The following is a 230,686-nucleotide window of genomic DNA, read 5'->3' as shown; positions in this document are numbered from 1 at the left end:
TCCTCGCCATCATCTTCGTCAAAATCGGCCATGGTCCGCTCCAATTTGGAACTGATCTTTACCAGATATTTGGTATCCTGAGTGGATACTTCTACGGCTTCTATGGATTCTCCTTTTAAGTTCTTGAAGTTGATTACATCATCGTCCCCATATCCATCGGGGTATTTTTCCACCAAAAGCTTGAGCACCTCCGAGGTCAATTTTTTATAGTCTACAATTACGCGTTTGAGGTTATCCATGATGCTGTGGTTACTTCTTGCCCTAAGTTAGAACAAATGTGATTGTATTGAAAAATTATAAAAAAATTCTTGGGTTGTCAAAATTGAAATGGTTTTATCGACCAAATATGGTGTAAACCTGAAGATAGTATAAAAAAGGCTTGAGAAGAAGTACATAAAAGATTACGTTAAGGCAATTATTGAACCCTGAACTTTGTTACCACTTTTACAGGTTGTATTCTAGTTGTAAAGCCTTCAATTACAATCTCAAATTCCCCTTCGAGATCAGATGTATAAAATTCCAAAGTAGTTGTAGGTTCCCCCAGCTCCAAATTAGGCTCCCACAACAATTGCTGTCTAAAATCTGGAATTGTCCCAAAGGTTTTGTTCCCATAATTTTGTTTGAAATACTTTTTTTGAGGTTTGGGCCTTAGCAATGAAATTTCATTAAAATATGTTTTCTGATAATTTTCTGCAAAATCAGAATCAAATGTTTTTACATCAAAAACTCCTTGAAAAATTTGGCCTCCAACAACATATTGGTTTCTGGCCAATCTTATGGTCTCTACCTTTTTTATATCATAGTCTATTAAATCCTTATGGTCTTGGAGCAGAATCCCATCAACAATTATCAACGGATTGTACCCCACATCCATGTTGGTGGCCTCAAAATCCCTGACAAAAATATTCTCCTCTCCCTCATTATTTGAAGCAATCCAGGCATTAGCAACTATCTCCACCAAAGTTTCCCTAAAAGTGGGGAAGCGTGTATACTCATCTAAATTGTACTCTATAAAATTATTGCCATAGATGGGTATAAAATTATTGTTCAACTTTACGGTATCGGGTTTACTGTTGAAATATGCATTTTCTATTTGATTATGGGTACTTCGTTCCTCAATCAATTTTTTCATGCCCTTGTTTAAAACAAAATGTTTTGATGGTCTTTTACTCAAATTTAATTCGGGAACCGGGGCAACCTCAACCGAGTATTGGTCCTTATCAGCACCCCATACCTGAAAAATTGATTCTGTATCCAAGTTTTCCGAATCCAACGAAAACCTAAACTTACCTTCTGAATCGGTAGTGACCATTTTAAACGAATATTGGTTTCCAGGCAAGGAAAAAACCAACTTCTTGTTCATTGTTTGCAAGCCGCTGTTACTGGATAGGCGACCTATAACCATTTCTCCCCTTAGGTCGGGCAAATAATCATTACTTGCCACATCCAAATCCACTGATCTATATTTCTTAGTGTAATCTACTGGCGAGATTCTATCACCATAAGCAAGTTCTTTGGATATTTTTCGCACTGATATTGAGTAAATTCCATAATTATTTGGTTTGGCTTCAACCGTTAATCTCACTTTTTCTCTTTTTCCATATTGCGATTTATCCATGACCAGCCCCAAATCCTTGCTCAAGGTTTTTGTAGCTTCCTTGTTTAAATTCCTTAGACCATGCTCCAATGAGTCTTTACCCCTCGATTCCCAAAACACTTTTTGATCATTGGTATAGGGGTTCAAAACAACAACATCATCTGCAAAAAAGGTGTCGCTTGGCCAGTTTTTCATATAGGTTGTGTAGGCTACAAAGGTGTAATGACCAGAATCCAAATTGGTTGGCACAAAAATGTCTCCCTGTCCCATTCCATCGACCAGTTTTACCTTTTGAATTATTTTGCGCTCCCCTTCCCTGTCCAAAAGTTCTACATAGGCAACCTTGCTTGTATTTGAAAGGGATTGATTCTTTTTGCTGAGGGCATACAACTTAAAATGAAGATACTCGCCCGTGAACAGAAGGTTGGTATTATAATGGACATAGACGCCCTCCGTACCAATATCTTTGATCAAATTGGAATATGCGGAATTGGGCACATTGGACTGGCCCGCAGCAACCGCAACGAGGAAAAAGGTCATTATTTGTAACATATACTTTTTTAGCATTGTCATATCCAATTATTGTTCTACCCAAAAATCCGGCACTTCGTTGGAACCATACAAGGTGCAGTCCACACATCCAGCAGGAGCAACTTGATAGACAAAGGGCGGGTCTTCCCCAATATATTTGTATTGACCACTCTGTACCCGTTGAAAAAGTTCAGGGTCGGAAAGTGAGCTGTAACGATCGAACCCACAATCATCCAAAAATGGGATATCGTTCCCAAAAATTTCCTGGAAACTGAAAAAGAACCGGTTTGTGGTAAAGGAGACCACCTCAAAGAGACCTACCACTTTAACGCTATCATCGCTCACATGCCTAACGTTACCAACTACAAGACCGGGTTGGGGCTGAGAAAACAGATTATCACTACTGGAAAAGCTCTTCAAGGTTTGATAAAACTCATGGGAGACCCTGGTTTGGGCATATTGCTTCACTAAAATACTATATCTATGGGCTATTCTTCTATCCCTTCGTTCTATAAAACGAACAGGGAAATCTTCGACTCTGTCCTCCGATAGGTTATTGGTTTCTGCAATCAATATGCTATTTGATGTTTCGGTAACGTAGCAAACCCTTTCTTCCTTTTCCTTGTAAACGATTTCGAGAAGCGGCGGTGACTCGGAAACAACCCTAAAGCCCTGTAAAGGCTTATAAAAAGATTCCCATCTGTAGGTTTCTTCGTACTCATATCTAAAATATCCTTCATTGTCGCCTGTAGATGTTCCATCCACATATATTTCGACCCCATCTTCTCCATCTTCGTTCAAAACCCTCTTGGCCGTTATCTGATCTATTGCTGTTGGGGCCGTTAATTGTACTTGGGGCGAAGCAAACGTTTCACCCTTTTCATCCGTGACCTTTAATTGATAATCCACCTCAGGCTCTGCAGCAAACCCAACAGTGGATTGGTATACTCCGGGCGATGCTTCCTCAAATTGAATTGAACTGGCATTGTTTACCAGAACCTCCACCGTTGCTCCGGAAACCTGGACTTCGTCATCACCTTCTTGGTAGCTTCTGGTAATAAAAATTTTGTGCCGTTTGGTCTCCGTGGTAATACTGGCATTGATTATCAGGATATCTTCAAAGTCCGTTGTCTCTACTTCAAAAGGCTCAGTGCAGGCGCCAATGGCCAGTAAGACCCCTGTGACTAACAAAAAGATAAAACGATTTCTTGTAGGCATACTGAGCGGTTTCAAAATTTAAAATTATAGGTAATGGAAGGAACCGGTATCGAGAAAATAGAGCTCTTGTAAGCCTCAACATTTCCATTCTCTGTGACATAAAAAACCGAGTAAGGGTTGTTCCTGCCCAATACATTGTATACGGAAATGGTCCAAAAGCTATGTCCAACCTTATTGAGCTTATGGTTTCCTTCTATATTAAACCCAAGATCCAACCTATAAAAATCAGGGATTCGGTAGCTGTTTCTATCACTATAAACGGCATATTCTGCATCATTAAAAGTGAAATTGCCTACGGGAACGGTAACAGGCCTACCGGTTTGATACACAAAATTGGCCGACAAACTGAATCTTTTGGTAAACTTGTAATTGGCCACCATACTCAAATCGTGAGGTTTATCAAAGTTCGAGGAAAAAAACTCTCCATTGTTCACTCTTTCCTCTTCGAATTCACTGTCCAATTTTAAAAAGGAGCGTGAATAGGTATAACCCAGCCAACCGTTTAATTTACCCTTGTTTTTTCTTAACAAGAATTCTACTCCATAAGATTTCCCTTCCCCTTGCAAAACTTCGGTCTCCACATTCTCGTTCATCAATAGCTGTGCTCCTGTTTTAAAATCCAACACCTTGTCGCTTGTTTTGTAAAACCCCTCCAAACTTATTTCGTAAGCATTGGCATCCAGATTTTTAAACACTCCAAAGGAGTATTGATGTCCTGTTTGTGGTTCAATGTTTAAATCGGAGAGTTTCCAAGTGTCAATTGGCGAAATTGTAGTGTTATTGGTGAGTATGTGAACATACTGAATGGACCTGTTGTATCCTGCCTTTAAAGATAGGCTGGGGGTAATAAGGTATCGTGCTCCTGCTCTTATCTCCGGGCCACCGTAGGTTTCTATCACTTCATTGTTGCCATATTGGATCGTGTCCCTAACAGTACCCTGGTTTTTCGGAGTTCCCTCTTCGTACTCGTACTGGGTTCGTTCTCCCAAAGCCATAAACGTGGAATACCTCAACCCCAAATCAACGGCAAACTTTTTGGTTATACTATAATTTGCCGATATATATGCCGCTGATTCCAAAGCCCTCTCCTTGGCCAAGGAATTGTATTCCACCGAGGATTCTTCGTTTAAAGGTTCCAAAGTCCCAGGTGCTACCGAATATAACTTTCCTTCAACACCGTAGTTAAACTTGAGGTCGGCACTGTGCAAGTAATCCAAGTTTATCCTCGCTTCTGTTTCGTTGATTTTATAACCTAAATCAAAATCATTGTTGGCCCCTCTTTCATATTCTATATTAAAGGTATAACCGCTATTGGCAATCTGAACCTCGGATAAGTGCTTATCGTTGAACTTGTGCTGCCATCTTAGTGACACCAAGCTGTTATCATAAATGTAAAGGGAATCAGAGGAAATACTAAAATTGTCCTTGCTGTAGTATGCCGTGGCCTTTATTTTGTTGTTCTCGTTCACCTGATGGGTATAATTGGCCACTCCATCATAAAATGTTGCACGACTTTTACTCAAAGATTCCTCTTTCATAGAGCGTAAGATCCAGTTGGCATAAGCACCCCTGGCACCAAACATAAACGAGGATTTTCCCTTAACCACCGGGGTTTCCAAAACCAAATTGCCTGTTACAGGACCCAATGAGGCTTCACCCTTAAACTCGGAATTGTCGCCATCTTTTGTTTTAATATCGAAAACTGAAGATAAACGACCTCCAAATTTTGCTGGAATGTTTCCCTTATACACCTCCAATTGCCCAATTGAAAAAGGGTTAATGGCTGAAAATATTCCAAAAAAGTGCTGCGGGTTGTACATGGTGGCGCCATCAAACAATACCAAATTTTGGTCTGCCTTTCCTCCCCTAACATTAAATCCTGTTGCCCCTTCACCTGCCGATGATATTCCCGGCAATGCCGTTGCAACTTTTAAGACATCCCTTTCACCAAGGACCAAAGGAATGGTTTTGCTTTCTTCACTATCAATTTCCTCTGTTCCGCTTACGGTTTCTTCAATATTTTTGTAAATATCCCCCTCCACTACCACTTCATCCAACTGCTCAAGACTTTCATTAAACTCCAAATCCAAAGTGCCATCATTAAAAATGATGATTTCCTTTTCGGCTCTCTCTATGCCCAGCGCCCTAAACTTTAAAATATTGGATCCTACTGGCAATTCAATACGATAAAACCCCTCAAAACTAGTTACGGCAAGCAATCGGTTATCATTGGTTGAAATGGTCATATCTGGAATCGGGTCTCCAGACTCGTAGTTTGTGATATAGCCGCTAAGCGTGTACGTTTCCTTTGATTGAGCACCAATTTCTCGGCCCACCCTAATGGTTTCCACATTTTTGGAAGCGCTTTCATCTCCTTTTGCATAAAATATTGGAGTTACTTTTCTGGAAGCTGACACGGTCTGGACTTTCGCTGAATCTTTTCCAAAAAATCCTTCGGGAAGGTTACTGTAAATAGTGTTATTGTTGGTAAGTATTATTTTATTGGGTGGATACAGAAAATAATTCACCGTTGTGCCTTCCAATAGGTCTGCAATAATATCTTCTATATTTTTATTGGTATATTTTTTTTGAATGAGACTGTCCGTAAACCAATTCTGCAGATAATAAATTTGATATTCTGTGTCCGAATTAATTTTTTGCAGGGCTTCTAAACGGGAAACGTTCTCAAAAGTGAAAGACAACTCTTTTTCGTTGAATTGGGAATATGATAGCTTGAAAACCAAGACAAACAGAATCAAGACCAAATAATTTCTCATAATTCTGTTGGGTTTACCAATTTATTGAACAACAGTTTAAAAAAAGTATCCTTGTCAGTTTTAAATGCTATCCTATTTTGCTTAAAGAAATCCCTAAGCTCTTTCTTTTGCGCAACAAAAACATGGCTCCATTGGTTTTTTGTGTTTGCTTCAAAGAGTTCTCCCCTATGCAGCAAAATGTAATCTGTGCTTTCCTCATATTCAGTGATCACTTGATTTTCCCGTCTTGATTCTACGCGCTTCTTTCTATACTTTTTTAACAACAAACCCCCTTCTTCACTTTCCAAAACCTCCAAATATCCATATTGTTGGCCGCCCATTAATGTAGAAGGCAAGCGTATAAAACGGTGCCCATTGATTGTAAACTCTTTTACCTTGTTTTTTACAAGTCGGACCAACAGACCGGTCGGGTTAAATCTTGGGGTGATCAAAAGCTCATCTAAATGAACATTGTACTTGAGATTTTGCTCAAAGTAGGGTTGTCCGTCAAAGATGATGTCCCCTTTCAAAAAATTGCTTTCCAAAAAATATGCATGTGTATCGGAGGCGCCTCTCGACCTTTCCTTGAATATAGGGCCATTGTACAATGCCATGTTTTGCTCCCCGACAATAGAGTCGAATGTTGAGTAAACTTTTGGTGCTGTTATTTTATTTGTTTGGCCTTGCACCCACAAAGAGGCACAAAAGATAAGTATAAGAACCATTAACTCAATAGGAGTATACCTCTTGGAAGTGCTAAAATTATGTCCCTTGTTGTTATTTTTTATCAATCTGGATAAAGCTATTTTAAATGGTAAATATAAGGTTTTGGTTATTTATTTAAATCCCACAAGATTAATGCATAAAATGTTGGATTAGTATTTAAGACCCATTGCCTTCAAAATTTGTACTGGAAAGCTTTGATGGGCACTTGCTATCAATTGTAAATGCATAATCGCCAAATCCAAACAAAGTGGACTGCCCCAGATTTGCGCCCAACAGGGTTCCCTATCGACCAGAAGATAGTATAAAAAAGGCTTGAGAAGAAGTACATAAAAGATCGCGTTAAGGCAATTATTGAACCCTGAACCTTGTTACCACTTTTACAGGTTGTATTCTAGTTGTAGAGCCTTCAATTACAATCTCAAATTCCCCTTCGAGGTCAGATGTATAAAAATTCCAAAGTATTTGCGACAGGACCGGATAATATACCGACCTGTTTTTCTTTTTTATGTACCTTCCCAAGTATATTCAGGGTTACATTTGGTATACTCTTACTGGAAGGAACAGTTTGAAAACAATTAAGTTATTACTCGAATATGAAAGAAGAAATCCAAACATATAACGACAGTCAACTACTCCCTGATAAAGAAATCTGCGATTTACTGGCAACAACAATAAACAACGAACTTACCGAAGCGGAAAATAAGATCTGGCACTCCCATCCTGTTTGGTTTTTGGACGGCAATCCAATTGTTGGGTACAGCATCCAAAAAAAAGGAATAAGACCTATGTTTTGGAGCGGTGCGGATTTTAAAGAAGACCACTTAAATGTAAAAGGAAAAAAATTTAAAGACGCCTCCATTTTTTATACCAGTGTACTTGAAGTTGAAACTTCGGATTTGACACGGTGGCTTAAAAAATCACTAGAAATACAATGGGACTATATAAATATTGTAAAAAGAAAAGGGCGCTTAGAAAAACTCAGATAAAATGAAAACCACTCCCGAACACAATAAACGAATGGCGAATATGACCTTTGCATCGGTATATCCACATTATGTTGCAAAAATTGGGAAAAAAGGTCGGACAAAAGAAGAATTACATCAAGTTATAACATGGCTAACAGGTTTTGACAACAAAAAAATAAAGGCCCTTATTGACCGGCGAGCAACGTTTGAAACCTTTTTTAAAGAAGCCACATTGAACCCCAATGCTAGCCTGATAAAAGGAGTCATTTGCGGGTACAGGATTGAAGAAATTGAAAACCCATTGACCCAACAAGTCCGGTATCTCGACAAATTGGTGGATGAGCTGGCAAAAGGCAAAAAAATGGAAAAGATTCTAAGAAATGGCTGAGCCATTTCACGGTCGGTGCAAAATTGACCTATGAAGGAGGCTTAGATGTATTTTTTCAATACTTAACATTTGGAAAAAATGAGGGTGGCTAAAAAGTGCCTATTGGGATGCGCCATTCTGAATTCGAGCCTGATGCAGGTCCATTTCAGGTTGACGAAAACCTACCTTTTAAACACCCTCTATGCTACACTACTACTGCTGGGCCATTTCTAAGTTAATGGTGATTTTCACCTCATCGCCCAAAGTTGGCGTGTCGTCGCCAACACCAAACTCCAATCGGTTAACGGTGCCAGTTAGTTTGAGTCCTGCCTTCAATTTTTGGCTTCGCTGGTCGGTAATTATCCCGTTCACTTTTCCCTCCAAGCTTACCGGTTTGGTAACACCGTGCATACTCAGGTCACCGGTCAGTTTAAAGGTATTGTCCCCCGTTTTTTCAAAATTGGTGCTTTTAAAGGTAATGGAAGGATACCTTTCTGCATCAAAAAAATCAGCACTTCTTAAGTGGTCGTCCCGTCTTTCGTTATCCGTATCAATACTGGTTGTTTTAATATCAACGGTAAATTCAGCCTCGTCAAAGGTGTCGGTTGCGGTCGCTGTGATGTCAAAATCACTAAAATGTCCTTCTATTTCCGATATCATTAAATGGGTAATGCCAAAACCTACCTTGGAGTGCGCTCCATCCGATTTCCATGTAGATTGCGCAGCTACCATCAAAGAGGTTAAGAATGCGAGTGCTAGAAATGTCTTCTTCATTGTTGAGTGATTTAAGTGTTAGTGATATTGTTTTTTAAACTTATGAGCCATCACTTTTGACAATGGCCCGGTCTAAATATGGACCATCAGCATGTAAATTATAAATATTTTCCGTGAACGACACAGGTTAACCCTCAATCAACCAATTAATTACGAATGGCAAGAAGTAAAATGTCGTTTAGGGGGTAAATTTGGTTGTTGGTAAAACTGCTTTTCATTTACAACAGTTTTATGTATAGTTTTGGCCCTAATTAATTATTGTGTATTGATTTCTAAAAAAGAACTTCTTTTTCAAATAGTACTCCACATACTAGTGCTCCTGTTTTTTTCTTTTGAAAGACATACAGGAAGCATAGTCGTGCACCGGGCTATATTCCTTCTATTTTATGCCGTTGCCACAGTAGCGATCACGTACTACCTCATGCCCAAATTTTTGTACAAAAAAAAATATTGGCAATTCTTTTTGGGGGCCGGCATGGTCGTGGCGATAATAATTACCATAGAAGAAACAGTTTTGGAACCTCTTATATTCCCCAATACAAAAAGGGCGGAAACTTTCCCCGGAATTTATGTCTCCCTTTTAGGGGTCTTGCCCGTAATGTTCATACTTTCTGGTTGTAAATTTGGATGGGATGCCCTGAAAAAACAGGCTCAGATAGATGAACTTGAGACAACCATTCAAGAAAGCGAACTGCAATTCTTGCGAAGTCAGATAAACCCCCATTTTTTGTTCAATAATTTGAACAACCTTTATTCCTATGCCCTTCAGGAATCACCAAAGACCCCGGAGATCATTCTTGAAATGAGCGGGGTACTGCGGTACATGTTGTACGAATCCAAGGAACAGTTTGTACCTTTAAAAAAGGAATTGGAGCAATTGGGCAACTTTATCCGGTTGTATAAACTACAGATAGAGGATAGGGGCGAGGTTCAGTTTGATGTGGACAAGATTGAAGGAGAGTACAAGATCGCACCTTTAATTTTGATTGTATTTATTGAAAATGCTTTCAAGCACAGTCAGTCCGGACAATCTTCCGATATCGAAATAGATATATCCGTAAAGTTGAACAATGCTACATTGGAGTTTAGTTGCAAGAACAATTATGAGCCCGGGTTTAGCCTGGACAGTGTTGCAAAGGGAATAGGATTAAAGAACGTACGAAAACGCCTTGAACTATTGTACCCTAAAAAACATGTTCTAAAAATAGAAGAGGCCGACAATTCCTATAATGTGTACCTAAGATTGGAATTGGAAAAAGTATAGGTTATGAGGTGTATTATTGTTGAAGACCAACCGCCTGCACAGCGAATTTTAAGAAAATTTATCCAAGATGTACCCACCTTGGAGTTGGTAGATGTATTTTCCGATGGGTTGAAGGCGATGGAATTCTTGAATACCGAATCGGTGGATTTGATGTTTTTGGACATCCACTTGCCCAAAATCAACGGATTGGATTTCTTAAAAAGTATTCCAGACCCGCCACAGGTTATCCTGACCACTGCTTTTTCCGAATACGCCCTTGAAGGATACGACCTGAATGTTGTGGATTACCTCCTAAAACCATTTTCTTTCCAGCGCTTTTTGCAGGCCATAAACAAAGTAAACGCCAAGCAAGAGCATATCATATCAAAAAACGATACTGCTCCCCTTGCGGAAATCTACGTAAAATCCAGCCACGAACATATCAAGGTATTGATAAAGGACATCTATACGATCACTTCAGATTCCGATTATACCGAAATCCACTTTCAGGAAAAGAAAATATTGTCCAATGAGTCCCTACGGCACTGGGTGGAGGTATTGGCCAGCAGCCAATTTCATCAAATACACAAATCCTATATCATCAACACCCAAAAGATCGACAGGATCTCGGGCAATTTGGTACTGTTGACCAATGGCGCCAAAATACCTATGGGGAGGGCTTACAAAGACAATTTCTTAAAAAGCGTATTGCAATAAAAAAGGCCCCGGAACAATTTTCGGGGCCTTTTCGTTTTTATTCAATCGGTTCTACCTTGCAAAGTAGATATAGATGGCAATTACAATAAAAGCGATAAACCCACTTGCCAGTTTTACATGTTTCCAAGGCTCTATGGATACCTGTTTGGTGTACTCCAGTTGGAAAGGTTCCTTTCTTGGATAGAATTTTCCAATAATCAGCATAATGATAATGTTGGAAACAAACAATATGGCCATTACATGAAGATAATGCGGATATGCCCCAGCTTCTACCATATTTAGTTCAACAGGGTCGGTAATACCATTTGCCTTGGCTTCGGCAAGGGCTTTGGCCACCATTTTTGGGCCAACGATAAATTGGCTGATGATATAAAGAACAGACCCTGAAAGAATACCGATTTTGGCTGCAATGGCAGGAACCCTTTTTGTTAGATACCCAACTACAATAATCGTGAAAATCGGGATACTGTAAATTCCGTTGATTTCTTGTAGGTAGTTGAACAAACTGCCCGCATTGGCAATGAGCGGGGCAATGAACATGGCGGCCAATGCCAAACATACGCCAAACACCTTACCGTATTTTACCACAATCATCTCCGAGGCATTTTTATTGATGTGCTGTTTGTAGATATCTATCCCGAACAAGGTAACCGAACTGTTGAGCACACTATTAAAAGAACTCAGGATAGCACCGAAGAGAACCGCGGCAAAAAAGCCCATCAACGGTTTTGGGAGCACGGCCCTTACCAATTCCGGATAAGCAAGGTCACTGCTTGCAAGCCCTCCTTCAAAATAGTAATAGGCAATCATGCCAGGCAATACCAGAATGATTGGTCCCAAAATCTTTAAGAATGCCGCCAATAAAAGCCCTTTTTGCCCTTCTGCCAAGTTTTTAGCGCCTAAACCACGCTGAATGATCTGTTGATTGGTCCCCCAATAAAAAAGCTGGACCAGCATCATTCCGGTAAAAATGGTGGCAAAGGGGACTTCTTGTCCAGGGTTTCCTGTAGAATCGAAACGTTCGGGATTGGCGGCCATTAAGGTTTCCAGCCCTCCCAAAATACTTCCATCGCCTATCGCCATCAATCCAAAAACAGGAATCAGTATTCCACCGATTATAAGTCCGACCGCGTTGATACTATCCGAAACGGCAACCGCCTTCAATCCACCAAAAACAGCATAAATAGACCCTATGATACCAATTCCCCAGATACAAATTACCAAGGCGGTGGAATCCGAGACCCCAAGTAATCCAGGAACATCGAACATGCCGCTAATGGCCACCGACCCAGAATATAGGATTACCGGAAGCAACACCACCACATACCCCGTTAGGAACAATCCAGAGGTTATGGTTTTTGTAGTGACATCAAACCGTTTGGCCAAGAATTGGGGCACCGTGGTCAATCCGCCTTTTAAATAGCGTGGCAGCAAAAATAATGCTGTGACCACAATGGCCAGGGCGGCCAAGGTTTCCCAGGCCATTACCGAAAGCCCGTCTTTATAGGCGCTCCCATTAAGGCCCACTATTTGTTCGGTGGACAGATTGGTCAATAACAGGGACCCGGCTATGACCCCTGCGGTAAGACTCCTGCCTCCCAAAAAGTAGCCATCGGAAGATGATTCATCTGTTTTTCTAACGGACCACCATGATATTATCCCCACCAAAAGCGTGAACCCTAAAAACGAAATAAGTGCCATAAAATAAAGTTTGATGTTTCGGCCTTAGGCCAAAACGGTTTGTTTAGTCGGTTGTTTGATCAAATATATTGGTTGATAATATTTTCGAACAATTCTTGCTTACCGCTGATCTTTTTGATGTCCTGATGGGTTGTTGCATGTGCATAAAGATCTTCCAAAGAAAGCTTACCTTCCTCGAATGCCTTCCCAGAGCCGGTATCAAAAGATGCGTAGCGATTTTTTCTCAAGCTAAGATAATTGGAATTTTCCAAAATGGCGTTGGCCGCCAGCAATGCCCTGGCAAATGCATCCATTCCCCCAATGTGCGCATAGAAAATGTCTTCCAGGTCGGTGGAGTTTCTTCTAAGTTTGGCATCAAAGTTAATGCCTCCACCCTGGAAACCTCCTGCTTGCAGGATCACCAACATAGCTTGGGCCAGCTCGTAAACATCAACAGGGAACTGGTCGGTGTCCCAACCGTTTTGGTAATCGCCTCTGTTGGCATCAATGCTTCCCAAAAGATTGTTGTCCGCTGCCACTTGCAGTTCATGCTCAAAGGTATGTTGTGCCAAAGTAGCGTGGTTTACCTCAATATTGAGTTTAAAGTCGTCCAACAAATCGTATTTGGTAAGGAAACCGATAACAGTGGCCGAATCAAAGTCGTATTGGTGCTTTGTGGGTTCCATGGGTTTGGGTTCGATGAAGAACGTTCCCTTGAACCCTTGTTTGCGTGCGTAGTCCTTGGCCATGTGCAGGAAGCGTGCCATATGGTCCTGTTCGCGGCCCATATCGGTGTTGAGCAATGACATGTACCCCTCGCGTCCACCCCAGAACACATAGTTTTCCCCTCCAAGTTTGATGGTTGCATCGAGCGCATTTTTCACTTGGGCCCCTGCAGTGGCTACCACATCAAAATCGGGGTTGGTAGCGGCTCCGTTCATGTAGCGTGGATGGCTGAAACAGTTTGCCGTTCCCCAGAGCAATTTAACTCCGGATTCCTTCATCTTTTCTTGGGCATAATCCGTTATGACATCCAACCTTTTTTCCGATTCGGCCAAGGTACTGCCCTCATCGATCAGGTCAATATCGTGGAAACAGTAATAGGGCGCACCAATTTTTGTAATGAACTCGAAGGCTGCATCCATTTTGTCCTTGGCCTGCTGAACGGGGTCTGTATTGGTCAACCACGGGAAATTTTTGGTGGGTGCCCCAAAGGGGTCGCTGCCCGTGTCGTTAAAAGTATGCCAGTAGGCGATGGCAAATTTGAAATGTTCTTTCATGGTTTTGCCGCCTACCATCTTATTTTCATCATAATATTTAAAAGCCAAAGGGTTGTCCGATTCCTTCCCCTCGAATGCAATTTTTCCAATGCCTTTAAAAAATTCTTTGTCTCCTTTTGTGATCATAATTGTTTTGTTCGGTTAATCAATATATTCATTTAGGGCCCTTTTCCAGATTTCATAGGCCTGTTTGTATTCGTTCAGTTTTTGGTTGTCGGGTTCATAGGTCAATTGGATAGCGTCTGATGCAGTGGCCTCTCCAATGCTTGCGAAATCTCCAAAGGCATAGGCTGCTGCCCTTGCAGCTCCTACGGCACCAGTGGTTTCCACAATATCAATCCGGCTCTTTGTGAGTGTAGAAATGGTTTTGGAAAATATTCCTGCCCTAAAAAGGTTATCATTACCAGCTTTTATGGATTGAATATCAACGCCGTCGTTTTGTAATATTTCCATGCCATACACAAACGCAAATGCAATGCCTTCGAGCGCTGCCCGGAATAAATGGGGCGTTTTATGGATGTTGAAATTGAGGTTAAGGATGCGTGAGCCTTTTCTACAATTTTCCAGCATGCGTTCCGCGCCGTTCCCAAAGGGAAGAATGCAAAGGCCGTTGGAACCGATCGGGATGGTTTCGGCCTGTTGGTTCATATCATTGTAAGAAAGTTCGTGGGTCAGTTCGTTTTTGATCCAACTGTACTGGATTCCTGTACCGTTGATGCACAATAATTTTCCTATTCGCGTTTTTTGAGCTGTATGGTTGGTGTGCGCGAAACTGTTGATTCTTGTATGCTCCCGCGTATTTTCTTGCCCAGATATGGCATATACAACTCCGGAAGTTCCCCCGGTGGCCGCAATTTGCCCTGGCTCCATTACATTAAGGGAAAGGGCATTGTTGGGTTGGTCCCCGGCCCTGTACATTATAGGAATGCCTTCGGGCAGGCCACTGTCCATAGCTCCTTGCTTGCTCACATAACCTTGTTCTGAAAACGAGGGGTGAATTTTGGAAACAAGCTTAGGGTCTATTTCTGCCGCTTCCAAAAGCCAATCGGCAAGGTCGTTCTTTTTAAAGTCCCACATTATCCCTTCGGAAAGTCCCGAGGGGGTGGTAACGCACTCCCCGGATAACCGTAAGGCAATAAAATCTCCAGGAAGCATAAACTTATGGATTTTTTGGTATGTATCGGGTTCGTTATCCTTGACCCATTTTAGCTTGGATAGTGTAAAATTACCGGGGGAATTGAGCAAATGACCTACACATTTTTCCTTCCCAACCTTTTGGAACAAATTTTCCCCTGTTGCTACAGCCCTGCTATCGCACCAAATAATGGAAGGCCTCAAGGGATTGAGGGCTTTGTCCACCACTACAAGTCCGTGCATTTGGTAGGAAATGCCTATTCCCTTTATATTGTTTTTATCGACATTATTTTCCGAAAGTAATTTTTTGGTAGCGATACACAGGTTTTTCCACCAAACCTCCGGATCTTGCTCTGCCCAACCTGGATTGATCGAGGCCATGGACATTTCTCTCTCAGGATATTGGGCCATACTTACAAAACTCCCATCGTCAGCACTGATCAAAGCAGCTTTTATGGAAGAACTACCAATATCAAAACCTATCCAATACATATAACAAGATTAAAATGGCAATGAAAATAGCTAATTATTATGAAGTGTGCCTTATTGTTTCAATAATTCAACATATAAATCAATAATCGTTTGCTAACCATAATTTAAATGGCCTTGATTCCGCAAGAATTGCAATTGGCGGCAAAATGGAGAAGTGTACAGGGTAAGATTATGACTTGTTTTAATGGTGTTATGCATTTTTTTGGTCACTATAAGGGATTGTAATCCATAAAAGAAAGCGAGGATTTCCAATTTGATCTCAGTTATATGGAATTGGCGGCGAACAATATTCTTAATTAAATTAAGGTGTCCCGCAAAAAGTGTGGATTTTATTTTTGGGTTGCTCAAAAACTTAAGGTTTTTCCTAAAATGGTTACCTTAGGGGAGTGTATTTTAATTCTATGGAAGAAGAGCTTTTAGCAACATTCAACAGCCATTTTGAACAACCCCTTATTGATGAGATTCTTGAAGTGGGGACATTAAAGGAAGTCCCGGCAGGCGAAACCATAATGGATATCGGACAATACATAAGAAGCATACCCTTGCTGTTGTCCGGAGCCATAAAAGTGCTCAGGGAAGATGATGAAGGGGATGAATTGCTCCTATATTATCTGGAACAAGGCGAAACCTGTTCCGTAACAATGGCATGTTGCATGGGGCAAACCAAAAGTGAGATCAGGGCCATAACCGAAACCGAAACCAAAATGATAATGGTTCCCGTTCAGAAAATGGAAGAGTGGATGGGCAAGTACAAAGGGTGGAGAAACTATGTCTTTGAAAGCTATCACAACCGTTTGAACGAGTTATTGCAGACCGTGGACAGTATCGCGTTCAAAAATTTAGACCAAAGATTGGTGGACTACCTCCAAAAGAAAGTCGAGGTAACCAACGACAACCGCATTCGAAACACACACCAAGAAATTGCCTATGATCTTCACACCTCAAGGGTTGTGGTTTCCAGATTATTGAAAAAATTGGAAAAAATGAAGAAACTGGTGCTTCATCGAAGTTATATCGAAATTGTGGATCTATAAGTGTATACTTTGTTACATTGGTTCTCCTTAGGCCACCCTATTTTTGTATAAAACCTATCACATGATCAAACGGTACTTGCCATTTTTATCTTGGATGGCCACATACAACAAATCATTGCTCCGAGGAGACCTGATTGCGGGCCTTACCGTAGGAATCATGTTGGTACCACAAGGAATGGCCTATGCGATGATCGCAGGAATGCCTCCAATCTATGGGCTATATGCTGCATTGGTACCTCCATTGGTATATGCTCTTATGGGAACATCAAGGCAATTGGGCGTAGGGCCTGTGGCCATGGATTCATTATTGGTCGCGGCAGGGGTTGGCGCATTGCAACTGGTAAACACGGAGGAATATATTTCCACCGTACTTTTTTTGACCCTGCTCATAGGGGGAATACAGCTTCTTTTGGGTATTTTGAGAATGGGGTTTTTTGTAAATTTTTTGTCCAAACCTGTCATTAGTGGGTTTACATCTGCTGCTGCCATATTGATAGGCTTGGGACAATTGAAACACATATTGGGGTCAAACTTTGCACAGTCCAGTAAAATTCATGAACTGGTGGGCAATATCATTGGAAGCTTAGACAATGTAGACCTACTGACCCTCGGACTAGGCGCAATCTCCATATTTTTAATGTTTTTACTGAAAATCATCAACAAAAAACTGCCCGCCCCCTTGTTGATCGTGGTGCTCGGCATCTTGGCAGTAGTGGTTTTTAATTTGGAAACAAAGGGGATTTATATTGTGGGCGATATTCCAGAGGGCCTTCCCGATTTTCAGCTTCCACAATTCCAATGGGACAAAATGGGACAGCTTATGCCCATTGCCATAACAGTGGCGCTTTTTGGGTTTATGGAATCCGTTTCCATAGCAAAGACAGTTGAGGAAAAACACCCGGAATACGAACTGGATGCCGACCAAGAGCTGCGAGCTTTGGGCCTTTCCAATATTTTGGGATCTTTCTTTCAGTCTTTTTCCGTGTCCGGCAGTTTTTCAAGGACCGCGGTCAATGACCAGACTGGGGCAAAAACAGGGATGTCACTTATCTTTAGCACACTTATTATAGCGGGCGTACTGCTCTTCCTCACCCCATTGTTCTACAAATTGCCCGCCGTGGTCTTGGGTGCCATCATCATAGTTTCGGTGGTTGGCCTTATAGATATAAAATACCCCTTGGTATTGTGGAAGAACAGAAAAGACGAGTTTTTCCTGTTGACGGCCACTTTTTTGATGACCCTTTTTATTGGTTTGATGGAGGGAATCCTTTTAGGGGTATTACTCTCCCTAATGTTGCTTGTATATAGGATATCCAAACCGCACATGGCCGTTTTGGGAAAAGTCAGGGGAACCCACTATTACAAGAACATTGACCGTTTCTCGGAAGATGTGGAAGTGGATGCAGATAAATTGGTCATAAGGTTCGATGCCCAATTGTATTTTGGCAACAAAGATTATTTCAAAAAACAACTCTATAGACAAATCGAGAAGAAAGGCCCTGTCCTCAAGTACATCATCCTAAATGCGGAGCCCATAAATTATATAGACAGCAGTGCTGCGAGCATGTTGGAACGGATTATACTCGACTTACGGAAAAAAGGCATCCATTTTTTTATAGCAGCCGCCATAGGCCCCACAAGGGATATTCTGTACAGCAGTGGTATTGTGGACATTCTTGGTGAAGAAAACCTGTTTGTCCAGACTTTTGACGCCGTGGACTGCTGTACCGAACAAAAAGAGCGAAGCCTTATGCAAAAAAAAGTGTCCTTACAGTCCAAGACAAAGAGTTTGTAACTTTGGTAACTGAAAAGCACAAGAGACAAATTTATTTTTGGTAAAAACCATAAGAAATGAAAATTGAACAGATTTACACAGGATGCCTTGCACAAGGCGCTTACTATATAGAAAGTGAAGGCGAAGCCGCCATTATAGACCCTCTAAGGGAAGTGCAGCCCTACATAAAAAAGGCCAAGGAAGATGGAGCCACCATCAAGTACATTTTTGAGACCCATTTTCATGCAGATTTTGTGAGCGGACACGTAACCTTATCGAAGGGGACAGGTGCGCCCATCATCTATGGGCCTACGGCCAAACCCTCTTTTGATGCGATTATCGCTAAAGATGGGCAAGAGTTTAAGTTGGGGGAAATTACCATAACAGCCATGCACACCCCTGGCCATACCATGGAAAGCACCACCTATTTGTTGAAGGATGAAAATGGAAAGGACCATGCCATTTTCAGCGGTGACACCTTGTTCCTGGGAGATGTGGGAAGGCCTGACCTTGCCCAAAAAGCGGCCCATATGACACAGGAGGAGTTGGCCGGTACTTTGTTCGACAGTCTTCGCAACAAGATTATGCCATTGGCCGATGACGTGATTGTTTACCCTGCGCACGGAGCAGGTTCCGCCTGTGGAAAAAATATGATGAAAGAAACCGTGGACACCTTGGGCAATCAGAAAAAAATGAACTACGCTCTGAGAGCCGATATGACGAGAGACGAATTTATCGAAGAGGTAACCGAAGGGCTTTTGCCTCCACCGCAATACTTTCCGTTGAACGTGAAAATGAACAAAGAAGGTTATGAGGATATCGACAAAATATTGGAAAGGGGAACCCAAGCTCTATCTCCAGAGGCTTTTGAAGCTGCCGCCAACGAAACAGGCGCTGTTGTTCTAGATGTACGCCATCAAGATGAATTTGCAAAAGGCCATGTGCCCCGCTCCATATTCATTGGATTGGACGGAAGTTTTGCGCCTTGGGTCGGTGCCCTTGTTGCCGATGTAAAACAGCCTATTCTGCTCGTAACCCCCGAAGGACGCGAAGAAGAAACCATTACCCGATTGTCAAGGGTAGGTTTTGACCATACCCTGGGTTACCTGAAAGGAGGAATTGATGCATGGAAAAACGCAGGAAAAGAAATTGATACCGTGAACAGCGTTAATGCCGAAGAGCTAAAAACATTAATTGATAAAGGCGTGCCCATTTATGATGTTAGAAAAGAATCTGAATTTAAAGCAGAGCACGTGGAGGATGCCCATTTAACCCCTTTGGACTTTATCAACGATCATATGTCGGAATTTCCAGAACAAGAAACCTTCTATGTCCATTGTGCAGGAGGTTATAGGAGCATGATTGCTTCTTCTATCTTAAAAAGCAGGGGGATTCATAACCTAGTTGACGTAGCAGGTGGTTTTGCCGACATAAAAAACGCAGGGATTCCTGTTACGGATTACGTATGTCCCACTACTTTGAAGTAAGGTGGGGATAACTTCTTAAAAAAGCATTAAAGTTGTTTTTGTGTAACTATCGTTACTGACCCTCATAGGTTGGCCGAGGTATTTTAGCCCCTTAAAACAACGATTCTATGTCAATATTAAGCTTTTTGTTCAAAGAACAAAACCTCCCTGATGAAATCAATATTTTGGATAGGGAGGAATATAAAACCGCCATTTCCAAAAGTAAGGTCCAATTGGTGGATGTCAGAACCAAGGGAGAGTTTCTATCGGGCCACATAAAAGGAGCCAGGAATATCGATTTTTTTCAAGGAGTTGCATTTGATGCCGCTTTTTCAAAATTGAAAAAGGATGCTCCCGTGTACATTTATTGCCAATCCGGAAATAGAAGTCAAAAAGCAGCAAAAAAGCTGGTGAGTTTGGGCTTCACCAAGGTTTACGATTTAAGGGGCGGATACATGGGTTGGCGCTATTGATCCGGATATAGTCAATATGAAAACAACATTCCGGGTACAAAACCTCAAATGCGGGGTAGTGTCAATACCATTTCAAAGAAATTATCAGAAATAAAAGATGTGATTGTGGAGAAGGATAGCTCATCGGTCGGCTTTGAACATGAAAGCTCCGATGATGCTTCCTTAATTAAAGAAACTCTCAAATAAATGGGCTATACCACTATGGATAAGGAAAATGGTTTTGTGGAAAAAGCAAAATCTTTTGTAAGTTGAACCAATGGTAAAATATCCAAATAATGCGATTTTATCCAATTTTCATATTAATTTTTCTGCTGTTCCTTTCTTGTAAGCAGGGGCCAAAAATATCAGATAAAAAAGTATCGCCCGAAAATCCAGATTATGCAGAAATGGGCATGTCCTATGCCCAAGAAACCCAAAAAGTTTTGGGAAAGGCGTTAATGGGAACTATACAGAACAAAGGCGTAAAGGAGGCCGTTGTTTTCTGTAACGAGAAGGCCTATCCGTTGACGGATAGTATGGCCACAAAGTTTAACGCCCGAATAAAAAGGGTTTCCGATAAACCCCGAAATCCCAACAATAAGGCCAATGCCACAGAATTGGCGCATATAGAAACATTTAAGAAAGCAATTGTCTCAGGTGATTCGATCGCACCTATTTTGGATAAGGCAAACGGGGAAGTTTATTTCTACTATCCCATTGTTACCAAAGGCTTGTGCTTGAATTGTCATGGAAGCCCGGAAAAGAATATTGCTCCAGAGGTATTGACCCATTTATCGGAATTTTACCCAGAAGACAAGGCTGTCGGTTATGGACCCGATGAGGTACGAGGTATTTGGAGTATAGTTTTCGATGCTTCGAAAAACCCTGATTAGATTTTATTTTTTTGGCTTTTTGAATCCATGGACCAATTGGCCCCAAAAACCTTTGGGGATATCCTCGTCTCCCGGAAAACCCAATTCAATTTTTCCGCCACTTTCTGGAACATGGTTAGTGCGGAAAATATAATCCCAAAGACTGAGACTTATCCCATAATTCATTCCATACCGATGTCCTTCTGGTAGATTGTATGCATGGTGGTATAGGTGCATCACGGGATTGTTCAAGATATATTTTAATGGTCCGTAGGTCAATTTGATGTTCGAATGGTTGAAATGCCCAATGGCTATAGCCGCAAAATGTACAATATAGGCCTGTTCGGGTTCAAAACCACCAAGAACCATCACCCCCAATGTTTTTAAAGGCTTGTAAAGAACATTTTCCATCCAATGGAAACGCATATGGGCCGCAAAACCCATTTCTTTAACGCTATGGTGCACTTTATGGAACTCCCAAAGCACGGGATACCTGTGCAGTAACACGTGGGTAAACCACTGCACAAAATCGAGAACCACAAAAAAGACTAGCAATTGAACCCATTGTGACCAATGTGCAATATCTACAATGGTCAATGTTTTTGAAGTAATTCCCACATCGGCAAAAAATACGCCGAGTACTTTGTAAACCCCATTTATTACAATGGCAAAAATGAAAAAGTTGAAAAACATGTAAAATGTGTCCAACCAAAAATCCTTTCTAAAAATGGATTGTTCTTTGCGCCAAGGAAACAAAATCTCCAAAACCCAAACCAAAACAGAAATTAGGATCAGTCCCCAGAAATAGTTGGTGTACCAGGGGACTTCAAAAATGATTGACTTCCAAGTCCACCTGGCCGTTCCCAAAAAACCGTTGATAAAAGCATCAAAATAATCCAGCATACTTGTATTGAGTCGTTAAAAAGGCTAAAAACTGATTCAAAAACAAAAATACTTTAAAAATAATGCTTCTGTGTAACCAAGTTTACTGCGCGGTTTTCAATAAAACCCAACTTTTTCAACCCAATTCATTGAAAATCAAAACAAAGCTGTACAAACTGATCCAATTTTTGGTAAATTGTATAGTAAGAATCATAAACTATCAATGATGAAAAAAAACATGGGCGGGGCAGACCGCACAATTCGGGTTATCTTGGCGCTTGGTGTAGGGGCACTATATTATTTTAATGTGATAACAGGAACATTGGCATATGTGCTGCTAGCTTTTGCAGCCATATTTGTCTTAACAAGTTTTGTTGGTTTTTGTCCTTTGTACACCCTTTTTGGAATCAATAGCTGCAAGGTCAAGGATTAATTTTTTTGGAAGGTTGAAAAAGGAGAAGTTTAAAAAAGTATTCAAAATGCGTCATTCTGAATTCATTTCAGAATATCATCATACCGATAAATCAATTGTTATGAGAAACTGAAACCTATCTTTTAGACCTCTTTTTGTGTTTAACATACAGGAATTTGATAAAAACCCGAAAGTTGGTTAAGGACCTTATGAGGATTATCATGTTTTGGTTACAGTACAGTATTTAATTTTGATTTAAACTTAAAACCAATACGTTGTGAAAACACTCTTTAGTATTCCATTGGTATCATGGGAGAACGGCATCTGGATGATAGGTGTGTTCGCTGTTGTGGTCGTTGTTCTGGTAATTGCAGTCTTTGCTATGATGAACAGCGATAAAAAATAAGATTTTTCCACATCTCTTTTGGCATCACAACAAACGAGCTTTTGTTTGTTGATGAGATAATTAGATTAGACTTCCACCTCTTCTTTGTAATGTGACCTAGGTCACTTTATATCTTAAAACCTAAAGGTAACTTTGGGTAAATGATATAAAATGGCCAAAATAGTCGTCCTTGGAGCTGGTATAGCTGGTCACGTGGCCGCATCCCATCTCAGAAGAAAGCTCTCCAAAGAGCATGAAGTAGTGGTGGTATCACCCAACAGTAACTACCAATGGATTCCTTCCAACATTTGGGTGGGAATCGGGAGAATGAAATCGAAGGACATTCTGTTCCCTTTGGCTCCTTTGTATGCCAAAAAACATATCGATTACAAACAGGCAAAGGCGGTCAGCTTTCATCCAGAGGGCGATACAGAAGAATCGAAGCCCTATGTGCTGGCAGAATATGTTGCCGGAGATGAAAAAGAAACCCAAGAAAAGGTAACCTACGATTACCTGATCAATGCCACCGGTCCAAAACTCAATTTTGAGGCCACCGAAGGGCTATCGCCCGGAAAAAACAAAGCCCATTCCGTTTGCACCTATACCCATGCCGATGAAGCATGGACCGCCCTGAATGATCTCATCCAACAAATGAAACAGGGAAAAAAGGCCAAAATTTTGATTGGGACCGGGCATGCGAAATCAACCTGCCAGGGTGCCGCTTTCGAATACATCCTGAACGTGGAACAAGAGCTGCGTAGGCACAAAGTGAGGGACATGGCCGAGATCACTTGGGTTTCCAACGAATACCATCTCGGGGATTTTGGCATGGACGGTATGTTGTTGAGTTATGGCAGTAATATTATGAAGTCCAGTGAAATGGTTGAAATGGTTTTCGAAGACCGTGGCATTTCATGGATTTTGGGAGCTGGCGTCCATAAAGTGGAAGATGGGGTGGCCCATTATGAAAATCTTGAAGGGGAACAAAAACAGGCATCTTTTGATTTTGCCATGTTGATCCCCTCTTTCTCAGGTCATGGGTTTAAGGCTTACAACAAAACGGGGGACGATATCACGGACAAACTCTTTAGGGGATTCATGGTCGTGGATGCCGACTACACACCCAAACCCTATGAAGAGTGGAGTGTGCAGGATTGGCCCGAAACCTATCAAAACCCCTCCTATCCCAACATTTTTGCCCCAGGAATTGCCTTTGCACCGCCGCACGGTATTTCCAAACCCAGAAAGAGCAAGAACGGTACGGATATTACACCCGCCCCTCCAAGAACGGGAATGCCATCGGGCATCACCGCAAAATTGGTGGCCGACAACATCATCGAAATGATCAAACATTCAGACAAGGGGTTGCACCATAAAGGATCCATGGGAAATATGGGTGCTGCATGCATAGCATCGGCGGGGTTCGGGATGACGAAGGGCAGTGGCATTAGCATTACCACCTATCCCATTGTTCCAGATTTTAAGAAATATCCGGATACACATGGCAGAAAATTGGGCAAAACCTTTGGTACCATTGGCCTTGCCGGACATTGGCTGAAGTTGGCCCTTCACCACGCATTCCTTTACAAAGCAAAAATGAAACCCTTTTGGTGGTTAATTCCAGAATAGACAGTTATGACACGAAGAATATCCAAATACAAACGATTTATGATGATGAACCCCATCATCCAGTTCTTTAAGTTCATCTATTTGAGCATTAAAGTTTTGATTGTGGTGGCTGGAGGTCACGGGGGAACCCGGAACGCATAACCCCCGTCCTACTTATTGAATTTGCCTCAATATGACCCATTTCTTTGGTGACAGGGGCATGTTGAGGTTCATTTTTTTTTATGGAAACAGGACATTTTTCTCGGTAACCAAGGTTACTGTGCAGGCGAATTGCCAAATTTAATTTTGCTTCAAATTAGTTAAATACATGAAACGAATAATTACATTTACCATACTCATTTGGATCCAGGGACAACTATTTGCCCAAGACCCTGTCAAGATTTCCATGGAAGAAGTATTGACAAAGGTGCAAGAGTCCAATGCCAGCATCAAGGTGTCCGAACAGGAGGCCAAAATGGCAAAATACGATTATAGGTTCTCCAATTCCATTTTTTTGCCACAGATAGCTGTGTCGCATACAGGAATGGCGACCACAAATCCTTTGATGGCTTTCGGTTCCAAACTCAACCAAGAGATTTTGACCCAGGCAGATTTTAACCCTGCCTTGTTGAACGATCCCGATCAGATCGAGAACTACGCCACCGTAGTTTCGGTGAAACAGCCCTTGATCAATTTGGATGGGTTTTATCAACGTAAAGCCGCTAAAACAACCATGGAAGCCAAAGAGCTTCAGGCCATGCGCACCCGCGATTATCTGGATTTTGAAGCCCAAAAGGCCTACGGGCAATTACAATTGGCACATAGAGCTGTGGATGTACTTCAAAAAGCCCATGAGGCTGCAAATGCCAATTTGAACATGGCACAGAACAGCTATGATCAAGGCTTGCTTCAAAAAGCGGATTTGTTGGAAGTGAAGGTACGGGTCACCGAGGTTTCCGATCAACTGAAGACAGCCAAAAGCAATGTGAAAAATGCATCGGACTATTTAGCCTTTTTAATGAACGAACAAGGAGATGTGGTCTATGAACCCTCCGAAGAATTGGTGCCTGATAATTTGGGCGAATCAGTGGACGTTTCACTGGAAAACAGGGCCGATGTAAAAGCCATGGATTTGGTGTCCGAAGCTTACAAAGCCAACATGAAGGCGGATAACATGACCTTTTTGCCAAGGCTTAATGCCTTTGCCAGCTACGAAATGTACGACGATCAAATTTTTCAGGCCGATGCCAAAGGATACATTATCGGGGCAAGTTTGAGTTGGGATGTTTTTAAAGGATCCCAACGCTTTGCCAAAGCAGGAAAGAGTAAAACAAGTTATGAAAAAGCGAAACAGGAATACGAGCAGTACGTCGCCAAAAGTACTATGGAGCTACAACGCACCAAACGGATGGTCGAGGATGCCGCGAGCAGGCTCCAGACCTCAAAATTGGCTATGGAGCAATCCGAAGAATCATTGAGAATCCGCACCAACCGGTTCAAGGAAGGTCTCGAAAAAACAACGGATCTATTGATGGCCGAAGCCACCTATGCGGAAAAACAATTGGCCTATTATCAAACCATTTTTGAATACAATCAAGCACAATCCTTATTAACATTTTTAACCAAAGAATAATTGCAACATGAAAAACACTACGATATATAAAAGCTTCACTTTAATTCTTGCATTGGGATTGACCCTTGCAGGGTGTGGGAGTGATGAAAAACAAGCCGCGACGACCTCTGAGGCGGTAAAGGTAACCGTTGCCGATGTGGATACTGGCGATAATTCCACCATTTTGGCCGGTAGTGGTCAAATAACAGCTGTAAACAGCGCCACTTTAAGCACTAGAATAATGGGCCACGTGGAATCCCTTCCTGTGAAGATAGGTCAAAAAGTAAACAAGGGAGATCTATTGATTTCCATCAACAACGTGGACTTGCGTGCCAAAAAAGCACAGGTGGAGGCATCCATTACGGAGGCAACTGTTGCCTTCAACAATGCAAAGAAGGACTATGAACGATTCCAGAATCTTTTTAACGAGAACAGTGCTTCACAAAAGGAGTTGGATGACATGACCGCCCACTACGAAATGGCCAAAGCCAGATTGGAAGCCGCAAACCAAATGAAGAACGAGGTTAACTCCCAGTTTGCTTATGCCAATATCAGGGCTCCATTTAGCGGAGTGGTGACCAATACCTACATTGACAAGGGCGATATGGCCAACCCTGGTGTTCCGTTGGTTTCCATTGAATCAGCTGGAGGAGGTTTTGAAGTAGTTGCGAAGGTTTCAGAGAATAATATTTCCGGTATAGAAGTGGGAACCAATGCTCAAATACTTGTGAAAACTTTGGATACCACGCTAACAGGTACAGTGTCCGAGTTAAGTGCATCGGCCCAAAATACGGGTGGACAATATTTGATGAAGGTTTTAATGGACAAAACGGAGGCCAAGATTTTGTCAGGTATGTATGCAACCGTTAGGCTGGAGGCGGAAAATGAGAGCAACGGAAAAAAAGTTATTACGGTTCCGTCCAAAGCCTTGGTGCATAAAGGACAGTTGACAGGCGTGTATACCTTGGGTCAGGATAATGTGGCCCTGTTGCGTTGGTTGCGACTGGGAGAGAATTTCGGAGACGAAGTGGAAGTGTTGTCGGGCTTATCCAAAGGAGATAAGTATATCGTCTCGGCCGAAGGAAAGTTGTACAACGGAGCCAAAGTAAGCATTCAATAACCCAAAAACGCTAACAATGAAAGACGGACTTGCAGGTAGAATTGCCAAAGGGTTTATCAGCTCCAAGCTAACGGTGCTCTTAATGATTGTATTTATGGTCATTGGGGTGTACAGTTCCTTCCTTATCCCAAGGGAAGAGGAGCCCCAGATAGACGTGCCCATGGCGGATATTTTTGTAGGGTATCCCGGAGCCAGTCCCACCGAGGTGGAATCCAGGATCACAAAACCGCTTGAAAAAATTATATCGAACATTAAAGGCGTAGAATACGTGTACACCACTTCCATGCAAGAGCAGGGAATGGCCATTGTGCAGTTCTACGTGGGAGAAGATATCGAACGATCTTTGGTGCGTTTGTACGATGAGATCAACAAGCACATGGACCAAATGCCGGCAGGGGTTACCATGCCCTTGGTAAAAACTCGAGCCATTGACGATGTGCCTATGCTAGCATTGACACTTTGGAGCGAGGAGTACGATGATTTTCAGTTAAGGCAGATTTCAGGAGAGCTCATCAACGAGATCGAAAAAGTAAATGGCGTTTCCATCACCAAAAAGATAGGAGGACGCAGTCCCCAGCTTCGTGTGGTGGTGGACAAGGATAAAATGGCCGAATCGGGCATAGATATGTTGGCCGTGGCCCAAATGATCAAGGCCAACAACCAGCAAATGGATGCCGGAAACTTCCTTTCCAACGATACCGAATTCCACATCAGTACAGGAAACTTTTTAAAAACCAAGGAAGACCTTGAAAACCTGATTGTAGGCACCAAACAAGGTCAACCTATCTATCTAAAACAGATATCAAAGGTATTGGATGGTCCAGAACTGCCTAAAAACTATGTTTCCCTTGGATTTGGGGCTGCAAGTGAAAAGGCAGAGACCTATAAATCAGAATATCCTGCGGTAACCATATCCATTGCCAAGCGCAAAGGTGCGGATGCCATGAAGATTGCCGATGTGGTCTTGGAGAAAGTGGATCATTTAAAAACAACCCTGATTCCAGATGAGGTAAAGGTTGAGGTAACCCGGAACTATGGACAGACTGCATCGCAAAAAGTATCGGAATTGTTGATGCACTTGATCGGCGCCATCATTGCCGTGACCTTTGTGGTCATGTTGGCCATGGGATGGCGAGGCGGACTTGTGGTGTTCCTATCGGTGCCCATTACCTTCGCATTGACCTTGCTCAGCTATTATATGCTGGATTACACCTTGAACCGAATTACCTTGTTTGCCTTGGTGTTTGTAACAGGTATTGTAGTGGACGACTCCATTATTATTGCGGAGAACATGCACCGTCACTTTAAAATGAAACGATTGCCGTTCAAGGATGCGGCCATTTATGCCATCAATGAGGTAGGGAACCCGACCATTTTGGCCACGTTTACGGTAATTGCATCCGTATTGCCCATGGCCTTTGTATCTGGGTTGATGGGGCCTTATATGTCACCCATGCCCATTGGAGCTTCCATTGCGATGTTGCTATCATTGTTCGTGGCATTGACGATAACCCCGTATTTGGGCTACATCTTCCTGAGGGAGAAAGACAAAAAGAAGAAAAAGGAAAAAGCCCCCGTTGAAATACAGGACACCTTCATTTACAAAGCTTACTCTCGATTTGAAAGCCCTTTGATAGAGAGCAGGAAAAAAAGATGGCTGTTCTTGGGGATTACCTTCTTCTTGCTGCTTGCCTCCATTGGAATGTTCTTTACCAAATCGGTAGCCGTAAAAATGCTTCCTTTTGATAACAAGAACGAGTTCCAAGTAGTGATAGACCTTCCCGAAGGAACGACCTTGGAAAGAACGTCGGCTGTAACCAAGGAAATTGGAGCATATCTTTCCACTCGTCCGGAAGTGGTCAACTATCAAACCTACGTTGGGACATCTGCCCCAATCACATTTAATGGTTTGGTAAGACATTACGACCTTCGTGGTGGTAGCAATATGGCCGATATTCAGGTGAATCTTGTTGATAAGCACGATAGAAGCGAACAGAGCCACGATATTGCCAAATTGCTCAGACCAAGAATACAGGAATTGGGCAAAAAATACGATGCGAACATCAAAATTGTTGAGGTGCCGCCTGGACCTCCTGTGCTCTCCACCATTGTGGCCGAAGTGTACGGCCCCGATTATGATAAACAGATTGCATTGGCCGAAAAGGTAAAAGGTATTTTGAACAATACCACCGATGTTGTGGATGTGGATTGGATGGTCGAGGATGATCAAGTCGAGTACGATTTTGTAATCGACAAAGAGAAAGCGATGCTTTATGGCATTACTCCGCAACAAATTGTACAGGTGATGGGTATGGCTTTTCGTGAACAGCCCGTATCGCATATCTACCGTGAAGATGCCTTTGATCAAATTGGGATTGTGCTTTCCATTAGTGAGAAGGATAAATCCAGTTTGGCTGAAATCAAACAGTTAAAGATAACATCACAGCAGGGCAATATGGTTTCCGTTGGGGATTTGGTTCAGGTAAAAGAAGGGATCAAGGCCAAGAGCATCTACCGGAAAAACCAAAAAAGGGTCGTGTATGTAATGTCGGATATGGCAGGGGAATTGGAAAGCCCCGTGTACGCCATTTTGGGGATGACGGACAAGTTGAACCAATTGGAGCTTCCGCAGGGATACTCCATCAACGAACTCTATATGGAACAACCCCAGTTTGAAGATGATTACACCGTAAAGTGGGATGGGGAATGGCAGATAACCCTTGAGGTGTTCCGCGATTTGGGAATCGCCTTTTTGGGTGTGATTGTCATTATTTATATGTTGATCGTGGGGTGGTTCCAAAACTTTAAGGCACCCATGGTGATGATGGTGGCCATACCACTTTCATTGATCGGTATTGTGCTCGGACACTGGTTGCTCGGTGCATTTTTTACAGCAACCTCCTTTATTGGTATGATTGCCCTTGCGGGAATCATGGTGCGGAACTCGGTGCTGCTGATTGACTTCGTCAATTTGAGATTGGATGACGGGGTTCCCTTGAAACAAGCCGTTATAGAAGCCGGTGCCGTTCGTACCACACCAATTTTATTGACCGCAGGGACCGTTGTTATTGGAGCCTTTGTGATTTTGTTCGACCCCATTTTTCAGGGATTGGCCATTTCACTGATGGGAGGAACCATAGTGTCCACTGTTTTGACGCTATTGGTAGTGCCATTGGTGTATTACTTGATAGAACGAAAAAATTACAAATAAGATGAAACCAACAACACTAAAATAATTTTTGGACAAAGAGTACAAGGATTCTTTTAGTCCTCAAAGGTTCCATATGACCAACGAAAAAACCATAAAAATAAGCACATGAAAATGATCATTGTTACCACGGTCGAAGAGTATGAAAAGGAAGTGTTCAAACTCTTCAAAAAGGCAGGTATAGAAAATTTTAGCGGGTCGGACATAGATGGGTACAAAAACACTCCGCCTATGTTCTACACCAATAGTTGGTTCCCCAGTGAAAAGGGGGGCGCAGCATCCAACCTGTTTTTTTCCTTCACCGAGGAAGAAAAAGTCACCGAGTTTTTCAAATTGTTGGAAGAATTCAACCAAAAAAGTGAGACCACAAACCCTATTCGGGCGGTCGAAGTACCTATTGAAAGAACTGTATAAAAATAAAATCATGAAAAATAGAATTGTAAGAGGCGTAGCGGGAACGTTTATATTGATAAGTCTGGTTTTGGCCATTTATGTAAGTCAAAATTGGCTTTGGTTTACTGCATTTGTAGGTGCTAATCTGCTTCAGTCATCCTTGACCAAATGGTGTTTGCTGGAAGATATTTTGAAGAAATTCGGAGTACAAGATTCCGATAAGAGCTGTTGTTGATATTCCATAGGTTTGATATTTAAGGCATTTTCGTGATCTTTGTCAAAAACTCACGGAAATGCTTTATCAACCTTGGCCTTGGTATGTATCAGGCCCGCTCATTGCCCTGATCATGGCTTTATTGATTCTTATGGGCAAACGTTTTGGAATGTCCTCCAACTTGGAAACTTTTTGTTCCATTGGTGGTGCAGGAAAGTTTTCGGATTACTTCAAAACAGATGTAAAATCCAAACGGTGGAACCTTTTGGTCGTCCTTGGTTCTGTTATTGGGGGATTCTTGGGCGCGCATTGGCTCTCTCCAAATCCGGCTGTGAACATATCGGATAAAACCGTTTCAAAACTGCAAGAACTCGGGTTTGACAGTGCAGGCACGGCCTATTTGCCCACGGAACTTTTTGGTATGGAATCCCTTACCGACCCTAAAGTTTGGATCATTCTTTTGGTGGCTGGCTTTTTGGTGGGTTTTGGTACACGATATGCTGGAGGTTGTACCTCTGGACATGCCATTTCTGGTTTGAGCAACTTACAGCGACCTTCTTTGATTGCAGTTATCGGTTTCTTTATCGGCGGACTGATCATGGTTCATCTATTGTTCCCCTTAATTTTTGCCGTATGAAGAATATAGTGTACATCATATTGGGTACCTTTTTGGGAATTGTTTTGTATAAATCGGAAGCGGCTTCGTGGTTCAGGATCTATGAGATGTTCCAGTTTGATTCGTTCCACATGTACGGAATCATTGGCTCGGCATTGGCAGTGGGCATTGTTTTGGTGCAATGGATCAAAAAATCGAAAGTAAAATCCTTTTCGGGAGAAACAATTGCTATACTGGACAAAGAAAAATCTATCGCTAGGTATATTTTGGGCGGAGCACTCTTTGGATTGGGGTGGGCCTTGGCCGGTGCTTGTCCCGGGCCTATCTATATTTTGGTGGGAGCAGGGTATTGGCCCATAGTCATTGTTTTGGTCGGAGCATTACTTGGAGCCTTTGCGTATGGTGTTTTAAGGAGTAAATTGCCACACTAAGAGTGACTTAACGGGATATTTGGACAAAACAACGATCATGAATGGTTTGTTGGTCTCCAGCATATAGCTTTGTCTGTCCCAAAACTTACGTAATAGTCCCTACATGAAGCTAACTACGTTTATTATAGACGATGATTTGGTGTCCCAATTTGCCACCCGATACTGCATACAACAATCCCACGGCGATTTTGATATTATTACTTGTTCCAGCGGTGAGGAGGGCATTCAAGCCTGTTTCAGTTCCATTGAGGAGCACGACAGATTACCTGACATTATCTTTTTAGATCTTGTTATGGATGGTATGAACGGATGGGATTTTTTGCAAAACCTAAAAAATTTGTTCGTGGAGCACGAACTTCCAAGCGTATATGTACTTTCAGCCTTTACCAATGCCAAGGATCGAGCCATAGCCAAAGAGAATGGGATAATCTCTGGTTACGTGGACAAGCCCTTGTCACGTTCTTATTTGGAAAAAATACTAAAAGAAGAAGAGAAAAAACGGACTTAGCCATACCGCTCCAATGGTTTAAAGGGAAAATCACCCTAAATTGACCCCTACGGTTGCATAAAGTTTTTAAAAAAACCTATTTTTGCAGTCCATTTTTACAGATGGCCCCGTAGTTCAATGGATAGAATAGAAGTTTCCTAAACTTTAGATGCAAGTTCGATTCTTGCCGGGGCTACTTTTTGACTTCCCAATGATTCAATGAATCATTAAATAAATGAAAATCAAGTATTTAATATTTTTTGATTTTAATTGGATTCCTTTGATATGTACTTTAACAGTTCACAAATCGTCAACATTTTTTAGATTGCTGTTTTTTAATCAAGTAATTTAGGTTACATACTTGATTTGACTTTCGTCTTCGTCAACATTTAACTAAAGGAAGACAATTATGAGTGGCCTTTGCCATGATCGCTGGCCTGTCACCCTTGGTGGGACTGTACGCCGCCTTTGTCATGGGTCTGGTGACCTCCATCTTTGGGGGAAGGCCCGGAATGATCTCCGGTGCTACCGGAGCCATTGCCGTGGTGATCGTTGCTTTGGCAAACAGCCATGGTGTGGAATATGTGTTCGCCACCGTGGTACAGGCGGGTATCCTTCAGATTATTGCAGGAACTTTGAGACTGGGCACCCTGATGCGCTTGGTACCTTTGCCCGTGGTATATGGGTTTGTGAACGGGCTGGCCATTATTATCTTCATGTCCCAATTGGACCAATTCAAGAATCCCTCTGGGGATTGGCTTACGGGCAGCGCATTGTATGTGATTCTGGGGCTGGTGCTTTTGACCATGCTCATCATTTGGGGACTGCCGAAGATCACCAAGGCCGTTCCGGCATCCTTGGTCGCCATATTGGTGGTCTTTGGGGTTGTGGTTGCTTTTGGAATAGACACCAAGACTGTAGGTGACATCGCCTCCATACAAGGTGGGTTTCCCCCGTTCCATATACCCGACATTCCCTTTACATTGGAAACCTTGACGCTTATTTTCCCATATGCGGCCATTGTGGCCGGTGTTGGCTTGATAGAAAGTCTGCTGACCTTGGAACTTATCGACGAGATTACCGAGACCCGAGGACGTACCAACAAAGAGGCCGCTGCACAAGGGGTGGCGAATATCGCCTCCGGACTGTTCTCCGGAATGGGAGGATGTGCCATGTTGGGACAAAGTCTGATCAACATATCCAACGGGGCACGTGCACGTCTTTCAGGAATTGTTGCCGCTGTAGCCCTGCTGCTCTTTATCATGTTCGGGGCTGGCGTCATCGAAAAAGTACCCATGGCGGCCTTGACCGGGCTGATGATCATGGTGGCGATCGGAACGTTTGAGTGGGTAAGTTTTAAAGTGCTGGACAAATACCCTAAATCTGATATCATCGTCATGGTGATCGTGATACTCGTTACGGTGTTTTTGCACAACTTGGCCCTAGCTGTTTTGATAGGGGTCGTGATATCTGCCTTGGTCTATGCCTGGGGCAATGCCAAGCGTATCCGTGCCAGAAAGCGAATCGACGAAAAGGGCATCAAGCATTACGAAATATATGGCCCCCTGTTCTTTGGTTCCATCAAGATGTTCAATGAAAAGTTCGATGTGCTCAATGACCCCAAGGAAATCATCATCGACTTTAGGGAAAGCCGTATCGTGGACATGTCCGCAATAGAGGCGGTGAACAAGCTGACCGAACGGTACCACAAAGTGGACAAAAAGGTATATATCACCAATCTATCAAGCAGTAGCCATAAGTTATTGATCAAAGCGGACAAGATGATCAATGTCAATGTCTTGGAATAACCCGTGGACGGGCCATTTTTGTAGGTTTATGGGAAAATAAAGAAAAAATTAAGACGGCCGTTAAGAAAGAACTGGAAAGGTTGAATCGGACCATTTCCATGTACAAGGATATGACCAACCGATCGAGCCCGATGATGTCATTGGGCGATGACATGGGCAAAGTCTGGTATTATTCAAGGTTGCCGCCCGGTTTGTCCATGATATAAAATACCATACCCCAGTTTTTTGAGCAAAAGTAGGGATTTGGGCTAAAAGAAACGCTTTCTCTTGAACCAAAGAAATACGATAAGGCAGATCAGAACCATAACCCCCAAGGTATAGAAGTACCCATTTTGCCTGCGAAGCTCGGGCATAACATCAAAGTTCATCCCATATATTCCCGCAATGAAGGTCAGGGGAAGGAAAAAAGCCGAAAAGATGGTGAGAACCTTCATGACATCGTTGCTTTTCTGTGCGGTGACCGATAGGTAGGAGTCCAGAAGCCCGTTGGTATCCTCCACGGCCTCGTCGTAGAGCAGGTGATGGGCGGTAAGACTGTCCTTGATGTCCTGTAATCTAGACTTGTGGCCCTTGCCCACCGCTAACTCGTTGATGACGGTCTGGATGAGCCCAATGAGTTTTTTACCGATACGAGCCTTGGATTTTAGGAAGTAAAGCTGCTCCAGAGTGAGATTGCTCCCTTTTTTGGTAAAGATATGGTTCTCCATATCATCGATCTTGTTGGACAGGTTTTCCACCGGTTCCTGAAAACTGTCCACCATGTTGTCCACGATATGGAGCACGAGTGCGTCCACATGCTTTATATGGGGGGGAGCACTATCGAGAAAGGCATACTCCGCCCTATGTATGGTGATCAAACGATCTTTGAACACAAAAAAGGCGATTTTGTTGGAAAAATCAATTATAGAGGTAGGTTTGTCAACTTCCTGTGTACATGCCCTCAATATCATAAAATAACCTTCTTCGATGGGTTCAAGCTTGGGAAGGTGCCCTGCCTGTAGGCTATCCTTAACCAAGATGGGGCTCAGACCTTTGGCGGTCACCAATTCATTGGCTTCCTCGTCGGAGGGGTCCTGTATATCGACCCATGTAAAATAAGGGTATTTTTTTTCTTTGATGGTGGCGGTACGTTGTTTATTGTTCATCGGCATATTTAATCAGTCCGTTGATTTGGTTGTTTTATTGTGGATTAAAATTACACACTTTCCAAAGGTTCTGGGAATTCAACCTACTGTTTTCTTATTGGACCATCTAATCTTGATGGATTTTGGAGTCCGAATGCTAAAATTCAGGTAAAACAACAATTTCCGAGGTTTAATTCATTAAAAGACATTACTTTTGGTGAACACGTTCACTTGATTATATATGATTAAAAGAATATTGGAACAAAAAATTATCCAAAAGTTGGACAAGGGCAAGGCAATTATCGTAATTGGTCCAAGACAGGTTGGAAAGACCACCTTGATCAATTCAATTTTGGAAAATAAGGAACATCTATTTCTGGATGGAGATGACCCTACGGTCAGAAATCTGCTGGGAAATGCAAATACGGAGCAATTAAAAAGTATCATTGGGAACCATAAGACTCTATTTATCGATGAGGCCCAAAGGATTGAAAATATTGGGGTTACCCTTAAGATAATTACTGATCAGTTCAAACAGGTGCAATTGTTGGTCAGTGGCTCATCAGCTTTTGAGCTCAAAAATCAAATGAACGAGCCTTTAACAGGAAGAAAATGGGATTTTCGGCTCTATCCTATTTCTTGGGGGGAATTTGAAGGCCATGTCGGATATGTGAAAGCAGAACAGCAACTGGAATTGCGAATTTTATATGGGATGTACCCGGACGTTATCAATAACCAAGGTGAGGAAATCGAAATATTGAAGGAGTTGACCAGTAGCTATTTGTATAAGGATATTCTCGCGTTCAGCGGCATTAGAAAGCCCCAGGTATTGGAGAAACTCTTACGGGCATTGGCACTCCAAATAGGGAATGAGGTCAGTTACAATGAAATCGCACAATTGGTCGGGGTGGATAAAAACACCGTGAACAGCTATATTGACATTCTTGAAAAGGGATATGTAATCTTTAGGTTGCCGAGTTTTAGTAGAAATCTTCGAAATGAGATCAAAACAAATCAAAAAATTTATTTCTATGACACAGGGGTCAGAAATGCCATTATCGGGAATTTCAATACACTGGACAGTCGTACCGATACAGGAGGGTTGTGGGAAAATTTTTTGATCAGTGAGCGTATAAAAAAGTTGACCTATGAGAGTTCCTTAGCCTCATCATATTTTTGGAGGACAAAACAACAGCAGGAAATTGACTATGTAGAGGAAGAGTCCGGTAAAATCAGAGGATATGAATTTAAGTGGAACCCTAAGGCCAAGGCCAAGTTTCCCAAAATGTTCATGGAGACTTATGATGCAGAAATCAATGTTGTGCACAGAGATAATTTTCGCGAATTTATATGATGGGTTTGACAAACACATTTTTTGTTCAAATCATATGTTATAACCCGAATCTCTATAAACGAGGAATAAAATATTGATGGTCAGGTACGTATTACTCTTGTAGTTTGAATTTATTATAATAATACCTCAATAGCTTTATTCACCACCGAAGTATCCAATTCTTTAAGATAGGCCTGTGTGATGGCCATGTTCTGATGCCCCAATGATTCACTGATAATATCTGTTGCGACACCTTTTTGCTTAAGGCAATTGGCAAAACTGTGACGTGCCACATAACTGGTCACAGATTTTTCAATTTCGGCCAATTCAGCAATAGCCTTTAAATCCTTGTTATAATTTTTAAGCACTTTGGTCTTACGGTTCTCTATCTGGTTAGGGCTAAGTTCGTCATGGAGTAAAATGGGAAAGACATATTTCGTGCCCAATGAATTCTTGCGATAATAATCCAAGATTTCCTGAACTGGTGGTAGAATCTGAATAGTGAAATTTCCCTTGGTCTTAGAACGGGTATAATAAATGTTCCCACCTTTGATGTCCTTCCATTTCAATTTCATCATATCGGCAAAGTTCATCCCTCGGGTATAGAAGCTAAAAACAAAGTAATTTCTACTATCGCGAAGCTCAGGATGGTCAATTAGGTCAACATTGATTATTTGTTTCACTTCTATAAAGTTAAGTGCCCTTTTGGCTCCCCTTCCTTTTAATATCGATACTTTGTATGCACGAAATGGGTATAACGATTCCTTTACAATGTTTCTTCTGATGGCCTGGTTAAACAAAGCCCTTATGGAACGCATCCGAACACCAATACCGCCATCTGTGCCACCTCGTGAGCGCAGATAGGCCTCATACTTTTCTAGAAATGCAGGGGGTTATGTCCGTAAAGGAAAGGTCTTTGTCCCACTTCAAAAATCTCTGGACGGATTTACTGGTGTCTTTGTGGAAGCGGGCATTGCCCATTCTACCGGCAAGCTTTAATTCTTTAATCAGTTCATCCCAAAAATCAAAAACGTTTCTTCTGACCGGATTGAACGCCAGCCTGAAATTATGTTCAAATTCCCTCAAAGAGAAATCATCCTTTTCCATTTCCAATTCTGCAATAACTTTTAACGCCCTGTCCCGAAACTTCAACAATAACCGATTGTCCTGAATAAAATTGCTGTGGTTTTTATTGAAGGAACCGGTGCGTTCATCCCATTCTTTCGGAAATGCGTTGTAAATGGTCTTGAAGTATTTAGATCGTCTATCTTTGGTCACACGAAGACATACCGGATAACTTCCATCAGAAAGCTGTTTTTTTCTTAAAACTGTTCGCACATTGATCATTTTTCAGCGGTATTTTGGGTACAACATAGGTACAACAAATGGTCAATTAAAGGTAGTATTGATACTTCTAAATGAAAAGAAAAGTTTCATAATATATTGATAATCAAACTATAAGAAGCCAAATGAAAATTAATGACAGCTAAAAAAAGCTGCTGTTAATCAGAGGGTCCTTGGTTCGAGCCCAAGAGGGGGAGCCCAGTAAACACAGGCCTTTCGAGAAATCGAAAGGCTTTTTTATTTTCACGGGTACAACATAGGTACAACATTCCTAAAAAGGTCAAATTCCACTTTTTCCGTTCTGTTTTGGCTTTATTCCGGTAGGTCTAAAGATGGCAAAGCTCCCATTTACGCTAGGATTTCTGTGAATGGTAAAAAAGCTCAACATCAGTTTAAAACGAAGAATTCAAATCACATATTGGGATTCTAAAAAGCAGCGTGTAAAAAGCTCTTCCTTTGAAGCTAAATCCATCAATCAATATCTTGATGAGTTCTACTCTGGTCTGTTCCAATCATTTCAACAGCTGCGCATAGAGGGCAAGCACATCACCCCTCATAGTGTAAAGGCCAGATTTATGGATGAGGAAGAGGATAATCAACATTTTACCTTGAGGGATATTGTGTCTTATCATAATACCAAAATGTTTCCCAAGCTACACTGGAATACTTCAAGATTATATCTCACCAGTCAGAAGTATATCTTTTTGTTTTTGAAGAAAAAATTAAAAAAAGAAGATGTCTGGAATATCCTACAAAAAATCCCTTTTTAGTCAAAAATGTATAGATACCATTAACCTATATTATTGAATTAAGAATAATTGGTTTAACAACTTAATTGGGCAAAAAAATACGGTCTTGCTCCGGGTGATAAATCATTTGATTATACGAAGGCCTAACTATTTCGTCTAAGGAAGCTACAAATCCACGAGTTCTCATAGCCGCGAAAACCAATATTTCCGCGTTTGGATAGATTTCTTTTAATTTCCTAACACAGGCACACGATGTTCTTCCCAAAGTAAAAACATCGTCAACAATAATTAACTTTTGAATAAACGCTTGTGGTGGCGTACACAATAAGCTGTTAAAATGGGTGTTGCAAGAGGGACGACTTTCAGCAGTATAATAATTACTTGATTTTGGGACAGGAGCTATTCTTGCAATTAAGTTTTGTACACTTCCACCAAAACCTGAATTCACAAGGTGCTCTGATAAAATTCTTGTTGGCCAAAGTGCACCCTCAACCATTGGTGTACTACGAGGTGCTGGAACCAATACTGGATTATCTCTGAACATCTCTGAAATTGGGTGATTCAGGGGTAATTTAGACATATAGTAAATGAGTCTTTCAATAACTAGGGAATTTCCTGACTTAATATTACCGCATATTCGTTTTGAAAGCTGTGCTTTTTCATTGGTTCCCCTGCTAGCATATTCAAGCATTGTAGCGAATGGAATCTCAAAAGGCACCCTCAAACTTTGAGGTCAAATAAGGGATGTCAGTAAATATCTCATCAACATTATCCCTTGAAAGTACTTGGGCGCCGTAATCCAACATTTCTTTCGCCCAAGAGATTTCCTTTTCCTTAATAACATTTTCCAAAATATATACTTCCCGCCCTAAACGAAGGGCCTCCCAACCTTGATGACGAGTTCCACTTTTTTCGGATGCCTCTATTATAATTGTAGCGTCTGATATTAGGGCCATTGTTCTATTACGAATTGGGAAATTCTTTGGTTGAGTCGGATATCCTTCGGGAAATTGTGAAACGGCTAAATGTTCTTTTTTAATCATTTCCAAGAGATTGGCATTCTCTTTTGGATATGAAACATTTAAAGGAGTTCCCAGAACCGCTATAGTTTGACCCCCAGAATTTATTGCAGTTTGGTGAGCAATAGTATCGATACCTTTTGCCAAACCGCTAACGACGATGATGTCATGTTTTACTAAAGTCGATGAGATTATTCTAGCTCTTTGTAAGCCTTCTTTGGTAGCGGCCCTAGAACCTACAACTGAAACCCTTCTCTTTTCATATAACAAATTTTCATTTCCACCAAAAAATAACTTTTCAGGTAAAAATTTCTTTTCGGCGTCAGTTAATAGTTGAAAATATGTTTCGATGCCCATGGGAAGAGTTTGTATTGGTACAACAATGTACAAAATTAAAGTAAAATATATTGCCTGAACCCTAGAATCGCGTTAAATCAGATGTGCGTAAATAAGGTAAAACCAAGTAAATAACCAGATCCTTATTCAGGCCTATTAAAAGAATAGCTTAAAAATGGCTAAAACTATATAGCCCATTCCCAGACTATTATTAATTTGTCAAAAGAAAAAAACTCTTTGTTTATTTATAGTTTGCCGCAAATCCATGCCTGTTTATGGGGAATTATAATATTATTTTTTCACTCCGCGTGCAAATAAAAAAGGCTCCAGAGTGTGAATTTCTCTGAAGCCTTACTATCTCTGCTCCCCCTCTTGGACTCGAACCAAGGACCCTCTGATTAACAGTCAGATGCTCTAACCAACTGAGCTAAGGAGGAATATTTTACCTTAAGCGGGTGCAAATATAATAGAATCTTTTTTACACCACAAACAAAAAAATTGCTTTTCTATTTAAAAAGCCATTTATACAAATCGTTGCCGTTAGCAAACAGCAATAAAGCAATCAAAATAAAGAAACCGATCATTTGGGCATACTCCAAAAATTTATCGCTTGGTTTTCGGCCGGTAACCATCTCGTAAAGCAAGAACATTACGTGACCACCATCCAATGCAGGGATAGGCAGAATGTTCATAAATGCCAAAATAATGGATATAAATGCCGTTGTGGCCCAAAATGCAGGCCAGTTCCATGTATCAGGGAACATGCCACCAATAGCTGCAAAACCTCCCACCTCTTTATAGGCACCCGTATCTGGGTTAAATATTTTCTTCATTCCCTTGATGTAATCCGAAAGTGTTTTTACTCCCTTATTCCATCCTGCGGGAATCGATTCCCAAAAAGTATATTTTAAAGTTTTTAATTCCAAATAGCCCGCCTCTTTATATTCTTCGGGTGACATTCCTAGAACCACACCCAATGTAGCTTCGTCCGTAATGGAAATGGTTAGGTCTACTGGACTTCCGTCCCTCATAACCTTAATTGGCACTTCTTTTCCTTTGTTCGCTTCTAAAATGGGGGTTACTTCATCTTTATACTCTACAGGTTTTCCAGCCATTTCAACAACTGCATCACCTTTTTGGAGTCCGCTGTCCGCATTTGGGGATTTTTTTGGTATGTCGTTGATTATAAAAGGGAGACGAAAAGATATAAAACGTGCCTTTTCCTTATCCTCAGATAAGGTTTCTATAAAATCAACAGGGATTGTTTTTTCAATAACTTGTCCATCCCTTTCAATGGTGTAATTTTCACCATAGACCATTGCTGGGAGCACTTGCTGCAATGCCTCTATCTTTTCACCATCAACAGACAAAATTTTATCTCCTGTACGGATTCCCAATTCGTCTCCCAAGCTCTTCTCCGTCACCCATATTCCATCCTTTAGGCTGTCGTTGGCAATGTACTCTTCACCATAAGTAAAAACCAATCCAATAAAAATAACTACGGCCAAAATAAAATTCACCGTTACCCCGCCCAGCATTATGATCAAACGCTGCCATGTCGGTTTACTGCGGAACTCCCATGGTTTTGGCTCTTGTTGCATCTGCTCCTTGTCCATGCTCTCATCGATCATTCCGGATATCTTCACATATCCGCCCAAGGGCAACCAACCAATACCATAAACGGTTTCACCGATTTTCTTTTTGAAAAGGGAAAATTTAACATCAAAAAAGAGATAAAACTTTTCCACCCTGGTCTTAAAAAGCTTTGCCGGGATAAAGTGTCCCAGCTCGTGAAGCACGATCAAAAGCGATAAGCTCAGAAAGAATTGTATGGTCTTGATCAATATAGGGGTCATTCGTCGTCTTTTGTTAAAACGCACAAAAGTAACCTTTTAGGTTTTGATAAAAAAACCTCAGTTTTCATCCCACTACGATTTAAGAAAGATTTAGCAACAATTAGTGGCTTTATACTTGAGGAATAGCCATTTGGACCGTAATTTTGTGACCATGGGATCATTTTTCGCAAAGTACAAGCTGTTCGGAATGGTAATGTTGGCGCTATCGGCAGTTATCGTTTATCTATTCTATAATGCGCTACAACCTAAAAAAATGCTTCCCGTGTACCAACCCTCTATGGTCGATAAATCTTTGGTTGACAGCACCTTGCACTACACCAAAAAATACCATAAAGTGGCCGATTTTTCCTTGGTGAACCAAAATGGGGATACCATCACCCAAGAGAATTACAAGGACAAGATCTATGTGGCCGACTTCTTTTTTACCACATGCCTTACCATTTGCCCGATCATGACCAAAAACATGACCGAAATACAGGATGCGGTGATGGACAATCCTAACATAATGCTCCTCTCCCACTCCGTGACCCCGGAAATAGACACTGTCGCCCAATTAAAAAGATATGCATTGGAAAAAGGTGTGGTAGATAGCAAATGGAACTTGGTGACAGGGGATAAAAAACAAATCTATGAGTTGGCGCGGAAATCGTACCTGGCTGTTAAAAATGATGGTGATGGGGGGCCTTTTGATATGATCCATACCGAAAACTTTATTCTGGTGGACAAGGAAAAACGGATTCGTGGCTTTTATGACGGCACCGATCGTGAGGATATTGACAAGCTCCTTGAGGACATCAAAATACTCGAAGCCAGTTACAAAGAGTAGCCCTTTGCACCTTTATCCATGAATACACCTTGTAATTTACCTTTTTTACTTATTTTTGCCCTTAATTAAATTTATTCTAAATAAGAACTGTGGCGACCGTAGCAGATTTACGATATGGACAAAAGGGCATAATCAAGGATTTTACCGAACATATCCTCCCTATAAAACTAATGGAGTTGGGCTGTCTTCCAGGAAATAGTGTGGAGCTTTTACAAATTGCCCCCTTAAACGACCCTATTTACATTAACCTCAGCGGAAGTCATTTGGCAATAAGAAGGTCTTTGGCAGCACTTATAGAGCTGGATATTATTGAAGAAACGCAGGCCAAATGAGCAAAAACATCAACGTAGCCCTTATCGGGAACCCAAATACGGGAAAAACCTCAGTTTTTAATCAACTTACAGGACTCAAACAAAAAGTCGGGAACTACCCGGGCATCACCGTAGAGAAGAAAGAAGGTATCTGTAAACTCCCAAGAGGGGTCAAAGCACATATTTTGGATTTGCCCGGAACCTACAGCCTAAACACCACTTCTTTGGATGAAAGTCTAGTGGTAGAGCTTTTGCTCAACAAGAATGACAAGGATTACCCCGATGTGGCCGTTGTTATCAGCGACGTGGAAAACCTCAAACGGAACCTTCTTCTTTTCACTCAGATAAAAGACCTTAAGATTCCGACCATTTTGGTCATAAACATGGCAGACCGGATGTCCCGCAAAGGAATATCGCTGGATGTTGAGGCCATGGAAAAAAAGCTGAACACCAAAATTGCTTTGGTAAGTACGCGAAAAAATACGGGCATTGAAAAAATCAAGGAACTCATTGCCGACTACAAGAGTATTTCTTCCAAACCTATCTTGGACCCGACCAGAATCTCCCCTGAATACTTTGAACGTCTTAAAACAACATTTCCACAGGAAGACCTTTACAAACTTTGGTTGGTGATCACCCAGGACGTGAACTTCATGCCCATAGAGAAAAAACGGATTCAAGATGCCACGGATTTCTCTACCAAATCCAAGGATGAACTAAAAAAATTACAGCATAAGGAAACCGTACTTCGATACCAGCTCATCAACAATATTTTAAAAGAGACCTATAAGGTCGATTTTATGGTGGCCAAAGGCTTACGTGCCTCTTTGGACAAAATTCTTACACATAAAGTCTTCGGTTACCTAATTTTCTTCGCCATTTTGTTGCTCATTTTCCAGGCCATTTTCGAATGGAGCTCCTACCCCATGGACTTTATTGACGAACAATTTGCAATGGCGGCAGAATGGATCAAAAACACATTGCCCCCTGGTGTTTTTACAGATTTGCTCGCCGAGGGCATTGTAGCCGGTATTGGCGGTATTGTCATTTTTATACCACAGATTGCCTTTTTGTTCCTCTTTATCTCCCTGTTGGAAGAATCAGGATATATGAGCCGCGTGGTATTTTTAATGGACCGCCTTATGCGTCCTTTTGGGCTGAGCGGAAAAAGCGTAGTGCCCTTAATTTCTGGAAACGCATGCGCCATTCCCGCCATTATGGCCACCAGAACCATAGAGAACTGGAAAGAACGGCTCATTACCATTTTGGTAACGCCATTTACCACCTGTTCTGCCAGATTGCCCGTATATTTAATTTTAATTGCCCTGGTAATCCCCGAAGGCAGCATTCTTGGACTCAGTTATCAGGCTTTGACTTTAATGCTGCTCTATTTGATCGGATTTGGAACCGCCCTGTTGTCCGCAATGGTCTTGAACAAGATTCTTAAAATAAAAAGTAGGTCTGTTTTTATGGTGGAAATGCCCACCTACCGACTCCCATTACTTAAAAATGTGGCCTACACCGTAATTGAAAAGACCAAGAGTTTTGTGTTGGGAGCAGGTAAAATTATTTTGGCCATCTCCATTGTATTATGGTTTTTGGGGTCCAATGGTTATTCTGATGATTTTCAGGATGCCGACCGTATTGTTACGGAACGAATAGAAAACGAAGGGTTGAGTACCTACAGTAAAAACTATGTCAAGAACAATATAGAAGCCTACCGACAATCTTCCGAAGCAAAAGGATTGCCTCCCAATGCCCTACAAGATTCCGTTCAGGTGCTCACCGCAGAGCTTTCCCAAAGGGCCGTGGCCCAGGAAATAGCCAGCTATAAGTTGGAGCACTCCTATATTGGACAGGCGGGAAAGGCTTTTGAACCCCTAGTAAAACCCTTGGGTTACGACTGGAAGATTGGCATCGCAGTTTTGACCTCCTTTGCCGCTCGCGAAGTATTCGTTGGTACTTTGGCCACCATTTACAGTGTTGGGAGTGACGAAGAGGAAACCATTAAAAACCGAATGGCAGCAGAACTGGGCGAAGATGGCAAACCATTGTTCAACTTGGCCTCGGGTATTTCTTTAATGCTGTTTTATGCCTTTGCCATGCAATGTATGAGTACCCTCGCCATTGTAAAAAGAGAAACCAATTCATGGAAATGGCCTATGATTCAATTGGGCTTTATGAGTGCTTTTGCTTATATTGTAGCATTGATTGCCTACCAAATCCTAATTTAAAAACAAACATGATTCAACAAATATTGGCATACGGAACTTTACTCATCGCAGCAGGTTATTTGGTTTGGAAATTCTTGCTCCCCAAATCAATCTTCAGCAAAGGAAACAACAATTCCAATTCCTGTGGCCAAGACAACTGTGGTTGTAGTTGACATCAAATTAAATTAGAGACAAAGGAATAAAGCAACAAGGCCCAGCCCACGACCAAAAGCAAACCTCCCAGCGGGGTAACCGGTCCCAAAAAACGAGGTTTGTTTCCTTTTGCAGCACCCAAGCAAAGTGCATAAATACTAAAGGAAAACAATAAGGTTCCAAAAATAAAACAGTTTACTATCCAAGAATCCAAGGGCTTGTCAAAACTGAGATTAAAGCCCAAGACCAATAGCACGATAGCGTGGTACATCTGATATTTAACTCCTGTCTCAAAACTTTGCAGCAGTTCGGGAGTCAATTTCTTTTTAAGGGCATGGGCTCCAAATGCCCCAATTATCACAGCCAAAAATCCGTACAAGGCCCCCATAAGCTGGGCCATAAAAATTGTTCCCATTTTTTAACTTTTAAAGTTTTACGTCGATTTCGTAATCGGAATGGATTTGGAATGCACACTCATTATACTTCGGCGGCCCAAAGGTTTTCATTTTCCCTTTGGAAAAAGCTACTTTTTCTTTGGGTACGCCCAACCAATTCGTATCCAATTTACCATTTCCGTTCTCATCGTGGAAAACCGCCAATGCATATTTGCCCGCAGGTAAATCTTCAATCATCAATTGTACAATCCCCTCGTGAGCAGCTTCCCTACCAGCTTTAAATACTCTATCAAAAGACAAAAAAGTAGCATCCGAATTGTAGACGGCCACATTTATATGCCCCTTATCGGATGCTACATTGTGCACATGCACCGAAATGTTATTTTGTGAAAATATGGACCAAGGCGCTAGAAATAGGGCAATAAGGAGTATTCTCATGGTAAACCAGGACTATTTAGGAAATTATTCGGGTGGCTCAGTTTCACCCAACAAATTACGCTGCAAAATAGTATATAATTTTTGGGTTTCCAGACTATCCCTAAGATTCAGGTACATTTTAAGGGAATCGTGGTGCACCACCTTTATCTTTTGTTGATACAGGTCATCCACAAAAACATATACTTTGGTATTTGTAATGGAGTCGTTGAAAACCCCTTTTTCCCTTTCCATCCAGGAAAACCCGCTGGAGCGTTCCATTTCGGGCAACTTGTCCACCAACAATACACTGTCCAATTCGGTCAAGGGTATTTTTTGATAATAGATACCAGAGAAGATCTTTAGATTGCCCTCTTCGATCTTGTGCCAGTTTTTATAGTGTTCCACAAAAGCGAGAACACAAAGTACTATGGTAAGCACTATCAAAACGTTCCACAACCAATGTCTTTTTCTTTTGCTCATCTTCTTACAATCAGGTGCTATTTGATAAGATTTAAAGGTAGTTCAATTCTTTTTAAGGGTCAAGAACATACAATCCTAGTATATTTGAAGCATTAAGAATCATTTTATGGATTTCACAGGAAAAAATGTATTGATAACAGGTGCCTCCCGAGGCATCGGAAAAGCAACCGCCATGGCGTTTGCAAAAAAAGGCGCCAAAGTAGGCATCAACTACAGAAGCAATGATGAAGTTGCCCAACAAACCTTGGCAGCATTGCCGGGTGAAGGGCATCAACTATTTAAAAGGGACATTTCACAAAAGACAGAAACCGAAGCCTTGATTAATGACTTTGTAAAAGAATTTGGTCAACTTGATGTATTGGTGAACAATGCGGGCATTTCCATTTTCCACGAAATAGACAAAGTGGATTTTGACCATTGGACCAATGCATGGGAAAAAACCTTTGAGACCAATTTGTTTGCCGTTGCCAATTTGTGTTATTGGGGCGCAAAAGCCATGATGGAAACAGGAGGCGGACATATTGTGAGCGTATCCTCCCGTGGTGCTTTTCGCGGAGAGCCCACAAAACCAGCTTACGGGGCCAGCAAAGCTGCATTGAATTCCATGAGCCAATCCCTGGCCAAAAAGCTGGCCCCGCACAACATTTATGTTGGAGTTGTTGCGCCCGGGTTTACCGAAACGGAAATGGCCAAAGAGACCCTTACCCCCGCCGAACGTGAAAACCTGCTCCGTGAATCCCCCTTTAAACGAATGGCCCAACCCGAAGAAGTGGCCCATGCCATTTTGTTCTTGGCATCATCCGAAGCAGCTTATTCCTCTGGTACCATTATCGATGTAAACGGAGCCTCTTATTTAAGATAGTCGATTATGAAGGCTGCCACCGTTGCCCAACTAAAAAAAGAGCTGAAGTTTAAATCGCAAGATGAAACAATGCAACTTTGTTTGCGATTGGCCCGATTCAAAAAAGAAAATAAGGAACTCCTCACCTATTTGCTATTTGAATCCGAAAGTGAGGAAGGGTACATCGAAACCGTAAAAGAAGAGGTGGATGATATGTTCGCCGACATCAACATCAACAGTTATTTCTACATTAAAAAGAGTGTTCGAAAAATACTTCGGACCATCAAAAAGTATATCCGCTATTCGGGAAATAAAGCCACTGAGGTGGAACTGTTGCTGTACTTCTGTGAGAAACTGAAATCTTTCCGGCCATCAATCAACAGGAATACGACCCTTAAAAACTTATACAACAGGCAATTGGAGTACATTAATAAAAAAATTCCATTGCTTCACGAAGACTTGCAACACGATTACGGACTAATTTTACAACAGCTAAACCATTAAAACCTGTTCGAAGACAACGATGAACCTGGCAAAAGCCGAGAAGAATTTGAAAAAATGCCCATTTACAAAAAAGGGGGCACATTTTTGACCTGGCCGATAAAATCGCTTCCTTGGTAAATGATGAAGAGAGGAGTATGCATCTCTCGAAGAAACAGAACTGGGCCTGTTGTGTCACCATGCCGAACCACTGCGTAACGACGCCATGCTTATATGTCCAAATAGGGCTACCTTTATACAATACGTATGGAAAACGCCACTATCATCAGAAAAGCAGCCCGCGAGGTCCAGACCGGTTGTTCAGGGCTGGAAATGTGGGGTTTCAAGCATACCGAGTATCTTGAGTTGTTACGAAAAGAAATTGAGGAATTCAGGATTTTGTTTGTAGAATTGGTACAAACCTTCGCTCCTTGGAACTATTCCCTGAATCGTTGGGAGCTCTTTAATCCAACCGGAATCAATTACGATGATCCAGAACTATAATTGGAATACACATCCAATTCAAAAAGTTTGAGTAAATTGAAGCTTTATTCTAACTACTCATAACCAACCTTGACATCATGAGAATACCAACAACCTCATTAAAAACGTGGATGCTACTTTCCATGTTCCTCTCAACACTATTTATTTACGCACAAAATGCATCCCCTATTACCGTTGACACCAGTTTTTACAGCGGTTTTACATGGAGAAATATTGGCCCTGACCGTGGCGGAAGAACCTTAGGGTGCGCCGGAAGCCCATCCAGGCCCAACGAATATTATTTTGGGGCCACAGGAGGTGGACTTTGGAAAACCATTGATGGCGGGAATACATGGGAATGTGTCACCGATGGCCAAATAACAAGCTCTTCCGTGGGAGCTGTGGCCGTAGCCGAAACCAACCCTGATGTGGTCTATATCGGGATGGGCGAGACCCAGCTTCGCGGTAGCATTACACAAGGGGATGGTGTGTACAAAACCACCGACGGAGGTAAAACATGGACCCACCTTGGCCTGGAAGAAACCCAAGCCATTTCCAGGGTTCGAGTAGACCCGACCGATGAAAATATTGTTTACGTTGCTGCACTGGGCCACCCGTATGGAGAAAACGAGGAACGTGGTGTTTTTAAATCTGTAGATGGTGGCGAAACGTGGAAAAAGGTACTCTATGTAAGTGATAAGGCCGGTGCAGCCGATTTGATCATAGACCGGAACGATCCCGATGTACTTTATGCCAGTACCTGGCAAGTGTACCGAAAAGCATGGAAAATGTGGGGCGGTGGCCCAGATAGTAAGCTTTGGAAATCTACCGATGGTGGCGAAACTTGGACGGATCTTACCGAAAACCCGGGAATGCCCAAAGGACCCATTGGCAAAATTGGGGTAACCGTTTCCCCTGCGGATTCCAACCGTGTTTGGGCCATTGTAGAGGCCAACGAAGGGGGCGTTTTCCGTTCTGATGATGCAGGCAAGACTTGGGAATTGACCAACAACGAACGCAAACTGAGACAACGTGCTTTTTACTACTCCAGAATTTATGCCGACCCCAAAGACAAAGATGTGGTGTACGGACTAAATGTAGGATTCTTTAAATCTACCGATGGAGGAAAAACTTTTGATGAAAAAATAAACACTCCCCATAGCGACAACCACGACCTGTGGATAGACCCCAACAATCCGAACAGAATGATAAATTCGAATGACGGCGGTGGCGTAGTAAGTATCAACGGAGGTAAAACGTGGACCGAGCAAGATTATCCAACGTCACAGTTTTATCATGTGATGGCCACTAGTGACGTCCCATATCATGTAGTGGGCGCACAGCAAGATAACTCTACCCTGGCCATGCCCAGCGATGGATGGGATTTTAAACAAGCCCGTGGGCCCAATCACGGATGGTATTATGCCGTAGGTGGTGGTGAAAGCGGTTGGATTACACAAAGCCCGACCAACCCCGATATTTTTTATGCAGGAAGCCAAGGAGCTCTTTTAACACGTTACGACCGCAGCAACGGTCAGGTCAGGGATATTCAAGTGTATCCAAGATTTTTTTCCGGTGAACCAGCAAGCGCGCTTCCAGAACGTTGGCAATGGACCTTCCCCATCATGTTCGCGCCAAAAGACCCGAATGTAATGTACACCTGTTCCCAACACGTTTGGAAAACTACCAACGATGGACAGACCTGGGAAAAAATAAGTCCAGACCTTACCTATGCCGACCCAGAAACTTTGGGCAAAACAGGAGGAGTGATTACCATGGACATGAACGGACCTGAAATCTATGCCACTGTGTTCGCTTTAGCGCCATCCAATCACGATATCAACACCATTTGGGCCGGTTCCGATGATGGAAAAATCCATATCACAAGGGATGGTGGTGAAAACTGGGAAGATATTACTCCAGAAGAGCTTCCTAAATATTCAAGGGTGAGCATTATTGAAGAATCCATCCACAATCCAGGCACCTTGTATGTGGCGGCCAACAGATACCAAGTGGATGACAGGGCTCCCTATGTTTTCAAAACACACGATTATGGGAAAACCTGGACCAAAATCATTACAGGTATAGAGGATGGACACTTTGCCAGAGCTATCCGTGAAGACCACAAGAGAGAAGGCCTTTTATTCTTGGCTACAGAACACGGTGTTTATTTTTCCATTAATGATGGAGCAGTTTGGCAATCCCTTCAATTGAACTTGCCAGATACCCCAATCCGTGATCTGGTGATCAAGGACAATGATGTTGTTTTAGGCTCTCACGGTAGAGGATTCTGGATTTTGGACGACATCCAACCCTTTAGGGAATATTCCGAAGACCTGAAAAGTGAAAAAAATGTGCTTTTTAAACCGACGGATGCGATTAGGGGCATTTACAACGCTAACTTCCAATACTATTTGGAAGAGCAAGTGGATACGGTCACTTTTTCAATTTTTGATGCAGACAATAACCTTATCGAATCTTTTGGTGGCAACCAACCTAAATATGAAAAGGACGACAATGCATCTTGGTGGAGTCGAGGGAACAGTACCAAGCCCACTACGGCAAAAGGTATCAATACCTTTACTTGGAACCTAAGATACCCTGGTCCAACCACTTTTGATGGCATCATAATTTGGGGAGCATCGGCCAGAACAGGTCCAAAAGCACCTCTTGGCTCCTATACTGTGCAAATGAAAGTGGGCGACGAAGTCATTAAAAGCTATCCATTTAAAATTGAAATGGATCCAAACTTGAAAGGAATCACTGCGGAAGACCTTCAAAAACAGTTTGAATTGGCTTCCAAAATAACCGACAAAGCTACCATTGCCAACGAAGCTGTGATTCAAATCAGAAGCATCCGCAAACAAATGGATAGTTTGGGCAAAGGCGTTTCCAGCAGAAAGTTCAAAAAGCTTTCAGAGGATTTTATGGAAACCTTGACCGGAATCGAAGAGGACCTTTATCAAACCAAGAACCAATCGGGGCAAGATCCCTTGAACTTCCCCATTAAATTGAACAACAGATTCAATGCATTGCAACGTAGCATTGAGAATGGGGATGCAAGACCCACTGATGCAGCTTATGTGGTTTACGATGAGCTTACAACGGAACTGGATGGCCACATGGCAAAACTGAACAACACATTGGATAAAGAGCTACCAAGAATAAATGCTATTTTAAAAGACAATGGAATTTCAACTATCGAGGCCCAATAGGGCCTTATGGTTTTTAAAAATGAGACTTATTCTAAATTAAACCCCATTATTTATCCTGCTACGTAATATTCGTAACTTTACGTAGTCAGGATGAATAAAATAGTTATCATAGGGATATCCTTGCTCATTCTGCTCCAGGGGGCCAACATTCATTTTAAGGATTTGGCGGAACTTGGGCAGCTTGTTGAGCACTACCAATTCCACAACGAGGAATATGGTGATGACTTTATGGTTTTTGTATCCAAACACTACGGGGAACTAAAAGCCTCACACAGCCAAAAACACCAAGAGGAGAAAAAAGAGCACGAAAAACTGCCCTTTCAGCATCAATCGCAATGTGCACAGCCCTTGGTTTTTGTCCTCGGAGCCGATGACTTTATCTATTCTCGCTCCGAAATCCCTGTCACCACCAAAGGCAATTTCCACTATCAAATGTCTTACTCCCACATTTGGGGAGACAACCTCTTCCAGCCGCCCAAACACGCATAATTCATAGTATTTCAGCTTTGCTGAACACTTTTCGCAAGCCTTATTCCACTTTAATAATGCTATTATTTTCTATGAATCATGTTTTCAAAAATCATCAACTTTAGTATTAAGAACAAGTTTATTGTTCTTCTATTTACGGCAGCTATAGCCCTTGTGGGTTTATACTCACTATCACAAATACCCATCGGCGCCGTACCCGATATCACCAACAACCAAGTTCAGGTATTGACCACTTCCAACAGTCTTTCCACACAGGATATGGAGAAGTTTGTCACTTACCCCATAGAGCTGGAAATGGCAAACCTCCCCGGCGTTAAGGAGATCCGTTCGGTTTCCAAGTTTGGATTGTCGGTCGTAACCATCGTCTTCGAAGACGATATGGGCACCTATTTGCCCAGACAACTCATTGCCGAAAAAATCAAGTCAGCATCCAGTCGTATACCCGAAGGGTTTGGCTCCCCAGAAATGGGGCCGATCACCACTGGCTTGGGCGAAATCTATCAATACATTTTGGATGTGAAGCCAAAGTACAAAGACCTATATACCTCAACGGAACTTAGGACCATCCAAGATTGGGTCGTAAAACGACAACTTTCCGGAATTCCCGGTGTAGTTGAAGTAAATACATGGGGCGGTCACCTAAAACAATACGAGGTAGCTATCCAGACCCAAAAATTGAACGCCTTGAACATTACCGCCAAAGAAGTGTTCACCGCTTTGGAAAAAAACAATAGCGTTACCGGTGGCGGCTATATTGAAAAAGTGAACCAAGCCTATTTTATTCGTGGTGAAGGGTTGGTAAGCAGCCTAAAGGATATTGAAAATATAGTGGTAACGACCCGAAACAGCATCCCTATTTACATTAAGGATGTGGCGAAGGTTGGTTTTGGCAGTGCACCACGCTTTGGTGCTATAACCGGCAACGGTGAGGGCGAGAAAGTCCTTGGGCAAATTATGATGCTCAAGGATGCAGATTCCAAACGGGTGATCGAAGCCGTTAAGGAGCGGGTTGCGTCCATATCAAAATCCTTGCCCGAAGGCGTTTACATTAATCCGTTTTTAGATCGTAGCGAACTCATTGGGCGGACAACCTTCACGGTGACCGAAAACTTGGTCCTGGGTTGCTTGATCGTCATTTTTGTGGTGGTCCTGCTCTTGGGCAACTGGCGTTCGGGCCTTGTAGTGGCATCGGTTATTCCGCTATGTTTGCTGTTTGCCCTTACCCTGATGAATATTTTTGGGGTAGATGCCAACTTATTGAGCCTTGGGGCCATCGATTTTGGAATTATTATCGACGGAGCCGTGATCATTGTGGAATACATTGCTTTCCAAATCACCCAAAAGAAAACAGAGATTGCCAATTTGGGCAAGAACGAAACACAATCCATCAAAGATGACATCACCCTCAAGGGTGCCACAAAAATGATGAACTCTGCCGTATTCGGGCAGCTTATCATCTTGATTGTGTTCATTCCTATTCTATCGTTAAGCGGTGTGGAGGGCAAAATGTTCAAGCCCATGGCATTGACCTTCAGTTTCGCCCTATTGGGGGCGATCCTTTTGTGCTTTACTTATGTGCCCGTTGCATCGGCCTTGTTCCTAAAACCATCCAGGGAATCAGCAAAAAGTATCTCCACACGTTTGGTCAACTGGATCAACAAACAATACGAACCGGTCATCGAATGGGCCTTGAAAAGTAAAAAGCTCGTGCTTTCCGTAGCTGCCGCACTTTTAGTAGGAGCCATTTTGCTGTTCTCCTCCATGGGAGGGGAATTTGTACCCACATTGGATGAAGGGGATTTTGTGATTCAACCCGTACTAAAAACAGGGACCTCTTTGGCCAAAACAGTGGAAACCACCACAAAAATGGAACAGATATTAATAGATCAATTTCCCGAGGTCAAACAGGTAGTAAGTCGTATAGGTGCTGCGGAAGTACCCACTGATCCCATGTCCATGGAAGAAAGTGATGTGATAATTTCCCTTAAACCCAAAGATGAATGGGTATCGGCCAAAACCAAGGATGAATTGGCAGATAAGTTCAAAGAAGCCCTTGCTGTAATCCCAGGCATGGAACTTGAGTTTACCCAGCCTATTGAAATGCGTTTCAATGAATTGATCACCGGGGTCCGGGCGGACATCGCTATCAAGATTTTTGGTGAAAACTTGGAAACATTGAACAAAAAGGCCAACGAAATCAAAGATCTTATCCAAAATGTGGAGGGAGCCTCCGATATTGTAGTGGAAAAAGTGGAAGGCTTGCCCCAGATGAACGTTTCTTTTGATCGTTCCAAAATTGCACGCCACGGACTCAACATAGCCGACCTCAACGAAATGATTTCGATGGGATTCGCAGGAAAAGTGGTAGGCAGTGTATTCGAGGGCGAGCGACAGTTTGATCTGGCCGTTCGTTTGGATTCCGAGAACCGTCAAGATATTTCCAACTTAAGAAACCTTTATGTGGATATCCCCAATGGCGGAAAAATTCCGATGAGCGAATTGGCCGAGATTACCCATCAAAAAGGGGCCGCCAAAATATCCCGTGATGACACCCAAAGACGTATCGTTGTCGGCATCAATGTAAGGAACCGTGACCTTCAATCCGTTGTCGACGATGTGCAATTATTGGTCGATGAAAACATTACACTACCCCCGGGCTACATCATCACTTACGGTGGCCAGTTTGAAAACCTTCAAAATGCAAAAGCCAGATTGTTGATTGCCGTTCCAATTGCCTTGTTGCTCATCTTTATTATGCTCTATTTTGCTTTTGGTTCTGTTAAAGAAGCCTTGCTTATTTTCTCGGCCATTCCATTATCTGCCGTTGGAGGTGTGCTTTTGCTTTGGCTACGGGACATGCCGTTTAGTATTTCTGCAGGCGTGGGCTTTATTGCTCTTTTTGGTATTGCGGTATTGAATGGCATTGTGCTTATTGAACATTTTAAGGAACTGAAAGGCAGTGATTTCAACTCCATGGAAGATTTGATCAAACAAGGTACCAAAGATAGGCTCCGAGCCGTGTTGTTGACCGCATCCGCAGCAGCTTTAGGTTTCTTGCCCATGGCGGTATCCACCAACGCCGGTGCCGAAGTACAACGACCTTTGGCCACAGTGGTCATCGGCGGATTGGTAACGGCCACCCTACTCACCTTGGTGGTTTTGCCCGTGTTATATGCGTATTCACACCATATTAAGTTTAGTGGGATGGGAAAAAGAAGAAAAGACCGTAAAGCGAAAAAGAGTGCTTTGACCATTATGTTGCTGTTGATTTCAGTTTCAGGGTTTTCGCAAACTAAATTGAATCTCGAGGATTTAATGGCACTTTCCCTTGAAAATAACAAAGGAATCCAAGCCGAATCCTTACTGGTAGATCAGGCGGAAACCCTCATAGGAACCGCTTTTGAGTTTGATAAAACGGATATTTATTACCAGTATGATGAGAACAACCTAGCCTTGAACGGGGAACCGCTCAAGGTTTTTGGAGCGCAACAGCAGTTTGAGTTTCCTACGGTGTACGGAGCAAAAAACAGACTTCAAAAATCGCATTATGAGCTTCAAAAATCTTCGTTTGAAATAAAAAAGAAGCAACTGTACCAAAACCTGAGTATTGCCTATTACCAATACCAGACCTTGAACCAAAAAGCAAGGCTTTACGCTTCGCTGGACAGTATTTATAGCAAATTTGCGCACGCAGCCGCCCGACGTTTTGAACTCGGGGAGACCAATTATCTGGAAAAGGTGACAGCCACGGCCAAACAACGGCAAATTGCCAACACCTATTCCAAGATACAACAGCAACAACTCACCACCTATAATCAGATTGTGAGCTTGGTGCAGATTGAAGACACCTTGGAGCTTGTGGATGAAGAACCACAAAAACTTAAGGTGTTGAATGCGCAAGGAATGTTGGAAACGGAAGCATCATTTTTGGACAAGCGACAAGAGTTGAGCAATGCCCAAAAGAGCCTGGAAGAAAATAGATTGCTGCCGGACCTGAACCTGGAATATTTTCAAGGGACCAACAAGGGCTTGGGAACATCGCTCTACGGTATTCAGCTGGGTGTCCGTATTCCCCTTTTCTTCTTTGGGCACAGTAGCAAGGTGAAATCGTCCAAGATCCAGACCAAGATTACGGAGATGGAAAATACCGAAATCACTATTGCGATGAACCAACGCTACAAAACCCTTCTGGGGCAATTGGAACAACAGGCCAAGGAACTCTCCTATTACGAAGACGAAGGCGGTCATCTTTCCGATCAGATTTTGAAAGCGGCCTCTGGAAACTTTCAAAACGGGGAAATCGACTTTTTCCAATACATCCAAAGTTTAGAAAACGCCTACGAGATCCAACTGGATTATTTGGATGTGCTCAACCAATACAATCAAACCGTAATCGCCATTAATTACTTGACAATAACATTATAACAATGAAAAATATACTTCAAATAGCCGCTGTTCTCCTTCTGTTGATGGGCTGTGGCAACAAAAACAACGAAGAATCCTCTTCCGAAGAACAACAAGAAAAAACAGGAATCGTGGTCACTCAAGATCAACTCGACACCAATGACCTCACTATTGGTCCGATGGAGAAAAGAACCTTCCCAAAAATGGTGGAGACTTCTGGGATGATAGATGTACCGCCCGAAAACCGGGCTAGTGTAATGGCCTTTATGGGCGGTTTTGTAAAAAAGACGTCACTATTGGTCGGTGACCAAGTAAAAAAGGGGCAACTTTTGGTGGTTTTGGAAAACCAGCAGTTTTTGAAGATGCAACAAGAATATCTGGAGGTTTTCAATCAGTTGGATTATTTAAAAGCCGAGTTTGAAAGAAACCAAACCCTTTTTGCAGAAAAAATCGCCTCGCAAAAGAACTTTCTCCAAGCCAAGAGCGATTATGAAACAGCCAAGGCCCGTTACCAAGGCTTGCGAGAGCAATTGCAAATGCTGAACATATCACCCAGTAATGTAGAGCAGGGCAAGATTACATCAGAAGCGCCCATTTATGCACCCATTTCGGGAAGCATCACAAAAATGAATGTGGCCAAGGGAAGCTATGTTTCTCCTGCCACGGAGATTTTGGAGATTGTGGACAACGACCACGTACATTTGGAACTCACGGTTTTTGAGAAAGACATCTTAAAAGTGAAAAAAGGCCAAAAAATCCAGTTCAGGATTCCAGAAGCTTCAGAAGATGCCTTTAATGCAGAAGTTTATTTGGTAGGCACCTCCATTGACGGTGCCAAAAGATCCATCAAGGTACACGGGCACTTGGAACACGAGGAGGATGCGAACTTTCTGCCAGGTATGTTCGTGGATGCCAAAATTATGACGGACACCATCAAACCCCTCTCTTTGCCGGAAGAAGCAGTAATTGAATCCGAGGGGACTTCCTACGTGCTAAAATTGGTGAATAAAGAAGGGAGTCGATACACTTTTGAACGTGTTCCCGTAAAACAAGGCAATACTTATGGTGGGTATACCGAAATCATCTCAACAGGACTAACCGACACCGATCAGTTCTTGACCAAGGGTGTTTTTGATTTGATCGGGGGATAAATAAATCTATCCCAGCCCAACATCCAAGGTCATCATAATTATAAATCCACCGATAAAGCCCATTGTGGCGATATCGGTGTATTTGTCTTGTTGCGTTTCGGGGATTACCTCCTCCACCACCACAAAAATCATGGCACCCGCGGCAAACGAAAGGGCATAAGGAAGAATGGGCTCAAATGTCAATACGGCCCAAGCTCCCAATACCCCTGCTATGGGTTCTACCAAGGCCGAGGCCTGACCGTACATCCAACTTTTTCTTCGACTGAGACCATGCCTGCGCATTGGTACGGCAACAGCGAAACCTTCTGGAAAGTTTTGCAAACCGATACCCAAGGCCAAAGCCACAGCACCCCCAATGGTTGCGCCCTCAAAGCCAGAAGCAACACCTCCAAATAGGACACCGACTGCCAATCCTTCGGGAATATTGTGCAAGGTAATGGCCAAGACCAGTAGCGTGGTGCGGTGCCAGGGCGTCTTTACCCCTTCTGCATCATCCATTTTAAAATTGATGTGCAAATGGGGCAAAATTTTATCCAAACCAAAAATAAAACCCGCTCCAAGCAAAAAACCAACGGCTGCGGGAATCACTTTTACAAAGCCTTCCCCCTCGCTCATCTCAATGCCTGGTGCCAACAAGCTCCAAAAACTGGCAGCGACCATAACACCTCCCGTAAAGCCCAACATGCCATCCATCAAAGCCCTCTTTGGACTTTTGAACAAAAAAACCAGGCCTGCCCCGGCAGCAGTCAGTCCCCATGTAAAAAGCGTCGCGTACAACGCTGCCAATACCGGGTCTATTTCCTGAAAATAGTGTATTACTTCTTTCATCAATCGTTCTTTTTTACATATAAATTAGATGCTATTTGATGTGATATCCGCATTTCCTTGCCCTCCATTTGGATGCGCAGGGAATTGTCAAAATCTTCCTTGTCCAAAACTTTGATGGTGTTTCCCAAGGCAATATTGTTTTTATCCAAGAACTTGAGAAAGGGTACGGAAGAATCCTTAACCCCAACACATACTCCTTTGGAATTGATGGGCATATCACTGAGCAATTTTTCATCACGCTCCTGAAACTTTCCATCCTTGGTGGGAATGGGATCGCCGTGAGGGTCATATTTGGGAAATTCCAAGAGTTCGTCAATCTTGTCAATCAACTTTTCACTTTTGATGTGTTCCAGTTGTTCGGCCACCTCGTGTACCTCGTCCCAAGTAAAATCCAATTTTTCCACCAAAAAAACCTCCCATAATCGGTGCTTTCTAATGATGGACAAAGCTGTATTTATCCCTGCATCGGTCAATGAAATACCTTGGTACCGGACATAATCCACCAATCCTTTTTCCGATAATTTCTTTGCCATATCGGTTACGGAAGATGGTTTTGTTTCCATTTGCTCCGCAATCGCATTGGTAGTTATGGACTTGGAATCGCCACCACCTAAATGAAAAATGGTCTTTAAATAATTCTCCTCCGATCTAGTCATCAAAAAATATTTTTCCAAAAATACATTTTTATTTAACAAAATCTATTTTTAGTTTTGTCTAAATTTAATTTTATATACATTGAAAATAATTTATAGGCATATCATCTTTTTATGGCTTGGTTTGATAAGCAGTTGTTCTTTTGGGCAAACAGCATCTTTAAATGGAAAGGTTACGGACAACGGAGAACCAATACCCTTGACAAATGTGGTGTTGAAAGGAACCGAAATAGGAGCTGCTACGGATATTGATGGTCTATTTGAGTTGGCAAACGTTGAGCCAGGCGACTATGTATTATTGGTAACCTCTTTGGGGTATCAATCGTATCAAACCAAAATCAGCTTAAGCGCCAATGAATCAAAAACCATCAACATACAATTGGATGCTTCTGCACAAAGTTTGGATGAAACCGTGGTCACGGGCACCCTCAAACCCGTTAGCCGATTGGAAAGTCCCGTGCCCGTCGAGGTCTATTCCCCTAACTTTCTTAAAAAGAACCCTACTGCTAGTGTTTTTGATGCACTTCAAAACGTAAACGGGGTGCGTCCGCAGATCAATTGCAATGTGTGCAACACGGGAGATATTCACATCAACGGGTTAGAGGGACCATACACTTTGGTTCTTATCGATGGGATGCCCATAGTAAGTGGTTTGGGGACGGTTTATGGCCTTACGGGTATTCCCAATTCCTTGATTGAGCAGATTGAAATCGTAAAAGGCCCTGCTTCTTCACTTTACGGAAGTGAGGCTGTGGGTGGACTCATCAACATCATCACCAAAAATGCATTGAGCGCTCCGGAATTTTTTGCCGATGGCTTTGCCACGAGTTGGGGCGAGTACAATTTGGATGTGGGCAGTAAAATTGAAATTGGCCAAAAAACAGATCTTCTTTTGGGCGTCAATTATTTTAATTACGACATCCCCGTGGACAACAACGGCGATAATTTTACCGATCTGACCCTTCAAGATCGTATTTCCATTTTTCAAAAGTGGAATTTTGAGCGAAGCGATAACCGTTTGTTCTCTTTGGCGGGACGCTTTTTTTATGAGGATCGTTGGGGTGGCGAAATGCAATGGACGCCGGAGTATCGTGGTGGCGATGAAATTTATGGCGAAAGCATCTACACCCGTAGATGGGAGGTGTTGGGGAAATATCAATTGCCTCTGGAAGAAAAACTCCTCTTGTCATTTTCCTATAATGACCACAACCAGAACTCGGTGTATGGCGATACGGAATATTTGGCAGACCAGCGCATTGGTTTTGCTCAGCTCACTTGGGACAAAATCGCCGGCAATCACGATTTGCTGTTCGGAAGTGCGATTCGGTACAATTATTATGACGACAATACACCTGCGACCACTGAGGCCGATAACATTTGGATTCCGAGTCTTTTTGCGCAGGATGAATACAGTTTTGCGCCCAAACATTCCTTTTTGGTGGGGCTTCGGTATGATTATGACCAAAGACACGGCAATATTTTAACTCCCCGGGCCGCCTACAAATGGAAGGTTTCCAACAACGATATTTTTCGGGTGAACGCTGGAACGGGATTTCGCGTAGTCAATTTGTTTACGGAGGAACACGCAGCATTGACCGGTGCGCGGGAAGTGATTATTGCTGAAGAGCTGAAACCCGAACGGTCAGTTAATGTCAACATCAACTATTTGAAGAAGATTTATAGTGATAACGGCACCTTTATCGGACTTGATGCTTCGGCATTCCACACTAGATTTTCCAACGTAATCTTGCCTGATTACGAGACCGATCCCAACCAAATCATTTATGATAATCTGGATGGAAAATCAGTTTCGCAAGGGGTAAGTGCCAATTTGGATATTGCTTTTCCGAGCAGTTTTAAGATTATGGTCGGGGCCACTTGGCAGGATGTGAGCAGTACCGAAAACGGAGTGACCCAGCAACAGATTCTAACCGAAAGCATTACCGCTACATGGAATTTATCATACACCTTTCACTCGTTAAAATTGACAGCGGACTATACGGGAAATTTATACGGCCCCATGCGATTGCCCCTTTTGGGTGACCTGGACCCGAGACAGGAATATTCTCCTACGTGGAGTATCCAGAACATCCAGTTTACCTACAAAGGATTGAACAATTTTGAAGTTTACGGAGGTATCAAAAACCTGTTGGATTGGACGCCGAACCGGGGCAATCCCTTTATCATTGCCCGAGCCAACGACCCGTTTGACAAAGAAGTGACTTTTGACAGTTCTGGTAATGCCGTGGCTACACCGAACAATCCCTACGCCCTTACTTTTGACCCCGCCTACGTGTACGGCCCCAACCAAGGCATCCGCGGGTTCTTTGGATTGCGGTATACGGTTTTTTAATACCAAAATGGTTTAATTCACCCCAAGAGTATTCCAAAAAAGAATATTTTTAGAGGGAATTGTTAACTTTGAGTGTGGAAACAACCCAAAATATAGTAAACAAACTTTCAAAGCTTAAGGTACGTTTAAAAGAACGCTACCCCATATCCTCTATGGCTTTGTTTGGTTCCTACGCTCGTAATGAGCAAACAGATACCAGCGACATTGATATTATGGTAGAATTTGATGGGAAAATAGGAATCAGATTTATCGATTTGGCCAACGAGATTGAAAAAGCTTTGGGTCTAAAAGTAGATTTGGTTTCCAAAAAGGGTATCAAAGAGCAATATCTTAACACCATTCTATCCGACTTGATTTATGTCTAAAAGAGACTATTCCCTTTTAATTGGCGATATGGTTGAATCTGCACGAAAGATTTTATTATATACCAAAGACATGGGGTTTGATGACTTTGAAGATGATGGTAAAACCGTGGACGCAGTTATCAGAAATTTTGAAATTATCGGTGAAGCGGCCAACCGCTTGAGCGAAGACTACAAATCCGATAACCCAGAAATTGAATGGAATCATTTAAGAGGTTTCCGAAATCGCATTGTTCACGAATATTTTGGAATTGATCTAGAAATTGTTTGGCAGATTATTGAAGATGATTTACTTAATCTTATTGAAGCCTTGACCGATAAACTTCAATAGCAATTCGCACTGTACATCCTGCTTTAAAGTATTCATGCTTTTATAAAAATCTTTATTCCTTCTTTCCCCTATCTTTGAACCCATGCCCAACTACGATTACATCATTATAGGAGCGGGAGCTGCTGGCCTGTTGTTGGCCGATGCCTTGGGCAAGGACAAATTCTTTGCTTCCAAATCCATTTTAATAATTGACAAGGACGACAAGTCCAAAAACGATCGAACTTGGTGCTTTTGGGAACGGGGCAATGGCCCGTTTGATGATTTAATCCATAAAACTTGGGACAACATTTATGTGGGCGGACTGCAACTTGAAAAATCCACCTCCATTTCACCCTACACTTACAAAATGCTTCGCAGTATTGACTTCTACAATCACTTTTTACCAAAGGTAAAAACCTATCCCAACATTACTTGGCTTCAGGAAGAAGTAACCGATATCCAAGAGCAAGAAAATGAGGTTTTGGTAACCACCCAATCACAGACCTCTACGGGCAAAAAGGTGTTTTCCAGCTTGTACGACGCATCAATTTCAACTAAACAGAAGGAGTTTCCCGTTTTGCAACAACACTTTTTGGGATGGCAAATAAAAACCGACCAGTCTGTTTTTAATCCGGGCGAAGCTACTTTTATGGACTTCTCCGTCCCCCAAAAAGGCAATACACGTTTTATGTATGTGCTTCCAATTTCAGAAACAGAAGCCTTGGTGGAATACACCCTGTTTTCAGAGCATCTTTTGGAGAAAAGCGAGTACGAAGAGGCCATCAAAACATACATTAAAGAAAAATATAACAATACCAAATACGCCATTGTGGAAACTGAGTTTGGCAGCATTCCCATGACCTGCTATCCATTTCATCAACACAACACCGACCGTGTTTCCCGCATCGGTATCGCAGGGGGTTGGGCCAAACCAAGCACAGGCTACACGTTTTATAACACGAGCCAGCAAGTGCCCAAATTGGTAAGTCATCTGAAAACCGGGAAACCGTTGTCCGAGTTCCATCAAAAAAGCAGGTTTTTGTTCTACGATATGCTTTTGCTGGACATTTTATATGAGAGCAATCATCTAGGACACGAAATCTTCGAGTCAATGTTCAAAAGAAGAAAGGCTTCCTTGATTTTGAAATTCCTGGAGAACGAGACCAATCTGTGGGAAGAGCTAAAAATTGTGACCGCACCCAAACCGATGCCGTTTATAAGAGCATTGTTCAAACGGCTGTTTTAAACGGTTCGCTCCATCAAACTTTCGCCAAATTGCTTTAGCAAGGCTTTGTTTTTTTCTGGAAGGTCGGTATTTGCCAAAGCATCAAATGCTTTTTGGGTAAACTCTTGGATGGCTTTTTTGGTTTCCTCCACTACCCCGCTTTCCTTAAAAATGGTTTTCACCGCATCCACTTTCGCTGTGGAATCTTCAGGTTTAATGGAATACAGATGCAACAAGCCATCTTGATCATCTTTGGAGGCTTTTTCCAAGGATTTTAGGAACAAATAGGTCTTTTTGTTCTCCATAATGTCCCCACCAACCTGTTTTCCAAAGGTTTTGGGGTCGCCAAAGGCATCCAAATAATCATCTTGCAACTGAAAGGCAATGCCCAGATTGCGTCCAAACTCGTAAATCGCATCGGCATCTTTTTTTGGAGCATTGGCTACGATGGCTCCCATCTTCATGGCGGCTGCGACCAACACAGAGGTCTTGTACTCTATCATTTTAAGATATTCGGGAATGGTAACATCGTCCCGGGTCTCAAAGTCCACATCGTATTGTTGGCCTTCGCATACTTCCAATGCGGTTTTACTGAACAATTTTGTGAGTTCTTTGTATGTTTCCGCTGGGTAGCTTTCAAAAAATTGATAGGACAGAATCAACATGGCGTCACCAGAAAGGATTCCCGTATTAACATCCCATCTTTCATGCACCGTTGTTTTTCCGCGTCGAAGCGGGGCATCGTCCATAATATCATCGTGCACCAACGAAAAGTTGTGGAACATTTCCACTGCCAATGCTGCATCCAGGGCATCCTCCGCTTTTACGCCAAAGGCCTCGGCCGTCATCAAAGTAAGTATGGGACGCATTCGTTTGCCTCCCAATCCTAAAATATAGTGAACAGGTTCGTAAAGGTTTTTGGGCTCCCCCAGCTTTATCCTTGTTTGTAAGTGCGTAACAAACTGTTCCCTATACTGACCAATGATATCGATATCTGACATGAAGCCAAAAATACGTGCAAATATTTAATTTAAGGTTGGCGTATTAGTTTAAAAGAGGATTACAAAGCATCCAAATCCACAAAAAAGCATCCTTTCAAAAAAAATTGTGGAGAAACTGCAATAGAAAATAATTTCTTCGTCTCTATAGATGAAAAGCAACCCGAACCATCTGAATGGCAGCCAAAACCGATAACCGAAATAACCTGACCGACTTCTTTAATGAGGAGTATGGCTCGTTGCGCTCTTATGTGCAGTCGAGGATTCAGGATACATCGGAACGGGATGCCGAGGATATTGTGCAGGATGTGGCCCTGCGGATGTTTTCCAGATCGGATGATGCCATACCCATAACCAATGTTGGTGGGTTTGTGTACAATGCCATTCGCAATAGGATCATTGATATTATGCGTGGTAAAAAAGAGAGAAAGTTGTCCAGCGAGGATATTGACCAACAATGGCGGGAGTTTGCGGATTTCTTTTATGGCGATGCGGATAACAGCTATTCACAAGAGATGGAACAAGCCCTAAAAAAAGCGGTAGAAGATTTGAAGCCCGCATATCGCGATATTGTGATTGCCATAGATTTTGAAGGATACAATTACAAACAAATAGCAGAAAGAACCGGGATACCGGCAGGTACGTTAATGTCCAGAAGACACCGTGCCATGTCGGAACTATCAAAAAAATTAGAGAATATTAAAGAACTGAGTTATGGAACATAAAAAAGAATTCGAGAAAGCCGTGGAAAAAAAGGTGAAGAGCACCGTAAAAAAAGTGGTCAAAATTGCCGCCATGGTCATTTTGGGGGTCCTGATCTTTCTGTTGGCCAATTATGTATTGATGCGCTTATGGAACTGGCTCATGCCCGACCTTTTCGGCGTGGGAACGGTTACCTACTGGCAGGCCCTGGGCATTTTTGTATTGGCAAAGCTTCTATTTGGCTTTGGCGGCGGCGGTAAGGGCAAAGGAGGTTCAAGTCACAAAAAGAAGATTAAATCGTCCAACAAGTGTGGTTCTTGGAGAAGGGATTTTGATGAGTGGAAACACTACGATCAATTTTGGAAAGAAGAAGGCGAAGAAGCATTCAAAGCATATATAGAAAAAATCAAAAACGAAAATCATGATAAATCAAAAGAAGAATAATCCAAAGAAGAAGTATTTACTTCAGTTCAGTCCCTTTTTTTGGCGGTTGGGAAACATTCGTACCGAAACCGACAACAACGACCGCCAAATTCCCCATGTGTTCAACGATAGTACAGAGTCCAGTTAAAATAAACCTTAAACCCATCGTTAAAAAATTGTAAAACCGAGGAAACTTTTTTTGTTTTTAAAGTTTCCATACCTACATTTGCTCCCTGATTATGAGGGAAAATATTATACAAAAGGCAACTGAAATGTTCTTAAACCTAGGGTTTAAGAGCGTTACCATGGACGACTTGGCACAGGAGATGGGAATATCCAAAAAAACGATTTACTCCCATTTTAAGAACAAAACAGAATTGGTGGAACAGACCGCAATAACAATGTCGGATACTATCACCTGCGGCATAGACGATATTGTTGGGTTCAAGAAAAACCCAATTGAAGAACTGTACGAAATCAAAAAATTTATAATGGTACACTTAAAGGACGAAAAATCATCCCCATTGTACCAACTGCAAAAGTATTATCCAAAAATCTATACCTCACTTAAAGAAATACAATTTGAATGCACCCACCGTTGTATTGCCGAAAACGTGAAAAGAGGCATGGAGCTGGGCATTTACAGGGATAACCTAAATGTTGAATTTGTATCCAGAATATACTTTACCGGTGTTACCAGCATCAAGGACAATAATTTGTTCCCAACAGAAATATTCAGCAAACCTGAATTATTGGACTATTATTTGGAATATCACCTTAGGGGGATTGTAACGCCCAAGGGAAGAAATGTACTCAACTCAATCATCAATTCAAATCAAGAATAAATGCAAAAAACACTAATCACCTTACTATTTATATTGCCCTGGTTGGCATCCGCTCAAGATACCATACCTAGTTTCAGCTTGGATCAGGCCATAATGTATGCTTTGGAACACAATTACAGTGCTCAAAATGCAGAGAGGGACATTGTGGACGCCCAAAAACAAAAATGGGAAACCATTGCATCGGGACTTCCCCAGATCAATGGGGCCATAAGTTACCAAAACCAGTTAAAGCAACCTGTTTCACAAATTCCTGCCGAATTTTTTGGCGGGGAACCCGGAACATACCAAGAAGTGGTTTTTGGACAGGCACAATCCATCTCGGCAACGGCTACTTTGACCCAACAAATATTTGACGGATCGTACATTGTAGGCGTACAGGCCACCAAAACCTTTTTGGACTATAGCCAGAACACTAAGGAAAAAACCGAATTGGATGTGCGAAAATCGGTGGTGGAAGCCTACGGCAATGTGCTTTTGGCACAGGAAAGTGTAAAGATTTCCGAAAAAAACAAAGCGACCCTGGAAGAAAACCTTTACGAGACCAAGCGTATTTACGAAAACGGCCTCGGTGATGAGGAAAGTGTGGACCAGTTGCAGATTACGCTCTCCACGGTGGACAACCAACTTAAAAATGCACGCCGCATGGAGAAGATAACCCTGCAAATGTTGAACTTGATGTTAGGGCTCCCCATTGAAACACCTACCGTGTTGACCGAGAATTTGGATGACCTCTCCCAAAGCCAAATTGATTTAGGATTGATCGATACCGAGTTCAATATAGAGAACAATGTGGATTACAAATTGGCGGCCAACCTCAACGAGCAGCGTTACTTTGAATTAAAACTGGCCAAAAGCCGCGCTTTGCCAACACTCAATGCCTTTATCAATTACGGGGGAAACTCCTTCAGTAACAATTTCAACTTTTTGGACAGTGGCCAACAATGGTTCGGTTCCTCCATTTTGGGGGTCGACCTCAACATTCCAATTTTCAGCTCTTTAAAAAGAAGTGCCAGTACACAACGTGCCAAGATTGCCCTGGAAAAGGCAAAAACCCGGTTCACCGAGGCACAGGAGCAAATCCGCCTTCAATTGGAAAGCGCCAAGAGCGATTACATCCTTGCCATAGAGCAATACGGCACGTCCAAGGACAATTTGGAACTGGCGGAACGCATCGAAAAAAAGAATCAAATCAAATATTCCGAAGGTTTGGCGACCAGTTTTGAATTGAGACAGGCCCAGACCCAATTATATACCAGTCAACAAGAATATTTACAATCCATGGTCGATGTGATCAACAAGAAAATAGCACTGGAAAACATTTTAAATCAATAATCTAAAGGAGAAAACCATTCCATCATGAAAAAAGCAATATATATATCACTAATAGCTGCAGTTCTTGCTTCATGCGGGGGCAGCGGCAGCAATTCTTTGGACGAAGTAATTGCCAGCAAGGATGTGGAAGCCATTCGAGCAAAACGAAATTCCGTTACCGAAGAACTTAAAACACTTGAGAATCAAGTTAAGAAGTTGGACGAAGCCATTGCAGAACTGGACGACAATTCAAAACTGCCATTGGTATCTACAATTACCGTAAATCCTAAAAAATTCCAGCACTTTTTAGAATTACAGGGCGATGTTAAAACAGACCAAAATGTACTGGTTTATCCAGAAATGGCCGGTACCCTTTACCGTGTGTACGTTGAAGAGGGACAACGGGTGTCCAAAGGCCAGTTATTGGCTTCGATTGATGACGGCGGACTCTCAAGCCAATTGGCTCAATTGAAAACCCAAGCGGAATTGAGCAAAACCACTTTTGAACGCCAAAAAAGGCTTTGGGAGCAAAATATCGGTTCCGAGATCCAATACCTACAGGCCAAGACCAATTACGAGGCCCAACAAAATGCGGTGAAACAAATGGAAAGCCAAATTGAAAAATCTTCCATTCGGGCTCCATTTTCGGGCATTGTGGACGATGTGATTAAAGATCAAGGAACGGTGGTAAGCCCAGGGCCAGGTTCCGAGGTTTTTAGAATAGTGAACCTTTCGGACATGTACATTGATGTGGAGGTGCCAGAAGCCCATTTGCCCAATGTAACCCCTGGTAAACTGGTAGACGCCTATTTCCCCGTTTTGGGAGAAACCATTACCACCAAAGTACGCCAAACTGGAAATTTCATCAATCCCAGCAACCGCTCCTTTATTGCAGAAATACCTGTGCCCAACAAGAATGGCCATATAAAACCGAATCTAACGGCACAGGTAAAGATCAACGATTATACCAATGAAAACGCCATCCTTATACCACAAAGTATAGTTTCGGAAAATGCAGAGGGTGAACAATATGTGTATGCTATCCGGGAAGATAATGGTGAGTTTACCGCCAAAAAATTAATTATCAAACCAGGTAAAAAACAAGGCGATTATCTAGAAGTTCTTGAAGGTATTTCGGCTGGAAACCAAGTAATAGTTGAAGGTGCCCGCAGCATAAGGGATGGGCAAACTGTCAAAGTACTGGACACAACCACAACCGCAAAAAACTAATTCACCAAAATGGAAAAAGCTAAAAAGAACGCAAACAAGGAATTCCGCCTTTCATCGTGGGCCATAGACAATCCGTCTGTGATCTATGTAATGATCGGGTTGTTCTTTATCATAGGTTTGTCTTCCTATTTTGCCATGCCCAGGGAAGATTTCCCTGAAGTGGAAGAAACCAAAATATATGTAAGTACCGTGTATCCCGGCAATACGGCTGAGGATATGGAGCGTTTGATCACCGACCCTCTCGAAGATGTGCTCAAAAATGTGAGCAACGTGGTCGAAATCACTTCAACTTCACAAGAAGACTACTCCATGATCATTGTTGAGTTTGATGAAGAAATTTCGGTCGAAAACGCAAAACAAGAAGTAAAAGACGAAGTTGATACCGAAAAAGCCGGTGAAGACTGGCCCATTTTCAACGGGGCAAAGGTAGAGCCCAATGTTTTTGACCTGAACTTGGCGGAATCCTTTCCGATAATGAACGTGAACCTCACGGGAGATTATCCTGTGGAAAAGCTAAAAGAGTTTGCCGAATATTTGGAAGATGAAATTGAAGACCTCCCCCTAATAAAAGAGGTAGATATAAGAGGTGCGCAGGAAAAAGAGGTCGAAATAGCGGTAGATGTTTATAAAATGATGGCTTCCAGGGTTAGCTTTGATGATGTCATCCAGGCCATATCCAACGGAAACATCACCATGTCCGCCGGTAACATGATCACCAGCGGCCAACGTAGGACCATACGCATTTTGGGCGAGGTCGAAAAACCCTCAGAACTGGAAAACTTTGTGGTCAAATCCGAAAACGGGGCCATTTATCTGCGGGATATTGCCACTGTATCGTTTACCGAGGAAGACAAGACCACCTATGCTAGGGAACACGGTTCTCCAGTGGTCATGTTGGACATTAAAAAAAGATCGGGTAAAAATACCATTGAAGCATCTGAACTTATACGGGATTTGGTGGATGAGGCCAAGGAAAATTACTTTCCAAAAGACCTAACCGTTAGCATTGCCAACGATTCCTCCAGCAGGACCCTGAACCAAGTGGATGATTTGGTAAACAACATCATTTTCGGGATTATACTCGTTGTAACCGTATTGATGTTTTTCTTAGGCTTTAGAAACGCCCTTTTTGTTGGTTTTGCCATACCCATGTCCATGTTCATGTCTTTCATGATTCTTACGGCCTTGGGTTATACGCTCAATACCATGATCCTCTTTGGATTGATCATGGGACTTGGTATGTTGGTTGACAATGGGGTTGTTGTGGTCGAAAACGTATATCGACTCATGGAGCAAGAAGGCATGTCCCGCAAAGAAGCTGCCAAAAAAGGTATTGGTGAAATTGCCATACCCATCATCATATCCACGGCAACCACGGTTGCTGCTTTTGTTCCCTTGGGAATGTGGCCGGGCATTATGGGCGAATTCATGATTTTCTTCCCCATTACATTGTCCGTGGTTCTAGGTTCTTCATTGTTCGTGGCCATATTCATGAACTCTATGTTGGTCTCGCAGTTTATGCAGATTGGTGAAAAGGAACTCACCAAAAAACAATTGATCAGACTCAGCATAATTTTAGGGGTGTTCGGACTGTTCATATACATTGTAGGAGGACCCGTTCGTGGCCTTGGCACATTAATGATAGTCGTCGGCATCATGTTCTGGATATACAAATATTTCTTGAAGCCATGGGCACGGGGATTTCAGACCAATAGCTTGGTAAAACTTGAAAACTTTTACGAACGTCAGTTAAAAAAAGCGCTCAAAGGCAGAAATGTGTATTGGTACTTTGGACTTACCTCGCTTCTCTTGATTTTATCATTTGTTTTCTTCGGGATGTCGTTGCAAACACAACGTACAAAAGTGGAGTTTTTTCCAGACAATACGCCCAACGAAATTTATGTGTACATCGAGTATCCACAGGGAACCGATATAGAAAAGACCAATGCCATCACAAAAAAAATTGAGGAAAGGGTCTATGGTGTAACCGGTAGGAGCAAATACAACAAAGGGGACTTCAATTACCTGGTTCAATCCAGCGTATCCCAAGTAGGTAAGGGAGCCGAAAACCCATTTACCGAGGGAGGTTCTGCTGCAGAAATGCCCCATCGCGGTAAAATTACGCTCTCCATGCGCGAGTTTAAATACAGGAACGGGCTGGATACCGAAGAACTTCGCCAACAAATTCAAGATACATTGTCCGGTGTGTACCCAGGTGTAACCATTTCCGTTGAAAAGGATGCTGTTGGCCCCCCTGCCGGCTATCCCATCAATATAGAGATAGAAGGCCAAAATTATGATACCTTGATAAGCACCGCTGAACGCATGCGCAACTTTATCAACAGCAAGAACATTGCGGGTATCGAAGAGCTTAAAATCGATGTGAATAAAGGTAAGCCCGGCATACAGGTTACAGTGAACAGGGCCAAAGCAGGAGAGCTGGGTGTTTCCGTAGCTCAAGTTGGACAGCAATTGCGTAGATCTATTTTTGGCGATAAAGCTGGGGTTTACAAAAAAGACGGTGAAGACTACGACATTAATGTTCGTTTTAACCAAGATCTTCGTTACAATACCAGTGCCTTGTTCGACCAAAAAATCATTTTTAGGGATCCCTCCAACGGTCAAATAAAGGAAATTCCCATTTCTGCCGTGGCAAACCAAGAAAACACCTCATCGTTCAGCGCCATTAAGCACGTCGATACCAAACGGGTGGTGACGGTATACTCCGCCTTAAAACCCGGGTTTACAGATGCCGGTGCCATTGTTGCTGAAATCCAGGAAGAAATGCAGGAATTCAAAGGCCTTCCCGAGGGGGTGAAAATTGATTTTACCGGCCAAATTGAGGAACAAGAAAAGCAAATGTCCTTTTTAGTAAGCGCATTCTTTTTGGGACTGGGATTGATCATGCTTCTTTTAATTTTCCAATTTGGCGGCATCTCCAAGCCCGCTATAATCATGATGGCCATATTCCTCAGTTTTATAGGCGTGTTTGGAGGATTGATCATAACAGGGTGGCCATTTGTTATTATGATGACCATGATGGGAATTATTTCCTTGGCAGGAATTGTGGTAAATAATGGTGTGGTACTGCTTGATTACATCCAAATCCTTATTGATCGAAAAAAAGTGGAGCTAGGAATTTCCGATGATGAACTGCTGAACCGTGAAGATGTTACGGATGCCATAATAAGGGGAGGGAAAGCACGTTTGCGCCCGGTTATACTAACAGCCATTACAACCGTTTTAGGATTGATTCCATTGGCCATAGGATTAAACATCAACTTCGTTAGCCTGTTCTCCGATTTTGATGCACAGGTTTACATGGGTGGTGACAATGTTATATTTTGGGGCCCGTTGGCCTGGACGGTAATTTTTGGCCTGATTGTGGCCACATTCCTAACATTGGTTATTGTGCCCGTACTGTTCAATATTAGTTACAGACTTAAAATATGGATCCAAAAGTTAAGGACCAAAAACCTTAAACCTGAAGCAGCAAGTGAATAATGGTTTATCCATAAATAATAGAAAATAGAAAAGCCCCGGCCAAATTGGCCGGGGCTTTTTTAAACTACTGATTTATCCTATTGGTTTACCGTAACGGCATCTCCTTCGTTCCAGTTTTTTACTTGCACTATACGGTTGTCCGTAAAGTCCACTTCGCGTAATCCATCGTTTTTCCAAAAAAACCATTTACCGGTTCTTTCTCCATTTTCGTATTGGCCAGTGGCAATTTTTTCACCTTCAACATTGAACATTACCCAATTACCATGTAATTTTCCGTTCAACATATAACCTGTTTGGGCAATTTCACCATTGTCATGAAAATAAGTGGCTTTCACCATTTTTCCCATTTTCTCAAAGGTCGGCTTTGCATCTTGGGCAGATACGATAACCGCAAACATCACCGCCAAAAATAATATTGCTTTTTTCATTCTTTATGGGATTTAATATTGTTTATTCCTAATGATAACGTATCAAATTTACTTAAATTTTACGTTAATCACACATTTAAATAACTTTTAGTTTACATTAAATTAACTTTAATATTTTAATTAATTGTTATTCAGTAAGTTAATTTTTAATTAAATACTACCAATCTGTACTTTTAGCGAATATTTTTACTCATAATCGTTCAATACTGCCCAATTGACCGCTTACAATGTTAATTTAACGTTAAGCAGGCCTCAATTATGCAATCACTTCTCCCTTCAAAAAAAATCGACAAACAGAAAATGGGCATATCTCCTAAAAAATAGCCACATTCCTATTAAATTTGCGCTCTCATAACAAACATCATGTACAGAAGCAATACTTGTGGTGCATTAAGGGCATCGGATATAGGTTCGGAAGTTATTTTAAGTGGATGGGTGCACAAGCTCCGCGACAAAGGTTTTGTAGCTTGGGTAGACCTGCGTGACCGCTATGGCATCACCCAATTGGTTTTTGACCAGGAACGCACTTCCAAGGAATTGCTTGAACAGGCTAGGGAACTTGGTCGTGAAACCGTTATCCAAGCCAAGGGCGAGGTTATTGAACGTGCTTCCAAAAACCCTAATATTCCCACTGGTGATATTGAGGTACTGGTCAAAGAACTTACCCTCTTGAACAAGTCCCTCCTGCCTCCTTTTACCATTGAAGATGAGACCGATGGCGGGGAAGACATCCGTATGAAATACCGTTACTTGGATATCCGTAGAAATCCAGTAAAGAACAAGCTCATCTTTAGGCATAAAGTAACCATGGAGGTTAGGAAATATCTATCCGACCAAGGCTTTATCGATATTGAAACTCCATATTTGATAAAATCCACTCCCGAAGGAGCTAGGGACTTTTTGGTGCCCAGCCGAATGAACGAAGGTCAGTTCTACGCCCTGCCCCAGTCCCCACAAACCTTTAAACAATTACTAATGGTCGGAGGAATGGATAAGTACTTCCAAATTGTAAAATGTTTTAGGGATGAAGACCTCCGTGCCGACCGCCAACCAGAGTTTACACAAATAGACTGCGAAATGGCCTTTGTGGAGCAAGAGGACATCTTGAACACATTTGAAGGTTTGACCAAGCATCTTTTGAAAGAAATCAAAGGTGTGGAAATAGGTGAGTTCCCGAGAATGACTTATGATGATGCCATGCGCCTGTACGGGAACGACAAACCCGACATTCGCTTTGGAATGCAGTTCGGCGAGCTCAGCCATGTGGCCCAGCACAAAGATTTTAACGTGTTCAACTCCGCGGAATTGGTGGTGGGAATCGCTGTTCCGGGAGCTGCTTCGTATACCAGAAAAGAAATAGACAAACTGGTGGATTGGGTAAAACGCCCACAAGTGGGCGCAAAAGGAATGGTCTATGTTAAGTGCAACGAAGATGGCACCTATAAATCTTCCGTGGATAAATTCTACGACCAAGAAGACTTGGCCAAATGGGCCGAGGTAACCGGGGCCAAACCAGGCGACCTCATCTGTGTACTATCCGGAAACACCAACGAAACCCGTGCACAATTGAGCGCTTTGCGCATGGAATTAGCAACTCGTTTGGGACTCAGAAAGGCTCATGAATTTGCCCCATTGTGGGTAGTGGATTTCCCATTATTGGAACTGGACGAAGAAACCGGTAAATACCACGCAATGCACCACCCATTTACCTCACCAAAACCTGGCCAATTGGAATTGTTGGATTCAAAACCAGGGGAAGTAAAGGCCAACGCCTACGATTTGGTATTGAATGGAAACGAAATCGGTGGAGGCTCCATAAGAATTTATGATAAAGAGACTCAAGCCACCATATTTAAACATTTGGGCTTTACCCCAGAAGAAGCGAAGGCCCAGTTTGGCTTTTTAATGGATGCATTCCAATACGGAGCACCCCCCCATGGCGGTATCGCATTTGGACTGGACAGATTGGTGGCCATTTTGGGCGGACAGGAAACCATTCGGGATTACATTGCGTTCCCCAAAAACAATAGCGGACGCGATGTTATGATCGATGCCCCAGCAAACATTGACGAAGAACAGTTGAAAGAGCTCCATTTAAAATTGGACTTGTGATATAAAGTAAATCCCGCTTTGTTAGCGGGATTTTTTAATACTTTTAATAGGTATTACGGACCTCCATGCCCTACAGCAATAAAAAACTGCTCACCCGCTTTTTAAAATGGCGATATAGAAATATCTCCAACAGGACCTTTATTCAGTTAATGAGTTTGGTCGTTGGATTTTTGGCAGGACTGGTCGCTGTTACCGTAAAAAACACCACTTATTTTATCGAGTCCCTTCTAAAGAAAGGAATCGTTTTCTCGGAGAACCAGCTGTACTTTATACTCCCGACGATTGGACTTACCTTGGTCTACCTCTATGTCAAATTTGTACATAAAGAACCTTTGCAACATGCGGTTTCCTCCATCATATTCTCACTCTCCAAAAAGAGGGGACTGCTCAAGCCAAAGGATATTTACACTCCTTTGATCACTGCTCCGCTTACCGTCGGTTTTGGTGGTTCTGTTGGTTTGTTGGGGCCAGCGGTAAAATCCGGGTCCGCAGTAAGCTCCAATTTAAGTAGGTTGTTCCATATTGATGCAAAAACCAGAACCCTTTTGGTGGCCTGTGCCTCAGCAGGTGCAATTGCATCTATCTTCCAATCGCCCATTGCCGCCATCATTTTTGCAGTGGAGGTTTTTACCTTGGATTTGACCATGATGTCCATGCTCCCCTTGCTTTTGGCATCGATTTCAGGGGTACTCACCTCCTATTTCTTTTTGGGCAACGAAGTATTGTTCAGTTTTTCCCTATCCGAAGGTTTTAAACTCGAGGACACTGCCTTTTATATTTTATTGGGGGTAGGTACAGGGTTCGCATCGATCTATTTCACCAAAATGTACTTTCGGATACTCTCATTGTTTAAAAAATTGAAAAGTCCAAAGTATAAATTATTGGTCGGTGGAATCGCCATCGGTATCATGCTATATGCCATTCCCCCACTCTATGGTGAAGGTTTCGGGTTTATAAACAACCTATTGGAAGGGGATCACCTAAAAGCATTGGGCACTACCCCATTTGATGCTTTTACCGACAATATCTGGGTAGTGATAGCCCTTCTGTTCGGCATCACCATTTTCAAGGCCATTGCCATGACCACCACCATCGGCGCAGGGGGAGCCAGAGGGATTTTCATCCCTACCATGGTCATGGGAAGCGCATTGGGCAATGTGGTTGCCAAGGTCATCAATAATTTAGGGTTGGGCTTCTCGGTCTCGGAAAGCAACTTTACATTGATTGGAATGGCCGGTCTCATTGCCGGGGTAATCCACGCGCCGTTGACCGCCATATTCTTGATAGCCGAAATCACAGGAGGATACCAACTCTTCGTCCCTTTGATGATAACCGCTGCCATTTCCTATTTAATCACCAAAAATGCCCTCGATTATACGATTTACACCAAGGAATTGGCCAAAATAGGGGCGCTTTTGTCCCACAACAAGGACCAAATGGTGCTCGGGCTCATGGAAATGGACGATGTCATCGAAAAGAACTTTAAACCGGTCCATCCAAAAATGTCCTTGGGCGAGATGCTGCATCAATCCGTATCCAAATCCAAAAGAAACCTGTTTCCTGTGCTTGATGATGAGAAAAAGTTAATTGGAATAATCGTCTTGGACGACATCAGGCCCATGATGTTCGACACAGAGATATATGACACTGTTTTTGTTAAAAATTTGATGCATGCTCCTCCAGAGGTTATCTTTTACGAAACGGACAACATGAAACAGGTAATGAAAAAGTTTCAAGACAGCGGCGCTTGGAACTTGCCCGTCATCAAAAATGGCAAATATGAGGGCTTCATCAGCAAATCAAAAATGTTGACCGCATATCGCAGAAAATTGATCAATTATTCCCAATGAAAATCAAACTAAAACATATCATTTTCCTTATCATGATAGCTTCTTTTGCTTCGATCTTCTATGGTCTTTCCCTGGATGAAGACCATCCGGAGGCCCAAAAATATATTGGAGGAGGTACCGTAGGCCTCTTTTTGGTAGCCATGCCTCTTTTTCTATGGAAAGAGAGCCAGGGCAAAAACATGAAAGATTATATGCTGACTAAGGAAAATATTAAGAAAATGCAAGAAAAAGAGCATAAAAAGTCAAAAAATCAATAATTTTCTTAAGATTTAAACTTCTTTTCATCCAATCAGCCACAAAAAAAGTTACATTCGTAATTTAACATTTATTTATTTTTTAATGACTGGTACAGTAAAATTTTTCAATGAATCCAAAGGTTATGGATTTATTACAAACGACGACACAGGAAAAGACATTTTTGTTCATGTTACGGCATTGAACGGTGTGGAATTGAACGAAGGCGACAAAGTAGAATACATTGAAGAAGAAGGAAGAAAAGGAGTGGTTGCTGCACAAGTGCAAGTAATCGGATAACAATATTTTATTTTGATTTTGATTTAAAAACCCTGGCGATGCCGGGGTTTTTTGTTTAATTCAGGTTTCTTCTTTGAATGAAGAATCGCTTTAACAGCTCGGAAGCTTCCTTTTCCATTACTCCACCAACAACTTCTGTCCTCGGATGCAAATGCCCTCCCATAACGCTAAACCCGCGCTCTAGGTCCGAAGCTCCATAGACCACTCTCGAAATTTGGCTCCAATACAAGCCGCCCGCACACATTTGACAGGGTTCCAAAGTAACGTACAACGTACAGCCCTGAAGGTATTTTCCGCCCAAAAAATTGGAAGCAGCGGTAATCGCCTGCATCTCGGCATGGGCCGTAACATCCTTTAATCGTTCCGTAAGGTTATGGGCCCTCCCAATGATTCGATTGTTTGTTACGATAACCGCTCCAACGGGAACTTCGCCATTTTCAAAGGCAATTTCTGCCTCTTGCATGGCTTTCTTCATAAAATAGTTGTCATCAAACGGGTTCTCCACGATTTTTATGTCATTTTTCAAGAGATTGCTAAGCTACACATAAAATAATCTTGAGGAGAATCAATACTTTTGTTTTTTATCCATTGAAAAGGCTGTTACCACATATCGAATCCCCCGAAGACCTCAAAAAAATACCTTTATATGAGCTGCCCAAACTCGCCCAAGAATTAAGGGAGTTTATTATTGATATTGTTTCCACCAAAGAAGGACATTTAGGTGCAAGTTTAGGGGTGGTGGAACTTACCATTGCCCTGCATTATGTGTTCAATACTCCCAACGACAAACTTATCTGGGATGTGGGCCACCAAGCCTACGGGCATAAAATTTTGACCGGACGAAAGGAAATCTTTGAAACCAATCGACAGTTGGGCGGAATTAGTGGTTTTCCAAAAAGAACCGAAAGCGAATACGACGATTTTGGAACGGGACATAGTTCCACCGCCATTTCGGCCATATTGGGAATGGCAATGGCATCCAAATTAAAAGGCGATTATACCAAACAGCATATTGCCGTGGTGGGCGACGCCTCCATTACCAGCGGAATGGCCTTTGAAGGATTGAACCATCTCGGAGTGACCCATGTAAACGCATTAATCGTGCTCAATGACAATGCCATTGGAATCGATCCCAGCGTTGGAGCCCTAAAAAAATATCTCACCAATGTAAAGGCAGGTACCGCCAAGGACGAAAATATTTTTGAATGTCTTAACCTCAACTATTCGGGTCCTATTGATGGACATGATATAAAAGCCTTGGTCAAGGAACTGGAACGCCTAAAACATGTGGAGGGACCAAAGTTGCTTCATATCATCACTACAAAGGGGAAAGGGCTGAAACAGGCTGAGGAAGATCAAGTGGTGTACCATGCTCCTGGAAAGTTTGACAAGCTTACCGGGGAACGTCTGAAAAAATCTGGGCAGAATGAACCTCCAAAATATCAAGATGTTTTTGGACACAGCATAGTGGAATTGGCCAAAAAAAATAAAAATATTGTTGGAATCACCCCTGCCATGCCCAGTGGCAGCTCACTAAAATTTATGATGGACCAAATGCCCGACCGTGCCTTTGACGTAGGGATAGCCGAGCAACATGCCGTTACCTTGGCTGCAGGAATGGCCACACAAGGTTTAGTGCCTTTTTGTAATATTTATTCCACTTTTTTACAACGGGCCTATGACCAGGTGATACATGATGTGGCCCTACAAAAGCTTCCGGTTATTTTTTGTTTGGACCGTGCAGGACTGGTAGGACAGGACGGCCCGACCCATCACGGTGTTTTTGATATGGCCTATTTACGCTGCATTCCAAACTTCATCATTTTTGCTCCAATGAACGAAATGGAACTCCGAAATATAATGTACACCGCACAAATGGGGCTAAATAATCCCATTGCCATACGATACCCTAGAGGTCGGGGAACGAACATTGATTGGAGGAATGATTTTGAGCGCATTGAAATTGGTAAATCCCGATGTTTGAAAGAAGGTTCTGAAATAGCGGTACTTACCATAGGTCACATAGGTAACACTATCGCCGACCTTATTAAAAATTTAGATGGTTCCGAAAAAGTTGGCCATTACGATATGCGTTTCGTAAAACCCTTGGACAAGAATGCACTACGCACTATTTTTACCGAATACAAGTACATTATTACTGTAGAGGATGGTACCAAAATAGGTGGTTTTGGTTCTGCTGTTTTGGAATTCGCCAATAAGGAGGGATTGTCAAAACCTGTTAAAATATTTGGAGTTCCCGATCAATTTGTTGAGCATGGCACCATACCCGAGACCCATCAATTGGCTGGTATAGATTTTGATACGATACATTCACACATACAATCAACCTTAGACCAATGCGAATAAATTGTTTTTTGATTCTATTCCTTACTGTTTTCCTATCTGCCAATGCACAGATAACCCGTTTAAAGGTTTTTGAACCCGACAGTACCGATGCCGGTTTTAAAATTGTTCGCATCAAAGATGTTAAACTAAAATATCTTACAAGAAGTGCCAAGCTCACCGACCCACGCACCGTTCTTAACCGAGTAAAACCTTTGAGTATTTGGTACAACCGTTTCAAGCCCACGTCATTCTGGAAAAAAGTAAACAAATTTGGGCTTAACATTAGCGAAGTAGCTTTTGTGAACTGGAATGCAGGGGGGGACAACTCTGTTTCGGCACTTGCAAGTGCAGATTTTGCCAGAAATTATAAGTTCCGATATTTAAACTGGAACAACGAGGTTCAACTTAGATACGGCCTCAATGCACAAGAAGGAAGGAAACTAAGAAAAACGGACGACCAGATTCGATTGTCCACCACCCTAAGTTTTAGAAAAGATACCATCACAAACTGGTACTATTCCGTTAAGGCAAATTTACGGACCCAGTTTTCCAACGGTTATAAATATCCCGATAGAGAAAACCCGATTTCCAGGTTTATGGCTCCGGGGTATCTGTTCGTCGGTGTTGGTACATCCTATATCCCGCCCAAAGATCAATTCAACCTATATATATCGCCTGCCACTATGAAATCGACTTTTGTTCTGGACGAAGTGCTCTCCAATCAAGGTGCATTTGGTGTGGAAGAAGGCAAAAGCGTGTTTTTGGAACTTGGTTTTCTGGTCACCAATACTTGGGAAACCGAAATCGCAAGAAATGTATTGATGAACCACCGAATCAATCTGTATACCGATTATATAAGCAGTTTTGGAAACATTGATGTTGACTGGGAGTTGAACTTTAACCTTAAGGTAAACGAATACCTCAATGCCAATATCGGCACCCACCTCATCTTTGATGATGATACAAAATTTGATGAGGAGATTGCAGAGGACGGCACAGTTATAAACCCTGGCATAGCCCGTATACAGTTTAAACAGTTACTGGGCGTGGGATTGCTCTATTCGTTTTAGAGCCTGTTTTAGATTTTTCGCCCCGTTAATTTATCATGAATGTGCACCGCTGCACTATCGGATAAGCTGGCCACGAAGCAACTGGTGTTCAACAATATTTTATATATCGTAGTATCTGAATTCTGATAGTTTTTAGGTAAACTTTTGATCAGCAATCGGTCATAATTGGTATCCTCCCCCTCTTTTACATTGATCAGTGCCGTAGTGTACATGTCCAATAGATCGGAAATTATACGGTAACCTGCCAGTTCTTTATCGACCACTTCGGTAGATTGATAGATTTTTTCCACGCTCAACTTAATGATGTCGGCTACCTGAGCCTTGTATTTTCCTTTGTCCAACAGAGAAACATCAAACACTCCATCAAGGATTTTATCCTCGTTCTTCACAAAAACATCCACGGCGTCCCCGATTAAGGTGCTAATGGCAAGTGCCCTCAAATAACTCAACCGATCGCTTGAGGTGGTCATGGCATTATACTTTTTGGTGTTGATGTTGTCCTTCACCAGATTGATCAAATACTCCAACGCATATTCCTCTGGAATGAGCCCCAAGTTGATTCCATCTTCAAAATCGATGATAGTGTAACAGATATCGTCGGCAGCCTCGACCAAATAGGTAAGCGGATGTCTCAAAAATCCTGTTTCCGGATGATTCGGGTTGGGCAAAAGGCCAATTTCTTCCACTAGCTCATTAAAAAATGATTTCTCCGATTGAAAGAACCCGAACTTTTTATCCACGATACTTTTGGATGGTTTTTTGGGCAAGGAGGCTTTTGGGTATTTTATAAATGCGCCCAAAGTGGCATAACTCAACCGAAGGCCTCCAGGAACGCCTTCGCGAGATTCGGTCAAGAGTTTAAAACCATTGGCATTGCCTTCAAAGTCAATAAGGTCTTGGTATTCCGCTGCGGTCAGAATATCCTTGTATTGCTTTCCTTTTCCTTGTTTAAAATAGTTGCCAATAGCCTTTTCCCCGCTATGCCCAAACGGAGGGTTGCCAATATCGTGGGCAAGGGCCGCAGCGGCAACTATAGCTCCAAAATCATTAAAATGGTGACCGTGCACTTCAGACAAAAACGGGTATTTGGTCAAAATTTGCTGTCCTGCAATACGTCCCAAGCTTCTTCCTACCACCGATACCTCCAAACTATGTGTAAGGCGGGTATGCACAAAATCTTTTTGGGAACCAACGGCTATGGGCATTGGAAATACTTGGGTCTTGTCCTGCAAGCTCCTAAAAGCGGACGAAAAAATGATCCGGTCGTAATCCACCTCAAAACCCAAACGGGTCTCGTTCTGTTCCTTGCGTAATCGTTTACCTGTGTCGCCCTGACGTTTTAAAGAAAGTAATTGTTCCCAGTTCATACTCAACTATAGGTGCAATATACATTTAACCTAGATTATACACCAAGAAAACTGGATATCACCTTAGTAAGCAATGCTTAATGATTACTTAAACTTAAAATTACAGTAAAGAAATTTGGATAGCCCAATTTTGACAAGGATTTCTTTTACGGATATTAGTTTTTGTCGACTATTCTCAGAAATCTGATGGCTACCTTTTAAAAGGTAGCCATTTTATTAAAAATAACATCCTTAAAATAACATAGAGGAAATGTTAACTTAACATTGAGTACGGTTATTTGCAGCGACAAAAACTAGTACCGTTATGAATACCAAAAAGTTAGCCTTAATCGGCTTCTTCTTAATATTTACATACGCACAATTTTCTTATGCCCAAGAGATTTCCTCAACAAAGTTTGGCAAAGGCTTGCTTAACATAGTTGGCAAAGATAGTACTTGGTCCATGAAGGTGGGGACAAGAATGCAAATATTATCCAATTTTAGCTGGACAGACAATGGTGAAAACAAATTTGCCAGCCCAGAACAGAATTTTTTGGTGAGGCGAGCCCGGTTAAAATTTGATGGTTTTGCCTATTCCCCAAAACTCAAGTACAAAATAGAGCTTGGCCTTTCCAATAGGGATCTTTCTGGAGGCTCCGAATTTACAAGAAATACACCTCGATACATTTTAGATGCTGTTGTAATGTGGAATTTTTACCAAAACTTTGAGCTTTGGTTTGGACAAACAAAGTTGCCGGGCAATATTGAAAGGGTCATCTCATCCGGAAACCTTCAGCAAGTGGATAGATCTCTATTAAATAGCAGATTTACTATTGACAGGGATATGGGCTTTCAGCTCAGGCATCATTTTTATTTGGGCAACAAGTTCTTGGTACGCGAAAAATTCGCCCTATCCCAAGGCGATGGAAGAAATGTTACCGAAGGTAATTTAGGAGGGCATCAATACACCACAAGACTAGAGTTATTGCCCTTTGGAAGGTTCACGGCCAAAGGGGATTATAAAGGAGCTGACCTAAGCCGGGAAGCTACCCCAAAATTAATGGTCGCAGCCACATACGATCTAAATAACAATGCCGTAAAAACCCGAAGCAACATGGGAAACTTTATGTTCAATGATACCGGGCTCTACCAAACCAATATTTCCACCTTGTTTTTGGATTTCATGTTCAAGTACAATGGATTTTCCCTGATGGGCGAATATGCAAATCGTGATGCGGACAACCCGATAGCCGTAAACTCGGACAATACCGAAACAGGGGATGTTGTTCAAGTGGGAAGGGGGCTCAATCTTCAATCGGGTTACCTGTTTAAAAATAATTGGGAAGTATCTGCCAGATACACCAACATTAAATTGGATTACGGCATAACCGGTAAAACACCTGAAACACAATACACCTTAGGGCTCTCAAAATACATTGTGGGCCATAAGCTAAAGGTTCAAAGCGATTTAAGCTATTTAAATATAGATGATGGATTTGATACATTAATGTATCGTTTACAAGTAGAGGTACATTTTTAAAAAATAACCTTAACATAACTTATTAAAAGGTCATTTCTGTAGATATTTGAAAAATTTTTCTGAATTTTAATTATGGACAACATTTATTTTTTGATTCTGGTCGCTTTGGGCATTTTAGCTATAGCCGACCTTGTTGTTGGTGTAAGCAATGATGCAGTTAACTTTCTTAATTCTGCCATAGGCTCCAAGGCCATTTCATTTAAGACCATTATGATTGTTGCCAGCTTGGGAATTGCATGTGGTGCCATTTTCTCAAGCGGGCTTATGGAAGTTGCCAGGAAAGGTATATTTAATCCCGGCGAGTTTTACTTTGACGAAATCATGTTCATTTTTATGGCCGTGATGATAACGGACATTCTGTTGCTGGATTTCTTCAACACATTGGGAATGCCCACCTCCACCACAGTTTCCATAGTTTTCAACCTCTTGGGTGCGGCCGTTGCCATGGCCATATTAAAAATAGCGGATGTAAACGGCAATTTCTCCGATGTTGTCAATTACATCAACACCGAAAAGGCCATTGAGATAATCATTGGTATACTGTCCTCAGTGGTAATAGCCTTTACCATTGGTGCCTTTGTACAATGGGTATCAAGGGTATTGTTATCCTATCAATTTCAGAAAAAAGCAAAGTGGGTCGGAGCCATTTTTGCTGGAATAGCGCTATCGGCAATATCCTATTTTATATTATTAAAAGGTATAAAAGGAACTCCTTTTGCCGATCAAACCTATGGTTTTATTGGCGGTATTACGATCAAAGACTTTTTAGAGACCGAAATTTACAAAGTTGCATTGATCAACTTTGCCTTTTGGGCCCTCCTATCCTATTTACTTATCCAGTTTGCCAAGGTCAATATGTACAAAGTTATCATTGGAGTGGGAACTTTTGCCCTGGCCCTAGCCTTTGCCGGAAACGACCTTGTTAACTTTATCGGTGTGCCCATCGCGGCATGGCAATCGTACCAAGCATGGGTTGGTTCTGGAGTCGCTGCCTCTGAATTTAGTATGGGAATCTTGGCCACTAAAGTCGAAACCCCAACAATACTGCTGTTCCTTTCCGGAATGATTATGGTGGCAACACTTTGGTTGTCCAAAAAAGCAAGATACGTGGCCGATACCGAGATAAACCTGTCCCGTGAGGGTGAGGCCAAAGAAAAGTTTCAACCCAATTTTTTATCCAGGGGGTTGGTCAGGTTCTCCATAGGTTTGTCCACTTGGGCATCCACAGCAGTACCAAAATCCATACAGAATAAAATTGATAAGCGTTTCGAAAAACCTACCGTAAACCTATCAAAGGACAAAGTACTCCAACTACCTGCTTTTGATATGATCAGGGCATCCGTAAACTTGATGGTTGCCGGCATACTGATTTCGATTGCCACATCGTACAAATTGCCGCTCTCCACCACTTATGTAACCTTTATGGTGGCCATGGGCACGTCGTTGGCCGATAGGGCATGGGGGGCAGAAAGTGCCGTATACCGTGTGGCTGGTGTGCTCAATGTGATTGCGGGCTGGTTCAGTACCGCCATCATTGCTTTCTTGGCTTCTGGAGTAATTTTGGCACTCATCAGCTTTGGAAAAGGAGCAGCCATCTCCATACTATTGTTCGCCGCTATCCTCCTTTTGGTAAGGAACTATATTTCCTATAACAAAAAATCAAAGGAAATAAAGGTCGAAGATCGCTTAAGAAAAGCGGAGAGCAGCTCTATTCAAGGAGTTATAGAAGAAAGCGCCGCCAATATTGCCAATGTAATAAAACGGAGCAATAAAATCTATACCAACTCCATCAACGGGCTTGCCAAACAAGCACTGGACTCCTTAAAAAAGAACAAAAAACAAGGCAATAAACTTGCAATGGAAATAGAAGATTTAAGGGAACATACCTTCTATTTTATCAAAAACCTGGAGGAAGCCCATATAGGTGCCAGTAATTTTTACATCAATATTATGGGGTACTTGACCGATATGTCACAATCCCTGGAATATATTGGGAAGGTTAGCTACAACCATGTCAACAACAATCACAAAAAATTAAAATACAACCAAATCAAGGAGCTAAAGGAGATTGACCACAAACTGGAAGAAATTTTCAATAGCACCCAAAAAGCATTTGAGGAAAAGTCATTTGAGCAAATAGGTGTCATTTTGGACTCCAAACAAGAGCTGTATGATTTGGTTTCACAAAAAATTGATATCCAAGTGTCTAGGACAAGAACCGAGGAATCCAGCCCAAAAAACACTACGCTATACTTCTCCATTTTACTCGAAACAAGGGATTTGATCACAGCCATGATGAATCTTTTGGAGCAGTATTACCGTGAACATGATAGTTCTGTTGAACCTGCCACAATAGAGATAAAATAAAATAGTACCTTTCTCATATCAACTATTAAATTTTTGGTATGAGAAGGTATTGCTTTGCTCTTTTATTGGTAAGTGTATTGTTCAGTGCGCCAAGTCATGCACAATCCCTTTCTGCAGATGAAGTTCTGGAAAAGGCCATTGTGTTCCACGACCCCAACGGAAATTGGGAAAACCTAAACACCACTTTTAAAGTGGTGATGGAAACCCCGAGCCGTCCAAAACGCACAAGCATCATTGGAGTGGACTTTCCCAAACAAGGGTTCAGCTTGAACGTTGGGCAAAAAGGCAATTCCTACGCCTATGAATTTAACAGGGGTTCCTGTGAAATCACCCTGAACGGAAGCGAAGACTTTTCCGAAGAAGAGGCCGAAGAATTCCAACTGAATTGTGAACGTGGCAACTTTATGAAAGATTACTACACCTACCTCTATGGACTTCCCATGAAGTTGAATAACCCGGGCACACATGTAGACCCCAAAGTTTACAATAGGACATTCAAGGACAAAAAATATGTGGTTTTAAAAGTTACCTACGATGCTGAAGTAGGCACCGATACATGGTATTTTTATTTTGACCCAACCACTTACGCCATGGAAGTATATCAATTTTATCATGAAGAAAGTAAAAATGATGGCGAATACATCCTTTTGACTGGATTAGAGGAAATCAACGGTATAAAAATGCCCAAAACAAGAGCATGGTACCTTAATAAGGGTGATAAGTATTTAGGCACTGATACCCTGGAAAAAATTTAATATTGATGAGAACAACGTATTTTCAATTGTGCATTCTTTTATTTACATGCACTGGCCTGTTTTCCCAAAACAAAGAAAAAGATTGGATGTTGGGGCCATTTGAACGCCCCAAAAATGCCCAGCCTATTTTACAGAAAGATAGTACATCTACCTTTAAAGACCCCATAACGCAAAAAATTGTCCATTGGGAATCCATGGCCACATTTAACCCAGCAGCCATGGCCAAAAACGATTCCATTTATGTGCTATACCGGGCCGAAGAAAAATTGGGGGAGAAAGAAATCGGTGGGCACCGTTCCCGAATTGGAATGGCCACTTCGGCGGATGGTACTTTCTACAACAAATGGCCACAACCTGTATTTTACCCAAAAAACGACAATCAAAAAATCAATGAATGGCCAGGCGGTATTGAAGACCCACGCATAGTTGAGACAGAAGATGGATTGTATGTTCTTACCTATACACAATGGAACCGTAAAGTCCCCAAGCTTGCCGTTGCCACCTCAAAAGGTTTAGTGCATTGGGAAAAGCATGGACCGGTATTCCAAAACTATAAGAACGGTATTTACCACGAAAAAGAAACCAAATCGGGAGCCATAGTAACAGCAATTAAGGATGGTAAACTGGTTGCTGCAAAGATTCATGGAAAATATTGGATGTACTATGGGGTGCCCCATATTTGGCTGGCCACATCAACCAATATGATAGATTGGGAGCCCGTGGAAACCTACGAAGGCAAACTGGCGCCTGTTTTAAGCCCTAGGCCCGGTTATTTCGATTCTTGGCTAGTCGAAGCAGGCCCACCTCCATTACTTACGGATAATGGTATTGTGGTTCTCTACAATGCAGGGAATTCACAAAATATTGGAGTAAAGGAACTCGGAAATCGGATCTATACAGGAGGGCAGGCCCTTTTTGATGCCCAAGAACCTTGGAAGCTATTGGACCGTACCGAGAAACCTTTTATAAAACCCGAATTGCCTTTTGAAAAATCAGGCCAATATAAAGATGGTACTACCTTTCTGGAGGGCTTGGTACTCTTCAAAAATGTTTGGTATCTGTATTACGGAACGGCAGATAGCATGGTAGGGGTGGTTACCTCAAAAAAATAGCGCTACCTATAAAAATTCATCTCATCCATATATTTCCAAACGGAATGTGGGAGCATGGGACGAACATTTTTACCTGCTTTGTGTGCTTTGCGGATAAAAGTGGATGATATTTCCATGATAGGCGCATTCACCATGCTAATTTTTGGATGTCCCTTAAATTGATGCGCTATCTTACCGTCCGAGACCCTAGGATACACATAAATGGAATAATGTTCCAAAATAGCCCCGTAGTTCTTCCATTTATGGAAGCTTTTTAGATTGTCCTCCCCCATAATCAGCGAAAATTGATGGTCTTTTCCGTATTTGTCATCCAAATGGGCCAGGGTATTGATGGTATAATTGGGCTGGGGAAGATCAAACTCTATTTTACTGGGTTTTAACTTGGGGTAATCCTGAACCGCTTCGAACACCATTTGATAACGGTGGTTATTATCCAAAAGGGATTGCTTCACCTTAAACGGGCTTTGTGGGGTAATCACGAACCAAACCTCATCCAGATCGGAAAACTCCACCAGATGGTTCGCCAAGACCAAATGGCCTATGTGTATAGGGTTGAAGGTCCCAAAAAAGAGCCCTACCTTTTTCATGTTCTAATCTTCTTTAAGGGGCATCTCGGCCCCAACAAATTCGGCGACCAATCTATGGGCCTCATTAAGAGCTACATCGAGGTCGTAGTTCTTGATGATTTTATCAAACTGAGGGGCTGTGGCCAGCTCCACGGATGCCTTGGCAATCCGCATGTTTATTTTGTCGTCGCTTTCAGTGCTTCTTTTCTTTAACCTGATCTTGAGTTCATCAACACTGGGTGGCTTAACAAAAACGGCCAATGTTTTATCGGGAAACTTCTTTTTGATTCGCAGCCCGCCGGACACGTCAATATCAAAAATGACGTTTTTCCCTTCGGCCCAAAGACGCTCTACTTCACTTTTGAGCGTGCCATAAAAATTATCGCGATATACTTCTTCCCACTCCAAAAAATCACCCTCTTTTATGTGCCTTTTAAATTGGGAAACCGACATAAAGTAGTAGTTGACCCCATTCTTTTCCTTTCCCCTTCGAGGGCGGGATGTTGCCGATATGGAAAACGCCAAGTTCAGTTCTGGTTGATCCAACAGATGCTTCACAATCGTGGTTTTACCACTGCCTGAGGGTGCCGAGAAAATGATAAGTTTACCGCCTTCTGTCATAACACATTGAGCATTTGTTCCTTTATTTTTTCCAGTTCATCCTTCATCTGTACCACCAATTGTTGCATGGGCGCATAATTGGCCTTGGAACCAATGGTATTGATCTCTCTCCCTATTTCTTGGGAAATGAAACCTAATTTTTTACCATTGGAGTCATCGGAATTCAAAGTGGTCTCAAAATATTTTAGGTGGTTCGCCAGGCGAACCTTTTCTTCTGTGATGTCGTACTTCTCAAGATAATAGATCAGCTCCTGTTCAAATCTATTGGCATCCAATTCCACTTTAAGGTCGGCCACCGCTTTGTCCAATCGCTCCCTTACCGTTCCCAAACGTTCGGGGTCCATTGCTTTCACGGCTTCCAAAAGTTCGTTTAAATTCTTCAACCTGGCCACAAAATCCTCCTCCAGTACCTTTCCTTCTTCATTTCGGAACTCAACAATTTTGGAAAGGGCTTCGTCCATGGCTTCTATTATGGCCTTGTACTCCTCTTGGTCAATATCGTCCTTATCGGTTTTGAGGGTATCGGGCATGCGCAATGCCATTTCCATCAATTTTATATCGTCGCCCTTGGCAATATCGGCCAATTGTTCCATATAATTCTTTACCACACCTTTGTTGACCTCTGCTGTTGTTTCCTCACCCGTAATTTCAACATAAAGGTTAAAGTCTACCTTGCCCCTGTTCAAGGCACCAGCGATCATTTTACGCAATTCCAGCTCCTTTTCCCTGTAGAATTGGGGAAGTCTGGCATTGATGTCCAAACTCTTGCTGTTGAGCGATTTGAGCTCAATGGTGATTTTTTTGGAAGGAAGCTGAACTACATGCTTCCCATAGCCTGTCATGGATTGAATCATATATAAATGATAAATTTTGCCAAAGGTAACCAAAATAGGTTTTGGCTATTGGAGATTCTGTATCAGTATAAAATAGCAATAAGGGAGCTAATCCAGCTCCCTTACCCAAATATTTCTATAACTGACCCTGCTGTTGTCGCCATGATCTTGAAGCCTAAGCGGCCCTTTGCCGTGTGGCGGGTTTTTGGGCCAACCAATGTAAGGAGTGGTTCCCTTTATCTCCACATGGTCTTGGATCAACACACCATTGTGAATTACCGTTAAGGTTCCAGACTTCACTTTTTGCCCCTTTTCAAACTCGGGAGCATGGTAAATCATATCGTAGGTGTTCCATTCTCCGGTGGGTACAGACGCCATGGCCAAGGGCACATGTTGTTTGTAAATAGAGCCTACTTGACCGTTGACATAGGTGTCGTTATCGTTGTTGTCCAGCACTTGCACTTCATACAGTCCATTCAAAAATACGCCACTATTACCTCTGTTTTGACCATCCCGTTGTACCTCTGCGGGTGATTTCCATTCGATATGAAGCTGGATACTTCCAAAATTTTGCTTGGTCTGAATATCCCCTGTCCTATCGTTCACCGTCATGCTACCATCCTTGTTCAATATCCATTTGGCGGCAGTACTGTCCACCGAACTGATCCACTTGTCCAAGGAGGTGCCATCAAAAAGGACAATGGCATCACTTGGCGGGGCCCCATCTTCACCAGGGGTCACTTTTGGTGGCACGGGTTTATAAAATTCGGTTTCTTCTGGTGTAGTCGGTTCTACTTCTTGCCCAAATGTGAACAGCCCCATTGAAAATGTTATCAACGTAAGGGCAATCTTGATTCTATTCATTTTAAAGTTCTTTTATTTTGATATTTCTATAGGCTACCACATCCCCATGATCTTGTAATCCAATTTTGCCTGTTTTGAATGCAGCAAAATCTTCCCAATCTGCAAATTTTGAATTGGCCACCAGCTCATCCCATTCTGGGCCTTGCACTGGAAACTCAACTATCTTGGTCCCATTCAAAACAACATGGCCTTGGTTGGTTTTGTGATTGATCATCAATTCCACGGAATTCCATTCCCCTGCAGGCTTCACCACATTTTCCGATGGAGGTATAATATCGTACAAAGAACCTGCCAATCGATCTTCCCCATTTTGTGCATCAGGATGTCTTTCATCGTCCAAAACCTGTATTTCCGGTCCGGTTAAGTAAGGCTGTCCGTATTTTTCACCTTCTTTCACTCCCCAAAAGAAACCGCTGTTTCCGCCTTCGGCAATTTTCCAATCCATGGTAAGCACAAAATCGGTAAACTCTTCATCGGTCACCAAGTTATAGTTGGCACCTTCGGGCCGCTCCTCTGGTGGATAAAAAACCATGGCCCCATCTTCGAGTTTCCAAGGTTCTGTTACCCCTCCTCCGTTGTACATGTGCCAACCGTCAAAACCGGTTCCATCGAACAAAGTGATCCACTCGGATTCCTTTTGTTCAGCCATCTCGGTCACCTTTTCTTCAACTTCTTCCTTAGTTTCCTTTGATTTGTCCTTACATGCAAAAGCAATGGCAAGGGCTACGAATAATATCGATTTTCTCATAATCCCAATATGTTTTTAAGTTTTTCTTTATCAGTTTCGGCACCTGCAAAATCGTCAAAAGTTTTTGTGGTCGCCTCTATAATGTGATCTTGTATAAATTTTGCCCCCTCACGAGCACCCTGTTCCGGGCTTTTTATGCAGCATTCCCACTCCATTACGGCCCAAACATCGCAACCGTACTGGGTCAATTTGGAGAAAATGGTCTTAAAATCTATCTGGCCATCACCCAAGGAACGGTACCTCCCCGCTCTATCGCCCCAATCGTTGTAACCGCCAAAGGCTCCTTTTTTGCCCGTTGGGTTAAATTCTGAATCCTTTACGTGGAACGATTTGATGAACTCGTGGTAATGATCGATATAGGTAATGTAATCCAATTGCTGCAATACAAAATGGCTTGGATCGTACAGAATGTTCACTCTTTTGTGATTGCCCGTTGCTTCCAAAAAGCGTTCAAAGGTATCACCATCGTGCAGGTCCTCCCCAGGGTGGATTTCATAACACACATCCACACCTTCTTCGTCAAAATGGTTTAGGATGGGCATCCAGCGGTTCGCCAGTTCCTCAAAGCCCATCTCTACCAAGCCAGCTGGTCGTTGTGGCCATGGGTGGGCCGTGTGCCAAAGCAATGACCCGGAAAATGTGGCATGCACGTCAAGTCCCAACCTGCGGCTTGCGGTTGCGGCCTTTTTTACGGTATCAACGGCCCATTTGGTACGTTCCTTTGGCTTTCCGTGCAATGCTTCGGGCGCAAAGTTGTCGAACATAATATCGTAAGCGGGATGCACCGCCACCAATTGCCCTTGCAAGTGGGTGGATAGTTCCGTGATCTCCAATCCGTACGAATTGACTTTTCCTTTTAACTCGTCGCAATAATCTTGGCTTTCGGCCGCTTTGTCCAAGTCAATCAGGAAGGATTCCCAAGTTGGTATTTGAATTCCTTTGTACCCCAAATCCGAGGCCCATTTACACATGCCGTCCAAGGTATTGAACGGAGCTTTACTGTCCACAAATTGTGCTAAGAACACGGCTGGTCCTTTAATTGTTTTCATTGAATTTAATTTTAAGAAATTTGGAAATCCCAATTTAATTGGGATTTATCCTCTATATTTAAGAAAAAAACTATGCTAATTTTACGTCTCATGTAGTAAGACATAAATATAGGGATTCATTAACAATTAAAACAGCTTAGAGTTTTTTTTTAAACACTACTTATGGAAAATGCTTCTGCCCGAAATCTGTGGGGCGACTTTTTGGATGCCCATTTGGAATTTGCTTCTGAAGATGCGCCCAAAGTGATTCATTTTTGTGATAATGAAAAAGATGCCGATTTGTGTGCCGATTTGGTTTGCAAAGAAATCAAAAGGGCCACCACCCATTCTTTAAAAGGGATTCAACTACGCAATGAAGCTTTGCCCAAAATCGGAGATTTTTACGTGGTTACCGATTGGGAGGGTAATGCCAAGTGCGTTATTCGTACCACAGCTGTTAAACTACTGCCCTTTTTTAGTATTCGGGAAGAGCATGCCCGCCTGGAGGGCGAGGGGGACAAAAGTTTGGAACACTGGAAAAAAACACATTGGGACCATTACACCCGTGAACTTTCTGAACTAGGCACCAAACCTACCGAGAGTATGATCGTGGTTTTTGAGGAATTTGAGATGCTTTATAAAAAATGATGGCCGCCCATAGGGCAGCCATCATGTCTTGTTTTTGGGTCCATAGACCAATATCAATCCATATCCACCCAAACATTTCCTTGTTTGTGGGAAGCTACGGTGTTCTCAATAAAATTAAGGCCTCTAACTCCATCCAACATGGTCGGGAACTCTCCGCTATTGTATTCTTCGCCGCGAATGGCCCTGGCCACGCCCAAATAAATATTGGCCATGGAATCAAAAATACCCTCGGGGTGTCCGGGAGGTAATTTGGTTCCATCCAAGGATAGGTCAGAATTATATTCATGGCCTGGTTTGTACACCTGCAATGGTTCTGGATCGTTCAATTTGTAGAGGTAATTGGGGTTTTCCTGTTCCCATTTCAAGCCTCCCTTTTGACCGTAAATGGCAATGGTGAGGTTGTTTTCCTCTCCTGTGGCCACTTGGCTTGCCCTAATGACCCCTTTTACGTTTTTGTCCATACGGATAAGGGCCGTACCATCCATGTCCATCACATTGTCATCGTACATATAATTAAAATCGCACAGCAATGATTGTACCTGCAAGCCGGTCGTATACTCAATCATATTGAAAGCATGCACCCCTATATCTCCCATACAAGAACTGATTCCCGCTTTTTTCGGGTCGAGCCTCCATACTGTTCCGCGTTTTTCCTTGTCATGGATGATAGGGTTCATCCAACCTTGATAATATTGTGCATCAACTTTATGTACTTTTCCAATGACTCCTTCCTTGATCATCTCACGCATTTGACGCACCATCGGATACCCTGTATAGGTATGGGTAACGGCAAATACAGTTCCCGCCTTTTTTAGGGTTTCCTGAAGAATTTTGGCTTCTTCGTAGGTAGTGGTCATCGGTTTTTCACAAATCACATGAAAACCATTGTCCAATAATTTTTTGGCCATTGGGTAATGTAGAAAGTTCGGCGTAAGAATGGAGCATACCTGAATACGTTCATCTTCCGGGAGCTTCATCTCTTCTTCAACAAGCGTATCAAAATCTTTGTAGACACGGTTGGTAGGAATGTCAATTTCCTTGGCAAACGCTATGCTATCTTCCAAATCTGGGTTGAATACCGCCCCAACAATTTCATAATTGTCATTAATGAAAGAGGCTACTCTGTGTAAAACTCCGATAAGGGAATCCCCTCCTCCTCCAAGAATTCCAAGTCTAATCTTTTTAGGCATTTTCTGTTATTTTATTTGATAATTATACTACTTCTTCTACGGTATGACCTTGTGGTACTCTTCGTTCTTCCAGCTTTTTTCTAAAAAGGAACAAAATGAAAAACAAAATCAATACTGCCAGGGGAAAAAACATCATTTTTCCCAAGGTTGCCTTTCCTGCGGCCAACTCTGCGACCTGGTCGGTCAACCCCGAGGCTACGGCTGTTTCCTTTGCGCTGTCCAACCATCCGCCGATTACAGGCTGCCAAATGGCCGTGGAGAACATTCCTGCACCTCCGACCAAGGACATTCCCAATGCCCCTGTTTTTGGAAGGTATTCCGAGGTAAACCCGATCATGGTTGGCCAAAAATAACAAACTCCGAGGGCAAAAAGAATGGCAGCAAAATAAATCATCGACCCTTCGGCAACACTCATGCTGTAAACCGCCGCAGTGGTGACCAGAGCGGACATCACCAGCACTCCTATGGGGTTAAGCCTATGTACAATGGGGCCTGCAAAGTACCGGCCTATGGCCATAATACCCGTCACCATGGCCAACACCAGCATTGGACTTGCTCCTGAATTGCCCAATATACGCTCTACCCATTGTTGTGGTCCAAATTCGGATATCGCGGTGAGCGTCATACAGATCATTATAAAAATGAACAATGGGTCTGCCAGCCCTTTGATATTTTTTGTGGTATCGGTTTCGATATGCTCGCTTTCCGGAAATTGTTGTTTAAAGAACATGTATCCGTAGATAAGTGTCGGTATCAGCATTACTGCTATCTGCAACTGCCATCCCATTCCAAAATCGGTCATGAACTTGGAGATAAGGGAGCCAATCACAATTCCTCCGGGGAACCATACGTGGAACCTGTTCAGCATAGCTGTACGGTTCTTGGTGAACATATCGGCGATCATGGGGTTACAGGCCGCTTCGACCGAACCATTGGCAAAACCAATAAAGAAGGTGGATATAATTAGCGTCCAGAAACCTCCTGCCATGATAGTGAGCACCAATCCAAGCATGTGGCAGACAAATGCCGTTACCATGAGTTTACGTGCCCCTATTTTATTGTAGAGCAATCCACCGAAGATCATTGCAATTGGGAATCCAAAAAAGCCCATACTGTTTATCCAACCCAATTGTTGATTGGAAAGCATAAACTCTTCCCCTAGTTGGGTCAAAATACCCGCCCTGATGGCAAAGGTCATGGATGTAACGACAAGCGATATACAGGCCGCTACAAATAGCTGATTTTTGTTTACGTTTTTCATGTTTGTATTAGTTGATTTTTGGTTGTATCTAAGATTTATATTCTACTTTTTCGTTTTTAAATATCAGTGCAAACAATATAAATACTACTGCTGCGAACCCTGCCGGATAAATCCAAATGGTGTCCCAGGCGTGAGTTCCATCTTCCAAAGTAAGCGAATCGGTTATTAACCCAGCGATCCAGAACCCTATTAACATTCCTACACCGTAAGTGGCCAAGGTAATCAATCCTTGTGCGGCACTTTTGTATTTTTCCCCTGCTTTGGTATCGGTATAAATCTGTCCGGATACAAAGAAAAAGTCGTAACAAATACCGTGCAATGCAATTCCGATGATCAGCATAAATGATAGTTCGTCGGCATTACCGTAAGCGAACAGCAAATAACGAACGGTCCAGGCCAACATGCCTATCAAAATCGTCCTTTTAAATCCAAACTTGGTAAAGAAAAAGGGCAGCGCTAGAATAAACAGTGCTTCCGATATTTGTCCGATGGCCATTTTCCCCGTTGGATTGGGCAACCCTATTTCCGCCAGAAAAGGGTTGGCGTTTTGATAATAAAAGGCCAATGGTATACAGATCAATACGGATGAGATAAAGAACACCAAAAAGTTTTTGTCCTTTAAAAGTTTTAGCGCATCCAGTCCCAACATATCTGAAATGGTCACCTTTTCATTTTTGTCTACTGTTGGAGGGGTTTTGGGCAATGTAAAGCTGAAAAGGCCCAACACGGCAGAAGCAATGCCCGCCATTAAAAATGTGTTTTTGAGCATTCCCGCTTTCAACGCTTCTGGCGAATCCCAAACAAAAAGATAGCTAATGACCAGACCGGCAATAATCCAACCGATGGTCCCGAACACGCGGATGTTCGAAAATTCTTTTGCAGGATCTTTCATTTGGTTGAATGAAATTGAATTCACCAATGCCAATGTGGGCATGTACAAGATCATGTATCCCAACACATAGGGGTAAAAGGCCGTAAAATCCGTTGACCGGTACATTTGGTACATTAAAAAGGCACCTATTAAGTGCAGTACCCCTAAAATTCGTTCTGCATTAAAGTATCTGTCAGCAATCAATCCGATAATGAACGGAGCAATGATGGCTCCCCATGACTGTGTGGAAAAGGCCATTGACGATTGTCCCGCTGTGGCCTCCAAATTGTTGCCCAAAAAAGTACCCAAAGTAACAAACCAACCACCCCAGATAAAAAACTCGAGGAACATCATAAAGGACAGTTGGAGTTTGGTTTTAATATTCATGTAAAGTGTTAGTTAGTTGCTTGTTATCGTTTGTAATGTACGTAATCCAAAGGTTCTGGCGCTATTCCAGAATTTCTCAACTCCATCATAATTTGCCCACGATGGTGCGTGGAATGGTTAATAATATGAAAAAGGATATCCTTTATTTCATTGGAAAAATTTCTTCCTTGACTGTTCTCGTACTCCACCCGTTTTTCAAAAGTATCCGTATTGGAAACAATTTCAAAAGAAGTGCGCTGGTTTTGGTAATGGATATCTTCCCACTTACTCAATTCGTGCTCGTCCCAAACACCAAATTCGGTTGGGATTCCCAACATGCGGTGGTTCCAGATATGGTGCGCATTGAGTATATGGCTAAAAAGTCTAATGCAGTTGTCCGGAACATGGTCCAGACCACTGCATTGTTGAATTACTTTTTTGTTACAATAAAAATTGTAATCGAAGAGTTGTTGCAAAAATCCCTTCATCTACCCATTCATATTAATTTGGACTACTCCAATACTTTTTCCAAAAGTGCCTTGGTTGCCAAAATCCCTTCTTCTTCACTAAGTTCGGAGCCTTCATATTCCACCCCCACAAAACCTTCGTATCCGGACTCTAGGACAATGTCCATAATTCTTGGATAATCCACCCTTGTTTCATACCCCTCCTCATCAAAACTATAGGATTTGGCACTAACGCCCTTGGCGTAGGGCATTAACTCCTTTGTTCCTTTATAACGATCATATTCTTCCAAACATTCGGACGAATAGTAATCGCCTGCTTCTCTTTTGATGCAGAAATTGCCAAAATCGGGCAATGTCCCACAATTTTCCATGCCCACTTTTTCCATAACCTCTGCCAATAGTTGTGCATTGGAAGATGGTCCTCCGTGGTTTTCAACAATAATATTGATGTTTTTGTCCTTGGCATAGGTGGCCAATTGCGTAAGCCCTGCAACAGAGGCCGGCATCCAAACTTCCGGATCCATGCTCCCGTTCAGGTTTACACGGATGGAACTGCAGCCCAAAGCTGCGGCGGCATCCACCCACTTGTAATGGTTTTCAACGGCTTTTGTTCTTTCGGCCTCATCAGGAACGGCTATATCCCCTTGACCATCTACCATGATCAAAACATTCGTTAAGCCATATTTTTCACTTTCGGCCTTGCTTTTTTCCACCCAGTTGTTCATGGCCTCTTCCGAAAAATTAGCGGCCTGTAGTTCCTTATAATAAAGGGCGCTTACATATTCGAGACCTTCAAAGCCCCATTCACTTGCTTTTTCTGCAAAAGTGTAAGGGTCTACACCCTCTTCAAGAATCATTTTATGGATGGACCATTGTGCCAAAGAAAGTTTTAAATCCGGTTTGGATTCTTCAACGGCTACTTCTGTTGCAGTTTCTTCGGCCGATTCCTTTTTTGAATTCTGTTTACAGGAATAAAATCCTAAAAATGCCACCATAATCAAGGCAACAATACTTTTCTGTGCTAAATTACTTCTGTTCATATTTTTACGTTAGTTAATTTCGTTCGGAATCCAAAAACTACAACGTTATAGTGCTGAATTCTCAATAAACATAGGGATTAAATGTAGAAAATTAATTTAATAATTAATACATTTAGCAAATAAACAATCCGAATAAATGAGTAAATTTTATTACAATCAGGAGCAGGAATCCTATGATGCCATCGTGGTAGGTACGGGTATCAGCGGTGGTTGGGCTGCCAAGGAATTGTGCGAAAACGGCCTAAAAACTTTGGTCTTGGAACGTGGGCCCATGGTAAAGCACCGTGAAGATTACCCAACAGCCGATAAGGATCCTTGGGATTTCCCCCATGCGGGAACAGCAACCCGAGAAGACATTAAAAAACAGGAGAAACAATCCAGAACAGGGTACACAACTGGAGCAGCATCCAAACATTGGTTTGTAAATGATTTGGACCACCCATACAACGAAACCAAGCGATTCGACTGGATGCGCGGGTACCATGTTGGTGGACGTTCCATTATGTGGGGACGACACAGTTACCGTTGGAGCGACATCGACTTTACCGCCAACAAAAACGAAGGTATTGCGGTTGATTGGCCCGTACGTTACAAAGACATAGCACCTTGGTACGATAAAGTGGAAAGCTACATTGGTGTATCCGGTGAAAATTTAGGTTTGCCGCAGCTGCCAGATGGAAAGTTCGAACCCATGATGGAACTGAACTGTGTGGAAGACCATGTTAGGGATAAAGTTGCAGAACATTTTAACGGCCGTGTAATTACAGCCGGTAGGGTGGCACACATTAATAGCGACAAGCAATTTGAAGGCGATGGCCGTGTTCGTTGTCAGTTTAGAAACCGTTGTATTAGAGGATGTCCTTTCGGAGCATACTTTAGCAGTGTTTCTTCTACATTGCCAGCTGCCGAAGCAACAGGAAACATGACGCTAAGACCGGATTCCATTGTTCACGAAGTAATTTATGACCCTAATACCAAAAAGGCTACAGGGGTTAAGGTTATCGATAGGGAAACCAAAGAGGAATTCGAGTTCAAGGCCAAAGTGATTTTCCTTTGCGCTTCTGCCGTAGCATCAACCTCTATTTTAATGCAGTCCAAATCCGATAGGTTCCCCAATGGTTTGGGCAACGATTCCGGTGAATTGGGCCACAACATTATGGACCACCATTTCTTGGTCGGCGCATCGGGTAAATTTGAAGGATACGAAGACAAGTATTATAAAGGAAGAAAACCCAATGGCACCTACATTCCAAGGTTTAGGAACCTCGGCGGGGATTCCAACATGAAGGATTTTGTTAGGGGCTATGGCTACCAAGGAGGTGCCAGTAGGGGCAATTATGAAGAAATGATCGCCGAGGCTTCTTTTGGTAAAGACTATAAGGATGCCGTACTTACCCCTGGAGGTTGGACCATGAACATGCTTGCCTTTGGAGAAATTCTTCCATACCACGACAATAAGATGACCTTGGATTACGACAAAAAAGATCAGTGGGGCCTACCTACCGTTACTTTTGATGCGGAAATCAGACAAAACGAACTGAACATGCGTAAAGATATGCAGGATCAGGCCGTCCAAATGTTGGAAAAGTCAGGAGCCAAGGACATTACTCCTTACGATAGACCTTACGCTCTAGGACTTGGGATACACGAAATGGGAACAGCACGTATGGGCCGTGACCCAAAAACATCCGTGGTAAATGGACATAACCAAGTGCATGGATGTAAGAACGTATATGTAACCGATGGTGCCTTTATGACCTCTGCAAGCTGCGTCAACCCATCGTTGACCTACATGGCATTTACTGCACGGGCCGCCAACCATGCTGCCCAAGAACTTAAAAAAGGAAATATATAATGGAAAGAAGATCAGCACTTAAAAATATGGGATTGGCCTTCGGTTATGCAGTGGCCACACCAACATTGTTCTCTTTGCTTCAGAGCTGCAAGAACAGGCCGGCCTACGCCGAATGGACACCCGGTTTCCTAAATAAAGAACAGGGATACGCTATGGCGCAGACCTTGGACGTAATCCTTCCCAAAACGGATACTCCGTCAGCAACCGAGATGAACGTGCACGTTTTTATAGATGCATACCTGAATGAAGTGATGCCTTTGGACCAAAGAGACTTTGTAGTCATGAAAATGAACAAATTCTATGAAAAGGTCCTTGCAGACTCCGGAAAGGAAAGCCTAATGGACATTGAGCCTGCTGATATTGAACCAGCATTGCAAACCTATCTCAAAAAACGCACCGAGGAAGAAGAAGAGGCACATTCCGAAGCCATTATGAACTATATGGAGGCTATTTTGGAAGGAGGCCAAGCCAGCTTGGATGATGATATCGCCCGTTTTTCGTTTGCCAACGATTTAAGGGATTTGGCCACATGGGCCTATAAATCATCAGAATATATTGGTGAAGAAGTATTGGCCTATTTGCCAATACCCGGCGAGTATGTTCCTTGTGGAGACCTCAACACCCTGACCAGCGGCAAAGCATGGTCACTCTAAGGTTTACCGGGCCATAAAATCAAAAGCCTCCAAATTGGAGGTTTTTTTTATACTTCCTTTAAAAAAATACCTCGGAACGTTCTAATATGGGGTGAACTTGTCCGAGGTATTAAATCAATAAACACTATCACACGTACTGTTTTCAGCACAAATCAATGTACACCAGGGAGCATAAAATTTGGGATGCTATAATGTACAGTAAGTTTTTTTTGCATCATTCAAAATCAGCTTAAATGTTATCGCAACCGATACCACATAAAAAGTTGAAACTTGAAGTTTGCGTTGGCAAAGATTTAAAAACGCAATGAATTTTTAAAGGTCTCTTTAGCTAAATAGGCATAAAGTTTTTAACATAAAATGTTGAAAATCTTGGTTTGAGAGTCGAAATTCCCGGAAAGACGGGAATAAGCTTACACCAAATAAAAAGACCAAGAAGCAATACTGTTTACTTATTTGGTCCCGCTTTTATGATGAACCGGCCAATGGGCCGAATATTACCAAAGAGTACGGCCTCTTCAATCATGTCCTTCACAAACCTATATCCGTCCTAGGTAGTTCCCCCGAAACCTAAAATCAAATTTAGATTTAGACCTAATTGAAGATTAATTGTGCAAGCGGTTTATACAATCAAGTGATTGGTTGCTGTGGCCGTACAATTATTTGGTAATACAAAATTTTTAAGAGCAACTGTTGGTCACAAGCCTATTTTATTTCTTTACAACTACCTTGTTCCAACCAGAATTTAATCCGGCATCATTCTTATCCAACACCGCCGCAAAAATCAAAGCCATTATCAAAATCAGAAATAATACTGCACATTTTCTCATTTCCAAAACATTATAAACCGTCTTTCAATTTTTGACAAGCCGAATATAAATAACAATACCCCACAAGTATGTGGTCTATGTATAAACTGTCCCTTTTTATGTATAATTGGTTTATAGGGTTTTCAGATTGAGTTTGTTTTCCCCTTACTGTTCTTTTATCGTGTACCTAAAATGATGGTTTTTCCCATGATTTGCCTTTTTATACCAGTTATACGTGCTAAATATCCATTAACACATAATTTTATTACTATGTGAAGAATAATTCTAAATTTGATATAACCTATTCTGTATTATGCTAGAAGCTGTAATAGTTGATGACGAAATAAAAGCCCTGCAAAGTTTAAGTTGGGAACTGACCAACTTGAGCGATGAGGTGGATATTATTGCATCTTTTACCGATGCCCGCGAGGCCTTGGATTATTTGGAGCAAAATACGCCCGATTGCCTGTTCTTGGACATAGAGATGCCCGCCATGGACGGGTTTCAGTTTATTAAAAACCTAAAGAACAAGAATTTCCCGGTCGTTATTACTACAGCCTATAACCAATATGCGCTGCAAGCCCTAAAGAATGAGGCCATCGATTATCTTTTAAAGCCCATTGACTCCGATGATCTTGAAGAAACCATTGCCAAGATAAAAAAGTTCAACTCCAAGAACTTGAGCATTAATCGGTTGGAGAAAATTCTGCTCAACTTCAATGCAGAATCACAGAACAAAAAAATAACCATCAACACCGATGGCAAACTGGTCTTTTTGAACAGTTACGACATCCTGTATGCTGAATCGGATGGCAACTACAGTACCATTTTCTTGACTGATGGTCAAAAAATACTACTTACCAAAAAACTAAAAGAAGTAAACACACTTTTACCCCAGAGCAGCTTCTTTAGAATACACAATTCGTACATTATCAATCTCAATAAAATAAAAGAGTTCCTCAAAACCGATGGTTATGTGGTTTTGGAGTCCAATCATAAAATTCCTGTTTCCCGGCAAAAAAAATCCGACTTTTTGGATATGCTTTAATCCCACAATGTCCCCGTGCCTATCGTAAAGCTCCAATACTCCGAAAATCCATATCGACCGCAAAGCACTACTTTGCTCGTGCTATTATTGTTTTCGTTTTTTGGTTCCTTGACCGCCCAGGAAATCCCAAAAGAATTTAAGGATAAGGCCGAAACACTCGTACAACTTCAGCCCAAAACGTATGAAGCTCTCGACAAAGAATTGAATTCAGAAAAAAGGGATACCTCGTTGTTGAGATATTTTGCCAATTTAAGCAAAGAGTATAATTATTTGGTAGGTAGAGCCTATGCCCTGAACCAATTGGGCATGAAATACAGAAATATTTCCCAATACGAAAAGGCGGTGGCCCTCCATGAACAGGCACTGGCAGCCTCCCAGGAGGCCAACAACATCGATTTTAGGATCCTTAGCCTTAATATGTTGGGAGTTGTGTACAGACGTACCGATGCCATTAAAACAGCCTTGGACTACAACCAAAAGGCCCTGGAGTTGGCAGAGCAGGTCGAAGACCCCTCGAACCATATAAAAAGAAGCATCAATGTTGCGCTGAACGGCATAGGGAACCTGTACCAAACCTTGGAACAGTATGATTTGGCAATACTACAGTTTCGGAGAGCCCTTAAACTTGAAGAAGAACTCGGCAATAAACTGGGGTTGGCCATCAACCATCAAAACATAGGGCATTGCCTTGAAGAAAAAGGAGATTTGGAAGGTGCTCTGGAAAACTACAGAAAATCGCTGGCCTACAATGAAGAGATCGATTCCGATATTGGCCGTTTGATATGCAAGAACAGCTTGGCCCAAATCTATCTTAAACAGGATATGCCCTACTTGGCATTGGTGCTTTTGGAGCCGCTACAGGAAGAGTCAAAAAGAATAGGCGACTTTTCCATAACCTCCCTGGTTTTTATCAATACAGGTTGGGCACAAACAAAATTGGGCAATTACATGGAGGCCGAGGACTTTATTAAAGAAGGTTTGCAAATGGCCCAAAACAGAAACATTCCCAGCAACATTCTGTACGCCTATGAAAAAATGTCGGAACTCCAAAATACCAAGGGCGACTTTAAAAAGGCTTACGAGTATTACAAAAAAGCCGACCAATACGACAAGCAGATTTCCAGTGCCACCAACTTAAGGTACATGAACGATATTATTGTTAAGTACGAAAACGACAAGAAGAACAACCAAATTGCCGTACTTGCCAAGGAAAATGAGATTGTTCGCCTTAGACTGAAAAAGAACCAAACAACACTTCTTGTCAGCGCTCTAATTGTTGGGCTGATTTTATCCATTCTCTATATTCTCTATCGCCAATACCAAAGTAAAAACGAGAAAAGGGTACTGACCTTGGAACAACAGATGCTCCGCAGCCAGATGAACCCACACTTTTTGTTCAATTCGTTAAACTCCATTAAGCTTTACATTATAAACAACGAGCAAAAAAATGCCGTCCATTACCTAAACAAGTTTTCAAAACTGGTACGGAAGATCCTTGAGGCGTCATCCCAAAAGGAAATCCCGCTATCGGAGGAACTCGGAACCATGGAGCTTTATATGAACATCGAAAACATTAGGTTTTCCAACGAGATTGATTTTAAGATCGAAGTGGAAAAAGATATCAATATAGACAATATCAAAATTCCATCTTTGACCCTCCAGCCCTTCTTGGAAAACTCCTTGTGGCATGGATTATCGCCAAAAGATGGCGAAAAGAAAATCCAGATCAATGTAAAGCACAAGGACAAAGGTCACGTAACCATCGAAATAGTGGACAATGGTGTGGGCCGAACCATGGCAGAAGTGAACAAAGAAAACAGGGTACTAAAGAGAAAGTCCTTGGGCATCCGCATTACCAAGGAACGATTGGCCAATTTTGCCAAGGATTATCAAAACAAATTCGATGTGGATATTTTGGACCTGTTCGATGAAAACGGAGACCCGAACGGCACCAAAGTAGTGCTGGACATTCCTACTATCTAAGGTTTTCGGCTGCTACTTCCTCCAATTCCCTGTACCAGTCCTCCCCAAATTTTTGGATCAAGGCATCCTTTACAAACTTATAGATCGGAACCTTTAATTCTTCGCCCAGGGCACAGGCAGGGTCGCAGATTTCCCATTTATGATAGTTTACCGCCGTAAATTCGGAGTACTCCCTTGTCCTTACCGGGTACAAATAGCACGAAATTGGTTTTTTCCACTTGGTGGCACCTGCCTCATAAGCGGCCTCGAGGCCACATTTTGCCATACCATTATCGGAAAAAATAACGTAGGCACACTCGTTGTTGTTTACCAGTGGGGTTTCCCATTCGCCATCCTCTCCTTTTACGAAAGAACCATGCTCCTCAATGGCGGCAATGCCTTCGGGGCGCAAAAATGGTTTTACATCTTGATAAATATTTACGAGTTTATCGGTTTCGGAATCATCCAAGGGGGCTCCATATTCCCCTCCTACGCAACAAGCACCTTTACAAGCATTTAGGTTGCACACAAAATCATTTTGCAATATCTCTTCGGATACTATGGTTTTTCCTATCTGGAACATACTAAGGGCTTACTTTTTGGACAAAGGTAATTCAAAACCGAAAATTTGATGATTTATAAACATTTTATGTAGTCCAAAAGTGTTTTTTACCCGTAAATTTGCCGTCCGAAAAAAATGATGCGATGAATTTTAATTTTAAGGAGATTGCCACCGCTGGAATGGTATTGTTTGCCGTAATCGATATTTTGGGAAGTATCCCCATTATTTTATCCCTAAGGAGCAAGGTTGGCCATGTGCAGTCGGAAAAGGCTTCCATTGTGGCCACATGTATAATGGTTGCCTTCTTGTTTGTTGGGGAAAGTATTCTCTCTTTGATCGGGATCGATGTAAATTCCTTTGCCGTTGCCGGTGCCTTTATCATATTTTTCTTGGCGATCGAAATGATCTTGGGCATATCGCTTTACAAGGATGATGAGCCGGAAACCGCCTCTATTGTACCTATTGCATTTCCGCTTATCGCAGGTGCGGGTACCTTGACCTCCATTCTGTCACTTAGGGCGGAATATCACGTGGAGAACATTATCGTCGCCATTATCATAAACGTTATCTTTGTATACATCGTGCTTAAGTCGAGTGCAAGAATCGAACGTATTTTGGGCAAAAACGGACTCAATATTATCCGAAAGGTATTCGGTGTAATCCTTATGGCCATTGCGGTCAAGCTTTTTGCCACCAACATCAACGAGTTACTTACACACAATATTTAAACCATTGATATGAACAAGACCTTTGCTATAGTTTTAATTATACTGGCGTTGGGCCTTATTGCCTATAATGTAACCTTGGTGGATTTTGAAAACCCGCTTCAGGGCGATAGCACCATTGCTTTGATTGGGATAGTGGCCTCGTTGTGTGCCATAGTGCTTATGTTGATCTTTATTACTTCCAAAAAGATAGACAAAAAGCTAAAAGACTAAGAGCCTGTTCAGGAATTTTTGATTGGAATTGATATAGGCCTTTTTTGATGCAGTTTGAGACATAATTTTTAAGCATAGCCGCGGCCACGGTTCAAAATTATAACAGGACCGATGAAAAGGTCAACGATTTGACCTTTGAAAGAGGGGCCAGATAGTGCCTTGGCAACAAAAAGGGGCACAACAGAACAATTGAAAAATTTCTAAAAAAACCCTAAATCAAGGTTTTTCTTCCACAGCACCAATTTGGGATTGATCTATCCTTGCTTTATCCAATGCTTTCACCTTATTGAGCATGGAATCAAAATCCCCCTTGATCTGGGCAGATAGGTTGGGCGAAAACAATTGTTCGGCAATATTGGCCTTTATATACGCCTTTATCTTTTCCTCATGGGCATAGAAATCCAATTTTACCTTTCTATCCAGTACAAATTGGATGAAGTTATCGAAAAGGATATCATCTACCTTGAATTCGTCCAAGAATTGGTTTTGGTCATAACCATCGTACATGGTCCTGTCCTTTTCCAAATGTTCAAAAACAAAACGGACAAAAAACTGATAGGTATCGTCCATGCTCTCTATGGCCTCTTCTTGGTTGTTTCCTATCGGAACAAAAACATCGGGGATAATCCCCCCGCCTCCATAGACCACTTTGCCCTTTGGGGTAACAAACTTTAATGAGTCTGCCACTTTAATACTGTCCGCAGATATAAGTTCGCCACTGGTGTAGCGTTCCATAAAACTTTTGTAATAGTCGTGGTTGCCGTTTTTATAGGTTTTTTGAATGGAACGTCCCGTTGGGGTGTAGTATCTGGAAACGGTCAGCCTAACCGCTGAGCCATCGCCCAAGGCCATTTCGCGTTGCACCAAGCCTTTTCCAAAGGAACGCCTACCTACAATAGTGCCTATGTCATTATCCTGTAAGGCTCCTGCGATAATTTCACTGGCCGATGCAGAGCGTTCATTAATAAGCACATATACCGGTTTGTTCTCAAAATCCCCTTTTTTGGTGGCGTATGCCTTTTTAATGCGCCCTTTCTTGTTTTTAGTGAAAAGAATCAATTTGTCATCTTCCAAGAACTCGTCGGCCAATTTTTCGGCAATGCCCAAATAACCACCAGGATTATCCCTTAGATCCAAGGTCAGTTTCTCTGCACCTCTTAGTTTTAATTTTCTCAACGCATCTTTGAACTCATCAAAAGTGGATTCGGCAAAACGGTTGATTTTGATATAACCCATCTCGTTGGTGAGCATGTAATACGCTTCAACACTTCTGATCGGAACACGGTCCCGAACCACGGGAACGTCCATTATTTTGTTTTCGGTTTTTCTAAAAACCTTCAAATTCACCTTTGTACCTACCTTGCCCTTTAAGGTAGAGACCACATCATCGTTGGCTATTCTTCTGCCGTAAAGCGTATCCGTGTCGGCCATCAAAATACGGTCGCCCGGTTTTATTCCACTGATGTAACTCGGTCCATTTTTGATGGTTCTTATCACGGTAATGGTATCCCTATACATGTAGAAACTCACGCCGATACCCGCAAAATCGCCTTTCATGCTTTCGGCCACCTCCTTCATTTCATCTTTGGGAATGTATACGGAGTGTGGGTCCAGTTTGCCCAAGATATTGTTCACGGTGACATCCACAATGCTATCGGTATCCACATCGTCCACATATTCGTAGTCGATATAGTCGATGAGCCGATTGAGTTTATCTTTCTTGGAATTGGTGGAGAACAATTTCTCCGGGGAATCGTTAAAATGAAGTTTCCCTCCTATAAAAATGCCGATGGCTACCGCTAGAGCAAGTAGGGTAGGCCAAATATATCCTTTGATCTTTTTCATATAGCAATTATGGTTTTAAACCATTTCTTCCAAAACGGGCAAATGGACGATTTCAACTCCTGCCCTTTCCAGAAATTTAATTCCAGAGTCGTCTTTGTATGCATTCTGGTATACCACACGTTTTATGCCAGCTTGGTGAACTAGCTTACTACATTCCCTGCATGGCGATAGGGTAATATAGAGCGTAGCACCTTCGCACGACTGTGTGGATGAGGCAACTTTAAGAATGGCGTTGGCTTCGGCGTGCAGCACATACCATTTGGTATACCCTTCATCGTCCTCGCAAAAATTCTCAAATCCCGTGGGTGTTCCGTTGTACCCATCGGATATGATCATTCTATCCTTAACGATTATGGCTCCTACTTGCCTTCTTTTACAGTAGGACAGTTTGCCCCATTCTTGGGCCATTCGCAAATAGGCTTTATCGTATTTTTCTTGTTTGCTCGCCTTCATAAATCCAAAAAACGCTGATAATTAAATAAATATACCTGCTTTGACAGACCCTTACAACCTTATTCAATAAAATTTAACTTAGGCCCTATATGGGGAACGTAGCAATAAGCAAGGGTATTGTAATGGCAATGATCAAAATGGATGCAACGGCTATAAAAATGGATCGCTTTACCTTTAATAAGTCCAAAATCACATGGGCAATAATCAAAACCACCAATATGATGATGATTTGAGATAACTCAATTCCCGTGGCAAAACCCAATAAGGGCGTAATCTTATCCTCTTCTTCGGCCATCAACATCTTAAAATAGTTGGAAAAGCCAAAACCGTGGATCAACCCAAAGAAAGCGGTGGCCAAAATGTGAAGAAAAAGACCCACGTCCAAGGCCTCTTTGTAGACATAGGCAAAATTGAAAAGCGCCGTAAGCAAAATGGTAACTGGAATCAAGAATTCGATCAGACCAACATCCACAATGGCAACTTCATAAACGGATAGAGCCAAAGAGGTACAATGGGCAATGGTGAAAATGGTGGCCAAAACCAATACCCGTTTCCAATGTTTAAAAGTAAACGGGACCGCTAAAGCCGATAAAAACAAGATATGGTCGTACGCACCAAAATCCAACACATGGTCAAGTCCCAATTTTATGTAGAACAGAAACTCCTGCATGATCTTTTGCTTCCAAATTTAACCAATAAAACCCACTTTTTGTTGATTTTAAATCAACGCAAAACTTTAATTAACTTTGCACGGCCCAACCCAATGTTGGGTCTTTTTATGGTCATGGGAAAAAAGAACACATACGGAATCCGAGCTTTTATCAACGATGTGCACCTTTGGTTAGGGCTTGTGAGCGGCATCATTATTTTCTTGGTTTGCCTTAGCGGTACCATCCTTACTTTTGAAAAAGAAATTGAACAGTGGTTCAAAAAAGATATGAAAGTAGTGGCTGTGGGGACAAAAAAATCGCTTTCCAGCTTGGTGAACGACCCCAACATCCGATCAAAAGGACTCCTTACCACCATCACTATACCTTCTGATGAAACTTCACCCTACAAATTATCCATTAAGGAAGATCCCAAGCAAAGAAGAGGCTCTACTTATGAAGTGAACCCTTATACCGCCGAAATTTTGGCGCCACAAGAAACGGGGATGGACAGATTTATGTTCATCATGTTTAAAATGCACCGTTGGTTATTGATGGACATTAAATGGGGAAGACCTATTGTGGGCATTGCCACCATTATTTTTATGATATTGGCCTTATCTGGAATTGTACTTTGGTTCCCCAAAAAAGTAAAATGGAAAACCGTAAAAGCCGGTTTCAAAATCAAGACCAGCGCCAATTGGAAGCGCATCAACCACGATTTGCACAACACCTTTGGCTTTTATGCCTGCATTTTGATATTGATCATGGGCATTACCGGGCTGTGTTGGTCCTTTGAGGGGTATCGCGATGGATTGAGCGCCGTTATGGGGACACGGGTGTTCGGAAACCGTGGCGGGGGCACAGAAGTTGATTTGGAGCGTTTGGACAACGGCAAATCCATTAACTTGGAAGAAGCCATTGCCCTTGCCAATAAGGAGTTGAACTACGAAGGTGAACTAACGGTGAGTTTGCCCAACGAAAAAAACCCGATCTATGGTTTCCGTAAGATTGCGGACAATTCTTGGTCAACCGTGGCTCAGGACAGACTACAGATCCATGAATCGGGCGAAATGATCAACAAAGAAATATATGCCGACAAACCGCTTAATGTGAAAATTGCTTCGGCCATAAAGCCGATTCACACCGGAACCATCTATGGCGGACCTAGCAAGTGGTTGTATTTCTTGGCCTGCTTGATCGGTACCAGCTTGCCCATTACAGGAACCATCATTTACATCAACAAACTAAAAAAGAAGAGCAAAGGAAGAAAGAAGAATAAATCGGCTATAGCTTAGGAAAGTCCTCTTTCCTTTTGAATGGTCTCGTAAGCTTTTTGGACCTCTTTAAATTTTTCTTCGGCCCCATTTCGGATGGCTTCATTTTCGGTGACCACACGATCGGGATGATACTTTTTTGCCATTTTCCTGTAAGCCTTTTTTACCTCATCATCGGTAGCCGTCTTCTCGATTTCCAAAATCTTGTACGAATTGTCCGTCGACTTTATGAACATCGCCATAATACTTTCAAAATCGTGCTGGTTCACTCGAAAATAACCCGCTATCTCCCGTAATTTTTGGATTTCCGCCTTGCTTACCTGTCCATCGGACTGGGCAATCCCAAATAAAAAGTGAAGCATTTGCAAGCGCACCTCGTATCGGGTGCGCTGAACCATAAAATTGCAGATATGCTGTGCGGATATCTCCCGATTTTTTATAACATCATTAAACGTCCGGAAAATCGCGTTCGCTTTTTCCTTGCCATAGGTGCTCAAAAAATACTGTCGCACATAATCCAACTCCCTTTGGTTCACCTGCCCGTCAGCCTTAATAATTATGGAACAGAGCGAGAGCAGGTTCAATTCAAAATCGGCCGGAGAAACCGATTGCCGGGTAACATTTTCAAATATGGACCTGGGGTTATTTCCAGAACCTCCCATATTATCCAAAAAGGTCCCGACGATAAACCCTAAAATCGCACCCGGAAATCGAAATAAATAATAACCGATAAAGGCGGCTATCCACTTGATCATGTTTCAAAATTTAAACGGCAAAGATAACGGTTTGATAGAGAAACAAAGCTTTAAGCAATGTTAAGGGTGATGAAAAAACGCTAACAATACCGTATCTTTGTACTATAATCAAAAAAAAGTCTATGTATCCAGAAGAATTGGTTAAACCTATGCGAGAAGACTTGGCCAGTGCCGGGTTCGAAGAACTACATACAAGTGAAGCTGTAAATGAGGCCTTAAAAAAGGATGGAACCACCTTGGTAGTGGTAAATTCGGTTTGCGGTTGTGCCGCGGCCAATGCAAGGCCAGCTGCTAAATTGAGCCTGCAAAACAGCAAAACGCCAAACAACTTGGTTACCGTTTTTGCCGGTGTGGATATGGAAGCTGTTGCAACGGCCAGAGACCACATGGTTCCCTTTCCTCCTTCCTCACCAAGCATGGCCTTGTTCAAAAATGGAGAGTTGGTGCACATGATAGAAAGGCACCACATTGAAGGCAGGCCTGCCGAACTTATTGCGGAAAACTTGATGGAAGCCTATAACGAGCATTGCTAAAATCAAGAAAATAAAATATGGAATGGCCACCCTAAAGGGTGGTTTTTTTATTTTTACGGCAACCAATAAAAATGTACACGTGCTAAAACTGCTTTCGTATCCCCTGACCGTTATTTTCTTTCTGCTTTTTGGCCTGGTCTTGGTTATTTTCCATCCCATACAGTGGGTTTGCCATACTATGTTCGGGTACAATGCACACAAAAAAAGTGTTTCCATATTAAATTGGTTCATTATGCGGTGCACCAATGTGCTAGGGACACGATACAGTTTTCGTAACAAACAAAACATCCCGACCGACCGACCACTGATCATAGTCACCAATCACCAAAGCATGTACGATATACCTCCTATTATTTGGTATATGCGCAAGTACCACCCCAAATTTGTGAGCAAAATTGAATTGGGAAAAGGAATACCCAGCGTATCTTACAACTTAAGGCATGGGGGTTCCGCTTTGATCGATAGAAAAGACCCGAAACAATCCATCGCCGAGCTTCAAAAATTGGGAAACTATATTGAAACAAACAACCGAAGCGCCGTGATTTTTCCCGAAGGTACACGAAGTAGAAACGGAGTACCCAAACCTTTTAGGACAACCGGCTTAAAAGTATTGATGAAGAAGGCGCCCTCCGCCTTGATCGTACCCATTAGTATAAACAACTCTTGGAAACTGTTGCGCTATGGCAAATTTCCGATGGGTCTGGGTTCCCATGTTACTTTTGAGGTACATCCTCCCATAGCGAACCAAGGCAAGGCAGAGGAGCTTATTGCTCAAGTAGAAAACCAGATTGTATCGGGAGTTAAAACCAAATGATGAAGGAAGACCCATTGGTGCAAGATACCATCAATTTTGTTAAAGAGGAGCTCCAAGATGCCGAAGGAGGACACGATTGGTTCCACATTGAACGTGTTTTCAACACCTCAAAATTACTGTTGAAACACGAACAGGCAGATGCTTTGGTCGTGCAACTGGCAGCACTGCTTCATGATATTGCCGATCCAAAATTCCACGGTGGGGATGAAAGCATTGGTCCAAAAACCGCGGAAACATTTCTTACATCCAAATCCGTTGATGCGGAGACCATCCATCATGTTGTGAACATCATCAAGCACATGTCCTTTAAGAACAGTCTGGAAACGGAAACAGAAAAATTTACATCCAAAGAGCTTCAAATTGTGCAGGATGCCGATCGTTTGGATGCCATTGGCGCCATTGGGATTGCCAGGGCCTTCAATTACGGAGGTTTTAAAAACAGGGAACTTCACAACCCCACGATTCCGCCCAACCTCAACATGACCAAGGAGGAATACAAAAAATCAAAAGGACCCACGATCAACCATTTTTACGAAAAGCTATTATTGCTCAAGGAGAAAATGAACACGGCAAGCGGAAAAAAACTGGCTGGGGAACGCCATCAATTTATGCTGGACTATCTCCATCAGTTTTACAAAGAGTGGAACGGGGATGAATAATCGCTAGGATTACTCTTTCAGTTTTTTGTATCTTGGGATTTCACTTAAATCAAACTAAACAAAATGCAAAGAAGAAAGTTCATCAAAAACACCGCGGCCGCTTCAGCTGCGTTTTCCATTGTCCCAAGTCATGTAATGGGCAGAACCCACATTCCCCCAAGTGACACGCTGTATGTAGCCGGTTTTGGTGTTGGCGGAAGGGGTAATTCCGTAATCAATGGCTTAAACGACACCGGAAGGGTGAAATTTGTGGCGTTCTGCGACGTGGATGACCGTCGCGCCCAACAAACCTACGAGCAATTCCCCGATGTAAAGCGTTTTAAGGATTTTAGAAAGGTTTTTGATGCACATATAAACGATATTGATGCCATCGCCGTGGCAACTCCAGACCATACACACGCCACCATTTCCTTACCATTTATGCGTGAAAAAAAACATGCCTACGTGGAAAAACCGTTGACCCACAACATTCACGAGGCACGTTTAATGACCCAAGTTGCAAAAGAGCAGGGTATCGTAACCCAAATGGGAAATCAGGGAGCATCCAGCGATGGTAGCCGAATAGCACGCGAATGGGTAGAATCGGGCATTATTGGAAAAGTACACACCATAGATTGTTGGACCAACCGACCTGTTTGGCCACAAGGCGTTCCCTTGCCTACAAAAAAAGACCGTATTCCAAGAGGATTGGATTGGGACCTTTGGTTGGGACCGGCCAAAATGAGGGACTATAACGATGCTTACCTTCCCTTTAAATGGAGAGGCTTCTGGGACTTCGGAACTGGAGCTTTGGGAGATATGGGATGCCACATTATGGAAACACCTTTTAGCGTTCTTGACCTTGGTTACCCCAAAGAGGCAGAAGCAAGTTGCACCACAGTTTGGGTAGATGATTTTGTGGAAGCGGATTATAGCCATTCCTGTCCCCCTTCTTCCAAAATTCACTTGAAGTTTGAGCACGAAGAGCACGGCGATATCGCTTTAAACTGGTATGATGGTGGTATAAAACCAAACTTGCCCGATGAACTTAAAGATGATGAAACCATCGGTGATGGTGGCGGGGGAACCGTTATGTACGGTGAAAAAGGCATATTGGTATGCGATACCTATTCCCGAAATGCAAGATTGTTGCCGTCCGAAATGATGGACCTGTACAAATCCCCGGCCCCTAAATACGATAGAGTGCCCGGTGGAATGAGTGGACACTTCGCCAATTTTGTGGATGGTTGCCAAAACGGTACGCCCACCTCTTCCAACTTTGAAAAAGCAGGAAGACTTACCGAAACCGTACTCATGGGCAACTTGGCCGTTAAAGCCTTTCAATACAAAGAGTTGCAAGAAGGGAAAACTCCGAGCGATTGGAGTCCTTACAACTCTCCTGGAAGAAGAAAGCTTTTTTGGGATGGCGACAACATGGAGATCACCAATTACGAGAAGGCCAACGACTGGGTAACCCGCGATTACCGCAAAGGCTGGGAATTGAAATAGATTAAGTTTTTTTATATTGAAAATGGCCCGTTTTGGGCCATTTTTTTGCTTATATCAATCTTGCCCTACACGGATCCCATTAATCGCCATAGTTATGGTTTATAGGTTTTGGGCACCCTAAAAATAGACTGTGCCTACCTTGGTAATCGACCTGTCCGTTGAACCTAAAATGGACCAAAGGCTTAGACCACGGCTCGGCCCGCCAATGGAAAACCTTTGATCGGCTTTTTAAAGGTTGACGGGGCAATTAAGCAAACACCAAGGAACATCTTGTTTTCTTTCTTAAAATAAACATCAAAAGTTTGCTTGCCAATGCCGATTCCTATAATTTTATGCATATATAGTTTTTAAATGCCCGTGGATTATCAATTCTAAGTCAGCCTTTTGGCCCGATGAACCGTTCAATCTTTAGGCATCTGCAGAAAGGGACGGTTATTTCGAACTGTTTCTGAACCAACGACAATAAACAGTCTGGCTCTTTCGCTTTTGTGTTCATCCATTTTTAAAGATCAATATAATTCTAACCTCTTGTAAAGATAGTTTAACAGTACATTTTAATTTCTATTGATTCCCGTTTTTGCGGGAAAGAAGATATGGAAGAACAAAAAATCCAAAAGACCGAACTCAAAAAAGCCTGTGTCAATTGTGGGGCAGAGCTAAAATACAAACCTGGCACCACCAGCATTAGTTGTGAATACTGCGGTCATAAGGAGGACATCTCCATAAAAGAAAGCGGTTTTGAAGAGTTAGAGCTGCAACCCTACCTACAAGAAATGGGGGCATTAAGGCACAGCGAGGAAATTTCCATGCTGCATTGCAAAAACTGTGGGGCCGACCAACATGTGGAGGAAAATTATAAATCACTCCATTGCGTGTATTGCGGCCAACCATTGATCATAGAAGATGCCTACAACGAAAACTGGATTTTGCCCGGTGCCGTTTTACCTTTTCAAATTGATAAAAAACAATCCTTTGCCATTTTCAAAAACTGGGCAAAGCGCTTGTGGTTTGCGCCGAACAATTTAAAAAAGGCTGCGCTGGACCCCCAGTTCACCAAAGGACTCTACTTACCGTACTGGACTTTTGATGCGCAACTCCATGCTTCCTATACTGGTCAGCGGGGCGAATATTATTACGAGACACGAAGGGTGCGCAATGCCAATGGCAAAATGGTGACCCAAAGGGTCAGGAAAACCAGATGGTACCCTGCATCGGGGGAAGTTTCGGGATTTGTGGACGATACCTTGATCAAAGCTTCGCACCAAAAGACCGGAAGGATTCCAAGTAAAATTGCCTTTTGGGATTTGAAAAAGCTTCAACCGTTCAACAGTGGATTTTTATCCGGATTTGTTACCGAAAAATATACCATCCCTTTAAAAGATGGCCATTTGCATTCCAAAGAGGTGGCAAAGGACATTGCAGATTCTTGGTGCAGGCGTGATATTGGTGGCGATACCCAACGTGTGCTTTCTATGGATATGAAACTGTCCGAAGAAACCTTTAAACATATTTTGTTGCCTGTTTACGTTAGCGCGTATCGGTACAATGGAAAAGAGTACAACTTTTTCATCAATGGGGAAAATGGACAAATATCGGGCACTAGACCTTATAGTTTTTGGAAAATCTTCTTTACAATTCTAGCGGCACTTGTGGTCATTGGGGTGATTGTCTTTCTATCAAAGAAATAATATGTAGTAATGAAGAAGCTTCTAATCATGCACGGCAGTGCTGATTGGCGGGTTTCGCCTGAAGAATCCCTAAACTGGTAAGTAAATTGTACAAGTACCAACAAAACACCCAACAAGATTTATTCTTTTTGAAGGGGCAGATCACGGTGTTCGAGAATTTGGGGAGGACAAGTTCTATGCAATGAAAGGACATTTTGACCTTTACCTTAAGGATGGGCATCCACCTCCCAATATGGAACCTCATGGACGGTATAGTACATCATAACATCCATCCCCCAGTTTTTGCACGTATATACCTGTAAATAGATAAGTTATGACCTACCAAAAATTTGCAGTGCTCGGCATTTTTGTCGCTCTGCTGTCTTTGTCTTGCAGGGACACCGAAAAAGAGGAAAAGGAACTGAATCAAAAACTGGAACAGATTGAATCTGTGGAACAGACAGTGGATTCAACCGTAAACGATGTGGACCAAAAAGCATCGGAAGTCGAGCAAATGATCCAAGAACTCGATAGTATCTAATCTAAAAAACCCAAAGTCACATGAAACGAATTTTATTGATTGTTTTGTTTTCCATTGCAGCCCTAAACTTGGCCAATGCCCAAGGGAAATCCCAAGAAAAAGGGCAGGGAAAACAAAAAGCCAAGGAAGTCAGGGAAAAATCGAAAGAAGTAGAAGACGAAGTAAAGGAAACTTCTGAAGAAGCCCAAGAAAAAAAGGAGAATGCCAAGGGCAAGGGCAAAGAAAAGGCCGAACGAACCGCTAAAGAAACGGAAAATGAGGCCCAAGAGGAATTGTCCAAGGGTAATTCCTATGGTAGGGAAAAAGGAGATATGTCCGGCAAAGAGTTCGGACAATATCGCGCATCGCAGGCCAAAGAAAAACTCAAGGAATCCGCGGAAGCATTGAAACAAGACGAAGAAACCTTAAGAAAAGGCAGAAGAGCCTTGGCCGATGCCAAAAAACGTGTTGAGGAAGCCAAAAACAGCGGAGAGGACGATGAGATAATCGCTAAAAAGGAAGAAAAGCTAAAGCGGGTGGAAGAAAAGCTGAACGAACTCGAGGTTTCCATTCAAAAAGGAAAACAAATTCTAAAGGAGAAGGCCGACCAGTTAAAAAAAGTGGGCAGCACTCCTGAAATGTAAGTAAATCCAGTCCAATAGGAATTTACAGAAGGGCTGTCCAAAAAGTATTGAAGCGCGTCATTCTGATAAGCAAATCGCTATGGGGACCTGAATCAAGTTCAGGTCGGTGAAAATCGACACTTTGGACAGCCCTTTTTATGTTCTAAAACTTCTAATCCAAGAACACTAAACAAACCGGATTGGGGTGTTTTACTTCGTTTAAAAATGTCAAGGTACCATTTTCAGCGTCTCTTTTGAATATGGCAATGTTGCTCGTTTTTTTGTTGGCCACCAGTAAAAATTCACCCGTTGGGTCCATGGAAAAATTTCGCGGCCAATCACCATGTACCGATTCCCGCCCCACCAATTCCAATTGACCGGAGTCTTTATCAACTTCAAAAATTACGATGGTGTTTTCCCCTCGGTTGGAGCCATACAAGAACTTTCCGTCCGGTGATAAATGAATATCGGCACAAAAGCTCTCTCCATCAAAATCGGCATCCAAAGTAGAGACCACCTGGACTTCTTTATAATTTCCGTTCCCAGCTTTTTCAAAAACGGAAATGGTACTGTTCAATTCATTGATGACGTACAGCAGCTGACCATTATTGCCAAAGGTAAAGTGGCGTGGGCCCGCCCCATCTTTAAACGGCAAGGAATTTTGTTCCGCTGGCACAAACCCATCCCCTTTTTTATTATACCGTTTAACGGCATCCAATCCCAAATCGGTCACCATAAGGCCACCGGCATTGAACTTGGCCATGTGCGCATGGGATGTTTTTACGGAATCCAAAGATTTATGATCAATGATCTGTGGATTATCCGCCAGAGAGCCATCGTCATTTAAAGAAAATATCGAGACATTGCCCCCAGTATAGTTGGCAACGGCCAAATATCCATCCCCTGAAAGGGAAACATGGCAAGGATGCGCGCCTTGGGTTCCCATACTATTTTGAAGCCTCAAAACGTCCTTGTTTAAACTAAAGGCAGTAACACCGCCGCCCAAACTATCAAAATCTGCCGTTTCCTGAACGGCATACAGATTCTTTTTATCATCAGAAATGGCCAAATAAGATGGGTTTGTCAGTTTGGCCGCCAATTGTTGGTTGGACAGTTCTCCTGTATTTGCGTCAAAAGTGTAGGTGTAGATGCCCTCACTATCACCATCGGTATAAGTTCCAACAAATAGGGTGTACATAGGTTTTTTTTCAGGTTTTTCAGCGCAGGCGATTGCCAAAACAGCAGCTATGCCCGCTAGAATATATTTTTTCATGGATGTTTAGTTAGGCCACCCAAATTAAGCATTCTAAATCAAAGAAAAAGTATTTAGGAAAGTTCGGATTTGATTTCTTTACTTAGAAAAACACCTGTGACCACGGTCGAAAGCACATCGGCAATACAGAAAGATAGCCACACCCCTATTTCGCCCATAAAATTGGGCAGCACCAAAATCAAGGGGATAAAAAAGAATCCTTGACGGGTCAAGGTCAACAACAGGGCTGGAATGGCTTTTCCTATGGCCTGAAAATAGGCCGCCCCGATCAATTGTATGGCAATGATGGGCGTAGCTGCAAAAACCAAACGCATGGCCAAGGGCGTATGTTGCAGTACAAAATTGTTGGTCGCTATTTCTTTTGCGGACAGTTCGGGCCTATTGCTCAAAAACAAGGATGCGATTTCCGAAGGGAAAACCATGAGTACCACAAAAACCAAGGTTGCGACCAAGGCTGCATATTTAATGGCCGTATATATAGATTCCTTTACCCGATCGTACATAACCGCACCATAATTATAGCCTGCGATGGGCAAAAAGCCCTGTGTTACCCCGAACACGGGGAACAGGGCAAACATGAGCATTCGGGCGATAATCGCATAGACCGCCACCATGGCCTCCCCACCTAGATTGAACAATATATTGTTCATCAACAAATACACAATGCTGGTTACGGCCTGACGGGCCAAGGTAACAAAACCCAAAGAACCTATTTCACGCAAGATCGGACGATCCAACCCGAAATGGGAGATATCGATCTTCAATTCCGAATTGTCTGATAGAAAAAAATAAAACACATAAAGGAAACAAAGCAAATAGCCTACCGTGGTGGCCCAAGCGGCGCCATGCATGCCCCAATCAAAAACATAAATAAAGATGTAGTCCATGAGCAAGTTGCCCACGGAAGGTATAATCATGGCAATCATCGCAAAACGCGGTTTCCCTTCGGCACGGATTACGGAATTGCCCATCATACAGAGTGCCAAAAAGGGAACTCCGTACAAAATGATGGTATAATAAATCTTGGCAGGTTCAAAAATGGAGCCTTTACCGCCAAAGGCTGGAATTAGGTTATCCACATAGTAAAGTCCCAAAGCCACCATGGCAATGGTAACCAATAAAGTCAATGTAATCTGGTTACCGAAGGTTTTAAGGGCCTTTTCCCGATTATTGGCACCCAGGGCCCTCGATATAATGCTAGATCCGCCAATACCAATGGCCATACCCAAGGCGGCGATAAAAAAAGATACGGGCAATACCACATTTATGGCTGCAATGGCTATGGATCCTATCCAGTTTCCCACAAAAATGGAATCCACCAACACGTTCAGGGACATTACCAAAATACCAATGGAAGCAGGAACGGCCTGTTTGACCAGTAATTTTCCTATAGGTTCCTGCCCAAGTTCATCTGAGGTTATTTTGGCCATGCCACGGTTGTTTGTTGCATTGAAATGGAATTATCGGATATGATATTCGGGCAAAATGGCTTTATCGGCCCAAGTATTGATCCATTTTGCCATGAGTTCGGCCCAATCGTCACGATCGTTCAAACACGGAACGTGGATGTAATCACCTCCTCCGGCTTCTTGGAACTGCTCCTTTCCTTCCATGGCAATTTCTTCCAAGGTCTCCAGGCAATCGCTAACAAATGCCGGGGTAATGACGGCCAAGTTTTTAACACCTGCTTCACCAAATCGTTCAAATTCTTTGTCGGTAAAGGGTTGCAACCATGGGTCGCTGCCCAATCTGGATTGGAAAGAGGTACTCACCTTATCTTCTGGCAAGCCCAATTGTTTTTTTACCAATTCGGTGGTATCGTAACACTGGTGCCTGTAACAGGTATGGTGAGCAACAGAGTTGGTCTTGCAACACTTGCCATTTAGTTGACAGTGGAACTTGGTCGGGTCTGATTTTCTAACATGTCTTTCTGGAATACCGTGGTAGGAGAAAAGGATATGGTCATAATCAAAACCCTTTAGGCCTTCGGCTATGCTTTTTGATAATATTTTGATGTAATCCGGATTACTGTAAAAAGCCGGTAAAGTGGTCAGGTGCATTTCGGGAAAATCCTGCTGTTGCACTTCCAATGCCTTTACCACCACCGTTTCGTAGGATGACATGGCATAGTGGGGGTACAAGGGCACCAATAAAACCTCATCGACCCCTTTGTCCTTCAACTCCTGCAATCCTTCTTTTATGGTGTTCGAACCATATCGCATGCCCAGGGCCACGGGAAGCTCGGTATGTTTTTGCACTTTTTCCGCGAATCTTTCGGAAATAACAATCAATGGAGAACCCTCATCCCACCAAATTTTGGAATAGGCTTCTGCAGATTTTTTGGGGCGGGTGTTCAAGATAATCCCTCGAACTATAATATTTCTGAGCACCGGGTTCACATCAATAACACGCTCGTCCATCAAAAACTCATCCAAATACGGTTTGACATCCTTGGCGGTTGGGCTATCTGGCGATCCCAAATTGACCAATAAAACTCCTTTTTTCACGGCTTTTCTATTTAGTCCGCTAAAATACAACACGAAGTGGACATCGCCTTTTCCTCATCAAAATACTTTCTTATGATGAAATAATGTTTTTCGATTTTGTTCAAGCATTCTTACCTGCTTGACCTTTTCTGTCTTATTTTTGAGATATGGAGTCTTTTTACGACAATGTTTCCAAAGAATCCCTCATTTATTTGGGCGTGGCCCTGCTTGTGCTCGTTATCCTTTATTGGGGTACTTCTATTATACTAAAACGCTTGGGGAAAAATCCAAAATACTTGCTGCCCAAAAGTGCCTTTAAACGATTGGCGTTTCCCTTAATTTTAATTTTTATCTCCGTACTGCTCCGAATGAAGGCCCTGCGAGATATTTTCGGCCTTGAAGATGCAGAATACTGGTTTAAAAAAGCGAGTGCCGTCCTCTTTATCTTCGCCATGGCCTGGGTTATGATAGCACTAATTAAAATTATAAAAAAGACTGTTATCCAGCATTACGATGTTGGTGCTGCCGACAACCTCAAGGCTCGAAAAGTATATACCCAGTTTACCATTTTGGAGCGCATTTTTATTTTCATAATAGTTCTACTGGGAATTGGCTTTATGCTGATGAGTTTTGAAGAAATCCGGGAAGTGGGCATCAGTATTTTTGCCTCAGCGGGGGTTGCGGGAATCATTATCGGGTTTTCGGCTCAGCAATTTATCGGAACTATTTTGGCGGGAATCCAAATCGCCATTGCCCAACCCATAAAATTGGACGACGTGGTTATTGTGGAAGGTGAATGGGGCAGAATCGAAGAAATTACGCTCACCTATGTGGTAGTGGGTATTTGGGATAAAAGACGTTTGATTGTTCCTACGCCTTACTTTATAAACCAACCCTTCCAAAACTGGACCAAGACCTCATCGGAACTTATGGGAACCATATTTTTATATGTGGATTATAAGGTTCCGTTTGATAAAATTAGGGAAGAACAAACCCGTATATTAAAAAATACCGACCTCTGGAACGGCAAAGTGGATGTGGTTCAGGTTACCGACACCAAGCCCAATTACGTGGAGATAAGAAGCTTGGTAAGCGCCAAGGATTCGCCCACCGCTTGGGATTTGCGCGTACATGTAAGAGAAAAGCTCATTGTATATTTGCAGGAAAATTATCCTGAAAGTATTGCAAGGACCACCCGATTATCCGTTGAACATAAAAACGATTTTAATGAGAAATAGAACCTTAATTGCCCTTTTGATTTTGGCGATCCATGCCCATGCACAACAAATCACTTGCTCGCCTGGGGACAAATCCCTTTTTAAAACCAAAATCAATGATTTAGAGCAAACAAAAGCCTCCAACCTAGGCGATACCATAGCCTTGGTGGGCCAATCTTTTTTGGGAACGCCCTATGTGGAAAAAACCCTTGAAGTTGGTGATACCGAAACACTGGTCGTGAATTTTGGAGGGCTGGACTGTACCACCTTTGTGGAAAATGTGCTGGCCTTGAGCTTGATGCTTCAAAACCAACAGAAAGACTTTGAAAGCTTCACTCAAAACTTGGAGACCGTTCGGTATAGAAATGGGAAGTTGGATGGGTATCCTTCTCGCTTACATTATTTTACGGAATGGATTCGTAACAACGAGAAAAAAGGATTGGTCAAGGACATAACTGCCGAATTGGATGGTGTTGAGCTAGAAAAACCCATCAATTTTATGGGTACCCACCGAAACTTATATCCTTTTTTGGCCAGTGACGAGAATTTTGAAGCGATGTTGGCAGTAGAAAAAGAAATTGCCAAAGAAGCGCTTTGCTACTTGCCACAAGACCAAATTGAAAGCAGGGAACATCTTATCAAATCAGGTGATATTCTTGCCTTGGCCACCTCTATAAAAGGGTTGGATGTGACCCACACTGGAATTGCCATCCATCAACCTGATGGAAGGTTGCATTTATTGCATGCCTCCAGTAAAAATGGCGAAGTGGAAATCTCCGATTTGCCCTTGGCGGATTATCTCAAAAACATCAAAAGCAATATTGGTATTATTGTGGCCAGGCCCACTTTACTTTCGCTTTAGGCACCATTCAATGGCCCCCAGCAAATGATTTCGGAACATGGGCTCGTCATAAGAGTCTTCGGTATGCCCTCCGCCTGTGTAAAAAGCTCTTCCCCCGTCAAATTCGTGATACCACGCAATAGGATGATTGGAGCCGTTGGTTCCGCCTTGGTAGGTACTCTCATCCAAATTGAGCAAAACCGTTGTACTGGAACCCAGGTTTTTGAAGTTATACCACTCATCCGTTCTTATCCACGAATCTGGTAAGTGCGCTGTTGATGGATGGGCTTTGCTTACCACATCAATGGTTGCTTTTCGGACATTGGGATCGTTGGGATGGCTCACAAAATAACCGCCAACCAGTTTCCCGTACCAAGGCCAATCGTATTCGGTATCGGCGGCTGCATGGACACCTAGGAACGAACCCCCTCCTTTGATGTACGATTCAAATGCACGTTGCTGTGCATCGTTCAACACATCCAAGGTTGTATTCAAAAAAACCACCAATTTATAGTTTTGAAGGTTTTGGGAAGTAAAGTCTTCACCTGACTCAGTTTGCAAGGCAACAAAGCCATTCTGCCTGCCAAGTTCCCTAAGGGTTTGCACTCCTTTTTCAATGGATTTATGTCTCCAGCCTTCGGTTTTGGTAAATACCATCACCAATTCCGGCATTTTTACATTTTCGTCTTCTTTTGCGGGTTCCTCTTGGGCACAAGCACAAACTACAAAACAAAAGGTTAGTAACAGGACGGTAAATCTCATAGTCATAGTTTTAGACGTTTGAAGTTAAGTATTTTTTTGGTGTAGTGCCGAACTTCTTTTTAAAGGAAGCAATAAAATGACTGGCGGTACTGTACCCCACTTTCAATCCTACTTCGTTCACATTGTGTTTGCCCGTTTCCAACATTTTTCGGGCATATTCCATTTTATAATCGAACAAGAATCCAAAAACGGAATCGCCGTAAATCTGTTTGAACCCCTCTTTCAACTTTTTGAGGCCCAACCCAACTTCTTGGGAAAGTTCGGCCAAAGTGGGTGGCTCTGCCATTCGGGAAATCATGATTTCCTTGGCCATCCGAATCCGGCGAACATTGTCCTCATCGGCCAAATAAGGGCATTGTTCCAAATCTGCATCTTCGGTTTTGTTGAAATACAGGGAAATCAATTCGTATACCTTGCCTTTCAAGTACAATTTTTTGATGGATGGGTGAAGGTTGAAATTCATCAACTGACTCAATACAACCGCGGTTGCAGGTGACACTATTTCTTGGGAATAATATTTCTTTTCCTTGTTATCATCACTTAAAAAAGGAATGTAATCCGCTTCGTCCGAAAACAAGGAGTGAAATTTTCTAATGGTCATCACAACGGAAAGCAACCAAGAACCAGGCGATACAATCAGGTCCAAAGGCAGATTCTTTTGGGTATTGTATAGGAGCAAGGAGTTTTCCTCGTTCACCTCCAAATAATAGTTGCCCTCGTTAAAATTAAATTTTGACCTCCCCTTTAAACAAAAGTGGAATTGTATGTACGAACTGTCGATATCCCGTTCAATAAGCTTTGGTTCTTGGGCATCGTTTTGGATCTTGAGTATGTAAATCCCGTCCTCGACCAAAATTTCGTCATACGAACCTCTAGCGATATTTTTCATATTTGTTTTCAATCCGGTATTGCTTTTTACTTAATTTAGAATCGCTCTAAATTGTGTTTATTACCATCAAATTTATCAATAATAACAATGCTTTCCATCATTTTCATCAAAAAAATAACACAAAATTACAGCGACGGTTATTTATAGTTCCGCTAGCGTTATTTTTTGGCCTACAACCCTATTATTTTTGTCCTGCGATTTATATCCTTTATGAGGAACTACCATATTTCAAAACATAATTCCTTCTACGCCATTGGGTTGAGCTATAAGAAGGCGGATGCAGAGGTGAGAGGAAAATTCAGTCTGGATGTTCCCGCCATTGACCATATCTTGGGCAAGGCCAAGGAAATCGGCATTGATGGTCTTTTGGCCATTTCCACCTGCAATAGAACCGAGCTTTACGGTTTTGCACAACATCCCTATCAATTGATCAAACTACTTTGCGACCAAACCAATGGTACCGTCGAAGAATTTCAAGAAGTAGCCTATGTGTACAAAAACCATGATGCCATTTCGCACATGTTTAAAGTAGGTACCGGTCTTGATAGTCAGATTTTGGGGGATTTTGAAATCATTAGCCAAATTAAGCAAGGGTTTTATCGATCCAAAAAGCTTGAGATGGCCAATCCGTTCTTGGAGCGTTTATGCAATGCTGTGATTCAGGCCAGCAAACGCATCAAAAACGAAACGGAACTATCATCTGGCGCCACATCGGTGGCATTTGCTTCGGTAAAATATATTCTGGACAATGTTGATGATATTTCCAACAAGAATATATTATTGTTCGGAACGGGAAAAATTGGAAGGAACACTTGCGAGAATCTGGTGAAGCACTCCGACAATTCCCACATCACCTTGATCAACAGGACCAGGGAAAAAGCAGAGGACATTGCGGGCAAGTTCCAATTGACCGTAAAGGACTATGGCGACCTGCAAACCGAGATTAGAAAGGCCGATATTCTTGTAGTGGCTACCGGAGCGCAGTTGCCCACGGTTTCCAAGGCCTTGATCTATACCAAAAAACCGTTGTTGGTCTTGGATTTATCCGTTCCCAAAAACGTGTCGGACGATGTGAAGGAATTGGACAATGTGACCTTGGTGCATTTGGACCAACTTTCACAAATCACGGACGAGACCTTGTCCAAAAGAAAGGAATATGTCCCCAAAGCGGAAGCAATCATAGAAAGGGTGAAAAAGGATTTCTTGAAATGGTTGGAGACCCGAAAGTTTGCCCCGGTGATCAATGCCCTTAAGGACAAACTGAACACCATGAAGACCGAGGAAATCGATTTTCAGACCAAGAAAATTGAGGGATTCGACCAAATACAAGCGGAAATCATCTCGGACCGGATCATCCAAAAAATCACCAAGCAGTTTGCCAACCACCTAAAGAGCAACGAGGTAGATACCGAAGACAGTCTGGAGCTTATACAAAAAGTTTTTCAGCTAGAACTACATTCCAAATGAGCAAAATCATCCGAATTGGAACCCGCGACAGCGAACTCGCGCTGTGGCAAGCTACCACCGTGCAACAAAAGCTGGAGGGACTGGGGTATGACACCATTTTGGTCCCCACTAAATCCATAGGTGACCAAGTGTTGGACAAACCCTTGTACGAACTTGGTGTGACGGGAATTTTTACCAAAACCTTGGATGTTGCTTTACTAAAAGACCAAATTGATATTGCTGTCCACTCCATGAAGGATGTGCCCACGCAACTCCCTAAAGGAATAGTACAGGTTGCCGTTTTGGAACGGGCCGTTAGCCATGATGTTTTGGTCCATAAAAGTTTGGCTTTTTTAAATGCTGACCAACCCGCCACCATTGCCACGGGTAGTTTGCGAAGAAAAGCGCAATGGCTGAACAAATATCCCAACCACAAAGTGGTCGATTTAAGGGGAAATGTGAATACCCGACTGCTCAAATTAATCGAAAACGATTGGCAAGGGGCCATTTTTGCCCAAGCAGGGTTGCAGCGGATCAAATTGTTGCCCAAAGATGCCCTGTATCTGGATTGGATGGTTCCCGCTCCAGCGCAAGGGGCCATGCTGGTCGTGGCCAAAGAAGAAGATGACTTTACCAAAGAAGCATTGGTAAAACTCAATCACCCAAGTTCGCAAACCGCCACTACCATCGAACGTGATTTTTTACGCACTTTGGAAGGGGGGTGTACCGCCCCAATTGGTGCGTTGGCCCAAATAAAAGATCAAACGGTTTATTTTGAAGGGGTTGTTTTCTCGTTGGACGGAAAACAGAAAATCGACATCAAAAAAGAAGTAAGACTGTCCGAAGCCAAAGACCTTGGGAAAATTTCTGCAGAAGAGGTTTTGCAAAAAGGAGGCGATAAATTGATGCAGGAAATCAGAAATGAAAACAGTGCTCTCCACTAAAATACTGACCCCTTCACAAAAGGAGCTCTTTCTAAATTCCGGTTTGGGATTGGTGGAGTACGATGCCCTGAAAATTGAATTTTTAGAGGTGAAAATTCCCTTGGACTATGTTAACTACATTTTCACGAGCAAGAATGCCGTAAATGCCTTTTTAAGGCAGGTTGAACATTTGGACAAATCCAAGTTCAATGCCTTTTGTGTTGGTGAAAAGACAACGTCCCTTTTGGTAGAAAATGGGCTGAAAATTGCTGAAATGGCCGAATATGCATCAGCATTGGCCAAAAATATTGTAGAGCGATATCAAAATGAGACATTTGTATTCCTTTGTGGCAACAAAAGGAGAGATGAACTTCCTGATATGCTCACAAAAAATAACGTTCAGTATAAAGAAGTGGAGCTGTATCATACCCATCTAAACCCAAAGGCATTTCAAAGGGATTTTGATGGCATTCTGTTCTTTAGTCCCAGTGGGATTAGAAGTTATCTTTTGGAAAACAGTATTGGAAACAGCACTTTGTTCTGTATTGGAGAAACAACTGCTGCTGAAGCCCAAAAACACTCAAACCATACCATTGTAGCCAACAAACCAACAGTGGAAAATGTGTTGGCACAGGCGATAAAAGAACTGTCATTCCACCCGGATGCTGAGCGTAGTCGAAGTACAATGCGAAATCAAAAAAAACCTTAAAAAGATTCCTGATGGAGTTTATGCTGAGTTAAACGAAGTACAGGAATGACAAATTAAAATCTATGATTAAAAACGACTTGTTCCTAAAAGCTTTAAAAGGTGAAACTGTTGAACGTCCACCCGTGTGGATGATGCGACAGGCAGGACGCTATTTGCCCGAGTTTATGGAACTCCGTAAAAAATACGATTTCTTCACCCGATGCCAGACCCCAGAACTGGCTTCCGAAATCACTGTACAGCCCATTCGCCGATACGGAATGGATGCCGCCATTTTGTTCAGTGATATTTTGGTGATTCCGCAGGCCATGGACATCGAGGTACAGATGAAACCCAACTTTGGGCCCTTTTTGCCCAACCCTATCCGCTCCCAAGCTGATTTGGACAAGGTGATTGTTCCCGATATCCAGGATTCATTGGGTTATGTGATGGATGCCATTGCCATGACCAAGGAAAAGTTGAACGATGAAGTTCCATTGATCGGTTTTGCAGGCTCCCCTTGGACCTTACTTTGCTATTGTGTGGAAGGTCAGGGTAGCAAAAGTTTTGACAAAGCCAGGGGATTTTGTTTTACACAACCCGAAGCTGCCCACGAATTGCTTCAAAAAATAACGGACACCACCATCGCCTACCTTAAAGCAAAGGTCAAAGCTGGAGTAAATGCTGTTCAGGTTTTTGATTCTTGGGGCGGAATGCTTTCACCTCAGGATTATCAAGAATTTTCTTGGAAATATATGCAACAGATTGTGGATGCCTTAAAAGATGAAGCGCCCGTAATCGTTTTTGGAAAAGGATGCTGGTTCGCTTTAAAAGAAATGGCAAACTCTGGAGCTTCGGCCGTTGGGGTCGATTGGACCTGTTCCCCTCAAAATGCAAGATATTTAACCGGAGGAAACGTCACGCTGCAAGGTAATTTTGATCCGGCCCGCTTGCTTTCTCCTCCTGCTACAATCAAGGAAATGGTCACCCAAATGATCCGGGATTTTGGAAAGGACAAGTACATCGTTAACCTTGGTCACGGTATTTTGCCACATATTCCCGTAGAGAATGCAAAAGCATTTATTGATGCCGTAAAAGAATACAAGGAGTGAACCTTTTTGCAGTACTAAAACGGGTTGATTTTAAAAATATACTGAAAGTTATAGGTATTGGATTAAGCCGTCCCCATTTTATTTGGCCAACCATAAAAGCTACCAAGGATTGCATATCCATATCGACCAAAAACTACGGCAAACTCCACCATAAAAATGGCCCTGCCAATGCGTTCAGACACGCTTTTTGGAATTATCTGATTGCAAAACGGTGTTTTAAATGGCAAGAAAATGAGGAAGTCGTATTAGCTTGGGCAAAAAAGGTGACGGATTGGCACGAGGCTTCATTTCCGAATAAAAGTTTGCCAAAGGCAATGGACTTGCACAATAACAAAGTGGGTCGTTTCATTTTTGAGCAAAACAGAGAAAAATCAGAACAAGAGGTCATCGAGGTATTAAAGCTAATGGCTTTGGAATCCATCAAAATTGATGGGAGTTCAACCCTTTCTGACCATAAAAACCGAATGGTACATATTTTAGCACAATGAAGGATAAGTTTTACCAATACATTCAACAACTACAGGACAGCATCACTTCAAAACTGGAAGAACTGGATGGCATCGCTACGTTTCAGCAAGACCTTTGGGAACGCGAAGAAGGCGGTGGCGGTAGAACCCGTGTCATTGAAAATGGTTCCGTTTTTGAAAAAGGAGGGGTCAATATTTCCAAAGTCCACGGGCCATTGCCAAAAAGTATGCAAAACTATTTTGGTGTGGATGATGTCGATTTCTTTGCCTGTGGCCTCAGCTTGGTGATTCACCCCAAAAGTCCGATGGTGCCCACCGTGCATGCCAATTGGCGCTATTTTGAGATGTACGACAAGGAGGGTAAGATCGTGGACCAATGGTTTGGTGGCGGACAGGACCTCACCCCTTATTATTTGTTCGAGGAAGATGCAGCCCATTTTCATGCAGTTTGCAAAAAAGCCTGCGATGCCCATAACCCAAAATTTTATCGGGACTACAAAAAGAAGTGCGACGATTATTTCTGGAACACCCACCGGAATGAAGCTCGCGGGGTAGGTGGATTGTTCTTCGATTATTGCAAAGCAACCGAAGAAACGAGCATGGAAGACTGGTACAATTTTGTAACCGAGGTCGGGGATAGTTTTTTGGAGGCCTACGCACCCATTGTAGAAAAAAGAAAAGACCTACCCTACTCTGAAGATCAACGCAATTGGCAAGAAATTAGACGGGGACGTTATGTGGAGTTCAATCTAGTGCACGACAAAGGCACTCTTTTTGGGCTGAAAACCAATGGCCGTATTGAAAGTATATTGATGAGTCTGCCCCCACACGTACAATGGCGATACGACCATCATCCCGAAAAAGGAAGTGAGGAAGATAAGTTGATAGAAGTACTACAAAGCCCAAAAGATTGGGTTTAATGCGTAGTTTTGCCTTGAAACCAAGCCTATGAGACAGAAAATTTACCAAATAGATGCATTTACCAGCCAGACTTTTGGCGGAAATCCCGCTGCGGTCTGCATTTTGGATTCGTGGTTGAATCCAGAATTAATGCAAAAAATAGCCCAAGAGAACAATTTGGCCGAGACCGCTTTTGCCGTCAAAAGAGATGACCAGTACGAATTGCGATGGTTCACCCCGGAAGTGGAGGTCGATCTCTGCGGACACGCCACTTTGGCAACCGCCTTTGTGCTCTTTCATTTTTACGAATTTCAAAAAAATACCATTCAATTCTATTCGCCCCGAAGCGGGAATCTAACCGTGAACAAGGCAGACAATGGTTGGTTGACCATGGATTTTCCGACGGATAATCTCGTAGCCATACAAAATATGGAAGCGCTGGACAATGCCATAGGGCAAAGCCCGATTAAAACCCTGAAGGGCAAAACGGATTACATGATGGTCTACCAATCCCAAAAGGAAATTGAGGCCCTTGAACCCAACCACCATCTGTTGGCGCAATTGGATGTTCGGGGGGTTATCGTAACTGCTCCGGGGGACGAAGTGGATTTTGTATCCCGCTTTTTTGCTCCCGCTTGTGGCATTCCCGAAGACCCCGTTACAGGTTCGGCGCACACTTCACTTAGCCCATATTGGTCAGAGGTTTTGGGCAAATCCAAAATGACCGCCAAACAGCTTTCCAAAAGAGGTGGTGATTTGGTCTGTGAATACTTGGGCGAACGAGTAAAGATTTCAGGAAAAGCCGCGCTTTATTTAACAGGAGAAATTGATATTTAATATCAGCTAAAACCATCAACTATGTACCCACTCATACGAAACAGAAGACTCCGTGCATCCGAATCCGTTAGAAGATTGGTTCGGGAAACCACCTTGACCCCAGATGACTTTCTGGTGCCTCTTTTTGTAGTGGAAGGCAAAGGAGTGAAAGAAGGGATTGCTTCAATGCCCAACTATTTTAGGTTGAGTTTGGACAATCTTGAAAAAGAAGTAAAGGAACTTTGGAAAATGGGACTTTGTTCCGTGCTCCTTTTTGTGAAGGTCGATGATAAGCTTAAAGATAATAAAGGAACCGAGGCATTAAACCCGAACGGGCTGATGCAACGTGCCATAAAAACGGTGAAAAACGCCTGTCCACAAATGTTGGTGATGACGGATGTCGCGTTAGATCCCTTTTCGTCCTACGGTCATGATGGCATTGTGGCCGAAGGGCAAATCCTGAATGATGAAACCGCTGAGGTTCTGGCAGAAATGAGCGTATCCCACGCCAAGGCAGGAGCCGATTTTGTGGCCCCCAGCGATATGATGGACGGTAGAATTTTGACCATTCGAGAAGCTTTGGAGGACGAGGGCTTAATCAATACAGGTATTATGGCATATTCCGCTAAATATGCAAGCGCATTTTACGGTCCCTTCCGCGATGCCCTGGACTCTGCACCTGTTGATATTGCCAATGTGCCCAAAGACAAAAATACCTATCAGATGGATTATGCCAATCGGCATGAAGCTATAAAAGAAACCCAAATGGACATTGACGAAGGAGCCGACATCGTGATGGTTAAACCCGGTTTGTGCTATTTGGACATTGTTCGGGAAATCAAAAATGAAGTGGAAGTTCCCGTTGCCGTATATCAGGTTTCTGGAGAATACGCCATGGTAAAAGCCGCCGCCGAGAAAGGCTGGTTGGACCATGATGCTGTGGTCTTGGAGCAATTGACGGCCATAAAACGGGCCGGTGCGGATATTATCGCCAGTTATTTTGCCAAGGATTTTATTAGAACTTTGGGCTAAACCCCGACAAAAATGAAAAAAATTGCGGCTTCGTTGCTCTTCATCACTTTAGTGATGCCCTTTGGATTTGCCCAGCGGGAGCTCATCCATGCCTATCCGTCCAAATTGGGTTTTGATGAAGCTTTCATCAACCAAAAAGTGGATTCCATTATGGAAATGGGCATCGATAGCTTGGCTTTCCCGGGCGCCCAACTTTTGGTCGCCAAGAACGATACCGTAATTTTTCACAAAGCCTACGGATTCCATACCTACGATAGCGTTCAAGCTGTAGCCTTGAACGACCTGTACGATTTAGCTTCCGTTACCAAGATTTCCGGGCCCTTGCCTGCCCTGATGAAGTTGGTGGACGAGGGCAAACTCGATTTGGACCAACCTTTTGGCAACTATTGGAAGCCTTGGAGACACCGAAAGGACAAGAAAGACCTCACTTTACGCGAAATTTTGGCGCATCAGGCCGGTTTGGTGCCCTACATTGTTTTTTTGCAGAAAGTGTTGCGTAAGAATGGTAAAATCAAAAAACGCTTTGTTCGGAATTCATCCCATAAAAGATTTCAAGGACAAGTGTATGATGGGCTCTATATCAACAATCGGTTCGAGCGAAAAATGAGCCGTATCATCAACCGGTCTAAAGTTTCCGATGAGAAGAAATACGTGTATTCCGGGCTCACCTTTCTTATTTTCCCTAGATTGATTGAACAGCTCTCAGGAACCGACTATCAAACCTATTTGCATGAAAACTTCTATCAACCTTTGGGGTGTCATACCTTGGGATACCTGCCCAAAGAAAATAACTACGTGAACGCCATTGTGCCCACCGAAGTGGATTCGCTTTTCCGGAAAACGCTGGTAAAAGGTTGGGTGCACGATGAAAATGCTTCGCTCAAAGGTGGGGTTTCTGGCAACGCGGGATTGTTCGGAACGGCAGATGACTTGGCGAAATTGATGCTATTTTATCAAAATTATGGCGAGGTAGATGACCAACAGCTTATTTCGACCAAAACCGTAAAAGAGTTTACCGAAGTGCAGTACCCAGAAAACGAAAATCGCAGGGGGCTGGGCTTCGACAAACCTTTGCTCAATAACGCAGAACTACCATTGGAAGAGGCCTACCCCTCCCCTTTGGCAAGCCCAAAAAGTTTTGGCCACTCCGGCTTTACGGGAACCTTTGTCTGGGCCGACCCTGAAAACAAGCTCACCTTTATTTTTCTATCCAACCGGGTGTATCCGTCCAGGGACCATCGCCAACTATACGATCTGAACATCCGAACGGCCTTGCAGGATGTTTTTTATAAAGCGGGGGGATTACCCATTCAAAATTAATTCCAAATCCCTATCTTGGTACTAAAGATTCTACCATTTTATGGGACTACTTATATTTTATGCCCTTATTTCCATTTTCTTCTCATTCCTGTGCTCCATTTTGGAAGCAGTATTGTTGAGCGTCACACCTACCTTTATCAATATAAAAAAGCAAGAGGGCAAAGATTATGCAAGCTCTTTGGAAAAGCTTAAAAAGGATGTGGACAAACCTTTGATCGCCATCCTCACCCTAAACACCGTTGCGCATACCGTCGGTGCCATTTTGGTAGGGGTACAGGCAAAAGTAGCTTATGCAGAAATGTATGGAAGCACCAAGCGCACCCTTTTTGGGTTTTCCCTTACCGAAGATCTTATGGTCGGAATCGTATCCACCTTGATGACCATATTGATTTTGGTCGCCTCAGAAATCATTCCAAAGACCATTGGCGCCACTTTCTGGAAACAGTTGGCCAACTTTAGCAGTAAGGCACTTAACATTATGGTATTTGTGCTTAAATGGACGGGATTGCTATGGTTGTTGCAGCTTTTCACCAAATTGGTGGGGGCAAAAGCCGAACATGGCAGTGTGTTGAATCGGGAGGATTTTAGCGCTATGACCGAAATTGCCCATGAAGAGGGTGTTTTCAAGGAATCGGAATCCAAAATGATAAAAAACCTGCTTTATTTTGATGAGATTTTGGCACGCGATGTAATGACCCCGAGAACTGTAATGAAAGTGGCATCCGAAGACACTACCATAAAGAAATTTTTTGAAAAAAACAGACCCTTGCGCTTTTCAAGAATTCCGTTGTACAAAGATCGGATGGACAACATTACGGGCTTCTTTTTAAAGGATGAGTTGTTGGAGGCCATCATCAATAAAAAGGGCAATGAAAACCTATCTACGATCAGAAGGGAAATACTGGTAACAAATCGTAGTAAGTCCATAAATGACCTTTTCAAAAAATTTGTGCAGAAAAGAGAACACATTTCTTTGGTAGTGGACGAGTATGGCTCGGTAAGCGGGTTGGTCACCATGGAAGATGTGATCGAAACCCTGCTCGGATTGGAAATTATGGACGAAAGCGACAATGTGGAAAACCTACAAACACTCGCCAGAAAAAACTGGGAAGCCCGTGCAAAACGATTGGGAATCATTGAAGGTGAAGATGAGCTAGAATAATGGAAACTGCTTATTTACAGACTCCTATTGGAACAGCAGAGTTGAAAGGTGATGCAAACGGCCTTGCCTCTATCACTGTCTTGGACAATAATAAACCAAATGGTACAATTCCCGTGACTTTACAGGATGCCGCCAAGCAATTTCAAGAATATTTTGATGGAGACCGAAAGGTATTCGACCTAAAACTAAACCCCACTGGAACGGATTTTCAGAAAAAAGTTTGGAACGCTCTTCTTGAAATCCCATTTGGAAAAACCATTTCTTATTTGGAACTTTCCAAGCAGCTCGGTGATGTAAAAGCCATTCGTGCAGTAGCCTCGGCCAATGGTAAAAATCCACTTTGGATTGTGGTTCCTTGTCACCGCGTAATCGGAACCAACGGAGACCTCACAGGATATGCAGGTGGACTGCATAGAAAAAAATGGTTATTGGAACACGAGAGTCCTGCCAAGCAGACGACTCTTTTTTAATTAGTTGCCATGCTTTATAAACTTAACCTGGAGTATATCCTTTTTTTGGATATCGAGACCGTACCCCAACAGCAACATTTCACCGACTTGGATGAAACCGCCCAGCTCTTATGGGAACAGAAAACGCAGTACCAGCGCAAAGACGAGTTTACCGCCGAGGAATTTTATGACCGTGCGGGGATTTGGGCCGAGTTTGGGAAAATTGTTTGCATTTCCGTTGGGTATTTTAATAGTAAAGGCGATTTGAGAACCTTTAGGGTCACTTCCTTTTATGGTGAGGAAATACAAATCCTTAAACAATTCAAACAACTCCTTAAAGATCATTTTAGCCAAGTCAAGCATCTTTTGTGCGCCCATAATGGCAAGGAATTCGATTTCCCCTATATCGCCCGCAGAATGGTGATAAACGGCATCAATCTACCCTACAAACTGGATCTCTTCGGTAAAAAGCCTTGGGAGGTTCCCCATTTGGATACCATGGAACTCTGGAAGTTTGGCGACTACAAACATTACACCTCCTTAAAACTGTTGGCACATGTACTGGGCATTCCATCTCCTAAAGATGATATGGATGGCAGTATGGTAAAAGATGTGTTTTATAAGGAAAACGATATTGATAGAATCATCAGGTATTGTGAATTGGACGTGGTGACGACCGCACAAGTATTCTTACGGTTACGAAATGAAGCACTTCTGGCCGATCAAGAGATTAAGAAAGTTTAATCAGGAGTCGAAGTTATCAATCCATAGTTGGCCATGGCAGCCGTGTCATTCCAGCCAAAGCAGGAATCCACTTTAAAAAGCCCGATGGATTCCGCATCCTACTTCGACTATGCTCAGCATCCGTGCGGAAGGCATCAATAACTAGTTCTTATAAAACTTCGTGCTTTTGATTCCCGAATAATCCTGAACCACCAGTACATATAATCCAGAAGACAAAGAGGACACATTGATGGAACCTTCGGTCTTTCCTTTTTTAATCACGTTGCCAGAAGTGGTCACGATGGAGAACTCGGCATCTTTGGACAAGTCCGCCTCCACGTTTAAATAATCAACAGCGGGATTCGGATAAATGGTTATGTTCAATTCTTGAGGGACGAACATCGGGGCACTTTGTATCAGCACTGTTTTTGCACCTTTAAACGCAAAGGCAATAGTCTCGGAGAATTCGGATACGACATTCTCGGTACAGATAGAACGAACACGGGCTTCGTACACTTTGCCTTCTTCCAAAGCGGTAAGCTCAAAGTTATTTTCCCAGATCAATTCACTTTCCCAATTGTCCGTATCAATGCTCTTGTATTGCACTTCAAATAAGGTTTCTTCAGCATCGTCCCAAGAAATGGTTGTGCCCTCGCTGGAGGAACCTTCCAAATCCACATCCGAAGGAGGCGCTATGGAACAATTGGACACTTGTGCCCCGGAAACAATCAAGGAAAAATCTTGAAGACCATTTTTCAACCCTCCCTTGTGCGAAATGGTAATGGTGTAAGTACCTCTTGCATTTTCTACCTCAATACGCTCAAAGGGATCAACCGTGTTATCTCCTTTAGTAGCGACATCATTGGCCTTGGCAGGGTTCAATTTCCACGGAAAGTAGGTTTCTCCGTCCTTGGTTATCCTAATATCCAAATCGTTTATCAAAGCGGCTCGGGTACTGTTAAGCTCTCCCCGGTTTATGTATTCGGATTCTGGATCGGTCCAAGATATGGAGGCCATCAATGGTTCATTTTCCATGGCCAAAACCGTTATGGAGTAGGTTTCTCCGTCTGATAGCGTTTCTTCGTTTATCAAAGTGGTATACTCTTTATTCTGAAGCACCTCTGCCGCGGATTTTGCATTCATTATACCCCACCCCATTTTATAATCCGGCCCTTTGGCATCCACATCATCGGCAGTATGAAGCGCAAGTCCTTTTAAGGTAGCCGCTTTCATATAGGAACCAAAAAGCTCTTCGTGATATTGTTGCAATAACAAAAGTGAGCCAGTAACCCCAGGTGCGGCCATGGAAGTCCCCGCAGAAACCTGGTAACTGCTGTTGGTGGCCGAACTTGTGGAAAGAATATCCCCACCATCCCCTGCCAAATCGGGTTTTACGCGACCATCATCTACAGGTCCAAAGCTGCTATATCCCGCAACAGAAGCTTTTTTTAAATCACCGCTGCCATCAATTTCCGTGTTGGCACCGGCAATGGTCAATCCGTTTTTAGTTGTGGTAAACCCCAATAAAAGATCAAAGCCATCGGCGGTTTTACCAAAATTCGGTGTTTCGTTGTCGTGAGATTTTTGTGCGTTCCCCGCTGCGGTCACCATTAAATAATAAGGAGCATTGTACATGATCCTGTCCCAGTCTTGGGTTACTTTAATATAGGCGCCAAAATACCAATCGGGCACCCTGTCGGACAAAATTCCGTAGGAATGATTACTCAACAAAAGGCCATTGGCAGCGGCCTCTGCCACTTCAATTTTATCGCGACTCCAATCGTGGGTCAAGGCTTCTGCGCCATAGGCGGCACCTTTGGCACTGGGTTCCACACCGGCAGATATAAGGTTGCCTGTCACCAAAGTGGCATGCAGACTTATCTCATTTGCATTATCGGCATTCTTTGCCCTGGTATCAAACTCTTGGTGGGAGGACAAAGCCACACCGGAATCCCAAACACCTACTTCCATGCCCCTACCGGTTAAACCTAAATTCAGCAGCCCTTTATCATAAAGCGTATGAGCCCTTGAAGTTTGGGATGCGTAATCGTTTAAGGTAGTATAGTAAAGTGGTGTTCCATCGGTACCAATATCCTTTAAAGCTATTTGTGTACCATTGTTGCTTTTTGAAGCTATAAGTCCTTTGGTTTTTATCAGCTCGCCTATTTTTTTAAGCTTGGACTGGTGATCAATTTCCATTTCGGAAATAAAAGAGGATATTTTCCCTTGATCATAGGAAAAACGAATTTGCTCTTTTGAACTTTTGGATTGGGCAAATATGGACACTGCGCCTAAAAGCGAAAATAAAATGGAGAAAATCACTCCCTTAACCCCTGTAGGAAAACGATAGTCCATAATTGAGTTTATGGTAAGATTTGGACTACGAATATATGTTGATATGTACTATTTACCGATAAAATTCCTACTTTATTCGATGAAATGCATAGCGTTTTACTTCTTTATGTTGTGAAAATTCACTTTTACGTGGTGTAATTTTTTTCTGATAATCATTTCTTGCTTTCATCCATTACAACATATACAGGAAAATGATCACTATAGCCACCCAAATATTTCTTTCCAGCAAAAGTCCTGAAAGGATTTCCTTTGTATTTGCCCTTCCATTGTTTTAAAAATCTAGGTGAAAATATTTTTGCTTCCACAAAATTGTGGGTGTCCTTTTCGTAGTTCAAAAAACTGTGCGAGAGCAATATTTGATCGAACAAACTCCACTCCCCTTTGTAATTGGCACTGCCCGATACAGGGGACAATAATTTCTTCATAGGGTTAATGAACTTTCCAGTGTCCATAAGTGTTTGGATACTTTTTGAATTAGGGTCGTCATTAAAATCGCCCATAACAATAATGTTTGAACCATTCCCTTGTATGGCATCAAGTTTTTGAAGAATGGTTTCCGCTGCCTTGATGCGCTTATAGCTGGTTTCCTCAGCTCCTTCCCTACGGGATGGCCAATGGTTCACAAAAACATGGATTTCTTCTTGATGCAACTTGCCGTGTACATATAAAATATCCCGGGTAAGGTCTCTATCGCCATTTGTATTTTGTACCATCAAAGGAATGGTCTCGGCATCGAGCACCTCAAAATGTTCTTTATGGTAAATCAGGGCCGTATCTATTCCCCGCTCATCGGGGGAATCAAAATGAATGGTTCCATAATCCACATCCCGTAATTGTTTTGATCGTAAAAGCGATTTAATTACTCCTTTATTTTCAACTTCGGCCATACCTACCAAAACCGGGGGATGATTACTTTCTTCCAATCCAATCCTAGAAATAGCCCTGGAAATTTTATTGGCTTTGTTCCAAAATTTGGATTTGTTCCACCTTTTAAACCCCTTTGGGGTAAAATCATCATCCAACAGATACGGGTCATCTTTGGTGTCAAAGAAATTTTCGAGATTATAGAATGCTATCGTATATCTGTTTTTCTTTTTATGCAAGATCCCTGTTTCTTTTTCCAATGATTCAATAGAAATGCCAAAGTACAAAAATAGCTTCCAAAACATTGCGTAAATTTGTACTCTAAACCAGTTCGATGCTAGAAAAGAAGTCAATTGAATATGAAAAGGCGGTACTGATTGGTGTAATGAATCAGCACCAAGACGAAGCCAAGGTAAAAGAGTACTTGGACGAGCTTGAATTTTTGACATACACTGCCGGTGGCGAAGTTGAGAAAAGATTTGTGCAGCGCATTGATGTACCCAATCCAAAAACTTACATTGGAAGTGGTAAAATGGAAGAGGTACGCCAATTTGTAAAGGAAAATGAAATAGGTTCCGTAATCTTTGATGATGAACTATCGCCTGCACAACAGAACAATGTTGAAAAACTACTGCGCTGTAAAGTGCTGGATAGAACCAGTTTGATTCTGGACATATTTGCCCAAAGGGCCAAGACAAGTTATGCCAGAACCCAAGTAGAGCTTGCCCAATACGAATATCTTTTACCAAGATTGACCGGTCTTTGGACGCACTTGGAGCGGCAACGGGGTGGTATTGGTATGCGTGGTCCCGGTGAAACGGAAATTGAAACGGATAGACGTATTGTTCGTGACCGCATTGCCTTGCTCAAAAAGAAACTTGCCAAAATAGACCGCCAAATGGAAACCCAGCGCGGTAACCGTGGCTCTTTGGTTCGGGTTGCTTTGGTGGGATATACCAACGTTGGCAAATCTACCTTAATGAACGTGATCAGCAAAAGCGATGTGTTTGCGGAGAACAAACTTTTTGCTACGCTGGACACCACTGTTCGCAAAGTGGTACTCGGAAACCTTCCTTTTCTATTGAGTGATACAGTGGGATTCATCAGAAAGTTGCCGACCCAATTGGTGGAGAGTTTTAAAAGTACCTTGGACGAGGTTCGCGAGGCTGACCTACTGCTGCATGTGGTAGATATTTCGCATCCTAATTTTGAAGAGCATATTGCCTCGGTAAATCAAATTTTGGATGAAATTGATAGTTCTGGAAAACCCTGCATCATGGTCTTCAACAAAATAGACCAATACCGCCCAGAAACTATTGATGAAGACGATTTGGTTACCGAACGCACAACCGCTCATTTTACATTGGAGGAATGGAAGAAAACCTATTTTAATAAGCTCGGGGACAAAGCGCTATTTATCTCTGCATTGAACAAGGAAAACATGGACGAATTCAGAAAACGCGTCTACGATGCGGTGCGCGATATCCATGTCACCCGTTTCCCATACAACAACTTTTTGTATCCAGAACATTTGGATGAGTATTAAAAGCAGTCCCAATTAAGTGCTTTCTTCTTGGATATACAGCAAAAAATCAAGTACCTCACAACATTTTTCGGACAGTTCACAACAAAAATTTAGGGGGTCGCCACATTAGGCCTACTTTCACATTGTTTTTAAGCCATTTTAGTGTCACACACAGATTTTACAGATCTTAACCTACTTAGACCATGGTCTTAAAAACACAGAAAAACATTTTTCACCCCACAAAAAAGCCCTCGAATCGAGGGCTTTTTTTTGTTTACGTTAACCTTGCTCGATCAAAACTTATAGCTCAATCCCAAGGTCCAATATGTTTGCAACTCGTTATCAATAGTATCGAACGTAGCATCCGGGTTTGTAGTTGAAGCGTTGTTTACAATGTAATTCAAGGTTTCCTGCTTATTGTTTCTCAATCCAAAGTCAAAACCTACACCGATCATTTTCCATAACTTGTAGCTAAAAGAGTTGGTCCATGTCCAGTTGCTCAAATTGCTACTTTCATAGCTTTGGAACAAGGATAGGTTGCTTTTAAAACTAATCGCACCAATTTGCTTGGTATAGTCCGCCACAATCTTCGCACCCATGGAAGATTCAAAAATGGTATCCTCTTTACTGAAAACAAAGTTGTAGTTGAGTGGGTGCATCACCACCACAAGATCGGGTATGGGTGTCCAAGTGGCTCCCACACCAAGATCGAGATACCCTGGGTCGTTAAAATTGCTCAAAATGGTGGTCCTGTATTCCGCCAAAGCAGAAATTGCAAATTTCTCGCTCAGCTTTCTACCGTACAAGGATGAAATATTGAACACGTCCGTAGCTTGGCGAAAACCATCATTGTCTGTAGGGTCGTCCTTATCGTCCAGTTTGACCCAGGACAGGTTCAAATTGGCGGCGTTTCTCCAAAAGAATTTTTCCTCTTGAAGATTGGCAAAAGCATTTACGGTAAATCCAATATTGCCCGATGAGTTATTGGGAATTCCTTGGGCAAACCAATTATTGAACTGGGATATACTTCCGCCAATGGTTCCGAATGCGCCAATTTTCCAACCTGGAAGCGCATCCAGTTTTGCTTGAAGGGCATTGACTCGCGACTGTATAGCGGCAATAGAATCTTTTTTTGGGGCAATCTGTGCTTTTAATTCTTCCTCGGTCTGCGCAGTAGCTGACATTAGAGTAAAGAAAGCCATAGCGGTAAAAAGTAATTTTTTCATAGTATGGAGTTTACTGTTTAGTAAGCGCAAATGTAAGAAATGTCGCCCTTGTGAACCACCCAAAATTCCAGTTGCAAAGTCCGTCCTAAAAACAAAAGCCCTTAAAAAGTTTCAGGTTCGGCTTTTCAGTCCGATTATATTTCTCGGTTTGTACCTTGCAAGAAATTGCAATTAAAGCTAAAATTATAAAGACTTCCGCATCTCTTAAATTGTAGGCAACGACCACGAGCTATGGTGAAGAGCATTGTCAACAGAGTCGCCACAGGTATTTTTTTCAAACAAAAAATCAATTTTTCCTTTTATACAAGGGTACCGAGGAACAAGCCTCCCCGTACATGACACTTTTGGCCACTTCTTGGATTTTTGTAACGGCCATAAGGTAGGCATTTTCGGGAACGGGTTTGTTGGAGCAGCCTTTTATGATAACAGGTTTATTGATAAAACCAGTTACATCCAAGTTTTCTAAAATGGTTTGATATAGTGCGGTTTCTAAATCTTCCAGACTTCCCTGAACCACCTTTTTGGCATAAGGCTGTAGCTTGGATGCAATCAACATAAAGGCCCAACCTGGTACAATGGCATCCGAAGAGCATTGCAGGGCCACATAGGCATCTTGATACCCTGTCCAGTCGTGTTCTTCCACATGGGCACGGAACTCCTTTTCACGCAAAATAAAGCCCTCGTACAGCCAATTTTTAATGTCCAGTACCAAACGTTCCCCTTTTGGATAATAATCCTCTAGGTTGAAGGTAATCAACTTGCTTTGGGCCACTCTGTTTACGATTTCCTTTTCCATAATATCCAGAAGTCTGAGATCATATATATTTTTGTTCCAAGTGCTTGACCAAGTCAGGATTGCTCCTACCAAAATAAGAATATTCATTTATGGATTCCTGCTTTCGCAGGAATGACAGAATTCTTGATAAAATACCTTTAGAGTGTCATTCCGCACTTGATGCGGAATCCATATGTAACTACAGAGATTCAGAAACCTGCCTTTGCCGGCAGGCAGGCAAGTTCAGAACGACCGGTTTTTACAAGAGACCCAGCTCCAATTTGGCCTCTTCGCTCATCAACTCTTGGGTCCAAGGGGGATCAAAAGTGATTTCCACCTCTACATCCTTCAACATATCAATGGATTTTACTTTCTCTTCTACCTCAACGGGCAGGGTTTCGGCAACAGGGCAATTGGGCGATGTAAGGGTCATGAGAATTTTTACTTCGTATTCTTCATTGACAAATACATCGTAGATCAAGCCCAGTTCGTAAATGTCCACAGGAATCTCTGGATCATAAATGGTCTTGAGCACCTTTACGATCTTTTCGCCCAGTTCTTGTGTATCTATTGTGGTTTCTTCGCTCATCTTACGTTATTTTAACTGTGTTTGATAGGCAACTGCGTACAATTTCAATTGCTTGATCATGCTTACCAATCCGTTGGCGCGGGTTGGCGACAAATGTTCTTTAAGACCAATTTCATCAATAAAACCTGTATCGGCATCAATAATGTCCTGTGGTTTTTGATTGCTGAACGCCCTGACCAAAATGGCTATGATCCCTTTCGTGATAATGGCATCGCTATCGGCAGTAAAAACCAATCTGTCATGATCCAGTTCGGCATGCACCCATACCTTGCTCTGGCAACCTTTAATCAGGTTGTCATCCGTTTTGTATTGTTTGGCTATCAACGGAAGTGATTTTCCGAGTTCAATCATATATTCGTAACGCTGCATCCAGTCGTCGAACATGGAAAACTCATCTATTATCTCTTCCTGTATTTCTTTTATGGTCATGCTGTGTTTTTGTTCAAAAGTACAACTCGGCGGACTGCAATTCAAGTCTTTATGATAAAGATAACGCTTCGGCTACTGTAACATATTCCTGGCCCGCTTTACGGCTCCGACCAATTTATCCACTTCTTCTTTGGTATTGTAAAAGCTAAAACTGGCCCTTACCGTACCCGGAATCCTGTAAAAATCCATGATAGGTTGCGCGCAATGGTGCCCTGTACGCACGGCGATGCCCAATTTATCCACAATGGTGCCGATGTCGTAGGGATGGATTCCATCAATATTGAAGGATATCACCGAAGTTTTGTTCGCTGCAGTTCCGTAGATTTTTAGCCCATCAATGGTGAGCAATTGTTCGGTGGCATATTCCACCAGCTCATCTTCATATTGGGCGATGGCATCAAAACCAATATTGTTCATATAATCCAAAGCAGCACCAAAGGCTATTCCTCCACAGATGTTCGGAGTTCCTGCTTCAAACTTATGCGGTAAATCTGCGTAGGTGGTCTTTTCAAAAGTGACCTCTGCTATCATTTCGCCACCTCCTTGGTAGGGCGGCAATTTTTTGAGCCAATCCTCCTTTCCGTATAACATTCCAACACCTGTAGGCCCACACATTTTGTGGGCAGAAACGGTGTAAAAATCAACATCCAAAGCTTGCAGGTCAGCTTTGATATGTGCCGCTGCCTGTGCGCCATCTATTAAAACAGCCGCTCCCACTTTGTGGGCGGCATCAACGATTTCTTTTATTGGGTTGATGGTTCCCAAGGCATTGGAAACGTGGTTGCAGAACACCAACTTGGTCTTATCGGACAACAGCTTGTGATATTCCTCCATCACCAACTCGCCTTCCAGATTCATTGGAATTACCTTGAGGACCGCTCCAGTTCGCTCACAAAGCATTTGCCAAGGCACAATATTGGAATGGTGTTCCATGGCGGAAACCAGAATCTCGTCCCCTTCTTTCAAAAACGAGGTAAATCCATTGGCGACCAAATTGATACTGTCCGTGGTACCTGAAGTAAAGATCACCTCGTGGGGATGGGCAATACCAAAGTGTTTTTGGATTTTATGCCGTGCTGCTTCGTAGGCGTCGGTGGCCTCTTGCGATAGGGTGTGCACACCTCGATGGATATTGGCGTTGTAGCCTTGGTAATACTCGACGATCGTATCAATTACCTGCTGTGGTGTCTGCGAGGTGGCTGCGTTGTCCAAATACACCAAAGGATGCCCATTGACCTCTCTTTGGAGGATGGGAAAGTCTTTGCGAATGGTATTTACATCAAACTTCTCTATTGGAATACTTTTTTCTGTCATTTTGAACGAAGTGAAAAACCTAAACTATAAGGGGAATCTCTCGCCCCTCCCTCGATTCCCTCTCAGGACTGAAGCTCGAAATGACACCTCATAAACTACAGGTCAAAACCCATACGAACCCCGAGTTTATTGGCTATGATTTTGTTGATTCGTGCCTTTAGTTCGGGAATACGAACACTTTCCAACACATTATTGGCAAAAGCGTACATCAATAGGGCCTTGGCCTCTTTCTTTGGAATTCCCCTTGATCTAAGGTAAAAGAGTGCTTCTTCATCCAACTGACCGATGGTACAACCGTGCGAACACTTTACATCATCCGCAAAAATCTCCAATTGGGGCTTTGAGTTGATGGTCGACCTGTCACTCAACAAAATATTGTTGTTCTGCTGAAAGGCATCCGTTTTCTGGGCAATCTTGTCCACAATGATCTTACCATTGAAAACCCCCGTGGAACTGTCGCCAAAAATTCCTTTGTAATCTTGATGGCTCTCACAATTGGGCTGCGCATGATGCACCAACGTATGATGGTCCACATGCTGTTTGTCCCCAAGGATGGTAATTCCTTTCAAGGTAGAGTCGATGCGCTCCCCGTTCTGATAAAAGTTCAGGTTGTTGCGAATCAGTTTTCCGCCCAAGGAGAAGGTATGTACCCTCACAACACTGCTATCTTTTTGCGAAATATAGGTGTTGTCCACCAAAGAAGCGGTAGGCTCATCGTTCTGAACCTTGTAATAGTCCACAATGGCGTCCTTGCCCGCAAAAATCTCGGTCACGGAGTTGGTGAAGACTTCGTTGCTTGTCAAACTTTGGTGGCGTTCTATAATTTGCACCTCAGCATTGTCCTCCGCAACGATCAGGTTACGGGGCTGTAGCATCAAAGCTGCCTCGTTGCCCGTGGCCAAATGCAGGATTTGGATAGGCTTTTTGGGCATTTTGTTCTTTGGAATGTAAATGTATGCCCCTTCTTTGCAAAATGCGGTGTTCAAAGAGGTCAAAGACTCATCCTTAGAGGCCGCTTTGTTGAAATATACTTCAATGACCGGTTGGAACATCGGTTTGCTGAAAGCGGAGCTCATCAAACAGACATCTACACCATCGTGGGTAGTTTCCGAAAGGTATGAACTGTATACACCATCCACAAAAACAATTTTATAAGTATCTATTTCGTGAAGGAAGTATTTCTTCACGTCCTTATACTCCAATGTGGTTTCCTGCTTTGGAAAGATGCTGAAGTCTACCTTTTGCAACCCTTTCAACGAGGTATATTTCCAAGCTTCGTCCTTTTTGGTGGGAAAGCCCTTTGTCTCAAAGTTCTTTATGGCATTATTTCGTTCTTCATGTACTGGATGATCTAGATCCAAGCCATCTTCAAAAGCCAAGAAAGAGGAGACTAATTTATCCTTTAAATCCATTCGTTGTTTTTCGTTGTCATTCCTGCGCTTGGTTTAACTCAGCATCAACTCTGGCAGGAATCTAATTTATGATTCTTTTTATTTGGATTCCCATTTTCATGGGAATGACAAAAAACCGGTTATACCGCCGTTTCTTCTTTTAACCAGTCGTATCCCTTTTCCTCCAGTTCCAAGGCCAATTCCTTGGTTCCGGATTTTACGATCTTGCCATCGTGCAATACGTGAACAAAATCGGGAACAATGTATTCCAGCAATCGCTGGTAGTGGGTAATCACGATGATGGCGTTGTCCTTGCCGCGCAATTTGTTCACACCATTGGCCACGATACGAAGGGCATCAATATCCAAGCCTGAATCGGTTTCGTCCAAAATGGCCAATTTGGGTTCCATCATTGCCATTTGGAAGATTTCGTTACGCTTCTTTTCCCCTCCAGAAAAGCCTTCGTTCAAAGAACGGGAAAGGAATTTTCTGTCGATTTCCAACATTTCGGACTTCTCCCGTATCTTTTTAAGCATTTCGTTGGCCGGCATATCTTCCAGACCTTGTGCTTTTCTTGATTCGTTGATGGCGGTCTTCATAAAATTGGTTACCGACACCCCCGGGATCTCAACAGGGTATTGGAACGAAAGAAAAACACCCTTGTGAGCTCTTTCCTCTGGGGAAAGTTCTTCCAAATCCTCTCCTTCCAAGAGGATGCTTCCTTCACCTACCTCAAATTCCTCTTGACCTGCGATTACTTCGGCCAAGGTGCTTTTTCCCGAACCGTTGGGGCCCATAATGGCATGTACCTCTCCTGCGTTTACCTTTAGGTTGATTCCTTTCAGGATTTCTTTATCGTCTACGCTTGCGTGTAAATTTTTGATTTCTAGCATTGTTTTATCTTGTTTTGAGGCGCAAGATGTTGCGCCTTTCCATTCTTGGTTTTGAACTTGTCCATAAAAATTGTCAGGTTTGGTCTTATCTCTAGCCTACGGAGCCTTCCAAACTGATTTCCAATAGTTTTTGAGCTTCTACGGCAAATTCCATTGGTAGTTTGTTCAATACTTCCTTGCTAAATCCGTTTACGATCAAGGCAATGGCCTTTTCGGTATCAATTCCTCTTTGGTTACAGTAGAAAATCTGATCCTCACCAATCTTACTGGTCGTGGCTTCGTGCTCTATCTGTGCGCTTTTGTTCTTGACCTCTATGTAAGGGAACGTGTGCGCCCCGCAACGGTTACCCATCAATAGGGAATCACATTGGGAAAAATTCCTCGCGTTTTCGGCACGGCTGTTCACCTGTACCAATCCGCGGTAACTGTTTTGTGACTGGCCTGCGGAAATACCTTTGGAGATAATGGTGCTCTTGGTGTTTTTCCCTAAGTGGATCATTTTGGTCCCTGTATCGGCTTGCTGGAAATTGTTGGTCACGGCTATGGAATAAAACTCGCCAATGGAATAATCCCCTTTCAAAATACAGGATGGATATTTCCATGTTACGGCCGAGCCTGTCTCCACCTGTGTCCAAGAAATTTTGGCGTGCTTTTCGCAAAGTCCACGTTTGGTCACAAAGTTGTAAACGCCTCCTTTTCCTTCCTTGTTGCCAGGGAACCAGTTCTGAACTGTGGAATATTTGATTTCCGCGTTGTCCAAGGCAACCAACTCCACGACGGCTGCGTGCAATTGGTTTTCATCACGCATGGGCGCGGTACACCCCTCCAAGTAACTTACATAGCTGCCTTCTTCGGCAACCACCAAAGTTCTTTCGAACTGCCCCGTTCCTGCTTGGTTGATTCGGAAGTAGGTGGAAAGTTCCATGGGACACCTTACCCCTTTTGGAATGTAGCAGAAAGAACCATCGGAAAATACCGCTGAGTTCAATGCTGCGTAAAAATTGTCCTTTTGCGGAACTACGGTTCCCAAATATTTTTTTACCAATTCCGGATGTTCCTTTATGGCCTCTGAAATGGAACAGAAAATAATGCCTTTTTCGGCCAATGTTTTTTTGAAAGTGGTGGCCACGGATACGGAATCCATTACGATATCCACCGCAACACCTGCCAACTTTTTCTGCTCATCTACCGAGATTCCCAACTTTTTAAACGTATCCAGTAATTCTGGATCCACTTCGTCCAAACTATCGTACTTCGGTTTTTTATTGGGAGCCGAGTAATAAGAAATATCCTGAAAGTCAGGTTTTTTGTAGGTCACGTTTGCCCACTCTGGTTCTTCCATTTCCTTCCAGGCACGAAAAGCCTCCAATCGCCACTCCGTCATCCAATCCGGTTCTTCCTTCTTTTTGGAAATGGCAATAACAATATCCTCGTTCAACCCTTTGGGAAGGGTGTCCGATTCAATATCCGTATAGAAACCATACTCGTACTCTTTGGTCTCCAGTTCTTTTTTTAATTCTTCCTCTGTATAAGCCATATATCTTTAAGTTAGCCAATTACAGGCTTTTTGTCAATGTTTATAGTGAAAAACTTTCTCCACATCCGCAGGTTCGTTGCGCATTGGGGTTGTTGAACACAAAACCCTTACCGTTCAAACCTCCAGAATATTCCAATGTGGTGCCCACCAAATACAAAAAGCTTTTTTTGTCCACGATGATTCTCACATCATTATCTTCAAAAACTTTATCCGTATCTGTTGCAGCATTGTCAAACGTCAACTCATAAGACAATCCACTGCACCCTCCGCTCTTTACGCCAACACGCACATAATCCGTGGTCGCGTTAAAACCTTCTTCGGTCATGAGCGACACCACCTTGTGCCTTGCTGATTCTGAAACCTTAATCATCTTACTTGAATTTAATCTAAATAGCACACAAATATACTCTATATGTAGGGTTTTACCATGGCAACTAACATTATTATAACGAATGATTCCATAGGTGTTTCTTATGGAAAACCGACCTGTTTGGCCACAAAGCCTGTATAGCTTGAAATCCCATGGTTTTCCTTGTTTATCCAACTTGGTTTCCCATGAAAAAATTTTATGTTCCTTTCGACACCGGATTTTACGATTATCCTCATTATTTTTGCAAAATGCTAGAAGACAAGAATCAAGAACGTACATCGTTGGAAGAATTGGGTGAATTTGGCCTGATCGACCACCTTACCAAAAACTTCAAACTCAATCAACCCTCATCCTTGATCGGGGTTGGTGATGATGCTGCGGTAATGGACTACCATGGCAAAAAAACCATTGTGTCCACCGACATGTTGGTCGAGGGTGTTCATTTTGATTTGAGCTATATGCCCCTAAAGCATTTGGGATACAAATCGGTGATGGTCAACCTATCGGATATTTATGCCATGAACGCCTTGGCCACACAGCTTACCGTTTCACTGGCCATTTCCAACAGGTTCCCTTTGGAAGCGCTCGAAGAATTTTATGAAGGTGTGGCCTTGGCCTGCAAACTGTACAATGTTGATTTGGTCGGTGGCGACACTACATCTTCCACCCGGGGAATGATTGTTAGCGTTACCGCCCTTGGAGCTGCCAATGAAAGCGACATCGTTTACCGAAAAGGAAGCAAACCCAATGATTTACTGGTAGTTACCGGCGATTTAGGTGGCGCTTACTTGGGCTTGCAGGTTTTAGAACGGGAAAAAGAGGTCTTTAAGGTCAACCCCAACAGTCAACCCGATCTGGAACCCTATTCCTATATCGTGGAACGACAGTTGAAGCCCGAAGCCCGAAAGGATATTGTAGATCTGCTCAAAAAACTGGAAGTAAAACCAACCTCTATGATCGATATCAGTGATGGGCTTTCTTCCGAAATAATGCATTTGTGCAAGCACAGCGCCATTGGATGCAATGTTTTTGAGGAGAAGATCCCGTTGGACCCCACGGTGATTTCCGCTTCCGAAGAATTTAAGATGGACAGCACCATGATTGCCATGAGCGGCGGTGAAGACTACGAACTATTGTTCACAATTGACCAGGCCGATTTTCCAAAAATAAAAGGGAACCCAAACTTAACTGTAATTGGCCACATGACCGAAAAGACTGAAGGCATTCATCTTATCACCCGGGCAGAGACCAAAATTCCGATTACGGCCCAGGGATGGAATTCATTCCATGAACCAAAATGAAACACCATAGCTGGAAATTGTCGGTTTTCAAAAAACGGCTTGTCATTCCCGCGAAAGCAAGAATCCATTAAACGCAGGTATATTTTTATGGATTCCGTATCGAGTGCGGTATGACAATACAGTCCCAAAAATCCCGGAAACCGGGTTTTAATCTTTCACCGGATAATAAAAAAATCCCGAAAATCAAGGGCATCCCTACGTCATGGTATTGGGGCACGCAACCATTGGCAGTAGGCAATTACTTAAGTTTCCGGGATAAGACTTGGGCCTTTTCTAAAATAAAAAAGGGTTATGCCACTTGGTGCACTACCCTACTTTTTCGTTTTCGGTACATATCTTCCAATGTACTGTTGATCTCTTGCATTTGCGGAGTCAGCGCAGAAAGTTTACCAGTAACGTCCGTGGTAACCTGTTTTTGGCAATGAATACATTTGTATTCTTTTATGTGCTGGGTCACTTTTTTGGAAACCGTGTAATGGTGCCCAAACAGACTGCAAAAGAAAGAAGAGAATTTGTTGCCATGCTGTGTAGTAGTTGTTTTCATAAGCTGGTTTTGTTTGGAGAAAAGCAATGATTTACGATATGGAGCTTCGAAAATGCTTAAATTGGTGAATAGTAATTTTGTGTTATAAAAATATTTTTAAATGGTTCAACTTTTAATAGGAACGGGTGTTGATAACTTTTTATTTTACGATTGCACCGATAAAGTATTTTTTTCGATGAAATGCAATAAAATCGACAAAAAGCTATTTTTTTTCGCTCAAAAACGCTTTTGTAATATACCATATTGAAAACAAATTATCAACAATCCACCGGCAAGAAATCTTTAATAATTACATCTTTTGCCCTTTTTTCGCTCTTTTTCGGTGCGGGAAACCTTGTCTTGCCTCCATTATTGGGATTTAGAGCAGGGGATTTATGGTGGTTGGTCACCCTGGGATTTTGCATTTCGGGTGTTCTTATCCCAATTTTGGGCATTATTGCCCATGCCAAATTACAGGGTACATTATTCGATTTTGCCAAAAAGGTTTCTCCCACATTCAGTGTGGTGTACTGTTATTTAATTTATGCCATCGCCATCGCTTTGCCATCGCCCAGGACCGCATCGGTAACACATGAAATGGCCATTCAGCCTTTTTGGGATTCCCCATCGTTGCTGACCAGCCTAATCTATTTTATGTTGGTATTTGTCTTTGTCCTCAATCGTTCCAAAGTTTTGGATGCATTGGGCAAGCTATTAACCCCGGGCATCTTGATTATTTTATTCATAATGATGGCAACGGCAGTCTTTGCATTGGACTTTGATTTTGTACCATCAGCAATGGGGCAAGCTTTTAGTTCGGGGATTTTGGAAGGTTATCAAACGTTTGATGCCATCGGAGCTGTAGTAGTGGGTGCGGTAATCATCATATCCATCAACCTAAAGGAAAAGTACGCCTCGTTTGAAGAAAAAAGAAGGCTCATTGGAAAAGCAGGGCTGTGGGCGGGAATAGGACTGTTATTGGTGTACGGAGGCCTAATCCTCACAGGCGCATTGTTCGGGGATGCTTTTGATGCCGATATTTCCAGAACCGCACTTCTAAGGGGGATCAGCACAAAAACCTTGGGGCAAACGGCCAATATATTGCTCAGTATTTTGGTGAGCTTGGCCTGTTTTACCACAGCGGTAGGAATCGTGACGGGAACTTCCGATTTTATCAAAGGAAGGTTAAACGATTCAATTTCAGCATACCGAATCACAGCATTTTTGGGGTGCCTATTGGGTGTGTTGGTGGGTCAGTTTGATGTTGGCTACATTATTACCGTAGCCGTTCCGTCGCTCATGTTTATTTATCCCATCACCATAATTTTGATTTTACTGAATGTGGTTCCAGAAAAATGGGGTTCGCCCAAGGTGTTTCAACGGGTAATTGGAGTGACCATTCTGTTCAGTATTCCCGATTTTTTGGGGAGCATTGGGTTTGGCCAACAAATTTCTCCCTATGTCGATTGGGTTCCGTTGAGCCAGCATCAGATGGGCTGGGTGCTTCCAGCATTGGTCGCATTCATTGCTTCGAACATCATCAATGGTAAAGAAACAGCTGCTTCAAGCTAATCTTGTTTTCTTTTGAAGCTGCAAAAGATAAAATGCTGTGTAGTACCAAATGGAGTAGTATGGTCTTCGGTTCTACATTCCAATTTCTCAAAATGTTTGAAAACAGTTTCCATTTGCTCTTCATTATATTGTTTGATGTCGAGACCGCTACATTTTTTTGGTCCATTTTCGGAGAAGGTTCCCAGAATCATATAGCTGTCAACAGCTTTTTGGGTCAATTCCACATAGGTTTGTATCTGCTTGGGGGATGTCAAAAAATGAAACGCTGCGCGATCATGCCAAACATCATAAGTTTCTTTAGTTTCAAATTCGGTGATGTCACTTTCAATCCATTTTACCTTTTGGGCCCTATTTCCCAACCTTTTTTTGGCTCTTTCCATGGCTTTGCCCGAAATATCGAGCACGGTAATGTTTTCGAAACCTTCATCCAACAGAAAATCCACCAATTTACTATCACCACCGCCCACATCAATAATTTTGGCAGCTTTGTCCAGTTTAAAAAAATGAATAAAATCCAGAGAGGTCTGCGGCACTTCCTGGGTCCAACTTACCTGATCTGGATTCTTGGTTCCGTAAACGGTTTCCCAATGATTTTTTCTATCCTGCTCCATATTCCAATCTATTCTGTACAACCACAGTGTTTATTGCTCCTGGCCTTTTCAAAACATTCCTTTCCTTCGGAAAAAGCAAAATAGGCCAATCCCAGAGTACCAATACTATCTATATAAGGAATCTTAAAAAGTTCGTAGATCCCGCTGCTCACCAGTAAAATGATGGACATATACACGCAGACCAGTGTGCAATTGGCATCGGCCAATATTGGTGCTGAATTCAGTTTACGACCCACTTTGCGTTTCCACCAGACCAAAATCCACATCACAAGTATGGATATTGCTGAAATGATCACTCCCCAAAAGGTCGTCAGCGGTTTGTGCCCCGTCCAAATATTATAACTGCTGGAAATGACCAATCCAACCACCAAAAGATAAAAAGCCACTCCTGTAACCCTTAGGGCAGTTCGCTCAAAATTGTCGCGATTGCTATGTGGGTTCTTTTGTATACGCAAAACCATGTGTGCAATGCCCAGTCCAGAAATCACCTCGATAAAGCTATCTGTTCCAAACCCAAATAGCGCAAGGCTTTCATCTTCAAAACCCAAATAAGTGGAAATAATCCCTTCGACAATGTTGTAAAAGATGGTGAACAGGGCCAGTGCAAAGGCGGTCCGGTAAAGTTTTTTATCCTGAATCATTGAAAACGTCTTAGACATGCTTTCTTTTTAGACCTCTCCAATTTCCGAGATTTCGGGATAAAAATCAAACAAATTGGCAATCATCCGCCAAAATCGTTGTTGTTCAAGACCATTTCAGCTATTTCCCGGGTAATTTGTGTTGGGGAGTTGCAATCGCAATTACTTAGGCCTATCACATAAATATCCTCTTCGGGCAAATAAACCCCCATGGATTTAAACCCAAAAATAGACCCTCCGTGTTCAAGACTCTTGCTGCCATTCATGGTTTTGACATGCCACCCATAGCCATAATTGGTAAGTTCCCCATTGTTCAAGGTATAATTCGTAAAAACCTTTCTTGTGCTTTCCTTACCGAGCAATATATGGTTCTTGATCGCTTGTTCCCACTTTAACATATCATCCACAGTGGACATTAAGGATCCCGATGCAAAAGGGATGGAATAATTGATATGCCTAGCGTTGATATAGTCTTCTCTTTCATGATAGCCGGAAGCTCTGTTCGGTATCACTTTTGAACGTCTTGCATAATAGGACGACGACATTCCCAGTTTTTTGAAAATATGCTTTTCCACAAAATCGGCATACTCCATACCCGATGCTCTTTCAATAATATAGCCTAAAATGATATAGCCCGAATTGTTGTATTTAAATTTTTCTCCGGGATGAAAGTCCATGGGCTCGTTCTTAAAAAAATCAATCATCTCCAACGGTTCCATGTTATTGTTCGCAATGGCGTCGAGTCCTTTTACGCTTGTAAAGCTTTTTATTCCTGAAGTATGGTTCAATAAGTGGTGAATGGTGATTACATGGCCGCGTGTGGGATAATCGGGAATGTATTCGGTTATCTCATCATCCAATTGCAACTTTCCCTCTTCCATCAACATTAAAATGGAGACAGCAGTAAATTGTTTGGTCATGGAACCGATTTCGAAGACATTGTTGGATTCCATCGGCACTTGAAGTTCAAGATTGGCCAAACCAAACGCTTTTTTATAAACGACATTGCCCTTTTTTGCCACCAAAAAAACAGCACCGGGTCCGTTTTCAGCTATTTTTTGCTTAAGCTTATCGTTTATCCGGGCCTCTATGTCCTGTGCCTTCAGCAAGGGTTGAAGCCCTACTATAAAAGCAATCAACAGAAACCGTCGAAGCCTCGTGTTTAGTCCGTTTTTCATTTTACCTTACATTTTTTGATTTGTAAGGTATGACGGTACTTTATTGAAACAGGTTACACGGTCCGAGGAAATTATTCCGAACCCTTGTTCTTTTTAGTGTAGTAGAAAATGGCATAAGCGATGGCGGCCAATGCCACAAAAGGGAGATAGCTCCCGATAACCACGCCAATTTCGTAGGCACTGTCGGGAGCTTCCTCCATCTTTTTTTCAATATTGGATTGTTGAATTAACCAAATAAGGTTCATGTGTATGTTTTTCTGCCATTCTTAGGAGCTTGGGACACTGGGATACTTCGCCACTTTGCTCTTCAGCACAACAGTTTACTTGTTCATCAATTCCTCGATCTCTTCAATTTCGATAGGAATGTTGCGCATCAAATTGAAAGGCTCTCCTTTTTCTTGAATGACCACATCATCTTCCAAACGAACTCCCATTCCTTCGGCTGGAATATAAATCCCGGGTTCTACCGTAAATACCATATTGGCTTTCATCGGTTTTTTCAACTCACCATAATCGTGGGTGTTCAGGCCTATGTGATGACTGGTTCCGTGCATAAAGTATTTTTTGTATGCTGGCCAATCAGGGTTTTCGTTCTGCACATCGGCTTTGTCCAGCAAGCCCAAACCTATAAGTTCGGCGGTCATGAGCTTGCCCACTTCTTTATGGAACTCGGCCCAGATGGTTCCGGGCACCAACATTTTTGTCGCCTCGTTCTTAACGCGAAGCACCGCGCTGTACACTTGTTTCTGCCTCTGGGTAAACTTCCCGTTTACAGGAATGGTGCGGGTCATATCACTGGAATAGTTGGCGTACTCGGCAGCAAGGTCCAACAAAATCATGTCACCGTCCTTTACCTCTTTGTCGTTTTCCAAATAGTGGAGTACATTGGCGTTGCTGCCCGCTGCGATAATAGGGGGATATGCAAAACCTCTGGAACGGTTGCGAACAAATTCGTGCAAAAATTCTGCTTCAATTTCGTGCTCCCAAACCCCTGGCTTTACAAACTCCAAGATTCTTCTGAACCCTTTTTCGGTAATATCGCAGGCTTTCTGCATCAACTCGATTTCCTCCGGTTCTTTAACACCACGGATATTTTGCAAAATAGGGTTGCTCTTGGCCCATTGGTGCGCCGGGTATTCTTTTTTGCACTTTTCAATAAACCGTGCTTCCCGTGTTTGGGTTTCCACTGCTTGGCGGTAATGCTCGTTGGTATTGAAATAAATCGTGTCCGCCTCCGTCATCAAATCAAAAAAGGTTTTATCAAACTCCGTGAGCCAATAAACGGTCTCGATGCCCGATACTTCGGTCGCTTTTTCCTTGGTGAGCTTTGCTCCTTCCCAAACCGCAATATGGTCGTTGGTTTCCCTCACAAAAAGGATTTCCCTATGCTTTGGATCAATGGCATCGGGGAACAACAATAAAATTGTCTCTTCTTGGTCCGCTCCGCTCAGGTAAAAAATATCACGGTCCTGCTCAAAGGGTAAAGTACTATCCGCACCGATGGGATAAATATCGTTGGAATTGAAAACCGCAATGCTTTTCGGCTTCATTTGAGCCATGAATTTCTTACGGTTCTTTACAAAAAGATTGCTGTCTATTTGAGCGTATTTCATAAATTTAATTTGATTTGCCCAAATGTAGCCAATTGCGTTACCGAAGACAAATCCTTACCTTCAATTTCAAATTGAAAACATGCAGCTCAACCTAAGTATTCCCGCACTCCTTTTTCCTGCCATTTCATTGACCATGTTGGCCTATAACGCACGTTATTTGGCCATTGCGGCTTTGATCAGGCAATTGCACAAACAGTTTGAGGAAACCGCCGCCCAGCCCTTAAAACAACAGATCAACCAATTGCGCACCCGTTTGGGCATTATAAAAAACATGCAGGCAACTGCAATCATCAGTTTTTTGTTGGCAGCAGTAACCATGTTCTTGATCTATGTGGAAATGCGTGTCTGGGCCAATGTTATTTTTGGTATTAGTTTGGTGTTCCTTATGGTTTCCTTGGTGCTCTCTCTATTGGAGGTGCAATTATCCACAAAGGCATTGGGAATCCAATTAAAGAACATGGAAAAATAATCGGTTTTTATACCGGCTTATGTAGGAATACCTCTTTTTGGTTGATATCCGAAAAAATGAGTTGTCAATTGAAAAGGCAGTTGCACCAATCCTACAGGGGCATTGGTAAAATCAGCTCAAAAATAACCGTTGCTTGCTTCTACTTTTGATGCATACAATTTGACTCATCTTCCTGAAAGGATATATGCAGCGCGTTAAGGATTTGGAATTTTCTGCTTTTTTGATGGATTGGTCATATCGGAAATAAAAGAAGGTGAAGTTTTTAACTGGTCCATTGCCGAAAAAATAATATCCGTGGCCTATGAGGTCCTGGGAAAAGACAAACCTATCGCCTACATCAGCAATCGCATTCATAACTACTCGGTAGTCCCCACCGATTGGCCAACGTTTTACGAACATCGGCACCAATTGGAGCTTTATTCGGTTATCGCTTGCAACAAAAGCGGTTTGGCCAGCCTTGTTCTGGAAAAAATGTTCTTTAGAAACGAAATACGCCAATTTGCAAACTTGGAAGATGCCATAAAGTGGAGCTTGGCCTAGGTCAATGGAAAAAATTGGCCTATCGGCTTGGACTTAACAACTCCAGACGGGTTCATTTTCTGTTCCTTCCACTGTGCTTTTCTACATATTGAACAATGTGCTTGGCCACATTTACCCCCGTTACCGCCTCAATGCCCTTTAACCCTGGCGATGCATTTACCTCTATCAACAAAGGGCCGTTTTTGGATCGGATCAAATCCACTCCGGCCACACCCAGTCCCAAATGTTTGGTGGCATTTACCGCTATAAATTTTTCCCTTGGCGTTAACTGTACTTTTTGGGTTTCCGCTCCCCGGTGCACATTGGATCTAAAATCGTCCAGTCCGCTGGTCCGTTTCATACTGGCCACGATTTTGTTGCCCACAACAATGATTCTAAGGTCTTCCCCATTGGCCTCCTCTATATATTGTTGTAGCAAAATGCTCGTGTTCATATTATACAAAGTATCTATCACGGATTTTGCCGATTTTTTGCTTTCCGCCAAAATGACCCCTTTGCCCTGAGTCCCCTCTTGTAGTTTAATAATAACAGGGGCTCCGCCCAACAACTCTATTTGATCGGCTACATTGTTCGGGTTGATGGAGAACAGGGTTTTTGGCACAGGTATTCCTTTTTTGGACATCATTTGCAGGGTAGAAACCTTGTTTCTGGCCCTGATGATCCCCAGTGATTTCGCCGTGCTGAAGATATGGTTCATTTCAAACTGTTTTACAATGGCCGCACCGTGGCGGGTCACCGTTGTGCCAATTCTCGGGACAATGGCATCAAACTCATCGGTAATGTTCTCCGTTCCAAAAAAAATCTGCGGCTTATCATCGCCCAACTGCACCGAACATTTGGTATGGTCAATATGCTCCACATAATGGCCTGCCCTTTCAAATTCCTCTGCAATCCTAGCTGTGGAATATACATTGAGGCTTACGGATAAAATGGCAATGTCCATGTTTTTTGCATTGGTTTGAAAATCAATCGTAATATCGGTTAAAATTCCCAAAATAGAATCCTGAAGGATTAAATCCCAGTAGCTTAAAATGAATCTAAATAACCTGTTTTACGATGTTGAAAGCTTGTTAAAAACTCATCCGTGCCGTAAATTTGTTGAAAAACCAGCACTAATGAGTGGAATGATAAAATCATCGCTTGCCCGAAAAGTGATAATGGCACTTTCGGGTCTTTTTTTGGTTGTTTTTCTTACACAACATTTTACCATTAATCTTGCTTCGGTAATAGACCCCGAAACTTTTAATTCCTGGTCCCATTTTATGGGATACAACCCCTTGGTACAGTTTGTCCTACAACCTATTTTGATTGCTGGCGTAATTGTGCACTTTGTAATGGGCTTTGTTTTGGAGATCCAGAACAGAAAAGCCAGGGGCACAGCCTATGTAAAGTACAAGGGCAGTGCCAATGCTCCATGGGTGTCCCGCAATATGATCTATTCCGGATTGGTTATCCTTGCTTTTTTGGCCTTGCACTTTTACGATTTTTGGGTACACGAAATGGCCTATAAATATATTGAGGCCAACCCTGAGGACCCGACACGTTACTACGCAGAAACCGTAGAAAAGTTCGCTCCCATTTGGAGAACCGCCATTTATGTGGTGGCATTCTTCTTACTGAGTCTTCACTTATGGCACGGGTTTGCCTCATCTTTCCAGACCATGGGCGTAAACAACAAGTACACTCCAGCCATCAAGACTTTCACTAAAATATTTTCGGTGGTCATTCCATTGGGCTTTGCTTTTATCGCCCTATATCACCACCTTAACCCAATAACACATTAAGTATGGGCATATTGGATTCCAAAATTCCATCTGGGCCGTTGGCCGACAAATGGACCAAGCATAAAAACGACATCAATCTGGTTAACCCTGCCAACAAAAGGAACATCGACATCATTGTTGTAGGCACAGGACTTGCAGGTGGTGCCGCAGCAGCCACTTTGGCCGAGTTGGGTTATAACGTAAAAACATTCTGCTATCAAGATTCACCGCGTAGGGCGCACTCCATTGCGGCCCAAGGGGGAATAAACGCTGCAAAAAACTATCAAGGAGATGGCGATAGTAACTACCGCCTATTTTACGACACTATAAAAGGAGGCGATTACCGTTCCCGTGAAGCCAACGTGTACCGATTGGCGGAGGTGTCAGGCAACATCATCGACCAATGTGTGGCACAAGGGGTTCCCTTTGCCCGTGAGTATGGAGGAATGTTGGACAACCGCTCCTTTGGCGGGGTACTGGTATCCAGAACCTTCTATGCCAAAGGACAAACCGGTCAGCAATTGTTGCTCGGTGCATATTCCGCGATGAACCGCCAGATAAACCGTGGTAAGATACAGGCCTTTAACCGCCACGAAATGATGGATTTGGTATTGGTGGACGGCAAGGCCCGTGGAATAATCGCCAGAAACTTGGTGACTGGGGAAATTGAAAGACACAGCGCACACGCCGTTGTTTTGGCCACTGGCGGGTACGGAAATGTGTTCTTCCTTTCCACCAATGCCATGGGAAGTAACGTAATGGCTGCTTGGAGAGCGCACCGTAAGGGAGCTTTCTTTGCCAACCCATGTTTCACACAGATCCACCCAACTTGTATTCCTGTTTCAGGTGACCATCAATCCAAATTGACATTGATGTCCGAATCACTTCGTAACGATGGTCGAATCTGGGTTCCCAAGAAAAAAGAGGATGCCATCGCCATCCGCGAAGGCAAATTGAAGCCAACGGAAATCGCTGAAGAGGATAGAGACTATTATTTGGAAAGAAGGTATCCTGCCTTTGGTAACCTAGTACCCCGTGATGTGGCTTCGAGAGCTGCCAAGGAACGTTGCGATGCCGGATATGGGGTAAACAAGACCGGGGAAGCGGTATTCTTGGATTTTGCCTCCGCCATTGAACGTTACGGAAAAGAAAAGGCGTTGACCTCTGGACTTAAAAATCCAGATAAAGCGACTATCACAAAATTAGGTGAAGAGGTTGTGGAGGCCAAGTATGGCAACCTGTTCCAGATGTACGAAAAAATCGTAGACCAAAATCCTTATAAAACCCCAATGATGATCTATCCTGCGGTACACTACACCATGGGAGGCCTTTGGGTGGATTATAACCTGCAGACCACAATCCCTGGTTGCTACGCAGCCGGAGAGGCCAACTTCAGCGACCACGGTGCCAACCGATTGGGCGCTTCCGCTTTGATGCAGGGTCTGGCAGATGGATATTTTGTACTGCCATACACAATTGGCGACTACCTATCACATGATATTAGAACAGGGGCCATTCCAACCGATACCAAGGAATTCGACGAAGCCGAACAACAGGTCCGTGATAGAATGGAAAAGTTGATGGGTGGCTCTGGAATCCATTCCGTGGACTACTATCACAAAAAACTGGGCAAGATCATGTGGAACAAATGTGGTATGGCCCGTAACGAAAAGGAACTGAAAGAAGCCATCAAGGAAATTTCGGCGCTAAGGAAAGATTTCTGGGAGAACGTAAAAATTCCCGGAAGCATCGATTCTAAAAACCAAGAGCTGGAAAAAGCCGGACGCGTTGCCGATTTCCTGGAATTGGGCGAGCTTTTCGCAAAGGATGCACTGCACAGAAACGAATCCTGCGGCGGACACTTCCGTGAAGAGTACCAAACGGAAGAAGGCGAAGCGCTACGTGATGACGAAAACTTTAAATATGTGGCCGCTTGGGAATATAAGGGCGAGCCCAAAGATGCCGAATTGCACAAAGAGGATTTGGTGTACGAGAATATTGAATTAAAAACAAGGAGTTATAAATAGTTGAACGTTGCCAGTTAATGGAAGATCCAACAACTGGCAACTAACGACTAACAACTAGATAACTATGAAATTATACCTAAAGATTTGGCGTCAAAAGGACGCATCCTCACCCGGGAAAATAGTTGATTATACCCTTGATGGTGTAGAAGGGGATATGTCTTTCCTAGAGATGCTGGACATCTTAAATGAAGAATTGGTCTCCAAAGGAGAAGAACCTGTTGAGTTCGATCACGATTGTAGGGAAGGTATTTGCGGAACCTGTTCCCTACAAATCAATGGAGAACCTCACGGACCGGATAGATTGGTAACCACTTGCCAATTGCACATGCGAAAATTCAACGATGGGGACACCATTGTAATTGAACCTTTCCGTGCCAAGGCATTCCCCGTGATCAAGGATTTGATCGTGGACCGAAGCTCATTTGACCGCATTCAGCAAGCTGGGGGGTATATCTCGGTAAACACATCTGGCAACACAATTGATGCCAACTCAATTCCAATCAACAAATACGATGCGGACGAAGCTATGGATGCCGCCACCTGTATTGGTTGCGGTGCTTGTGTGGCCGCTTGCAAAAACGCAAGTGCCATGTTGTTCACCTCAGCCAAAGTTTCCCAATTTGCCTTGTTGCCACAAGGAAGGATCGAAGCTACAGAACGTGTTCAAAATATGGTTCGCCAAATGGATTTGGAAGGTTTTGGCAATTGTACCAATACGGGAGCATGTGAGGTTGAATGCCCAAAAGGTATTTCCTTGACCAACATTGCCCGTATGAACCGCGAGTACTTATCCGCTTCTTTAAAGGGATAAATCTTATAAGATTTCAATATACAAAACCCAAATTTCCAATAGAAGTTTGGGTTTTTTGTTTTTAGGAAGAAATCCAAGTAGTGTTAGGTCGAGCGCCTGCCTTGCCCAGAGAGTGGGCAATCGAGACCCACCAAACTATGAACCTATATATTAAAATGTTTCGAAGGAATAACCTAAACTGACATTACAGATAATATCAACCGTAGGTTATCAGAACATCAAAACGGGACAAACCAATCAGCTTGTACTTAAAGAAGAAGGCCCCTTCAACTTATGTTCCAACAAGAATTAAATGATGTATTGCAAGCCATCTATCTTGAAAAGAAAATCAAAAAGTCGGGCGCCAAAAAGAGGTTTGCCCTAGCAAGTGGGAATCTAAACCTTTTGCAAATATTATCATAATGCGGAGATGCTTTGCACTACAAGTTCCATCCTGACCATGTTTGAGGTCTCGACTGCGCTCGACCTGACACATCCACAACTTAGCTATCTTTTGATTCTATTCTGGGTGACATATTCGTGAAAATCAGTGTGGTTTGCGTCAAGATCACTTGCCTTGTACAGGACAAACCAAAATATCCTTTATTCGCTCTGGGCCCTTAGAATAACAATCAATGCAAAAGATTCATTCTTTGTTGGGCCAAGGATATTCTTTGACAAAGAATAAATGCAATTTTTTAATATGCCCTCCTTCCTCCTTTAGGCAGGAATTTCATAAAACAGCTACAATACTTTTCGTAAAGCGTCAAGGTAAATGAAATTATCGAGCTTCATTTTTGCTCTTGCACTTTATTTGGCTCGATAATTGCTTAAATTTAAGGCTAAATCAAGCGAGCTTGTTAAGAAAATTTTCCTTACGGTCACGCATATTTGTTGCCATGATCACCTTGGTGGTACTCGCCTCTGTCTTGATTGCCGGGGTTACGGTTTACCAGTACAAGGAACAAGGCAACGACTATCATAACGAAAGGTTGGAGCGAAAGGAAGAGCAGCTCATTAAAAGCATTAACTACACACTTAAGGAGACAACCTACCCCATAACCACAGAGAATCTTCACCTTATATTCAGCGAGGAAATTTATGAGATAGCCAACATACAAAATGTAAACTTCAATATTTACGACCTGGAGGGCAATTTGATCAAAAGCTCTCGCCCAACTTTTGAGTCCAACTCAATCGCCACATGTCTCGACCCTGAAGTGCTGAATTTTCTCAGGGAAAGCGGAGAAACCCGGTTTGTGGAGGAAAAAAGGACGGCCGGAGATAATTATCAATCCACCTATACCTACATTTATGACCTGAGATTTAAGCCCATAGGCATAATGAACCTCCCTTATTTTGAAGATAACACCTTCAATAACATGGAATTGAGGGAATTTCTCTTCAGGCTGGGGATGGTTTATCTTTTAATGCTGGTCGTTGCCATTATCTTGGCATATTTTATTTCAAAATACATTACAAGGTCACTCCAGACCATATCGGACAAAATCAACAGAACCAACTTGACCCATCAAAACGAAAAAATTTATTTGGAAGGTCCTGGAGAGGAAATCGGAAAATTGGTGGACTCCTACAACCGAATGATCGATGAGTTAGAGGAAAGTGCCATAAAGTTGGCACGTAGCGAACGAGAACAGGCATGGCGTGAAATGGCGAAACAGGTAGCCCACGAAATTAAAAATCCTCTAACGCCTTTACGGCTAACTGTGCAGAGTTTTGAGCGCAAATTCGACCCAAATGACCCTGATATTCAGAAAAAGGTCAAAGAGTTTTCCAAAACCTTGATACAACAAATAGACACCATGAGCAATATAGCCACGGCATTTTCCAGTTTTGCCGATATGCCCGCCCAGCAGAACGAAACTTTGAATGTGGTTAAGGTGGTAAAATTGGCCATGGAGATTTTTAATGAAGACTATATTCATTTTATAGCCGACGAAGAGGAAATTGTGGCCAAGCTGGATCGTACCCAGTTAATAAGGGTAATCACCAATTTGGTAAAGAATGCCATTCAGGCTGTGCCCGATGTAGACTCCCCGAGAATCTTGGTAACAGTGGCCTCCGTAGGCGACCGTGTTAGAATTTCGATTGCCGACAACGGCCTTGGAATAGCGGACGGGCACAAACACCAAATTTTTGAGCCCAAGTTTACCACCAAGTCCAGCGGAATGGGCTTGGGGCTAGGTATGGTAAAGAACATTGTGGAAAACTATGGCGGAACCATTAACTTTACTTCTAAAGTTGGAAAAGGAACCGTTTTTACCATTGATTTTCCAAAAGAACATAAATAATAATGGCGGACATTGTACAGCCCGTCCCAAACATAGGTATACATGGATTTCGAGAACATTTACATTGAGGAAGAGAACAATTTGGCCACCATAACCATAAACAGACCCAAAAAGCTAAATGCCCTCAACAAAAGGACAATTGAAGAGTTGCACGTGGCCTTTAAGGAGCTGGACGAGGACAGGGACATAAAAGTGATCATTATCACTGGAAGTGGTGAAAAAGCCTTTGTTGCGGGTGCCGATATTTCCGAATTTGCCAATTTCTCGGTAAAGGAAGGCCGCCAGTTATCGGCAGTCGGGCAGCAGCATCTGTTCGATTTTGTGGAAAACCTGTCCACACCGGTAATAGCTGCAATTAATGGCTTTGCCCTTGGCGGCGGATTGGAGCTTGCCATGGCATGCCATTTTAGGGTGGCCAGCAGCAATGCAAGAATGGGCTTGCCCGAAGTATCGCTGGGAGTAATTCCCGGATATGGCGGAACCCAGCGCTTACCACAGTTGGTAGGCAAGGGAAGGGCCATGGAAATGATCATGACCGCAGGAATGATCGATTCCGACAAAGCATTTGGATATGGGTTGGTGAACCATGTGGTATCCTCTGAAGAATTGTTGCCTTTTTGTATGAAAATTGCGAGCAGGATATCGAATAATTCCAGTGTCGCCATAAAACATGCAATAAAAGCGATAAATGCTGGTTTTAAATATGACGCTGATGGCTATTCGGTGGAGATTGATGCCTTTGGCAATTGCTTTGGAACGGACGACTTTAAAGAAGGAACCTCCGCGTTTTTGGACAAACGAAAAGCAGATTTCCCCGGATCGTGACCATTGGCCTAACCAAGCCATATCATGAAAAAACACCTACTTCCATTATTTTGCCTTGTATTGACGTGCATCGCCGTCAATGCCCAAAAAATGCCCGTTTCCTACGATTTTGGTGAGAAATACAGGGACAAGTACCGCTACTCCAACCTCGTGGCCATTGATGAAGATGATTCCGGAGGTTACGTTTTGGTGCGTGCCTATTACCAAGGATTGGTGCTTAAGCCCAAGGGATACTTTATAGAGCAATACAACAGCGATTTGGAACTGGTTTCCGAGTACAACTATAAACTCAAAGGGTTGGACTTTGTGAATGGATTCCTGAAAAATGGCCAGTTGAACCTTTTGTTCCTAAATTATGATCCCAATAAAGGGGAATATGAATACTGGGTGCATACCAGCCCCATAATCGATTTTAATTTCAGGCCCAAAAAACTGCTCTCCATTGCTTCCGAAGAAGTAAAAGACCCCGTAGGGAAAAACTATTATAACCGAGACTTTTCCCGTGGCTTTACCACTGCCGTTCTTTTTAATGAGGAGAAGACAGGCTTCGTAATAAGCACACATCATAAAAAAGGGAAGAGCAACAAACACATGATCCATTTGTTCGATACCGCGCTCAACAAAAAGTTCGAATATGATTTTTCCGATGAGATCGAGGAGAAAAACTATGCTTTTGAGAACGTGGCTTTTTCGCCAGACCTACAAACAGCCTATATTGTAGGGAAGGCCTACTTTAAAAAGAGACGTTTTAGGGTTGATGAAAGAAAGTTTCAATACGAATTGATCAAAATCTCGCAATACGGGAGCAAAACACAATCTTTTGTAGATCCAGGCAAGTACCCGGAAGCATTGTATCCGATCTTGGTTAAAAACAGACTGGTCTGTTTAGGTTTTTATGCCGATAGAAAGGACAACCGTTACAACGGTATTGCTTATTTTGAAATGAACCAAGGCACATTGGACATCCAATCCCAAAAATACAATCCCTTTTCGCAACAATTTATGGAAGATAAGTTTGGACGTGCAGGAAAGCACGATATCAAAAACCTTGTTTTTAAAGGAGTTGAGATAACCGATGACCAAGACATCTTGTTCAATGCAGAAGAATATTTTGTGACTTCGGGCTTAGAAGTTACCGGAGCTGGACAACGTGTAAAAATCGAGCGCTATCATTATAATGACATTGTCAGCGTTAAATTAGGGGCCAATGGTGATATGAAATGGGCCAGAAATATCAACAAGACCGAAGTTACCCAAGGCGATGGAGCCTATGCCTCCTACAGTTCGTACTGCAAAAATGGTAAAACGTATTTTTTTATCTGTACTTCTTCAGAACACCCACAACTCATAAACAACGAACGATTGATATTTAAGCAAGGTTTTAGCAGAAACCGAAACGTTTTCCTGATTTCCTTGGATGAAAACGGAGTTATGGATTATGAGAAAATCATCGATCAGCAAGAGGCCAGATTACCGCTCATGGTCTCCAAACCACTTAAGGACGAAGAGGAGGACAAAATGCTCTTCTACGCCAAGCAAGGAAGCAGAAAACAATTGGTAAAGGTCGATTTTAAATAAGAACAAAGACTCATCAACACCAAGTACAAGCTCAAACGCAAGTTCAAAGAAAAGAGGGCCAAGAACCAAGACATAAGAGACAAGACTTTTGCACCGGATCAAGTTATTGAGTTACTGCAATCTACCAACTGACTCCCGACTTCTGACAAGTCCAAATTCAAGTATCAAGGTTCAGGAGTTACTGCTTACTGCAAACTGACTTCGTGCTTCGAGCATCCTACTCCCGACAAGCTCAAGAACAATTGTACCCTTTATGGCCATCTGTCTGTCCGTACGGAATAACAACAGTCGGGAAAAAAAACAAACTCGAGATAACCTGTGCAATTCTTGTCAAACTTTACGGCCTTGAAGCGATCCTTCATCTTCCTTGGAATGTTAGGATAAGTGATGTCATTTCGAAATGGGGGGGGGTGTAACGACGATCGAGAAATCCATTCGATACTGATACTTTAGTATTTCTCCCACCAGACCCATTCAAGGTTGGGTTCCCGTTCGAAATGACGGAGTGCCTTGATACAAATTCATGACATTTGTGCCAACCCCATTAATATTTATAAGCTATCCAACGCTCTAGTAATTCATCAATCAAAATATTCAAACAAAGGATATAATCCATATATTTGGAATAAATCCAAATTATGTCATCCAAAGAATTTTTAAGGGGAAGGGGAGCACAGAACAATACGAGCAATCGGTTTTTGCGGCATGTGCATGAAATGCGGGAGGATTTTTTGGAATTCTGCCGTTTGGAAGGAGAGGAAGCCGAAAGCAACAAAACGAAGTACATTCCTATTTTTCCAAAAACGATTGTCAACAAAGTGGATAGCCCCGATGTAGGGATGGGATATTCCATGAACCCTTACCAAGGCTGTGAGCACGGTTGTATTTATTGTTATGCCAGAAACACCCACGAATATTGGGGCTATAGTGCAGGTTTGGATTTTGAACGACGCATATTGATCAAAGAAGCGGCTCCAAAGCTTTTAGAAACCAAGATCAAACATAAAAAATGGAAGGCACAGACCATTGTTCTATCTGGAAACACCGATTGCTATCAACCCGCAGAACAAAGGTTTGGGATTACACGAAAATGCCTGGAAGTTTTTTTAAAGTATCGGCATCCCGTGGGCATTATCACAAAAAACGCTTTGGTGTTGCGCGACCTCGATATTTTAAAGGAGTTGAACAAACATCAATTGGTCGGGGTCAATATTTCTGTTACCTCATTATCAGAAAAAACGAGACGAAAACTGGAGCCCAGAACGGCATCCATCCAAAAAAGATTAAAGACCATTCAGGCATTATCTGAGAACAATATACCCGTTAATGCTATGCTGGCCCCCATGATTCCGGGAATAAATTCCCACGAGTTGTTGTCATTGGCCAAGGCAGTGGCAGACCATGGGGCCCTTTCCTTTGGTTTAACGGTTGTACGACTCAATGGGGCCATAGGGCAACTTTTTTCGGACTGGATAAAAAAAACAATGCCAGATAGGGCTGAAAAAGTCTTACATCAAATACAGGATTGCCACGGGGGAACGTTAAATGATAGCAGATTTGGCACAAGAACAAAAGGAGAGGGCAAAATCGCGGAGCAAATACACGAAATGGCCCATTTGGCCAAGAAACGATATTTTAAAGATAAAACCTTTCCGCGGTTGAACATGGAGCTTCATGAACGATACAAAGATGGACAGATGGGATTGTTTTAATTGCAATTTGCCCATCATCAATTGAAAAGTTGACAACTTCCAATAAGTGTTCGTTCATTCAGAGCTAATATCCCGGGGACTTGCAGCAATTTCCCAGTTAAACCTTGTTGCCTTTTTGAGCAAAGGCGAAAAACCGAAATGCTATTATTGGATTCCCGTTTTCACGGGGATGACGGTTACAATGGAAACCCTATACAAGCATACGGGGAACTCTTTTTGATCAAACAACTCAATACCCCAGCTTTTCACGAACCCTTGTCAGCACCTCATCGGCTGTTTTACGGGCCTTTGCTGCACCAAAGGCCAAGGCTTCGTCTACTTCGTTCTTGTGGTGCATATAGTATTCGAATTTTTCGCGGGGTTCCTCAAACTTTTCCAAAATAAGTTCGTACAAGGCTTGTTTAGCATGTCCGTAACCATAATTACCTGCCAAATAATTGGCGCTCATTTCCTCAATCTGTTCCGTAGAGGCCAATAATTTGTATAAAGCGAATACATTGTCTTTGCTAGGGTCTTTGGGATCCTCCATTGGCGTGCTGTCCGTAACAATGCCCATGATCTGCTTACGGAGTTTTTTGTCCGGTTGGAACAGGTTGATGAGATTGCCACGGCTTTTGCTCATTTTTTCGCCATCCGTACCGGGCACATACATGGTTTGCTCGTGCACTTTGGCTTCGGGCATCACAAAGGTTTCGCCCATCTGGTTGTGAAAGCGGGAGGCTACATCTCGGGTCATTTCCAAATGCTGGAGCTGGTCTTTCCCTACGGGAACAATATCAGCATCATAAAGTAAAATATCGGCGGCCATCAGCATGGGATAGGTAAACAAGCCTGCGTTCACATCTTCCAACCTATCGGCCTTGTCCTTAAAGGAATGTGCCAATGTTAATCGCTGGTACGGAAAAAAACAGCTAAGGTACCAGGCCAATTCAGCCGTTTGTGGAATATCGCTCTGTCTGTAAAAAACAGTCTTTTCAATATCAAGGCCAAAGGCCAGCCAAGCCGCAGCTATGGCGTAGGTGTTGTTTCGTAACAGCTCCCCATTTTTGATCTGTGTAAGGGAGTGCATATCGGCAATAAACAGAAAGGAATCATTTCTGGGGTCCTCCGCCATTTCAATGGCAGGCGCAATTGCTCCCAAAATGTTACCCAAGTGGGGTGTGCCTGTGCTTTGTATTCCTGTCAGAATTCGGGCCATGCTAAATTTTTGCCCGTAAAAGTAAGCATCCCGTACATATAAAAAAAGCGGCAGTACCGCTTAACGTGGAATTGATTTAATTAGGCTTTATTTCTTGAACAGCCCGGCAATGAAAAGAATCACTACGGCACCAATAACACCTGTGATGAGATGGCCGATAATTCCCGACCCTATGTGGATCCCAAGTGCGCCAAAAAGCCAATTGCCCACAATGCCCCCAACAATTCCCAAAATAATATTCAAAAGAAGGCCAAAGCCGCCCCCTTTCATGATTTTGCCCGCAAGCCATCCGGCTAGGGCACCGATCAATAAAGCATATAAAATACCCATGTCCTAAATTTTAATGGTTAGTCCTATAAAGATATTCAAAAATTTTACTTTTGATGGATGCTTGGAATAATCAGAAATGCGGGACATGTAGTGTATAGGGTTTGGTTCTATATCTTGGTTACCGTTCCCATTCTATTACTTTTTCCGATTTTGCTCATTTTTACTATCTCCGAAAAAACCTACCCCCATTTTTTTTGGTTGGCACGGAATCTATGGGCCAGACCTATTTTGTACGGTATGGGCTGTTTTCCCAAGATTGTTCGAGAGCAGCGCATGAAGAAAGGAAAAAGCTATATGCTAGTGGCCAACCACACCAGTATGCTTGATATTATGCTGATGTTGGTCATTAGTGGAAACCCTTTTGTTTTTGTAGGCAAAAAGGAATTGGAGGGCATTCCCATTTTTGGATTTTTCTATAAAAGGGTCTGCATAATGGTGGATAGGGAAAACGTTCGTAGTAGGACCGGGGTTTACCGTCGTGCACAAAGAAGACTAGATCAAGGGCTGAGCATTTGTATTTTTCCGGAAGGGGGCGTACCCGAGGAGGACATTGTTTTGGACAAGTTTAAGGACGGGGCTTTTAAAATGGCTATTGCCCATAAAATCCCCGTGGTACCGATGACTTTTTTGGATAATAAAACACGTTTTTCATTTACCTTTTTTAGTGGCGGACCTGGACGGCTAAGGGCCAAAGTGCACGAGTTTTTCGAGACTGGAATTTTGAGTGCCTCGGATACCTCTACATTAAGGGAAGAGGTAAGGGATGTGATTTTAAAAGAACTGACCAAACAGTAAAAATCCCATATAGGTATTTTTGTAATCACCTTGGTGCCCAAAGGGCGATATCATAGCAGGAATGGGCACACAAATTTCCGATGGTCTTGCCATCGTCCTCAATATATCTTGGGTCTTTAGAGGCATCGTTAATAATTTCCGCTTGGGCCGTTTGGGCCACATAACCCGATATTCCTTGGCCCATAGGAATTTGAACTGGATTGTAAATAGTCTGGTCCTTTGGGTTTTTTGGGCCGTACGCAGCTTTTTGGACCATGTATTGTCGTCTACTGGATAGATCACACAATCCACCAAATACAGTTCTTGGCCACGTCCCAGAGAATATCATTTTCCTTTCCCATAAGCGATTTTGAAAAGTAAATGAGGACATCCCCAAATTGATTATTTTTCACATTGTCAAAAGGCCGGTTAGTTTTATAAATCCGGAAATAACGAGAATATGTGAGTGTCTTTGGCACAAAAAAGCGCCCGTTTTAAGGGGCGCTTAATTGATTGCTTAAAGGAGCAATCTTCCTAACCAACTTCTTACATATTAAAACTTAAAACTGATGCCGCTATAAATTCCAATGGAATAAGGTTTAAAATTGCCGGACACATTGGAAAAAGTGTTTAATTGATACTTCAATACAGGTTCAATATTAAACCTGACCTTGGGCGTAAATTTATAATTGAGGCCCATGCCCACATTGGCGCTAAAGTTTAAAGCATTTATGTTGTTCGCCTCGCCCATTTCGGTAACCAGTTCATTGGATTCCAACAACACTGAATTGTCCACAAGGAAAAGCGAGCTTACACCTCCTATAAGGTCAACGCCTAACTTTTTGTCCAAAACGGCGTAATTTACTTCCAATGGGACTTCGATATATCCCAATTGTTGAACCATTTTACCATCAAGGGAGGGGGCTTCGTTGAACAGAACCTCTTTGGAGTTGATCGCAGGGGCATTTTTGGCACTTTCCCTACTTTGTACAATTATGGATTCGGAATTTGGGTTATAATCAATATTTGCTATTCTATTGGCCGAAGCAGCCCGTAAAGTAGAGGAAAAAACCACATCGTTGGTATTGTAACCATAATTTACCCTGTGCACTCCGGAGCGGATTTTTAATTTTTTACCCACTTCATACGCTACGGTAAGACCATAGCTTAAATTAAACTTCCCCGATTTTGAGTTGGAGGAAAAGTCGGCTCCAACAGGAGAGCCATCTCCAATAGCATCAAAATATACAGGTGCCAAAGAAGGACCAACGGACCATTTTCCCGTTTTGTTTTCTGCCACCGCTTCCTCTATTTCCTTTTGCTCTTCAATCGCATCGTAAATGGATTTTTTTTCAGCCTCTGCTTTTTCTTCTGTATGCTGTGCAACTTGGGTGTTATCCCCGTCTGTTTGGGTGGTTCGTCTTTGGCCTTCATCACCGTTCATCGCAATGGCGCTGTTTTTTTCTGCGCCGTCTTTTTCAGAAGAAAGTGCTTCAGATTCGATCAAACCGTTGTTTTTGGCCTGAGTTTTACCCGCTGGGTCATTTGTTTTTGAATTGGTGGAAGCAACATTTTCGGCAATTGCCGAAACCTTATTTTTATGTAAGCCGTTATCGGTTGTTTGATGGTTCCCTTCCTCCAAGTCTTCACTATCGGATGTATTTGCCAAACCATCCCCTTGCTTTTCTGAAGTAGTCACTGGACTATTAAAGCCCTTACTCCTCTTTTCTTCTGAATTACCGGTTTCATCCGGAACAGCAATGTTTTCCAGATCGGTAATAATTTGTTCTTCTTTTGGTTCTTCGGCAAACGGATTGATTGCCAACAGGAGTATTGCCAAGGCTGCGGCAACCCCGCCCAGGCTCCACCAAATAGGTATGACCCGCTTTTTTTGTTTCTTTTTGTCCAAAGAGGCTTCAATGGAGTTCCAGACCTTTTTGTCCGGGACTTCTTGAAAGTCTTGAAAACTTTCTTTGAACAATTGCTCTAAATTCTTTTTCCCCATCGTTAGTTCTATTTAAGCAATGTTTATTTTGGCTTTTTCTATTTTGTCCCTCAAAATGGCCTTGGCCCTAGCTAAATTGGATTTTGAGGTTCCGGTGGATGTCCCCAGCATCTCACCGATTTCTTTGTGACTGTAGCCGTCCAATACGTAAAGGTTAAAGGTTAGCCTATACTTATGTGGCAGCTCTTGTATGTAACCTAATAAGGTTGAAAGGCCTATGTCCGTGTCTTCCGTTTCCACTTCTACCTCATCTTCAATATTTTCCGAAACTACGTTGAGGTATTGGTCTTTTCTGTATTTCTGGAGTACCGTGTTTACCGTTATCCGTTTGATCCAACCTTCAAAGGACCCTTTGAAACCGAACTGGTCGACCTTGTCGAATATGGTCATAAAACTGTCGTGCAGATTGTCCTCCGCTTCCGTTTTGTTACGGGAATATTTGAGGCACATACCGAAAAGAATACCGGAGTATCTCCGGTATAGCTCGGCTTGGGCCTTTCGATTTCCGTTTTTACAGTTATGTATCAGTTCTTCAAGATCCAAATGTTGGTCAATTTTGGATAGTTGCTATTTAATTTGTTTGTTCCCCTCCTGCTACCGGGATTGTATATTCCAAATAAGTTGCATTGCCTTCGGCATCATCACCCGCATAAAATCGGAAGATATAATCCTTGGTGTAAATCACATTGAATTTCAGCGTGGCCACAACTTCTTCCACGGCTTCGGTGCAAGCTCGGTCTTCATCGGTTAGCACAGAGCCGACCACAACAATGTCACGGCCCGTTTCCGCAGTGTCCGTTACATCAAAACCTTCAAAAAAGGTGCATCCGTTTGGTCTTTGGTAGGTTACTTCAATGTCGTAGGTTTTCCCATACTCAAATGATTCGGGCACATCGGCCTCAACTGTTTTTAAGGCTGTAAAGTAAAAATTGGGGGAATCATCATCCACCTCACAAGAGACGAACCATGAGCATGCCACGATCAACATAAAGGGCACTAATGCTTTTTTCATAATAAAAATCCTTTTATTCCCTAGATGTTCAGTGTATACAAGGGTTGCGTAGGATTTTCACAACTAAAGGTTAATCTCCCATAAAAATCGATAAAAGGGTTATTCGCTTACCGCTGCAATGGCCTCTCTGATTTTGCTTTCCAATTCTTCGGATAGTTCAGGATTGTCCAAGAGGAGTGATTTTACGGCATCCCTTCCCTGTCCCAATTTGGTGTCGCCATAACTAAACCAAGAGCCACTCTTTTTTACAATTTCGTAGGCGACTCCCAAATCAAGTATTTCACCTATTTTGGAAATTCCCTCACCGTACATAATGTCAAATTCCGCAGTTTTAAATGGCGGTGCCACTTTGTTTTTCACCACTTTTACACGGGTCTTGTTTCCTTGGACATCACCATCGGTGCTTTTGATCTGTGTGGAACGCCTAATATCCAATCGTACGGATGCATAAAATTTAAGGGCGTTGCCCCCGGTGGTTGTTTCTGGATTTCCGAACATTACCCCGATTTTTTCCCGCAACTGGTTAATAAATATTACGGTACATTTTGTTTTGCTGATGGTGGAAGTCAGTTTTCGCAGCGCCTGTGACATTAAACGCGCATGCAATCCCATTTTGGAATCTCCCATTTCACCCTCGATCTCACTTTTTGGCGTAAGGGCAGCTACGGAATCCACGATTACAATATCAATAGCACCGGAACGAATCAAGTTTTCGGTTATTTCCAAGGCTTGCTCTCCGTGATCGGGCTGGGAGATGATCAAATTGTCAATATCAACCCCTAACTTTTTGGCATAAAAGCGGTCAAAAGCATGTTCAGCATCAATAAAAGCGGCAATGCCTCCAGCTTTTTGGGCTTCGGCAATGGCATGCAGTGTCAATGTGGTTTTACCTGAAGATTCAGGACCATAGATTTCGATCACCCGTCCTCTCGGGTATCCTCCTACGCCGAGGGCGATGTCCAATCCCAACGAGCCGGAAGGAATTACCTCCACATCTTCAACAACACTATCGCCCATTTTCATGACAGCACCTTTGCCGTAGGTTTTGTCCAACTTGTCCAATGTAAGTTTTAAGGCCTTTAATTTTGCTTCTTTCTCTTTGCTCATGGTAAAAAATGTTAGGAAGGCTAAAATACCATTTCTTTCAACATGCCACAAAGGCCACGCAACCTTTTTAACAACAATACATCTTAAGGATACTAACTCATCTACATAGAGCTAATTATAGCTCGCATTGCTAGGAGGAAGAAAATTTAGCTATGAAAAGGAAGTAGTGGATCAAGGGGCCCTTAACAGGCCCTTTTGATTTACTTGTCCTTTAATTCTTATCTTTGCCCCACATTTTTAAGAACCATTCTTTAACTTAATCAGGTATAGCATGCAACTGTACAACACATTAAGTGCAAAAGAAAGGGAAGCCCTTATTGAGGAGGCCGGTAAAGAACGGCTCACCATCTCTTTCTATAAATATGCACACATAGGCAATCCCCAGATTTTAAGGAACCATCTTTTTTTGGCTTGGGACGATATGGAGGTTCTGGGTCGGATTTATGTGGCCCACGAAGGCATAAACGCCCAACTTTCGGTGCCCGCGGAAAACTTCAATACTTTTAAGGAACATTTGGACAGCATCACATTTTTGGAAAATGTGAGGTTGAACATCGCCATTGAACAGGACAACAAATCATTTTTGAAATTAAAAGTGAAGGTCCGCAAAAAAATTGTGGCGGATGGGCTGAACGATAACACTTTTGATGTCACCAATAAAGGCATACACGTAGGTGCGGAACAGTTCAACGAACTTATTGAAGACGAAAACACCGTTTTGGTGGATATGCGAAACCATTACGAAAGCGAGATAGGCCATTTTAAAAATGCAGTTACACCCGATGTGGACACTTTTCGCGACTCACTCGATATTATAGAACAAGACCTTGCCGAACACAAGGAAGACAAAAAACTGGTAATGTACTGTACCGGCGGTATCCGTTGCGAAAAAGCCAGTGCCTATTACAAGCACAAAGGCTTCAAAAATGTGTACCAGCTGGAAGGAGGCATCATCGAATACACCCGACAAGTACGCGAAAAGCAATTGGAGAATAAATTCTTGGGCAAAAACTTTGTCTTTGACCACAGGAGGGGCGAACGTATTTCCGAAGATGTGATAGCACACTGCCACCAATGCGGCAAACCATGTGACACGCATGTAAACTGTGCCAATGAAGCATGTCATTTGTTGTTTATCCAATGTGATGAATGTGCGGAGGCCATGAACAATTGCTGCTCTGTGGATTGCATGGAAATACACGCGTTGCCCTACGAAGAACAAAAACGTTTGCGCAAAGGCAAGGGGGCCAGCAACAAAATATTCAAAAAAGGACGTTCTCCCGTGCTGAAATACAAGAAGTAGCATTTCACTACTGCAACAAATTGTACTATATTTACAATTAGTAATTTTTATGAACCCTATTGAGGTTGTTTAAACGGATAGGAAGGAATTTCATGTCACATCGAGCACAGTCGTGATGAGTTTTTAAATTTCCCAATGCTTGAGGGAGTTTGTGACTGTAATCCAACCGACACGTTTTATCGGCACCTCAATCAAGATATTAAATATGGCGTGTAGCAGTTGTTCAACCGGCAAGGATGGACAACCGCGTGGTTGCAAGAACAATGGTACTTGCGGCACTGATGGTTGTAACAAGCTAACAGTCTTTGACTGGCTTTCCAATATGTCGTTGCCCAACGGTCAAAAACCTTTTGATTGCGTTGAGGTACGTTTTAAAAATAGTAGAAAGGAATTTTTTAGGAATACGGAGAATCTCACATTGTCCATTGGCGATGTCGTGGCCACCCAGGCCAAATCCGGCCATGATGTCGGCGTTGTTACCCTTACCGGGGAATTGGTGCGGATACAAATGAAAAAGAAAAAGGTGGCACCTGATGATAGGACCATCCCTAAAATTTACAGAAAAGCTACCCAACGGGACATTGATATTTGGCAAAAATGTAGGGATAGGGAAGAAGAAATAAAGAAGCGCTCCCGGGAAATCGCCATATCCCTAAAACTTGAAATGAAACTGAGTGACGTCGAATTCCAAGGAGATGGTTCCAAGGCCACATTTTACTATACCGCCGAAGATCGTGTGGATTTTAGGCAATTGATCAAGGACATGGCCAAAGCTTTCGGTATCCGTATTGAAATGCGCCAAATCGGCTACCGGCAAGAAGCCCAACGCTTGGGGGGCATCGGTTCTTGCGGTCGTGAACTCTGTTGCTCTACGTGGTTGACGGATTTTAGGTCCGTGAGCACAGCATCGGCCCGTTATCAACAATTGGCCCTGAACCCTCAAAAATTGGCGGGTCAGTGCGGTAAATTGAAGTGCTGCCTCAATTACGAGCTGGATATGTATCTGGAAGCACTCAAAAATTTTCCTCCCTCCGATTGTAAGCTCAAAACCCAGAAAGGAATAGCCTTTTGTCAAAAAGCGGATATTTTTAAAGAAACACTTTGGTTCTCTTACAAAGATGAACCCGCTACATGGCATACCTTGTCCAAAGACCAAGTGCTGGAAATCTTGGAACTGAACAAGAAAAACGAAAAGGTCGCTAGCCTAGAGGAGTATGCTGCCGATAATGTGAACGAGGAAAAAACAACCTTTGAAAATGTAGTGGGCCAAGATAGCCTTACCCGCTTTGATAGACCCAAGAACAAAAAGCGAAGAAAGAAAAAACGTAGAAAACCAAAATCCAAAGCACCCAATGCGAAATAATTTTTTGTTTCCACTTCTTGCGGTACTTGCCCTATCATCCTGCAATGAGCTGTTGGTCTATTCGGACTATAAGCCCATCAAAGAAGGAAAGTGGGAAATGGACCAAGGGGTTGACTTTCAATTTTCCGAGCTGGATTCCTCGGAAACATACAATATGTTCATCAACATCAGAAATGATGACACCTTTGCCTTTAGCAATTTATTTTTGATTACCGAGATGGAATATCCAAGCGGTAATACCGTTAAGGATACATTGGAATACAAAATGGCCAAACCCAGTGGCGAATGGCTCGGGAAAGGAATGGGAAGCGTCAAGGAAAACAAACTTTGGTACAAGGAAAAGATCGATTTTCCCGATTCTGGCGTATATAAAGTGAATATTTCCCACGCCATGCGCAAAAATGGCGATGTGGAAGGCCTTCATATTTTAGAAGGAGTAACAGATGTTGGTTTGGAAATAGAAAAAGCACCCAAATTATAATGGCAAAGAAGCGTCAAAAAAAACAGCAGCAAAATTTTCTTCCTTTCATTAAGTGGTTTTGGATCTTATTTGGAGCAGGGGTACTTTCCGTTGTCCTGATCTTTCTTTTGGCTTCGTGGGGAGCCCTTGGAGAAATGCCCACCTTTGAACGTTTGGAAAACCCAGAGACCAATCTGGCAACAGAGTTTATATCTTCGGACGGGGAAACATTGGGAAAACTCTATTTAGATGACAATAGAACCTGGGTGGATTATGAGGCGCTTCCGCAGAACATTGTTGATGCTTTAATAGCCACAGAAGATGCACGATACTATGACCATTCTGGTATCGATGCCCGGGGCTTTGCAAGGGCCTTGGCCTATTTGGGAACCAAAGGAGGGGCAAGTACCATTTCCCAACAGCTGGCACGCCAACTTTTTGTTGGTGTACGATCGAGCAACCTGTTGGAAGCAGTTACACAAAAGATAAAGGAGTGGGTCATAGCCACACGTTTGGAACGCAACTACACAAAGGAAGAGATCATCGCCATGTACCTCAATATTTATGATTTTGGGTACAATGCGGACGGTATCCGTTCTGCATCTAGAATTTACTTTGGAAAAGAGCCTGCAGAGCTTAAAACCGAAGAGTCCGCCGTATTGGTGGGCATGCTAAAAAACTCGTCCCTTTACAATCCCATGCGCCGTGAAGAGTTGGTTTTTAACAGGCGTAACACCGTTCTCGGGCAAATGGCCAAATATGGCTATATCTCTGAAAAGGAGAAAGATTCGTTGCAAAGCAGGGAGATGAAGATCAACTTTAACCCGGAATCCCACCGGGAAGGGTTGGCCACCTATTTTAGGATGTACATGCAGCGCTATTTGAACAACTGGGTGCGTGAAAACCCAAAACCTGATGGCGAAAAGTATAATATTTATTTGGACGGGCTAAAGGTCTACACCACCATAGATTCCAGAATGCAAAAAAATGCAGAAGAGGCCGTGCAAGAACACATGAAAAACCTTCAAGCTGAGTTCTTTCACCAAAATACGCCCGAGCGCAACCCTACAGCTCCATTTCTGGATTTGACAAGCGGGGCCATTGATACCATTATGGAGCGCGCCATGAAACGATCGGCCAGATGGCGGCATCTTAAACGTGAAGGATTGGATGAAAAGGACATTGAAGCTACTTTCCACAAGAAAACCGAAATGACCGTTTTTGATTGGAACAGCGATTCCTTTGAAAAAGATACCATTATGACACCTATGGATTCCATACGGTACTACAAAACATTCCTACGTACCGCCATGATGTCCATGGAACCACAGACTGGTCACGTAAAAGCTTGGGTAGGTGGTATAGACTACAAACATTTTCAATATGACAATGTAATTCAAGGATCAAGACAAGCGGGTTCATTGTTTAAACCTTTCGTGTATGCTGCGGCGATTGACCAGTTGCGCTACTCCCCATGTTACACATTACCAGACAACCAATACTGTATTGAACCGGGAAAACATGGGAACATGGAGGCATGGTGCCCAAAGAATTCGGATGGGAAGTACTCGGGAGAGGATATGTCCCTGAAAAGTGCGTTGGCCAATTCCGTAAACACCATCACCGCACAATTGATTGATAGGGTAGGCCCGGGTTCCGTGGCTTCCATAGCAAAAAGCATGGGTGTTACCAAGGATATTCCAGAAGTGCCGTCCATTGCCCTGGGCACACCCGACGTTAGTGTATATGAAATGGTAGGGGCCTTTGGGACCTATGCCAACCAAGGGGTGTATGTAAAACCCGTAATGGTCACCCGTATCGAAGATAAAAACGGTACCGTGCTCTTTGAATACAAACCAAAAACAAAGGATGTACTGAGCAAAGATGTGGCCTATGCCATGATCAACCTTTTGGAAGGGGTTACCGAATACGGATCTGGGGGGAGATTAAGACATACCTACGGCAAAAACCAAGCTGTTTACAAGGAAATAATAACGGGATACCCTTATGAATTAACCAATCCCATTGCTGGTAAAACAGGTACTACACAAAACCAAAGTGATGGCTGGTTTATGGGCATGGTCCCCAACTTGGTTACAGGTGTATGGGTAGGGGGTGAAGATAGATCCATTCACTTTAATCGCCTATTATATGGACAGGGAGCATCCATGGCATTGCCCATATGGGCCCTTTACATGAAGAAGAACTATGCCAACGAGGAAATAGGCGTTTCCAAGGATGCTTTTGAAGAGCCAGAGGAAATGTCGATCATTATAGATTGTTCCAAACAACAACAGGAAGAAGAGGAGGATATTGATACTGGAGACGATTTGGACGACCTGGATTTCTAGTCCAAGCCCATTTTGACAAAATAAAGCCCCAAGCATATCGTAATTTGCTTGGGGCTTTTTTATTTAAATCGTAATTTCAGGCAATATAAATACGAATGCCATGATCAATAAAACAGTTGCCAATGTTACAGAGGCCTTGGAGGGCGTAAAGAATGGAATGACCTTTATGCTGGGAGGATTTGGGCTATGCGGAATACCCGAAAATGCCATTGATGAATTGGTACGGTTGGGCGTTAAGGACATCACCTGTATATCCAATAATGCCGGGGTCGACGATTTTGGTCTTGGACTCCTTTTGCAGAAGCATCAGATAAAAAAAATGATTTCCTCCTATGTAGGTGAGAACGACGAGTTTGAACGCCAAATGCTGAGCGGGGAACTGGAAGTGGAGCTGACACCACAAGGAACCCTGGCCGAGAAATGCAGGGCGGCACAGGCAGGATTTCCCGCATTCTATACCCCGGCAGGATACGGAACCGAGGTCGCCGAGGGAAAAGAGACCCGTGAATTTGATGGGAAAATGTATGTGTTGGAGCCAGCGTTCAAGGCCGATTTTGCTTTTGTAAAGGCATGGAAAGGGGACGAAGCCGGCAACCTTATTTTTAAGGGTACGGCACGGAATTTCAACCCCTGTATGTGCGGAGCGGCCACGATAACCGTAGCAGAAGTCGAAGAACTACTTCCTGCGGGCAGTCTGGACCCCAACCAGATCCATATTCCCGGCATATTTGTACAGCGCATTTTCCAAGGAGAAAGATTTGAAAAACGAATTGAACAAAGAACAGTTAGACAGAAAGCTTAGATATGTTGGATAAGAACGGAATAGCAAAACGGATAGCAAAAGAGGTCAAGGACGGTTACTACGTAAACCTGGGCATCGGCATCCCCACTTTGGTCGCCAATTTTGTACGGGACGATATTAGTGTGGAATTTCAAAGCGAGAACGGAGTTTTGGGCATGGGCCCCTTCCCATTCGAGGGGGAAGAGGATGCCGACATCATCAATGCAGGCAAACAAACCATAACCACTTTGCCGGGTGCTTCTTTTTTTGACTCTGCCCTAAGTTTTGGGATGATCAGGGGCCAACATGTGGATTTAACCATTTTAGGGGCAATGGAAGTAGCGGAGAACGGGGATATCGCCAACTGGAAGATACCCGGAAAGATGGTAAAGGGAATGGGGGGCGCCATGGACTTGGTGGCTTCTGCGGAAAACATCATCGTTGCCATGATGCATACCAACCGGGCCGGGGAATCAAAATTGTTGAAACGATGCACCTTGCCCTTGACCGGTGTAGGCTGCGTAAAAAAAATTGTCACCAACCTTGCCGTATTGGAAGTCACATCCGAAGGATTCAAATTGATGGAAAGAGCACCTGGGACCACCGTTGAGGAAATCGTAGAGGCAACCGAAGGAAAACTTGTTGTGGAAGGAGATATTCCCGAAATGAACATTTGATAAATATCCATACAATTTTTACAACAAAATCAAGCCATTACACAACAATAGTTTTAAATTACCGTTCATCGATTATATATTTGGTTATATCGAATTTTTTACCCAAATTAACACCACAAACCAAATTAACCATGGCACTAAAATCAAAAACCACGATGGACGAAAGTGTCCAAGTCTACAGAAACGATTTTTTCACAGGTTTTATGCTTTTGATCAAAAAGCTTTTCATGCTATAGATCAGTAGTTATCCCCCTGAAAAATATAGAGCCAACATCTTGTTAGGCTCTTTTTTTGTGATAATTTTGGGCATAATTCTTCGCCATGGCCTTGCACTATCTAAAATGTACTACTGCGGACTTAAAATCTTTGGTGCACATATCAAAAGAGACCTTTAGGGCCGCCTTTGAAAAAGACAATGACCCAAAGGATTTTGAAGCCTATCTCCAAGAAGCGTTCCATCCTGATAAACTGGCCAAAGAACTTGCCCACAAGGACTGCCATTTTTATTTTGTGTATGACGATGAAACATTGGTAGGGTATTTTAAATTGAATATTGGAACGGCCCAGACCGATGTGCACGACCCCAATGCCTTGGAAATTGAACGTATTTATGTGCTTGGGGAGCATCAAGGTAAAAAGATAGGTGCTTGGATGCTTCAAGAGATCATCACAAAAGCCAAGGGGCTGGACAAAGACTATATCTGGCTAGGGGTATGGGAACACAACCCCAAGGCCATACGTTTTTATCAAAAACATGGTTTTACAAAGTTTAACGAGCACCCTTATTATATCGGCACCGATAAACAAACCGATTGGTTGTTGCGATTGGAGCTTCAATAAATTTCCCAGATAAAGAATATCGCCCACCCCATATTTGAGGTGTCCGGCGATTCCATGAACGATTCCAGCTTAGAGGCAATCCCAAACGAGGCCTATGCACTTGGGTTGGAAATTAAAAGAGAATCGTTAACGCGCAATAATGAAACCTTTTGGAACCGATCATTTATATTATTGGTTTGTGCGAATAGGATTATCTGTAAACAGCTTACAGGGTATAACAGGGAAAATAAGACGGTTTTGTGCCATAATTTGAATACATCGCCCGAATTTCAGGACTTTGGGTTGCCTTTGGATGATGGGTTACAAATTTTCAAGATCTTGAAAAAGTAGCTTTGACCTTGTCCAAGTGCACTAAAACTTTCTCCAAACACCCATCTAAGTTTTTCTTCACCTCTGTTTCCCAAAAACGAAACACAGTGTACCCTTTTTCTTTTAAAGCTTGGTTCACCTCTTGATCACGTTGCATGTTACGTTCAATTTTGGGAATCCAGAATTCCCGGTTGGTCTTGATTTTTTCTTTACGCTCCTGCCAATTGTGTCCGTGCCAGAACTCGCCATCAATAAATATGACGGTCTTGTACTTTTTTAGGGCAACATCCGGCCTTCCCATGAGCTTCTTGCAATCGATACGGTAGCGGTAGCCCGATTGCCACAACGCCTTTCTGAAGGCAAGCTCTGGCTTGGTGTTCTTGCCCCGTATTTTTCCCATGATCTTGGAACGCTGCGGTGTAGTATAAAAACCCGAATCCTCACTAAATCGAGGTACTTTTATGCGCTCTTTTGGATACTTTTTGGGCATACGGTAATATACACAGGTTTAAATCAAAAAAAAAAGCAGCCTTACACTCATCTCTATACACACCAATTTAAGCTTAAAATTGGGTGTTCTAAGCATTCGGGTTCTTGTCTCGGATACGTTTGTACAGCCTGATCCCCAGCATCAGCAATAGGGCCAGCACAAAAATCCCTATCACCCCATAGATCCAGTTAAAAGCATTTTTAAGTATGACCAAAAACACCACGGCAAACAGTACAAGGGTGGCCACCTCGTTCCAAATACGCATAAATCTAGAAGTGTATTTTACCTGATCGCGCTGCAATTGCTTAAAAATCTGATGGCATTTAATATGGTACACAAAAAGTAGCGCAACAAAGGCCAGTTTGACGTGCATCCAAGGTTGCTGCAACCATGCGGGCATCAAAATCAACAACCATATCGCGAACAAAGTGCACAAGATTGCCGATGGCCATGTAATGATGTACCACAATCGTTTTGCCATCAACTTTAATTGATCGGAAAGGATTTCCCTATCGGGTGATGGTTTTTGCCATGCTTCAATATGGTAGATGAACAGCCGGGGAATATAGAACAAACCAGCAAACCAGGTCACCACAAATATTAAGTGCAACGATTTTATATACGGGTACAGCAATTATTTCGTTTTAAGTGTTACATTCTAATGGCTCCAATGCCATGCTCCCATAGTTTGGCGTTAAAATTAGGTATTTCTGTTTTCATCAAGGTCTCCGCACGCTGTTTTAGTCCAATCCATTGTGCATCCAGTTCTGCCTTTCTATCTTTTGACGGTTGGTTGATTTGTGGTAATGCACTGTTGCTATGGTTCATTACAAAAAGATATTCCGCGGTAAACTTGTTGGGGAAGTTCTCCACATCGTCATACGCCTGTGATTTGCGCTGCACCATTTCGCCATCCCATGTTTTTAATTTATCGAGTAAGGCTTGACCTTCTTTCTTCAGCTCATTATTGTCCAAATCCTCCAACAACTTCTTCAGTTGGTCTTGCACTTCTTTTAACTTGTTCACCTTGTTGTGCATGTCGGTGAGTTTGGCCTCAAAATCAGTCATAATGGCATCGTGTTCCTCAAAACGTTCTTGGTCAACATTGGTATTGGGTGGGGCGATGATGGTTCCCTTGGTTGAAACTGTCTCCCCTCCTGCTTTTAATTTTATGGTATACTCCCCCGGCGGCACTTTATGGCCTGTGAAATTGGCTTCGATATACACCCCTGGGATACCTGGCATTATTGGGGTTTTTAAATCCCAGACAAAGCGATTCAACCCTTTGTTGGTTCCCAAAACAGGTTTTGGGGGTGCACCGCCACCATTGTGCGGTATGTAAGTTTCATCTTTTTGGGAAGTAAAGCTGCGAACCACTTTGCCCTGTCCGTTGAAAATTTCCATGGTTACTTCGGTGGAATCTGTTTTTTCCGGAAGATTATAGTAGATCACCATACCGTTTGCCGGGTTTACTCCTTCAAAAGAGTGGGTTCCCGTTACACTTTTGGAAGAACTGTTCAGCTGACTTCCCCAATTACCGTGAACGGCTTCTTCGGGCTTGTAAATTTTCATGTCTTTGGTAACTCCCTTGTACTGTGATAGTGTGGTAATGTTGTCCAAAATCCAGAAACTTCTTCCGGATGTCGCCACGATCAAATCCCCTTGGTGCACCTTTAAGTCCGTAATCGGCGTTTTGGGCAGATTCAGTTGCAAGGGTTCCCATTTTTTACCATCGTTCCAAGAAACATAGAGCCCCTTCTCGGTACCGGCATACAACAGTCCTTTTTGCTCTTCGTCTTCCCGCACTGCCCTTGTAAAGGCTCCATAAGGAATCCCTTCACTTATGTTCGTCCACGATTTACCATAGTCGCTGCTTTTGTATATGGCAGGGGTATAATCATTGAATTTATATCGGGTAGTGGCAATGTATATGGTACCTGGGTCATGTGGCGATACCTCGATGGCATTCACCAAACATTCCTGTAAACCCTTTGGGGTTATGTTCTCCCATGATTCCCCTCCATTTTTGGTGATATGCACCAAACCATCATCACTGCCTGTAATCAAAATCCCTTTTTCGTGCGGTGATTCAATAATGTAGGCCAAGGTACCATAGTTTTCAGCACCTACGGCCTCGTTGGTATAGGGGCCACCGCCTTTTCCTTGCAATTCATCCTGGTCCCTGGTAAGGTCCGGGGATATTTCTTCCCAAGTCACTCCATTGTCCCGGGTACGAAGCACCAATTGGGCTCCATGATAAAACGTACCGGGTTCGTGCTTGGACCAAATCACGGGGGCATTCCAGTTGTACAGGTATTTCATATCCCGTGCATCACGACCCAAATATTGGATAGGGGCCGCCATGACCTTACTTGACATCTTGGATTCCATGTCCAACAGTTCGATGGTCCCCAAATAACTTCCACCCATCACATAACGGGGGTTATCGGGATCAAAGGCCAAAAAAGCACTCTCCCCACCTGCGGAATAGTGCCAATCCTCTTGGTTGATGCTCCATCGACCCACGGAAAGACTTGCAATCTTGACCGAAGTATTGTCCTGCTGGCCACCATAAATATTATAAGGAAAGAGATTGTCCGTACTGATTCGGTAAAACTGTGCCGTGGGCATATTGTCCTGTAAGGTCCAGTTTTCGCCGTAATCAAAAGTAATGGTAGCCCCGCCATCATCTGCCAAAACCATATTGTTGGAGTTGTTAGGGTTAATCCACAAATCGTGGGTATCGCCATGGGGCACTGGGATGGTTTCCCATGTTTTGCCCCCATCTTCGGAACGAAACATGGAAGCACTCAGCACATACACGGTATCTTCATCATTGGGATCGGGAAACACTTCAATATAATACCAGGCACGTTGCACCAATCGGTTATCGCCACTTACCATCTGCCAGCTATCACCTGCATCATTGGAAACGAACAAACCGCCCTTGTCTTGATTGGAATCACTTTCGATCACGGCATAGACTTTATCGGAATTGGCAGCACTTACCGCTATGGCCATTTTTCCTTTTTCCTCGGGAAGACCCTTCGTCATTTCCGTCCAAGTATCCCCGCCATCGGTACTCTTGTACAGTCCGCTTCCAGGTCCACCACTGATTACCTTATTTGGTTTGCGCTGGTGTTCCCACATTGCTGCATACAAGACCAGAGGATTATTTGCATCCATGGAAAGCTCGGCAGCTCCGGTGCCTTTATCCACATATAAGATCTTCTCCCAAGTTTTGCCGCCATCCATGGAACGGTACACCCCTCTTTCCTCATTTGGAGCATATAAAGCTCCCTGGGCGGCTACGTAGACAATATCGGGATTGGTGGGGTGGATAATGATACGGGAAATATGTTGCGTTTTTTCCAAGCCTAGCTTGATCCATGTTTTTCCTGCATCGTTGGATTTGTACATGCCATCTCCGTAAGAGGTCATTACGCCCCTGGGGGCATGCTCTCCCATACCACAATACACAATATTGGGGTTGGATGGTGATACAGAAACGGCCCCGACGGAACCCATTTCAAAAAATCCGTCGGAAATGTTTTCCCATTGGCCTCCTGCATTGCCGGTTTTCCAAAGTCCGCCGCCCGTTGTACCCATATAATAGGTAAGCGGGTCGCCCACGACGCCACTTGCGGTTACCGAACGTCCTCCCCTAAAAGGGCCAATGTTCCTAAATTTCATGGGTTCAAAATAATCGTTGGCGGTCTGTGCAAAAGCCAGCGTTCCAAATAAAGCGCCGAACAGAAGAAATACTCTTTTTTTCATGGTGATGGTTGGTTTATATAATAGAATATGTGCTGTACACAATGAAAAGAGGGTGTCTGAAAAGCTCCTTATCTGTCAGTTCGATTGTAGTCGAGAACCTAAAGTAATTTGATAATCAATGGGTTTCGACTGCGCTCAACCTGACAAATTCAATCTTTTGTTGCTTTTTATACACCCTCATTCCGTTTATTCCTCGATACTCAAATAATTCAATTTAAGCTGATTGAACTCTGCATTAAAAGCGGAAATCCCTTCATCGACCAAATTATCGAATGCCCTTAATTGCTCGTTTATTTTGCCTGACATTTCATTTTTGACGGCGATGTCCTGCTCCGTCGGCGGGAAATCATCAATGGAAACCAAACTGTTCAAGTGTGCCAGTTTGTTGGTCAGTTTGATTGGAAAGTTCAATGGGTCTTGGTTACTTCTGTTCTTGGTCTGATACAGTTCTTTTTCGATGGAACTGAATTGCTCTTTCATCTTTTTGGCTTTTTCCACCAAAGCTTTGGTCGCTTCATCATCTTTATACTTTTTGATGAACTCCTCCAGCTTCCCATTGATCGCCCTGATCTTTTTGATGGATTGGTGCGCTCTGTCCACGGTTTGGTTCACCTCTGTGATGAAATCGTACTGTTTTTGCATATCGGCCACCGTAACCTCTGCCCTTGGATCGGGAAGAATAGTGAAGTTCTCCGTTTGGTCGTTCCCATTTACATTCAGGCTAACCTTGTATGTTCCAGGAACCGCTTTGGGACCGCTTAGGTTGGCCCACCACAAAATCATGCCGTCCAATTTTTCGGCACCTTTGCCACGGGTATCCCAAACATAAGTGTTTCCTCCTTTTTTGGCCTCCAGTTTTTTGTCCTTCTCCTTGGCATAAGTGCTATAGGTGGCCAAGGTATCACCGTTCATTTTGGTATACGTTAGTGCCACACTGTCCTTTTCGGAGAAATCCTTTAGGTAAAAATGGGTGATTACACCATTGGCCAGGTTTTCACCTTCTGTTTTTGATGGTTTTCCAGCTGCTCTACCTTTGGTTCTGTAACTATCTCTTGGCTTGTACAAAATAGCGTCTGCCGATTTCTTGGCAGCATCCAATTGGTGCAATACGGTAAGGTCGTCAATCACCCAAATACTTCTGCCTTGGGTCGCTACGATCAAGTTATCGTCCTTAATGGTCAAATCCGTAATGGGAACAATGGGCAAGTTCAACTGAAACTTCTCCCAATTGGTTCCGTCATTAAAGGAGATGTACATACCGGTTTCCGTGCCTGCATACAACAAGCCTTTTCTTTTAGGGTCTTCCCTTACCACACGGGTAAAGTGCTCATCCTCGATTCCATTGGTGATTTTGGTCCAAGTTTTTCCGTAATCGGTAGTTTTATAGAGATATGGTGCAAAGTCCCCCAACTTGTAACGCGTAGCGGCCACGTAGCAGGTACCTTCGTCAAAAGCCGATGGCTCAATACTGTTGATCATGTTCCACTCGGGCATATTTGGGGGTGTAACATTTTCCCAAGTTTGACCACCGTCTTTGGTCACGTGAATCAAACCATCGTCACTGCCCACCCACAATAATCCTTCTTTCAATGGACTTTCGTTGGCGGCAAAAATGGTACAGTAATATTCCACACTGGTATTATCCTGTGTGATCGGTCCTCCACTGGACACCAATTTTGTAGGGTCATTTCTAGTTAAATCTCCACTCAACAGTTCCCAGCTCTGACCCTCGTTGGTGGTCATGTGCACATGGTTGGAGAAGGTGTACAATTTGTTGGGATCATGTTTGCTGAACATGATGGGGAAGTTCCACTGAAAACGGTACTTCATCCCTTCGGCACCATGCCCCATGGGATTATCGGGCCAAACATTCACCGCCCTGGTTGTTTTTTTGGCATGGTTCACCCTGGTCAACAATCCGCCATAACTACCTCCATAAACAATATCGTCATTGGTTGGATCCACGGCAATGTGGGCGGACTCGCCTCCTGCCGTTTCTTCCCAGTCGTCCTCCCCAATGGAACCATCATCACTTCTGTAATTGATCCTAAGGGTAGAATTATCTTGCTGTGCCACATAAATACGGTATGGAAAGGCATTATCCGTGGTAACCCGGTAAAACTGTGCCGTAGGTTGGTTGTGGTAGGTACTCCAGGTTTCCCCGCCATCATAACTTACCTGGGCACCCCCGTCATCGGCCATGATCATGCGATCGGAATCTTCCGGAGCGATCCAAAGGTCGTGGTGATCACCGTGAGGGGCATTGGAAGATTCAAAGGTCTTTCCTCCATCGGTACTTTTATGATAGCTTACATTGAGCACATAGACCACATCTTCATCATTGGTATCGGCATAAACCCGGGTATAGTACCAGGCTCGCTGTCTCAAACTTCTGTCGCTGTTAACAAGAGCCCAAGTTTTACCTGCATCTTCCGAGCGGTACAGACCTCCTTTTTCCTTGTTTTCCACCATGGCCCAGACCCTATTGCTGTTTTGGGGCGAAACGGCCACACCGATAATTCCCAAAGTATCGGTCGCGAAACCTTCGTTGTTGGAAATCTCTGTCCACGTTTCCCCGCTATCGGTACTTTTCCAGAGTACAGAACCTTCTCCGCCACTGTTCAAACTATAGGGAGTTCGTTCAATTCTCCATGTGGATGCATATAAAATCCGTGGGTTGTTCGGGTCAAAAGTTAAATCAACCGCTCCAGCCATATCGTTGGCAAAAAGCACTTTTTTCCATGTCTCGCCACCATCGGTACTTTTGTAAACGCCCCTTTCTTCGGTGGGCTTGTACAAATTGCCCATTACAGCGGCGTAAACAATATCGGCATTTTCGGGATGTACCCGCATTCGGGAAATATGCCGGCTTTTGTCAAGGCCCAATGATTTCCATGTTTTTCCGGCATCCTCGGTTTTCCAAACGCCATAGCCAGAGGAAACGTTGCCGCGAACGGTCTGCTCCCCTCCACCTACATAGATCACATTGTGGTCACTTTGCGCCACTTCAACGGCACCGATACTCCCTCCAAAATAACCGTCGGAAATGTTTTCCCAAGAGCGACCTCCATCGGTAGTTCTCCATACGCCACCACCTGTAGCTCCGAAATAATATAAATTAGGTTCTCCCGGTACTCCGGCAACTGTTCCGGAACGGCCTCCACGGAAAGGACCGATCAATCGATATTCCAAACTTGAGTATAATTTTTCGGGGTATTCCGGTGCGCTTTGTTTTTTGTTCCTGCGCTGGGAATGCATTGGGGCAATAAACAATGTTGCGGTAAGCAAAAGCATACCAATTTTGAAAAAGCAAGTCTTCATTTTTAAAGTGTTGAGTTAGTCTGCCTTAAAAGTAGTGAAAAAGGCACAAAAAAATTATCCAATATTTTGTACTTTAACCTCGCAGATAAAAAAATCAAAAACTAAACCATGCTAAAATTTTTAAGGCTCGCCGTTTTAATCCTGGCGATAGCTGCTTGTAAAGACCAATCAAACAAAAAAAACGAAACAACAACAACTCCCACATCTGAAGAGAATAAATCTGAATGGACCTACCTTTTTGACGGCACCAGTCTAGAAGGTTGGCGCGGTTACGGTATGGATTCCCTGCCTCCGGGATGGACAATAAAGGACAGTATCCTCACTTTTGACACCGAACTGGGACTGGAACAGGATTATACCGGCGGGAAAGATATTATTTACGGAGCCGAAGAGTTCGATAATTTTGAACTCTATCTGGAATGGAAAATACCCAAGGGGGCCAACAGCGGAATTTTTTACCATGTAAAAGAAGGTTATGATGGGCCTCCTGTAGTGTCCCCGGAATATCAGATCATCGACGATGAAAACTATGCGGACATACACGATTTGACAGGGTACAACTCGCAATTTGGTGCAGAGCACCCGGAACTTCTTCAAGATTGGCAAAAAACAGGTGCCGACTACGCCATGCATACCGCGGACGAATCCCAAAAACAACTGAATCCGGTAGGTGAATGGAATTCTTCAAAAATCGTGTTCACCCCCGAAAAGGTGGAACACTGGCTCAACGGTAAAAAATTATTGGAATTTGTACCGTGGTCCGATGACTGGAAAGCCAAAAAGAATTCTGGAAAATGGGACAACGCGCCCGACTACGGAAAATACAAAACGGGCTACATTGCCCTTCAAGATCATGCGAGCCCTATTTGGTTCAGAAACATAAAAATTAAAAAACTATAACCTCCAACCATGAACAAAAGAGAATTTATCAAGAAAAGTAGTGTGGGAGCACTTGGAATCATGTTTGCCCCTTCCATTTTAAAGGCAGGCTTCCCAAAAGAAAAACTAAGAACAGCCCACATTGGAGTCGGCAATATGGGGATGGAGGACCTAAAGGCCGTCTCATCCCACGAAGCAGTTGAGGTAATCGCTCTTTGCGATGTAGATGCCATCAACCTATCCACCGCCCATAAAATGCATCCAGGAGCACGTATCTTTTTTGATTACCGTGCCATGCTGGAAGAAATGGGCGACGAAATTGATGCCGTTATCGTTTCAACACCCGACCATACCCATGCACCAGCCTCGTTAATGGCAATGAACATGGACAAGCCCGTTTACTGTCAAAAACCATTGACACACTACGTTTCCGAATCCAGGGAAATGAAAAAATTGGCAGCCGAAAAAGGATTGGTCACGCAAATGGGTATTCAGGTACATTCATTTTACGATTACAAACTGGCCACCCTTTTGATTCAGTCCGGTATTATCGGTAAAGTGCACACCGTACATGCCTGGTCTCCCAAAAACTGGGGCTATGATGGGCCATTACCTGAAGGAAAAGACCCCGTTCCTGACCAATTGGATTGGAACCTTTGGTTAGGCACCTCCAAAGAAAGGCCTTATAAGGATGGAATGTACCATCCCGGAAACTGGAGGAAACTCATGGATTATGGCTGTGGCACCTTGGGCGACATGGGTGTGCATATTTTTGATACCCCATACAACGCTTTGGAACTGGATGTTCCAAGAACCATTATGACACAGTGTAGACCTACCAATGGATTCGGTTTCCCAGAAAAAAATACGGTTACCTATGAATTCCCCGGCACCAAATACACGGGCAAATCCCTAAAATGGATTTGGTACGATGGACCTGGCGTTCCAGAAATGCACGAAGACCTTATGTTGCCGGGCATGGACATGAAAAAGAACAAAAAGTCCACCGATAAGAATAATGAAAACAGTATTTCCTTGGATGCAGGAGTAGCAGGTGAGAACGAATTACCGGAACAGGGAGCTATGTTCGTAGGTGAAAAGGGACGTTTGTTGCTACCTCACTTTATGCAATTGCCAAAGAAAATCAGAAGGGGAAAATACGTGGACATCTCCAAAGAGATCGCCGAGGTTTCCGAAGAACACAACTTGGGGGAACCCATCCGGAATTATGCCACTGAAGGACCTAAACATTACCACCAATTTGTAGATGCTTGTTTGGGCAAGGGTACCACTACCGCACCTTTTGATTATGCAGCAAGATTGACCGAAACCATTTTATTGGGCACCATTGCAGGCCGCTTCCCGGGAGAAACCTTGCATTGGGATGCAAAAACCGCCCAATTCAAAGAAGAAAAGGCCAACAAATATCTGGCCGGTGATTACAGGGATTTTTAAAAAGTAACATTTTTATGTCATCCACCCAAGAGTATTGGCTAAGTGGTCCTATACCAGAGGTACCCGCACTTTTGCAACCTGCAGCTCATGCCTTGTTGCAATCTGTGCGGGAAGTAAAGGAGTATTTGTCCGGGTTCCCCGAAAACAAGCTTTGGGAAAAGCCATTTGGCAGGGCCTCGGTCGGGTTTCACCTAAAACATTTGACAGGCGTGTTAGATCGGTTACTGACCTACGCAAAAGAGGAGACCTTGACAGATGCACAGTTCCAATACTTAAAGAACGAAGGGAATGGAGAAAATGCTCCAACATCCCAGCAACTGATAGCGGATTTTGAGACAAAGGTGGGCCAAGCTTTGGACTGTTTTAAAACTATCCCGGAAACGACGCTTACAAACGAGCGCTTTGTGGGAAGAAAGAAGCTCCCCACCACCGTGATAGGATTACTTTTCCATGCGGCCGAACACAGCCAGCGCCATGTTGGGCAATTGTTGGTTACGGTAAGTGTTTTGAAAGGTTAATGGATCGGTATATGAATAAACGGCATCACAGTTTTTGTATTTTATTGTTCATAGTCCCTTTATTCTTGCTATCCCAAAACCGCCTTCGGGATCATGGGGTCGAAATCGGAGTTTTAAAACCCGGAGCCTTGAATGCCATCACCGATGTGCCCGGGGCACAAGTAGGTCATTCCACACTAATTAAGGGTGATAACGTTAGAACAGGAGTCACCGCCATTCTTCCCCATCCCGGAAACATTTTCCAGGAAAAAGTGCCCGCCGCTATTTATGTGGGCAATGGTTTTGGCAAACTCGCTGGTTACACCCAAGTAAGGGAATTGGGCAATTTGGAAACCCCCATTATCCTAACCAATACGCTCAGCGTTCCCACGGCCGTCAATGCTGTCATTGGATATACATTGAACCAACCAGGGAACGAAAATGTCCGTTCCGTAAATGCAGTGGTCGGTGAAACCAATGATGGTTACCTCAACGATATCCGAGGTCGCCATATCAAGGAAGAACATGTGCTCGAAGCTATCGAAAATGCAAAATCGGGCCCTGTTGCCGAAGGTAATGTAGGAGCCGGAACAGGAACCGTCTGTTTTGGGTTCAAGGGTGGCATGGGAACATCATCCAGAGTGTTGCCCAAAAAATTGGGCGGTTATACCGTGGGCGTAATGGTCCAAACCAATTTTGGGGGTGTTTTGCAGATTGCCGGAGTAGAGGTGGACAAGAAACTCGACCGCTATTCGGAGGTACTTAAATATTCCGCGGATGGATCATGCATGATGGTTGTGCTCACCGATGCCCCACTGGATTCCAGAAACTTGGAGCGCTTGGCCAAAAGGGCCATGTTGGGCCTTTCACGAACAGGGGGCATCGCCAGTAACGGTAGCGGTGATTATGTGATTGCGGTTTCCACTGCAAAAGCATGTCGAATACCGTATCAAAGTGAAAACCCGACACAAACCATGACAACCTTGCGAAATAACGCCATGACGCCTTTGTTTCTAGCTACCATTGAAGCGACCGAGGAAGCCATCTTGAATTCCCTTTTTGCCGGGGAGACGATGATTGGGCGGGATGGACACAAAATCGAGGCCCTTCCGAAGCAGCAAGTCTTGAAAATGCTGAAAGAGGCTGAAAAAATGGACTGATTGTGAGCCAACTGTAACAATCCCTTGGCATTTTACACTAACCCAACGGAAGTAATCTTCTTTTTTCATAAATTAAACATCATTAAAACTAAAAACACTACCATGGATATATTTGGAAAGATCAAGGAAAAACTCAGCAACGAGTTTATCGACATTGTCGAGTGGCTCGATTACACCGACAACACCATTGCATACCGCTTTGAGCGTTATCAAAATGAAATAAAGAACGGCGCCAAACTCATTGTTCGCGAAGGGCAGACCGCCGTTTTTATCAACGAAGGGCAGTTGGCCGATGTATTCGGACCCGGCACTTACGACCTTAGCACACAAAACCTGCCCATTTTGGCCACATTAAAGGGTTGGAAATATGGCTTCAATTCCCCTTTTAAGGCCGAAGTGTATTTTGTGAACACCCATTTGTTCACCGATGAGAAATGGGGCACCAAAAGCCCCATCACTTTAAGTGATGATCGCTTTGGTTTGGTAGAGATAAGAGCGTTCGGAACATACGCCTTTAAAATTTCTGATGCCGGAAAGTTCATCAAAGATATCGTAGGCACGGACAGCAACTTCACCAATTTTGAAATCAACGAGCACTTAAAAAGCTTGATTGCCACCCGATTTACAAATACGGTCGGCCAAGCCAACCTGCCCATTGAACTCTATGCGGCCAACACTACCGAACTTTCGGACACCTGTCGGGAAGTAATGGCCCCCGAGTTTGAAAGTGTGGGCATTTCCTTGGAAAAATTCTATATCGAGAACGTTTCCATGCCCGAAGATCTTAAAAAGGAAATCTTTGAATATAGCCGAATCGATAAACTGGATTTGGATAAATTGACCAAATTCAAGACTGCAAAAGCCATTGAGGCCGCTGCCCAAAATGAAGGGGGTACCGCCGGAGCAGGCATGGGCATGGGTATGGGATTTGCACTTGCCCAGCAAATGGGCAGCATGATGGGCGGAAACCCCCAAACTGCTCCACAACAAACTGCCCAACCCTCGCCTGGAGCCGTCCCTCCCCCAATGCCAAAACAAACCATGTACTTTTACGCAGTAAATGGTACACAACACGGTCCCGTTACCTTTGAGCAAATGCAATCCTTATTTGCTTCGCGAACCATTAACCGCAATAGTTTGGTATGGAAACAGGGCATGGCAACATGGACGGCATTAAAGGATGTAGATGAACTGAAATCCTTTTTGGGGGGCAACACGCCACCACCCTTACCAACTGAGTAATACGTTAAAAGCCATTGCCGTAAAGGGGCTTGTGGATGGAAAATCCAATCGGTATGAGCTGTCTTGGCGATTTCCCTTATTGATCTATTATATCACCTCGAGCACTTTACCGGGCAATGGTCGGATCACAGCTTTTATTTCCATATTTAAAAGTGTGGACGATACCTTAAAAATGGGCAGATTGCACTCCAAAGCAACGGTGTCCAGTAATTGTTAGCCGTTCATCTGCAAGTAAGGGTAGATTGACTGTTCTGTTTCATCCAACTCGATGAACAGCTGTTTTGGCACAGTCTTCTCTTGCTTTTCCCTTAGTCCCGAAAGTGGGACCGAATAAATACATGCTGATTTGAAAATCACCTGTCTTTTAACTTTATGTTGTTCGGTACGGCCTTTTGGAAAGTCAAATCAAATATGCCACACTTTATTTTGTTGTTTTTCAACCAATCAAATCTAGAATTTAATGACAAGTGAGAGAAACAGGAATGGCCTTCAATTGATGAGTTTTGGCCTTAAGAAGAAATTAAGTTAGAGATTATTTGTATTCAAAACCATCGTTCAAAAATTCACCATACTTTTTTTCTACCATTTTAAAAAAATCCGATAATTTAATTCCATGATTGAAGCAGATAGTGCTTAAAGTGGACAATGGTATATTGTAGCCATCTTCTTGTTGTATTTTTTCTATTACATGATAGTTGACACCATATATTTTTCCATACTTTCTAGTGCTCGTGTCTTTTAAGGTCAACCATTCCTCACTGATAAACTTGCATACGTATTTATCAGAAAAATAAACTTTACTTTTATTTGTGCTCTTATTTGCCATTAACACAAATGAAAAAATTATGGGAAGTTTTTTTGAGAGCGTACACTCTCATTCTGGATTTTTTATTATATTTATCCCAGAAATAACATATTTGCGAAACTTCTTAAGTTAATAATATTAGAAGCATTCGCTTTGATTCTCGCATCAAAAACTGGTAATTTTTAACGACGAGATGATAAGTGCAAATGCTCACGGCCCGGGCGTGAGCTTACTTATTGTCGTGCGGTATACCAGTACCTTGATGCTATAAGTTAAGTTTTCACGCCCTCTTTATCATATAAAAAGGGTTCTTCTCAACTTTTCAAAGCCATCTTCTCCGTATTACTCTTTAAGAACTCGCATCAGCTTAAAAAAAAATCAATTTTAATCATGGTGCAATCACCATCTTAAACGAGGTCTGTTATGTCATATAATGATTTTGAACTTTTAAAAAATGGCGACCCCTCTGCTTTGGCACTAATCCATGCTAAGTATGGCAGAAGTATGTTTTGGGTGGGCAAGCGATGGCTTGATGATGAATTTGTAATAGAGTCATTGGTCCAGGATACTTTTTTGAAATTATGGGTCCATAGGGACACAATAGAATCACCGAGGCATATTTTCTTTTTTCTACGGTTTGTGATGAAAAGGGAGTGTATCTCATATTATGGTAAGCCCAGAAATAAATTCTTTAGAAAGGTCAATTCCTTGGAGAGTTACGAAAATTATCTGGACTATATGGCAGGGTATGATCCGATACATGAATCAGAAAATCTAAAAGATCAGGAATCTGAACAAAAATCCTTCGATATGGTCAAAAGTGTATTGCCCTTATTGGATGCCAAAAAAAGGCATTTGATCGAACTCTGTTTGAAATACGGATTCCAGTACAAAGCGATTGCCGAGGTGATGGGAACAAGCACTACCGAAACCGCCAACGAGATCAAAAAAGCCATTCAGGATATAAAAACCATCATTCATCAAGGGGGCAACCGTGAAATTGAGCAAAAGTTTTCTGATGAAATGAAAACTCCGAATCTGATGACCGAGGAACAAGAAAAGGTATTGGAACTTAGATACAACAAGTACTCATTTACGCAAATTGCCGAAATGCTGAACTTGTCCCAAAAGGAAGTGCACAAAGAATTTGTTGCAGCTTATAAGTTTATCCAAGAGAAACATAACCTACAATTGGAATCCGCATAGCATGGAAAAATCAACGCTCATACTCACCCGAAAGATCCAGATATTGATAGATCTGCCCACTAAAGAAGAGCGGAAAGAAGCACTGAACACTCTTTACAGATGGCAGAACAGATGTTTTAGGGCATCGAACCTTATTGTATCCCACATGTATGTACAGGAAATGATCAAGGACTTTCTTTATCTTTCGGAAGGGGTCAAATATAAACTGGCCGATGAAAAAAAGGATGGAGATGGTATTTTGAAATGTTCCAAGGTCAATACCATATATCGTATGCTATCAAATCGCTTTAAGGGAGAGATTCCCACCGATATCCTGTCAAGTCTGAATAATACTTTAGGCGCTACTTTCAACAAAAACAAGCCTGAATATTGGAAAGGTGCACGCTCCTTGGATAACTTTAAAAAGGACATGGCAATTCCGTTCCCGCCGGATTGTATGTACCGGTTGTCGCATACTGCCGATAAAAAGGCCTTTTGCTTTCGCATATTCTCAATACCATTTAAAACATATTTGGGAAAAGATTTTACCGACAAACGAAGGCTCTTGGAGCGTTTGGTCGACGGGAATATCAAATTGCGCACCTCGCACATTAAATTAACGGACAGAAAAACGTTTTTGCTGGCAGCTTTTGAAATTGAAAAGGATGAACATCCGCTAAAACCGGATAAGGTCGCTGAAGCATCATTGTCCCTTGAATATCCCATTGTGGTCAAAACTGGTAAAACTAAGCTCACCATTGGTACCAAGGAAGAATTTTTCTACCGAAGGTTGGCGATTCAGACGGCCCGAAAACGGGCCCAGATTGGTGCTACCTACACCAAATCAGGAAAAGGTCGCAATCGAAAACTAAAGGCAGTGGAGAGGTTTCGCGCGACGGAGAGCAATTATATTCGCCAACGTGTACACGTATATAGCAGAAAACTCATTGATTTCTGCATAAAACATCAAGTGGGAACCCTTATTTTATTAAATCAAGAAGATAAGACCAGGATTGCCAAAGAAGAAAAATCCGTGCTGAGGAACTGGAGCTATTATGATTTGATGACCAAAATAAAGTATAAGGCCGAGAAAGCGGGCATTGAACTGATCATAGCTTAGTGATTTGATTTGAGGGTGCTTGTACACCCGTAAGGTGGGGCAACGGCACTCACTAAAAGCAAAGAGCATATACAACTAGCTGACGCATACACCCATCTGCTCTTGTATTTGTGCTGTCCGCCTTTTAATCGGACAAACCTCGGGCAGGGGCGAGTGAAGATTTTGACACATTAAGCTTAAAAAACTGAGAAATGGTGATGACCTTCTTCTCAAACAAGAAATTTTTCGAGGGTGCTTGTACACCCGTAAGGTGGGGTCAATGACACTCACTAAATGCAAACAGCATATACAACCGATCGACGATTACACTCTGGGGTGAGAGGCTTTTCCAGTAAAAAAAATGCTTTAAATACCGCAGATGAATATTTCCGAAAAGTTCACTGAAAATGGACTTTTCCGAAGGAAAATGAATCAATAGCACCGCGTTAGCATGCCATCCTCTTGCTTTACCTCCCCTGAATTTTCCATCCCAAAAGATACACAAGCTCGGCTGCTGAGGTCAACAAATGGGCTCTTTGGTATTTGATAAGGCCGTTACAGCCCTTGCTCCATTTATCGGTCGTCCTTCCGGGAACCGCAAACACCTCCCTGTGATAGCTATGGGCCAAATCCGCCGTGACCAAACTACCGCCTTTTTCGGCGGATTCCATTACAATGGTGGCTTCACTGATTCGGGCAATAATTCGGTCATAAAACCTCCATTTGCTTCTACTTCGGATTGTATGGAGCCTGCACTTTGGGATAAATTTGATTGAGTCCGTGCGCCATACAGGCGATGGTCTGCACATGGTCCATTGCTACCTTATGAAGGGCAATGTCCACACCCTAGGCCAATCCACTAACAATCATTGGGTTCAAAGGGGCCAATTCCTCAATAAATTGATTGCAAAACGAGGTTCCGTAGTTGGTCACGTTTTTGGTTCCAACCGCACTGATGATTTTTTGATGTTCTAAATTGATGTTGCCCTGTTGGAACAACAAAATAGGCCCATCAAAGCAATGCTTCAAACGGCTGGGATACCCATCATCCAAAAAAAAAGGATATCGTAATGTCTTCTTGGGACAAAAACCAGATCTCTCTTTGGCCTCTTCAAGATGAATGGGATCATGAAGACCTTTCAAGGTCATCTTACCAATGCCATCAATCTTTGGAAGTTGGTGCAGATTATCCACAAAAACCCCATTGGACTTCCGCAATGGGCAATTATTTTTTTGGGCGTAACATCCCCTATATTGGGAGTATTTGCAGCCGCAAAGCCGCAATAATTTCAGGTTCAGTCATTTGATTTGGGCCTCAAGGTTGTCCACAAAATACAGCTTTTCAAATGTTGATAAAAAGTTATCCTGCATATGTTGTGCTGTCCCTTTTTTTGCAATATTTGTGCTCATGCGGATTGATTCATACATAGAAAAGCTCTTGTTCGATTATAATTGTGTCGTTGTGCCTGGTTTTGGTGCTTTTTTGACACAAGGCAAGTCCGCTGAAATTGATTTGGCCACCAATACTCTGATGCCGCCGAGCAAGGTCATTTCCTTTAACGCCCAACTTTCCAAAAATGATGGTCTGTTGGTGTCCCATATTGCCAAAGAAAAGAATTTGGGATATGAGGAAATGCTTCGGGAAGTGGAGAATATTGCACAGGAATGGAACAATAAATTGGTTCAGGGCGAGAGCATTGAACTTTTTGGAATCGGCAAACTTTGGCACAATAGCGAACAACGCATCCAGTTCCAACCAGAGGAAAAAATCAATTTTTTAACATCTTCCTTTGGTCTGTCCACATTTGCTGCCACCCCTATTCAGCGTGAGCTAATCAAAGAAGAGGTGGAAGAATTGGAAGAACGTATTCCGTTTATCATCACCCCTGAGAAAAGGGAACAAACTTCTTTTAGACCTTGGTTAAAGTATGCCGCTGTTATTTTATTGGCGGTTTCCTTTGGTGTTACATCATATCGCGCTTATGGTGACCTTCAACAAAAGGAAGTGGCAGCCCGACAAGATGCCCAGCAAGAAGTGTCCCGCTTGATCCAAGAGGCTACTTTTTTTGAAAGTGCCCCCTTGGAACTGCCCGCCATCAACATAAAAGTGACCAAGAAAAAGTTGGGCAAGCACCATGTAATCGCCGGGGCGTTCCGCGAAGAGCAAAATGCGGATAAAAAGGTAAATCAACTCAAAGAAAAGGGATATAATGCTTTTTATTTGGGTGTAAACAAATATGGGCTGCACCAAGTGGCCTACGATAGCTTTGACGAGCCCAAAGAAGCACTTGCCTTTTTGAGGAAGGTAAAAGCCGAGGATTCAAGAGATGCTTGGTTACTTTCCGAGAAATAATCACGCTTTCCTTTAAAACCATTCCACACTTCAATATCTTTGCGCAAAATTTAAGGTATGCGCGCTAAAACCCCTAGTGAATCCCGCACGGTAATGACCGATTTGGTGTTACCCAGTGAAACCAACCCCCTTAACAATCTTTTTGGTGGGGAACTCTTGGCCCGTATGGACCGAGCTGCCAGTATTGCTGCCCGTAGGCACAGCCGCAGGATTACGGTGACCGCTTCGGTAAACCACGTAGCTTTTAACAGGGCTGTTCCGCTAGGTAGTGTGGTAACTGTGGAGGCGGCAGTTTCCCGAGCATTCAATACCTCCATGGAAATTTTTATAGATGTTTGGATAGAGGATCGCTTTACCGGTGAGCGTACCAAGGCCAATGAGGCCATTTATACCTTTGTTGCGGTAGATGATACCGGAAAACCAACGGAAGTTCCGCCATTGAAGCCTGAAACCGATTTGGAAAAGGAACGCTATGCTGCCGCGCTTCGCCGCAAGCAACTGAGTTTGGTACTTGCCGGCAAAATGAAAGCTGCCGATGCCACGGAACTTAAAGCGCTGTTTACTACTTAGGAACCAGCCTTTTTGCAGTCAACATGATAGCTGTGGAATGAAAATTGTACCTTTACTATAACAAACACAGAACAGTATGGCAACCTTGGATTTAAGACAAAGTGTACTGGAATACGTCAAGAAGGCCGATCACAGGTTCTTGAGACTCGTCAAGGCCATGGCCGACAACTACAATGACGATAACGACGAACGTATCGGTCTGGAGCAATATAACAAGGAACTGAACGAATCCATTGCCCAAATAGAGAAAGGGGAACTATACTCCCATAAGGAAGTGGGAGAGCACATCAAAAAATGGGCAGAAAAATAATCTGGACACACAAGGCCGAAGCAGACTTGAACCAAGCCTTTTTATCTCTACTGGAAGAGTCAAAGTCCATTGAAACAACCATTAGGGTCATTACAGAAATCCATGCTTCCACCAATATTTTGGCAACTGATCCCGAAATCTATAAAGTAGACGCGCTAAAGCAAAACAATACTGGAAATGTCAGGGCCTATGAAAAACACCGTTATCGAATCTCTTATCTTATTGAGGAAAACACAGTCTATATTTTGAGGGTGAGGTATGCAAGAAAAGAGCCTTTGGAATTCTAATTTGAATAAATTCCCGTGCTAAAAACCATCCTATTAGTAGAGGCCGCCGTTTGGAAGGAATCAAAAATCAAAATTATCAGGGTCTGGGCCAAATCGTTTGTCTTTGTCCAAGCCATCAAGCAATTCTACATCTTCTTCCGATAATTCAAAATCGAAAAGGTCGGAATTGGCAATGATACGCTCTTTTTTGGATGATTTTGGAATGGTGACCACTCCTTTCTGAAGGTCCCATCGCAAAACAATCTGGGCGATTGTTTTGTTGTACTTTGAAGCCAGGTCCTTCATGATATCGAGGTCAAAGATGTTACCCTGCATCAACGGGGACCATGCTTCGTATTGAATGCCTTTGGAGTCGCAGAAATCCACTAAATCCTGTTGTACCAAATAGGGGTGGAACTCCATTTGGTTCACCATGGGAACAATCTCCACAGAGCTCAATAAATCTTCTAGATGATGCCGCAAAAAGTTGCTCACACCAATGGCCCGCACCCGTTTTTCCTTATACAGTTTTTCAAGGGCCTTCCAAGTTTGTTTAGAAATTTCGCCTTTTGGCCAATGGATCAAATATAGGTCCAAATAATCGGTGCCCAAGCGTTCCAAACTGGCCTCGAAAGCTTTTAGGGTGGCATCGTAACCTTGGTCGGTGTTCCAGACTTTGCTCGTTAAAAAAACGTCTTTTCGGTCCACATTGCTTTCGCGGATTCCTGTACCAACGCCCTCCTCATTGTAGTAAATGGCGGCGGTATCAATATGCCTATAGCCATGGTTCAATGCTACTTTTACGGCATTGATCACTTCGCTTCCATCTTCGGATTGATATACCCCCAATCCAAAATAGGGCATCTGGACCCCGTTGTGCAGTTCAAAGGATCCTTGTAAATCTGTTATTCGCTTCATAGTGTTACAGTTGATAGATCCAATCTTCGGGATTCAAGCGATTGGAGTCCTTATAAAGATAAAACTTCAATTTTGTGGTGCCATCCAATCGATTGGTATTTATTTCGCCGAGCACTTCTTTGGCGGCGACCCTATCCCCTTTTTTAACGTAGAGATTGGATAGGTTATAATATGTACTGATGTAGTTTCCGTGTTTTATTTGCACCCCTTTGTTTCCACCGGGCACAGTTAAAATGGCTATCACCTCACCCTCAAAAATGGCTCTTGCTTTGCTGCCTGCATCGGTGGTTATGGTAACCCCATTGTTTCTGTGCTTGATTCCGGGATACAATTTATCCGCATACACCCCGTATCCCTGGCTTTTCACTCCCTTTTCCACAGGCCAGATCAACCTTCCTTTATTGGATGAAAAGTTATCCGCCAACAGCTTGGCCTCGGGTGTCAAGGCAAAGGTTGCGTTGCTGGTCGATTTTCCTGAACTTCTATTGGAACTTGCGATAGCACTTTTGATCAATCTTTCTATCTCACGATCAATTTTACGGGCCTCCTTTTGCTTTTCGGCTATGGCGGCGGTGTATTTGGCCTCGTTTTGTTTAATGCTCCTTAAAAGGTTTCTTTGGGACTCTATCTCTTTGGATAGTTCGGCCTTTGCCTTTTGGTTTTCGGCTATGAGCTGGTCTTTTTCCTTTCGTTGACGCACCAAATCTTGATTCAGGGTTTTAAGTTCTTCGGTTTTTTCAACGATTCCCTCTCCTTGTTTTTTACGATGCTTTGCATATTGCTGCATGTACTGAAGCCGTTTAAAGGCCTGATAGAAATTCTCGGCGGACAACAAAAACATTAACCGGTTGCTTTGCGATTTGTTCTGATAGGTTTTTTGAATGAGCTCGGCATAATCCTCTTTGAGTATTTTTAAATCTTCCCGAAGCTTACTGATGTTTCTAATGTTGACATTGATCTGCCTATTGAGCAAATTCGACTGTTGATTGGTGACCTGAATGAGCTCTTGGCGAACGTTTATTTTATTGTCCAAGGCTTCCATTTGGTCCAAAACAGTACCTTTTTCTTTCCTTTCGGCAAAGAGCAACCTATTGATTTCCTTGATTTCCTTTTGCAATCGCTCCCGTTTGGCCTCCAACATCTTTTGCTCGCTGGTTTGGGCATGGGAGCTTACTGAAGTGAATAATATAACTATCAGACAATAAACACAATATGAAATTCTATCTTTCATATTACTTTAATGTAATTTTATCATATCCCTTTGGTACTTTGTAGGGGAAATTCATGGGTTTATTGATTTCTAAGTTGCGAAAGCTCAAATCTATCGTGGTCAAATCCCCTGCTTCTTCCGCTACGATCTTCACTTCATTGGGCAACACGTTTCCAGAAATATTCTGATAGGTATAATTTGCCTGCAATTGTCTCATTTTTTCTGGTTGGGAGATTTCTTGAGTTGCTATTTTAAAGTTTTTTGGCTCCAGTTGAAATAAAATTTTGAACAACTCCCTAGCCTTTTTTGGCTTTAGTTGGTAGTTGCCATTGTACACTTCAGAATTGAATCTTTCCTTTCTTAAATCCAAGACCGCATTTCCTAGAAGCAGGTTCTGTACTTTTTCAAAATCGAGTTCCGTTCCCAGCAAGTCACTTAAGTAACTAAAATCCCCATCAAAGTATTCGTTTTGCAATTTGTTGTAAAAGGAAACCTTGTTCGGGGTAATATGGGCTTTGACCACACCCAAGGGCGCGCTCATCCAGATGACCTTGTCTTTTTCCATACGGAGGCTCACGTTTACGCCCTGAGACTCATCTCCATTGGCATAATCAATCTTGACCCTACCCCTCAAGGTCTTGAATTTCGGCTGATTGGAGTAATGGGCATTGATGATATTCCTCGCCGACATTCTTGAATCCACTTCCCCTCCTGTAATTGACTTGGTACTCTTACAGGATCCAAGGGTGAGAAGGAAAGCCATCAACACGGCGATTTTAGTTATGTTTTTATGTAGGTGCATTATAATCCTGAATTGATTTTGTTCAAATATTCGTTTGCTTTTTGGGTGTTCCCAATTTTGGAGTACCCCTCGGAAAGCTGTTTGTAGATTTTATTCTTCAACCCTTCATCATCCAATAGATAATCGAGTCCACTTTCCAAAACTTCTATGCCTTTGTTCGGATCTGCCGTGTTGTTCAATGCTGTCCCGTAGGCAAAATAAAAATAGGGCTGTAATGGATACCTGTCCAAAGCTTCTTTCGAAACATTCAATAACTCCTTAAAATCTGCTGCAGCAATCAGTTTTTCCATCTGCGATTTTAACTGGGCTACAGGGTCATCCAAAACTTCCTCTTCTCTCTGGGGAATTGAAGTAATTTGTTCCTGTTTTCCTCTTTGGAGGGAGTCGTTTATTTTTTGGTTCAATTCCGATTTCAATGGAGAGCTTTCCAGATCGTCAAGCACATTTAAGGCTTCCCCGTATTTCTTCATTTTAAAGAATGAGACGGCCATATTTTGCTTGAGTTTATTGTTTCCGTAAGGTATTTGCTGTTTTACGTTTTCGATAGGGCTACCCTGCTTGTCCAAAATAGTGATCAAATTGTCCAAATACCAATAATCCGTAGGTTCTGAAAGCAAGGCCTCTATGGCATAATTCTGCGCTTGCACATATTTTTTGTCGTGCATATAGGCCTTGGCCAGTTCATAGTCCACCACGCTGTTGTTGGGTTCCAGTTGCTTGCATTTTAGAAACAAATCCACGGCCCTATCGTAGTTTTGGATACCTTTTTGCTTTAAGGCCTCAAAGAAGTTTTCTTGAAACTCATCGGTGTATTCCTCGAGGTAGACTTCGGCACTTTCCTGTTCCTCTTGGGCATAGGTACCGTAATGCATCACTATTGATGCTCCCAAAACCATATAAACAAGAAGTTTCTTTTTCATATTAACATCCTAAGTCCCCACCAAACTAAAAATCCATTCTAAAGTTATTCCAAAACGGAATAATCTCCAATACTAATGGTCTCAAAATTACCATTATAAACAACGTGGTTGCCAATCATGGCATTGTCCAAATTGGCGTTGCTTATTTTACTATTGCTCTGGATCAAACTATTTTTTACGGTTGAATTCTCTAAAACGGTATTTGCCCCAACCGAAACATAGGGCCCGACCGTTGTGTTTTTAAGCACTACGTTCTCGCCAATAAAACAGGGCTCTATAATATTTGCATTTTCCTGTTTTACGGAATCGGCAATCATGTTTTCACCCTCATTCTCCAGAAAGCCCAACATACGCTGATTGGTTTCCACGGTCACATTTTTATTGCCACAGTCCATCCATTCATCCACTTTACCAGGAACAAATTTCATGCCCTTTTCCATCATCCGTTTTATGCCATCATTGATTTGGTATTCGCCGCCATGGGTAATGTCGTTGTCCAAAACATGCTGTAATTCATTTTTTAGCACACCTACGTCCTTAAAGTAATAAATACCGATTACAGCAAGGTCGGAAACATACTCTTGAGGTTTCTCGACCAATTCAACAATTTCATTGGTGCCATTCAGTTTTACCACTCCGTAAGCTTCCGGTTGCTCCACCTGTTTTACCCAAATAACACTGTCGGCCGATTTATCCAAATCGAAGTCGGCTCGAATCAAGGTATCGGCATAGGCAATTACGGCAGGCCCGCTCAAGGATTCTTTGGCGCTCATAATGGCGTGTCCCGTTCCAAGCGGTTTGTCCTGTCTGTAAATGGAACCTTTGGCCCCCAATTCACTTGCCAGTTCCATTAAGCTTTCCACAACATCATCCCCAAAAAAGGCCGGATCGCCGAGAATAAAGGCGACCTCCTCAATGGGTTCTCCCAATACCTTGGCGATATCGCTCACCAATCGGTGCACAATCGGCTTGCCCGCAACGGGAATCAATGGTTTTGGAACTGTTAATGTGTGCGGTCTTAATCGGGATCCTCTCCCCGCCATTGGAACTATTATTTTCATAAGTCACGCACCTGCCTGGGCAGGTGTCTTTTTTTGTAGTTAAACTTTGTTATTTTGCTCTCGATTTAGCAAGGTTTATCTCAATTTGTTATAATTCAACTTCCAGTTAAGACTGATAGATTAAACGCTTCCATTAATTTGATTTTCCACTCCCTCTTCCACTTTTTCATTTGTCTTTCTCGCTTTACAGCTTCTTCACCATTTTCAAACTTTTCAAAATAGACCAATTTGCCACAATTATATGTAGCGGTAAATGATTGTGGAAAAACTTTTAATTTGTCCTCTTTTGCCCTTTATATAAACATTCCAAAGCTCCATAATTTCAATAGTGTTTACGCAAACTTCCTTCTCAAAATTATTACGTGCTTTTCCCAAAGGGATTCACGCCTTCGCAGGAAGATGTTCTATTTTGTGCCTGTGCTTCCAAATCCGCCTTCGCCCCTGTCGGTTTCGGAAAGGGTATCGACTTCTTCCCACTGGGCACGTTCGTGCTTTGCGATGATCAATTGGGCGATACGTTCCCCGTTTTCTATGGTAAAGTCTTCATTGGATAGGTTCACCAAGATTACCCCAACGTTTCCACGATAATCGGCATCAATGGTGCCCGGAGCATTTAAAACGGTGACGCCTTTTTTGGCGGCGAGTCCGCTACGTGGCCGTACCTGTGCTTCGTAACCTACGGGGAGCTCCATAAAAAGTCCTGTTGGTACAATGGCCCTTTCCAAGGGTTTTAAAGTTATGGGTGATTCCAAATCCGCCCGTAAATCCATACCTGCCGAAGCAAGTGTCTCGTAATGTGGCAACTTGTGGCCCGATTTGTTGATGATCTTAATCTTCACGTCTTAATAATATGCTTCGTAATTTATCTCCTTCCATCTTATACACTAACCCCAAAAATAACAAAAACAGTATGCTACCGGCTATTAAATTTCTATTAAAAACATAGAATGATAGTATTGAAAATATGAGTGATACGGAAAGGTAGAAGACTATCTTCCGCATGTTGTAGGGTATGGGGTAGTATTTTCTCCCAAAGTAATAGGACAAGAGCATCATACTGCCATAAGCGGCCAAAGTGGCCAGAGCGGATGCCATATATCCAATTTTGGGGATAAGGCTTATATTGATGACCAAGGTAATGATGGCCCCTACGGATGAAATATAGGCCCCGAACTTGGTCCGGTCCGTTACCTTGTACCAAACGGAAAGGTTGTGGTAGATGCCCAAACAGAAACTGGCCAAAAGTATAATGGGTACCACATCCAAGGCTTCCCAGTACACAGGGTTATTGAGGAGCAATTTTCCCAAGACATCGATAAAAACGATAACCCCCAAAAGAATGATGCTGCCCAGAATTACAAAGTAATTGGTGATCTGCGCATAGGTTTTTTGTGGTTTTTCACTCTTGGCATGACTAAAGAAAAAGGGTTCAACTCCCATACGGAAAGCGGTTCCAAACAGCGTCATGAAGAGTGCCAATTTATAGCAGGCTCCGTATTTCCCCACTTCGCTCTCTGCAATGTCCGATGGGAGTAGTTCGGTGAGCAAAATCTTATCCAATACCTCGTTTATGGTAAAAGCTATTCCCGCCACAAGGATGGGACCTGCATATTTCATCATTTGTTTCCAAATATCAAGGTCGAATTTATACGACGCCTTGATATAGGTGGGAAGCAAAATCAACAATGTTAGCCCGCTGGCAATAACGTTCGATATCAAAACGTAATGGATTTCCCAATTGGGCTTATAAATAGATGCCATGAAGCCTGAACCTGACCCTTTCACCATCTGTGGCAGTACAAGCAGGAAAAACACGTTAAATGCCAAGTTTGTGGCCACATTAATGGTCTTTAGCACGGCATACCGCATGGGTCTCTCATTAGCCCTGAGCAATGCAAACGGGATAATCACCACGGCATCCAACACCAGAATATAGGTGGTGAACTTTATATAATCCGCATTGATGTTGGTCACTACCGAAAGCCAATCTTTTAGGGAAAGTGCCAAAATCAAAAACAACAAAGAAGAACCCAATAAAGAGATTAGCGATGTGGAGATTACTTTGGCCTTGTCCTTGGTTTTATGATAGAAACGAAAGAAGGCAGTTTCCATTCCATAGGCCAAGAACACATTAAAAATGGCTATCCAAGCGTATATGTTGGTGTACTGCCCATATCCTGATGCATTCTCGAAAACTGCGGTGTACAACGGCAGTAGGAAGAACGAAATGACCCTCGGCAATACCGTGGCCAAACCATAGATAAATGTTTGTTTAAAAAGCCTCTTTAGTGGATTCAATAGGTGTTGCTTCTTTAAAAACCTTGATTAGGTGGCTACAAGTTACGCAAAAGCCATTATTACCTAAACCATATTGCCCCAAGAAAAACAAAAAGGCCACCGAATGGGTAGCCTTTCCTATTATCTAAATGTAGAATCTTAGCTGTTCAACGCCTCGGCTATTGAATATTTAGCCTCACTTTGGTTCGGCTTAATTGTTCAGAGCCTCTGTTGGAAAATTTGACCTCATCTTCATTCGGTCTAATTGTTCAACGCTTCCGCCCCACCAACAATTTCAAGGATTTCGTTGGTAATGGCAGCCTGACGGGCTTTGTTGTAGGTCAATTTTAACTCATCCCTAAGTTCAGCGGCATTATCGGTTGCTTTGTGCATCGCTGTCATACGGGCGCCGTGCTCACTTGCAAAGGAATCCCTGATCGCTTTGAACAATTGTGTTTTCAAGGATTTAGGAATCAATTCCTTTACGATTTCCACTTTGGATGGTTCAAAAATATAATCTGCTGCGATGGCCTGATCACCTTCTGCTCCAACAATGGGCAAAAACTGTTCGGTCATCACAATTTGCGTAGCGGCATTCTTGAACTTGTTGTACACCAATTCAATTTTGTCGTAATCACCTTTGGTGAACAAACGCATCAACAATTCAGCGATTTCCGCAACGTTGTCAAAGGTCAAATCATCGTAAACCTTGCTTTGGTCACCCAATATGGTATGTCTTTTACGAAGGATGTCGTTTCCCTTTTTGCCAATGGTGTAGAAATCAACTTGTTTTCCCGGATACTTGTTGGACACCAAATTGTTGCTCTGCTTGATGATGTTGGAGTTGAATCCACCACAAAGACCTCTATTCGAAGTGATGGCAACCACCAAAACTTTGTTCACGGGTCTTTTGTCAGCGTATTCGCTTCCTCCGTCTCCTTCCAAGCTGGCACTAAGCCCTTGCAAAAGCTCGGTCAGCTTGTCCGAATAGGGACGCATGGCCGTGATGGCATCCTGAGCTTTTTTCAACTTTGCAGCGGAAACCATTTTCATGGCACTGGTAATCTGCATCGTTGAAGAGATGGATGTTATCCTGTTCCGTATTTCCTTTAGATTCGCCATATGCTTCTTTGTCATTCCGCACTTGATGCGGAATCTTTTTGGTTATGGATTCCCGTTTTCACGGGAATGACAATTGTTATGCCTTGTATTTACTTGAAAGATCCTTGCAAACAGCCGTCAATGTTTCGGTCACCTCGTCGGTCAATTTACCTGCTTTAAGGGTATCCAACACATCTCTGTGCTTTGCGTTCAAGAACTCCAAGTAATCCTTTTCAAACTCCTTTATCTTGTTCACAGGAACATCGCGCAACAGGTTTTTGGAACCTGCAAAGATGATGGCAACCTGATCCTCAACTGTAAATGGGTCGTTCTGGCCCTGTTTCAAGATCTCTACGTTCCTACGTCCTTTTTCAATAACGTTCAAGGTAGCGGCATCCAAATCAGAACCGAACTTGGCAAAAGCTTCCAATTCACGGAACTGGGCTTGGTCCAGTTTCAAAGTACCTGCTACTTTCTTCATCGACTTGATCTGGGCATTACCTCCAACACGTGATACGGAGATACCTACGTTGATTGCAGGACGAACCCCTTGGTTGAACAAGTCCTGCTCCAAGAATATCTGACCATCGGTAATGGAAATTACATTGGTCGGGATATAGGCGGATACGTCACCTGCCTGTGTTTCAATAATTGGTAGGGCTGTCAGAGAACCTCCTCCTTTTACCATGGGCTTCAACACCTCTGGGAGGTCGTTCATGTTCTTTGCGATTTCGTCGTCGGCAATGACCTTGGCAGCGCGCTCCAATAATCTTGAGTGCAAGAAGAAAACGTCACCAGGATATGCTTCACGTCCCGGGGGTCTTCTCAACAACAAGGATACCTCACGATAAGCAACGGCTTGTTTTGATAAATCATCATAGATGATCAAGGCCGGACGTCCTGTATCCCTAAAATACTCCCCGATAGCTGCACCGGCGAACGGAGCATATACCTGCATTGGAGCAGGGTCGGAAGCGTTGGCTGCCACAATGGTGGTATAGGCCAATGCCCCTTTTTCTTCCAAAGTATTGGCGATGGCGGCTACGGTGGATGCTTTTTGTCCTATGGCCACATAGATACAGTACACGGGCTCACCGGCATCGTAAAATTCCTTTTGGTTTAGGATGGTATCGATACAAACGGTGGTTTTACCGGTTTGCTTATCACCGATCACCAACTCCCTTTGTCCACGACCGACCGGAATCATGGCATCGATTGCCTTGATACCTGTTTGCAATGGCTCGTTTACAGGCTGTCTAAAAATAACTCCGGGAGCTTTTCGTTCCAAGGGCATTTCGTAGGTTTCACCAGAAATGGGTCCTTTACCATCGATAGGTTTGCCCAAGGTGTCCACCACACGGCCAACAATTCCTTCACCTACGTTGATGGAGGCTATACGCTCGGTTCTCTTAACGGTGGCGCCTTCCACGACCTCTTTCGATGGGCCCAACAATACAACACCTACGTTGTCCTCCTCTAGGTTCAAAACGATTCCCTGCATTCCGCCGTCAAACTCCACCAATTCCCCGTATTGGACATTGGCAAGTCCATACACACGGGCAATACCATCACCTACTTGTAATACGGTACCTACTTCATCCAAAGAAGCGGATGCTTCGAAACCTGATAACTGTTTTTTCAAAATTGCTGATACCTCAGCGGCTTTTACTCCTGCCATTTTTATAGACTATTTGTAAATTCTCTTTTTAATCCGTTCAATTTGTTAGCGATGCTCGCATCGTATTGGGTATCTCCAACCCTTAGTACAAATCCTCCGATGATGCTCTCATCGATTTTATTTTCCAGGGTAATCGTATTGCCCGTTGCCTTGGTAACGGTGGCCAAGATTTTCTTTTCCAGCTCAGCGGTCAATGGAACTGCCGTGGTCACATAAGCTACTTCCTCACCCTTCAATTTCTCGTGAAGAATGATGTATTTGAAGGCAACTTCCTGTAGCATGGCAATACGCTTGTTGCTTATCAAGGTTTGAAGAAGGCCTTTGGTAATCTCGTTGGCATCTTTAAAGACTTCCAACAAACTGTTCTTCTTCACTTCTGATTTTATGATGGGGCTTTCCAAAAGGTGCTGAAGCTCCTCACTTCCGGAAATGGTCCCAGCTATCTCCCGCATGTCTTTTTCAACGGCTTCTGCCGCTTTCTTTTCCAATGCGAAATCCAAGGTTGCTTTTGCGTAGCGTATGGCTGCCCTGTTCTGGTTCATGCTCTTAGTTCAGTTTAATATCGCCCAACATGTCCTCAACCAACTTTTGTTGTCTGCCTTTTTGGGAAAGTTCTTCTTTGATTACTTTTTCTGCAATTTCAAGGGATAGGCTGGCTACCTGTGCCTTAATTTCGGCAACGGCGGCTTTCTTTTCACTTTCTATAGTGGCTTGTGCCTGCTTGATCATCTTATCACCTTCGACTTGCGCTTGTTCTTTGGCTTCGGAAACAATACTTTCCTTGATCTCTCTGGCCTCTTTCAACAAGGCATCTCTTTCTACCCTGGCTTCTTTTAAAAGTCTCTCGCTGTCTGCAGTAACGTTCTGCATTTCTTTTTTTGCAGCTTCGGCAGCTTCAAGAGCATCTTTAATGCCTTCTTCGCGTTTTTCAACAGCACCGAGAATTGGTTTCCAAGCATATTTCCTCAACAAGAACAAAAGGGCCACAAAAAGCAACAATTGCCAGAAAAACAACCCGAAGGAGAACTGTTCGATTAACTTTTCCATTTATCTTAACTATTAAATCTTTTAACTATATCATTTTAAATCGATAAAGGGCCATAGCCAACCGCTATGGCCTTCATCAATGTTTTTACGGTTATTAAGCTGCAAAAAGAGCGGCGAAACCGATACCTTCAATAAGGGCTGCTGCAATAAGCATAGCAGTTTGGATCTTACCGGAAGCTTCTGGTTGACGGGCAATGGCTTCCATTGCCTGACCACCGATTCTACCGATACCCAATCCTGCTCCGATTACGATCAAACCAGCACCTACGATGTTTGGAATTGTCATGATATATGAATTTAAATATTAAACGTTCTAATTAATGATGATCTTCTTCTACCGCCATACCAAAATAAAGGGCGGACAGCATGGTAAAAATATATGCCTGTAATGCGGCCACCAACAATTCCAACAAGGAAAGTGCAAAGGCCAACAAAAAGGACAACGGGCTCCCTATCCAGTTCTTAAAAATGAACATAAGACCGATAATACTCATCAATACCACGTGACCCGCAGTAATGTTGGCGTACAAACGAATCATCAATGAAAATGGCTTGATGAACGTTCCCAACAATTCTATGGGCGCCAATATAATTTTCATGGGAACGGGCACACCTGGCATCCAGAAAATGTGTTTCCAGTAATTCTTGTTCCCCGTAAATGTTGTGATTAGATAGGTGATCATTGCCAAGGCAAAGGTAACGGCAATGTTATTGGTTACGTTGACCCCAAGCGGCGTCAAACCCAACAGGTTGATGATCCACACAAAAAAGAATACCGTCAACAAGTAACTCATGTACTTTTTGTATTTGTGCTCACCTATGTTTGGAATTGCAATCTCATCCCGAACAAAAAGCACCAAAGGCTCCAAAAATCTTCCCAAGCCCCTTGGCATAGTACTCTTCTGATACCTTTTGGCCATGGAACGGAACACCAAAAACATTAAAAGTGATACGGCAATAATAAAGACCACATTCTTGGTAATCGAAAAATCCAATGGTTTCTCATTGGTAGGGTGTGCGTCATCCACCACCAAATCCTCTCCAAAAGCATCTTCAGTGTGGGTTTCGTCACCGTGGTGCCCACCAAAATGGATAGTTCCCTCGGCATCCGTCCTATAAATTTTATTGTGATAAAGCGCGTAGTAATTTCCATCTACCTCGGCCACGGCTTCCCCGTGCTCGAACTCCGAAGAAAGAAAGACCTTAAGCCCATTGTCCCAAAGAATAACAGGAAGCGGAAATCCAATATATTTATGCTCTCCCTGATCTGTTGTATACGAATAAAGGTTGAAGTCATGGGAATCCAGAAGGTGGTGGTCGATGTATTCCTTGATCTGGGTCTTTAAATCGTGGGCACCTGTTTCAACTTCTTCTCCCTCATGGTTTTGGGCCGATACAAATCCCGCAATCAAAAAAATTACGGCAACTAATTTTTTACTGAAAAAAGAATATCGCATATGATCCAACTATGGGTCCTCAAAAATTGGTGCAAAAATACATTCCTCCTTCAAAAGAAAAAAGCTTTTTTAGGTATTATTTTTTTCTTTGTTTTTTCGGGTTGATTTCACCGCTTTGTCACACAGTATTAAGCAGTTTCACCAAAAAGAAGGTTTCCAGGGCAAGTGCATATCCGTACGGAACAAAAAACGCAAGGAACTCCAAACGTTCCAATACACCATCTTGATTAAAGGCAGGGTATAGAAAAATGAAGAAAAGCGCAAATTTTAAAAGGCTGCCTCCCAAAAAAAAGAAACCAAGCAAATCCCGGTATCTGTTCCTAAAAATGTAAATGGCTAAAAACACGATCAAGGCCATTATTGCGTTGAGCACATAGCTCTTTGCAAGTTGAAAAGAAGAAGGGTCATGGCCCTTGTTTTCCAAAAGCCAAGATTGGGAAAAGAATGAAACAAATAACCCCACAAACAGGGTTAAAATAAAAAGAACCGGGTAAAACCTGATTTTCAATCGTTGATTTTTTTCAGTTGTTGAATCACCAAATATATGGAAATCGCAACGGCCACTATTGTACAGATGGGCAAGAACACTTTTTCGGTATCAAAATGGCCGTCGAGCCACTTTCCGCCCCAGACGCCCAAATAAATAACAATGCCCATTTGAATGGCCGAACCAGACAAACGGGCTGCTGTGTTTATTGTTTTTTTATGTTTGTTAGGAGGCTTTTGCTGGCTCATTTTTCTTTATGGACTCCGGTTTGGTAGCTGTAGCACCTCCTTTGCCCATGATACAGGAAGCATTTAATGTAGTTCCGGGCTCCACGGACAATTTGGCCGCCCTTAAGGTGCCTTCAATGGTTGCAGAGGATTTTAAGGAAAGTAAATCCTTCACAATAAGTTCCCCATTGAACCGCCCTTCAATATCCGCATTCACACAATCCACCTTACCGTTGATGTAGCCATCTTTTCCTATGACCACTTTGCCGGATGTGGTAACGTTGCCTTCCAATTTGCCATCTATCCTAAAATCGGCTTCGGAGGTAATCTCGCCCTTGATCTTGGTGTTTTTTTCAATTCTATTGGGCTGTCCGCCAAATTCAGTCATGGGTCGAGGTTTTTTGTTGTCAGAAAACATTGTGTTCTAGGGTTTTGGGGATTAAAATTGTGCTTTGTACGATTCTAGGTTCTTGTGGACCTGTATTATTTTATAATTATCGGATAAAATTACAAAATTCTCATCTTTAATAAGGTAGTCCCTATTGTTTTTTATAAGCTCCGCAAAGCCTAAGGCAAAATCTTTGGATGGAAAACCGTGTACCACCACAAATTGATCCTCCAGATTATAGATGTCCTTGGAAACAATGTTCTTGTAATTCAATTCTTCGATTACTTCTGCCAAACGCTCTTTAAGTTTGGTGGCCTTTTCATCATTTCCAATGGTAAAGGGAAAGACTACCTTCCAGTTTCCTGCGCCCGTGGAACCTGTTTCTGGTGAGAATTCCTTGTTCTCCAGTTTGGGCAGTTGCTCATCGATCATTTGCTGTGCCTTTTTCCCTTCGGGCTTGTTGGGGTAGGTGAGCGCCACATAGTTCAAGGCTTCCTTAAAAGGCTCAAATCCCTGTAAACGACCAATGGCGTTGGCCTTTAGCATCTCGAACTTGGGTACGATGGGGTCGCCCGTAAATTTGTTGATGTATTCCTCGGATTGCGTGATCACCCTTAAAAATTCTTGCTTTTGGTATTGTTTGAACAAAGCTGCATATCTGGCATCGGGACTGTCCGAATCTCCGTCGAGAACAGCTTGCGGGTTTAATAAAATCTCGGCATAGCGAGTATCGGGGTGGTTGGTGATGATGTTCTGCTTCATATCCATAGCCAAAGGGCTGCCCGATTCTTCGTAAATCTTGTATAGGTTGTATTTTGATGGGAGTATCAAACGTTCTTCGGGCTTTGAGGAAAGTACGCGTTCCAACTTGGCGGCGGCCAGCATATTGTCCTTAAATTTCTCCTTATAGATCAACCCTAATTGATAGTTGGCAAAGTTGCGTTCTCCCTTTAAACTGTCAATAACGGTCACATCAGTCGGTACTTGTTCCAAATAATAGTCTACGGAATACTTTTGGTCTTCCGTCAAGACCTCATCATTGCCTGCAACCTCTTCGCCCGTTGCCTCGGAAACCAAGGTTTTTGATCTATTGCTCCATCGCCAATCATCTTCAAGAGACCTTGTACCCCAACGGGTTTTAAAATCGTTTCTGCCATGGCCCAAACTGGTAATGTTATAAAAATAGAACTTGCCCTGATTTTCCTTTCCTCCCTTGCTGTCAGCAAACGTAGCAAACCCGGCATTGGTGCGTTCTTGTTGTTTCTCTGCTTCGGCCTCTTCCTTACGCTTCATCTCAGCGATAAAATCCTCAAAATAGGCCTTGCGTTCCGCTACGGGCATCTGGTATAAAGTAATCACGCTATCGGCATGCTGTACAATATCTTCGTATTTGATAACATCTTCGAGGTTGTCCAGTCTCTTTTTGATATCTCGGTACTTTCTAGTGTTTTTATTCAGGTTGGTCAAGGTACTGTCATAATACGAGCCCGCAATTCTGTATTCGTCCTCATCAAAATGGTAATCGGCCAAACTTTGGTAGTTCAGGGCGTTTAATTTGCGCTCTCCCTGCGTTGCCTGTATGGATTTGTTGTAATAGGCCAAGGCCAAACTATCCGATTCGTAGGCCATGTGGTACTGGGCCACTTGACGGTAAATTTTGTCCAAGAAAGGTCTATTCTCCCGGTTTTCCTCCAAATCGGTGAGGTATTCCAGCATTTCTTCCCGGTTGCCCTCAGTAAGTTCGGTGTTCTGGATTTTTTTTAGGTGAGCATTGATCATGTACACCCTAGGCGATTTACGGTTGAGCTCTATGACCTTGTTGTAAGCGTAGTTGGCGCTATCCTTATGCCCCAATTGATCGTACAACTGCCCGATGATGAACAGATACCTTCCCTTTTCGGGATTCTTTTTGGTATAGGCCTGTGATATTTTTAGTTTCTGTATGGCCGTATCGGGTGCATTCAGGTTGATGTAACACTGGGCCATGACTGCGTTGGCGTCGGCGTATTCTTGATCTTTCAGTTTTTCGTACTTGAACAGGCGCTTCAAGTTTTTAATGGCCACTTCGGGATTGTCCAAACGCATATTTATTTTTTCCCTCCAAATGGTAGCCTCGTTCAGCTTATCGCTCTCCACATATTTTCTTAAGATGTAGTTGAAGGATTCCAAAGCCGGTATGTAGCGCTGGTCGAAATAACGCGACTTGCCAAGCAAAAGAAATGCTTCATCAATTTGAGGGTTACGTTCCTCGTCCTTGATGTCCATGCTGTGCTTTTGGATGGCCTTGGTGGCCTTTTCCTCCGCAATTAAAAAGTTGGGGTTGTTGTCCTCGGAGTCTAGTTTTACCTCATCCGTAACTTTAAGGCGCTCCACGGGCAGGGTTTCCCAATAATCATCACGATAATTGGCGTTGATTTCTTCCAAACCTTGTTGAAAGGCGAGATTACCATTGTACAAAGTGTTGTACTCGGTGTTGAGGGCGTGCCAATTTCTGTTGATAAACTTGTCCTTTTGGGTGGAACATGCATTGAATACAAGTCCTCCCAAAACCATGGCACCTATAAATGTGTGATGAAGCTTCAAAATTATCGATAATCTTGTGTAACCTTAAACTCAAAAAAGAGCGGATTATTATAAGGCTTATCGATAAAATGCAAGAATTTTTACACCTGCTTTTTCAAACATCAACCCGCAAAGAAAGCTTCGAGCTCCTTCATGGTTTCGGCAGAGGTATGGATGTCCTTTACAATTTCACCCTTGTTCAGCACTACGATACGTTCGCAGACCTCGGTAACGTGAATCAGATCGTGGCTGGAAACCAATACGGTTACGCCTTCTTTGGCGGCCAAATCCTTGATGATTCCCTTTAACCGGATTTGGGTGGTCGGATCCAAATTGGCAAAGGGTTCGTCCAAGACCACCACTTCGGGATTTCCGATAAAGCTGGCCACAATGCCCACTTTCTTCTGGTTTCCTTTGGAAAGATCTCTCAAATATTTTTTCTGGCCCAAAATTTCCCCGTGGAAGAAATCGTCAAAATTGGACAGTAGCGCATCCACATCGGCCTTGTTCCTGTCGCGCAGTTCCCCGATAAAGTAAAAATACTCTTCGGGGGTAAGGTAGCCTATCAAAAAGGTCTCATCAATAAAGGCAGAGGTAAACGGTTTCCAGGCTTCGCTTTGGTCCACTTGCACATCTTTGTTTATAATGTGCCCGGTCGTGGGCTGGATCAAATCCAACAACAGACTGAACAAGGTGGTTTTTCCTGCCCCATTGTTCCCGACCAGACCAAAACTTTGGCCTTTTGGGATTTCCAGATGTTCAATGTTCAAAACGGTCTGCTCTCCGTAAATCTTGGTTAAATTATGAACTGTGATCATGTATTTTATTATTAATGGTGTGTTATTTCTGTTTGTATGCTTGCAATGTTTTGTACTTCTCCTTTTTGTAAATGCCCTCGATCATGGTGAACACCTTTTCCTTAAAAACAAATCCAAGTAAGCCGAAAACGGCCACAAAAATGTACCCAGCGGTCGGGTTGATCAAAAAATGGCCTATGGCATAAATCCCGATCGGCAATACCAATTTGGGCAAAGTGAGCAGGAGTGTCTTGGCATTGAATGCCTGTTTGTCTCCAAATGCCTTTTTGTTGGAGGTGAGGTCTATCGGGGTTTTTACGTAAGCACCGCCCCAAAGTACCAAGTAACTGTTTATTCCAATATTATAGATTGCACCTACCAGGACAGCAGCATAGGCCTCCCATCCAAAATAGATATAAAAGGTGGCCAAAATGGTGGAGATGATGGTAGCAATGATCACCAAATACCATTTGGATGACAGGTACTCGCGGTACTTGATGTTCTGGCTCATCATCAAAGGGTAATAGCTACTGTCCCAACTGGGCACATACTGCCCAAAACTGAAGAGGAACCCTCCGGTAACAAAAATCCCCGCAAAAATTTTCCAAAAAGGCCCGTCATATACTTCCAGGGCGCCCGTAAAAAAGAGCAATCCATAAAATATAAAGAAAAAGCCCATGAGCACCGCCGTTCGCGATCTTTTGTTACGTTTAATGAGTTTGATGTCGTTCTTTAAAAAGGTGCCCAGATTGCCAAAGCGATCAAGCCATTCCAAGTTCTCTGTTTTGGCCTCGGTCTGTTTTTTGGCCAACCCGCCGTCCAGGTACATGTGCTTTTTAAAATAGAAGAAAGCGCCGTAGTACATTCCCAACAAAACCGACCAAGGAATTATGGCCGTCCAGGGCATGTCATAGAAAAAATCGAATATGGGTTGGGTGTATTGGGTTAAATCAAACCATTGATAATATTGTGATGCCCCTGCTAGGATCAAAAGTGCTGCAAATACGTAAAAAACAGCATTTTTGTTGTTTACCATAACATTGAGGAAGTTGTTACAGTAAAAAAGGGCCATTAAAGCCAAATGCCATCCAATAACCTGTATGGGTGGATATCCCTCAACCAGCAACACAATACTAAAGGGAATAAAAAAGAACGCATGGGCCATGTTAAAAAACGAGATTACGGTTTTACCCAGCGAAAAATTGACAACCTTGGTTTTGTCAATGGGCAAATACAACAAAGGTTTAATATTGGTTACTGGCATTTTTTGCAGCATGTACCTAAATACAAGGTCAAAGGCAAAATAGTAAACCATAAACCGGTTGACCACCCGCAACGGATCGCCAATTTCCATATCCTCGATAATAAAATAGGCCCCAACGCCCATTCCCAGGAACACAACAATAAAGTACAGCGCTCCCAAGGCCATCAAAATCTTAAACCAAATCTCTGTCTTAAAACTTGCAGACCTAAAAAATGACTTCCACTGGAGTCCAATAAAATGCTTGAGCATGGTTGGCGTTTTTTTTTGTTGGTGTCCAATTTATTGGATTTGTTACAGAAGAGGTACGCTTTTTATAAAAATAGCTGCTCAAAAGGAGTGTAATGCTTAATTTTGCAGCAAAATTCTTTACATGAGCCATTTTCATGCTTTAACCATAGCCGCGGTGGACCAATTGACTCCCAATGCCGTGGCCCTTACTTTTGATGTTCCAGAAAATCTTAAAGAAGCTTATCGTTTCAAAGCTGGACAATACATTACCTTAAAACATAAATTGAACGGACAGGAACTACGCCGGGCCTATTCCATTTCCACACCGCCATCCTCGGGAAAATTAACGGTTGGCATCAAAAAGATGGAAGGTGGTACCTTTTCCGTTTATGCCAACGAGAATCTAAAGGCTGGTGATACCATAGAGGTAATGGTTCCCGAGGGCCGTTTTGTCTTTGATGAAACCTCTCCAAAAAAAATTGCCGCGTTCGCTGCCGGCAGTGGTATTACACCGATCATGAGCATTGCCCAAACCGTTTTGGAAAACAACCCGGAGAATACCTTTGTGTTGGTGTTCGGAAACCAGTCACCAGAGGAGACCATGTATTTTAAAACCATACAGTCTCTTAAAGAACGATACGGAGAACGTTTTTTTGTACAATATGTGTACAGTAGGTCCAATGAGGAGGATGCCCTTTTTGGAAGGATTGAACGATCCACCGTCAACTTTGTGCTCAAAAACAAGTTCAAGGGAACTGAATTCGATGCCTTCTACCTCTGCGGACCCGAAGATATGATCCAACAAGTATCCGATACACTTAAAGAAAACAGTGTTTCCGAGGATAAAATCCATTTTGAGCTTTTTACCAGCGATGATACCGAAGATGAACTTGCCGGAACATTGGAAGGCAAGACCCAGGTGGAGGTAATCTTGGATGATGAGACCTTCACTTTTGTAATGGATAAAAAAGAATTGGTCCTCGATGCCGTTTTAAAACAGGATATAGACGCTCCTTATTCTTGCCAGGGCGGTGTTTGCAGTAGTTGTATTGCACGCTTGACGGAAGGAAAGGTGGAAATGGTAAAAAACCAGATCCTTACCGATGGTGAAATCGAAGAAGGTTTTGTTTTGACCTGTCAGTCGCATCCGATCACATCAAAAATCAAGGTGGATTACGACAATGTTTGATGTTGAAAGTTCAAATTCAAGTCCAGCCATCAAACTTAAAACCTGAAACGCTGAACAAAACAACAGCCCAGTGGGCGGTATTCAAATGTCGGGATGAACTAATCCATTAACTAAGCAACTGAACAACAAAAAACAGGACTAGGGGCTTACAATAATTGCTCCAAGGCCCTGCTGCCATGTTCATACCCAATATTGAAGGCGTTTTCGATACCCTTTTTATCCAATACCCCAATCGAATCCAATTCCTTTGGTTCTATAAAAAGGTCGCATTGGTGCAACTTTTCATTGTTTGAAGCATGGATCATTAAACTGGTGACCCTTGCCGTAAGCTGAAAGGAATTTCGCAAATCTTTTTTTTCCAGAGGTGCGGTTATGGATACATTGCTGCCGATAATAAAATCCGTTAGGTGATCGACGTATTCCTTTGGAAAATTGTTCATGATGCCCCCATCTGCATATAGCACATTATCAATCTCCACCGGACTGAAAACGGGTGGCAAGGCGGCCGATGCCAAAAGGGGTTTTATGAGTTCTCCATCGTAGAACACTTTTTCATTTCCTTTTAATAGATCCGTGGCCACCACAAAAAGCGGCCGCTCCAAACTTTTAAAACTATTCTCCGGGAAAAATTCTTTGAAAATATCAAAATAGCGTTCCGTGTCTATAAAGCCGGGCTTTTTTATGGCAAAGAAGCTATATTGGAACAAAGGTGTCTCTTTAAAAAAGGTGAGCATTTCCTCTACAGAATTGTCGTTGGCGTAAAGTGCGCCCACCAAGGCACCGACACTTGTGCCCGCCACTACTTTGGCCTCAAGATGGTGTTCGCGCATGGCCTTGATCAGGCCTATGTGCGCCATTCCGCGGACACCTCCCCCAGAAAGTACGAGGCCTATGGATTTATTTTCAAGCATTTGTGCAAATCAATAAGCAGCAAAGTTAACATATTGCAGCTTTGGATACATTGCCCTTAGATCGTATTTGGATTAAATGATCATCAATCTTACCAAAAACCAAACCCTCCCCTCAAAAACTCCGTAAGTGGTTATATAAACTAAAATTTAAATCACATGAAATCTTTAAGAACATTGACGCTGATAGTATCCTGCGTTGGATTTATGACAATTACAACAGGCTTCTCCCAAACAAAAATGGTAGGGGGCGCTCCCATGTACCCGAGCAAGGACATTGTTTCCAATGCCGTAAACTCCAAGGACCATACTACTTTGGTTGCTGCCGTAAAAGCCGCCGATCTGGTAGGGACATTGCAAGGCGAGGGACCTTTTACGGTATTTGCACCTACCAACAGTGCATTCGAAAAATTACCGGAAGGAACCGTGGCTACCTTGCTCAAACCAGAAAATAAGTCAAAATTACAAAGCGTACTTACCTATCACGTAGTGGCCGGAAAGTACAATGCCAGTGATTTGATGGAATGGATCGAAAAAGGCAATGGAAGGACAGAGCTTACTACGGTAAACGGGGACAAATTGACCGCAATGATGGGTGAAGGCACTATTATGATCAAGGATGGCAATGGTAATGTATCCACCGTAACGATTGCCGATGTGAATCAATCCAACGGGGTCATCCATGTTGTGGACACCGTGGTACTTCCTTCGGCCAAATAGTTTTGGTCGGTTTATATTTGAATGAGCACAAGAGCGGCATTTGTCGCTCTCTTTCATTTTAAGAGCCCTTTAATCAGGTGTAAGTCCGTTTTTTTGATAAAACCAATGATTTATCGATCAAAAGATGTAATCCATTCCATATCCTTTCGACCAAAACAAATAGTGATATTTGTTGTATGTTTAGGTGAAACATTAAATAAAGAAAAATGGCCAAATCATATTACGACCCAGCAGACTTGAGAAAATTCGGTAAGATCACCGAATGGAGCGAAGAACTGGGCAACAAGTTTTTTGACTACTACGGAAAGGTTTTTGAGGAGGGAGCGCTGAGCGCCCGGGAAAAATCCTTGATCGCCCTGGCCGTATCGCACGTGGTTAAATGCCCGTACTGCATTGATGCCTACACCAAAGATGGCCTGCAACGGGGAATCACCAAAGAAGAAATGATGGAAGCCGTACACGCAGGGGCCGCCATAGAAAGTGGCGCCACCTTGGTACATGGGGTACAGATGATGAACAAGTACGACAAACTTTCCATGTAAACCTATTTTAGATTAATGGCACAAAGCATACTTACAGACCTAAAAAAAGCAGCGAAAAAATCCTTAAAGGCACAGAAAGACGCACTTGCCAATACCCAAACACAGCTAGAGGTTCTAAATGGGGAGCTTTTTGCGGATGGTGAGCTGCCCTACTTTAAAGATAAGATTGCAGAAACAGGCCATTTTCCATTACGGCCCAAAACACTGGAGGTGCTCCAAATCAATGTGGGGTACATGTGCAACCAGGTTTGTGGGCACTGCCATGTGGATGCCGGACCGGACCGGAAGGAAATCATGACCCGGGAGACCATGGAGCAATGTCTGGAGGTGATTCGGAATACTGGGGCCCACACCTTGGACCTTACCGGCGGTGCACCTGAAATGAACCCCGATTTTCGATGGTTTGTGGAGGAAGCCTCCAAAGCGGGCATCCAAGATTTTATTGTGCGTTCCAATCTCACCATTATTTTGGCCAACAAAAAGTACTACGACCTTCCTGAATTTTTTAAAAAGCACAATGTGCACGTTGTATCGTCCATGCCGCACTATACCCGTGGAAAAACCGACAAACAGCGAGGGGACGGTGTTTTTGATAAATCTATAAAAGCCTTGCAAATGCTCAACGAAGTGGGCTATGGGATGCCAGATAGCGGTTTGCGTTTGGATTTGGTGTACAATCCTTCGGGGGCATTTTTGCCTGCCGACCAAGCTGCTATGGAACACGATTTTAAAAAAGCACTGAAAGCCGATTTTGACATTGATTTCCACAACCTTTTTGCCATTACCAATTTGCCCATTTCAAGGTTTTTGGATTATCTCATCGCTTCGGACAATTATGAGGATTATATGTACTCCTTGGTAGAAGCCTATAATCCGGCTGCGGTAGAAAATGTAATGTGTACCAATACCATTTCCGTAAGTTGGGACGGTTGGCTCTACGATTGCGACTTTAACCAAATGCTGGACCTAAAGGTAGCAAGCCAAGTAAGGCACATTAAGGATTACAATGATGATGTGCTTAGCAATCGGGACATCGTTATCTCACAGCATTGCTATGGCTGCACCGCGGGAGCGGGAAGTAGTTGCCAAGGTTCGGTGGCTTAAGACGTCTTGTACGTCAGAACGACCGCGCTCGCACGAGCGGGACGTTACTTACCATAATGGTATCGGCACGCTGCAATCAATAATCTATCATTTTCATATTTGTAGACCAATCGGTGTTCCGATGTTATCCGTCTTGACCAATAGCCCTGTAAATCCCCTTTTAAGGCTTCGGGTTTTCCAATGCCCTCAAAAGGGGTGCGCATATAGCTTTTGATAAGCTCGTTTATTCGTTTTACTATTTTCTTGTCGACTTTCTGCCAATACAGATAATCTTCCCTTGAAGATGTGGACCAGGTCAGCTTCATCTACTCGATCATATCTCTTTCAATACCGTTTCCCGCTTCCAGTTCTTTGATGGAGTTCAAGAGAATATCCCTGTTTTTGCCCGTCAACAAATAGGTGGTTTCCTTTAATGAATTGTATTCGTCCAATGATATCAAAACAAGATCCTTGCCGCCCTTGCGCTTGATGATGACCTCGCTTACATCGTTGACAACCTTATCGAACCAATGTTTTAGGTTTGATCTAAAGCCTGTATAGTTTACTGTTTCCATAATGCAAATATGCCAAAAAAGTACTTAAACAGGTACTTTTTAACTAAATGAACGTGGCGTACCTATGATTTGCCGTTGGTGCGAGCCTGCCTTTGTCAGCGTCACGCTCGTATCTCCCTACTCTTAATCGTTTTTCAAAGAATTATACAAAAGGTTCACTAAAAGGAAACACTTGATTAAACTCTAAGCGATATCGGCCAAAAAAAAGGCTCGTTGTATCTTTTAACAATCCTATTTTCGGATCTATTTTTTTAAATGGATTCACTTATATTTCCAAATGAGGCTTGATGTGCCCCTTTTGCTTTGAATACTTAAAGATGGCGGATTTAGGGAGAGCCCATGAACAAGATAGACTTTATCATTGGTGCTCGGTAATCCATGAATGCTCCTTATGAATTGACGGATGGCTCCAAAACCCCCAACAACTTTTCCAAAACCTCTTGAGGGTGAATGGTTTTCATGGCATTTTCGTAACCCTCGGGTACCTTGTTGCCATATACCGAGGTTGGAATCAAAGGATAGGCTACGCGGTCGGCCATAAGTGCGTTTTCCAAAGGCTGCCCAAACGGATAAAAACCGGCATAAGGGTGGGTTACACCCCAAAGGGTCACTACTGGAATACCATAGTTGGCGGCCATGTGTGCGTTACCGCTGTCCATGGACAGCATCACATCCAAATTGGAAATGAGCTGCAGTTCTTCGGATAGATTCAACTTGCCCGCCATGCACAGGGTACTTTTGTAGGTAGCTGCAAGCCGTTCCAGTACCTCCACTTCTTTGGTTCCACCTCCAAACAACAAGATTTTATACTTATCGGTATCGTTAATGGTTTTAATGATCTCTTCCGTGGATTTCAACGGATACATTTTGCCTTCGTGGGCGGCAAAAGGTGCTATCCCCACCCATTTTTTGGTGCCCTGCTGCACAAGTTCCAATACTTTTTCTGAGAGTTGAACACGTTCCAATGGTTTGGCTATGGATAAATCAATGGGAAAACCGAGATTGGCAAAAACATCAGCATATCGCTGGTGGGTGCTCTTTAATTGCCCAAAAACTTTGTTTTTGGGGCGGGTGAGTGCCTTTTTCTCCTTCCGACCCTTTTCAATCTGGGCAAATGGAATGCTTTCCAAGGCAAAATATTTTTTGAGCACACGACTTCGCAATACGTTGTGGAGGTCTGCAACGGCATCAAATTGCAACAATTTCAGTTCTTTGTAGAGTCGCCATAGCCCCATCAAGCCTTTGTGCCGTTTTTTTACGTCGGCTTCTTTTACCTGAACGTTCCTCAACCCATTAAAAATAGGCATGAACGGTTTTTTGGTAAGTACGGTAAGCTGTATTTGTGGATATTTTTCGGTCAGCGCACGGATAACGGGTACGGCCATCGCCACATCGCCCATCGCCGATAACCGAATCAACAAAATATGGGTTTCTTTACCCTTTTTGTCCACGAAGCACAGGGTTTAGTTCATCGTCGTTGTACATTTTCATCTGTTTGTAGACTTTCATGTACTTGTTTCCAGCTTCAATATCGGCTAATAATTGGTCAATGGCTGTGGAAAGATCCATTTTCTGCTCCAAAAGCACGGTAAGTTTATCATTGCATTTTTGGATGTGCTCCGGTGAGGCATCCGTTCGGTTCACCTCTTCTTGCATGTGATAAATTTTCAATGCCAAAATGGAAAGTCGATCAATGGCCCATGCAGGGCTCTCGGTATTGATAGTGGCATCATCCTTTACTTGTACCGACTGGTATTTGTTCAAAAAATAGCTGTCGATATATTCCACCAAATCCGTACGGTTTTGGTTGCTCGCGTCGATTTTCCGTTTAAGGTCCAGCGCCGCCGCCGGGTCGATCCCTGGGTCGCGGATAATGTCCTCGTAATGCCATTGTACGGTATCGATCCAGTTTTTTCTATAAAGCAGGTGTTCTACTTTATCCTTTGGATAAGGGTTGATGAATTCTTGGTACACATCGTCTTTAATGTGATAGGCATCTATACTTTCCTGAAATATCTTGAAGGCAAAGTCGCTGAACATAATTCAAATAAATTTGTTCAAAGATATTGCTTTATGCCATATTTACTCAAGATGAATGGCAAAAAGCGAGCAGGCCAAGACCATACTTAGGATCAAGACCATTTCTTGAAGCCTGCGTTTTTTTATACCCTCGAAATAGTTGGTAAAAAAAACGGTTACGGGGAAAAAGGTAATCAACACGGGAGAAGCATCTGCCGGGGTAAAAAGAATAATGCCCGTTCCCAAAACAAAGATCAAGAATACTATCCTGAGCAAAAGCAATTTGCCGCCGCTAACATTGCGCAGGCGCACAAACACCAAAATGGAAACAACAATCGTTAAAATAAGGTAAACCAAGGTCTTTATGTTCAGTACCTGGAAGAATGATTTGGTGGTAAAAAGCCCCAATGAGAACTGATAGTGTTCCTTAAAAAAGCCCAAAGAGCCCTTCAGTTTTAGCACGGTAAATGTCAAAATAAAAATAGCGGCAAGCCCTAATAAGGGTATCAACCAATTTTTCAGGGTCCTTCTGTCATAAACCAAGATTACAAGAAATACAAGAAACATAAATGCCAGGGCCCAATCGTAAAATAAACTTGCAAGGGCAATCAGCAGGGAGGCATCAAAGATTTTGTGCTTTACATTTTTTATGGATTTGATGGACAATATCCTCCAAAAAGCCAAAAGCAAGAAAAAGTTGGCGAAAACCACATTTTGAAGGACGAACTCATCAGAAAACGTGATAATCAAAAGCAAAAAAAACAGCATGGCATAGGAGTTGGATTCCGTGGCCTTTTCGGTCCTTACAATCTGGTTGACAATAAAAATGGACAACAACAAGGCTGCGAACAACAAGATTTCCAAGGTAATAACGTCATTGATTCTTTGTTCCCCGAACTGAAAAAAGACATTAGTGAAATAAAAAAGAAACAAAATGATGGCAAGGACAATGTAATTTATAGGTTTAGTTTTTCCGAAAAAGCTTGAAATCATCTTATCTTTTGCTACTTTTGTAAAGTAAATATAGCCAACATGAGCAAGTTTTTTTACGGTATAGAGGACTTATTTGTAAACTACCTTTTCGCACCATTGGATTTTTTCCGTTTTATGGACAGCTGGTGGGGTGCCAACTCCATTAACTGGATTTTTATGATCATAGGCTTTGTAGCCATGGTTTATTGGATGGGCCAATTGAAAATTTTCAATGAAAGTGGTGAGGAAGACAAGAGCATCAGCTCTCACTCCTACCTATAGATCGAACCCTAGATCCTTTCGGTAGTACATGCCATCAAAATGGAGCTTTTCCATATTTTGATAAGATGTTTTTAACGCTTCCCTAAAATCTTTTCCAAAGGAAGTGATGGCTATTACCCGCCCTCCATTGGTTACCACTTTTCCGTTGGACAGCTTTGTTCCCGCATGGAACACAATGGAATCTGTTATGTTTTGGGTTCCTGAAATTTCCTTGCCTTTTTCGTAGGCTTCGGGATAACCACCTGATACTGCCATCACGGTCGTTGCCGCCCTTTCGTCAATTTGAAGGTCAACTTGATCTAAGGTTCCATTGGCCATAGCCAAAAGCACCTCGACCAAATCGCTTTTTAACCTTGGGATGACCACTTCGGTCTCGGGATCGCCCATTCTAACGTTATACTCGATTACCTTGGGTTCGTTACCGACTTTTATCAAGCCGATAAAAATAAAACCGACATAGGGCAGATTATCGATTTTAAGGCCGTCTACGGTAGGTTTTACAATTTGACGCTCTATCTTGTCCATAAAGATGGAATCGGCAAATGGAACCGGGGAAATGGCGCCCATGCCCCCTGTGTTGAGGCCGGTATCGCCCTCACCTATTCTTTTGTAGTCCTTGGCTGTTGGAAGAATTTTATAGTTGGTGCCATCAGTAAGCACAAAACAGCTCAGTTCTATGCCGTCCAAGAATTCCTCGATGACCACCGTGGCACTTGCGCTGCCGAACTTGGAGTCTAGCAACATGGATTTGAGCTCATCTTTGGCTTCTTGTAAATCCTGAAGAATCAACACACCTTTGCCAGCGGCAAGTCCGTCCGCCTTAAGGACGTAGGGCGGTTTTAGGGTTTCCAAAAAGCTATACCCTTCTTCCAAGGTCTCACTGGTAAAACTTTGATAGGCTGCCGTTGGAATGTTGTGCCGCATCATAAACTCTTTGGCAAATTCCTTGCTTCCTTCGAGTTCTGCTGCCGCTTTTTCCGGTCCGATCACAGGAACGGTTTTCAGCTCGGTATCCTTTAAGAAAAAATCGTGTACCCCGTTTACCAAAGGGTCTTCTGGTCCCACTACCACCAAATTGATGCTTTCTTTCAGCACCAATGCTTTAATGGCTTCAAAATCGTTAACCCCTACCTCAACATTTGTGG

Annotated in this window: 225 protein-coding genes, 2 tRNA genes and 1 pseudogene (2 of these 228 cut by a window edge); 121 read left to right on the top strand and 107 right to left on the bottom strand. The window is 42.8% G+C overall.

Annotated elements, in window-relative coordinates; translation table 11 throughout:
- From VM932_RS01845 to VM932_RS01825, 5 genes are all read right to left on the bottom strand, one after another.
- Nucleotides 1–239 carry the 5' portion of a hypothetical protein gene (locus tag VM932_RS01845; RefSeq protein ID WP_293166782.1) on the bottom strand. 70 nt of this gene lie to the left of the window's left edge, so 239 of the gene's 309 nt are visible here — the first part of the coding sequence; its start codon is at nucleotides 237–239; its stop codon lies off the left edge, out of view.
- A 176-nt stretch (nucleotides 240–415) separates the two neighbouring features.
- Nucleotides 416–2,137, bottom strand: coding sequence for a hypothetical protein (locus tag VM932_RS01840; RefSeq protein ID WP_326276875.1), 1,722 nt, complete (start codon nucleotides 2,135–2,137; stop codon nucleotides 416–418).
- Nucleotides 2,138–2,176: 39 nt separating this feature from the next.
- On the bottom strand, nucleotides 2,177–3,346 hold the full coding sequence (locus tag VM932_RS01835) for a DUF4249 domain-containing protein (RefSeq protein ID WP_326276874.1): 1,170 nt from the start codon (nucleotides 3,344–3,346) through the stop codon (nucleotides 2,177–2,179).
- A gap of 11 nt (nucleotides 3,347–3,357) precedes the next feature.
- Nucleotides 3,358–6,123 carry a TonB-dependent receptor gene (locus tag VM932_RS01830; RefSeq protein WP_326276873.1) on the bottom strand — a complete coding sequence of 922 codons (2,766 nt, stop codon included), beginning with the start codon at nucleotides 6,121–6,123 and terminating at the stop codon, nucleotides 3,358–3,360.
- Nucleotides 6,120–6,716, bottom strand: coding sequence for a hypothetical protein (locus VM932_RS01825; RefSeq protein ID WP_326276872.1), 597 nt, complete (start codon nucleotides 6,714–6,716; stop codon nucleotides 6,120–6,122). Before VM932_RS01825 ends, VM932_RS01830 begins: the two co-directional genes overlap by 4 nt.
- 705 nt (nucleotides 6,717–7,421) lie before the next feature.
- Between VM932_RS01825 and VM932_RS01820 the strand changes: the two genes are divergently transcribed.
- Nucleotides 7,422–7,814 (top strand): DUF1801 domain-containing protein, encoded by a 393-nt coding sequence (locus VM932_RS01820; RefSeq protein ID WP_326276871.1) that lies wholly within the window; start codon nucleotides 7,422–7,424, stop codon nucleotides 7,812–7,814.
- A 1-nt stretch (nucleotide 7,815) separates the two neighbouring features.
- Entirely contained in the window at nucleotides 7,816–8,181 is a 366-nt protein-coding gene (locus VM932_RS01815; RefSeq protein WP_326276870.1) for a DUF2200 domain-containing protein, read from the top strand.
- 192 nt (nucleotides 8,182–8,373) lie between these two features.
- Here the strand turns inward: VM932_RS01815 and VM932_RS01810 are convergent, their stop codons facing one another.
- On the bottom strand, nucleotides 8,374–8,934 hold the full coding sequence (locus tag VM932_RS01810) for a YceI family protein (RefSeq protein WP_326276869.1): 561 nt from the start codon (nucleotides 8,932–8,934) through the stop codon (nucleotides 8,374–8,376).
- Between the two features lie 433 nt (nucleotides 8,935–9,367).
- Here VM932_RS01810 and VM932_RS01805 point away from each other — a divergent pair, with 433 nt between their 5' ends.
- Nucleotides 9,368–10,198, top strand: a complete 831-nt coding sequence (locus VM932_RS01805) for a sensor histidine kinase (RefSeq protein WP_326276868.1) — start codon at nucleotides 9,368–9,370, stop codon at nucleotides 10,196–10,198.
- A 3-nt stretch (nucleotides 10,199–10,201) separates the two neighbouring features.
- Nucleotides 10,202–10,894, top strand: a complete 693-nt coding sequence (locus VM932_RS01800; RefSeq protein ID WP_326276867.1) for a LytR/AlgR family response regulator transcription factor — start codon at nucleotides 10,202–10,204, stop codon at nucleotides 10,892–10,894.
- A 51-nt stretch (nucleotides 10,895–10,945) separates the two neighbouring features.
- Here the strand turns inward: VM932_RS01800 and VM932_RS01795 are convergent, their stop codons facing one another.
- The 3 genes from VM932_RS01795 to VM932_RS01785 are packed head-to-tail and all read right to left on the bottom strand — an operon-like array spanning nucleotide 10,946 to nucleotide 15,480.
- Entirely contained in the window at nucleotides 10,946–12,595 is a 1,650-nt protein-coding gene (locus VM932_RS01795; protein WP_326276866.1) for a solute:sodium symporter family transporter, read from the bottom strand.
- Between the two features lie 59 nt (nucleotides 12,596–12,654).
- Nucleotides 12,655–13,980 (bottom strand): xylose isomerase, encoded by a 1,326-nt coding sequence (xylA, locus tag VM932_RS01790; RefSeq protein WP_326276865.1) that lies wholly within the window; start codon nucleotides 13,978–13,980, stop codon nucleotides 12,655–12,657.
- A gap of 15 nt (nucleotides 13,981–13,995) precedes the next feature.
- The gene (locus tag VM932_RS01785; RefSeq protein WP_326276864.1) at nucleotides 13,996–15,480 is read right to left on the bottom strand and encodes a xylulokinase; all 1,485 of its coding nucleotides are present in this window, start codon (nucleotides 15,478–15,480) and stop codon (nucleotides 13,996–13,998) included.
- 401 nt (nucleotides 15,481–15,881) lie between these two features.
- On the opposite strand from VM932_RS01785, the gene VM932_RS01780 reads away from it, so the two are divergent.
- From VM932_RS01780 to VM932_RS01760, 5 genes are all read left to right on the top strand, one after another.
- Entirely contained in the window at nucleotides 15,882–16,514 is a 633-nt protein-coding gene (locus VM932_RS01780) for a Crp/Fnr family transcriptional regulator (protein WP_326276863.1), read from the top strand.
- A 61-nt stretch (nucleotides 16,515–16,575) separates the two neighbouring features.
- On the top strand, nucleotides 16,576–18,309 hold the full coding sequence (locus VM932_RS01775; protein WP_326276862.1) for a SulP family inorganic anion transporter: 1,734 nt from the start codon (nucleotides 16,576–16,578) through the stop codon (nucleotides 18,307–18,309).
- A 56-nt stretch (nucleotides 18,310–18,365) separates the two neighbouring features.
- Entirely contained in the window at nucleotides 18,366–19,775 is a 1,410-nt protein-coding gene (locus tag VM932_RS01770) for an MBL fold metallo-hydrolase (RefSeq protein WP_326276861.1), read from the top strand.
- Between the two features lie 107 nt (nucleotides 19,776–19,882).
- Nucleotides 19,883–20,227 carry a rhodanese-like domain-containing protein gene (locus tag VM932_RS01765; protein ID WP_326276860.1) on the top strand — a complete coding sequence of 115 codons (345 nt, stop codon included), beginning with the start codon at nucleotides 19,883–19,885 and terminating at the stop codon, nucleotides 20,225–20,227.
- Between the two features lie 275 nt (nucleotides 20,228–20,502).
- Nucleotides 20,503–21,099 carry a Tll0287-like domain-containing protein gene (locus VM932_RS01760; protein ID WP_326276859.1) on the top strand — a complete coding sequence of 199 codons (597 nt, stop codon included), beginning with the start codon at nucleotides 20,503–20,505 and terminating at the stop codon, nucleotides 21,097–21,099.
- 3 nt (nucleotides 21,100–21,102) lie between these two features.
- On the opposite strand, the gene VM932_RS01755 is transcribed toward VM932_RS01760, so the two are convergent.
- Nucleotides 21,103–21,981 (bottom strand): sterol desaturase family protein, encoded by an 879-nt coding sequence (locus VM932_RS01755; protein ID WP_326276858.1) that lies wholly within the window; start codon nucleotides 21,979–21,981, stop codon nucleotides 21,103–21,105.
- 202 nt (nucleotides 21,982–22,183) lie between these two features.
- Here VM932_RS01755 and VM932_RS01750 point away from each other — a divergent pair, with 202 nt between their 5' ends.
- The 14 genes from VM932_RS01750 to VM932_RS01685 all read left to right on the top strand — a co-directional run bounded on the left by VM932_RS01750 (nucleotide 22,184) and on the right by VM932_RS01685 (nucleotide 34,254).
- Nucleotides 22,184–22,393, top strand: a complete 210-nt coding sequence (locus VM932_RS01750) for a YgaP family membrane protein (protein ID WP_428979814.1) — start codon at nucleotides 22,184–22,186, stop codon at nucleotides 22,391–22,393.
- A 256-nt stretch (nucleotides 22,394–22,649) separates the two neighbouring features.
- Nucleotides 22,650–22,778, top strand: coding sequence for a hypothetical protein (locus VM932_RS01745; protein ID WP_326276857.1), 129 nt, complete (start codon nucleotides 22,650–22,652; stop codon nucleotides 22,776–22,778).
- 150 nt (nucleotides 22,779–22,928) lie between these two features.
- Nucleotides 22,929–24,386, top strand: a complete 1,458-nt coding sequence (locus VM932_RS01740; RefSeq protein ID WP_326276856.1) for an NAD(P)/FAD-dependent oxidoreductase — start codon at nucleotides 22,929–22,931, stop codon at nucleotides 24,384–24,386.
- A gap of 6 nt (nucleotides 24,387–24,392) precedes the next feature.
- Complete coding sequence (locus VM932_RS01735) at nucleotides 24,393–24,527, top strand: hypothetical protein (protein ID WP_255307398.1); 135 nt, start codon at nucleotides 24,393–24,395, stop codon at nucleotides 24,525–24,527.
- Nucleotides 24,528–24,693: 166 nt separating this feature from the next.
- Nucleotides 24,694–25,998 (top strand): TolC family protein, encoded by a 1,305-nt coding sequence (locus VM932_RS01730; RefSeq protein WP_326276855.1) that lies wholly within the window; start codon nucleotides 24,694–24,696, stop codon nucleotides 25,996–25,998.
- 7 nt (nucleotides 25,999–26,005) lie between these two features.
- Nucleotides 26,006–27,097: an efflux RND transporter periplasmic adaptor subunit gene (locus VM932_RS01725; protein WP_326276854.1), complete on the top strand. Its 1,092-nt coding sequence runs from the start codon at nucleotides 26,006–26,008 to the stop codon at nucleotides 27,095–27,097.
- Between the two features lie 16 nt (nucleotides 27,098–27,113).
- Entirely contained in the window at nucleotides 27,114–30,308 is a 3,195-nt protein-coding gene (locus tag VM932_RS01720) for an efflux RND transporter permease subunit (RefSeq protein WP_326276853.1), read from the top strand.
- 105 nt (nucleotides 30,309–30,413) lie between these two features.
- The gene (locus VM932_RS01715; protein ID WP_014032911.1) at nucleotides 30,414–30,719 is read left to right on the top strand and encodes a hypothetical protein; all 306 of its coding nucleotides are present in this window, start codon (nucleotides 30,414–30,416) and stop codon (nucleotides 30,717–30,719) included.
- 10 nt (nucleotides 30,720–30,729) lie between these two features.
- Nucleotides 30,730–30,933, top strand: coding sequence for a YgaP family membrane protein (locus tag VM932_RS01710; protein ID WP_293166727.1), 204 nt, complete (start codon nucleotides 30,730–30,732; stop codon nucleotides 30,931–30,933).
- 58 nt (nucleotides 30,934–30,991) lie between these two features.
- Nucleotides 30,992–31,549, top strand: a complete 558-nt coding sequence (locus VM932_RS01705) for a YeeE/YedE family protein (RefSeq protein WP_326276852.1) — start codon at nucleotides 30,992–30,994, stop codon at nucleotides 31,547–31,549.
- The gene (locus tag VM932_RS01700; RefSeq protein WP_293166723.1) at nucleotides 31,546–31,959 is read left to right on the top strand and encodes a DUF6691 family protein; all 414 of its coding nucleotides are present in this window, start codon (nucleotides 31,546–31,548) and stop codon (nucleotides 31,957–31,959) included. Before VM932_RS01705 ends, VM932_RS01700 begins: the two co-directional genes overlap by 4 nt.
- Before the next feature lie 103 nt (nucleotides 31,960–32,062).
- Nucleotides 32,063–32,467, top strand: coding sequence for a response regulator (locus VM932_RS01695; RefSeq protein WP_326276851.1), 405 nt, complete (start codon nucleotides 32,063–32,065; stop codon nucleotides 32,465–32,467).
- A gap of 103 nt (nucleotides 32,468–32,570) precedes the next feature.
- Nucleotides 32,571–32,642 (top strand) — tRNA-Arg (locus VM932_RS01690).
- A gap of 229 nt (nucleotides 32,643–32,871) precedes the next feature.
- A complete protein-coding gene (locus VM932_RS01685; RefSeq protein WP_326277123.1) occupies nucleotides 32,872–34,254 on the top strand; it encodes a SulP family inorganic anion transporter in 1,383 nt (460 codons plus the stop codon).
- A 248-nt stretch (nucleotides 34,255–34,502) separates the two neighbouring features.
- Here the strand turns inward: VM932_RS01685 and VM932_RS01680 are convergent, their stop codons facing one another.
- A complete protein-coding gene (locus tag VM932_RS01680; protein WP_326276850.1) occupies nucleotides 34,503–35,399 on the bottom strand; it encodes a CorA family divalent cation transporter in 897 nt (298 codons plus the stop codon).
- Nucleotides 35,400–35,619: 220 nt separating this feature from the next.
- On the opposite strand from VM932_RS01680, the gene VM932_RS01675 reads away from it, so the two are divergent.
- Nucleotides 35,620–36,732: an ATP-binding protein gene (locus VM932_RS01675; protein WP_326276849.1), complete on the top strand. Its 1,113-nt coding sequence runs from the start codon at nucleotides 35,620–35,622 to the stop codon at nucleotides 36,730–36,732.
- A 113-nt stretch (nucleotides 36,733–36,845) separates the two neighbouring features.
- On the opposite strand, the gene VM932_RS01670 is transcribed toward VM932_RS01675, so the two are convergent.
- Nucleotides 36,846–37,394: a site-specific integrase gene (locus VM932_RS01670; protein ID WP_326276848.1), complete on the bottom strand. Its 549-nt coding sequence runs from the start codon at nucleotides 37,392–37,394 to the stop codon at nucleotides 36,846–36,848.
- A 184-nt stretch (nucleotides 37,395–37,578) separates the two neighbouring features.
- Entirely contained in the window at nucleotides 37,579–38,049 is a 471-nt protein-coding gene (locus VM932_RS01665) for a phage integrase SAM-like domain-containing protein (RefSeq protein WP_326276847.1), read from the bottom strand.
- Nucleotides 38,050–38,423: 374 nt separating this feature from the next.
- Here VM932_RS01665 and VM932_RS01660 point away from each other — a divergent pair, with 374 nt between their 5' ends.
- Nucleotides 38,424–38,825 (top strand): Arm DNA-binding domain-containing protein, encoded by a 402-nt coding sequence (locus VM932_RS01660; RefSeq protein WP_326276846.1) that lies wholly within the window; start codon nucleotides 38,424–38,426, stop codon nucleotides 38,823–38,825.
- A 61-nt stretch (nucleotides 38,826–38,886) separates the two neighbouring features.
- Here the strand turns inward: VM932_RS01660 and VM932_RS01655 are convergent, their stop codons facing one another.
- The 4 genes from VM932_RS01655 to rseP all read right to left on the bottom strand — a co-directional run bounded on the left by VM932_RS01655 (nucleotide 38,887) and on the right by rseP (nucleotide 42,015).
- Nucleotides 38,887–39,495, bottom strand: coding sequence for a phosphoribosyltransferase (locus VM932_RS01655; protein ID WP_326276845.1), 609 nt, complete (start codon nucleotides 39,493–39,495; stop codon nucleotides 38,887–38,889).
- Between the two features lie 16 nt (nucleotides 39,496–39,511).
- Nucleotides 39,512–40,180 (bottom strand): DNA-processing protein DprA, encoded by a 669-nt coding sequence (locus tag VM932_RS01650; RefSeq protein ID WP_326276844.1) that lies wholly within the window; start codon nucleotides 40,178–40,180, stop codon nucleotides 39,512–39,514.
- Nucleotides 40,181–40,522: 342 nt separating this feature from the next.
- A tRNA-Asn gene (locus tag VM932_RS01645) sits at nucleotides 40,523–40,596 on the bottom strand.
- A 69-nt stretch (nucleotides 40,597–40,665) separates the two neighbouring features.
- Nucleotides 40,666–42,015: an RIP metalloprotease RseP gene (rseP, locus tag VM932_RS01640; RefSeq protein ID WP_326276843.1), complete on the bottom strand. Its 1,350-nt coding sequence runs from the start codon at nucleotides 42,013–42,015 to the stop codon at nucleotides 40,666–40,668.
- A gap of 151 nt (nucleotides 42,016–42,166) precedes the next feature.
- Between rseP and VM932_RS01635 the strand changes: the two genes are divergently transcribed.
- The 3 genes from VM932_RS01635 to feoB all read left to right on the top strand — a co-directional run bounded on the left by VM932_RS01635 (nucleotide 42,167) and on the right by feoB (nucleotide 45,386).
- On the top strand, nucleotides 42,167–42,841 hold the full coding sequence (locus VM932_RS01635; RefSeq protein ID WP_326276842.1) for an SCO family protein: 675 nt from the start codon (nucleotides 42,167–42,169) through the stop codon (nucleotides 42,839–42,841).
- 89 nt (nucleotides 42,842–42,930) lie between these two features.
- Entirely contained in the window at nucleotides 42,931–43,173 is a 243-nt protein-coding gene (locus VM932_RS01630; protein WP_163624109.1) for a FeoA family protein, read from the top strand.
- On the top strand, nucleotides 43,170–45,386 hold the full coding sequence (gene feoB, locus VM932_RS01625; RefSeq protein ID WP_326276841.1) for a ferrous iron transport protein B: 2,217 nt from the start codon (nucleotides 43,170–43,172) through the stop codon (nucleotides 45,384–45,386). Before VM932_RS01630 ends, feoB begins: the two co-directional genes overlap by 4 nt.
- A 154-nt stretch (nucleotides 45,387–45,540) precedes the next feature.
- On the opposite strand, the gene VM932_RS01620 is transcribed toward feoB, so the two are convergent.
- The 3 genes from VM932_RS01620 to VM932_RS01610 are packed head-to-tail and all read right to left on the bottom strand — an operon-like array spanning nucleotide 45,541 to nucleotide 46,810.
- A complete protein-coding gene (locus VM932_RS01620) occupies nucleotides 45,541–45,933 on the bottom strand; it encodes a DUF423 domain-containing protein (RefSeq protein ID WP_293166697.1) in 393 nt (130 codons plus the stop codon).
- A 10-nt stretch (nucleotides 45,934–45,943) separates the two neighbouring features.
- Nucleotides 45,944–46,351 (bottom strand): DUF2141 domain-containing protein, encoded by a 408-nt coding sequence (locus VM932_RS01615; RefSeq protein WP_326276840.1) that lies wholly within the window; start codon nucleotides 46,349–46,351, stop codon nucleotides 45,944–45,946.
- A 24-nt stretch (nucleotides 46,352–46,375) separates the two neighbouring features.
- Nucleotides 46,376–46,810: a hypothetical protein gene (locus VM932_RS01610; RefSeq protein ID WP_326276839.1), complete on the bottom strand. Its 435-nt coding sequence runs from the start codon at nucleotides 46,808–46,810 to the stop codon at nucleotides 46,376–46,378.
- Nucleotides 46,811–46,916: 106 nt separating this feature from the next.
- Here VM932_RS01610 and VM932_RS01605 point away from each other — a divergent pair, with 106 nt between their 5' ends.
- The 7 genes from VM932_RS01605 to VM932_RS01575 all read left to right on the top strand — a co-directional run bounded on the left by VM932_RS01605 (nucleotide 46,917) and on the right by VM932_RS01575 (nucleotide 57,873).
- The gene (locus VM932_RS01605) at nucleotides 46,917–47,672 is read left to right on the top strand and encodes an SDR family NAD(P)-dependent oxidoreductase (RefSeq protein ID WP_326276838.1); all 756 of its coding nucleotides are present in this window, start codon (nucleotides 46,917–46,919) and stop codon (nucleotides 47,670–47,672) included.
- Nucleotides 47,673–47,678: 6 nt separating this feature from the next.
- Nucleotides 47,679–48,155: a hypothetical protein gene (locus VM932_RS01600; protein WP_326276837.1), complete on the top strand. Its 477-nt coding sequence runs from the start codon at nucleotides 47,679–47,681 to the stop codon at nucleotides 48,153–48,155.
- Between the two features lie 243 nt (nucleotides 48,156–48,398).
- On the top strand, nucleotides 48,399–48,635 hold the full coding sequence (locus VM932_RS01595) for a hypothetical protein (RefSeq protein WP_326276836.1): 237 nt from the start codon (nucleotides 48,399–48,401) through the stop codon (nucleotides 48,633–48,635).
- Nucleotides 48,636–48,712: 77 nt separating this feature from the next.
- Nucleotides 48,713–51,829: a VPS10 domain-containing protein gene (locus VM932_RS01590; protein ID WP_326276835.1), complete on the top strand. Its 3,117-nt coding sequence runs from the start codon at nucleotides 48,713–48,715 to the stop codon at nucleotides 51,827–51,829.
- Between the two features lie 90 nt (nucleotides 51,830–51,919).
- Complete coding sequence (locus VM932_RS01585) at nucleotides 51,920–52,318, top strand: hypothetical protein (RefSeq protein ID WP_326276834.1); 399 nt, start codon at nucleotides 51,920–51,922, stop codon at nucleotides 52,316–52,318.
- Nucleotides 52,319–52,396: 78 nt separating this feature from the next.
- Nucleotides 52,397–56,743: a CusA/CzcA family heavy metal efflux RND transporter gene (locus VM932_RS01580; RefSeq protein ID WP_326276833.1), complete on the top strand. Its 4,347-nt coding sequence runs from the start codon at nucleotides 52,397–52,399 to the stop codon at nucleotides 56,741–56,743.
- Nucleotides 56,744–56,745: 2 nt separating this feature from the next.
- Entirely contained in the window at nucleotides 56,746–57,873 is a 1,128-nt protein-coding gene (locus VM932_RS01575; RefSeq protein WP_326276832.1) for an efflux RND transporter periplasmic adaptor subunit, read from the top strand.
- Between the two features lie 6 nt (nucleotides 57,874–57,879).
- On the opposite strand, the gene VM932_RS01570 is transcribed toward VM932_RS01575, so the two are convergent.
- Both VM932_RS01570 and VM932_RS01565 read right to left on the bottom strand, forming a co-directional pair.
- Entirely contained in the window at nucleotides 57,880–58,701 is an 822-nt protein-coding gene (locus tag VM932_RS01570; RefSeq protein WP_326276831.1) for a ZIP family metal transporter, read from the bottom strand.
- Nucleotides 58,701–59,357, bottom strand: a complete 657-nt coding sequence (locus tag VM932_RS01565) for a metal-dependent transcriptional regulator (protein WP_326276830.1) — start codon at nucleotides 59,355–59,357, stop codon at nucleotides 58,701–58,703. The genes VM932_RS01570 and VM932_RS01565 overlap by 1 nt, the downstream gene beginning before the upstream one ends.
- A gap of 79 nt (nucleotides 59,358–59,436) precedes the next feature.
- Between VM932_RS01565 and VM932_RS01560 the strand changes: the two genes are divergently transcribed.
- From VM932_RS01560 to VM932_RS01545, 4 genes are all read left to right on the top strand, one after another.
- The gene (locus VM932_RS01560; protein WP_326276829.1) at nucleotides 59,437–61,707 is read left to right on the top strand and encodes a TonB-dependent receptor; all 2,271 of its coding nucleotides are present in this window, start codon (nucleotides 59,437–59,439) and stop codon (nucleotides 61,705–61,707) included.
- 74 nt (nucleotides 61,708–61,781) lie between these two features.
- Complete coding sequence (locus tag VM932_RS01555; protein WP_326276828.1) at nucleotides 61,782–62,072, top strand: nucleotidyltransferase family protein; 291 nt, start codon at nucleotides 61,782–61,784, stop codon at nucleotides 62,070–62,072.
- Complete coding sequence (locus tag VM932_RS01550) at nucleotides 62,065–62,400, top strand: HepT-like ribonuclease domain-containing protein (RefSeq protein ID WP_326276827.1); 336 nt, start codon at nucleotides 62,065–62,067, stop codon at nucleotides 62,398–62,400. The genes VM932_RS01555 and VM932_RS01550 overlap by 8 nt, the downstream gene beginning before the upstream one ends.
- A gap of 82 nt (nucleotides 62,401–62,482) precedes the next feature.
- A complete protein-coding gene (locus VM932_RS01545; RefSeq protein WP_326276826.1) occupies nucleotides 62,483–63,625 on the top strand; it encodes a lycopene cyclase family protein in 1,143 nt (380 codons plus the stop codon).
- Here the strand turns inward: VM932_RS01545 and VM932_RS01540 are convergent.
- A complete protein-coding gene (locus VM932_RS01540) occupies nucleotides 63,622–64,605 on the bottom strand; it encodes a polyprenyl synthetase family protein (protein ID WP_326276825.1) in 984 nt (327 codons plus the stop codon). The genes VM932_RS01545 and VM932_RS01540 overlap by 4 nt on opposite strands.
- A gap of 173 nt (nucleotides 64,606–64,778) precedes the next feature.
- Here VM932_RS01540 and VM932_RS01535 point away from each other — a divergent pair, with 173 nt between their 5' ends.
- The 7 genes from VM932_RS01535 (at nucleotide 64,779) to VM932_RS01505 (ending at nucleotide 72,617) form a co-directional block, all read left to right on the top strand.
- Nucleotides 64,779–65,327, top strand: coding sequence for an RNA polymerase sigma factor (locus VM932_RS01535; RefSeq protein WP_326276824.1), 549 nt, complete (start codon nucleotides 64,779–64,781; stop codon nucleotides 65,325–65,327).
- Complete coding sequence (locus VM932_RS01530; RefSeq protein ID WP_326276823.1) at nucleotides 65,317–65,748, top strand: hypothetical protein; 432 nt, start codon at nucleotides 65,317–65,319, stop codon at nucleotides 65,746–65,748. The genes VM932_RS01535 and VM932_RS01530 overlap by 11 nt, the downstream gene beginning before the upstream one ends.
- Entirely contained in the window at nucleotides 65,726–65,875 is a 150-nt protein-coding gene (locus tag VM932_RS01525; protein WP_326276822.1) for a hypothetical protein, read from the top strand. Before VM932_RS01530 ends, VM932_RS01525 begins: the two co-directional genes overlap by 23 nt.
- A gap of 91 nt (nucleotides 65,876–65,966) precedes the next feature.
- Nucleotides 65,967–66,572 (top strand): TetR/AcrR family transcriptional regulator, encoded by a 606-nt coding sequence (locus tag VM932_RS01520; protein WP_326276821.1) that lies wholly within the window; start codon nucleotides 65,967–65,969, stop codon nucleotides 66,570–66,572.
- Nucleotides 66,573–67,904 carry a TolC family protein gene (locus VM932_RS01515; RefSeq protein WP_326276820.1) on the top strand — a complete coding sequence of 444 codons (1,332 nt, stop codon included), beginning with the start codon at nucleotides 66,573–66,575 and terminating at the stop codon, nucleotides 67,902–67,904.
- Between the two features lie 24 nt (nucleotides 67,905–67,928).
- A complete protein-coding gene (locus tag VM932_RS01510; RefSeq protein ID WP_326276819.1) occupies nucleotides 67,929–69,113 on the top strand; it encodes an efflux RND transporter periplasmic adaptor subunit in 1,185 nt (394 codons plus the stop codon).
- 9 nt (nucleotides 69,114–69,122) lie between these two features.
- Entirely contained in the window at nucleotides 69,123–72,617 is a 3,495-nt protein-coding gene (locus tag VM932_RS01505) for an efflux RND transporter permease subunit (RefSeq protein ID WP_326276818.1), read from the top strand.
- 77 nt (nucleotides 72,618–72,694) lie between these two features.
- Here the strand turns inward: VM932_RS01505 and VM932_RS01500 are convergent, their stop codons facing one another.
- Nucleotides 72,695–73,045, bottom strand: coding sequence for a toxin-antitoxin system YwqK family antitoxin (locus VM932_RS01500; RefSeq protein ID WP_326276817.1), 351 nt, complete (start codon nucleotides 73,043–73,045; stop codon nucleotides 72,695–72,697).
- Nucleotides 73,046–73,408: 363 nt separating this feature from the next.
- Here VM932_RS01500 and aspS point away from each other — a divergent pair, with 363 nt between their 5' ends.
- From aspS to VM932_RS01480, 4 genes are all read left to right on the top strand, one after another.
- Complete coding sequence (aspS, locus tag VM932_RS01495; RefSeq protein ID WP_326276816.1) at nucleotides 73,409–75,157, top strand: aspartate--tRNA ligase; 1,749 nt, start codon at nucleotides 73,409–73,411, stop codon at nucleotides 75,155–75,157.
- 65 nt (nucleotides 75,158–75,222) lie between these two features.
- Nucleotides 75,223–77,007 carry a chloride channel protein gene (locus VM932_RS01490; protein ID WP_326276815.1) on the top strand — a complete coding sequence of 595 codons (1,785 nt, stop codon included), beginning with the start codon at nucleotides 75,223–75,225 and terminating at the stop codon, nucleotides 77,005–77,007.
- The gene (locus tag VM932_RS01485; protein ID WP_163624135.1) at nucleotides 77,004–77,264 is read left to right on the top strand and encodes a hypothetical protein; all 261 of its coding nucleotides are present in this window, start codon (nucleotides 77,004–77,006) and stop codon (nucleotides 77,262–77,264) included. Before VM932_RS01490 ends, VM932_RS01485 begins: the two co-directional genes overlap by 4 nt.
- An 82-nt stretch (nucleotides 77,265–77,346) precedes the next feature.
- Nucleotides 77,347–77,541, top strand: coding sequence for a cold-shock protein (locus VM932_RS01480; RefSeq protein WP_163624136.1), 195 nt, complete (start codon nucleotides 77,347–77,349; stop codon nucleotides 77,539–77,541).
- A 55-nt stretch (nucleotides 77,542–77,596) separates the two neighbouring features.
- Here the strand turns inward: VM932_RS01480 and VM932_RS01475 are convergent, their stop codons facing one another.
- Nucleotides 77,597–78,046, bottom strand: a complete 450-nt coding sequence (locus VM932_RS01475) for a nucleoside deaminase (protein WP_326277122.1) — start codon at nucleotides 78,044–78,046, stop codon at nucleotides 77,597–77,599.
- Between the two features lie 50 nt (nucleotides 78,047–78,096).
- On the opposite strand from VM932_RS01475, the gene VM932_RS01470 reads away from it, so the two are divergent.
- Both VM932_RS01470 and VM932_RS01465 read left to right on the top strand, forming a co-directional pair.
- Complete coding sequence (locus VM932_RS01470) at nucleotides 78,097–79,908, top strand: 1-deoxy-D-xylulose-5-phosphate synthase (protein ID WP_326276814.1); 1,812 nt, start codon at nucleotides 78,097–78,099, stop codon at nucleotides 79,906–79,908.
- Nucleotides 79,899–80,957: a DUF3078 domain-containing protein gene (locus VM932_RS01465; RefSeq protein ID WP_326276813.1), complete on the top strand. Its 1,059-nt coding sequence runs from the start codon at nucleotides 79,899–79,901 to the stop codon at nucleotides 80,955–80,957. The genes VM932_RS01470 and VM932_RS01465 overlap by 10 nt, the downstream gene beginning before the upstream one ends.
- Before the next feature lie 8 nt (nucleotides 80,958–80,965).
- Here the strand turns inward: VM932_RS01465 and dgt are convergent, their stop codons facing one another.
- On the bottom strand, nucleotides 80,966–82,324 hold the full coding sequence (gene dgt, locus VM932_RS01460) for a dGTP triphosphohydrolase (protein WP_326276812.1): 1,359 nt from the start codon (nucleotides 82,322–82,324) through the stop codon (nucleotides 80,966–80,968).
- A 304-nt stretch (nucleotides 82,325–82,628) separates the two neighbouring features.
- Between dgt and VM932_RS01455 the strand changes: the two genes are divergently transcribed.
- From VM932_RS01455 to VM932_RS01440, 4 genes are all read left to right on the top strand, one after another.
- On the top strand, nucleotides 82,629–83,843 hold the full coding sequence (locus tag VM932_RS01455; RefSeq protein WP_326276811.1) for a porin: 1,215 nt from the start codon (nucleotides 82,629–82,631) through the stop codon (nucleotides 83,841–83,843).
- Nucleotides 83,844–83,915: 72 nt separating this feature from the next.
- The gene (locus tag VM932_RS01450) at nucleotides 83,916–86,210 is read left to right on the top strand and encodes an inorganic phosphate transporter (protein WP_326276810.1); all 2,295 of its coding nucleotides are present in this window, start codon (nucleotides 83,916–83,918) and stop codon (nucleotides 86,208–86,210) included.
- A 38-nt stretch (nucleotides 86,211–86,248) separates the two neighbouring features.
- Nucleotides 86,249–86,965 carry a DUF6503 family protein gene (locus VM932_RS01445; RefSeq protein WP_326276809.1) on the top strand — a complete coding sequence of 239 codons (717 nt, stop codon included), beginning with the start codon at nucleotides 86,249–86,251 and terminating at the stop codon, nucleotides 86,963–86,965.
- 5 nt (nucleotides 86,966–86,970) lie between these two features.
- A complete protein-coding gene (locus VM932_RS01440; RefSeq protein ID WP_326276808.1) occupies nucleotides 86,971–88,077 on the top strand; it encodes a glycoside hydrolase family 130 protein in 1,107 nt (368 codons plus the stop codon).
- A gap of 2 nt (nucleotides 88,078–88,079) precedes the next feature.
- Here VM932_RS01440 and nadD read toward each other — a convergent pair whose 3' ends face one another.
- The 6 genes from nadD to VM932_RS01410 form a co-directional block, all read right to left on the bottom strand.
- Nucleotides 88,080–88,664, bottom strand: coding sequence for a nicotinate (nicotinamide) nucleotide adenylyltransferase (gene nadD, locus VM932_RS01435; RefSeq protein WP_326276807.1), 585 nt, complete (start codon nucleotides 88,662–88,664; stop codon nucleotides 88,080–88,082).
- Nucleotides 88,665–88,667: 3 nt separating this feature from the next.
- Nucleotides 88,668–89,264: a guanylate kinase gene (gene gmk / locus VM932_RS01430; protein WP_326276806.1), complete on the bottom strand. Its 597-nt coding sequence runs from the start codon at nucleotides 89,262–89,264 to the stop codon at nucleotides 88,668–88,670.
- Complete coding sequence (locus tag VM932_RS01425) at nucleotides 89,261–90,118, bottom strand: YicC/YloC family endoribonuclease (protein ID WP_326276805.1); 858 nt, start codon at nucleotides 90,116–90,118, stop codon at nucleotides 89,261–89,263. The genes gmk and VM932_RS01425 overlap by 4 nt, the downstream gene beginning before the upstream one ends.
- A gap of 87 nt (nucleotides 90,119–90,205) precedes the next feature.
- Complete coding sequence (locus VM932_RS01420; protein WP_326277121.1) at nucleotides 90,206–90,919, bottom strand: 3-keto-disaccharide hydrolase; 714 nt, start codon at nucleotides 90,917–90,919, stop codon at nucleotides 90,206–90,208.
- Between the two features lie 43 nt (nucleotides 90,920–90,962).
- Entirely contained in the window at nucleotides 90,963–91,709 is a 747-nt protein-coding gene (locus VM932_RS01415; protein WP_326276804.1) for a 3-keto-disaccharide hydrolase, read from the bottom strand.
- Entirely contained in the window at nucleotides 91,706–92,758 is a 1,053-nt protein-coding gene (locus tag VM932_RS01410; protein ID WP_326276803.1) for a sugar phosphate isomerase/epimerase family protein, read from the bottom strand. The genes VM932_RS01415 and VM932_RS01410 overlap by 4 nt, the downstream gene beginning before the upstream one ends.
- 162 nt (nucleotides 92,759–92,920) lie before the next feature.
- On the opposite strand from VM932_RS01410, the gene VM932_RS01405 reads away from it, so the two are divergent.
- Nucleotides 92,921–93,385, top strand: coding sequence for an ASCH domain-containing protein (locus VM932_RS01405; RefSeq protein WP_014032847.1), 465 nt, complete (start codon nucleotides 92,921–92,923; stop codon nucleotides 93,383–93,385).
- A gap of 53 nt (nucleotides 93,386–93,438) precedes the next feature.
- On the opposite strand, the gene VM932_RS01400 is transcribed toward VM932_RS01405, so the two are convergent.
- From VM932_RS01400 to VM932_RS01380, 5 genes are read right to left on the bottom strand one after another with little or no spacing between them, the layout of a single operon-like run.
- Nucleotides 93,439–94,575 (bottom strand): Gfo/Idh/MocA family protein, encoded by a 1,137-nt coding sequence (locus VM932_RS01400; RefSeq protein ID WP_014032846.1) that lies wholly within the window; start codon nucleotides 94,573–94,575, stop codon nucleotides 93,439–93,441.
- Between the two features lie 22 nt (nucleotides 94,576–94,597).
- Nucleotides 94,598–95,836 (bottom strand): MFS transporter, encoded by a 1,239-nt coding sequence (locus VM932_RS01395; RefSeq protein WP_326276802.1) that lies wholly within the window; start codon nucleotides 95,834–95,836, stop codon nucleotides 94,598–94,600.
- Nucleotides 95,837–95,864: 28 nt separating this feature from the next.
- Nucleotides 95,865–97,094, bottom strand: coding sequence for a nucleoside permease (locus tag VM932_RS01390; RefSeq protein WP_326276801.1), 1,230 nt, complete (start codon nucleotides 97,092–97,094; stop codon nucleotides 95,865–95,867).
- Nucleotides 97,095–97,117: 23 nt separating this feature from the next.
- A complete protein-coding gene (locus tag VM932_RS01385; RefSeq protein WP_326276800.1) occupies nucleotides 97,118–97,561 on the bottom strand; it encodes a DinB family protein in 444 nt (147 codons plus the stop codon).
- Between the two features lie 23 nt (nucleotides 97,562–97,584).
- Nucleotides 97,585–98,580 (bottom strand): sugar phosphate isomerase/epimerase family protein, encoded by a 996-nt coding sequence (locus VM932_RS01380; RefSeq protein WP_326276799.1) that lies wholly within the window; start codon nucleotides 98,578–98,580, stop codon nucleotides 97,585–97,587.
- A gap of 136 nt (nucleotides 98,581–98,716) precedes the next feature.
- Between VM932_RS01380 and VM932_RS01375 the strand changes: the two genes are divergently transcribed.
- The 4 genes from VM932_RS01375 (at nucleotide 98,717) to VM932_RS01360 (ending at nucleotide 104,925) form a co-directional block, all read left to right on the top strand.
- Complete coding sequence (locus VM932_RS01375) at nucleotides 98,717–100,435, top strand: GMC family oxidoreductase (RefSeq protein ID WP_326276798.1); 1,719 nt, start codon at nucleotides 98,717–98,719, stop codon at nucleotides 100,433–100,435.
- Nucleotides 100,435–101,088: a gluconate 2-dehydrogenase subunit 3 family protein gene (locus VM932_RS01370; protein WP_326276797.1), complete on the top strand. Its 654-nt coding sequence runs from the start codon at nucleotides 100,435–100,437 to the stop codon at nucleotides 101,086–101,088. The genes VM932_RS01375 and VM932_RS01370 overlap by 1 nt, the downstream gene beginning before the upstream one ends.
- A gap of 1,119 nt (nucleotides 101,089–102,207) precedes the next feature.
- The gene (locus VM932_RS01365) at nucleotides 102,208–102,942 is read left to right on the top strand and encodes a LytR/AlgR family response regulator transcription factor (RefSeq protein WP_326276796.1); all 735 of its coding nucleotides are present in this window, start codon (nucleotides 102,208–102,210) and stop codon (nucleotides 102,940–102,942) included.
- A gap of 15 nt (nucleotides 102,943–102,957) precedes the next feature.
- On the top strand, nucleotides 102,958–104,925 hold the full coding sequence (locus tag VM932_RS01360; protein WP_326276795.1) for a tetratricopeptide repeat-containing sensor histidine kinase: 1,968 nt from the start codon (nucleotides 102,958–102,960) through the stop codon (nucleotides 104,923–104,925).
- Here VM932_RS01360 and VM932_RS01355 read toward each other — a convergent pair.
- Nucleotides 104,918–105,487, bottom strand: coding sequence for a DUF3109 family protein (locus VM932_RS01355; protein WP_326276794.1), 570 nt, complete (start codon nucleotides 105,485–105,487; stop codon nucleotides 104,918–104,920). The genes VM932_RS01360 and VM932_RS01355 overlap by 8 nt on opposite strands.
- Nucleotides 105,488–105,609: 122 nt before the next feature.
- Between VM932_RS01355 and VM932_RS01350 the strand changes: the two genes are divergently transcribed.
- Nucleotides 105,610–106,194 (top strand): MarC family protein, encoded by a 585-nt coding sequence (locus tag VM932_RS01350; RefSeq protein WP_326276793.1) that lies wholly within the window; start codon nucleotides 105,610–105,612, stop codon nucleotides 106,192–106,194.
- Between the two features lie 9 nt (nucleotides 106,195–106,203).
- Entirely contained in the window at nucleotides 106,204–106,404 is a 201-nt protein-coding gene (locus VM932_RS01345) for a hypothetical protein (RefSeq protein ID WP_293166598.1), read from the top strand.
- A gap of 216 nt (nucleotides 106,405–106,620) precedes the next feature.
- Here the strand turns inward: VM932_RS01345 and VM932_RS01340 are convergent, their stop codons facing one another.
- From VM932_RS01340 to VM932_RS01330, 3 genes are all read right to left on the bottom strand, one after another.
- The gene (locus VM932_RS01340; RefSeq protein ID WP_326276792.1) at nucleotides 106,621–108,249 is read right to left on the bottom strand and encodes a S41 family peptidase; all 1,629 of its coding nucleotides are present in this window, start codon (nucleotides 108,247–108,249) and stop codon (nucleotides 106,621–106,623) included.
- A 15-nt stretch (nucleotides 108,250–108,264) separates the two neighbouring features.
- Nucleotides 108,265–108,702, bottom strand: coding sequence for a deoxycytidylate deaminase (locus VM932_RS01335; RefSeq protein ID WP_293166594.1), 438 nt, complete (start codon nucleotides 108,700–108,702; stop codon nucleotides 108,265–108,267).
- An 85-nt stretch (nucleotides 108,703–108,787) separates the two neighbouring features.
- Nucleotides 108,788–109,372: a HupE/UreJ family protein gene (locus VM932_RS01330; protein ID WP_326276791.1), complete on the bottom strand. Its 585-nt coding sequence runs from the start codon at nucleotides 109,370–109,372 to the stop codon at nucleotides 108,788–108,790.
- 93 nt (nucleotides 109,373–109,465) lie between these two features.
- Between VM932_RS01330 and VM932_RS01325 the strand changes: the two genes are divergently transcribed.
- Nucleotides 109,466–110,647, top strand: a complete 1,182-nt coding sequence (locus tag VM932_RS01325) for a PepSY-associated TM helix domain-containing protein (RefSeq protein WP_326276790.1) — start codon at nucleotides 109,466–109,468, stop codon at nucleotides 110,645–110,647.
- Here the strand turns inward: VM932_RS01325 and VM932_RS01320 are convergent.
- Entirely contained in the window at nucleotides 110,644–111,381 is a 738-nt protein-coding gene (locus VM932_RS01320; protein ID WP_326276789.1) for a TerB family tellurite resistance protein, read from the bottom strand. The two genes, VM932_RS01325 and VM932_RS01320, sit on opposite strands and share 4 nt — an antisense overlap.
- A 122-nt stretch (nucleotides 111,382–111,503) precedes the next feature.
- On the opposite strand from VM932_RS01320, the gene VM932_RS01315 reads away from it, so the two are divergent.
- The 4 genes from VM932_RS01315 to VM932_RS01300 all read left to right on the top strand — a co-directional run bounded on the left by VM932_RS01315 (nucleotide 111,504) and on the right by VM932_RS01300 (nucleotide 114,875).
- Nucleotides 111,504–111,914 carry a BrxA/BrxB family bacilliredoxin gene (locus VM932_RS01315; protein WP_326276788.1) on the top strand — a complete coding sequence of 137 codons (411 nt, stop codon included), beginning with the start codon at nucleotides 111,504–111,506 and terminating at the stop codon, nucleotides 111,912–111,914.
- Nucleotides 111,915–111,993: 79 nt separating this feature from the next.
- Nucleotides 111,994–112,728, top strand: coding sequence for a lysophospholipid acyltransferase family protein (locus tag VM932_RS01310; protein ID WP_326277120.1), 735 nt, complete (start codon nucleotides 111,994–111,996; stop codon nucleotides 112,726–112,728).
- Nucleotides 112,728–113,387 (top strand): HD domain-containing protein, encoded by a 660-nt coding sequence (locus VM932_RS01305; RefSeq protein WP_326277119.1) that lies wholly within the window; start codon nucleotides 112,728–112,730, stop codon nucleotides 113,385–113,387. Before VM932_RS01310 ends, VM932_RS01305 begins: the two co-directional genes overlap by 1 nt.
- A 63-nt stretch (nucleotides 113,388–113,450) precedes the next feature.
- The gene (locus VM932_RS01300) at nucleotides 113,451–114,875 is read left to right on the top strand and encodes a Gfo/Idh/MocA family protein (RefSeq protein WP_326276787.1); all 1,425 of its coding nucleotides are present in this window, start codon (nucleotides 113,451–113,453) and stop codon (nucleotides 114,873–114,875) included.
- 182 nt (nucleotides 114,876–115,057) lie between these two features.
- Here VM932_RS01300 and VM932_RS01295 read toward each other — a convergent pair whose 3' ends face one another.
- On the bottom strand, nucleotides 115,058–115,213 hold the full coding sequence (locus VM932_RS01295; RefSeq protein WP_326276786.1) for a hypothetical protein: 156 nt from the start codon (nucleotides 115,211–115,213) through the stop codon (nucleotides 115,058–115,060).
- A gap of 255 nt (nucleotides 115,214–115,468) precedes the next feature.
- On the opposite strand from VM932_RS01295, the gene VM932_RS01290 reads away from it, so the two are divergent.
- From VM932_RS01290 to VM932_RS01280, 3 genes are all read left to right on the top strand, one after another.
- Nucleotides 115,469–116,563, top strand: coding sequence for a TFIIB-type zinc ribbon-containing protein (locus tag VM932_RS01290; RefSeq protein ID WP_326276785.1), 1,095 nt, complete (start codon nucleotides 115,469–115,471; stop codon nucleotides 116,561–116,563).
- Between the two features lie 313 nt (nucleotides 116,564–116,876).
- Complete coding sequence (locus tag VM932_RS01285) at nucleotides 116,877–117,083, top strand: hypothetical protein (protein WP_326276784.1); 207 nt, start codon at nucleotides 116,877–116,879, stop codon at nucleotides 117,081–117,083.
- A 20-nt stretch (nucleotides 117,084–117,103) separates the two neighbouring features.
- Entirely contained in the window at nucleotides 117,104–117,706 is a 603-nt protein-coding gene (locus VM932_RS01280; RefSeq protein ID WP_326276783.1) for a hypothetical protein, read from the top strand.
- 151 nt (nucleotides 117,707–117,857) lie between these two features.
- On the opposite strand, the gene VM932_RS01275 is transcribed toward VM932_RS01280, so the two are convergent.
- From VM932_RS01275 to hemH, 3 genes are read right to left on the bottom strand one after another with little or no spacing between them, the layout of a single operon-like run.
- Nucleotides 117,858–118,958 (bottom strand): lactonase family protein, encoded by a 1,101-nt coding sequence (locus tag VM932_RS01275; RefSeq protein WP_326276782.1) that lies wholly within the window; start codon nucleotides 118,956–118,958, stop codon nucleotides 117,858–117,860.
- Nucleotides 118,959–119,011: 53 nt separating this feature from the next.
- Nucleotides 119,012–120,388: an MATE family efflux transporter gene (locus tag VM932_RS01270; RefSeq protein ID WP_326276781.1), complete on the bottom strand. Its 1,377-nt coding sequence runs from the start codon at nucleotides 120,386–120,388 to the stop codon at nucleotides 119,012–119,014.
- Nucleotides 120,389–120,418: 30 nt separating this feature from the next.
- A complete protein-coding gene (gene hemH / locus VM932_RS01265; RefSeq protein ID WP_326276780.1) occupies nucleotides 120,419–121,465 on the bottom strand; it encodes a ferrochelatase in 1,047 nt (348 codons plus the stop codon).
- Between the two features lie 146 nt (nucleotides 121,466–121,611).
- On the opposite strand from hemH, the gene VM932_RS01260 reads away from it, so the two are divergent.
- Nucleotides 121,612–122,682: a mechanosensitive ion channel family protein gene (locus tag VM932_RS01260; RefSeq protein ID WP_326276779.1), complete on the top strand. Its 1,071-nt coding sequence runs from the start codon at nucleotides 121,612–121,614 to the stop codon at nucleotides 122,680–122,682.
- A complete protein-coding gene (locus VM932_RS01255) occupies nucleotides 122,672–123,523 on the top strand; it encodes an N-acetylmuramoyl-L-alanine amidase-like domain-containing protein (protein ID WP_326276778.1) in 852 nt (283 codons plus the stop codon). The genes VM932_RS01260 and VM932_RS01255 overlap by 11 nt, the downstream gene beginning before the upstream one ends.
- Here VM932_RS01255 and VM932_RS01250 read toward each other — a convergent pair.
- Both VM932_RS01250 and VM932_RS01245 read right to left on the bottom strand, forming a co-directional pair.
- The gene (locus VM932_RS01250; RefSeq protein ID WP_326276777.1) at nucleotides 123,509–124,264 is read right to left on the bottom strand and encodes a ThuA domain-containing protein; all 756 of its coding nucleotides are present in this window, start codon (nucleotides 124,262–124,264) and stop codon (nucleotides 123,509–123,511) included. The genes VM932_RS01255 and VM932_RS01250 overlap by 15 nt on opposite strands.
- A gap of 10 nt (nucleotides 124,265–124,274) precedes the next feature.
- Complete coding sequence (locus VM932_RS01245; RefSeq protein WP_293166566.1) at nucleotides 124,275–125,153, bottom strand: helix-turn-helix domain-containing protein; 879 nt, start codon at nucleotides 125,151–125,153, stop codon at nucleotides 124,275–124,277.
- Nucleotides 125,154–125,363: 210 nt separating this feature from the next.
- On the opposite strand from VM932_RS01245, the gene hemA reads away from it, so the two are divergent.
- From hemA to VM932_RS01185, 12 genes are all read left to right on the top strand, one after another.
- Complete coding sequence (gene hemA / locus VM932_RS01240; protein ID WP_326276776.1) at nucleotides 125,364–126,620, top strand: glutamyl-tRNA reductase; 1,257 nt, start codon at nucleotides 125,364–125,366, stop codon at nucleotides 126,618–126,620.
- Nucleotides 126,617–127,543 (top strand): hydroxymethylbilane synthase, encoded by a 927-nt coding sequence (gene hemC, locus VM932_RS01235; protein ID WP_326276775.1) that lies wholly within the window; start codon nucleotides 126,617–126,619, stop codon nucleotides 127,541–127,543. The genes hemA and hemC overlap by 4 nt, the downstream gene beginning before the upstream one ends.
- On the top strand, nucleotides 127,521–128,231 hold the full coding sequence (locus VM932_RS01230; RefSeq protein ID WP_326276774.1) for a uroporphyrinogen-III synthase: 711 nt from the start codon (nucleotides 127,521–127,523) through the stop codon (nucleotides 128,229–128,231). Before hemC ends, VM932_RS01230 begins: the two co-directional genes overlap by 23 nt.
- A 62-nt stretch (nucleotides 128,232–128,293) precedes the next feature.
- Nucleotides 128,294–129,319: a uroporphyrinogen decarboxylase gene (gene hemE / locus VM932_RS01225; RefSeq protein ID WP_326276772.1), complete on the top strand. Its 1,026-nt coding sequence runs from the start codon at nucleotides 128,294–128,296 to the stop codon at nucleotides 129,317–129,319.
- The gene (locus tag VM932_RS01220) at nucleotides 129,316–129,807 is read left to right on the top strand and encodes a DUF6973 domain-containing protein (protein WP_326276770.1); all 492 of its coding nucleotides are present in this window, start codon (nucleotides 129,316–129,318) and stop codon (nucleotides 129,805–129,807) included. The genes hemE and VM932_RS01220 overlap by 4 nt, the downstream gene beginning before the upstream one ends.
- The gene (gene hemF / locus VM932_RS01215; protein ID WP_326276769.1) at nucleotides 129,804–130,706 is read left to right on the top strand and encodes an oxygen-dependent coproporphyrinogen oxidase; all 903 of its coding nucleotides are present in this window, start codon (nucleotides 129,804–129,806) and stop codon (nucleotides 130,704–130,706) included. The genes VM932_RS01220 and hemF overlap by 4 nt, the downstream gene beginning before the upstream one ends.
- Before the next feature lie 28 nt (nucleotides 130,707–130,734).
- On the top strand, nucleotides 130,735–131,523 hold the full coding sequence (locus tag VM932_RS01210) for a PhzF family phenazine biosynthesis protein (protein WP_326276768.1): 789 nt from the start codon (nucleotides 130,735–130,737) through the stop codon (nucleotides 131,521–131,523).
- Between the two features lie 21 nt (nucleotides 131,524–131,544).
- Nucleotides 131,545–132,534, top strand: coding sequence for a porphobilinogen synthase (gene hemB / locus VM932_RS01205; RefSeq protein ID WP_326276766.1), 990 nt, complete (start codon nucleotides 131,545–131,547; stop codon nucleotides 132,532–132,534).
- A gap of 12 nt (nucleotides 132,535–132,546) precedes the next feature.
- A complete protein-coding gene (locus tag VM932_RS01200; RefSeq protein WP_326276765.1) occupies nucleotides 132,547–133,854 on the top strand; it encodes a serine hydrolase domain-containing protein in 1,308 nt (435 codons plus the stop codon).
- 40 nt (nucleotides 133,855–133,894) lie between these two features.
- Nucleotides 133,895–135,016 carry a hemolysin family protein gene (locus VM932_RS01195; protein WP_326276763.1) on the top strand — a complete coding sequence of 374 codons (1,122 nt, stop codon included), beginning with the start codon at nucleotides 133,895–133,897 and terminating at the stop codon, nucleotides 135,014–135,016.
- On the top strand, nucleotides 135,016–135,486 hold the full coding sequence (locus tag VM932_RS01190; RefSeq protein ID WP_326276762.1) for a methylated-DNA--[protein]-cysteine S-methyltransferase: 471 nt from the start codon (nucleotides 135,016–135,018) through the stop codon (nucleotides 135,484–135,486). Before VM932_RS01195 ends, VM932_RS01190 begins: the two co-directional genes overlap by 1 nt.
- A 9-nt stretch (nucleotides 135,487–135,495) precedes the next feature.
- Nucleotides 135,496–136,209 (top strand): 3'-5' exonuclease, encoded by a 714-nt coding sequence (locus VM932_RS01185; protein ID WP_326276760.1) that lies wholly within the window; start codon nucleotides 135,496–135,498, stop codon nucleotides 136,207–136,209.
- Nucleotides 136,210–136,350: 141 nt separating this feature from the next.
- Here VM932_RS01185 and VM932_RS01180 read toward each other — a convergent pair whose 3' ends face one another.
- Nucleotides 136,351–138,543: a S8 family serine peptidase gene (locus VM932_RS01180; protein ID WP_326276759.1), complete on the bottom strand. Its 2,193-nt coding sequence runs from the start codon at nucleotides 138,541–138,543 to the stop codon at nucleotides 136,351–136,353.
- Nucleotides 138,544–138,695: 152 nt separating this feature from the next.
- Complete coding sequence (locus tag VM932_RS01175; protein ID WP_326276757.1) at nucleotides 138,696–139,712, bottom strand: endonuclease/exonuclease/phosphatase family protein; 1,017 nt, start codon at nucleotides 139,710–139,712, stop codon at nucleotides 138,696–138,698.
- Nucleotides 139,713–139,741: 29 nt separating this feature from the next.
- On the opposite strand from VM932_RS01175, the gene hflX reads away from it, so the two are divergent.
- Complete coding sequence (hflX, locus tag VM932_RS01170; protein ID WP_326276755.1) at nucleotides 139,742–140,953, top strand: GTPase HflX; 1,212 nt, start codon at nucleotides 139,742–139,744, stop codon at nucleotides 140,951–140,953.
- A 272-nt stretch (nucleotides 140,954–141,225) separates the two neighbouring features.
- On the opposite strand, the gene VM932_RS01165 is transcribed toward hflX, so the two are convergent.
- The 9 genes from VM932_RS01165 to VM932_RS01125 form a co-directional block, all read right to left on the bottom strand.
- On the bottom strand, nucleotides 141,226–142,158 hold the full coding sequence (locus tag VM932_RS01165; RefSeq protein ID WP_326276753.1) for a DUF3078 domain-containing protein: 933 nt from the start codon (nucleotides 142,156–142,158) through the stop codon (nucleotides 141,226–141,228).
- Between the two features lie 286 nt (nucleotides 142,159–142,444).
- A complete protein-coding gene (locus VM932_RS01160) occupies nucleotides 142,445–142,954 on the bottom strand; it encodes a DUF2480 family protein (protein WP_326276752.1) in 510 nt (169 codons plus the stop codon).
- Between the two features lie 238 nt (nucleotides 142,955–143,192).
- Nucleotides 143,193–143,522 carry an iron-sulfur cluster assembly protein gene (locus VM932_RS01155; protein WP_108245524.1) on the bottom strand — a complete coding sequence of 110 codons (330 nt, stop codon included), beginning with the start codon at nucleotides 143,520–143,522 and terminating at the stop codon, nucleotides 143,193–143,195.
- Between the two features lie 6 nt (nucleotides 143,523–143,528).
- Nucleotides 143,529–143,951, bottom strand: a complete 423-nt coding sequence (locus VM932_RS01150) for a SufE family protein (RefSeq protein ID WP_326276750.1) — start codon at nucleotides 143,949–143,951, stop codon at nucleotides 143,529–143,531.
- Nucleotides 143,952–144,023: 72 nt separating this feature from the next.
- Nucleotides 144,024–145,265 carry an aminotransferase class V-fold PLP-dependent enzyme gene (locus VM932_RS01145; RefSeq protein WP_326276748.1) on the bottom strand — a complete coding sequence of 414 codons (1,242 nt, stop codon included), beginning with the start codon at nucleotides 145,263–145,265 and terminating at the stop codon, nucleotides 144,024–144,026.
- A 95-nt stretch (nucleotides 145,266–145,360) separates the two neighbouring features.
- Entirely contained in the window at nucleotides 145,361–146,677 is a 1,317-nt protein-coding gene (gene sufD, locus VM932_RS01140) for a Fe-S cluster assembly protein SufD (protein WP_326276747.1), read from the bottom strand.
- 119 nt (nucleotides 146,678–146,796) lie between these two features.
- Nucleotides 146,797–147,549 (bottom strand): Fe-S cluster assembly ATPase SufC, encoded by a 753-nt coding sequence (gene sufC, locus VM932_RS01135; RefSeq protein ID WP_326276746.1) that lies wholly within the window; start codon nucleotides 147,547–147,549, stop codon nucleotides 146,797–146,799.
- 91 nt (nucleotides 147,550–147,640) lie between these two features.
- Nucleotides 147,641–149,086 (bottom strand): Fe-S cluster assembly protein SufB, encoded by a 1,446-nt coding sequence (gene sufB / locus VM932_RS01130; protein WP_326276745.1) that lies wholly within the window; start codon nucleotides 149,084–149,086, stop codon nucleotides 147,641–147,643.
- Nucleotides 149,087–149,126: 40 nt separating this feature from the next.
- Nucleotides 149,127–149,456 carry a HesB/IscA family protein gene (locus VM932_RS01125; RefSeq protein WP_326276744.1) on the bottom strand — a complete coding sequence of 110 codons (330 nt, stop codon included), beginning with the start codon at nucleotides 149,454–149,456 and terminating at the stop codon, nucleotides 149,127–149,129.
- 248 nt (nucleotides 149,457–149,704) lie between these two features.
- On the opposite strand from VM932_RS01125, the gene thiL reads away from it, so the two are divergent.
- The gene (gene thiL / locus VM932_RS01120) at nucleotides 149,705–150,757 is read left to right on the top strand and encodes a thiamine-phosphate kinase (protein ID WP_326277118.1); all 1,053 of its coding nucleotides are present in this window, start codon (nucleotides 149,705–149,707) and stop codon (nucleotides 150,755–150,757) included.
- A gap of 289 nt (nucleotides 150,758–151,046) precedes the next feature.
- Here thiL and VM932_RS01115 read toward each other — a convergent pair whose 3' ends face one another.
- The gene (locus VM932_RS01115) at nucleotides 151,047–151,301 is read right to left on the bottom strand and encodes a DUF1660 family phage protein (RefSeq protein ID WP_293166518.1); all 255 of its coding nucleotides are present in this window, start codon (nucleotides 151,299–151,301) and stop codon (nucleotides 151,047–151,049) included.
- Nucleotides 151,302–151,544: 243 nt separating this feature from the next.
- Between VM932_RS01115 and brnQ the strand changes: the two genes are divergently transcribed.
- Nucleotides 151,545–152,852, top strand: coding sequence for a branched-chain amino acid transport system II carrier protein (gene brnQ / locus VM932_RS01110; protein WP_326276743.1), 1,308 nt, complete (start codon nucleotides 151,545–151,547; stop codon nucleotides 152,850–152,852).
- Here brnQ and VM932_RS01105 read toward each other — a convergent pair.
- From VM932_RS01105 to VM932_RS01085, 5 genes are all read right to left on the bottom strand, one after another.
- Nucleotides 152,849–153,463, bottom strand: a complete 615-nt coding sequence (locus VM932_RS01105) for a class I SAM-dependent methyltransferase (RefSeq protein WP_326277117.1) — start codon at nucleotides 153,461–153,463, stop codon at nucleotides 152,849–152,851. The two genes, brnQ and VM932_RS01105, sit on opposite strands and share 4 nt — an antisense overlap.
- A gap of 8 nt (nucleotides 153,464–153,471) precedes the next feature.
- Complete coding sequence (locus VM932_RS01100) at nucleotides 153,472–154,122, bottom strand: cation efflux transmembrane domain-containing protein (protein ID WP_326276741.1); 651 nt, start codon at nucleotides 154,120–154,122, stop codon at nucleotides 153,472–153,474.
- A 62-nt stretch (nucleotides 154,123–154,184) separates the two neighbouring features.
- Nucleotides 154,185–155,279 (bottom strand): serine hydrolase domain-containing protein, encoded by a 1,095-nt coding sequence (locus VM932_RS01095; RefSeq protein ID WP_326276740.1) that lies wholly within the window; start codon nucleotides 155,277–155,279, stop codon nucleotides 154,185–154,187.
- Between the two features lie 71 nt (nucleotides 155,280–155,350).
- Entirely contained in the window at nucleotides 155,351–155,524 is a 174-nt protein-coding gene (locus tag VM932_RS01090) for a hypothetical protein (protein ID WP_326276739.1), read from the bottom strand.
- A gap of 75 nt (nucleotides 155,525–155,599) precedes the next feature.
- Nucleotides 155,600–156,892 carry an aminopeptidase P family protein gene (locus VM932_RS01085; RefSeq protein ID WP_326276738.1) on the bottom strand — a complete coding sequence of 431 codons (1,293 nt, stop codon included), beginning with the start codon at nucleotides 156,890–156,892 and terminating at the stop codon, nucleotides 155,600–155,602.
- A 79-nt stretch (nucleotides 156,893–156,971) separates the two neighbouring features.
- Between VM932_RS01085 and VM932_RS01080 the strand changes: the two genes are divergently transcribed.
- Nucleotides 156,972–157,361: a DUF2721 domain-containing protein gene (locus tag VM932_RS01080; protein WP_293166504.1), complete on the top strand. Its 390-nt coding sequence runs from the start codon at nucleotides 156,972–156,974 to the stop codon at nucleotides 157,359–157,361.
- 228 nt (nucleotides 157,362–157,589) lie between these two features.
- Nucleotides 157,590–157,901, top strand: coding sequence for a hypothetical protein (locus tag VM932_RS01075; RefSeq protein WP_326276736.1), 312 nt, complete (start codon nucleotides 157,590–157,592; stop codon nucleotides 157,899–157,901).
- Between the two features lie 52 nt (nucleotides 157,902–157,953).
- On the opposite strand, the gene VM932_RS01070 is transcribed toward VM932_RS01075, so the two are convergent.
- Nucleotides 157,954–158,844 (bottom strand): RimK family alpha-L-glutamate ligase, encoded by an 891-nt coding sequence (locus VM932_RS01070; RefSeq protein ID WP_326276735.1) that lies wholly within the window; start codon nucleotides 158,842–158,844, stop codon nucleotides 157,954–157,956.
- 172 nt (nucleotides 158,845–159,016) lie between these two features.
- Between VM932_RS01070 and VM932_RS01065 the strand changes: the two genes are divergently transcribed.
- The 7 genes from VM932_RS01065 to VM932_RS01035 all read left to right on the top strand — a co-directional run bounded on the left by VM932_RS01065 (nucleotide 159,017) and on the right by VM932_RS01035 (nucleotide 168,908).
- Nucleotides 159,017–159,685 carry a succinate dehydrogenase cytochrome b subunit gene (locus VM932_RS01065; RefSeq protein WP_326276734.1) on the top strand — a complete coding sequence of 223 codons (669 nt, stop codon included), beginning with the start codon at nucleotides 159,017–159,019 and terminating at the stop codon, nucleotides 159,683–159,685.
- A 2-nt stretch (nucleotides 159,686–159,687) separates the two neighbouring features.
- Nucleotides 159,688–161,691 (top strand): fumarate reductase/succinate dehydrogenase flavoprotein subunit, encoded by a 2,004-nt coding sequence (locus VM932_RS01060; protein WP_326276733.1) that lies wholly within the window; start codon nucleotides 159,688–159,690, stop codon nucleotides 161,689–161,691.
- A 64-nt stretch (nucleotides 161,692–161,755) separates the two neighbouring features.
- Nucleotides 161,756–162,502, top strand: a complete 747-nt coding sequence (locus VM932_RS01055; RefSeq protein WP_326276731.1) for a succinate dehydrogenase/fumarate reductase iron-sulfur subunit — start codon at nucleotides 161,756–161,758, stop codon at nucleotides 162,500–162,502.
- Nucleotides 162,503–163,380: 878 nt separating this feature from the next.
- A complete protein-coding gene (locus tag VM932_RS01050; protein WP_326277116.1) occupies nucleotides 163,381–164,793 on the top strand; it encodes a sensor histidine kinase in 1,413 nt (470 codons plus the stop codon).
- 42 nt (nucleotides 164,794–164,835) lie between these two features.
- Nucleotides 164,836–165,618 (top strand): enoyl-CoA hydratase/isomerase family protein, encoded by a 783-nt coding sequence (locus VM932_RS01045; protein WP_326276730.1) that lies wholly within the window; start codon nucleotides 164,836–164,838, stop codon nucleotides 165,616–165,618.
- Nucleotides 165,619–165,642: 24 nt separating this feature from the next.
- Complete coding sequence (locus VM932_RS01040) at nucleotides 165,643–167,196, top strand: hypothetical protein (protein WP_326276729.1); 1,554 nt, start codon at nucleotides 165,643–165,645, stop codon at nucleotides 167,194–167,196.
- A gap of 638 nt (nucleotides 167,197–167,834) precedes the next feature.
- Nucleotides 167,835–168,908 carry a PA0069 family radical SAM protein gene (locus tag VM932_RS01035; protein WP_326276727.1) on the top strand — a complete coding sequence of 358 codons (1,074 nt, stop codon included), beginning with the start codon at nucleotides 167,835–167,837 and terminating at the stop codon, nucleotides 168,906–168,908.
- 229 nt (nucleotides 168,909–169,137) lie between these two features.
- On the opposite strand, the gene trpS is transcribed toward VM932_RS01035, so the two are convergent.
- Both trpS and VM932_RS01025 read right to left on the bottom strand, forming a co-directional pair.
- Nucleotides 169,138–170,106, bottom strand: coding sequence for a tryptophan--tRNA ligase (gene trpS / locus VM932_RS01030; RefSeq protein ID WP_326276726.1), 969 nt, complete (start codon nucleotides 170,104–170,106; stop codon nucleotides 169,138–169,140).
- 87 nt (nucleotides 170,107–170,193) lie between these two features.
- On the bottom strand, nucleotides 170,194–170,436 hold the full coding sequence (locus VM932_RS01025; RefSeq protein ID WP_326276725.1) for a GlsB/YeaQ/YmgE family stress response membrane protein: 243 nt from the start codon (nucleotides 170,434–170,436) through the stop codon (nucleotides 170,194–170,196).
- 57 nt (nucleotides 170,437–170,493) lie between these two features.
- Between VM932_RS01025 and VM932_RS01020 the strand changes: the two genes are divergently transcribed.
- On the top strand, nucleotides 170,494–171,231 hold the full coding sequence (locus tag VM932_RS01020) for a lysophospholipid acyltransferase family protein (RefSeq protein WP_326276724.1): 738 nt from the start codon (nucleotides 170,494–170,496) through the stop codon (nucleotides 171,229–171,231).
- 25 nt (nucleotides 171,232–171,256) lie between these two features.
- On the opposite strand, the gene VM932_RS01015 is transcribed toward VM932_RS01020, so the two are convergent.
- From VM932_RS01015 to recA, 5 genes are all read right to left on the bottom strand, one after another.
- On the bottom strand, nucleotides 171,257–171,415 hold the full coding sequence (locus tag VM932_RS01015) for a hypothetical protein (protein WP_326276723.1): 159 nt from the start codon (nucleotides 171,413–171,415) through the stop codon (nucleotides 171,257–171,259).
- A 348-nt stretch (nucleotides 171,416–171,763) separates the two neighbouring features.
- The gene (locus tag VM932_RS01010) at nucleotides 171,764–173,215 is read right to left on the bottom strand and encodes a hypothetical protein (RefSeq protein ID WP_326276721.1); all 1,452 of its coding nucleotides are present in this window, start codon (nucleotides 173,213–173,215) and stop codon (nucleotides 171,764–171,766) included.
- A 12-nt stretch (nucleotides 173,216–173,227) separates the two neighbouring features.
- A complete protein-coding gene (locus VM932_RS01005; protein ID WP_326276720.1) occupies nucleotides 173,228–173,758 on the bottom strand; it encodes an RNA polymerase sigma factor in 531 nt (176 codons plus the stop codon).
- A 28-nt stretch (nucleotides 173,759–173,786) separates the two neighbouring features.
- Nucleotides 173,787–174,227, bottom strand: coding sequence for a hypothetical protein (locus VM932_RS01000; protein ID WP_326276719.1), 441 nt, complete (start codon nucleotides 174,225–174,227; stop codon nucleotides 173,787–173,789).
- 99 nt (nucleotides 174,228–174,326) lie between these two features.
- The gene (gene recA / locus VM932_RS00995) at nucleotides 174,327–175,334 is read right to left on the bottom strand and encodes a recombinase RecA (protein ID WP_326276718.1); all 1,008 of its coding nucleotides are present in this window, start codon (nucleotides 175,332–175,334) and stop codon (nucleotides 174,327–174,329) included.
- Nucleotides 175,335–175,605: 271 nt separating this feature from the next.
- On the opposite strand from recA, the gene trhO reads away from it, so the two are divergent.
- The 7 genes from trhO to VM932_RS00960 all read left to right on the top strand — a co-directional run bounded on the left by trhO (nucleotide 175,606) and on the right by VM932_RS00960 (nucleotide 183,109).
- A complete protein-coding gene (gene trhO, locus VM932_RS00990) occupies nucleotides 175,606–176,637 on the top strand; it encodes an oxygen-dependent tRNA uridine(34) hydroxylase TrhO (RefSeq protein WP_326276717.1) in 1,032 nt (343 codons plus the stop codon).
- 205 nt (nucleotides 176,638–176,842) lie between these two features.
- A complete protein-coding gene (locus VM932_RS00985; protein WP_326276716.1) occupies nucleotides 176,843–178,000 on the top strand; it encodes a PSP1 domain-containing protein in 1,158 nt (385 codons plus the stop codon).
- Nucleotides 177,990–178,481: a gliding motility lipoprotein GldH gene (locus VM932_RS00980; RefSeq protein ID WP_326276715.1), complete on the top strand. Its 492-nt coding sequence runs from the start codon at nucleotides 177,990–177,992 to the stop codon at nucleotides 178,479–178,481. The genes VM932_RS00985 and VM932_RS00980 overlap by 11 nt, the downstream gene beginning before the upstream one ends.
- Entirely contained in the window at nucleotides 178,481–180,811 is a 2,331-nt protein-coding gene (locus tag VM932_RS00975; protein ID WP_326276714.1) for a penicillin-binding protein 1A, read from the top strand. The genes VM932_RS00980 and VM932_RS00975 overlap by 1 nt, the downstream gene beginning before the upstream one ends.
- Nucleotides 180,812–180,911: 100 nt before the next feature.
- On the top strand, nucleotides 180,912–181,613 hold the full coding sequence (locus tag VM932_RS00970) for a CoA transferase subunit A (protein WP_326276713.1): 702 nt from the start codon (nucleotides 180,912–180,914) through the stop codon (nucleotides 181,611–181,613).
- 2 nt (nucleotides 181,614–181,615) lie between these two features.
- Nucleotides 181,616–182,269: a 3-oxoacid CoA-transferase subunit B gene (locus VM932_RS00965; protein WP_326276712.1), complete on the top strand. Its 654-nt coding sequence runs from the start codon at nucleotides 181,616–181,618 to the stop codon at nucleotides 182,267–182,269.
- A 321-nt stretch (nucleotides 182,270–182,590) separates the two neighbouring features.
- Complete coding sequence (locus tag VM932_RS00960; RefSeq protein WP_326276711.1) at nucleotides 182,591–183,109, top strand: GNAT family N-acetyltransferase; 519 nt, start codon at nucleotides 182,591–182,593, stop codon at nucleotides 183,107–183,109.
- Nucleotides 183,110–183,419: 310 nt separating this feature from the next.
- On the opposite strand, the gene VM932_RS00955 is transcribed toward VM932_RS00960, so the two are convergent.
- From VM932_RS00955 to VM932_RS00940, 4 genes are all read right to left on the bottom strand, one after another.
- Entirely contained in the window at nucleotides 183,420–183,908 is a 489-nt protein-coding gene (locus VM932_RS00955) for a very short patch repair endonuclease (RefSeq protein ID WP_326276710.1), read from the bottom strand.
- 88 nt (nucleotides 183,909–183,996) lie between these two features.
- On the bottom strand, nucleotides 183,997–184,542 hold the full coding sequence (locus VM932_RS00950; RefSeq protein ID WP_326276709.1) for a CopD family protein: 546 nt from the start codon (nucleotides 184,540–184,542) through the stop codon (nucleotides 183,997–183,999).
- A 17-nt stretch (nucleotides 184,543–184,559) separates the two neighbouring features.
- Nucleotides 184,560–187,685, bottom strand: a complete 3,126-nt coding sequence (locus VM932_RS00945) for a VPS10 domain-containing protein (RefSeq protein WP_326276708.1) — start codon at nucleotides 187,683–187,685, stop codon at nucleotides 184,560–184,562.
- A gap of 186 nt (nucleotides 187,686–187,871) precedes the next feature.
- The gene (locus VM932_RS00940) at nucleotides 187,872–191,006 is read right to left on the bottom strand and encodes a VPS10 domain-containing protein (RefSeq protein ID WP_326276707.1); all 3,135 of its coding nucleotides are present in this window, start codon (nucleotides 191,004–191,006) and stop codon (nucleotides 187,872–187,874) included.
- A gap of 108 nt (nucleotides 191,007–191,114) precedes the next feature.
- Here VM932_RS00940 and VM932_RS00935 point away from each other — a divergent pair, with 108 nt between their 5' ends.
- From VM932_RS00935 to VM932_RS00915, 5 genes are all read left to right on the top strand, one after another.
- On the top strand, nucleotides 191,115–191,906 hold the full coding sequence (locus tag VM932_RS00935; protein WP_326276706.1) for a 3-keto-disaccharide hydrolase: 792 nt from the start codon (nucleotides 191,115–191,117) through the stop codon (nucleotides 191,904–191,906).
- A gap of 9 nt (nucleotides 191,907–191,915) precedes the next feature.
- The gene (locus tag VM932_RS00930) at nucleotides 191,916–193,340 is read left to right on the top strand and encodes a Gfo/Idh/MocA family protein (RefSeq protein WP_326276705.1); all 1,425 of its coding nucleotides are present in this window, start codon (nucleotides 191,916–191,918) and stop codon (nucleotides 193,338–193,340) included.
- Nucleotides 193,341–193,354: 14 nt separating this feature from the next.
- Complete coding sequence (locus VM932_RS00925; RefSeq protein WP_326276703.1) at nucleotides 193,355–193,858, top strand: DinB family protein; 504 nt, start codon at nucleotides 193,355–193,357, stop codon at nucleotides 193,856–193,858.
- 11 nt (nucleotides 193,859–193,869) lie between these two features.
- Nucleotides 193,870–194,997, top strand: a complete 1,128-nt coding sequence (locus VM932_RS00920; RefSeq protein ID WP_326276702.1) for a DmpA family aminopeptidase — start codon at nucleotides 193,870–193,872, stop codon at nucleotides 194,995–194,997.
- 102 nt (nucleotides 194,998–195,099) lie between these two features.
- Nucleotides 195,100–196,239: an SPFH domain-containing protein gene (locus tag VM932_RS00915; RefSeq protein WP_326276701.1), complete on the top strand. Its 1,140-nt coding sequence runs from the start codon at nucleotides 195,100–195,102 to the stop codon at nucleotides 196,237–196,239.
- Between the two features lie 87 nt (nucleotides 196,240–196,326).
- Here the strand turns inward: VM932_RS00915 and VM932_RS00910 are convergent, their stop codons facing one another.
- Nucleotides 196,327–196,446, bottom strand: coding sequence for a DprA-like winged helix domain-containing protein (locus tag VM932_RS00910; protein WP_326277115.1), 120 nt, complete (start codon nucleotides 196,444–196,446; stop codon nucleotides 196,327–196,329).
- 325 nt (nucleotides 196,447–196,771) lie between these two features.
- A complete protein-coding gene (locus VM932_RS00905; protein WP_326276699.1) occupies nucleotides 196,772–197,065 on the bottom strand; it encodes a hypothetical protein in 294 nt (97 codons plus the stop codon).
- A gap of 402 nt (nucleotides 197,066–197,467) precedes the next feature.
- Between VM932_RS00905 and VM932_RS00900 the strand changes: the two genes are divergently transcribed.
- Both VM932_RS00900 and VM932_RS00895 read left to right on the top strand, forming a co-directional pair.
- Nucleotides 197,468–198,250: an RNA polymerase sigma factor gene (locus VM932_RS00900; RefSeq protein WP_326276698.1), complete on the top strand. Its 783-nt coding sequence runs from the start codon at nucleotides 197,468–197,470 to the stop codon at nucleotides 198,248–198,250.
- Nucleotide 198,251: 1 nt separating this feature from the next.
- The gene (locus tag VM932_RS00895) at nucleotides 198,252–199,349 is read left to right on the top strand and encodes a hypothetical protein (protein ID WP_326276697.1); all 1,098 of its coding nucleotides are present in this window, start codon (nucleotides 198,252–198,254) and stop codon (nucleotides 199,347–199,349) included.
- Between the two features lie 446 nt (nucleotides 199,350–199,795).
- Here the strand turns inward: VM932_RS00895 and VM932_RS00890 are convergent, their stop codons facing one another.
- Together VM932_RS00890 and VM932_RS00885 are read right to left on the bottom strand one after the other, a co-directional pair.
- Complete coding sequence (locus VM932_RS00890; protein WP_326276695.1) at nucleotides 199,796–200,137, bottom strand: DNA-processing protein DprA; 342 nt, start codon at nucleotides 200,135–200,137, stop codon at nucleotides 199,796–199,798.
- A pseudogene (locus VM932_RS00885) lies at nucleotides 200,058–200,477 on the bottom strand (DNA-processing protein DprA). The gene VM932_RS00890 and the pseudogene VM932_RS00885 overlap by 80 nt, the downstream one beginning before the upstream one ends.
- 259 nt (nucleotides 200,478–200,736) lie before the next feature.
- On the opposite strand from VM932_RS00885, the gene VM932_RS00880 reads away from it, so the two are divergent.
- From VM932_RS00880 to VM932_RS00865, 4 genes are all read left to right on the top strand, one after another.
- Complete coding sequence (locus VM932_RS00880) at nucleotides 200,737–201,681, top strand: HU domain-containing protein (protein ID WP_326276693.1); 945 nt, start codon at nucleotides 200,737–200,739, stop codon at nucleotides 201,679–201,681.
- 57 nt (nucleotides 201,682–201,738) lie between these two features.
- A complete protein-coding gene (locus VM932_RS00875; RefSeq protein ID WP_326276692.1) occupies nucleotides 201,739–202,251 on the top strand; it encodes an acyl-CoA thioesterase in 513 nt (170 codons plus the stop codon).
- A gap of 76 nt (nucleotides 202,252–202,327) precedes the next feature.
- Nucleotides 202,328–202,561, top strand: coding sequence for a hypothetical protein (locus VM932_RS00870; protein ID WP_326276691.1), 234 nt, complete (start codon nucleotides 202,328–202,330; stop codon nucleotides 202,559–202,561).
- Nucleotides 202,546–202,848 carry a type II toxin-antitoxin system RelE/ParE family toxin gene (locus VM932_RS00865; RefSeq protein ID WP_326276690.1) on the top strand — a complete coding sequence of 101 codons (303 nt, stop codon included), beginning with the start codon at nucleotides 202,546–202,548 and terminating at the stop codon, nucleotides 202,846–202,848. The genes VM932_RS00870 and VM932_RS00865 overlap by 16 nt, the downstream gene beginning before the upstream one ends.
- 60 nt (nucleotides 202,849–202,908) lie before the next feature.
- Here the strand turns inward: VM932_RS00865 and VM932_RS00860 are convergent, their stop codons facing one another.
- From VM932_RS00860 to VM932_RS00770, 19 genes are all read right to left on the bottom strand, one after another.
- Complete coding sequence (locus VM932_RS00860; RefSeq protein WP_326276689.1) at nucleotides 202,909–203,745, bottom strand: aldo/keto reductase; 837 nt, start codon at nucleotides 203,743–203,745, stop codon at nucleotides 202,909–202,911.
- 4 nt (nucleotides 203,746–203,749) lie between these two features.
- Nucleotides 203,750–204,976 carry a murein hydrolase activator EnvC family protein gene (locus tag VM932_RS00855; protein ID WP_326276688.1) on the bottom strand — a complete coding sequence of 409 codons (1,227 nt, stop codon included), beginning with the start codon at nucleotides 204,974–204,976 and terminating at the stop codon, nucleotides 203,750–203,752.
- 1 nt (nucleotide 204,977) lies between these two features.
- Nucleotides 204,978–205,757 carry a lipoprotein insertase outer membrane protein LolB1 gene (lolB1, locus tag VM932_RS00850; RefSeq protein WP_487309602.1) on the bottom strand — a complete coding sequence of 260 codons (780 nt, stop codon included), beginning with the start codon at nucleotides 205,755–205,757 and terminating at the stop codon, nucleotides 204,978–204,980.
- Nucleotides 205,757–206,677 carry a tetratricopeptide repeat protein gene (locus VM932_RS00845; protein ID WP_326276685.1) on the bottom strand — a complete coding sequence of 307 codons (921 nt, stop codon included), beginning with the start codon at nucleotides 206,675–206,677 and terminating at the stop codon, nucleotides 205,757–205,759. The genes lolB1 and VM932_RS00845 overlap by 1 nt, the downstream gene beginning before the upstream one ends.
- Nucleotides 206,678–206,721: 44 nt before the next feature.
- Nucleotides 206,722–207,738 (bottom strand): sugar phosphate nucleotidyltransferase, encoded by a 1,017-nt coding sequence (locus VM932_RS00840; protein WP_326276684.1) that lies wholly within the window; start codon nucleotides 207,736–207,738, stop codon nucleotides 206,722–206,724.
- A 404-nt stretch (nucleotides 207,739–208,142) separates the two neighbouring features.
- Nucleotides 208,143–208,577: a dUTP diphosphatase gene (gene dut / locus VM932_RS00835; protein ID WP_326276683.1), complete on the bottom strand. Its 435-nt coding sequence runs from the start codon at nucleotides 208,575–208,577 to the stop codon at nucleotides 208,143–208,145.
- Entirely contained in the window at nucleotides 208,567–210,036 is a 1,470-nt protein-coding gene (locus VM932_RS00830; RefSeq protein WP_326276682.1) for a lipopolysaccharide biosynthesis protein, read from the bottom strand. Before VM932_RS00830 ends, dut begins: the two co-directional genes overlap by 11 nt.
- Nucleotides 210,037–210,276: 240 nt before the next feature.
- Nucleotides 210,277–211,137, bottom strand: coding sequence for an ATP synthase F1 subunit gamma (atpG, locus tag VM932_RS00825; RefSeq protein WP_326277114.1), 861 nt, complete (start codon nucleotides 211,135–211,137; stop codon nucleotides 210,277–210,279).
- Nucleotides 211,138–211,213: 76 nt separating this feature from the next.
- Nucleotides 211,214–212,794 (bottom strand): F0F1 ATP synthase subunit alpha, encoded by a 1,581-nt coding sequence (gene atpA / locus VM932_RS00820; protein WP_293166391.1) that lies wholly within the window; start codon nucleotides 212,792–212,794, stop codon nucleotides 211,214–211,216.
- A 2-nt stretch (nucleotides 212,795–212,796) separates the two neighbouring features.
- Nucleotides 212,797–213,336 (bottom strand): ATP synthase F1 subunit delta, encoded by a 540-nt coding sequence (gene atpH / locus VM932_RS00815; protein ID WP_326276681.1) that lies wholly within the window; start codon nucleotides 213,334–213,336, stop codon nucleotides 212,797–212,799.
- Between the two features lie 4 nt (nucleotides 213,337–213,340).
- Nucleotides 213,341–213,841, bottom strand: a complete 501-nt coding sequence (locus VM932_RS00810; protein WP_326276680.1) for a F0F1 ATP synthase subunit B — start codon at nucleotides 213,839–213,841, stop codon at nucleotides 213,341–213,343.
- Between the two features lie 94 nt (nucleotides 213,842–213,935).
- Nucleotides 213,936–214,127 (bottom strand): ATP synthase F0 subunit C, encoded by a 192-nt coding sequence (gene atpE / locus VM932_RS00805; protein ID WP_053970734.1) that lies wholly within the window; start codon nucleotides 214,125–214,127, stop codon nucleotides 213,936–213,938.
- Between the two features lie 31 nt (nucleotides 214,128–214,158).
- The gene (gene atpB, locus VM932_RS00800) at nucleotides 214,159–215,298 is read right to left on the bottom strand and encodes a F0F1 ATP synthase subunit A (protein ID WP_326276677.1); all 1,140 of its coding nucleotides are present in this window, start codon (nucleotides 215,296–215,298) and stop codon (nucleotides 214,159–214,161) included.
- Nucleotides 215,299–215,416: 118 nt separating this feature from the next.
- On the bottom strand, nucleotides 215,417–215,722 hold the full coding sequence (locus tag VM932_RS00795) for a DUF6168 family protein (protein WP_487309601.1): 306 nt from the start codon (nucleotides 215,720–215,722) through the stop codon (nucleotides 215,417–215,419).
- Between the two features lie 80 nt (nucleotides 215,723–215,802).
- Nucleotides 215,803–216,033 carry an AtpZ/AtpI family protein gene (locus VM932_RS00790; protein WP_326276675.1) on the bottom strand — a complete coding sequence of 77 codons (231 nt, stop codon included), beginning with the start codon at nucleotides 216,031–216,033 and terminating at the stop codon, nucleotides 215,803–215,805.
- Nucleotides 216,011–216,430 carry a bactofilin family protein gene (locus VM932_RS00785; protein WP_326276674.1) on the bottom strand — a complete coding sequence of 140 codons (420 nt, stop codon included), beginning with the start codon at nucleotides 216,428–216,430 and terminating at the stop codon, nucleotides 216,011–216,013. Before VM932_RS00785 ends, VM932_RS00790 begins: the two co-directional genes overlap by 23 nt.
- Nucleotides 216,431–216,451: 21 nt before the next feature.
- Nucleotides 216,452–218,983, bottom strand: a complete 2,532-nt coding sequence (porW, locus tag VM932_RS00780) for a type IX secretion system periplasmic lipoprotein PorW/SprE (RefSeq protein ID WP_487309600.1) — start codon at nucleotides 218,981–218,983, stop codon at nucleotides 216,452–216,454.
- A gap of 101 nt (nucleotides 218,984–219,084) precedes the next feature.
- Nucleotides 219,085–219,780 carry an ABC transporter ATP-binding protein gene (locus tag VM932_RS00775; protein ID WP_326276673.1) on the bottom strand — a complete coding sequence of 232 codons (696 nt, stop codon included), beginning with the start codon at nucleotides 219,778–219,780 and terminating at the stop codon, nucleotides 219,085–219,087.
- Nucleotides 219,781–219,802: 22 nt separating this feature from the next.
- Nucleotides 219,803–221,272, bottom strand: a complete 1,470-nt coding sequence (locus tag VM932_RS00770) for a DUF5687 family protein (protein ID WP_326276672.1) — start codon at nucleotides 221,270–221,272, stop codon at nucleotides 219,803–219,805.
- A 121-nt stretch (nucleotides 221,273–221,393) separates the two neighbouring features.
- On the opposite strand from VM932_RS00770, the gene VM932_RS00765 reads away from it, so the two are divergent.
- Nucleotides 221,394–222,440, top strand: a complete 1,047-nt coding sequence (locus tag VM932_RS00765; RefSeq protein ID WP_326276671.1) for a ferredoxin--NADP reductase — start codon at nucleotides 221,394–221,396, stop codon at nucleotides 222,438–222,440.
- Nucleotides 222,441–222,586: 146 nt separating this feature from the next.
- Here VM932_RS00765 and VM932_RS00760 read toward each other — a convergent pair whose 3' ends face one another.
- The gene (locus VM932_RS00760; RefSeq protein ID WP_326276669.1) at nucleotides 222,587–223,351 is read right to left on the bottom strand and encodes a patatin-like phospholipase family protein; all 765 of its coding nucleotides are present in this window, start codon (nucleotides 223,349–223,351) and stop codon (nucleotides 222,587–222,589) included.
- A gap of 156 nt (nucleotides 223,352–223,507) precedes the next feature.
- Between VM932_RS00760 and VM932_RS00755 the strand changes: the two genes are divergently transcribed.
- The 3 genes from VM932_RS00755 (at nucleotide 223,508) to arsS (ending at nucleotide 225,714) form a co-directional block, all read left to right on the top strand.
- Nucleotides 223,508–224,068, top strand: coding sequence for a fasciclin domain-containing protein (locus VM932_RS00755; protein WP_326276668.1), 561 nt, complete (start codon nucleotides 223,508–223,510; stop codon nucleotides 224,066–224,068).
- Nucleotides 224,069–224,274: 206 nt separating this feature from the next.
- Complete coding sequence (locus tag VM932_RS00750; protein WP_119607732.1) at nucleotides 224,275–224,610, top strand: arsenosugar biosynthesis-associated peroxidase-like protein; 336 nt, start codon at nucleotides 224,275–224,277, stop codon at nucleotides 224,608–224,610.
- 15 nt (nucleotides 224,611–224,625) lie between these two features.
- Nucleotides 224,626–225,714 carry an arsenosugar biosynthesis radical SAM (seleno)protein ArsS gene (arsS, locus tag VM932_RS00745; RefSeq protein ID WP_326276667.1) on the top strand — a complete coding sequence of 363 codons (1,089 nt, stop codon included), beginning with the start codon at nucleotides 224,626–224,628 and terminating at the stop codon, nucleotides 225,712–225,714.
- Nucleotides 225,715–225,758: 44 nt separating this feature from the next.
- On the opposite strand, the gene VM932_RS00740 is transcribed toward arsS, so the two are convergent.
- The 5 genes from VM932_RS00740 to VM932_RS00720 form a co-directional block, all read right to left on the bottom strand.
- Entirely contained in the window at nucleotides 225,759–226,019 is a 261-nt protein-coding gene (locus tag VM932_RS00740; protein WP_326276665.1) for a Txe/YoeB family addiction module toxin, read from the bottom strand.
- A complete protein-coding gene (locus VM932_RS00735) occupies nucleotides 226,020–226,268 on the bottom strand; it encodes a type II toxin-antitoxin system Phd/YefM family antitoxin (protein WP_293166352.1) in 249 nt (82 codons plus the stop codon).
- Between the two features lie 389 nt (nucleotides 226,269–226,657).
- The gene (locus tag VM932_RS00730; protein WP_326276664.1) at nucleotides 226,658–227,719 is read right to left on the bottom strand and encodes a glycosyltransferase family 9 protein; all 1,062 of its coding nucleotides are present in this window, start codon (nucleotides 227,717–227,719) and stop codon (nucleotides 226,658–226,660) included.
- A complete protein-coding gene (locus VM932_RS00725; RefSeq protein ID WP_326276663.1) occupies nucleotides 227,703–228,308 on the bottom strand; it encodes a DUF4254 domain-containing protein in 606 nt (201 codons plus the stop codon). The genes VM932_RS00730 and VM932_RS00725 overlap by 17 nt, the downstream gene beginning before the upstream one ends.
- A gap of 42 nt (nucleotides 228,309–228,350) precedes the next feature.
- Nucleotides 228,351–229,280, bottom strand: a complete 930-nt coding sequence (locus VM932_RS00720) for a DUF6427 family protein (RefSeq protein ID WP_326276662.1) — start codon at nucleotides 229,278–229,280, stop codon at nucleotides 228,351–228,353.
- A 39-nt stretch (nucleotides 229,281–229,319) separates the two neighbouring features.
- Here VM932_RS00720 and VM932_RS00715 point away from each other — a divergent pair, with 39 nt between their 5' ends.
- On the top strand, nucleotides 229,320–229,541 hold the full coding sequence (locus tag VM932_RS00715; protein ID WP_293166338.1) for a DUF6341 family protein: 222 nt from the start codon (nucleotides 229,320–229,322) through the stop codon (nucleotides 229,539–229,541).
- On the opposite strand, the gene purD is transcribed toward VM932_RS00715, so the two are convergent.
- On the bottom strand, nucleotides 229,536–230,686 hold the 3' portion of the coding sequence (gene purD, locus VM932_RS00710) for a phosphoribosylamine--glycine ligase (protein WP_326276660.1). It continues 121 nt past the right edge of the window; only the last 1,151 of its 1,272 coding nucleotides appear in the window; the start codon falls outside the window, past its right edge; its stop codon occupies nucleotides 229,536–229,538. The genes VM932_RS00715 and purD overlap by 6 nt on opposite strands.

The organism is Flagellimonas halotolerans (assembly GCF_035818535.1).
Classification (GTDB): Bacteria; Bacteroidota; Bacteroidia; order Flavobacteriales; family Flavobacteriaceae; genus Flagellimonas; species Flagellimonas halotolerans.
Note: the sequence above shows the minus strand (reverse complement) of the source record. Positions and strands in the feature narration are given on the sequence as shown.

Coding starts and splice junctions, on each gene's coding strand:
- VM932_RS01840 (WP_326276875.1), bottom strand. CDS start 2,137: ATGACCTTTTTCCTCGTTGCGGTTGCTGCGGGCCAGTCCAATGTGCCC.
- VM932_RS01835 (WP_326276874.1), bottom strand. CDS start 3,346: ATGCCTACAAGAAATCGTTTTATCTTTTTGTTAGTCACAGGGGTCTTA.
- VM932_RS01830 (WP_326276873.1), bottom strand. CDS start 6,123: ATGAGAAATTATTTGGTCTTGATTCTGTTTGTCTTGGTTTTCAAGCTA.
- VM932_RS01825 (WP_326276872.1), bottom strand. CDS start 6,716: ATGGCATTGTACAATGGCCCTATATTCAAGGAAAGGTCGAGAGGCGCC.
- VM932_RS01820 (WP_326276871.1), top strand. CDS start 7,422: ATGAAAGAAGAAATCCAAACATATAACGACAGTCAACTACTCCCTGAT.
- VM932_RS01815 (WP_326276870.1), top strand. CDS start 7,816: ATGAAAACCACTCCCGAACACAATAAACGAATGGCGAATATGACCTTT.
- VM932_RS01810 (WP_326276869.1), bottom strand. CDS start 8,934: ATGAAGAAGACATTTCTAGCACTCGCATTCTTAACCTCTTTGATGGTA.
- VM932_RS01800 (WP_326276867.1), top strand. CDS start 10,202: ATGAGGTGTATTATTGTTGAAGACCAACCGCCTGCACAGCGAATTTTA.
- VM932_RS01795 (WP_326276866.1), bottom strand. CDS start 12,595: ATGGCACTTATTTCGTTTTTAGGGTTCACGCTTTTGGTGGGGATAATA.
- xylA (WP_326276865.1), bottom strand. CDS start 13,980: ATGATCACAAAAGGAGACAAAGAATTTTTTAAAGGCATTGGAAAAATT.
- VM932_RS01785 (WP_326276864.1), bottom strand. CDS start 15,480: ATGTATTGGATAGGTTTTGATATTGGTAGTTCTTCCATAAAAGCTGCT.
- VM932_RS01780 (WP_326276863.1), top strand. CDS start 15,882: ATGGAAGAAGAGCTTTTAGCAACATTCAACAGCCATTTTGAACAACCC.
- VM932_RS01775 (WP_326276862.1), top strand. CDS start 16,576: ATGATCAAACGGTACTTGCCATTTTTATCTTGGATGGCCACATACAAC.
- VM932_RS01770 (WP_326276861.1), top strand. CDS start 18,366: ATGAAAATTGAACAGATTTACACAGGATGCCTTGCACAAGGCGCTTAC.
- VM932_RS01765 (WP_326276860.1), top strand. CDS start 19,883: ATGTCAATATTAAGCTTTTTGTTCAAAGAACAAAACCTCCCTGATGAA.
- VM932_RS01760 (WP_326276859.1), top strand. CDS start 20,503: ATGCGATTTTATCCAATTTTCATATTAATTTTTCTGCTGTTCCTTTCT.
- VM932_RS01755 (WP_326276858.1), bottom strand. CDS start 21,981: ATGCTGGATTATTTTGATGCTTTTATCAACGGTTTTTTGGGAACGGCC.
- VM932_RS01750 (WP_428979814.1), top strand. CDS start 22,184: ATGATGAAAAAAAACATGGGCGGGGCAGACCGCACAATTCGGGTTATC.
- VM932_RS01740 (WP_326276856.1), top strand. CDS start 22,929: ATGGCCAAAATAGTCGTCCTTGGAGCTGGTATAGCTGGTCACGTGGCC.
- VM932_RS01735 (WP_255307398.1), top strand. CDS start 24,393: ATGACACGAAGAATATCCAAATACAAACGATTTATGATGATGAACCCC.
- VM932_RS01730 (WP_326276855.1), top strand. CDS start 24,694: ATGAAACGAATAATTACATTTACCATACTCATTTGGATCCAGGGACAA.
- VM932_RS01725 (WP_326276854.1), top strand. CDS start 26,006: ATGAAAAACACTACGATATATAAAAGCTTCACTTTAATTCTTGCATTG.
- VM932_RS01720 (WP_326276853.1), top strand. CDS start 27,114: ATGAAAGACGGACTTGCAGGTAGAATTGCCAAAGGGTTTATCAGCTCC.
- VM932_RS01715 (WP_014032911.1), top strand. CDS start 30,414: ATGAAAATGATCATTGTTACCACGGTCGAAGAGTATGAAAAGGAAGTG.
- VM932_RS01710 (WP_293166727.1), top strand. CDS start 30,730: ATGAAAAATAGAATTGTAAGAGGCGTAGCGGGAACGTTTATATTGATA.
- VM932_RS01705 (WP_326276852.1), top strand. CDS start 30,992: ATGCTTTATCAACCTTGGCCTTGGTATGTATCAGGCCCGCTCATTGCC.
- VM932_RS01700 (WP_293166723.1), top strand. CDS start 31,546: ATGAAGAATATAGTGTACATCATATTGGGTACCTTTTTGGGAATTGTT.
- VM932_RS01695 (WP_326276851.1), top strand. CDS start 32,063: ATGAAGCTAACTACGTTTATTATAGACGATGATTTGGTGTCCCAATTT.
- VM932_RS01685 (WP_326277123.1), top strand. CDS start 32,872: ATGATCGCTGGCCTGTCACCCTTGGTGGGACTGTACGCCGCCTTTGTC.
- VM932_RS01680 (WP_326276850.1), bottom strand. CDS start 35,399: ATGAACAATAAACAACGTACCGCCACCATCAAAGAAAAAAAATACCCT.
- VM932_RS01675 (WP_326276849.1), top strand. CDS start 35,620: ATGATTAAAAGAATATTGGAACAAAAAATTATCCAAAAGTTGGACAAG.
- VM932_RS01660 (WP_326276846.1), top strand. CDS start 38,424: ATGGTAAAAAAGCTCAACATCAGTTTAAAACGAAGAATTCAAATCACA.
- VM932_RS01655 (WP_326276845.1), bottom strand. CDS start 39,495: ATGCTTGAATATGCTAGCAGGGGAACCAATGAAAAAGCACAGCTTTCA.
- VM932_RS01650 (WP_326276844.1), bottom strand. CDS start 40,180: ATGGGCATCGAAACATATTTTCAACTATTAACTGACGCCGAAAAGAAA.
- rseP (WP_326276843.1), bottom strand. CDS start 42,015: ATGACCCCTATATTGATCAAGACCATACAATTCTTTCTGAGCTTATCG.
- VM932_RS01635 (WP_326276842.1), top strand. CDS start 42,167: ATGGGATCATTTTTCGCAAAGTACAAGCTGTTCGGAATGGTAATGTTG.
- feoB (WP_326276841.1), top strand. CDS start 43,170: ATGAGCAAAAACATCAACGTAGCCCTTATCGGGAACCCAAATACGGGA.
- VM932_RS01620 (WP_293166697.1), bottom strand. CDS start 45,933: ATGGGAACAATTTTTATGGCCCAGCTTATGGGGGCCTTGTACGGATTT.
- VM932_RS01615 (WP_326276840.1), bottom strand. CDS start 46,351: ATGAGAATACTCCTTATTGCCCTATTTCTAGCGCCTTGGTCCATATTT.
- VM932_RS01610 (WP_326276839.1), bottom strand. CDS start 46,810: ATGAGCAAAAGAAAAAGACATTGGTTGTGGAACGTTTTGATAGTGCTT.
- VM932_RS01605 (WP_326276838.1), top strand. CDS start 46,917: ATGGATTTCACAGGAAAAAATGTATTGATAACAGGTGCCTCCCGAGGC.
- VM932_RS01600 (WP_326276837.1), top strand. CDS start 47,679: ATGAAGGCTGCCACCGTTGCCCAACTAAAAAAAGAGCTGAAGTTTAAA.
- VM932_RS01595 (WP_326276836.1), top strand. CDS start 48,399: ATGGAAAACGCCACTATCATCAGAAAAGCAGCCCGCGAGGTCCAGACC.
- VM932_RS01590 (WP_326276835.1), top strand. CDS start 48,713: ATGAGAATACCAACAACCTCATTAAAAACGTGGATGCTACTTTCCATG.
- VM932_RS01585 (WP_326276834.1), top strand. CDS start 51,920: ATGAATAAAATAGTTATCATAGGGATATCCTTGCTCATTCTGCTCCAG.
- VM932_RS01580 (WP_326276833.1), top strand. CDS start 52,397: ATGTTTTCAAAAATCATCAACTTTAGTATTAAGAACAAGTTTATTGTT.
- VM932_RS01575 (WP_326276832.1), top strand. CDS start 56,746: ATGAAAAATATACTTCAAATAGCCGCTGTTCTCCTTCTGTTGATGGGC.
- VM932_RS01570 (WP_326276831.1), bottom strand. CDS start 58,701: ATGAAAGAAGTAATACACTATTTTCAGGAAATAGACCCGGTATTGGCA.
- VM932_RS01565 (WP_326276830.1), bottom strand. CDS start 59,357: ATGACTAGATCGGAGGAGAATTATTTAAAGACCATTTTTCATTTAGGT.
- VM932_RS01550 (WP_326276827.1), top strand. CDS start 62,065: ATGTCTAAAAGAGACTATTCCCTTTTAATTGGCGATATGGTTGAATCT.
- VM932_RS01545 (WP_326276826.1), top strand. CDS start 62,483: ATGCCCAACTACGATTACATCATTATAGGAGCGGGAGCTGCTGGCCTG.
- VM932_RS01540 (WP_326276825.1), bottom strand. CDS start 64,605: ATGTCAGATATCGATATCATTGGTCAGTATAGGGAACAGTTTGTTACG.
- VM932_RS01535 (WP_326276824.1), top strand. CDS start 64,779: ATGGCAGCCAAAACCGATAACCGAAATAACCTGACCGACTTCTTTAAT.
- VM932_RS01530 (WP_326276823.1), top strand. CDS start 65,317: ATGGAACATAAAAAAGAATTCGAGAAAGCCGTGGAAAAAAAGGTGAAG.
- VM932_RS01525 (WP_326276822.1), top strand. CDS start 65,726: ATGATAAATCAAAAGAAGAATAATCCAAAGAAGAAGTATTTACTTCAG.
- VM932_RS01520 (WP_326276821.1), top strand. CDS start 65,967: ATGAGGGAAAATATTATACAAAAGGCAACTGAAATGTTCTTAAACCTA.
- VM932_RS01515 (WP_326276820.1), top strand. CDS start 66,573: ATGCAAAAAACACTAATCACCTTACTATTTATATTGCCCTGGTTGGCA.
- VM932_RS01510 (WP_326276819.1), top strand. CDS start 67,929: ATGAAAAAAGCAATATATATATCACTAATAGCTGCAGTTCTTGCTTCA.
- VM932_RS01505 (WP_326276818.1), top strand. CDS start 69,123: ATGGAAAAAGCTAAAAAGAACGCAAACAAGGAATTCCGCCTTTCATCG.
- VM932_RS01500 (WP_326276817.1), bottom strand. CDS start 73,045: ATGAAAAAAGCAATATTATTTTTGGCGGTGATGTTTGCGGTTATCGTA.
- aspS (WP_326276816.1), top strand. CDS start 73,409: ATGTACAGAAGCAATACTTGTGGTGCATTAAGGGCATCGGATATAGGT.
- VM932_RS01490 (WP_326276815.1), top strand. CDS start 75,223: ATGCCCTACAGCAATAAAAAACTGCTCACCCGCTTTTTAAAATGGCGA.
- VM932_RS01485 (WP_163624135.1), top strand. CDS start 77,004: ATGAAAATCAAACTAAAACATATCATTTTCCTTATCATGATAGCTTCT.
- VM932_RS01480 (WP_163624136.1), top strand. CDS start 77,347: ATGACTGGTACAGTAAAATTTTTCAATGAATCCAAAGGTTATGGATTT.
- VM932_RS01465 (WP_326276813.1), top strand. CDS start 79,899: ATGCGAATAAATTGTTTTTTGATTCTATTCCTTACTGTTTTCCTATCT.
- dgt (WP_326276812.1), bottom strand. CDS start 82,324: ATGAACTGGGAACAATTACTTTCTTTAAAACGTCAGGGCGACACAGGT.
- VM932_RS01455 (WP_326276811.1), top strand. CDS start 82,629: ATGAATACCAAAAAGTTAGCCTTAATCGGCTTCTTCTTAATATTTACA.
- VM932_RS01450 (WP_326276810.1), top strand. CDS start 83,916: ATGGACAACATTTATTTTTTGATTCTGGTCGCTTTGGGCATTTTAGCT.
- VM932_RS01445 (WP_326276809.1), top strand. CDS start 86,249: ATGAGAAGGTATTGCTTTGCTCTTTTATTGGTAAGTGTATTGTTCAGT.
- VM932_RS01440 (WP_326276808.1), top strand. CDS start 86,971: ATGAGAACAACGTATTTTCAATTGTGCATTCTTTTATTTACATGCACT.
- nadD (WP_326276807.1), bottom strand. CDS start 88,664: ATGAAAAAGGTAGGGCTCTTTTTTGGGACCTTCAACCCTATACACATA.
- gmk (WP_326276806.1), bottom strand. CDS start 89,264: ATGACAGAAGGCGGTAAACTTATCATTTTCTCGGCACCCTCAGGCAGT.
- VM932_RS01425 (WP_326276805.1), bottom strand. CDS start 90,118: ATGATTCAATCCATGACAGGCTATGGGAAGCATGTAGTTCAGCTTCCT.
- VM932_RS01420 (WP_326277121.1), bottom strand. CDS start 90,919: ATGGGGCTGTTCACATTTGGGCAAGAAGTAGAACCGACTACACCAGAA.
- VM932_RS01415 (WP_326276804.1), bottom strand. CDS start 91,709: ATGAGAAAATCGATATTATTCGTAGCCCTTGCCATTGCTTTTGCATGT.
- VM932_RS01410 (WP_326276803.1), bottom strand. CDS start 92,758: ATGAAAACAATTAAAGGACCAGCCGTGTTCTTAGCACAATTTGTGGAC.
- VM932_RS01405 (WP_014032847.1), top strand. CDS start 92,921: ATGGAAAATGCTTCTGCCCGAAATCTGTGGGGCGACTTTTTGGATGCC.
- VM932_RS01400 (WP_014032846.1), bottom strand. CDS start 94,575: ATGCCTAAAAAGATTAGACTTGGAATTCTTGGAGGAGGAGGGGATTCC.
- VM932_RS01395 (WP_326276802.1), bottom strand. CDS start 95,836: ATGAAAAACGTAAACAAAAATCAGCTATTTGTAGCGGCCTGTATATCG.
- VM932_RS01390 (WP_326276801.1), bottom strand. CDS start 97,094: ATGAATATTAAAACCAAACTCCAACTGTCCTTTATGATGTTCCTCGAG.
- VM932_RS01385 (WP_326276800.1), bottom strand. CDS start 97,561: ATGAAGGGATTTTTGCAACAACTCTTCGATTACAATTTTTATTGTAAC.
- VM932_RS01380 (WP_326276799.1), bottom strand. CDS start 98,580: ATGAACAGAAGTAATTTAGCACAGAAAAGTATTGTTGCCTTGATTATG.
- VM932_RS01375 (WP_326276798.1), top strand. CDS start 98,717: ATGAGTAAATTTTATTACAATCAGGAGCAGGAATCCTATGATGCCATC.
- VM932_RS01370 (WP_326276797.1), top strand. CDS start 100,435: ATGGAAAGAAGATCAGCACTTAAAAATATGGGATTGGCCTTCGGTTAT.
- VM932_RS01365 (WP_326276796.1), top strand. CDS start 102,208: ATGCTAGAAGCTGTAATAGTTGATGACGAAATAAAAGCCCTGCAAAGT.
- VM932_RS01355 (WP_326276794.1), bottom strand. CDS start 105,487: ATGTTCCAGATAGGAAAAACCATAGTATCCGAAGAGATATTGCAAAAT.
- VM932_RS01350 (WP_326276793.1), top strand. CDS start 105,610: ATGAATTTTAATTTTAAGGAGATTGCCACCGCTGGAATGGTATTGTTT.
- VM932_RS01345 (WP_293166598.1), top strand. CDS start 106,204: ATGAACAAGACCTTTGCTATAGTTTTAATTATACTGGCGTTGGGCCTT.
- VM932_RS01340 (WP_326276792.1), bottom strand. CDS start 108,249: ATGAAAAAGATCAAAGGATATATTTGGCCTACCCTACTTGCTCTAGCG.
- VM932_RS01335 (WP_293166594.1), bottom strand. CDS start 108,702: ATGAAGGCGAGCAAACAAGAAAAATACGATAAAGCCTATTTGCGAATG.
- VM932_RS01330 (WP_326276791.1), bottom strand. CDS start 109,372: ATGCAGGAGTTTCTGTTCTACATAAAATTGGGACTTGACCATGTGTTG.
- VM932_RS01325 (WP_326276790.1), top strand. CDS start 109,466: ATGTTGGGTCTTTTTATGGTCATGGGAAAAAAGAACACATACGGAATC.
- VM932_RS01320 (WP_326276789.1), bottom strand. CDS start 111,381: ATGATCAAGTGGATAGCCGCCTTTATCGGTTATTATTTATTTCGATTT.
- VM932_RS01315 (WP_326276788.1), top strand. CDS start 111,504: ATGTATCCAGAAGAATTGGTTAAACCTATGCGAGAAGACTTGGCCAGT.
- VM932_RS01305 (WP_326277119.1), top strand. CDS start 112,728: ATGAAGGAAGACCCATTGGTGCAAGATACCATCAATTTTGTTAAAGAG.
- VM932_RS01300 (WP_326276787.1), top strand. CDS start 113,451: ATGCAAAGAAGAAAGTTCATCAAAAACACCGCGGCCGCTTCAGCTGCG.
- VM932_RS01295 (WP_326276786.1), bottom strand. CDS start 115,213: ATGCATAAAATTATAGGAATCGGCATTGGCAAGCAAACTTTTGATGTT.
- VM932_RS01290 (WP_326276785.1), top strand. CDS start 115,469: ATGGAAGAACAAAAAATCCAAAAGACCGAACTCAAAAAAGCCTGTGTC.
- VM932_RS01285 (WP_326276784.1), top strand. CDS start 116,877: ATGACCTACCAAAAATTTGCAGTGCTCGGCATTTTTGTCGCTCTGCTG.
- VM932_RS01280 (WP_326276783.1), top strand. CDS start 117,104: ATGAAACGAATTTTATTGATTGTTTTGTTTTCCATTGCAGCCCTAAAC.
- VM932_RS01275 (WP_326276782.1), bottom strand. CDS start 118,958: ATGAAAAAATATATTCTAGCGGGCATAGCTGCTGTTTTGGCAATCGCC.
- VM932_RS01270 (WP_326276781.1), bottom strand. CDS start 120,388: ATGGCCAAAATAACCTCAGATGAACTTGGGCAGGAACCTATAGGAAAA.
- VM932_RS01260 (WP_326276779.1), top strand. CDS start 121,612: ATGGAGTCTTTTTACGACAATGTTTCCAAAGAATCCCTCATTTATTTG.
- VM932_RS01255 (WP_326276778.1), top strand. CDS start 122,672: ATGAGAAATAGAACCTTAATTGCCCTTTTGATTTTGGCGATCCATGCC.
- VM932_RS01250 (WP_326276777.1), bottom strand. CDS start 124,264: ATGAGATTTACCGTCCTGTTACTAACCTTTTGTTTTGTAGTTTGTGCT.
- VM932_RS01245 (WP_293166566.1), bottom strand. CDS start 125,153: ATGAAAAATATCGCTAGAGGTTCGTATGACGAAATTTTGGTCGAGGAC.
- hemA (WP_326276776.1), top strand. CDS start 125,364: ATGAGGAACTACCATATTTCAAAACATAATTCCTTCTACGCCATTGGG.
- hemC (WP_326276775.1), top strand. CDS start 126,617: ATGAGCAAAATCATCCGAATTGGAACCCGCGACAGCGAACTCGCGCTG.
- VM932_RS01230 (WP_326276774.1), top strand. CDS start 127,521: ATGAAAACAGTGCTCTCCACTAAAATACTGACCCCTTCACAAAAGGAG.
- hemE (WP_326276772.1), top strand. CDS start 128,294: ATGATTAAAAACGACTTGTTCCTAAAAGCTTTAAAAGGTGAAACTGTT.
- hemF (WP_326276769.1), top strand. CDS start 129,804: ATGAAGGATAAGTTTTACCAATACATTCAACAACTACAGGACAGCATC.
- VM932_RS01210 (WP_326276768.1), top strand. CDS start 130,735: ATGAGACAGAAAATTTACCAAATAGATGCATTTACCAGCCAGACTTTT.
- hemB (WP_326276766.1), top strand. CDS start 131,545: ATGTACCCACTCATACGAAACAGAAGACTCCGTGCATCCGAATCCGTT.
- VM932_RS01200 (WP_326276765.1), top strand. CDS start 132,547: ATGAAAAAAATTGCGGCTTCGTTGCTCTTCATCACTTTAGTGATGCCC.
- VM932_RS01195 (WP_326276763.1), top strand. CDS start 133,895: ATGGGACTACTTATATTTTATGCCCTTATTTCCATTTTCTTCTCATTC.
- VM932_RS01190 (WP_326276762.1), top strand. CDS start 135,016: ATGGAAACTGCTTATTTACAGACTCCTATTGGAACAGCAGAGTTGAAA.
- VM932_RS01185 (WP_326276760.1), top strand. CDS start 135,496: ATGCTTTATAAACTTAACCTGGAGTATATCCTTTTTTTGGATATCGAG.
- VM932_RS01180 (WP_326276759.1), bottom strand. CDS start 138,543: ATGGACTATCGTTTTCCTACAGGGGTTAAGGGAGTGATTTTCTCCATT.
- VM932_RS01175 (WP_326276757.1), bottom strand. CDS start 139,712: ATGTTTTGGAAGCTATTTTTGTACTTTGGCATTTCTATTGAATCATTG.
- hflX (WP_326276755.1), top strand. CDS start 139,742: ATGCTAGAAAAGAAGTCAATTGAATATGAAAAGGCGGTACTGATTGGT.
- VM932_RS01165 (WP_326276753.1), bottom strand. CDS start 142,158: ATGAAAAAATTACTTTTTACCGCTATGGCTTTCTTTACTCTAATGTCA.
- VM932_RS01160 (WP_326276752.1), bottom strand. CDS start 142,954: ATGGAAAAGGAAATCGTAAACAGAGTGGCCCAAAGCAAGTTGATTACC.
- VM932_RS01155 (WP_108245524.1), bottom strand. CDS start 143,522: ATGAGCGAAGAAACCACAATAGATACACAAGAACTGGGCGAAAAGATC.
- VM932_RS01150 (WP_326276750.1), bottom strand. CDS start 143,951: ATGACCATAAAAGAAATACAGGAAGAGATAATAGATGAGTTTTCCATG.
- VM932_RS01145 (WP_326276748.1), bottom strand. CDS start 145,265: ATGACAGAAAAAAGTATTCCAATAGAGAAGTTTGATGTAAATACCATT.
- sufD (WP_326276747.1), bottom strand. CDS start 146,677: ATGGATTTAAAGGATAAATTAGTCTCCTCTTTCTTGGCTTTTGAAGAT.
- sufC (WP_326276746.1), bottom strand. CDS start 147,549: ATGCTAGAAATCAAAAATTTACACGCAAGCGTAGACGATAAAGAAATC.
- sufB (WP_326276745.1), bottom strand. CDS start 149,086: ATGGCTTATACAGAGGAAGAATTAAAAAAAGAACTGGAGACCAAAGAG.
- VM932_RS01125 (WP_326276744.1), bottom strand. CDS start 149,456: ATGATTAAGGTTTCAGAATCAGCAAGGCACAAGGTGGTGTCGCTCATG.
- thiL (WP_326277118.1), top strand. CDS start 149,705: ATGCTAGAAGACAAGAATCAAGAACGTACATCGTTGGAAGAATTGGGT.
- VM932_RS01115 (WP_293166518.1), bottom strand. CDS start 151,301: ATGAAAACAACTACTACACAGCATGGCAACAAATTCTCTTCTTTCTTT.
- VM932_RS01105 (WP_326277117.1), bottom strand. CDS start 153,463: ATGGAGCAGGATAGAAAAAATCATTGGGAAACCGTTTACGGAACCAAG.
- VM932_RS01100 (WP_326276741.1), bottom strand. CDS start 154,122: ATGTCTAAGACGTTTTCAATGATTCAGGATAAAAAACTTTACCGGACC.
- VM932_RS01095 (WP_326276740.1), bottom strand. CDS start 155,279: ATGAAAAACGGACTAAACACGAGGCTTCGACGGTTTCTGTTGATTGCT.
- VM932_RS01090 (WP_326276739.1), bottom strand. CDS start 155,524: ATGAACCTTATTTGGTTAATTCAACAATCCAATATTGAAAAAAAGATG.
- VM932_RS01085 (WP_326276738.1), bottom strand. CDS start 156,892: ATGAAATACGCTCAAATAGACAGCAATCTTTTTGTAAAGAACCGTAAG.
- VM932_RS01080 (WP_293166504.1), top strand. CDS start 156,972: ATGCAGCTCAACCTAAGTATTCCCGCACTCCTTTTTCCTGCCATTTCA.
- VM932_RS01070 (WP_326276735.1), bottom strand. CDS start 158,844: ATGGACATTGCCATTTTATCCGTAAGCCTCAATGTATATTCCACAGCT.
- VM932_RS01065 (WP_326276734.1), top strand. CDS start 159,017: ATGAGTGGAATGATAAAATCATCGCTTGCCCGAAAAGTGATAATGGCA.
- VM932_RS01060 (WP_326276733.1), top strand. CDS start 159,688: ATGGGCATATTGGATTCCAAAATTCCATCTGGGCCGTTGGCCGACAAA.
- VM932_RS01055 (WP_326276731.1), top strand. CDS start 161,756: ATGAAATTATACCTAAAGATTTGGCGTCAAAAGGACGCATCCTCACCC.
- VM932_RS01050 (WP_326277116.1), top strand. CDS start 163,381: ATGATCACCTTGGTGGTACTCGCCTCTGTCTTGATTGCCGGGGTTACG.
- VM932_RS01045 (WP_326276730.1), top strand. CDS start 164,836: ATGGATTTCGAGAACATTTACATTGAGGAAGAGAACAATTTGGCCACC.
- VM932_RS01040 (WP_326276729.1), top strand. CDS start 165,643: ATGAAAAAACACCTACTTCCATTATTTTGCCTTGTATTGACGTGCATC.
- VM932_RS01035 (WP_326276727.1), top strand. CDS start 167,835: ATGTCATCCAAAGAATTTTTAAGGGGAAGGGGAGCACAGAACAATACG.
- trpS (WP_326276726.1), bottom strand. CDS start 170,106: ATGGCCCGAATTCTGACAGGAATACAAAGCACAGGCACACCCCACTTG.
- VM932_RS01025 (WP_326276725.1), bottom strand. CDS start 170,436: ATGGGTATTTTATATGCTTTATTGATCGGTGCCCTAGCCGGATGGCTT.
- VM932_RS01020 (WP_326276724.1), top strand. CDS start 170,494: ATGCTTGGAATAATCAGAAATGCGGGACATGTAGTGTATAGGGTTTGG.
- VM932_RS01015 (WP_326276723.1), bottom strand. CDS start 171,415: ATGGGCCAAGGAATATCGGGTTATGTGGCCCAAACGGCCCAAGCGGAA.
- VM932_RS01010 (WP_326276721.1), bottom strand. CDS start 173,215: ATGGGGAAAAAGAATTTAGAGCAATTGTTCAAAGAAAGTTTTCAAGAC.
- VM932_RS01000 (WP_326276719.1), bottom strand. CDS start 174,227: ATGAAAAAAGCATTAGTGCCCTTTATGTTGATCGTGGCATGCTCATGG.
- recA (WP_326276718.1), bottom strand. CDS start 175,334: ATGAGCAAAGAGAAAGAAGCAAAATTAAAGGCCTTAAAACTTACATTG.
- trhO (WP_326276717.1), top strand. CDS start 175,606: ATGCAACTGTACAACACATTAAGTGCAAAAGAAAGGGAAGCCCTTATT.
- VM932_RS00985 (WP_326276716.1), top strand. CDS start 176,843: ATGGCGTGTAGCAGTTGTTCAACCGGCAAGGATGGACAACCGCGTGGT.
- VM932_RS00980 (WP_326276715.1), top strand. CDS start 177,990: ATGCGAAATAATTTTTTGTTTCCACTTCTTGCGGTACTTGCCCTATCA.
- VM932_RS00975 (WP_326276714.1), top strand. CDS start 178,481: ATGGCAAAGAAGCGTCAAAAAAAACAGCAGCAAAATTTTCTTCCTTTC.
- VM932_RS00970 (WP_326276713.1), top strand. CDS start 180,912: ATGATCAATAAAACAGTTGCCAATGTTACAGAGGCCTTGGAGGGCGTA.
- VM932_RS00965 (WP_326276712.1), top strand. CDS start 181,616: ATGTTGGATAAGAACGGAATAGCAAAACGGATAGCAAAAGAGGTCAAG.
- VM932_RS00960 (WP_326276711.1), top strand. CDS start 182,591: ATGGCCTTGCACTATCTAAAATGTACTACTGCGGACTTAAAATCTTTG.
- VM932_RS00955 (WP_326276710.1), bottom strand. CDS start 183,908: ATGCCCAAAAAGTATCCAAAAGAGCGCATAAAAGTACCTCGATTTAGT.
- VM932_RS00945 (WP_326276708.1), bottom strand. CDS start 187,685: ATGAAAAAAAGAGTATTTCTTCTGTTCGGCGCTTTATTTGGAACGCTG.
- VM932_RS00940 (WP_326276707.1), bottom strand. CDS start 191,006: ATGAAGACTTGCTTTTTCAAAATTGGTATGCTTTTGCTTACCGCAACA.
- VM932_RS00935 (WP_326276706.1), top strand. CDS start 191,115: ATGCTAAAATTTTTAAGGCTCGCCGTTTTAATCCTGGCGATAGCTGCT.
- VM932_RS00930 (WP_326276705.1), top strand. CDS start 191,916: ATGAACAAAAGAGAATTTATCAAGAAAAGTAGTGTGGGAGCACTTGGA.
- VM932_RS00925 (WP_326276703.1), top strand. CDS start 193,355: ATGTCATCCACCCAAGAGTATTGGCTAAGTGGTCCTATACCAGAGGTA.
- VM932_RS00920 (WP_326276702.1), top strand. CDS start 193,870: ATGAATAAACGGCATCACAGTTTTTGTATTTTATTGTTCATAGTCCCT.
- VM932_RS00915 (WP_326276701.1), top strand. CDS start 195,100: ATGGATATATTTGGAAAGATCAAGGAAAAACTCAGCAACGAGTTTATC.
- VM932_RS00905 (WP_326276699.1), bottom strand. CDS start 197,065: ATGGCAAATAAGAGCACAAATAAAAGTAAAGTTTATTTTTCTGATAAA.
- VM932_RS00900 (WP_326276698.1), top strand. CDS start 197,468: ATGTCATATAATGATTTTGAACTTTTAAAAAATGGCGACCCCTCTGCT.
- VM932_RS00895 (WP_326276697.1), top strand. CDS start 198,252: ATGGAAAAATCAACGCTCATACTCACCCGAAAGATCCAGATATTGATA.
- VM932_RS00890 (WP_326276695.1), bottom strand. CDS start 200,137: ATGTGCAGACCATCGCCTGTATGGCGCACGGACTCAATCAAATTTATC.
- VM932_RS00880 (WP_326276693.1), top strand. CDS start 200,737: ATGCGGATTGATTCATACATAGAAAAGCTCTTGTTCGATTATAATTGT.
- VM932_RS00875 (WP_326276692.1), top strand. CDS start 201,739: ATGCGCGCTAAAACCCCTAGTGAATCCCGCACGGTAATGACCGATTTG.
- VM932_RS00870 (WP_326276691.1), top strand. CDS start 202,328: ATGGCAACCTTGGATTTAAGACAAAGTGTACTGGAATACGTCAAGAAG.
- VM932_RS00865 (WP_326276690.1), top strand. CDS start 202,546: ATGGGCAGAAAAATAATCTGGACACACAAGGCCGAAGCAGACTTGAAC.
- VM932_RS00860 (WP_326276689.1), bottom strand. CDS start 203,745: ATGAAGCGAATAACAGATTTACAAGGATCCTTTGAACTGCACAACGGG.
- VM932_RS00855 (WP_326276688.1), bottom strand. CDS start 204,976: ATGAAAGATAGAATTTCATATTGTGTTTATTGTCTGATAGTTATATTA.
- lolB1 (WP_487309602.1), bottom strand. CDS start 205,757: ATGCACCTACATAAAAACATAACTAAAATCGCCGTGTTGATGGCTTTC.
- VM932_RS00845 (WP_326276685.1), bottom strand. CDS start 206,677: ATGAAAAAGAAACTTCTTGTTTATATGGTTTTGGGAGCATCAATAGTG.
- VM932_RS00840 (WP_326276684.1), bottom strand. CDS start 207,738: ATGAAAATAATAGTTCCAATGGCGGGGAGAGGATCCCGATTAAGACCG.
- atpG (WP_326277114.1), bottom strand. CDS start 211,137: ATGGCGAATCTAAAGGAAATACGGAACAGGATAACATCCATCTCTTCA.
- atpA (WP_293166391.1), bottom strand. CDS start 212,794: ATGGCAGGAGTAAAAGCCGCTGAGGTATCAGCAATTTTGAAAAAACAG.
- atpH (WP_326276681.1), bottom strand. CDS start 213,336: ATGAACCAGAACAGGGCAGCCATACGCTACGCAAAAGCAACCTTGGAT.
- VM932_RS00810 (WP_326276680.1), bottom strand. CDS start 213,841: ATGGAAAAGTTAATCGAACAGTTCTCCTTCGGGTTGTTTTTCTGGCAA.
- atpE (WP_053970734.1), bottom strand. CDS start 214,127: ATGACAATTCCAAACATCGTAGGTGCTGGTTTGATCGTAATCGGAGCA.
- atpB (WP_326276677.1), bottom strand. CDS start 215,298: ATGCGATATTCTTTTTTCAGTAAAAAATTAGTTGCCGTAATTTTTTTG.
- VM932_RS00790 (WP_326276675.1), bottom strand. CDS start 216,033: ATGAGCCAGCAAAAGCCTCCTAACAAACATAAAAAAACAATAAACACA.
- VM932_RS00785 (WP_326276674.1), bottom strand. CDS start 216,430: ATGTTTTCTGACAACAAAAAACCTCGACCCATGACTGAATTTGGCGGA.
- VM932_RS00775 (WP_326276673.1), bottom strand. CDS start 219,780: ATGATCACAGTTCATAATTTAACCAAGATTTACGGAGAGCAGACCGTT.
- VM932_RS00770 (WP_326276672.1), bottom strand. CDS start 221,272: ATGCTCAAGCATTTTATTGGACTCCAGTGGAAGTCATTTTTTAGGTCT.
- VM932_RS00765 (WP_326276671.1), top strand. CDS start 221,394: ATGAGCCATTTTCATGCTTTAACCATAGCCGCGGTGGACCAATTGACT.
- VM932_RS00760 (WP_326276669.1), bottom strand. CDS start 223,351: ATGCTTGAAAATAAATCCATAGGCCTCGTACTTTCTGGGGGAGGTGTC.
- VM932_RS00755 (WP_326276668.1), top strand. CDS start 223,508: ATGAAATCTTTAAGAACATTGACGCTGATAGTATCCTGCGTTGGATTT.
- VM932_RS00750 (WP_119607732.1), top strand. CDS start 224,275: ATGGCCAAATCATATTACGACCCAGCAGACTTGAGAAAATTCGGTAAG.
- arsS (WP_326276667.1), top strand. CDS start 224,626: ATGGCACAAAGCATACTTACAGACCTAAAAAAAGCAGCGAAAAAATCC.
- VM932_RS00740 (WP_326276665.1), bottom strand. CDS start 226,019: ATGAAGCTGACCTGGTCCACATCTTCAAGGGAAGATTATCTGTATTGG.
- VM932_RS00735 (WP_293166352.1), bottom strand. CDS start 226,268: ATGGAAACAGTAAACTATACAGGCTTTAGATCAAACCTAAAACATTGG.
- VM932_RS00725 (WP_326276663.1), bottom strand. CDS start 228,308: ATGTTCAGCGACTTTGCCTTCAAGATATTTCAGGAAAGTATAGATGCC.
- VM932_RS00720 (WP_326276662.1), bottom strand. CDS start 229,280: ATGATTTCAAGCTTTTTCGGAAAAACTAAACCTATAAATTACATTGTC.
- VM932_RS00715 (WP_293166338.1), top strand. CDS start 229,320: ATGAGCAAGTTTTTTTACGGTATAGAGGACTTATTTGTAAACTACCTT.